The sequence below is a fragment of the Erwinia pyri genome (assembly GCF_030758455.1).
Lineage (GTDB): Bacteria > Pseudomonadota > Gammaproteobacteria > Enterobacterales > Enterobacteriaceae > Erwinia > Erwinia pyri.
Map to the genome: position 1 here is coordinate 2407083 of NZ_CP132353.1, position 221731 is coordinate 2628813.

234 protein-coding genes, 1 tRNA gene, 4 other RNA genes and 7 pseudogenes (2 of these 246 only partly in view) are annotated in these 221731 nt (G+C 52.8%); 100 read left to right on the plus strand and 146 right to left on the minus strand.

The genetic code is table 11. The annotated features are described in order from the left end of the window. From Q3V30_RS11090 to Q3V30_RS11115, 6 genes and pseudogenes are all read left to right on the plus strand, one after another. Positions 1–734 carry the 3' end of an anthranilate synthase component 1 gene (locus tag Q3V30_RS11090; RefSeq protein ID WP_306205602.1) on the plus strand. Its footprint begins 829 nt before the window's first position, so 734 of the gene's 1563 nt are visible here — the last part of the coding sequence; the start codon falls outside the window, past its left edge; its stop codon occupies positions 732–734. Then, a pseudogene (trpD, locus tag Q3V30_RS11095) lies at positions 734–2327 on the plus strand (bifunctional anthranilate synthase glutamate amidotransferase component TrpG/anthranilate phosphoribosyltransferase TrpD). Before Q3V30_RS11090 ends, trpD begins: the two are co-directional and overlap by 1 nt. Positions 2328–2329: 2 nt before the next feature. Next, positions 2330–3691 carry a bifunctional indole-3-glycerol-phosphate synthase TrpC/phosphoribosylanthranilate isomerase TrpF gene (gene trpCF / locus Q3V30_RS11100; protein ID WP_306205604.1) on the plus strand — a complete coding sequence of 454 codons (1362 nt, stop codon included), beginning with the start codon at positions 2330–2332 and terminating at the stop codon, positions 3689–3691. A 46-nt stretch (positions 3692–3737) separates the two neighbouring features. Continuing rightward, the gene (trpB, locus tag Q3V30_RS11105) at positions 3738–4928 is read left to right on the plus strand and encodes a tryptophan synthase subunit beta (RefSeq protein WP_306205605.1); all 1191 of its coding nucleotides are present in this window, start codon (positions 3738–3740) and stop codon (positions 4926–4928) included. Continuing rightward, the gene (gene trpA / locus Q3V30_RS11110) at positions 4928–5734 is read left to right on the plus strand and encodes a tryptophan synthase subunit alpha (protein WP_306205607.1); all 807 of its coding nucleotides are present in this window, start codon (positions 4928–4930) and stop codon (positions 5732–5734) included. The genes trpB and trpA overlap by 1 nt, the downstream gene beginning before the upstream one ends. A gap of 157 nt (positions 5735–5891) precedes the next feature. Next, positions 5892–6206, plus strand: coding sequence for a BON domain-containing protein (locus tag Q3V30_RS11115; protein WP_306205611.1), 315 nt, complete (start codon positions 5892–5894; stop codon positions 6204–6206). Positions 6207–6264: 58 nt separating this feature from the next. On the opposite strand, the gene ompW is transcribed toward Q3V30_RS11115, so the two are convergent. After that, positions 6265–6897 (minus strand): outer membrane protein OmpW, encoded by a 633-nt coding sequence (ompW, locus tag Q3V30_RS11120; RefSeq protein ID WP_306205613.1) that lies wholly within the window; start codon positions 6895–6897, stop codon positions 6265–6267. A 342-nt stretch (positions 6898–7239) separates the two neighbouring features. Between ompW and Q3V30_RS11125 the strand changes: the two genes are divergently transcribed. The 4 genes and pseudogenes from Q3V30_RS11125 to Q3V30_RS22760 form a co-directional block, all read left to right on the plus strand. Continuing rightward, positions 7240–7977 (plus strand): YciC family protein, encoded by a 738-nt coding sequence (locus Q3V30_RS11125; RefSeq protein ID WP_306205615.1) that lies wholly within the window; start codon positions 7240–7242, stop codon positions 7975–7977. A gap of 72 nt (positions 7978–8049) precedes the next feature. After that, complete coding sequence (locus Q3V30_RS11130; RefSeq protein ID WP_306205616.1) at positions 8050–8586, plus strand: septation protein A; 537 nt, start codon at positions 8050–8052, stop codon at positions 8584–8586. Between the two features lie 298 nt (positions 8587–8884). Then, positions 8885–9025: a hypothetical protein gene (locus tag Q3V30_RS11135; RefSeq protein ID WP_306213291.1), complete on the plus strand. Its 141-nt coding sequence runs from the start codon at positions 8885–8887 to the stop codon at positions 9023–9025. A gap of 4 nt (positions 9026–9029) precedes the next feature. Next, positions 9030–9149, plus strand: a pseudogene (locus Q3V30_RS22760) (DUF1828 domain-containing protein); the annotation flags it as partial. 343 nt (positions 9150–9492) lie between these two features. Here the strand turns inward: Q3V30_RS22760 and Q3V30_RS11140 are convergent. Next, positions 9493–9795: pseudogene (locus Q3V30_RS11140) on the minus strand (Arm DNA-binding domain-containing protein); the annotation flags it as partial. 238 nt (positions 9796–10033) lie between these two features. Here Q3V30_RS11140 and yciA point away from each other — a divergent pair. After that, positions 10034–10465 carry an acyl-CoA thioester hydrolase YciA gene (yciA, locus tag Q3V30_RS11145; RefSeq protein ID WP_306205618.1) on the plus strand — a complete coding sequence of 144 codons (432 nt, stop codon included), beginning with the start codon at positions 10034–10036 and terminating at the stop codon, positions 10463–10465. An 83-nt stretch (positions 10466–10548) separates the two neighbouring features. On the opposite strand, the gene tonB is transcribed toward yciA, so the two are convergent. Further along, on the minus strand, positions 10549–11295 hold the full coding sequence (gene tonB / locus Q3V30_RS11150; RefSeq protein WP_306205620.1) for a TonB system transport protein TonB: 747 nt from the start codon (positions 11293–11295) through the stop codon (positions 10549–10551). A gap of 204 nt (positions 11296–11499) precedes the next feature. Between tonB and Q3V30_RS11155 the strand changes: the two genes are divergently transcribed. Continuing rightward, entirely contained in the window at positions 11500–11796 is a 297-nt protein-coding gene (locus Q3V30_RS11155) for a YciI family protein (RefSeq protein WP_306205622.1), read from the plus strand. A 167-nt stretch (positions 11797–11963) separates the two neighbouring features. Here Q3V30_RS11155 and Q3V30_RS11160 read toward each other — a convergent pair whose 3' ends face one another. After that, positions 11964–12218: a YrhK family protein gene (locus Q3V30_RS11160; RefSeq protein WP_306205624.1), complete on the minus strand. Its 255-nt coding sequence runs from the start codon at positions 12216–12218 to the stop codon at positions 11964–11966. 262 nt (positions 12219–12480) lie between these two features. Between Q3V30_RS11160 and Q3V30_RS11165 the strand changes: the two genes are divergently transcribed. Then, positions 12481–12666, plus strand: coding sequence for a hypothetical protein (locus Q3V30_RS11165; RefSeq protein WP_306205626.1), 186 nt, complete (start codon positions 12481–12483; stop codon positions 12664–12666). Between the two features lie 47 nt (positions 12667–12713). On the opposite strand, the gene Q3V30_RS11170 is transcribed toward Q3V30_RS11165, so the two are convergent. After that, positions 12714–12887, minus strand: a complete 174-nt coding sequence (locus Q3V30_RS11170) for a YciY family protein (protein ID WP_306205628.1) — start codon at positions 12885–12887, stop codon at positions 12714–12716. A 149-nt stretch (positions 12888–13036) separates the two neighbouring features. Between Q3V30_RS11170 and cls the strand changes: the two genes are divergently transcribed. After that, on the plus strand, positions 13037–14497 hold the full coding sequence (gene cls / locus Q3V30_RS11175) for a cardiolipin synthase (RefSeq protein WP_306205630.1): 1461 nt from the start codon (positions 13037–13039) through the stop codon (positions 14495–14497). 41 nt (positions 14498–14538) lie between these two features. Continuing rightward, positions 14539–14868: an HI1450 family dsDNA-mimic protein gene (locus tag Q3V30_RS11180; RefSeq protein ID WP_306213194.1), complete on the plus strand. Its 330-nt coding sequence runs from the start codon at positions 14539–14541 to the stop codon at positions 14866–14868. Positions 14869–14909: 41 nt separating this feature from the next. On the opposite strand, the gene oppF is transcribed toward Q3V30_RS11180, so the two are convergent. From oppF to Q3V30_RS11215, 7 genes are all read right to left on the minus strand, one after another. After that, positions 14910–15911 (minus strand): murein tripeptide/oligopeptide ABC transporter ATP binding protein OppF, encoded by a 1002-nt coding sequence (gene oppF, locus Q3V30_RS11185; RefSeq protein ID WP_306205632.1) that lies wholly within the window; start codon positions 15909–15911, stop codon positions 14910–14912. Continuing rightward, positions 15908–16915: an ABC transporter ATP-binding protein gene (gene oppD / locus Q3V30_RS11190; protein WP_306205634.1), complete on the minus strand. Its 1008-nt coding sequence runs from the start codon at positions 16913–16915 to the stop codon at positions 15908–15910. Before oppD ends, oppF begins: the two co-directional genes overlap by 4 nt. A gap of 11 nt (positions 16916–16926) precedes the next feature. Further along, positions 16927–17835, minus strand: a complete 909-nt coding sequence (gene oppC / locus Q3V30_RS11195) for an oligopeptide ABC transporter permease OppC (protein ID WP_306205636.1) — start codon at positions 17833–17835, stop codon at positions 16927–16929. 13 nt (positions 17836–17848) lie between these two features. Further along, a complete protein-coding gene (gene oppB, locus Q3V30_RS11200; RefSeq protein ID WP_306205638.1) occupies positions 17849–18769 on the minus strand; it encodes an oligopeptide ABC transporter permease OppB in 921 nt (306 codons plus the stop codon). 84 nt (positions 18770–18853) lie between these two features. Continuing rightward, positions 18854–20485 carry an oligopeptide ABC transporter substrate-binding protein OppA gene (oppA, locus tag Q3V30_RS11205; protein WP_306205640.1) on the minus strand — a complete coding sequence of 544 codons (1632 nt, stop codon included), beginning with the start codon at positions 20483–20485 and terminating at the stop codon, positions 18854–18856. Between the two features lie 149 nt (positions 20486–20634). Then, a complete protein-coding gene (locus Q3V30_RS11210; RefSeq protein WP_306205642.1) occupies positions 20635–22269 on the minus strand; it encodes an ABC transporter substrate-binding protein in 1635 nt (544 codons plus the stop codon). A gap of 624 nt (positions 22270–22893) precedes the next feature. Further along, positions 22894–23541, minus strand: coding sequence for a YchE family NAAT transporter (locus Q3V30_RS11215; RefSeq protein WP_306205645.1), 648 nt, complete (start codon positions 23539–23541; stop codon positions 22894–22896). A gap of 492 nt (positions 23542–24033) precedes the next feature. On the opposite strand from Q3V30_RS11215, the gene adhE reads away from it, so the two are divergent. Then, a complete protein-coding gene (gene adhE / locus Q3V30_RS11220; RefSeq protein ID WP_306205648.1) occupies positions 24034–26718 on the plus strand; it encodes a bifunctional acetaldehyde-CoA/alcohol dehydrogenase in 2685 nt (894 codons plus the stop codon). A gap of 125 nt (positions 26719–26843) precedes the next feature. Here adhE and tdk read toward each other — a convergent pair whose 3' ends face one another. Continuing rightward, positions 26844–27461, minus strand: a complete 618-nt coding sequence (gene tdk, locus Q3V30_RS11225; RefSeq protein ID WP_306205650.1) for a thymidine kinase — start codon at positions 27459–27461, stop codon at positions 26844–26846. A gap of 535 nt (positions 27462–27996) precedes the next feature. Between tdk and hns the strand changes: the two genes are divergently transcribed. Continuing rightward, positions 27997–28404, plus strand: a complete 408-nt coding sequence (gene hns, locus Q3V30_RS11230; RefSeq protein WP_306205652.1) for a histone-like nucleoid-structuring protein H-NS — start codon at positions 27997–27999, stop codon at positions 28402–28404. A gap of 120 nt (positions 28405–28524) precedes the next feature. On the opposite strand, the gene Q3V30_RS11235 is transcribed toward hns, so the two are convergent. The 5 genes from Q3V30_RS11235 to rssA all read right to left on the minus strand — a co-directional run bounded on the left by Q3V30_RS11235 (position 28525) and on the right by rssA (position 34033). Then, a complete protein-coding gene (locus tag Q3V30_RS11235; protein ID WP_306205653.1) occupies positions 28525–29532 on the minus strand; it encodes an NAD-dependent epimerase in 1008 nt (335 codons plus the stop codon). Between the two features lie 14 nt (positions 29533–29546). After that, a complete protein-coding gene (locus tag Q3V30_RS11240; RefSeq protein WP_306205655.1) occupies positions 29547–30887 on the minus strand; it encodes a UDP-glucose dehydrogenase family protein in 1341 nt (446 codons plus the stop codon). Positions 30888–30912: 25 nt separating this feature from the next. Next, entirely contained in the window at positions 30913–31821 is a 909-nt protein-coding gene (gene galU, locus Q3V30_RS11245; protein WP_306205657.1) for a UTP--glucose-1-phosphate uridylyltransferase GalU, read from the minus strand. Positions 31822–32018: 197 nt separating this feature from the next. After that, the gene (gene rssB, locus Q3V30_RS11250; RefSeq protein WP_306205659.1) at positions 32019–33032 is read right to left on the minus strand and encodes a two-component system response regulator RssB; all 1014 of its coding nucleotides are present in this window, start codon (positions 33030–33032) and stop codon (positions 32019–32021) included. An 83-nt stretch (positions 33033–33115) separates the two neighbouring features. Then, on the minus strand, positions 33116–34033 hold the full coding sequence (gene rssA, locus Q3V30_RS11255) for a patatin-like phospholipase RssA (RefSeq protein ID WP_306205661.1): 918 nt from the start codon (positions 34031–34033) through the stop codon (positions 33116–33118). A 98-nt stretch (positions 34034–34131) separates the two neighbouring features. On the opposite strand from rssA, the gene Q3V30_RS11260 reads away from it, so the two are divergent. The 8 genes from Q3V30_RS11260 (at position 34132) to xthA (ending at position 37228) form a co-directional block, all read left to right on the plus strand. Continuing rightward, entirely contained in the window at positions 34132–34590 is a 459-nt protein-coding gene (locus Q3V30_RS11260) for a YchJ family protein (RefSeq protein ID WP_306205663.1), read from the plus strand. A 45-nt stretch (positions 34591–34635) separates the two neighbouring features. Further along, the gene (gene purU, locus Q3V30_RS11265; RefSeq protein ID WP_306205665.1) at positions 34636–35484 is read left to right on the plus strand and encodes a formyltetrahydrofolate deformylase; all 849 of its coding nucleotides are present in this window, start codon (positions 34636–34638) and stop codon (positions 35482–35484) included. Positions 35485–35658: 174 nt separating this feature from the next. After that, positions 35659–35743, plus strand: a tRNA-Tyr gene (locus tag Q3V30_RS11270). A 40-nt stretch (positions 35744–35783) separates the two neighbouring features. After that, positions 35784–35880, plus strand: a non-coding RNA gene (locus tag Q3V30_RS11275) — RtT sRNA. Between the two features lie 40 nt (positions 35881–35920). After that, a non-coding RNA gene (locus Q3V30_RS11280) (RtT sRNA) lies at positions 35921–36018 on the plus strand. A gap of 40 nt (positions 36019–36058) precedes the next feature. Next, positions 36059–36155, plus strand: a non-coding RNA gene (locus Q3V30_RS11285) — RtT sRNA. Between the two features lie 40 nt (positions 36156–36195). Then, a non-coding RNA gene (locus tag Q3V30_RS11290) (RtT sRNA) lies at positions 36196–36292 on the plus strand. 129 nt (positions 36293–36421) lie between these two features. Further along, a complete protein-coding gene (gene xthA, locus Q3V30_RS11295) occupies positions 36422–37228 on the plus strand; it encodes an exodeoxyribonuclease III (RefSeq protein WP_306205667.1) in 807 nt (268 codons plus the stop codon). A 54-nt stretch (positions 37229–37282) separates the two neighbouring features. Here the strand turns inward: xthA and Q3V30_RS11300 are convergent. The 3 genes and pseudogenes from Q3V30_RS11300 to Q3V30_RS11310 all read right to left on the minus strand — a co-directional run. Continuing rightward, positions 37283–37495: pseudogene (locus Q3V30_RS11300) on the minus strand (DUF1496 domain-containing protein); the annotation flags it as partial. Positions 37496–37959: 464 nt separating this feature from the next. Continuing rightward, entirely contained in the window at positions 37960–39873 is a 1914-nt protein-coding gene (locus Q3V30_RS11305) for a DNA topoisomerase III (protein ID WP_306205669.1), read from the minus strand. Between the two features lie 202 nt (positions 39874–40075). Continuing rightward, positions 40076–40627: an NAD(P)H nitroreductase gene (locus Q3V30_RS11310; protein ID WP_306205670.1), complete on the minus strand. Its 552-nt coding sequence runs from the start codon at positions 40625–40627 to the stop codon at positions 40076–40078. Positions 40628–40809: 182 nt separating this feature from the next. Between Q3V30_RS11310 and sppA the strand changes: the two genes are divergently transcribed. From sppA to pncA, 3 genes are all read left to right on the plus strand, one after another. Further along, the gene (gene sppA, locus Q3V30_RS11315; protein WP_306205672.1) at positions 40810–42666 is read left to right on the plus strand and encodes a signal peptide peptidase SppA; all 1857 of its coding nucleotides are present in this window, start codon (positions 40810–40812) and stop codon (positions 42664–42666) included. An 84-nt stretch (positions 42667–42750) separates the two neighbouring features. Beyond that, positions 42751–43770: an asparaginase gene (gene ansA, locus Q3V30_RS11320; RefSeq protein WP_306205675.1), complete on the plus strand. Its 1020-nt coding sequence runs from the start codon at positions 42751–42753 to the stop codon at positions 43768–43770. 7 nt (positions 43771–43777) lie between these two features. Next, positions 43778–44392: a bifunctional nicotinamidase/pyrazinamidase gene (pncA, locus tag Q3V30_RS11325; protein WP_306205677.1), complete on the plus strand. Its 615-nt coding sequence runs from the start codon at positions 43778–43780 to the stop codon at positions 44390–44392. A gap of 181 nt (positions 44393–44573) precedes the next feature. On the opposite strand, the gene Q3V30_RS11330 is transcribed toward pncA, so the two are convergent. Both Q3V30_RS11330 and msrB read right to left on the minus strand, forming a co-directional pair. Further along, positions 44574–44852 (minus strand): YeaC family protein, encoded by a 279-nt coding sequence (locus Q3V30_RS11330; protein WP_306205678.1) that lies wholly within the window; start codon positions 44850–44852, stop codon positions 44574–44576. Between the two features lie 5 nt (positions 44853–44857). Next, positions 44858–45268 carry a peptide-methionine (R)-S-oxide reductase MsrB gene (gene msrB / locus Q3V30_RS11335; protein ID WP_306205680.1) on the minus strand — a complete coding sequence of 137 codons (411 nt, stop codon included), beginning with the start codon at positions 45266–45268 and terminating at the stop codon, positions 44858–44860. Between the two features lie 341 nt (positions 45269–45609). On the opposite strand from msrB, the gene gapA reads away from it, so the two are divergent. Both gapA and Q3V30_RS11345 read left to right on the plus strand, forming a co-directional pair. Then, positions 45610–46605, plus strand: coding sequence for a glyceraldehyde-3-phosphate dehydrogenase (gene gapA / locus Q3V30_RS11340; protein ID WP_306205682.1), 996 nt, complete (start codon positions 45610–45612; stop codon positions 46603–46605). Positions 46606–46671: 66 nt separating this feature from the next. Then, positions 46672–47550: a D-hexose-6-phosphate mutarotase gene (locus Q3V30_RS11345; RefSeq protein WP_306205684.1), complete on the plus strand. Its 879-nt coding sequence runs from the start codon at positions 46672–46674 to the stop codon at positions 47548–47550. A 38-nt stretch (positions 47551–47588) separates the two neighbouring features. On the opposite strand, the gene Q3V30_RS11350 is transcribed toward Q3V30_RS11345, so the two are convergent. Together Q3V30_RS11350 and Q3V30_RS11355 are read right to left on the minus strand one after the other, a co-directional pair. Next, on the minus strand, positions 47589–48440 hold the full coding sequence (locus Q3V30_RS11350) for an aldo/keto reductase (protein WP_306205686.1): 852 nt from the start codon (positions 48438–48440) through the stop codon (positions 47589–47591). 81 nt (positions 48441–48521) lie between these two features. After that, the gene (locus Q3V30_RS11355) at positions 48522–49271 is read right to left on the minus strand and encodes a MipA/OmpV family protein (protein ID WP_306205687.1); all 750 of its coding nucleotides are present in this window, start codon (positions 49269–49271) and stop codon (positions 48522–48524) included. A gap of 429 nt (positions 49272–49700) precedes the next feature. Between Q3V30_RS11355 and yeaG the strand changes: the two genes are divergently transcribed. The 3 genes from yeaG (at position 49701) to Q3V30_RS11370 (ending at position 55007) form a co-directional block, all read left to right on the plus strand. Next, complete coding sequence (gene yeaG / locus Q3V30_RS11360; protein WP_306205689.1) at positions 49701–51635, plus strand: protein kinase YeaG; 1935 nt, start codon at positions 49701–49703, stop codon at positions 51633–51635. A gap of 72 nt (positions 51636–51707) precedes the next feature. Then, positions 51708–52988 (plus strand): YeaH/YhbH family protein, encoded by a 1281-nt coding sequence (locus Q3V30_RS11365; protein ID WP_306205691.1) that lies wholly within the window; start codon positions 51708–51710, stop codon positions 52986–52988. Between the two features lie 291 nt (positions 52989–53279). Continuing rightward, entirely contained in the window at positions 53280–55007 is a 1728-nt protein-coding gene (locus Q3V30_RS11370) for a potassium/proton antiporter (protein WP_306205693.1), read from the plus strand. Here the strand turns inward: Q3V30_RS11370 and Q3V30_RS22765 are convergent. Next, positions 54945–55112, minus strand: a pseudogene (locus Q3V30_RS22765) (hypothetical protein); the annotation flags it as partial. The gene Q3V30_RS11370 and the pseudogene Q3V30_RS22765 overlap by 63 nt on opposite strands. Between Q3V30_RS22765 and Q3V30_RS11375 the strand changes: the two are divergent. The 3 genes from Q3V30_RS11375 to Q3V30_RS11385 all read left to right on the plus strand — a co-directional run bounded on the left by Q3V30_RS11375 (position 55111) and on the right by Q3V30_RS11385 (position 58552). Further along, positions 55111–55344 (plus strand): DUF1480 family protein, encoded by a 234-nt coding sequence (locus Q3V30_RS11375; protein WP_306205695.1) that lies wholly within the window; start codon positions 55111–55113, stop codon positions 55342–55344. The pseudogene Q3V30_RS22765 and the gene Q3V30_RS11375 sit on opposite strands and share 2 nt — an antisense overlap. Before the next feature lie 404 nt (positions 55345–55748). Next, positions 55749–57215 (plus strand): undecaprenyl-phosphate galactose phosphotransferase WbaP, encoded by a 1467-nt coding sequence (gene wbaP / locus Q3V30_RS11380; protein ID WP_306205697.1) that lies wholly within the window; start codon positions 55749–55751, stop codon positions 57213–57215. A 137-nt stretch (positions 57216–57352) separates the two neighbouring features. Continuing rightward, a complete protein-coding gene (locus Q3V30_RS11385; protein ID WP_306205699.1) occupies positions 57353–58552 on the plus strand; it encodes a multidrug effflux MFS transporter in 1200 nt (399 codons plus the stop codon). On the opposite strand, the gene dadX is transcribed toward Q3V30_RS11385, so the two are convergent. The 3 genes from dadX to Q3V30_RS11400 are packed head-to-tail and all read right to left on the minus strand — an operon-like array spanning position 58545 to position 61186. After that, the gene (dadX, locus tag Q3V30_RS11390; protein ID WP_306205701.1) at positions 58545–59615 is read right to left on the minus strand and encodes a catabolic alanine racemase DadX; all 1071 of its coding nucleotides are present in this window, start codon (positions 59613–59615) and stop codon (positions 58545–58547) included. The genes Q3V30_RS11385 and dadX overlap by 8 nt on opposite strands. 31 nt (positions 59616–59646) lie before the next feature. Then, positions 59647–60939 carry a D-amino acid dehydrogenase gene (locus Q3V30_RS11395; protein WP_306205703.1) on the minus strand — a complete coding sequence of 431 codons (1293 nt, stop codon included), beginning with the start codon at positions 60937–60939 and terminating at the stop codon, positions 59647–59649. Then, the gene (locus Q3V30_RS11400; RefSeq protein WP_306205705.1) at positions 60917–61186 is read right to left on the minus strand and encodes a hypothetical protein; all 270 of its coding nucleotides are present in this window, start codon (positions 61184–61186) and stop codon (positions 60917–60919) included. The genes Q3V30_RS11395 and Q3V30_RS11400 overlap by 23 nt, the downstream gene beginning before the upstream one ends. Before the next feature lie 280 nt (positions 61187–61466). On the opposite strand from Q3V30_RS11400, the gene Q3V30_RS11405 reads away from it, so the two are divergent. Then, a complete protein-coding gene (locus Q3V30_RS11405) occupies positions 61467–63002 on the plus strand; it encodes a SpoVR family protein (protein ID WP_306205707.1) in 1536 nt (511 codons plus the stop codon). A 50-nt stretch (positions 63003–63052) separates the two neighbouring features. Here the strand turns inward: Q3V30_RS11405 and fadR are convergent, their stop codons facing one another. Further along, complete coding sequence (gene fadR, locus Q3V30_RS11410; protein WP_306205709.1) at positions 63053–63772, minus strand: fatty acid metabolism transcriptional regulator FadR; 720 nt, start codon at positions 63770–63772, stop codon at positions 63053–63055. Positions 63773–64081: 309 nt separating this feature from the next. On the opposite strand from fadR, the gene dsbB reads away from it, so the two are divergent. Both dsbB and Q3V30_RS11420 read left to right on the plus strand, forming a co-directional pair. Then, positions 64082–64612, plus strand: coding sequence for a disulfide bond formation protein DsbB (dsbB, locus tag Q3V30_RS11415; RefSeq protein ID WP_306205711.1), 531 nt, complete (start codon positions 64082–64084; stop codon positions 64610–64612). 86 nt (positions 64613–64698) lie between these two features. After that, complete coding sequence (locus Q3V30_RS11420) at positions 64699–64920, plus strand: hypothetical protein (protein ID WP_306205713.1); 222 nt, start codon at positions 64699–64701, stop codon at positions 64918–64920. A 66-nt stretch (positions 64921–64986) separates the two neighbouring features. Here the strand turns inward: Q3V30_RS11420 and ycgN are convergent, their stop codons facing one another. From ycgN to Q3V30_RS11440, 4 genes are all read right to left on the minus strand, one after another. Next, the gene (gene ycgN / locus Q3V30_RS11425; protein ID WP_306205715.1) at positions 64987–65427 is read right to left on the minus strand and encodes a cysteine cluster protein YcgN; all 441 of its coding nucleotides are present in this window, start codon (positions 65425–65427) and stop codon (positions 64987–64989) included. A 64-nt stretch (positions 65428–65491) separates the two neighbouring features. Beyond that, positions 65492–66151, minus strand: coding sequence for a fumarylacetoacetate hydrolase family protein (locus Q3V30_RS11430; RefSeq protein WP_306205717.1), 660 nt, complete (start codon positions 66149–66151; stop codon positions 65492–65494). 54 nt (positions 66152–66205) lie between these two features. Further along, positions 66206–67294 (minus strand): lytic murein transglycosylase, encoded by a 1089-nt coding sequence (locus tag Q3V30_RS11435; protein ID WP_306205719.1) that lies wholly within the window; start codon positions 67292–67294, stop codon positions 66206–66208. A gap of 99 nt (positions 67295–67393) precedes the next feature. Next, a complete protein-coding gene (locus Q3V30_RS11440) occupies positions 67394–67660 on the minus strand; it encodes a YcgL domain-containing protein (protein ID WP_306205722.1) in 267 nt (88 codons plus the stop codon). Between the two features lie 158 nt (positions 67661–67818). On the opposite strand from Q3V30_RS11440, the gene minC reads away from it, so the two are divergent. The 3 genes from minC to minE are packed head-to-tail and all read left to right on the plus strand — an operon-like array spanning position 67819 to position 69639. Then, positions 67819–68511, plus strand: a complete 693-nt coding sequence (gene minC, locus Q3V30_RS11445) for a septum site-determining protein MinC (protein WP_306205724.1) — start codon at positions 67819–67821, stop codon at positions 68509–68511. Positions 68512–68553: 42 nt separating this feature from the next. Next, positions 68554–69366 (plus strand): septum site-determining protein MinD, encoded by an 813-nt coding sequence (gene minD, locus Q3V30_RS11450; RefSeq protein ID WP_306205726.1) that lies wholly within the window; start codon positions 68554–68556, stop codon positions 69364–69366. A 3-nt stretch (positions 69367–69369) separates the two neighbouring features. Continuing rightward, positions 69370–69639, plus strand: coding sequence for a cell division topological specificity factor MinE (gene minE / locus Q3V30_RS11455; RefSeq protein ID WP_158784887.1), 270 nt, complete (start codon positions 69370–69372; stop codon positions 69637–69639). Between the two features lie 55 nt (positions 69640–69694). Here minE and rnd read toward each other — a convergent pair whose 3' ends face one another. The 7 genes from rnd to Q3V30_RS11490 form a co-directional block, all read right to left on the minus strand. Beyond that, positions 69695–70804, minus strand: coding sequence for a ribonuclease D (gene rnd / locus Q3V30_RS11460; RefSeq protein WP_306213195.1), 1110 nt, complete (start codon positions 70802–70804; stop codon positions 69695–69697). 105 nt (positions 70805–70909) lie between these two features. Then, positions 70910–72586, minus strand: a complete 1677-nt coding sequence (gene fadD / locus Q3V30_RS11465) for a long-chain-fatty-acid--CoA ligase FadD (RefSeq protein ID WP_306205729.1) — start codon at positions 72584–72586, stop codon at positions 70910–70912. A 206-nt stretch (positions 72587–72792) separates the two neighbouring features. Next, complete coding sequence (locus Q3V30_RS11470; RefSeq protein WP_306205731.1) at positions 72793–73389, minus strand: Slp family lipoprotein; 597 nt, start codon at positions 73387–73389, stop codon at positions 72793–72795. A gap of 56 nt (positions 73390–73445) precedes the next feature. Then, a complete protein-coding gene (gene tsaB / locus Q3V30_RS11475; RefSeq protein ID WP_306205733.1) occupies positions 73446–74147 on the minus strand; it encodes a tRNA (adenosine(37)-N6)-threonylcarbamoyltransferase complex dimerization subunit type 1 TsaB in 702 nt (233 codons plus the stop codon). Positions 74148–74202: 55 nt separating this feature from the next. After that, positions 74203–76113: a DNA repair helicase YoaA gene (yoaA, locus tag Q3V30_RS11480; RefSeq protein ID WP_306205735.1), complete on the minus strand. Its 1911-nt coding sequence runs from the start codon at positions 76111–76113 to the stop codon at positions 74203–74205. Between the two features lie 222 nt (positions 76114–76335). Beyond that, positions 76336–77052 carry a YoaK family protein gene (locus Q3V30_RS11485; protein ID WP_306213196.1) on the minus strand — a complete coding sequence of 239 codons (717 nt, stop codon included), beginning with the start codon at positions 77050–77052 and terminating at the stop codon, positions 76336–76338. A gap of 390 nt (positions 77053–77442) precedes the next feature. Further along, positions 77443–77574 carry a hypothetical protein gene (locus Q3V30_RS11490; RefSeq protein WP_306205737.1) on the minus strand — a complete coding sequence of 44 codons (132 nt, stop codon included), beginning with the start codon at positions 77572–77574 and terminating at the stop codon, positions 77443–77445. 237 nt (positions 77575–77811) lie between these two features. Between Q3V30_RS11490 and Q3V30_RS11495 the strand changes: the two genes are divergently transcribed. Then, positions 77812–78165 (plus strand): RidA family protein, encoded by a 354-nt coding sequence (locus Q3V30_RS11495; RefSeq protein ID WP_306205739.1) that lies wholly within the window; start codon positions 77812–77814, stop codon positions 78163–78165. Between the two features lie 20 nt (positions 78166–78185). Here Q3V30_RS11495 and Q3V30_RS11500 read toward each other — a convergent pair whose 3' ends face one another. Both Q3V30_RS11500 and Q3V30_RS11505 read right to left on the minus strand, forming a co-directional pair. Continuing rightward, complete coding sequence (locus tag Q3V30_RS11500; RefSeq protein ID WP_306205741.1) at positions 78186–79166, minus strand: hypothetical protein; 981 nt, start codon at positions 79164–79166, stop codon at positions 78186–78188. Positions 79167–79185: 19 nt separating this feature from the next. After that, entirely contained in the window at positions 79186–79428 is a 243-nt protein-coding gene (locus Q3V30_RS11505; RefSeq protein WP_306205743.1) for a YoaH family protein, read from the minus strand. A 111-nt stretch (positions 79429–79539) separates the two neighbouring features. On the opposite strand from Q3V30_RS11505, the gene pabB reads away from it, so the two are divergent. The 4 genes from pabB to Q3V30_RS11525 all read left to right on the plus strand — a co-directional run bounded on the left by pabB (position 79540) and on the right by Q3V30_RS11525 (position 85011). After that, positions 79540–80904 carry an aminodeoxychorismate synthase component 1 gene (pabB, locus tag Q3V30_RS11510; RefSeq protein WP_306205745.1) on the plus strand — a complete coding sequence of 455 codons (1365 nt, stop codon included), beginning with the start codon at positions 79540–79542 and terminating at the stop codon, positions 80902–80904. After that, entirely contained in the window at positions 80897–81484 is a 588-nt protein-coding gene (locus tag Q3V30_RS11515; RefSeq protein ID WP_306205747.1) for a CoA pyrophosphatase, read from the plus strand. The genes pabB and Q3V30_RS11515 overlap by 8 nt, the downstream gene beginning before the upstream one ends. 330 nt (positions 81485–81814) lie before the next feature. Then, on the plus strand, positions 81815–83179 hold the full coding sequence (gene sdaA, locus Q3V30_RS11520; protein ID WP_306205750.1) for an L-serine ammonia-lyase: 1365 nt from the start codon (positions 81815–81817) through the stop codon (positions 83177–83179). A gap of 257 nt (positions 83180–83436) precedes the next feature. Next, a complete protein-coding gene (locus Q3V30_RS11525; RefSeq protein WP_306205751.1) occupies positions 83437–85011 on the plus strand; it encodes an EAL domain-containing protein in 1575 nt (524 codons plus the stop codon). 28 nt (positions 85012–85039) lie between these two features. On the opposite strand, the gene Q3V30_RS11530 is transcribed toward Q3V30_RS11525, so the two are convergent. Further along, positions 85040–86599: a TerC family protein gene (locus Q3V30_RS11530; protein ID WP_306205753.1), complete on the minus strand. Its 1560-nt coding sequence runs from the start codon at positions 86597–86599 to the stop codon at positions 85040–85042. 522 nt (positions 86600–87121) lie between these two features. Between Q3V30_RS11530 and manX the strand changes: the two genes are divergently transcribed. From manX to Q3V30_RS11550, 4 genes are all read left to right on the plus strand, one after another. After that, the gene (gene manX / locus Q3V30_RS11535) at positions 87122–88096 is read left to right on the plus strand and encodes a PTS mannose transporter subunit IIAB (RefSeq protein ID WP_306205755.1); all 975 of its coding nucleotides are present in this window, start codon (positions 87122–87124) and stop codon (positions 88094–88096) included. 67 nt (positions 88097–88163) lie between these two features. Further along, positions 88164–88964: a PTS mannose/fructose/sorbose transporter subunit IIC gene (locus tag Q3V30_RS11540; RefSeq protein WP_306205757.1), complete on the plus strand. Its 801-nt coding sequence runs from the start codon at positions 88164–88166 to the stop codon at positions 88962–88964. Between the two features lie 16 nt (positions 88965–88980). Then, on the plus strand, positions 88981–89850 hold the full coding sequence (locus Q3V30_RS11545; protein WP_306205759.1) for a PTS mannose transporter subunit IID: 870 nt from the start codon (positions 88981–88983) through the stop codon (positions 89848–89850). 87 nt (positions 89851–89937) lie between these two features. Next, positions 89938–90396 (plus strand): DUF986 family protein, encoded by a 459-nt coding sequence (locus Q3V30_RS11550; RefSeq protein WP_306205761.1) that lies wholly within the window; start codon positions 89938–89940, stop codon positions 90394–90396. On the opposite strand, the gene rlmA is transcribed toward Q3V30_RS11550, so the two are convergent. The 3 genes and pseudogenes from rlmA to Q3V30_RS11565 form a co-directional block, all read right to left on the minus strand. Continuing rightward, the gene (rlmA, locus tag Q3V30_RS11555; RefSeq protein ID WP_306205763.1) at positions 90377–91222 is read right to left on the minus strand and encodes a 23S rRNA (guanine(745)-N(1))-methyltransferase; all 846 of its coding nucleotides are present in this window, start codon (positions 91220–91222) and stop codon (positions 90377–90379) included. The two genes, Q3V30_RS11550 and rlmA, sit on opposite strands and share 20 nt — an antisense overlap. 171 nt (positions 91223–91393) lie before the next feature. After that, the gene (gene cspE / locus Q3V30_RS11560; RefSeq protein ID WP_001062678.1) at positions 91394–91603 is read right to left on the minus strand and encodes a transcription antiterminator/RNA stability regulator CspE; all 210 of its coding nucleotides are present in this window, start codon (positions 91601–91603) and stop codon (positions 91394–91396) included. An 85-nt stretch (positions 91604–91688) separates the two neighbouring features. Continuing rightward, positions 91689–91760: pseudogene (locus tag Q3V30_RS11565) on the minus strand (DUF2627 domain-containing protein); the annotation flags it as partial. 84 nt (positions 91761–91844) lie between these two features. On the opposite strand from Q3V30_RS11565, the gene Q3V30_RS11570 reads away from it, so the two are divergent. Next, the gene (locus tag Q3V30_RS11570) at positions 91845–92273 is read left to right on the plus strand and encodes a hypothetical protein (RefSeq protein WP_306205765.1); all 429 of its coding nucleotides are present in this window, start codon (positions 91845–91847) and stop codon (positions 92271–92273) included. 10 nt (positions 92274–92283) lie between these two features. On the opposite strand, the gene Q3V30_RS11575 is transcribed toward Q3V30_RS11570, so the two are convergent. After that, positions 92284–93294 carry an MBL fold metallo-hydrolase gene (locus Q3V30_RS11575; protein WP_306205766.1) on the minus strand — a complete coding sequence of 337 codons (1011 nt, stop codon included), beginning with the start codon at positions 93292–93294 and terminating at the stop codon, positions 92284–92286. 24 nt (positions 93295–93318) lie between these two features. Beyond that, positions 93319–93591 (minus strand): YebO family protein, encoded by a 273-nt coding sequence (locus Q3V30_RS11580; RefSeq protein WP_306205768.1) that lies wholly within the window; start codon positions 93589–93591, stop codon positions 93319–93321. A 240-nt stretch (positions 93592–93831) separates the two neighbouring features. Here Q3V30_RS11580 and Q3V30_RS11585 point away from each other — a divergent pair, with 240 nt between their 5' ends. Next, on the plus strand, positions 93832–94068 hold the full coding sequence (locus Q3V30_RS11585; protein ID WP_306205770.1) for a YobH family protein: 237 nt from the start codon (positions 93832–93834) through the stop codon (positions 94066–94068). A 32-nt stretch (positions 94069–94100) separates the two neighbouring features. Here Q3V30_RS11585 and kdgR read toward each other — a convergent pair whose 3' ends face one another. Further along, a complete protein-coding gene (gene kdgR, locus Q3V30_RS11590) occupies positions 94101–94892 on the minus strand; it encodes a DNA-binding transcriptional regulator KdgR (RefSeq protein WP_306205772.1) in 792 nt (263 codons plus the stop codon). 195 nt (positions 94893–95087) lie between these two features. On the opposite strand from kdgR, the gene Q3V30_RS11595 reads away from it, so the two are divergent. Beyond that, complete coding sequence (locus tag Q3V30_RS11595; RefSeq protein WP_306205774.1) at positions 95088–96464, plus strand: MFS transporter; 1377 nt, start codon at positions 95088–95090, stop codon at positions 96462–96464. Positions 96465–96522: 58 nt separating this feature from the next. Here Q3V30_RS11595 and htpX read toward each other — a convergent pair whose 3' ends face one another. The 4 genes from htpX to Q3V30_RS11615 form a co-directional block, all read right to left on the minus strand. Next, positions 96523–97404 (minus strand): protease HtpX, encoded by an 882-nt coding sequence (gene htpX, locus Q3V30_RS11600; protein WP_306205776.1) that lies wholly within the window; start codon positions 97402–97404, stop codon positions 96523–96525. 235 nt (positions 97405–97639) lie between these two features. Next, a complete protein-coding gene (prc, locus tag Q3V30_RS11605) occupies positions 97640–99679 on the minus strand; it encodes a carboxy terminal-processing peptidase (RefSeq protein WP_306205779.1) in 2040 nt (679 codons plus the stop codon). A 19-nt stretch (positions 99680–99698) separates the two neighbouring features. After that, positions 99699–100379: an RNA chaperone ProQ gene (proQ, locus tag Q3V30_RS11610; RefSeq protein WP_306205781.1), complete on the minus strand. Its 681-nt coding sequence runs from the start codon at positions 100377–100379 to the stop codon at positions 99699–99701. A gap of 96 nt (positions 100380–100475) precedes the next feature. Further along, entirely contained in the window at positions 100476–100976 is a 501-nt protein-coding gene (locus Q3V30_RS11615; RefSeq protein ID WP_306205783.1) for a GAF domain-containing protein, read from the minus strand. Positions 100977–101197: 221 nt separating this feature from the next. Here Q3V30_RS11615 and yebS point away from each other — a divergent pair, with 221 nt between their 5' ends. The 3 genes from yebS (at position 101198) to rsmF (ending at position 106575) form a co-directional block, all read left to right on the plus strand. Then, a complete protein-coding gene (yebS, locus tag Q3V30_RS11620) occupies positions 101198–102442 on the plus strand; it encodes a membrane integrity lipid transport subunit YebS (RefSeq protein WP_306205785.1) in 1245 nt (414 codons plus the stop codon). Next, the gene (locus tag Q3V30_RS11625) at positions 102411–105047 is read left to right on the plus strand and encodes a PqiB family protein (RefSeq protein WP_306205787.1); all 2637 of its coding nucleotides are present in this window, start codon (positions 102411–102413) and stop codon (positions 105045–105047) included. The genes yebS and Q3V30_RS11625 overlap by 32 nt, the downstream gene beginning before the upstream one ends. Before the next feature lie 88 nt (positions 105048–105135). After that, a complete protein-coding gene (rsmF, locus tag Q3V30_RS11630; RefSeq protein ID WP_306205789.1) occupies positions 105136–106575 on the plus strand; it encodes a 16S rRNA (cytosine(1407)-C(5))-methyltransferase RsmF in 1440 nt (479 codons plus the stop codon). A gap of 6 nt (positions 106576–106581) precedes the next feature. Here rsmF and Q3V30_RS11635 read toward each other — a convergent pair whose 3' ends face one another. Beyond that, complete coding sequence (locus Q3V30_RS11635; RefSeq protein WP_306205791.1) at positions 106582–107229, minus strand: metallophosphoesterase; 648 nt, start codon at positions 107227–107229, stop codon at positions 106582–106584. Positions 107230–107484: 255 nt separating this feature from the next. Further along, positions 107485–107784, minus strand: a complete 300-nt coding sequence (gene yjbD / locus Q3V30_RS11640; protein WP_306205793.1) for a DUF3811 domain-containing protein — start codon at positions 107782–107784, stop codon at positions 107485–107487. Positions 107785–108510: 726 nt separating this feature from the next. On the opposite strand from yjbD, the gene Q3V30_RS22815 reads away from it, so the two are divergent. Then, a complete protein-coding gene (locus Q3V30_RS22815) occupies positions 108511–108828 on the plus strand; it encodes a hypothetical protein (RefSeq protein WP_487320589.1) in 318 nt (105 codons plus the stop codon). A 931-nt stretch (positions 108829–109759) separates the two neighbouring features. Beyond that, positions 109760–111784 carry a DUF262 domain-containing protein gene (locus tag Q3V30_RS11645; RefSeq protein WP_306205795.1) on the plus strand — a complete coding sequence of 675 codons (2025 nt, stop codon included), beginning with the start codon at positions 109760–109762 and terminating at the stop codon, positions 111782–111784. Positions 111785–111873: 89 nt separating this feature from the next. Here the strand turns inward: Q3V30_RS11645 and Q3V30_RS11650 are convergent, their stop codons facing one another. Next, positions 111874–112716: a helix-turn-helix domain-containing protein gene (locus Q3V30_RS11650; protein ID WP_306205797.1), complete on the minus strand. Its 843-nt coding sequence runs from the start codon at positions 112714–112716 to the stop codon at positions 111874–111876. Positions 112717–112830: 114 nt separating this feature from the next. On the opposite strand from Q3V30_RS11650, the gene Q3V30_RS11655 reads away from it, so the two are divergent. The 7 genes and pseudogenes from Q3V30_RS11655 (at position 112831) to Q3V30_RS11685 (ending at position 115594) form a co-directional block, all read left to right on the plus strand. Further along, positions 112831–113232, plus strand: coding sequence for a hypothetical protein (locus Q3V30_RS11655; protein ID WP_306205798.1), 402 nt, complete (start codon positions 112831–112833; stop codon positions 113230–113232). A 31-nt stretch (positions 113233–113263) separates the two neighbouring features. After that, positions 113264–113656, plus strand: coding sequence for a phage regulatory CII family protein (locus Q3V30_RS11660; RefSeq protein ID WP_306205800.1), 393 nt, complete (start codon positions 113264–113266; stop codon positions 113654–113656). Next, a pseudogene (locus tag Q3V30_RS11665) lies at positions 113653–114162 on the plus strand (lysozyme). Before Q3V30_RS11660 ends, Q3V30_RS11665 begins: the two are co-directional and overlap by 4 nt. After that, positions 114159–114398 (plus strand): hypothetical protein, encoded by a 240-nt coding sequence (locus tag Q3V30_RS11670; RefSeq protein WP_306205802.1) that lies wholly within the window; start codon positions 114159–114161, stop codon positions 114396–114398. Before Q3V30_RS11665 ends, Q3V30_RS11670 begins: the two are co-directional and overlap by 4 nt. Positions 114399–114427: 29 nt before the next feature. Then, the gene (gene lysC, locus Q3V30_RS11675) at positions 114428–114748 is read left to right on the plus strand and encodes an Rz1-like lysis system protein LysC (RefSeq protein WP_306205804.1); all 321 of its coding nucleotides are present in this window, start codon (positions 114428–114430) and stop codon (positions 114746–114748) included. Continuing rightward, positions 114681–115145: a phage tail protein gene (locus Q3V30_RS11680; protein ID WP_306205806.1), complete on the plus strand. Its 465-nt coding sequence runs from the start codon at positions 114681–114683 to the stop codon at positions 115143–115145. The genes lysC and Q3V30_RS11680 overlap by 68 nt, the downstream gene beginning before the upstream one ends. Next, on the plus strand, positions 115145–115594 hold the full coding sequence (locus Q3V30_RS11685; RefSeq protein WP_306205808.1) for a phage virion morphogenesis protein: 450 nt from the start codon (positions 115145–115147) through the stop codon (positions 115592–115594). Before Q3V30_RS11680 ends, Q3V30_RS11685 begins: the two co-directional genes overlap by 1 nt. A 9-nt stretch (positions 115595–115603) precedes the next feature. On the opposite strand, the gene Q3V30_RS11690 is transcribed toward Q3V30_RS11685, so the two are convergent. After that, positions 115604–116572, minus strand: a complete 969-nt coding sequence (locus Q3V30_RS11690; RefSeq protein WP_306205810.1) for a hypothetical protein — start codon at positions 116570–116572, stop codon at positions 115604–115606. 122 nt (positions 116573–116694) lie between these two features. Here Q3V30_RS11690 and Q3V30_RS11695 point away from each other — a divergent pair, with 122 nt between their 5' ends. Beyond that, positions 116695–117336, plus strand: coding sequence for a phage baseplate assembly protein V (locus tag Q3V30_RS11695; RefSeq protein ID WP_306205811.1), 642 nt, complete (start codon positions 116695–116697; stop codon positions 117334–117336). Further along, positions 117333–117713 (plus strand): GPW/gp25 family protein, encoded by a 381-nt coding sequence (locus Q3V30_RS11700; protein WP_306205814.1) that lies wholly within the window; start codon positions 117333–117335, stop codon positions 117711–117713. The genes Q3V30_RS11695 and Q3V30_RS11700 overlap by 4 nt, the downstream gene beginning before the upstream one ends. Here the strand turns inward: Q3V30_RS11700 and Q3V30_RS11705 are convergent. From Q3V30_RS11705 to yobA, 4 genes are all read right to left on the minus strand, one after another. Beyond that, positions 117664–117909: a hypothetical protein gene (locus tag Q3V30_RS11705; protein ID WP_306205815.1), complete on the minus strand. Its 246-nt coding sequence runs from the start codon at positions 117907–117909 to the stop codon at positions 117664–117666. The genes Q3V30_RS11700 and Q3V30_RS11705 overlap by 50 nt on opposite strands. Before the next feature lie 643 nt (positions 117910–118552). Beyond that, the gene (locus tag Q3V30_RS11710; RefSeq protein ID WP_306205817.1) at positions 118553–118891 is read right to left on the minus strand and encodes a YebY family protein; all 339 of its coding nucleotides are present in this window, start codon (positions 118889–118891) and stop codon (positions 118553–118555) included. A gap of 60 nt (positions 118892–118951) precedes the next feature. Further along, positions 118952–119830, minus strand: coding sequence for a copper homeostasis membrane protein CopD (copD, locus tag Q3V30_RS11715; protein WP_306205819.1), 879 nt, complete (start codon positions 119828–119830; stop codon positions 118952–118954). Position 119831: 1 nt separating this feature from the next. Then, positions 119832–120197, minus strand: a complete 366-nt coding sequence (gene yobA / locus Q3V30_RS11720) for a CopC domain-containing protein YobA (protein WP_306205821.1) — start codon at positions 120195–120197, stop codon at positions 119832–119834. Between the two features lie 164 nt (positions 120198–120361). Here yobA and Q3V30_RS11725 point away from each other — a divergent pair, with 164 nt between their 5' ends. From Q3V30_RS11725 to exoX, 3 genes are all read left to right on the plus strand, one after another. Beyond that, positions 120362–120592 (plus strand): DNA polymerase III subunit theta, encoded by a 231-nt coding sequence (locus Q3V30_RS11725; protein ID WP_306205823.1) that lies wholly within the window; start codon positions 120362–120364, stop codon positions 120590–120592. 75 nt (positions 120593–120667) lie between these two features. Next, positions 120668–121429, plus strand: coding sequence for a carbon-nitrogen hydrolase family protein (locus tag Q3V30_RS11730; RefSeq protein ID WP_306205825.1), 762 nt, complete (start codon positions 120668–120670; stop codon positions 121427–121429). A 12-nt stretch (positions 121430–121441) separates the two neighbouring features. Continuing rightward, entirely contained in the window at positions 121442–122104 is a 663-nt protein-coding gene (gene exoX / locus Q3V30_RS11735; protein WP_306205827.1) for an exodeoxyribonuclease X, read from the plus strand. 1 nt (position 122105) lies between these two features. On the opposite strand, the gene Q3V30_RS11740 is transcribed toward exoX, so the two are convergent. Next, positions 122106–124172 (minus strand): S9 family peptidase, encoded by a 2067-nt coding sequence (locus Q3V30_RS11740; RefSeq protein WP_306205829.1) that lies wholly within the window; start codon positions 124170–124172, stop codon positions 122106–122108. A 132-nt stretch (positions 124173–124304) separates the two neighbouring features. After that, entirely contained in the window at positions 124305–124952 is a 648-nt protein-coding gene (locus Q3V30_RS11745; protein ID WP_306205831.1) for a tellurite resistance TerB family protein, read from the minus strand. 227 nt (positions 124953–125179) lie between these two features. Between Q3V30_RS11745 and Q3V30_RS11750 the strand changes: the two genes are divergently transcribed. After that, positions 125180–126007: a sugar phosphate isomerase/epimerase family protein gene (locus tag Q3V30_RS11750; protein ID WP_306205833.1), complete on the plus strand. Its 828-nt coding sequence runs from the start codon at positions 125180–125182 to the stop codon at positions 126005–126007. 121 nt (positions 126008–126128) lie between these two features. Here Q3V30_RS11750 and Q3V30_RS11755 read toward each other — a convergent pair whose 3' ends face one another. After that, the gene (locus Q3V30_RS11755; protein ID WP_306205835.1) at positions 126129–126539 is read right to left on the minus strand and encodes a YebG family protein; all 411 of its coding nucleotides are present in this window, start codon (positions 126537–126539) and stop codon (positions 126129–126131) included. A gap of 138 nt (positions 126540–126677) precedes the next feature. On the opposite strand from Q3V30_RS11755, the gene purT reads away from it, so the two are divergent. Next, positions 126678–127856 carry a formate-dependent phosphoribosylglycinamide formyltransferase gene (gene purT, locus Q3V30_RS11760; protein ID WP_306205837.1) on the plus strand — a complete coding sequence of 393 codons (1179 nt, stop codon included), beginning with the start codon at positions 126678–126680 and terminating at the stop codon, positions 127854–127856. Between the two features lie 258 nt (positions 127857–128114). On the opposite strand, the gene Q3V30_RS11765 is transcribed toward purT, so the two are convergent. Together Q3V30_RS11765 and zwf are read right to left on the minus strand one after the other, a co-directional pair. Further along, complete coding sequence (locus Q3V30_RS11765; RefSeq protein WP_306205839.1) at positions 128115–128753, minus strand: bifunctional 4-hydroxy-2-oxoglutarate aldolase/2-dehydro-3-deoxy-phosphogluconate aldolase; 639 nt, start codon at positions 128751–128753, stop codon at positions 128115–128117. A 224-nt stretch (positions 128754–128977) separates the two neighbouring features. Beyond that, positions 128978–130453, minus strand: a complete 1476-nt coding sequence (zwf, locus tag Q3V30_RS11770) for a glucose-6-phosphate dehydrogenase (protein WP_306205841.1) — start codon at positions 130451–130453, stop codon at positions 128978–128980. Positions 130454–130827: 374 nt separating this feature from the next. Here zwf and Q3V30_RS11775 point away from each other — a divergent pair, with 374 nt between their 5' ends. From Q3V30_RS11775 to Q3V30_RS11800, 6 genes are all read left to right on the plus strand, one after another. Then, positions 130828–131709 carry a MurR/RpiR family transcriptional regulator gene (locus tag Q3V30_RS11775; RefSeq protein WP_306205843.1) on the plus strand — a complete coding sequence of 294 codons (882 nt, stop codon included), beginning with the start codon at positions 130828–130830 and terminating at the stop codon, positions 131707–131709. A 93-nt stretch (positions 131710–131802) separates the two neighbouring features. After that, a complete protein-coding gene (gene pyk, locus Q3V30_RS11780; RefSeq protein ID WP_306205846.1) occupies positions 131803–133245 on the plus strand; it encodes a pyruvate kinase in 1443 nt (480 codons plus the stop codon). A gap of 420 nt (positions 133246–133665) precedes the next feature. Continuing rightward, positions 133666–135210, plus strand: a complete 1545-nt coding sequence (locus Q3V30_RS11785) for a pyridoxal phosphate-dependent decarboxylase family protein (protein ID WP_306205848.1) — start codon at positions 133666–133668, stop codon at positions 135208–135210. Positions 135211–135216: 6 nt separating this feature from the next. Then, on the plus strand, positions 135217–136506 hold the full coding sequence (locus Q3V30_RS11790; RefSeq protein ID WP_306205850.1) for a lysine N(6)-hydroxylase/L-ornithine N(5)-oxygenase family protein: 1290 nt from the start codon (positions 135217–135219) through the stop codon (positions 136504–136506). A gap of 1 nt (position 136507) precedes the next feature. Beyond that, positions 136508–138859, plus strand: coding sequence for a GNAT family N-acetyltransferase (locus Q3V30_RS11795; RefSeq protein WP_306205852.1), 2352 nt, complete (start codon positions 136508–136510; stop codon positions 138857–138859). A 132-nt stretch (positions 138860–138991) separates the two neighbouring features. Next, on the plus strand, positions 138992–140227 hold the full coding sequence (locus Q3V30_RS11800) for an MFS transporter (protein ID WP_306205854.1): 1236 nt from the start codon (positions 138992–138994) through the stop codon (positions 140225–140227). A 65-nt stretch (positions 140228–140292) separates the two neighbouring features. Here Q3V30_RS11800 and lpxM read toward each other — a convergent pair whose 3' ends face one another. The 3 genes from lpxM to znuA form a co-directional block, all read right to left on the minus strand. Next, positions 140293–141270 carry a lauroyl-Kdo(2)-lipid IV(A) myristoyltransferase gene (gene lpxM, locus Q3V30_RS11805; RefSeq protein WP_306205856.1) on the minus strand — a complete coding sequence of 326 codons (978 nt, stop codon included), beginning with the start codon at positions 141268–141270 and terminating at the stop codon, positions 140293–140295. 132 nt (positions 141271–141402) lie between these two features. Next, on the minus strand, positions 141403–142731 hold the full coding sequence (gene mepM / locus Q3V30_RS11810) for a murein DD-endopeptidase MepM (protein WP_306205858.1): 1329 nt from the start codon (positions 142729–142731) through the stop codon (positions 141403–141405). A 12-nt stretch (positions 142732–142743) separates the two neighbouring features. Beyond that, entirely contained in the window at positions 142744–143691 is a 948-nt protein-coding gene (gene znuA / locus Q3V30_RS11815) for a zinc ABC transporter substrate-binding protein ZnuA (protein ID WP_306205860.1), read from the minus strand. A gap of 77 nt (positions 143692–143768) precedes the next feature. Here znuA and znuC point away from each other — a divergent pair, with 77 nt between their 5' ends. Then, a complete protein-coding gene (znuC, locus tag Q3V30_RS11820; RefSeq protein ID WP_306205862.1) occupies positions 143769–144524 on the plus strand; it encodes a zinc ABC transporter ATP-binding protein ZnuC in 756 nt (251 codons plus the stop codon). Continuing rightward, the gene (gene znuB, locus Q3V30_RS11825) at positions 144521–145306 is read left to right on the plus strand and encodes a zinc ABC transporter permease subunit ZnuB (protein WP_306205864.1); all 786 of its coding nucleotides are present in this window, start codon (positions 144521–144523) and stop codon (positions 145304–145306) included. Before znuC ends, znuB begins: the two co-directional genes overlap by 4 nt. 481 nt (positions 145307–145787) lie before the next feature. On the opposite strand, the gene ruvB is transcribed toward znuB, so the two are convergent. From ruvB to aspS, 6 genes are all read right to left on the minus strand, one after another. After that, a complete protein-coding gene (gene ruvB, locus Q3V30_RS11830) occupies positions 145788–146792 on the minus strand; it encodes a Holliday junction branch migration DNA helicase RuvB (protein ID WP_306205866.1) in 1005 nt (334 codons plus the stop codon). 7 nt (positions 146793–146799) lie between these two features. Continuing rightward, positions 146800–147417 carry a Holliday junction branch migration protein RuvA gene (gene ruvA / locus Q3V30_RS11835; RefSeq protein WP_306205868.1) on the minus strand — a complete coding sequence of 206 codons (618 nt, stop codon included), beginning with the start codon at positions 147415–147417 and terminating at the stop codon, positions 146800–146802. A 70-nt stretch (positions 147418–147487) separates the two neighbouring features. After that, positions 147488–148012 (minus strand): crossover junction endodeoxyribonuclease RuvC, encoded by a 525-nt coding sequence (ruvC, locus tag Q3V30_RS11840; protein ID WP_306205870.1) that lies wholly within the window; start codon positions 148010–148012, stop codon positions 147488–147490. A 40-nt stretch (positions 148013–148052) separates the two neighbouring features. Next, positions 148053–148796, minus strand: coding sequence for a YebC/PmpR family DNA-binding transcriptional regulator (locus Q3V30_RS11845; protein ID WP_306205872.1), 744 nt, complete (start codon positions 148794–148796; stop codon positions 148053–148055). 22 nt (positions 148797–148818) lie between these two features. Beyond that, positions 148819–149253, minus strand: coding sequence for a dihydroneopterin triphosphate diphosphatase (gene nudB / locus Q3V30_RS11850; protein ID WP_306205874.1), 435 nt, complete (start codon positions 149251–149253; stop codon positions 148819–148821). Then, complete coding sequence (aspS, locus tag Q3V30_RS11855) at positions 149253–151043, minus strand: aspartate--tRNA ligase (protein WP_306205875.1); 1791 nt, start codon at positions 151041–151043, stop codon at positions 149253–149255. The genes nudB and aspS overlap by 1 nt, the downstream gene beginning before the upstream one ends. Positions 151044–151300: 257 nt before the next feature. Between aspS and Q3V30_RS11860 the strand changes: the two genes are divergently transcribed. The 5 genes from Q3V30_RS11860 (at position 151301) to cmoB (ending at position 155096) form a co-directional block, all read left to right on the plus strand. Then, complete coding sequence (locus Q3V30_RS11860; protein ID WP_306205877.1) at positions 151301–151864, plus strand: hydrolase; 564 nt, start codon at positions 151301–151303, stop codon at positions 151862–151864. Positions 151865–151954: 90 nt separating this feature from the next. After that, the gene (locus Q3V30_RS11865; RefSeq protein WP_306205879.1) at positions 151955–152776 is read left to right on the plus strand and encodes a DUF72 domain-containing protein; all 822 of its coding nucleotides are present in this window, start codon (positions 151955–151957) and stop codon (positions 152774–152776) included. A 104-nt stretch (positions 152777–152880) separates the two neighbouring features. Next, positions 152881–153276 (plus strand): MAPEG family protein, encoded by a 396-nt coding sequence (locus tag Q3V30_RS11870; RefSeq protein ID WP_306205881.1) that lies wholly within the window; start codon positions 152881–152883, stop codon positions 153274–153276. Between the two features lie 114 nt (positions 153277–153390). Continuing rightward, positions 153391–154131 (plus strand): carboxy-S-adenosyl-L-methionine synthase CmoA, encoded by a 741-nt coding sequence (cmoA, locus tag Q3V30_RS11875; RefSeq protein WP_306205883.1) that lies wholly within the window; start codon positions 153391–153393, stop codon positions 154129–154131. After that, complete coding sequence (gene cmoB, locus Q3V30_RS11880) at positions 154131–155096, plus strand: tRNA 5-methoxyuridine(34)/uridine 5-oxyacetic acid(34) synthase CmoB (RefSeq protein WP_306205885.1); 966 nt, start codon at positions 154131–154133, stop codon at positions 155094–155096. Before cmoA ends, cmoB begins: the two co-directional genes overlap by 1 nt. A gap of 640 nt (positions 155097–155736) precedes the next feature. Here cmoB and Q3V30_RS11885 read toward each other — a convergent pair. Further along, positions 155737–156360 (minus strand): LysE family translocator, encoded by a 624-nt coding sequence (locus Q3V30_RS11885; RefSeq protein ID WP_306205887.1) that lies wholly within the window; start codon positions 156358–156360, stop codon positions 155737–155739. A 189-nt stretch (positions 156361–156549) separates the two neighbouring features. On the opposite strand from Q3V30_RS11885, the gene Q3V30_RS11890 reads away from it, so the two are divergent. After that, positions 156550–157647 (plus strand): glycerol dehydrogenase, encoded by a 1098-nt coding sequence (locus Q3V30_RS11890; protein WP_306205889.1) that lies wholly within the window; start codon positions 156550–156552, stop codon positions 157645–157647. Between the two features lie 162 nt (positions 157648–157809). On the opposite strand, the gene Q3V30_RS11895 is transcribed toward Q3V30_RS11890, so the two are convergent. Beyond that, on the minus strand, positions 157810–158643 hold the full coding sequence (locus Q3V30_RS11895) for a hypothetical protein (RefSeq protein ID WP_306205890.1): 834 nt from the start codon (positions 158641–158643) through the stop codon (positions 157810–157812). A 260-nt stretch (positions 158644–158903) separates the two neighbouring features. Between Q3V30_RS11895 and Q3V30_RS11900 the strand changes: the two genes are divergently transcribed. Both Q3V30_RS11900 and Q3V30_RS11905 read left to right on the plus strand, forming a co-directional pair. Then, positions 158904–159995, plus strand: a complete 1092-nt coding sequence (locus Q3V30_RS11900) for a tyrosine-type recombinase/integrase (RefSeq protein ID WP_306205892.1) — start codon at positions 158904–158906, stop codon at positions 159993–159995. A 166-nt stretch (positions 159996–160161) separates the two neighbouring features. Further along, complete coding sequence (locus tag Q3V30_RS11905) at positions 160162–160488, plus strand: hypothetical protein (RefSeq protein WP_306205894.1); 327 nt, start codon at positions 160162–160164, stop codon at positions 160486–160488. Between the two features lie 136 nt (positions 160489–160624). Here the strand turns inward: Q3V30_RS11905 and Q3V30_RS11910 are convergent, their stop codons facing one another. From Q3V30_RS11910 to umuD, 3 genes are read right to left on the minus strand one after another with little or no spacing between them, the layout of a single operon-like run. Then, the gene (locus Q3V30_RS11910) at positions 160625–160984 is read right to left on the minus strand and encodes a hypothetical protein (protein WP_306205896.1); all 360 of its coding nucleotides are present in this window, start codon (positions 160982–160984) and stop codon (positions 160625–160627) included. Beyond that, positions 160912–162174: a translesion error-prone DNA polymerase V subunit UmuC gene (umuC, locus tag Q3V30_RS11915; RefSeq protein ID WP_306205898.1), complete on the minus strand. Its 1263-nt coding sequence runs from the start codon at positions 162172–162174 to the stop codon at positions 160912–160914. The genes Q3V30_RS11910 and umuC overlap by 73 nt, the downstream gene beginning before the upstream one ends. Position 162175: 1 nt before the next feature. After that, positions 162176–162595, minus strand: a complete 420-nt coding sequence (gene umuD, locus Q3V30_RS11920; RefSeq protein ID WP_306205902.1) for a translesion error-prone DNA polymerase V autoproteolytic subunit — start codon at positions 162593–162595, stop codon at positions 162176–162178. Positions 162596–163031: 436 nt separating this feature from the next. Here umuD and Q3V30_RS11925 point away from each other — a divergent pair, with 436 nt between their 5' ends. Continuing rightward, on the plus strand, positions 163032–164123 hold the full coding sequence (locus tag Q3V30_RS11925; RefSeq protein ID WP_306205904.1) for an acyltransferase family protein: 1092 nt from the start codon (positions 163032–163034) through the stop codon (positions 164121–164123). Positions 164124–164159: 36 nt separating this feature from the next. Here the strand turns inward: Q3V30_RS11925 and Q3V30_RS11930 are convergent, their stop codons facing one another. The 49 genes from Q3V30_RS11930 to Q3V30_RS12170 form a co-directional block, all read right to left on the minus strand. Further along, the gene (locus Q3V30_RS11930) at positions 164160–164579 is read right to left on the minus strand and encodes a hypothetical protein (RefSeq protein ID WP_306205907.1); all 420 of its coding nucleotides are present in this window, start codon (positions 164577–164579) and stop codon (positions 164160–164162) included. Then, positions 164576–165472: a glycine-rich domain-containing protein gene (locus Q3V30_RS11935; protein ID WP_306205909.1), complete on the minus strand. Its 897-nt coding sequence runs from the start codon at positions 165470–165472 to the stop codon at positions 164576–164578. Before Q3V30_RS11935 ends, Q3V30_RS11930 begins: the two co-directional genes overlap by 4 nt. 2 nt (positions 165473–165474) lie before the next feature. Continuing rightward, the gene (locus Q3V30_RS11940; RefSeq protein ID WP_306205911.1) at positions 165475–166056 is read right to left on the minus strand and encodes a YmfQ family protein; all 582 of its coding nucleotides are present in this window, start codon (positions 166054–166056) and stop codon (positions 165475–165477) included. Next, positions 166047–167114 carry a baseplate J/gp47 family protein gene (locus Q3V30_RS11945; protein WP_306205913.1) on the minus strand — a complete coding sequence of 356 codons (1068 nt, stop codon included), beginning with the start codon at positions 167112–167114 and terminating at the stop codon, positions 166047–166049. Before Q3V30_RS11945 ends, Q3V30_RS11940 begins: the two co-directional genes overlap by 10 nt. Beyond that, complete coding sequence (locus tag Q3V30_RS11950) at positions 167107–167520, minus strand: phage GP46 family protein (protein ID WP_306205914.1); 414 nt, start codon at positions 167518–167520, stop codon at positions 167107–167109. The genes Q3V30_RS11945 and Q3V30_RS11950 overlap by 8 nt, the downstream gene beginning before the upstream one ends. Then, positions 167517–168074, minus strand: coding sequence for a phage baseplate assembly protein V (locus Q3V30_RS11955; RefSeq protein WP_306205917.1), 558 nt, complete (start codon positions 168072–168074; stop codon positions 167517–167519). The genes Q3V30_RS11950 and Q3V30_RS11955 overlap by 4 nt, the downstream gene beginning before the upstream one ends. Further along, entirely contained in the window at positions 168074–169144 is a 1071-nt protein-coding gene (locus Q3V30_RS11960) for a phage baseplate assembly protein (protein ID WP_306205919.1), read from the minus strand. The genes Q3V30_RS11955 and Q3V30_RS11960 overlap by 1 nt, the downstream gene beginning before the upstream one ends. Next, entirely contained in the window at positions 169141–170517 is a 1377-nt protein-coding gene (locus Q3V30_RS11965) for a DNA circularization protein (protein ID WP_306205921.1), read from the minus strand. The genes Q3V30_RS11960 and Q3V30_RS11965 overlap by 4 nt, the downstream gene beginning before the upstream one ends. A gap of 37 nt (positions 170518–170554) precedes the next feature. Next, complete coding sequence (locus Q3V30_RS11970; protein ID WP_428979203.1) at positions 170555–172576, minus strand: phage tail tape measure protein; 2022 nt, start codon at positions 172574–172576, stop codon at positions 170555–170557. 84 nt (positions 172577–172660) lie between these two features. Beyond that, positions 172661–172939: a phage tail assembly protein gene (locus tag Q3V30_RS11975; RefSeq protein WP_306213197.1), complete on the minus strand. Its 279-nt coding sequence runs from the start codon at positions 172937–172939 to the stop codon at positions 172661–172663. 41 nt (positions 172940–172980) lie between these two features. After that, complete coding sequence (locus Q3V30_RS11980) at positions 172981–173337, minus strand: phage tail tube protein (RefSeq protein WP_306205923.1); 357 nt, start codon at positions 173335–173337, stop codon at positions 172981–172983. Next, positions 173337–174833 (minus strand): phage tail sheath subtilisin-like domain-containing protein, encoded by a 1497-nt coding sequence (locus Q3V30_RS11985; protein ID WP_306205925.1) that lies wholly within the window; start codon positions 174831–174833, stop codon positions 173337–173339. Before Q3V30_RS11985 ends, Q3V30_RS11980 begins: the two co-directional genes overlap by 1 nt. After that, complete coding sequence (locus Q3V30_RS11990; RefSeq protein ID WP_306205927.1) at positions 174833–175021, minus strand: DUF2635 domain-containing protein; 189 nt, start codon at positions 175019–175021, stop codon at positions 174833–174835. Before Q3V30_RS11990 ends, Q3V30_RS11985 begins: the two co-directional genes overlap by 1 nt. A gap of 3 nt (positions 175022–175024) precedes the next feature. Next, on the minus strand, positions 175025–175585 hold the full coding sequence (locus tag Q3V30_RS11995) for a phage tail terminator protein (RefSeq protein WP_306205929.1): 561 nt from the start codon (positions 175583–175585) through the stop codon (positions 175025–175027). Further along, positions 175582–176088 (minus strand): hypothetical protein, encoded by a 507-nt coding sequence (locus Q3V30_RS12000; protein ID WP_306205931.1) that lies wholly within the window; start codon positions 176086–176088, stop codon positions 175582–175584. The genes Q3V30_RS11995 and Q3V30_RS12000 overlap by 4 nt, the downstream gene beginning before the upstream one ends. Further along, positions 176081–176470: a phage head closure protein gene (locus Q3V30_RS12005; protein WP_306205933.1), complete on the minus strand. Its 390-nt coding sequence runs from the start codon at positions 176468–176470 to the stop codon at positions 176081–176083. Before Q3V30_RS12005 ends, Q3V30_RS12000 begins: the two co-directional genes overlap by 8 nt. Before the next feature lie 2 nt (positions 176471–176472). Beyond that, positions 176473–176802 (minus strand): head-tail connector protein, encoded by a 330-nt coding sequence (locus tag Q3V30_RS12010; protein WP_306205935.1) that lies wholly within the window; start codon positions 176800–176802, stop codon positions 176473–176475. Between the two features lie 9 nt (positions 176803–176811). Then, a complete protein-coding gene (locus Q3V30_RS12015) occupies positions 176812–177096 on the minus strand; it encodes a DUF7210 family protein (RefSeq protein WP_306205937.1) in 285 nt (94 codons plus the stop codon). A gap of 43 nt (positions 177097–177139) precedes the next feature. Beyond that, positions 177140–178351 carry a phage major capsid protein gene (locus Q3V30_RS12020; RefSeq protein ID WP_306205939.1) on the minus strand — a complete coding sequence of 404 codons (1212 nt, stop codon included), beginning with the start codon at positions 178349–178351 and terminating at the stop codon, positions 177140–177142. Positions 178352–178360: 9 nt separating this feature from the next. Next, positions 178361–179209: a head maturation protease, ClpP-related gene (locus Q3V30_RS12025; RefSeq protein WP_306205941.1), complete on the minus strand. Its 849-nt coding sequence runs from the start codon at positions 179207–179209 to the stop codon at positions 178361–178363. Between the two features lie 5 nt (positions 179210–179214). Continuing rightward, positions 179215–180546, minus strand: a complete 1332-nt coding sequence (locus Q3V30_RS12030; RefSeq protein WP_306205942.1) for a phage portal protein — start codon at positions 180544–180546, stop codon at positions 179215–179217. Further along, positions 180546–182291 (minus strand): terminase large subunit, encoded by a 1746-nt coding sequence (locus Q3V30_RS12035; RefSeq protein ID WP_306205944.1) that lies wholly within the window; start codon positions 182289–182291, stop codon positions 180546–180548. The genes Q3V30_RS12030 and Q3V30_RS12035 overlap by 1 nt, the downstream gene beginning before the upstream one ends. Further along, positions 182245–182712: a phage terminase small subunit P27 family gene (locus Q3V30_RS12040; RefSeq protein WP_306205946.1), complete on the minus strand. Its 468-nt coding sequence runs from the start codon at positions 182710–182712 to the stop codon at positions 182245–182247. Before Q3V30_RS12040 ends, Q3V30_RS12035 begins: the two co-directional genes overlap by 47 nt. A gap of 120 nt (positions 182713–182832) precedes the next feature. Further along, positions 182833–183171 carry an HNH endonuclease signature motif containing protein gene (locus Q3V30_RS12045; RefSeq protein WP_306205948.1) on the minus strand — a complete coding sequence of 113 codons (339 nt, stop codon included), beginning with the start codon at positions 183169–183171 and terminating at the stop codon, positions 182833–182835. Between the two features lie 439 nt (positions 183172–183610). Next, a complete protein-coding gene (locus Q3V30_RS12050) occupies positions 183611–183805 on the minus strand; it encodes a hypothetical protein (protein ID WP_306205950.1) in 195 nt (64 codons plus the stop codon). Further along, a complete protein-coding gene (locus tag Q3V30_RS12055) occupies positions 183802–184002 on the minus strand; it encodes a hypothetical protein (RefSeq protein ID WP_306205953.1) in 201 nt (66 codons plus the stop codon). The genes Q3V30_RS12050 and Q3V30_RS12055 overlap by 4 nt, the downstream gene beginning before the upstream one ends. Positions 184003–184071: 69 nt before the next feature. Continuing rightward, on the minus strand, positions 184072–184290 hold the full coding sequence (locus Q3V30_RS12060; RefSeq protein WP_306205954.1) for a helix-turn-helix domain-containing protein: 219 nt from the start codon (positions 184288–184290) through the stop codon (positions 184072–184074). Between the two features lie 6 nt (positions 184291–184296). Continuing rightward, on the minus strand, positions 184297–184458 hold the full coding sequence (locus Q3V30_RS12065) for a YnfU family zinc-binding protein (protein WP_306205956.1): 162 nt from the start codon (positions 184456–184458) through the stop codon (positions 184297–184299). A gap of 306 nt (positions 184459–184764) precedes the next feature. Then, positions 184765–185001, minus strand: a complete 237-nt coding sequence (locus Q3V30_RS12070) for an Acb2/Tad1 domain-containing protein (protein WP_306205958.1) — start codon at positions 184999–185001, stop codon at positions 184765–184767. 14 nt (positions 185002–185015) lie between these two features. Next, positions 185016–185501, minus strand: coding sequence for a lysis protein (locus Q3V30_RS12075; RefSeq protein ID WP_306205960.1), 486 nt, complete (start codon positions 185499–185501; stop codon positions 185016–185018). After that, positions 185498–186124 carry a glycoside hydrolase family 19 protein gene (locus Q3V30_RS12080; protein ID WP_306205962.1) on the minus strand — a complete coding sequence of 209 codons (627 nt, stop codon included), beginning with the start codon at positions 186122–186124 and terminating at the stop codon, positions 185498–185500. Before Q3V30_RS12080 ends, Q3V30_RS12075 begins: the two co-directional genes overlap by 4 nt. Then, complete coding sequence (locus tag Q3V30_RS12085) at positions 186121–186405, minus strand: phage holin family protein (RefSeq protein WP_306205964.1); 285 nt, start codon at positions 186403–186405, stop codon at positions 186121–186123. The genes Q3V30_RS12080 and Q3V30_RS12085 overlap by 4 nt, the downstream gene beginning before the upstream one ends. Then, positions 186392–186772, minus strand: a complete 381-nt coding sequence (locus Q3V30_RS12090; RefSeq protein WP_306205966.1) for a phage holin family protein — start codon at positions 186770–186772, stop codon at positions 186392–186394. The genes Q3V30_RS12085 and Q3V30_RS12090 overlap by 14 nt, the downstream gene beginning before the upstream one ends. Positions 186773–186863: 91 nt before the next feature. Beyond that, a complete protein-coding gene (locus Q3V30_RS12095) occupies positions 186864–187439 on the minus strand; it encodes a hypothetical protein (RefSeq protein ID WP_306205968.1) in 576 nt (191 codons plus the stop codon). 11 nt (positions 187440–187450) lie between these two features. After that, positions 187451–188449 carry a hypothetical protein gene (locus tag Q3V30_RS12100; RefSeq protein WP_306205971.1) on the minus strand — a complete coding sequence of 333 codons (999 nt, stop codon included), beginning with the start codon at positions 188447–188449 and terminating at the stop codon, positions 187451–187453. Positions 188450–188552: 103 nt separating this feature from the next. Then, positions 188553–188936, minus strand: coding sequence for an antiterminator Q family protein (locus Q3V30_RS12105; RefSeq protein WP_306205973.1), 384 nt, complete (start codon positions 188934–188936; stop codon positions 188553–188555). After that, positions 188929–189954, minus strand: a complete 1026-nt coding sequence (locus Q3V30_RS12110; RefSeq protein ID WP_306205974.1) for a DUF968 domain-containing protein — start codon at positions 189952–189954, stop codon at positions 188929–188931. The genes Q3V30_RS12105 and Q3V30_RS12110 overlap by 8 nt, the downstream gene beginning before the upstream one ends. Positions 189955–189963: 9 nt before the next feature. Then, a complete protein-coding gene (locus Q3V30_RS12115) occupies positions 189964–190758 on the minus strand; it encodes a KilA-N domain-containing protein (RefSeq protein WP_306205976.1) in 795 nt (264 codons plus the stop codon). A 197-nt stretch (positions 190759–190955) separates the two neighbouring features. Beyond that, entirely contained in the window at positions 190956–191822 is an 867-nt protein-coding gene (locus Q3V30_RS12120; RefSeq protein WP_306205979.1) for a putative phage abortive infection protein, read from the minus strand. Further along, positions 191822–192187 (minus strand): RusA family crossover junction endodeoxyribonuclease, encoded by a 366-nt coding sequence (locus Q3V30_RS12125; protein ID WP_306205981.1) that lies wholly within the window; start codon positions 192185–192187, stop codon positions 191822–191824. The genes Q3V30_RS12120 and Q3V30_RS12125 overlap by 1 nt, the downstream gene beginning before the upstream one ends. After that, a complete protein-coding gene (locus Q3V30_RS12130) occupies positions 192184–192504 on the minus strand; it encodes an MT-A70 family methyltransferase (protein ID WP_306205983.1) in 321 nt (106 codons plus the stop codon). Before Q3V30_RS12130 ends, Q3V30_RS12125 begins: the two co-directional genes overlap by 4 nt. Then, positions 192501–193811 (minus strand): ParB/RepB/Spo0J family partition protein, encoded by a 1311-nt coding sequence (locus Q3V30_RS12135; RefSeq protein WP_306205985.1) that lies wholly within the window; start codon positions 193809–193811, stop codon positions 192501–192503. Before Q3V30_RS12135 ends, Q3V30_RS12130 begins: the two co-directional genes overlap by 4 nt. Then, entirely contained in the window at positions 193808–193930 is a 123-nt protein-coding gene (locus Q3V30_RS12140) for a hypothetical protein (RefSeq protein WP_306205987.1), read from the minus strand. Before Q3V30_RS12140 ends, Q3V30_RS12135 begins: the two co-directional genes overlap by 4 nt. Next, positions 193927–194373 (minus strand): ANR family transcriptional regulator, encoded by a 447-nt coding sequence (locus Q3V30_RS12145; RefSeq protein WP_306205990.1) that lies wholly within the window; start codon positions 194371–194373, stop codon positions 193927–193929. Before Q3V30_RS12145 ends, Q3V30_RS12140 begins: the two co-directional genes overlap by 4 nt. Next, positions 194370–195329: a conserved phage C-terminal domain-containing protein gene (locus Q3V30_RS12150; protein ID WP_428979204.1), complete on the minus strand. Its 960-nt coding sequence runs from the start codon at positions 195327–195329 to the stop codon at positions 194370–194372. The genes Q3V30_RS12145 and Q3V30_RS12150 overlap by 4 nt, the downstream gene beginning before the upstream one ends. Positions 195330–195400: 71 nt before the next feature. Continuing rightward, positions 195401–195577 (minus strand): DUF4222 domain-containing protein, encoded by a 177-nt coding sequence (locus Q3V30_RS12155; protein WP_306205994.1) that lies wholly within the window; start codon positions 195575–195577, stop codon positions 195401–195403. Next, positions 195574–195774 (minus strand): hypothetical protein, encoded by a 201-nt coding sequence (locus Q3V30_RS12160; protein ID WP_306205996.1) that lies wholly within the window; start codon positions 195772–195774, stop codon positions 195574–195576. The genes Q3V30_RS12155 and Q3V30_RS12160 overlap by 4 nt, the downstream gene beginning before the upstream one ends. Positions 195775–195796: 22 nt before the next feature. Continuing rightward, the gene (locus Q3V30_RS12165; protein WP_306205998.1) at positions 195797–196321 is read right to left on the minus strand and encodes a YmfL family putative regulatory protein; all 525 of its coding nucleotides are present in this window, start codon (positions 196319–196321) and stop codon (positions 195797–195799) included. Positions 196322–196343: 22 nt separating this feature from the next. Then, on the minus strand, positions 196344–196547 hold the full coding sequence (locus Q3V30_RS12170) for a Cro/CI family transcriptional regulator (RefSeq protein WP_306206000.1): 204 nt from the start codon (positions 196545–196547) through the stop codon (positions 196344–196346). Between the two features lie 92 nt (positions 196548–196639). Between Q3V30_RS12170 and Q3V30_RS12175 the strand changes: the two genes are divergently transcribed. From Q3V30_RS12175 to Q3V30_RS12210, 8 genes are all read left to right on the plus strand, one after another. Then, positions 196640–197299: a LexA family protein gene (locus Q3V30_RS12175; RefSeq protein WP_306213198.1), complete on the plus strand. Its 660-nt coding sequence runs from the start codon at positions 196640–196642 to the stop codon at positions 197297–197299. Between the two features lie 719 nt (positions 197300–198018). Further along, positions 198019–198468: a hypothetical protein gene (locus tag Q3V30_RS12180; RefSeq protein ID WP_306206002.1), complete on the plus strand. Its 450-nt coding sequence runs from the start codon at positions 198019–198021 to the stop codon at positions 198466–198468. Next, on the plus strand, positions 198429–198611 hold the full coding sequence (locus Q3V30_RS12185) for a DUF1317 family protein (protein ID WP_306206004.1): 183 nt from the start codon (positions 198429–198431) through the stop codon (positions 198609–198611). The genes Q3V30_RS12180 and Q3V30_RS12185 overlap by 40 nt, the downstream gene beginning before the upstream one ends. Before the next feature lie 164 nt (positions 198612–198775). Beyond that, positions 198776–199072 (plus strand): hypothetical protein, encoded by a 297-nt coding sequence (locus Q3V30_RS12190; RefSeq protein WP_306206005.1) that lies wholly within the window; start codon positions 198776–198778, stop codon positions 199070–199072. After that, positions 199069–199479, plus strand: a complete 411-nt coding sequence (locus tag Q3V30_RS12195) for a hypothetical protein (RefSeq protein ID WP_306206007.1) — start codon at positions 199069–199071, stop codon at positions 199477–199479. The genes Q3V30_RS12190 and Q3V30_RS12195 overlap by 4 nt, the downstream gene beginning before the upstream one ends. Continuing rightward, positions 199472–199702 carry a hypothetical protein gene (locus Q3V30_RS12200; RefSeq protein ID WP_306206009.1) on the plus strand — a complete coding sequence of 77 codons (231 nt, stop codon included), beginning with the start codon at positions 199472–199474 and terminating at the stop codon, positions 199700–199702. The genes Q3V30_RS12195 and Q3V30_RS12200 overlap by 8 nt, the downstream gene beginning before the upstream one ends. Positions 199703–199810: 108 nt before the next feature. Further along, positions 199811–200092 (plus strand): hypothetical protein, encoded by a 282-nt coding sequence (locus Q3V30_RS12205; RefSeq protein ID WP_306206011.1) that lies wholly within the window; start codon positions 199811–199813, stop codon positions 200090–200092. 290 nt (positions 200093–200382) lie between these two features. After that, positions 200383–200637, plus strand: coding sequence for a pyocin activator PrtN family protein (locus tag Q3V30_RS12210; protein ID WP_306206013.1), 255 nt, complete (start codon positions 200383–200385; stop codon positions 200635–200637). Between the two features lie 203 nt (positions 200638–200840). On the opposite strand, the gene cutC is transcribed toward Q3V30_RS12210, so the two are convergent. Continuing rightward, entirely contained in the window at positions 200841–201596 is a 756-nt protein-coding gene (gene cutC / locus Q3V30_RS12215; protein ID WP_306206015.1) for a copper homeostasis protein CutC, read from the minus strand. 100 nt (positions 201597–201696) lie between these two features. Here cutC and Q3V30_RS12220 point away from each other — a divergent pair, with 100 nt between their 5' ends. After that, on the plus strand, positions 201697–202857 hold the full coding sequence (locus Q3V30_RS12220; protein ID WP_306206017.1) for a MalY/PatB family protein: 1161 nt from the start codon (positions 201697–201699) through the stop codon (positions 202855–202857). Here Q3V30_RS12220 and Q3V30_RS12225 read toward each other — a convergent pair. Next, entirely contained in the window at positions 202852–203418 is a 567-nt protein-coding gene (locus tag Q3V30_RS12225; RefSeq protein WP_428979205.1) for a VOC family protein, read from the minus strand. The two genes, Q3V30_RS12220 and Q3V30_RS12225, sit on opposite strands and share 6 nt — an antisense overlap. 635 nt (positions 203419–204053) lie before the next feature. Between Q3V30_RS12225 and argS the strand changes: the two genes are divergently transcribed. Then, positions 204054–205784, plus strand: a complete 1731-nt coding sequence (gene argS, locus Q3V30_RS12230; RefSeq protein WP_306206019.1) for an arginine--tRNA ligase — start codon at positions 204054–204056, stop codon at positions 205782–205784. A gap of 78 nt (positions 205785–205862) precedes the next feature. On the opposite strand, the gene flhE is transcribed toward argS, so the two are convergent. The 14 genes from flhE to motA form a co-directional block, all read right to left on the minus strand. Then, positions 205863–206252, minus strand: coding sequence for a flagellar protein FlhE (gene flhE, locus Q3V30_RS12235; RefSeq protein ID WP_306206021.1), 390 nt, complete (start codon positions 206250–206252; stop codon positions 205863–205865). Continuing rightward, positions 206252–208330: a flagellar biosynthesis protein FlhA gene (flhA, locus tag Q3V30_RS12240; protein WP_306206023.1), complete on the minus strand. Its 2079-nt coding sequence runs from the start codon at positions 208328–208330 to the stop codon at positions 206252–206254. The genes flhE and flhA overlap by 1 nt, the downstream gene beginning before the upstream one ends. Further along, positions 208330–209472: a flagellar biosynthesis protein FlhB gene (flhB, locus tag Q3V30_RS12245; protein WP_306206025.1), complete on the minus strand. Its 1143-nt coding sequence runs from the start codon at positions 209470–209472 to the stop codon at positions 208330–208332. Before flhB ends, flhA begins: the two co-directional genes overlap by 1 nt. A gap of 150 nt (positions 209473–209622) precedes the next feature. Then, complete coding sequence (gene cheZ, locus Q3V30_RS12250) at positions 209623–210267, minus strand: protein phosphatase CheZ (RefSeq protein WP_306206027.1); 645 nt, start codon at positions 210265–210267, stop codon at positions 209623–209625. Between the two features lie 9 nt (positions 210268–210276). Beyond that, positions 210277–210666 carry a chemotaxis response regulator CheY gene (gene cheY / locus Q3V30_RS12255; RefSeq protein WP_306206030.1) on the minus strand — a complete coding sequence of 130 codons (390 nt, stop codon included), beginning with the start codon at positions 210664–210666 and terminating at the stop codon, positions 210277–210279. 42 nt (positions 210667–210708) lie between these two features. Further along, on the minus strand, positions 210709–211758 hold the full coding sequence (locus tag Q3V30_RS12260; protein WP_306206032.1) for a protein-glutamate methylesterase/protein-glutamine glutaminase: 1050 nt from the start codon (positions 211756–211758) through the stop codon (positions 210709–210711). Further along, positions 211758–212630 carry a protein-glutamate O-methyltransferase CheR gene (gene cheR, locus Q3V30_RS12265; RefSeq protein ID WP_306206034.1) on the minus strand — a complete coding sequence of 291 codons (873 nt, stop codon included), beginning with the start codon at positions 212628–212630 and terminating at the stop codon, positions 211758–211760. Before cheR ends, Q3V30_RS12260 begins: the two co-directional genes overlap by 1 nt. A 33-nt stretch (positions 212631–212663) precedes the next feature. Beyond that, positions 212664–214262 carry a methyl-accepting chemotaxis protein gene (locus Q3V30_RS12270; protein WP_306206036.1) on the minus strand — a complete coding sequence of 533 codons (1599 nt, stop codon included), beginning with the start codon at positions 214260–214262 and terminating at the stop codon, positions 212664–212666. Positions 214263–214309: 47 nt separating this feature from the next. Continuing rightward, positions 214310–215989, minus strand: coding sequence for a methyl-accepting chemotaxis protein (locus tag Q3V30_RS12275; protein ID WP_306206038.1), 1680 nt, complete (start codon positions 215987–215989; stop codon positions 214310–214312). Positions 215990–216101: 112 nt separating this feature from the next. Continuing rightward, positions 216102–217772 carry a methyl-accepting chemotaxis protein gene (locus Q3V30_RS12280; RefSeq protein WP_306206040.1) on the minus strand — a complete coding sequence of 557 codons (1671 nt, stop codon included), beginning with the start codon at positions 217770–217772 and terminating at the stop codon, positions 216102–216104. Positions 217773–218017: 245 nt separating this feature from the next. Further along, positions 218018–218515, minus strand: a complete 498-nt coding sequence (cheW, locus tag Q3V30_RS12285) for a chemotaxis protein CheW (protein ID WP_306206042.1) — start codon at positions 218513–218515, stop codon at positions 218018–218020. A 24-nt stretch (positions 218516–218539) separates the two neighbouring features. Continuing rightward, positions 218540–220522 carry a chemotaxis protein CheA gene (gene cheA, locus Q3V30_RS12290; RefSeq protein ID WP_306206044.1) on the minus strand — a complete coding sequence of 661 codons (1983 nt, stop codon included), beginning with the start codon at positions 220520–220522 and terminating at the stop codon, positions 218540–218542. 10 nt (positions 220523–220532) lie between these two features. Further along, complete coding sequence (gene motB, locus Q3V30_RS12295) at positions 220533–221570, minus strand: flagellar motor protein MotB (RefSeq protein ID WP_306206046.1); 1038 nt, start codon at positions 221568–221570, stop codon at positions 220533–220535. Next, a protein-coding gene (gene motA, locus Q3V30_RS12300; RefSeq protein WP_306206048.1) for a flagellar motor stator protein MotA crosses the window boundary here: on the minus strand, positions 221567–221731 show its 3' portion. It continues 723 nt past the right edge of the window; only the last 165 of its 888 coding nucleotides appear in the window; the start codon falls outside the window, past its right edge; its stop codon occupies positions 221567–221569. The genes motB and motA overlap by 4 nt, the downstream gene beginning before the upstream one ends.

Below are 221731 nucleotides of genomic sequence, written 5' to 3' on the forward strand. Positions count from 1 at the left end.
CGCTGGCCGCTTATGACACGCTGAAAAACAGCAACCCCAGTCCTTATATGTTCTTTATGCAGGATCACGACTTCAGCCTGTTTGGTGCCTCTCCGGAGAGTTCGCTGAAATATGATGCTACCAGCCGCAAAATTGAAATCTATCCGATTGCCGGTACGCGTCCGCGTGGCCGCCATGCAGACGGCTCGCTAGACCGCGATCTCGACAGCCGCATCGAGCTGGAGATGCGTACAGACCACAAGGAGCTGGCAGAGCACCTGATGCTGGTCGATCTCGCCCGTAACGACCTGGCGCGAATTTGTGAGCCAGGCAGCCGCTACGTGGCCGACCTGACTAAAGTGGACCGCTACTCCTTTGTGATGCATCTGGTCTCCCGCGTGGTGGGAACGCTGCGTAAAGATCTGGACGTGCTGCATGCCTATAGCGCCTGCATGAATATGGGCACCCTTAGCGGTGCGCCGAAAGTGCGTGCGATGCAGCTGATTGCAGGCGCTGAAGGCACCCGGCGCGGCAGCTATGGCGGCGCGGTAGGCTACTTCACCGCCAGCGGCGATCTGGATACCTGCATCGTGATCCGTTCCGCTTACGTGGAGGATGGCGTAGCCACAGTCCAGGCCGGAGCTGGCGTAGTGCTCGATTCTGTTCCACAGGCGGAAGCCGATGAGAGCCGCAATAAGGCCCGCGCCGTGCTGCGCGCCATTGCCACTGCTCATCACTGCAAGGAGATTTTCTGATGGCCGATATTCTGCTGCTCGACAATATTGACTCGTTTACCTACAACCTCGTCGACCAGTTACGCGCCTTTGGCCATAACGTGGTGATCTACCGCAACAACGTCCCTGCCGGGACCCTGATTGAACGCCTTCAGTCAATGGAAAACCCGGTACTGATGCTGTCGCCTGGCCCCGGCGCGCCGGCGGAAGCGGGCTGTATGCCAGAGTTGCTGAAGCAGCTGCGCGGACGCCTGCCGATCATCGGCATCTGCCTGGGCCACCAGGCCATTGTGGAAACTTACGGCGGGCACGTTGGTCAGGCGGGCGAAATCCTGCATGGCAAGGCCTCTGCCATCACGCATGACGAGAGCGGCATGTTTACCGGCCTGACGAATCCGCTGCCGGTAGCCCGCTATCACTCGCTGGTAGGCAGCAACGTGCCGGAAGAGCTGACGATAAATGCCACCTTCAACGGCATGGTCATGGCGGTTCGCCATGACAAAGATCGGGTCTGCGGATTCCAGTTCCACCCGGAATCGATCCTGACCACCCAGGGCGCACGCCTTCTGGAACAAACCCTCGCCTGGGCGCTGGCATAATAAAAAGGAGCATGCGATGAACGCTATTCTGGAAAAACTTTACCAGGCGAAAACCCTGACACAGGCGGAGAGCCACCAGCTTTTTTCTGCCATTATTACCGGTCAGCTTGAACCCACACAGCTGGCCGCCGCGCTGATCGCCATGAAGGTTCGCGGTGAGCGCCCTGAAGAGATCGCTGGCGCCGCCACCGCTCTGCTGGAAGATGCCAAACCCTTCCCGCGTCCCGATTACGCCTTTGCCGATATCGTGGGCACCGGCGGTGATGGCAGCAACAGCATCAATATTTCCACAGCCAGCGCCTTTGTGGCCGCTGCCTGCGGGCTGAAAGTGGCGAAGCATGGCAACCGCAGCGTTTCCAGCAAGTCCGGCTCCTCCGATCTGCTGGCGGCGTTTGGCATCAGCCTGGATCTGCCGGCTGAAATGGCGCGCCAGGCGCTGGATGAGCTGAACGTCTGCTTCCTGTTTGCCCCGCAGTATCACACCGGCTTCCGCCACGCCATGCCGGTACGTCAGCAGTTGAAAACCCGCACGCTGTTTAACGTGCTGGGTCCGCTGATCAACCCTGCCCGCCCGCCGCTGGCGGTGATTGGCGTCTACAGCCCTGAGCTGGTTCTGCCCATTGCGCAGACGCTGAAGGTGCTGGGCTATAAGCGCGCGGCAGTTGTTCATGGCGGCGGTATGGATGAGGTAGCTCTGCACAGCGCGACCCACGTTGCCGAACTGCGCGAAGGCGAAATCACCAGCTATCAGCTGACGCCGGAAGATTTTGGCCTCGACTTCCATCCACAGGAAGCGCTGGCAGGCGGCACGCCAGAAGAAAACCGTGACATTCTGACGCGATTACTCCAGGGTAAGGGCGAGCGCGCGCACGAAGAGGCCGTTGCCGCTAACGTCGCCCTGCTGTTGAAGATTTTTGGTCATGAAGATTTACGTGAGAACGCTCAGCACGCCCTGCGCACCATCCGCAGTGGCCAGGCCTATGAACGCGTTGTTGCGCTTGCAGCAAGAGGATAATCATGCAGGAAACCGTACTGAACAAAATTGTGCAGGATAAAGCGGTCTGGCTGGCAGCGCGCCAGCAGCAGCAGCCGCTCTCCTCGTTTCAGAATGAGGTGCAGCCCTCCACCCGCAGCTTCTACCATGCGTTACAGGGTGCGAGAACCGTCTTTATTCTGGAGTGCAAGAAAGCCTCTCCGTCAAAAGGGGTGATCCGCGAAGATTTCGATCCTGCTGCTATCGCCGGGATCTACAGACACTACGCTTCTGCGGTATCCGTGCTGACCGATGAGAAATATTTTCAGGGAAGCTTCGATTTTCTCCCTGTGGTCAGCGCCGCCATTACCCAACCGGTGCTGTGCAAAGATTTTATGATTGACCCGTATCAGGTTTACCTGGCGCGTTACTATCAGGCAGATGCGATTCTGCTGATGCTCTCGGTGTTGAATGATGAGCAGTATCGCCAGCTGGCGGCGGTCGCCCACAGCCTGAATATGGGCGTGCTGACGGAAGTGATTAGCGATGAAGAGCTCGAACGCGCTACCGCGTTGGGAGCCAAAGTCATTGGTATCAATAACCGCGACTTACGCGATCTGTCGATCGATCTTGACCGCACACGCCGCCTCGCACCCAAAGTCGCGCATGGTGTGACAGTTATCAGCGAATCGGGCATCAACAGCTATGCGCAGGTGCGTGAGCTAAGCCGCTTTGCTAACGGCTTCCTGATTGGCTCCGCGCTGATGTCTGAGGAGGATCTCTCTGCCGCCGTACGGCGCGTGATGCTGGGCGATAATAAAGTCTGTGGCCTGACACGGGCTGAAGATGCCCGTGCCGCCCATGAAGCTGGCGCTATTTATGGCGGTCTGATCTTCGCTAAAGGCTCTCCCCGCCAGCTTGATGAGGAGAAAGCCCGTCTGGTCATGAGCGGTGCGCCACTGAAGTACGCTGGCGTGTTCCGCAATAACGCTATCGGTGACATTGTCACTATCGTTGCGGCCCTGAATCTGCGGGCGGTGCAGCTGCACGGTGACGAAGATCAGGCGTTTGTTACCGCTCTGCGGGCAGAACTCCCTGAGCAGGTACAAATCTGGAAAGCGTTCAGCATTAAAGAGTCCCTTCCCGCCCGCGACTGGCAGCATGTCGATCGTTACGTTTTCGATAATGGCAACGGCGGCAGCGGCAAACGGTTTGACTGGTCACTGCTTCGTGGAGAGTCACTGGAGAACGTATTGCTGGCCGGTGGCCTCGGCGCAGATAACTGCGTGGAAGCGGCACAGCTTGGCTGTGCCGGACTGGATTTCAATTCCGGCGTGGAGAGCGCGCCCGGGATCAAAGATGCCTTAAAGATTGCCTCAGTGTTTCACACGCTGAAGGCGTACTGACCGTCGGGGCTGCTCCGGCAGCCCCTGTAGCGAAAAGAGAAGCGACATGACCTTATTGAATCCCTACTTTGGTGAATTTGGTGGCATGTATGTGCCACAGATCCTGATGCCCGCGCTGCGCCAGCTGGAAGAAGCCTTTGTCAGCGCCCAGCGCGATGCGGACTTTCAGGCAGAATTCACCGATCTGCTGAAAAACTACGCAGGGCGCCCTACTGCGCTGACGCTGTGTAAAAATCTTACCGCGGGCACCAAAACCCGCCTCTATCTGAAGCGTGAAGATTTGCTGCACGGCGGCGCGCATAAAACCAACCAGGTATTAGGCCAGGCATTGCTGGCTAAGCGCATGGGCAAAAACGAGATCATCGCTGAGACAGGAGCCGGTCAGCATGGTGTGGCTTCTGCGCTGGCCAGCGCCTTGCTGGGGCTGAAGTGCCGTATCTATATGGGTGCCAAAGATATCGAACGCCAGTCGCCAAACGTCTTCAGAATGCGTTTGATGGGCGCTGAAGTCATTCCGGTGCACAGCGGTTCAGCGACGCTGAAAGATGCCTGTAACGAGGCGCTGCGTGACTGGTCTGGCAGCTATGATACCGCCCACTACATGCTAGGGACTGCGGCTGGCCCGCACCCGTTCCCGACTATCGTGCGTGAATTCCAGCGGATGATTGGGGAAGAGACAAAAGCGCAGATTCTGGAAAGAGAAGGCCGTCTGCCTGATGCCGTCATCGCCTGCGTCGGCGGCGGTTCTAACGCCATCGGCATGTTTGCTGATTTCATTGACGATGCCGCCGTTGGCCTGATTGGCGTAGAGCCAGCCGGACATGGCATTGAAACGGGTGAACATGGCGCACCGCTCAAGCATGGTCGCGTTGGCATCTATTTCGGCATGAAATCGCCGATGATGCAGACGGAGGATGGTCAGATTGAAGAGTCCTACTCTATCTCTGCCGGCCTGGATTTCCCCTCCGTTGGCCCACAGCATGCCTACCTGAACAGCATTGGCCGCGCAGACTATGTATCGGTTACCGATGATGAAGCGATGGAGGCCTTTAAAGAGCTCTGCCGTAGCGAAGGGATTATCCCGGCGCTGGAATCCTCTCATGCCCTGGCCCATGCGCTGAAAATGATGCGTGAAGCGCCAGAGAAAGAGCAGCTTCTGGTGGTTAACCTTTCGGGACGTGGCGACAAAGATATTTTCACCGTACACGATATTCTGACTGCTAAGGGAGAGATCTGATGGAGCGTTATGACCAGCTTTTCAACCGTCTTGCTGCCAAAAAGGAGGGCGCGTTTGTGCCTTTCGTCACGCTGGGCGACCCTACGCCAGAACTTTCTCTGCAAATTATCGATGCGTTAGTGGAAGGCGGAGCCGATGCCCTGGAGCTGGGCATCCCCTTCTCCGATCCGCTGGCGGATGGCCCCACCATTCAGAATGCCGCGCTGCGCGCCTTCTCGGCAGGCGTGACGCCGTCGATCTGCTTTGAGCTGTTGCAGAGCATCCGGCAGAAATACCCGGAAATTCCCATTGGCTTACTGATGTATGCCAACCTCGTTTTCTCCAACGGCCTCGATAATTTCTATGCCCGTTGCCAGGAAGTGGGCGTGGACTCCGTGCTGGTCGCGGATGTGCCGGTTGAGGAATCTGCTCCTTTCCGTCAATCCGCCCTGCGTCATAACGTTGCGCCTATCTTTATCTGTCCGCCGAATGCCAGTGACGATCTGCTGCGTGAAATCGCCTCGCACGGTCGGGGCTACACCTATCTGCTTTCACGGGCGGGCGTAACCGGCACCGAGAGCCGCGGCGTCAGCCACTCCCTGCAACACCTGGTGGATAAGCTGCGTGAATATCATGCCGCACCGCCGGTGCAGGGCTTTGGTATTTCGGAACCTGACCAGGTCAGAGAGGCGCTGAATGCAGGCGCTGCCGGTGCCATTTCCGGTTCCGCTATCGTCAAAATCATTGAGCAACATCACGCTGATGCGCCAACCATGCTGTCGGAACTGAAAGCCTTTGTCAGCTCGCTGAAGGCCGCCACGCGCTGATTTCACTTAAGTGCCTTACCTTTTCAGGTAAGGCATTATTTTTACACTCTTTATTACATCCTCTGCTGGTAAATTCACGATTTCTGTCTAAGCTTTTGAGACAGAGTGATTCTGTAGACATGGCTAACGCCAACCATTGAATGACAGGGAGAAGAGAATGAAGTTGTTTAAAATGCTTTCGGGTATGGTTATTGCAGCAGTTGTGGCTCTGACGGTCAGCGCTTGCGCCCCTACGCCAACAAAAGAGGGAACCGGTGGCTATCTTGATGACACGGTAATTACCACCAAGGTTAAAACCGAACTGTTGAAAGATGATTCACTGAAATCGACTGAGATCAACGTGGAGACCTTTAAAGGCCGCGTTCAGCTCAGTGGCTTCGTTTCCAGCGCCGCTTCAGCCAGCCGCGCCGTGCAGATCACCCGCAGCGTCAAGGGTGTTACTTCTGTCACCAACAATATGCAGATTAAGTAACCTCTGCTGTAAAGAATTAAGGCGCTGCAAAGCGCCTTTTTTATTGCCATTATTCCACTCAGAAGCGATAGCCTGCCCCAAAGAAGAAGACAAAAGGATTGATGTTGGTATCGATACTCTGGTGACCCGCTGCCGAGTCGAAGCTGACTTTGGTCTTGATATCCATGTACCATAAAGAGGCGTTCAGCATCCAATCTGGCGTCAGCTGATAATCCAGCCCCACCTGTCCTGCAACGCCCCATGAATTTTTCACTTTAAGGTTACTGAGCCCGTTATCGCGACCGGTCTGGTTAAAGTCGTTGTCGTAGAACATAGTGTAATTCACACCAACGCCCGCATAGGGTTGCCATTTACTGTTATTCCCCATGAAGTACCACTGCGCCATCAGCGTTGGCGGTAGCTGGTGTACCGTAGCCAGCGTGCCCGTAGCGGCCAGGCCCACTTTGTGACGGAACGGCGTTGCACCCAGTAATTCAATACCGATGTTATCGGTGGCCATATAGGTAAAGGTCAGGCCCAGTTGGGTATTATTACTGACGTCGAACTCCCCGAGTCCCAGGACATTGTCAGAGCCTCCCGTGGGTCGAACGGTTGCTGACCCGGCACGCATAAAGAAATCTCCTGCCTGGTGAGCAGAAGCCACTACCGGCAACAGGGCCACTGCTGCAAGCGCCAGCGCTTTGATTTTCATAACCACTCCTTTGAAAGATAAAATCAGCCTCTGAGGCGTCGTTGTTTTTATTGGCAACAGTTTTACCCTAAATTTTGCAAAAAGCATCTGGATCACTTCTTTTAAAGCACTTATAAAACATAGAGTTGATTCAGATCAATTTATCCTAAGTGTTACTAGCGGTACCGCTTACGGGTTATTGCGCTGGCACAAAAAGGCCCGGTAAACCGATTCCTCTGTTAACGGGCATTATTGGCCGCTAATGCCTTCTTTAACCGAAAGTTATGTAAGTCAGGGTGCCAGGTTGGCCGCAGACCATGTACAATCGCGGGATCGCAACAACTGGTTTTTCAAGGAGAGTACATGTCTATCACGGCGGGTTCGTTATACCGTGACACGGGGAATTTTCTTCGCCATCAGCTGATCACTATTGTGCTGATGGCGCTGCTGACCTCTTTTATCACCGTACTGATCGGCCACGCGCTGACGCCTGGTGCCGATCAGCTCTCAATCCTGACCGACGGAGATAGCGGCTCCGGGATGAGCCTGCTGGAGATGGTGCAGAACATGTCACCCGATCAGCAGCGTGTGCTGCTGCGGGCTTCTGCGGCTGGGACATTTGCCTCACTGGTGGGGAATACCCTGCTGCTGGGCGGCATGCTGGCGCTGATCCCTATGGTTTCAGCGGGCCAGCGCGTCAGTGCTCTGCGCGCCATAGGCGCTTCTGCGCCTGCGCTGCCGCGCCTGCTGCTGCTGGTATTCATCATGACGCTGATTATTCAGATCGGCTTTATGGTGCTGGTTGTACCGGGAGTGATCCTTGCCGTGGTGCTGGCTTTGTCGCCGGTGATCCTCTCTACGGAGAAAGTAGGCCTTTTCGCCGCTATGCGCACCAGCATTCGTCTGGTCTGGAGCCAGATGAAAGTAGTGGCGCCTGCGGTCGCCGTCTGGCTGCTGGCAAAGATCGTGGTGCTGCTGCTGGCCTCTTCGCTCACCATCCTGCCCGCTAACGTGGCGTCGGTGGTTCTCAATGCGCTGAGCAACCTGATCTCAGCCATATTGATTATTTACCTCTATCGCCTCTATATGCTGTTACGCTGATTTCTGGCGGCGTGCCTGCTCTGCAGCACGCCGCTGGCAGGTCACTTTTCAGTCTGGATTCTGGAAACCTTTATGAAGCAGTTACTTGATTTCCTTCCGCTTGTGGTCTTTTTTATCTTCTACAAGATGTACGATATTTTTGTCGCTTCCGGCGCGTTAATCGCCGCCACGGCGCTGGCGCTGGTTGTCAGCTGGGTGCTCTACCGCAAGCTGGAAAAAATGACCATTATTACCTTTGTGCTGGTAACGGTCTTTGGCACCTTAACGCTGGTGTTCCACAATGACGAATTTATTAAGTGGAAGGTGACGGTGATCTATACCCTGTTTGCCGTGGCGTTACTCTTCAGCCAGTTCTGGATGAAGCAACCGCTTATTCAGTCGATGTTAGGTAAAGAACTGACGCTGCCCGCCGCCGCCTGGCGCAGGCTGAATGTGGCCTGGGCGATCTTCTTCTTCGCCTGCGGCCTGGCAAATATTTACGTTGCGTTTTGGTTATCTCAGGAATTTTGGGTTAATTTTAAAGTGTTTGGCCTGACGGGCCTCACCCTGCTGTTCACCGTGATCAGCGGTCTCTATATCTATCGTCTGATGCCGCAAGAAGAAAAGTAAATCACTTACTAAAAGCCATTAACTATCATATTGTTACGTGTTAATGGCTTTATACGCCTTCAATAAAACACACTTTTGTGTACACATTTACTTCTTCGGTTTTCTTCAGATCTCCCCTGCCATTACCTTCAGCCAGAAGTAGACAGGGTCTGTCCCGGGCAAGCCAGTGCCATCCCTCTGTATATTCATACAACCTGATTAAATACCCATAAAATGCAATTCATTAGGCCAGGTTATGATATAGCGTATGACCCAGTGGCTGGCAGAGACGTTCAGGTAATCCATACAGGGAGAGGTTATGAGCATTAACAGAGTGTTACTTGTTTTGGCATTTGCAGCATGCATTACCCTGCTACTAAAAGCAGGAACGCCCCATATTACTCATTACCTCGACGGCAAGATTGATAGCCAGATTACCAAATGGGCTGATGGTAAGTAGGCAGGAAGAGGTTGGCGCGTTTGTCAGGGAGGTTAATGGCCGGTTTTTAATTAGCGATCGATCCGATGCGTTAATGAACATGGAAGCGCGCGGAATATCCATTACGAAAAAACGTTTCGAAAAGAGATGCCTGGGTAAAGCGGCTATCTGCATAACAGCTAACCTGGCCACTGCGCCGGGTTTTTTGTGCCTCTAATCTGCAAGTTCACCATGTAGACACCCGTCTCATGTTCCGCGCAAACCACAATTAGCCAGAGATTAATGCTTTATTGATATCCTTACGCTTTCCTGACTAAGGTGGTCGAACCACCATGGTAAAATTCCTAAACTACACATGGGATGGTTACCGTATGTAGTACGAGATTAGAATAGTTTTTATTCAACCGGCTTTGATAGCCGGTTTTTTTTCTTTAGATGCTCAGCATTTCCAGCGTGAACTCCTCGGCTTGATTTGATTTATGAGCGGACGCTTCCTCTACTGTAAGCACATCAACTTTAACCTGACGCTCAAGCATAACCTGCTGCCGGGGGTCATATCCTTCACTAAGCCAGCTACGGAATTGTTGCCTACGCTCTGCCCGTGATAGGGATATGGTTGGATAATCTCTTATGCTCAACTGTACAGACTTTCCCTGCCAACGGTAACGATAGAAGAATGTCACGGCTCCAGCAGTAGAAAGCCTTACATTGAGGCCGTGAGCATCGGAAATGACTTCGACTTTCTCCCGGCGCTTGCCGAGAGAGTTTTTGAGCTTTGTGTCAGTAAGCAATGTGTATACTTTCTTTATACAAGGGGTTGCACAAAAATCCTAAATAGAAGCCATTCGGGATAATGAGAATTCACACAAATAAAACATGTTTTAAGTTAACAAATTGAATTTGCATAAAAATTTAAATACAATTAAATGCAGGAAAAAGACCTTAAAGCATGAAGTGATCCCGCTAGAAGAAAATACCCTTCATGCCCGCATCCGGGCCTGATGCACCTATTGACTGGGAAGCCTGACAATGAACGAAGCGACAAACAGAGTCCCGCAGGGCGAAATGGTGCTGCGCACGCTGGCGATGCCAGCGGATACCAACGCCAATGGCGATATCTTCGGCGGCTGGCTGATGGCGCAGATGGATATGGGCGGGGCCATTCTGGCGAAGGAGATCGCCGGAGGACGCGTGGTCACCGTGCGGGCTGATGGCATGACCTTCCTGAAGCCGGTTGCCGTTGGCGATGTGGTGAGCTGCCATGCCCGCTGTATCCGCACCGGCACCAGCTCAATCACCATCAATATCGAAGTCTGGATCAAAAAAGTCTCTTCTGAACCCATTGGCCAGCGCTACTGCACCACCGAGGCGGTCTTTATCTACGTCGCCGTAGATGATGAAGGAAAGTCCCGGCCCCTGCCGGAAGGCAAAAGTAACTTCAACGACAGTGAACAGGATTAAGTGATGAAAGGCGGAATAGCGCCTTTTACAGAAGGCTGCTCCCGCCATTTATAGCGGCTGATTAAAGGCGGACCTCCGCCTTTTTATTCGATACTGCTACCGTCGTTTATTTTAAACACTATGTTCATTGTCACATCCTTGCCGGGCTTGTTCGGCTCATAGCGCCATTTCTTCATCGCCTGTTTTACCTCGCGCTCAAACATATTACGCGGCTGGGCGGAAAGAATGCGGATATTCTCCACCTCTCCCGAACTGTCGACGTCAAACTGGACTCTCACCCGACCTTCCATACGCAATGCATACGCACGGGCAGGATAGTCAGGCTCGCCAACGCTAAGCGCTTTAGGGCCGGTTGCAACGGTGGCGGAAGGCGCAGGAGATGTTTTTGGGGCGGTTGACGGCTTCGGCGCTTCCGCGGTTTTTTCATTGTTAAAGGGTGACGCCGCCTTTGGTTCAACCCGGGGCTTAACCTCTCTCTTCGGTTTCACCACTTCCTTTTTCACCGGTTTTGGCTTCGGCTTCGGCTTTGGTACCGGCTCAGGGATCGGCACAGGCTCGGGCTTGGGTGGCTCCGGTACCGGGACCGGTTCGGGTTCAGGTTCCGGCGCAGGCTGAGGCTCTGGTGCCGGTTGCGGCGCAGGCTGAGGTTCTGGCTGCACTTCAGGCGCAACCATAGTGACGCTAATGGGCTGAGACGCTTTGGGCACTTCAACAACCTGGTGAAAAGAAGCATAGAGTATCCCCCCAATCACTGCGGCATGCAGCCCGATTGAAAACAGCATCGGCAGCGAAATACGTCGGGGTAAAGAGTTTTCTGCAAGCGTCGTCATAATCTTTCTGCTGTAAGGATGAAGCGGTAAGTTTAAATGCAAATAGCAATCAGTTTCAATAACCTCTCCTCCTGGTCAGCCGAATTTCCTTGTAAACTATCCCTCCCCTGACCGTTATCAAGGCCAGGCTATCTTTAGATTGCAGTTCATTGAACGATCACTTAACGTGATGAGCGATAATCTGATCTGACAGGAGTTGTAAACGTGCTCTACGTAATTTACGCGGAAGATAATGCTGATTCACTGGAGAAGCGTACCGCCGTGCGCCCTGCTCACCTTGCGCGTCTGCAACTGTTGCAGGATGAAGGTCGTCTGATAGTGGCTGGCCCTATGCCAGCCGTTGACAGCAACGAGCCGGGCAAAGCGGGCTTTAGCGGCTCGACTATCGTTGCGGAGTTCCCTTCACTGGAAGCTGCCCAGTCATGGGCGCAGGACGATCCCTATATTGCGGCAGGCGTCTACAAGCAGGTTGCGGTGAAGCCTTTTAAGCGCGTGTTCTGAGAAGGTCCACGCAGCTTGAGCGTTGTTCATAAGCCAGAAAAGCGCGGCGGTACGAAATAAAGTGCACATCGCTTCTCTGGCTTACTCTTACCGATCCCTTTTCATACTGCCCGTCGCGCAGAGATACAGCAAATCACTCCTGTCTGACGGAATGAGAGGCGAAAAATTTAAGGGTCAATATTTTTAATATGTATCAGCTCGGCAAGAGTCAACGCAGGCCTCAGCAGAAGCTGTAGACTCCCCGCGACAAACAGCCAGGTCCCTGCCGTCATCAGTGAATCAAAAAAGAAGAGTATACTTCCGCCCAGGAACCAAATGGCTATAAAAAGATCGTTCAACGCCCCCAGGGCTTTAAATTTGCGCTGAATAACAACTTCATCTGAACCAAAATCAAAAATTTTTTTACGACTACCTTTCAACATTTAGAAACCTTCCCGATCGTCTTTATTTTCACTGCTCTGATTTTTTTACCTTCATCACATCTTCCTGACGGCATCGTCCGAAAGTCACGGAGTTCTGACAGGTACTGTACTCAGTTAAGCGACTACAGATATGTACCCTTTGCTCAAAAATAGTTTAGCTCACAGGATCAGGCGAATAGTCTTCAGGGATTTTGCTTAACTTGAGTTGTACGCTGTTTCGAACTAAACATAAGGAATGCATTGACAATTTATGGAGAAAAGTATGCAAAAAAAGAAATGGTTTGTTTCGTACGTTATCAAACAAGAGCAGAAAGAGCACCAGACCTCGCACGGCTTTTTTGAAGGAGAAGAGGTAGAAGAGGCGCTGGAGCACTATATCTTTAGCATTAAAGAGCTGATGAACCTCAAGAGCAGCGAAATAACTGTGCTCTCAGTAAGTCTTGTTTAGCGCGTTTATGGACAAACGCCCCCGGGATTGCGGGGGCGTTAAGCGGCTTACGGGATCTGGGTAATAAACAGAATAGAACGCCGCTGCTGCTGACTCAGTTGATGGCGAATGGCGTGCATCCGCCCATATCGACGCGACTGCCCTTCCAGCCAGCGCGCCCGGCGGCGCTGAACCTGACGTGACATCCGCCAGCGTGCGACTTCATTTCTACTCCGTCTCATTTTACCCTCTACGCTTTAAAAACTCGCGCCGCATTATAGACCTTTCTCCCTTCAGGCCAAGTCCGATGACTATCACAGGAAAAGGTTTCGCCCTTTCTCTTCACCACGTAAACTCCCTCTATTCCCGCGTGAACAGGATTTTCACTGAGATGACGACTTTTTATACCGTATTCAGCTGGCTGCTGATTTTTGGCTACTGGCTGCTGATTGCCAGCGTGACGCTTCGCATTCTGATGAAGCGTCGCGCCGTGCCTTCTGCAATGGCCTGGCTGCTTATTATCTATATTTTGCCGTTGGTGGGGATTGTGGCTTACCTCTCGTTTGGGGAGCTGCATCTGGGGAAGCGCCGGGCCGAACGCGCCCGTACCATGTGGCCCTCCACCGCCAGATGGCTGAACGATCTTAAATCCTGTCACCAAATCTTTGCACATGAAAACAGCGATGTGGCGCGCTCTCTGTTTCAGCTTTGCGAAAATCGTCAGGGCATTGCGGGCGTCAAAGGTAATCAGCTGCAGCTTCTGACCTCCACGGACGATACGCTGCAGGCGCTGGTGCGCGATATCCAGCTGGCTCGTCATAATATTGAGATGGTGTTCTATATCTGGCAGCCAGGCGGGCTGGCCGATGAGGTGGCGGAGTCTTTAATGGCGGCGGCCCGCCGTGGCGTACATTGCCGCCTGATGCTCGACTCCGCCGGGAGCGTGCAGTTTTTCCGCAGCCCCTGGGCTGCGATGATGCGCAATGCCGGTGTTGATGTGGTCGAGTCGTTAAAAGTGAGCCTGTGGCGCGTATTCCTGCGGCGGATGGATCTGCGTCAGCACCGTAAAGTGGTGCTGATAGATAACTATATTGCCTATACCGGCAGCATGAACCTGGTCGATCCTCGCTACTTTAAACAGGATGCGGGCGTCGGCCAGTGGATAGATCTGATGGCACGCATGGAAGGCCCGGTTGCCACAACCATGGGGATTATCTACTCCTGCGACTGGGAGATTGAGACCGGCAAGCGCATTTTGCCGCCGCCGCCCGACGGCAACGTGATGCCGTTTGAGCAGGAGAGCGGACACACTATTCAGGTTATCGCCTCCGGCCCCGGCTTTCCGGAAGATTTGATCCATCAGGCTTTGCTGACTGCCGTCTATGCTGCCCGCGAACAGTTGATTATGACCACGCCCTATTTTGTGCCCAGCGATGACCTGCTGCACGCTATCTGCACCGCTGCGCTAAGAGGCGTCGAGGTAAGCATTATTGTGCCGCGCCATAACGACTCTCTGCTGGTGGGCTGGGCGAGCCGTGCGTTCTTTGCGGAGCTGCTGGCTGCTGGAGTGAGGATTTATCAGTTTGAAGATGGCCTGCTGCATACCAAAAGCGTGCTGGTTGACGGGCAGCTTAGCCTGGTCGGTACGGTTAACCTGGATATGCGCAGCCTGTGGCTGAATTTTGAGATCACGCTGGTGATCGACGATGATGGGTTTGGCGGCGATCTGGCGCGCGTTCAGGACGATTATATCGCCCGTTCCCGCCTGGTAGATACGCAACGCTGGTCAAGAAGAGCTTACTGGCAGCGGATTGTTGAACGACTGTTTTACTTCTTCAGTCCGTTGCTGTAAAACGAGCGAAATTGCACAGCGCCCGCACGGGCATTATGGGAATTGCTATGGATTTAAATAACCGCCTTACCGAAGATGAAACGCTGGAACAGGCCTACGATATTTTTCTGGAACTGGCCGTCGATAACCTCGATCCGGCCGATGTGATTCTGTTCAACCTGCAGTTTGAAGAGCGTGGCGGCGCTGAGCTGTTCGACCCTTCCGAAGACTGGGCAGAGCATGTGGATTACGATCTTAACCCCGACTTCTTCTCCGAAGTGGTGATCGGGCTGGGCGATGCCGATGGCGAGCCGATTAACGATGTCTTTGCCCGCGTGCTGTTGTGCCGTGAGAAAGATAACAAGCTCTGCCATATTTTATGGCGTGAGTAAGCGGGAATAAAGAGAGGCCGGGCATTGCCCGGCCTTTTGCGTTACAGCGGATCGACTTTCAGGCAGGAGACGGCGTGGCGGAAACTGCCCTCCAGCAAAGGACGCGTTTTGGCGCATTCCGGCCCGGCAATCGGGCAGCGCGTGCGGAACACACAGCCGGAAGGCGGATTGATTGGCGAAGGCAGTTCACCCTCCAGCAGCTGAATGGTCTTCTGCTTTTCCAGATCCGGGTCCGGGATCGGCACAGCAGACATCAGCGCTCGGGTGTAGGGATGCTGCGGGTTCTGATAGACCTCATCATAAGTGCCCAGCTCGACGGCATGCCCCAGATACATCACCAGCACGCGGTCAGAAATGTGCTTCACCACCGCCAGGTCATGGGCAATAAAGATCAGTGACAGCCCCATCTCCCGCTGCAGTTTCTGCAAGAGGTTCACCACCTGTGCCTGAATAGAAACATCAAGCGCAGAGACCGGTTCATCGCAAATGATCAGCTTCGGCTCAAGGATCAGCGCGCGGGCAATCCCGATACGCTGACACTGGCCGCCGGAGAACTCGTGTGGATAGCGGTTGATCAGGTTCGGCAGCAGGCCAACCTTCATCATCATGGTTTTGACCCGCTCTTTGACTTCCTGACGCGCCATTTTCGGGTGATAGGTTCTGAGCGGCTCGGCAATGATATCGCCGATGGTCATGCGTGGGTTAAGGGAGGCCAGCGGATCCTGGAAAATCATCTGGATATCGCTGCGCGCCCGGCGCCACTCCTCTTCACTCTGTCCCAGCAGATCGCGCCCCAGCCAGGCCACGCGACCTTCGGTGGCCTGCACCAGACCGATAATGGCGCGCGCCAGCGTGGATTTACCGCAGCCAGACTCGCCCACTACGCCCAGCGTTTCGCCTTCATAGAGACGCAGGCTGACGCCATCCACTGCTTTCAGGGTTTTCGACGGCTGCCAGAACCATTGTTTGCCATCTTTGATATCAAAATGGACTTTAAGATCGGCAATCTCTAACAGCACTTTCTTTTCTGCTACGGCGCTCATATCAGCTCCTCCACAGGTTTAAAGCAGGCACGCAGGCGCCCTTCGCCAAACGGCTCAAGCGGCGGCATGGTGGAGCAGATCTCCATCGCATGCTGGCAACGTGGCTGGAACGGGCAACCTTTCGGCAGACGCAGCAGGTTTGGCGGGTTACCGGCGATGGTCGTCAGCGACTCGCCTTCCGCATCCAGCCGCGGCACAGCATTCAGCAGGCCGATCGAATAGGGGTGGGTTGGCTGGTAGAAAACATCACGCGCCGTACCGTACTCCATGGTGCGCCCGGCATACATCACCAGAACGCGCTCGCAGATCCCCGCAACCACGCCCAGATCGTGCGTAATCATGATGATCGCGGTATTAAACTCCCGCTTAAGGTCGTTCAGCAAGGTCATGATTTGCGCCTGTACCGTCACGTCCAGAGCGGTGGTCGGCTCATCCGCAATCAGCAATTTAGGTCTGCAGAGCAGCGCCATCGCAATCATTACGCGCTGGCGCATCCCACCGGAAAACTCGTGGGGATACATCTTCATACGCTTGCGCGCTTCCGGCATTTTTACCGCATCCAGCATGCGTACCGACTCTTCAAACGCCTGCGCGCTGTTCATGCCTTTATGCAGCTGCAACACCTCCATCAGCTGCTCACCTACTTTCATGTAGGGGTTGAGCGAGGTCATGGGATCCTGGAAAATCATCGCAATCTGTTCAGCCCGCAAACTATTGAGCTGTTTCTCTGGCAGGTTAAGGATCTCCCTGCCGTTGAACAAAGCGGAGCCACCGATCCGGCCATTGCTTGCCAGCAGGCCCATCAGGGCAAAAGCCGTTTGCGATTTGCCCGATCCGGACTCGCCCACGATGCCCAACGTTTCACCCGCACGCAGGCTGAAATTGAGATCGTTAACGGCGGTCACATCGCCGTCAGGCGTACCAAAGGTGACGCGAAGGTCTTTCACGTCGAGCAGAAGGTCGGTTCCCGTTTTTTTTGCCACAGGCATGTCAATTACGCTCATCGGGAGACTCCTTAACGATCTTTCGGGTCGAGGGCATCACGCAGGCCATCGCCGATAAAGTTGAAACAGAACAGCGTCACCACCAGGAATCCGGCCGGGAACAGCAGCAGCCACGGAGAGACTTCCATCGAGTTGGCGCCGTCACTCAGCAGGGCGCCCCAGCTGCTCAGCGGCTCCTGCGTACCTAACCCCAGGAAGCTGAGGAAGGACTCAAACAGGATCATGCTTGGCACCAGCAGCGAGGCATAAACCACCACCACGCCCAGCACGTTTGGCACGATGTGGCGCAGCACGATGTTAAAGGTGGAAACGCCGCCAACGTGTGCCGCTTCGATAAACTCTTTGCGTTTAAGACTCAGCGTCTGCCCACGCACAATACGCGCCATATCCAGCCAGGAGACCAGGCCGATAGCGACAAAAATCAGCAGAATATTACGGCCAAAGAAGGTGACCAGCAGGATGACAAAGAACATAAACGGGAAGGAGTTCAGGATCTCCAGCAGGCGCATCATCACCGAGTCAGTTTTGCCACCCAGATAGCCCGCCAGCGAGCCATAGAGCGTGCCGACCAGCACCGCCACCAGCGCGGAGGCGATGCCCACCATCAGCGAGATACGTCCGCCAATCGCGACACGCACCAGCAGGTCACGGCCTGACGAGTCGGTGCCGAAGTAGTGCTTCGATACCATATCTGGCGCGGAAGACATCATGCCCCAGTCGGTATCGTCATAGGTGAATGAAGAGAGCATCGGGGCGAAGATAACAAACAGAGCAATCAGCAGCAGCACAATCAGGCTGGCAAGTGCGGCACGGTTATGGATAAAACGACGTCGGGCGTCCTGCCACAGGCTGCGACCTTCGACCTCCAGCTTTTCGCTGAAGGCATCGAGAGCTTCGCTATTTTTTTTACTCAATATCATGGCGAGCTCCGGATTAATAACGAATTTTCGGATCGATGACGGCGTAGAGCACATCAACAATCGCGTTAAACACAATGGTCAGCACGCCCACCAGAATGGTGAGGCTCAGTACCAGCGAGTAGTCGCGGTTCAGCGCGCCGTTCACAAAGAGCTGTCCTATGCCTGGCAGACCGTAGATGGTTTCAATCACCATCGAGCCGGTAATGATGCCGACAAAGGCCGGGCCCAGATAAGACATCACCGGCAGCATTGCCGGTTTCAGCGCATGACGCAGCACGATGCGGTGCATCGGCAGCCCTTTTGCGCGGGCCGTGCGGATAAAGTTGGAGTGCAGGATCTCAATCATTGAGCCGCGGGTAATACGCGCGATACTGGCGATATAAGCGAGCGACAGCGCCACCATCGGCAGGATCATATATTTTACCTCTCCGCCGTTCCAGCCTCCACCGGGTAACCACTTCAGCGCAATGGCGAAGATCAACACCAGCAGCGGCGCCACCACGAAGCTCGGGATAACCACCCCGGTCATCGCTACCCCCATCACCACGAAATCCCATTTGCTGTTCTGCTTCAGGGCGGCGATAACGCCTGCAGAGACCCCCAGGATCACCGCCAGCAAAAATGCCGCGAGGCCGAGTTTGGCAGAGACCGGGAAGGCATGGCCGACCAGATAGTTAACCGAGTAATCTTTGTATTTAAACGACGGACCGAAATCACCGTGAGCCAGCTGGATCAAATAGTCGCCATACTGCTTCCAGATCGGATCGTTGAGATGGTATTTGGCTTCAATATTGGCCATCACCTCAGGCGACAGCGTGCGTTCTCCGGTAAAAGGGCTACCGGGCGCCAGGCGCATCATAAAGAAAGAGATGGTAATCAGAATAAGTAACGTCGGAATCGCTTCCAGACACCGACGTAAAATAAATTTTAACATTGCCCGTACCTGCTGGCTTGTGCCTCAGCACTGCTCAAAATAGACACACAGGGGGAAGGTCGCCCTTCCCCCAAATTTTTGCCATTAATGTTTAATGATATAGAGATTTTTGTCGTACACGTTGTCCAGCGGATCTTTACCTGTGTAGCCGCCGACGTAGGTTTTCACCAGACGGGCGTTCACATAATAGTAGACCGGCACAATAGCAGAGTCTTTATCAAGGATCTGCTCAGCTTTGGCATAGAGATCGCTGCGGCCCTTATCGTCAGTGGCTTTAGCCGAATCTGCCATTACTTTATCAAACGCTGGCGACTTGTAATGAGCGGTGTTAGAGCTGCTGTTTGAAATCATGGTATTCAGGAAAGAACTCGGTTCATTGTAATCCGCACACCATGCCGCACGGGAAACGTCAAAGTTACCCTGATGACGGGTATCCAGGAAGGTTTTCCACTCCTGGTTATTCAGCTTGATGTTAACGCCCAGGTTTTTCTTCCAGATAGAAGAGGCGGCGATAGCGAGCTTCTTGTGCAGATCGGAAGTGTTATAGAGCAGCTCAAACGTCAGAGGCTTATCGGCAGTGTAGCCCGCTTCTGCCAGCAGTTTTTTCGCTTCGGCGTTACGCTTCTCCTGCGACCAGCTGAACCACTCTGGCTTGGTCAGGTCGGCGCCATCGGTCGCCGGAGGCGTGTAGCTGTAGGCTGGCAGCTGGCCCTGAGCCAGAACTTTGTTCACCATGATATCGCGGTCAATACCGAGCTTCAGCGCTTCACGTACGCGAGGATCGTTGAACGGCGGCTTCTGGTTGTTGATTTCGTAGTAATAGGTGCAGAGATAAGGGTCAACATGCAGCTCTTTCGGGTTATCGCGCTGCAGCTTTTTAAACAGCTCGATAGGCATGTTGTTGTAGGTCATGTCGCTGCCGTCATTACTGAAATAGCGGTTAACGTCGCTGACTTCAGAAGAGATAGGCAGGAAAGTCACCTTATCCAGTTTGGTGTTGGCATTGTCCCAGTAATCGGGGTTACGCACCACCACAATGCGCTCGTTAATCACGTGCGACTGCAATTTGAAAGCGCCGTTGCCGACCCAGTTTTCCGGCTGCGTCCACTTCTCGCCAGCCTTGTCGATAGCGGGTTTATAGACCGGAGACATCGACGGGTGGATCAGCAGCTTGAAGAAATAGGGCACTGATTCGCTAAGCGTCACTTCCAGCGTATTGGCATCAATCGCTTTCACACCCAGCGTATCCGGGCTTTTCTTACCGGCGATGATGTCATCGATGTTTACAAGATGACCATACTGCAGATAGCTGGCATAAGGCGAAGCTGTTTTCGGATCCGCCAGGCGCTGCCAGCTGTAGACGAAATCTTGTGCGGTGACGGGTTCACCGTTTGACCATTTGGCATTTTTACGCAGGTGGAAGGTCCAGACTTTGCCGTCTTTGTTTTCCCAGCTCTCCGCCACGCCCGGAATCGGATGTCCCTGAACATCGCTGATCACCAACCCTTCAAGCAGGTCACGGTTGACGTTAGACTCTGGCACACCTTCAATTTTGTGCGGATCCAGAGACTGCACTTCGTCTCCGTTTCCTTTTACCAACTCCTGTTTTGCTGCCAGTTCAGTGCCCGCCGGCACCGTAGCCGCCATTGCCAGATTCCCAGCCAGCGCAGTCATAACGCCAAGAGCAATCAGGCTTTTCTTCGTGATGTTGTTCATGAATTACCTACTCCAGTTTTTATTATTGCTAATGTGGTCTGAAACCATCATCTACCCCCGTTTCCGGATTTCTGCCCGACGCATCAGAACGATAACGCGCCGGGTCTTTTTATCCTGCTCTTCAACATGTGAAAGGAGATTAAACCTTCTCAATGCCTGATAATGTAGAAATATTTGAGATCGGTCAGATCCTGCGGATCCTTACCGGTAAAGCCCCCTACCCACGGCTTAACCAGACGCGCGCTAACCCGGTAGTAGACCGGCACAATAGCGGAGTCGCTATCCAGCTGCCGCTCCGCCTGCTGGTATACCGCGCTGCGCTCCCGATCGGAGACGGTCAGCGACTTTGCTATTAAGGCATCGAATTTTTCACTCTTATAAAACGCCGTATTGCTCGAGGAGTTGCTCAGCATGGCGTTCAGGAAGGTGGAGGGTTCGTTATAGTCAGCACACCAGGTTGCCCGCGCCACATCGAAATTGCCCTGATGGCGGGTATCAAGCATGGTTTTCCATTCCTGATTATCCAGCGCAACTTTCGCCCCCAGGTTTTTACTCCACATGGAGGCTGCGGCAATGGCCTGCTTTTTATTGACGTCGGAAGTGTTGTACAGCAGGCGGAAGGTCAGCGGTTTTTCGCTGCTGTAGCCTGCTTCTGCCAGCAATTTTTTGGCCTGGTCGTTACGCTGCTGCTGAGTGAGCTTCATCCAGTCAGGCTCGGTCAGCTCAGCGCCATCAATAAAGGGCGGCGTAAATCCGCCAGCGGGGATCTGCCCCTGTCCCATAATTTTGTCGGTAATAATGTTGCGATCGAGCGTCAGCTTCACCGCGGCACGGACACGCGGATCGTTAAACGGCGCACGCTTGTTGTTTAGCTCATAGTAAAAGGTGCAGAGCAAAGGGCTGATATGCACCTGTGCGCCCAGCGTTTTTTTCAGCGTTGGAAAGAGATCCGGTGGTAACGCACTGTTGGTCATGTCGATTTCACCGCTGCGATAGCGGTTTACGTCGCTGGCTTCTGACGCAATCGGCAGGAACGTTGCGGTATCAATCACTGTTTTCGTGTTGTTCCAGTAACCTGGATTGCGCTTGAGAAGAATTTTTTCGTTGATGACCCACTCGCTCAGCATGTAAGCGCCGTTACCCACATAATGTCCCGGCTGCGTCCACTGCTCGCCCCACTGTTCAATTGCTTTACGATTAACGGGCTTCAGCGAGGTATGGGCCGTCAGGGCAATAAAATAGGGAACCGGCTCACTGAGCGTAACCTGCAGATGATGCTCATCCAGCGCTTTGATACCCAGCGCATCGGGCTTTTTTTTGCCGCTCAGAATAGCGTCAATATTTTCAATATGGGCGTATTGCAGATAGCTTGCATAAGGAGAGGCGGTTTTCGGATCCACCAGCCGCTGCCAGCTGTAAACAAAATCCTCAGCGGTGACCGGCTCACCATTGCTCCATTTGGCCTCTTTACGCAGGGTAAACGTCCAGACTTTCCCCTGTTCGCTCTGCCAGCTCTCCGCGACACCAGGCAACACACGCCCCTGGTTGTCAGTGGTTGTCAGCCCTTCAAGCAGATTGAGAATAATGTTGCTTTCAGGAACGCCCTCAATTTTCTGCGGATCCAGCGAGGAGACTTCAAGGCCGTTATTGATAGTTATCGCCTGCTGCTCTGCCAGCTCAACGCCTGCTGGCACCGTTGCGGCTACTGCGCCTGCTGCAAACACCCCTGAGAAAACCAGCAGGGAAAAAGGCAGTGACTGACGTGGAGATGAAAGAGATTTCATTAAGCGTAACTACCTGTGTTCGTTAATCTGCGGACGGACCGGAAAAAGAGGAGTTATTTGCACATCCGATGCCAGTTTTGCCAGCGAGCCCCAAAAACTATCAGAACGATGATTTATGCGCCAAAGTAAAATAACAAAAATGTTAACTAATTCTCTTTTATCACATTTATTTAATATTCAGAAACGTTATTTAACGAGAAAAAATAATGCATAAGCTTATGAATTCTCTTTGTTAAATAGTTTGATCGTTGATAATCCAGGCACAATGCGGGTGCAAGGTGGCGCCAAAATGAACAGATTTGCTGACAGCAGCCTTATTTTGGTGTTTTAGATGGCGATGAGCTAAGCAGGCAGTGTATAGCACTGCCTTTAACGGTTTTAACCCCATTTAATCAATGTTAAATAAATCACAAACAGCGAGGAAAGCGTTCTTAATGAGAGCGTTACATGAATTTGCAGTAGTGCGATTAATAACATTTAAAGAATATTAAGCAAGCTGAATAACTGCACTAAATTGGGGCATAAAAATCTGCTTCAGCACTATTATGGTGCTCCACAGAGGGGCAAAGAAAAAAAAAGCGCAGAATATGCGCTTTTAATCACTTTTTTCAGGAGGGGATGCGACTAGTTAACCAGCCCCGGGAACAGCGCTTTAATGCCAGTGACCACAAACTCAATCCCCAGCGCCATTAACAGCAGCCCCATGATACGGGTGATAACGTTAATGCCGGTTTGACCCAGGACCCGCACCATCAACGGTGCAGCCCGGAATAAAATCCAACAGCAGAAGGCAAACAGCGCAATGGCTACGCTAAAGCCCAGCAAATTTTGCCAGCTGTGATAGCGCGTACTCCAGACGATAGTCGAACTGATGGCGCCTGGTCCCGCCATTAAGGGAAGCGCAAGCGGCACCACGCCAATACTTTCGCGGATGGCGGTCTCAGACTTCTCCTGCTTGTTCTGCTTATCTTCACCCAGCTTGCCGCTGATCATCGACATAGCAATCGTCACCACCAGGATCCCGCCGGCAATACGGAACGAGTCTATAGAGATGCCGAAAATATGCAGGATGGAGTCACCCAAAAACAGTGAGGTCCACAAAATGATCGCCACGGAGAGGTTAGCGGTCATGTTGGTTTTATTACGGGCAGCAGGAACCTGATAGCTGGTCATGCTGATGAACACCGGAATAATACCTACCGGATTCACCAGGGCAAAAAGGCCGACAAAAAATTTGATATAGCCAGAAAGGTCTAACAATGCCGGGTTCACGCTACGCTCCAGAAAGGGCCAAATTAATGGCGGCTAATGTAATGGAAAAGCGGGTCACATGCTATGGGGTCGCCCTCGAATTATCACCTGGATTTTTGCCTGAAAAATAGCATTAATCACTGCCCATCGGCGCGTGCCAGGGTTATCTCTCGTAGGGAGTAGCCCATTGATGGAAGATCCTTATTTCTGGCGCCTGATTTAGCGTCATTCAAGCAAGCTGAAAGGTGTCAGCTTGGGGTAAAGATGATCTGGATCAAAATATACCTACTCCGAAGTGAGTAAGCTTTGAGGCATCAAGAGAGGCTGATTAAGTATGCGCCCGCTCGCTAAGCCTGGAGTGACGCGAAGACTCTTTCAGTAAACCTGTAAAACCATATTTGAGTTAATTCCAGCTTGTTACTGTCGGATCACAACACATTAACAACGCCTGGCTATACTCCTGGGTTCTGACTTGTTTACTAATAGAGTTTAAACTTCCATCAGGAGAGCATAATGGCCGTTACTAATGTTGCTGAACTTAACGCTCTGGTTGCACGTGTTAAAGAAGCCCAGCGCGAATACGCCAATTTCACTCAAGAGCAGGTCGACAAAATTTTCCGTGCCGCGGCGCTGGCTGCTGCAGATGCCCGTATCCCACTGGCCAAAATGGCGGTGGCAGAGTCAGGTATGGGGATTGTTGAAGACAAAGTCATCAAAAATCACTTCGCCTCCGAATATATTTACAACGCCTATAAAGATGAAAAAACCTGCGGTATCCTCAGTACCGATGAGACGTTCGGCACCATCACCATCGCTGAACCCACTGGTCTGATTTGCGGTATCGTCCCTACCACCAACCCAACATCAACGGCGATTTTTAAAGCGCTGATCAGCCTTAAAACGCGTAACGGCATTATCTTCTCCCCTCATCCAAGAGCCAAAGACGCCACCAATAAAGCGGCGGATATCGTTCTGCAGGCTGCTATCGCAGCGGGCGCGCCTAAAGATATTATTGGCTGGATTGATGTGCCTTCCGTGGAGCTCTCCAACCAGTTAATGCATCACCCCGACATCAACCTGATTCTGGCTACTGGCGGACCGGGCATGGTGAAGGCGGCGTACAGCTCTGGTAAACCCGCCATCGGTGTGGGCGCGGGCAACACGCCGGTAGTGATTGATGAAACAGCTGATATCAAACGCGCTGTCGCCTCTATCCTGATGTCAAAAACCTTCGATAACGGCGTGATTTGTGCTTCAGAGCAGTCGGTGATTGTGGTGGATGCTGCTTATGAAGCCGTGCGTGCGCGTTTCGCCAGCCACGGTGGCTATATGCTGCAGGGTAAAGAGCTGAAGGCGGTGCAGGATATTATTCTGAAAAACGGTGGGCTGAATGCAGCTATCGTAGGCCAGCCGGCGGTAAAAATTGCTGAAATGGCCGGTATCTCTGTTCCTGCCGACACCAAAATCCTTATTGGTGAAGTTGTGCTGGTTGATGAGTCTGAACCCTTTGCCCATGAGAAGCTCTCTCCTACTCTCGCCATGTACCGGGCGAAAGATTTCCAGGATGCCGTCAGCAAGGCTGAGAAGCTGGTGGCGATGGGCGGTATCGGTCACACCTCATGCCTTTATACCGATCAGGATAACGAGCGTGAACGCGTCAACTACTTTGGCGATAAGATGAAAACCGCGCGTATTCTGATTAATACCCCGGCTTCTCAGGGCGGCATCGGCGACCTGTATAACTTTAAACTTGCGCCTTCACTGACGCTGGGCTGTGGTTCATGGGGAGGTAACTCCATTTCTGAAAACGTCGGACCTAAACATCTGATCAACAAGAAAACCGTGGCTAAGCGAGCAGAGAATATGTTGTGGCACAAACTTCCCAAGTCTATCTACTTCCGCCGCGGTTCACTGCCGATAGCCCTTGAAGAAGTGGCTACCGACGGCGCAAAACGCGCGTTTATCGTGACTGACCGCTACCTGTTCAATAATGGTTACGCGGACCAGGTAGTCTCAGTGCTGAAGTCACACGGTATGGAAATTGAGGTGTTCTTTGAAGTAGAAGCGGACCCTACCCTGAGCATTGTTCGCAAAGGCGCGGAGCAGATGCACTCCTTCAAACCTGACGTCATTATCGCACTGGGCGGCGGTTCGCCGATGGACGCAGCAAAAATCATGTGGGTAATGTACGAGCATCCTGAGACTCACTTTGAGGAGCTGGCGCTGCGCTTTATGGATATTCGTAAACGCATCTACAAATTCCCTAAAATGGGCGTGAAGGCAAAAATGATCGCCATCACCACCACTTCAGGTACAGGCTCAGAAGTGACGCCTTTCGCTGTGGTAACCGATGATGCTACAGGTCAGAAATATCCGCTGGCTGACTACGCGCTGACCCCGGATATGGCCATTGTGGATGCCAATCTGGTGATGAACATGCCGAAATCACTGTGCGCCTTTGGCGGCCTGGATGCGGTAACCCACTCCCTGGAGGCTTATGTCTCTGTGCTGGCAAATGAGTATTCAGACGGCCAGGCTCTGCAGGCGCTGAAACTGCTGCAGGAAAATCTGCCAGCCAGCTACAACGAAGGTGCGAAGAATCCTGTAGCCCGTGAGCGTGTGCATAATGCGGCTACCATCGCCGGTATTGCTTTTGCTAACGCCTTCCTGGGTGTTTGCCACTCGATGGCGCATAAACTGGGTTCTGAGTTCCATATCCCGCATGGCCTGGCAAACGCCCTGCTGATCAGTAACGTTATTCGCTATAACGCGAACGATAACCCAACCAAGCAGACTGCCTTCAGTCAGTATGACCGACCACAGGCTCGTCGCCGCTACGCAGAGGTGGCAGACCATCTTCGCCTCAGCGCTCCGGGCGACCGCACTGCGCAGAAGATTGAGAAACTGCTGGCCTGGCTGGAAGAGATGAAGGCGCAGCTCGGCATTCCGAAATCAATCCGTGAAGCTGGCGTGCAGGAAGCGGACTTCCTGGCGAAGGTGGACAAGCTGGCAGAAGATGCCTTTGACGATCAGTGTACCGGTGCGAACCCGCGCTATCCGCTGATTGCCGAACTTAAGCAAATCATGCTGGATACCTTCTACGGTCGCGAGTATCAGGAAGTTTTCGCCAATATGGCTGAAGCGCTGGAAGCTCAACCCGCTGTTGCTGGAAAAACAGACAAGAAAAGCAAAAAGTAAATAAGTTGTAAAAACAAGCCCGCCGTAAGGCGGGCTTTTTATTTCCACAATTGGTAAGGGAAATTAATCAAGAAGGAGTTTTTACTGCAGAATAACGTTACGTCACGTCTTTGCTGTTGCTGCGCTTATTTAACGCCCTGATTGCCATGCACCGCCTGCAAACATCCTGACTCAATCGCCGCTTTGTAATGCTTTCTGCAGACTGAAACATAACGTTCATTCCCTCCAATTACGACCTGTTCGCCCTCTTTATAAGGCGCGCCATTTTCATCCAGACGTAATACCATTCCCGCCTTTCTTCCACAGTGGCAAACGGTTTTTAATTCCACCAGCTTATCTGACCAGGCTAATAGATAGTGGCTGCCGGTAAATAATTCCCCGCGAAAATCTGTACGTAATCCATAACATAGTACAGGTATGTCCAGATTATCCACCACATCAGAGAGCGCTTTTACCTGCTCCCGGGTCAGGAACTGACTCTCATCAACCAGTACGCAGTGTACCGGTTCCACTTTATGTAATGCGGCAATTTCAGCAAAAAGTGCCGTCTCGTTATTATACAGTTTTGCTGGTGAAGAGAGTCCTATTCTGGAGCTTACCTGACCTGTGCCGAAACGGTTGTCTATCTCGGCCGTATAGACCACAGTACGCATTCCCCGCTCCTGATAGTTATAGGAGGATTGCAGCAAGGCGGTGGATTTACCGGCATTCATCGCCGAATAGTAAAAATAGAGCTGAGCCATCAGCCTTTACTCCGTACAAAGGGTTCAGTTGAATGGGCAGAATTGTAGCATATTGTCTGCATCTGTCGGCGTCTTTAGCAAATGCGTAACACGGATAGTTAACAATTGCCCTGCGATATAATCGCCGACAATGTTGTTGAAATATACCTGTTTTTTATCAGTAAAGACATTTCAGCCTTGCTGCTTTTTAAGGGAATTATCGCTTAAAAGCAGAAGTCTGCGCCTTTAATAGGCAATCAATTTCCTCAGAGTGAAGCGGTATACCATTAAAAGTAGAATGGGTTTACTGAAAAGAGAATTATATACGCTTCCTTAAGGCTGTCGGGGTTTACCACTCATCGAAATAGGCTATGTCAGCCGACTTTATTTTGTGCACGACTGAGATGCCTGCGGGCGTAATTACAAAAGATAAGATTACTCAACCGCCGTTATTCTGAATTCCTTACAAAATTAACTATTGCAGTTCTTATTTGCGCACTCTATTATTATCAGGCAGAACATGTCCCCCACCTAAATAATTTTTGAGATTCATATAATGAGCGAAGCACTTAAAATTTTGAACAACATTCGTACCCTGCGTGCTCAAGCCAGAGAATGTACCCTGGAAACGCTGGAAGAGATGCTGGAAAAGCTGGAAGTTGTTGTTAATGAACGCCGGGATGAAGAGAGCCATGCGCAGGCTGAAATCGAAGAGCGCACCAAAAAATTGCAGCAATATCGTGAAATGTTAATCGCTGACGGTATCGATCCTAATGAACTACTGTCAACACTGGCTGCGGTAAAAGCACCGGGTAAAACAAAACGTGCTGCCCGCCCTGCTAAATACAAATATACTGATGAAAATGGCGAAGCCAGAACCTGGACCGGCCAGGGCCGTACCCCAGCGGTAATCAAAAAAGCTATCGAAGAAGAAGGTAAGCAGCTGGACGATTTCCTGCTGTAATACCCCGGTAGTGCTTACAAAAAAGAACCCATCCTGGCGATGGGTTCTTTTTTGAGTGGTGACAGCCTGTCGATATAAGCCAAAAAGGAGCCTGGGCTCCTTTTTTGTTTTCGTTTTGGCTTAAACCTTATAAAAAGAGCGATACCAGCTGACGAAATTGGCGATCCCCTCTTCCACACCGGTCTGCGGCTTAAAGCCCGTCACTTCATACAATGGCTGCGTGTCCGCACTTGTCTCCAGCACATCGCCCGGCTGCATAGGCAGCATATTCTTTTTAGCGGTGATCCCCAGCGCCTTCTCCAGCGCCTCAATATAGGCAAGAAGCGTAACCGGGTTACTGTTCCCTATATTGTATACACGATAAGGTGCAGAACTGGTCGCGGGACTACCCTGCTCCACCGTCCAGTTTTCATCTGGCTGAGGAATAACATCCTGCAGGCGCACGATAGCCTCGGCGATATCGTCAATATAAGTGAAATCGCGGCGCATCTGGCCATTGTTATAGACATCAATTTGTTCACCGGCCACCATTGCCCGGGTGAATTTAAACAGAGCCATGTCCGGACGACCCCAGGGACCATATACGGTGAAAAACCGCAGTCCGGTAGTGGGTATTCCGTACAGGTGAGAATAGGTATGGGACATTAATTCGTTGGCTTTTTTCGTCGCTGCATATAACGACACAGGATGGTCAACGGAATCATCGGTAGAGAATGGCATTTTACGATTCAGTCCGTAAACGGAACTGGACGAGGCGTATAATAAATGCCCAATTTTATGATGGCGACACCCTTCGAGAATATTCAGATGGCCAATCAGGTTGGCATCCGCATAGGCTAAAGGATTGTCGATAGAGTAACGCACGCCAGCCTGCGCCCCAAGATGGATAACCCGCTCAAACGCCCCTTTACTGAAGAGCTCAGCCATTCCTTCACGGTCGGCCAGATCGAGCTGAATAAAGGTGAACAGAGAGTGGGGTTTAAGTAAATCGAGACGGGCGAGCTTCAGGTTGACATCATAATAATCATTCAGGTTGTCGATTCCGACAACCTGGTGACCGGCTGACAGCAGGCGTTCTGCAACGTGAAAACCAATAAATCCTGCTGCGCCGGTAACCAGATATTTCATACTGCCCTCGTTAATTATGCAATTTGGATAGAAGCGCCGCGGCCGATTGCATAATAAACAAAACCGCGCTTGCTGATTCTTTCTGGATCATACAGGTTACGACCATCAAAAATCACGGGTTCTTTCAGAGCATTTTTAATGACATCAAAATCCGGGGCACGGAAGTTTTGCCATTCGGTACAGATAACAAGGCCATCAGCACCCTGCAGAGCCGCCTCTTTGGTTCCCATCAGCTTCAGATCGCTGCGGTGGCCATAAATGCGCTGCGCTTCGTCCATCGCTTCCGGATCGAAGGCCTGAACGGTAGCACCAGCCTGCCACAGCGCTTCCATCAGCACGCGGGCAGAAGCTTCACGCATGTCATCGGTATTTGGCTTGAAAGAGAGCCCCCACAGCGCAAAGGTTTTGCCCTGCAGATTGTCACCGAAATGACGTTTAATGAAAGTTGGCAGCTTGTTTTTCTGCGAATCATTGACGTCTTCTACCGCCTGCAGAAGACGTGGCTTATAGCCAATCTGCTCTGCTGTACGGATCAGAGCCTGAACATCTTTCGGGAAGCAGGATCCACCGTAGCCGCAGCCAGGGTAGATAAACGAATAGCCGATACGGGAGTCAGAACCGATGCCCTGACGCACTTTTTCGACATCTGCACCCAGACGCTCTGCCAGGTTAGAGATCTCATTCATAAAGCTGATTTTGGTGGCCAGCATGCAGTTTGCCGCATACTTGGTCAGCTCAGCACTACGAATATCCATTAAGATCATGCGGTCGTGATTGCGGTTAAACGGCTCATAAAGCTCGCGCAGCAGTTCAACCACTTCATCATTGTCTGTGCCCACGACAATACGCTCAGGACGCATACAGTCGCTGACTGCTGCACCTTCCTTGAGGAATTCCGGGTTAGAGACCACATCAAAAGCGATATCCACACCACGTGTTTTCAGCGCTTCTTCCATGACGGCACGAACGCGGTCGGCTGTACCAACAGGAACAGTCGATTTGTCGATAACCACTTTGTGGTCATTCATATGCTGTGCAATGGTACGGGCTACGGCGGTAACATATTTCAGATCCGCTGAGCCATCTTCATCCGGAGGCGTACCCACGGCGATAAACTGCATTGTACCGTGGTTGACGCCTTCTTCAGCATTGGTGGAAAACTTGAGGCGACCGCTCTCGTAGTTTTGCATCACCAGGGGCGTCAGACCCGGTTCAAAAATAGGAATGATCCCTTTCTTCAGATTCTCGACTTTAGCTGCGTCGACATCGATACAAAGAACGTCATGTCCGACTTCGGCCAGAACCGCAGCCTGAACCAGACCAACATAGCCGATACCAAATACGGTGACTTTCATTGAATTGTCCCGGTTAAAATTAAACTTACTTACTCGTACCAACAGTGCTTTCGAGCCACTCTTTAAAGTCGCTGCCCAGCGATTCGTGACGTACACCGTACTCAACGAAAGCCTGCATATAACCCAGCTTGTTACCACAGTCATGGCTTACGCCTTTCAGGTGATAAGCTTCAACGGTTTCTTTGTCCATCAGCATAGCGATGGAGTCAGTCAGCTGGATTTCATCGCCAGCGCCCGGAGGGGTTTTTGCCAGCAGAGGCCAGATATCTGCAGAGAGAACGTAACGTCCTACTACTGCCAGGTTAGAAGGCGCTTTGTCGGCTTTAGGCTTCTCTACTACGCCTACCATTGGCGCGCTTTCGCCCGCGTTCAGCTGTGCGCCCTGGCAATCTACCACGCCATAAGCGGTCACGTCGGCTACTGGCTCAACCATAATCTGGCTGTGGCCGGTTTCATCGAAGCGACGCATCATATCGGCAAGGTTATCTTTCGCCAGGTTTGATTCATATTCATCGATGATAACGTCTGGCAGGATAACGGCGAAAGGCTCGTTACCAACAACCGGGTAAGCACACATTACGGCGTGGCCCAGGCCTTTTGCCAGACCCTGACGGACCTGCATGATGGTGACGTGTGGAGGACAGATGGACTGGATCTCTTCCAGCAGCTGACGCTTAACGCGTTTCTCCAGCATAGATTCCAGTTCAAAGCTGGTATCGAAGTGGTTTTCAATGGCGTTTTTAGAGGAGTGCGTTACCAGCACAATCTCGTTAATTCCTGCTGCGATACATTCGTTAACGACATACTGAATTAACGGCTTATCAACCAGCGGCAGCATCTCTTTTGGAATGGCTTTGGTTGCAGGCAACATACGCGTTCCCAAACCTGCTACCGGGATAACCGCTTTTTTTACTTTAGACTTATAGGCAGACATCTAAGTACCTCTCTTTATATAGGCCGTTCAAGTTATTACTTGATATGTCGAGTTAAAAACGAGATGAGTATAACAGTGGAACCCTGACGGATTTATCCTGGATGAACCCTTTCAGCGTAAATTAAGACTATTACCCAAGTGTAAGGCTTAACTTTGGCCCTGTCTGCCTGCCTCAGAGAGAAAATATGATCGGGTGCTTAATCTGTGGACAACATCAGGCGCAGCCTGCCTCCAGCGCCCCAAACCTGACACTGCCAGGCCTCGCAGCGCTGGCTGATTTGGTTTAAATGCGTGGTTCCTAACGTACCAAGCGGCACACCGTTACTGAGTTGGATTTGGTGAGTATTGACGTTAAGCGTGGCGTTTAATCCGGCAGAAACCAGGATCAGGTTTTTTAACCCCTGATGATAATAGCCCACCAGTAAGGGAAACTGGCCTTTGAGATTGGCCTGTCGTAAGAGAAGATTAACCTGTTTTAACAGCCCGTTTAATTCCGGCAAGCGCTGAGCCTGACCCGAAAGCTGATCCTGTAATAAGCCGTTAAAGAGTGCTCTTAACAGCAGCGCTGCGAGAACACCATTATCGCCGGCACGCGTCACGTCCAGACAATAAAACGCCAGATCTTTTTCAGAGAGCGCGGCAATATCCAGCACCAGGCCCGGCTGTTCGGCCATGGTCAGCTGGCGATAATTAATGCGGCAGTTGGCAATGGTTTGTTGAACGGGCGGCTGTAGCTGCTTTAACAGTTTGGAAGCGGCATGCGGATCGCGCACCAGGGCGTCCCAGTCCTGAAAGAGTTGCTCATCCTCTTCGACTTTAGAGGTGAACATAGCCGGATAGAGGCATTCGAAAACCGCCTCTCGCAGGCGGGCGAGATCTTTCAGCGGCTTCAGTAAGACATCCTGAACGCCAAGGCGCAGAACATGGGCAATATCGGCCATGTTCTCGGTAGCGGAGATCACCAGAATAGGCAAAACGTTGCCTTTACTGCGGAGATGCTCAACCAGCTTGATACCATTCATTCTTGGCATAGCCAGATCGCAAATAATGAGATCGTGAACCCCATGGTTCAGTTTTTCCAGCGCCTGAACACCATCGTCCGCCAGCGTAATCTCAGCGCCAAGCGAACCTAAATAGTTGTCCAGAAGAGAGCGGAAAACGACTTCGTCTTCAACAATCAGAATCTTTTTTCCGCTTAATGGCTTTTCCATTATCCCCCCCTGTACACCGGATTAGTCAATAGTGGCTCATAAACCACATTTTCGCCTGAAAGATTTGCCTGAAGTCTCATTTTTCACTCATCCGGCAACTCTGCGTGACGAACCAGCGGGAGTAATTCATCCATTTTCTTCTCTACTGCCACTCTGCCTGCTTCAATAGCTTCCTCCGCCCGGTGGAAATCCAGCGTGGAGATCTGGGGGCAAAAAGGTTGAATCAGTACGTCCGGCGGATCGCCAGCCATTCGATTCCTTTTCAGACGGTTTTCAAGAACCTGAATGGAGGTAGACATGATTTCCATTGCGCCCGGCGTCTGATTAATTTTGCGCTGAGCCATTTTAGACAGACTTTGACGCAGCCGCCCTCGCCAGCTGGCAGCCGCCGCACGCTCCTCTTCCGCTGATTGCGGCGTGACGGAGAGCAAATCCTGTTGCATCAGGTGCGCATCATGCTGAAGATCAACAGCAATTACAATATCTGCGCCCAATGCACGGGTCAGAGAAATCGGGACAGGATTCACTACCGCGCCATCCACCAGCCAGTAACCGTTATGGGCAACCGGGGCCAGTAAGCCAGGCATACTGCAGGAAGCGCGCACCGCCATATGCAAGTCACCCTCTGTGAGCCACAGCTCGCGTCCGGTGCTGAGATTGGTTGCAACGGCACCAAAGCGCATAGCGCACTGTTCGATATGCTCATGACTGATCAGCCGGCGTACGTGGTTAAAAACGCGCTCGCCCCGCAACAGCCCTCCACGGCGCCATGAGAAATCCATCAGGCGGATAACATCCCAGTAGCTGAATGAACGGACCCAGGTTTCAAGGACGGGCATTCTCTGGCTGGCATAGGCAGCGCCGACAAGCGCCCCTACAGAGCACCCCGCCACCACATCAACTTTGATCCCCGCGCGCTCAAGCGCGTTGATCACGCCTATATGCGCCCATCCTTTGGCAGCACCCGACCCCAGTGCCAGTCCAATTTTTACCTGTCTCATTCAACCTCTGATTTGCTTAACTTACAAATGGCATCAGGGTTGTTGCTCAGTTACCATAATGCCCAATTCTCTCAGCCTTCACACTTCCTGGAGTCATTTTGTCGGAACTTTGCCCCTGCGGTAGCGGAAAGCAGTATAGCGTATGTTGCCAACCCTTTCTAAACGGTCAGGCTGTCCCGGCCACGCCCGAGGCGCTGATGCGCTCTCGTTACAGCGCTTATGTGCGGCAGGACGCCGATTATCTTATCAAAACCTGGCATCCCTCCTGCCAGCCAGAGCGATTCCATGCCACTCTTGTACAAAGTTTTGCCGGAACAAGATGGTTAAGTTTACAGATTATCACGGCAGAAGAAACTGGCGATAAGTCCGAAGGCTATGTGACATTTTTTGCTCGTTTTTCTGAAAATCAGCGCGAAAGCTTTATTCATGAGCGTTCCCGCTTTATTCAGGAAGAAAAACGCTGGTACTATATCGACGGAACGTTCCCTGAAACAGGGCGTAATGACCGGTGCCCTTGCGGTTCTGGCAAAAAATTCAAGAAATGCTGCGGCCAGTAAGGTCGCTCACCTCATAAGAATTGCTTCGACAGGATTACTACTGCAATGCAAGCGCAAACACTGCAACGAAAAGTTTTACGAACCATCTGCCCCGATGCTAAAGGGCTGATCGCCAAAATCACCAATATTTGCTACAAGCATGAGCTGAATATTGTGCAGAACAATGAGTTTGTCGATCACCGCACCGGTCGCTTCTTTATGCGAACAGAACTGGAAGGGATCTTTAACGATACGACACTGCTGGCCGATCTCGACAGCGCCCTGCCGTCCGGTTCTATACGGGAATTAAATCCTGCCGGCCGCCGTCGTATTGTGATTCTGGTGACCAAAGAGGCACACTGCCTGGGCGATCTGCTGATGAAGAGCACCTACGGCGGGCTGGATGTAGAAATTGCCGCCGTTATTGGTAATCACGAAACCCTGCGTACGCTGGTTGAACGCTTCGATATTCCGTTCAGCCTGGTCAGCCATGAAGGGTTGACCCGCGAAGAGCACGACAACAACATGGCAGCGGAGATTGACCGCTATCAGCCTGACTATGTCGTGCTGGCAAAATATATGCGCGTGCTGACGCCGGGCTTTGTGCAGCGCTACCCTAACCAAATCATCAATATTCACCACTCGTTCCTGCCAGCCTTTATCGGCGCGCGCCCTTATCATCAGGCTTACGAGCGCGGCGTGAAGATCATTGGCGCCACGGCGCATTACGTTAATGACAATCTGGATGAAGGCCCAATCATTATGCAGGATGTGATTCACGTTGATCACAACTACACGGCAGAAGATATGATGCGTGCAGGACGTGACGTTGAGAAGAACGCCCTGAGCCGCGCCCTGTATCAGGTTCTGGCGCAGCGCGTGTTTGTTTACGGTAACCGTACGATTATTTTATAAGCGACGAGGCTGCTGATTTGCCTGACAAATCAGCAGCCTGAATAAAAAAGCGGCAAACAGTCATTAATTCTTCCTGCCGGGCTTTACACGCTCATCTCATTTGATATGATGCGCCCCGCTTCCAGCCGCAGCCATCAGCGCTGAATCTGGAGTAGTGAGAACAAGTAACCCCGTGGTGGGGTTCCCGAGTGGCCAAAGGGATCAGACTGTAAATCTGCCGTCATCGACTTCGAAGGTTCGAATCCTTCCCCCACCACCATCTCATGCAATTCCCAGTTTCCCATTCAGAGTAAAGTCTTTCAGATTCCCCATGGGGGAGGATGAGAAGCTTCGACCTCGAAGGTTTGACCCGAAGGGTGAGTCGCAAAGCGACGAAAAATCCTTCCCCCACCACCATCTCATGCAACCCCAAGTTCCCCGTTCAGAGTAAAGTCTTCCAGATTCCCCACGGGGGAGGATGAGAAGCTTCGACCTCGAAGGTTTGACCCGAAGGGTGAGTCGCAAAGCGACGAAAAATCTTACCCCCCACCACCATCTCATGCAATCCCCAGTTTCCCATTCAGAGTAAAGTCTTCCAGATTCCCCATGGGGGAGGATGAGAAGCTTCGACCTCGAAGGTTTGACCCGAAGGGTGAGTCGCAACGCGACGAAAAATCTTTCCCCCACCACCATCTCATGCAATCCCCAGTTTCCCATTCAGAGTAAAGTCTTCCAGATTCCCTATGGGGGAGGATGAGAAGCTTCGACCTCGAAGGTTTGACCCGAAGGGTGAGTCGCAACGCGACGAAAAATCCTTCCTGCACCCTGCGCTCATCCATACTCCCGTACCGCTTTGGTTTTTAACCTACTTAAGCCTTTACGCCTTTGAATCTCTTTTCCCCCTAACCCATAATTTGTTACCATCCTCCTCACTTTTTTCCCGTCCCAGGTCAGTACAATGAAATTTGTTTCTTTTAATATCAACGGGCTGCGTGCCCGACCGCATCAGCTTGAAGCGATAGTCGAGCAGCACCAGCCAGACGTGATTGGCCTGCAGGAAACGAAGGTACATGACGATATGTTCCCTCTCGAAGAGGTAGCGAAGCTGGGTTACAACGTGTTCTATCACGGTCAGAAGGGACACTACGGTGTGGCGCTGTTGACTAAAGCTGCGCCCATTATGGTTCGCCGCGGGTTTCCGGGTGATGATGAGGAGTCGCAGCGCCGCCTGATCATGGCCGATATTCCCAGCCCGATGGGAACGCTGACGGTTATCAACGGCTACTTCCCGCAGGGAGAGAGCCGCGAGCATCCGACGAAATTCCCCGCCAAAGAGAAATTCTACCGCGACCTGCAAAGCTATCTGGAGCAGGAGCAGAAACCGGCGAATCCGGTACTGATCATGGGCGATATGAATATCAGCTCGACCGATTTGGATATCGGTATCGGTGAAGAGAGCCGCAAGCGTTGGTTGCGGACCGGAAAATGTTCTTTCCTGCCGGAAGAGCGTGAATGGATGGATCGTCTGATGAACTGGGGATTAGTTGATACCTGGCGTGCGCAGAATGCGGAGGTAGACGACTGTTTCTCGTGGTTTGATTATCGCTCAAAAGGGTTTGATGATAACCGCGGCCTGCGCATTGATCTGGTGCTGGCAAGCCAGCCTCTGGCTGAGCGCTGCGTGGCTACCGGCATCGATTACGCCATTCGCGGCATGGAGAAACCTTCCGATCACGCTCCCATCTGGGCCCAGTTCAGCTTCTGATCGCCTTCAGTCACAGCACGCAGAGGCCACTCTGCGTGCTGTGACTGGTGCTGGCTACTTCACCCTTTGCCAGGTGAGATTGTTGGTGCCCCAGGATCTCTCATCACGCGCGCACTGCAACAGCACACCCTCCATTTTAACCACTGAGCCTTCCGTATAGCTGCGGTTTTCATGGGTACAGCAGCGCTGGCAGGGAGGCTGATTGTTGTTCTGCCCTTGTGTCCAGACTTCAGGCGGCAAATCCACTACCGCATCGGCATTAAATCCGCTATTACCATTACTATTGTCATTGCCGGAACCCTGACCGTTGCCGTTGCCATAACCGCCGCCATTGCCATGGCCATTACCATTGCCGTAACCGTCGCCATTGCCGTGGCCTGTACCATTGCCGTAACCCTGGCCGTTACCATGGCCAGTACCGTTGCCGTAGCCCTGACCGCTGCCATTACCGTAACCATCGCCATTGCCATGACCATTGCCGTAACCCTGACCGTTGCCATTACCGTAACCGCCGCCATTGCCATGGCCAGTACCGTTGCCGTATCCCTGCCCGTTGCCGTATCCCTGCCCGTTGCCACTGCCATTGGTGTTGCCGCCAGGGATCCCCTGACCCGGGGTGTAATCACCCGGCTGGCCATGCCCGGTGCTGACGTTCCAGCCCTCACCTGCGGCATAGAGCGGGCTGCCGATCAGTAAAGCTCCCGCCAGCACTATTGCACCTGATAATTTCATCATTCAGTTTCCTTCGCTTTTTTCGCCTTGCGGCGCGGCTTTTTGGTTTCAGCCGCCGGAAGTCCTCGGAAGGCATGTGCAGCAGGCTGCTGCCTTGCCTGATCGATCAGCGTATGTAGCGTCTCCACCAGCGGCAACATAAAGTCCTGGTAGCGGCACTGCTTTTCACTGATTTTAGTCAGCGTGGACTCCCAATGGGCGGTCATGTCGGGACGCGCCGCCATTTCTGGCAGCGAGTGGATCAGCGCCCGCCCGGCGGGAGTGGAATGAATATAGCGCCCTTTCTTCAACAAAAAGGCGCGTTTGAACAGCAGTTCAATAATCCCGGCGCGCGTGGCTTCTGTTCCTAAACCATCGGTCGCGCGCAGCACTTTCTTTAGATCTTTATCCTGAACAAATCGCGCAATGCCGGTCATAGCCGACAGCAGCGTCGCATCGGTAAAGGGTCTTGGAGGCTGCGTCTGCTTCTCTACCACCTCTCCGCGCTCGCAGAGCAGTTTAGCCCCCTTTGCCACCACCGGCAGTGGCGTGCCGTCATTTTCTTCATCCCTTTCTTTGCTACCTAACAAAGCGCGCCACCCTGCCTCGGCCAGGAACCGCGCTTTGGCGACAAATTTGCCGCCGGCGATATCCAGTTCGATAACGCATTTGCGATAAATGGCATCGGGGCAAAATTGCATCAGATACTGGGTGGCGATCAGCCGATAGATCTTGCTCTCATTCTCTGTGAGTCTGACCTGCGAACTGCGGGCGGTAGGCACGATGGCATGGTGCGCATCTACTTTTTTATCATCCCAGCAGCGATTACGGCGGTCGCTATCAAAATCTGCTGGCGGCGTCAGATCGGGCTGATGCGCATTAATGGCGTTCAGTACCGCATGGCGTCCGGCAAAATGCTCATCGGGCAGATAGCGACTGTCCGAGCGGGGATAGGTAATCAGTTTATGCGTTTCATAGAGTTTCTGACAGGTATCCAGCACCACCTGGGCGCTCAGTCCATACCGCTTACCCGCTTCAATCTGCAGGCTGGAGAGGGAGAAAGGCAGCGGAGCGGTATCATTCTCTCGTTTGTCGTTATAGCTGGTCACCAGAGCGGGCTGTCCGCCAATCCGCGCTACGACATGATCGGCCAGCGGGCGATGCAGCAGTCGCCCCTCTTCATCCTGATAAGGCTCGCAGGAGTCGCTGGGTTGCCACAGCGCCACAAATCGTTCATCGGCGGGCGTCACGATATGTGCTTTAACTTCGAAAAAATCCTTCGCGACAAAGTTTTCAATATCCTCATCGCGACGTACCACCAGCCCAAGAACCGGCGTTTGCACGCGGCCCACTGACAGCAGACCATCGTAGCCCGCATTACGGCCCAGCAGCGTATAAGCCCGGGTCATATTGATGCCATAGAGCCAGTCGGCCCGGGCTCTGGCGAGCGCGGAGACGCAGAGCGGGATAAACTCTTTGTTCTCACGCAGACGGCTTACCGCCCGCTCCACGGCAGAAGGATTAAGGTCATTGATCAGGCAGCGCTGAACGCCAGCCCGTTTTTCAGGTGGCAAGGCCAGATAATCCAGCACTTCATCCACCAGCAGCTGCCCTTCGCGGTCGGGATCACCCGCATGCACCACGACGCTTGCCTGCTCAAGCAGGCCTTTAATCACCCTGAGCTGTTTAGCCACCGAAGGACGTGGCTGCAGCTGCCATTTTTCTGGCACAATCGGCAGATCCGCCAGCGACCAGCGGGCAAAACGGCTGTTATAACTGTCAGGCTGAGCCTGCTCCAGCAGGTGCCCCACGCACCAGGTAACCATCTGATCCTGACCGCAGGCGATAAAGCCGTCACCCCGGCGATGAGGTTTGGGCAGAACATCCGCTATAGCGCGGGCTAAGCTGGGCTTTTCGGCAATAAACAAACGCATCCGGCAGTGACGTCCTTCAGGAAATTCATTAATTCACGCATTATCACACATCAGCCACTTCCCTTCGGAAATAGTGGCGTTATGGTAGCGCTTTCGTCAGGCAGGAGTAAAACCCGGCAGAGATTTCCGCGACTGTTTGCTCACTATCCCGACAAAAGGCAGGGCTGGTGACAACCCTGACTGCCTGAGGGGATTTTGTCACTCAGAAATAACTGACAAACGGGGTAGTGTCTGGCGGGATCAGCGTGGTGGAGGATTTAAGTTGCGGCGTGCCCAGGTAAAGAAAGCCGACAATGGCATCCTGTGGCCGGCAGTGGAAGGCTTCGCGCACCGCCTGATGTTCGGTCCAGGCGCCGCTGCGCCAGATGCCGTTAAACCCCTGCGCCACCGCAGCCATTTGCATCGCCATCACGGCGCAGCCAGCGGAAACCACCTGCTCCCACTGCGGGACTTTGTGATGTTCTTCGCAATGCGCAACCACGGTGATAATCATTGGCGCACGGAAAGGCGACTGCTTAGCTTTCTCAATAGCTTTCTGTTCCATGCCATCCTCGCGGGCAGCATTTTCCAGCAGCGCGCTAAAGCGCTCGCGCCCTTCCTTTTCCACAATGATAAAGCGCCACGGCTGCAACGTGCCGTGATCGGGGGCGCGCATACCGGCACGAATGATATTCTCAAGCGCTTCGCCTGTGGGGGCTGGTTCGCTCAGGCGTGAGGCTGAACGGCGGTTAACCACTAAGTCGAGTGCATCCATAAGGACTCCTGATAATGAGTTTTATTCAGCTGAAACTAGCACAGGATGATGATTTGTTACAGCATTCCGCTTTTTCCTGCTGACAAGTGGGTCCCTGCTATTTAGGATGTCACCATCCCCACCTGGTCTGGGGCGCTCTGCCCGCCCCCGTTCCGGGTCTTTATCGCAATTATGGAGTTGATATGCGCACTTTGTGGCGATTTATCGCTGGTTTTTTTAAATGGACCTGGCGACTGCTGAATTTCGTCCGGGAATTTATTCTTAATCTTTTTCTGGTGGTGTTAATCCTGATTTGCGTGGGAATTTATTTCCAGTTCAGCAGCTCTTCAACCCCTGCCGAGCCGCAGAAAGGTGCGCTGATCGTCGACTTAAGTGGTGTGGTGGTCGATAAGCCGTCGGTCAGCAACCGACTCAGCAAAATTGGCCGCCAGCTGCTGGGCGCAAGCAGCGACAGGTTGAAAGAGAACTCACTCTTTGACGTGGTGGATGCGATCCGTCAGGCGAAAGACGATGCCAACATTACCGGCATGGTGCTTGACCTGCGCGACTTTGCCGGCGCGGATCAGCCGTCACTGCAATATATAGGGAAAGCGCTGCGTGAGTTCCGTGACAGCGGCAAGCAGATCTACGCCACGGGCGACAGCTACAGCCAGGCGCAGTATTACCTCGCCAGCTTCGCCAACAAAATCTATCTCTCCCCACAGGGAACCGTAGATTTGCATGGCTTTGCCACCAACGGTCTCTACTACAAGACGCTGTTAGATAAGCTGAAAGTGAGCTCGCACATCTTCCGCGTCGGCACCTATAAATCCGCCGTGGAACCTTTCCTGCGTGATGATATGTCCCCTGCCGCCAGAGAGGCAGACAGCCGCTGGATAGGCGAGCTGTGGCAGAACTACCTCAATACCGTCTCTGCTAATCGTCAGATAACTCCTGAGCAGCTTTTCCCTGGCGCACAGGGCGTGCTTGATGGCCTGCAGAAAGTGGACGGTGATACGGCGCGCTATGCTCTGGACAATAAGATGGTCGATGAGCTGGCCTCGCGTTCGCTGGTTGACAATCAGATGACGAAAATTTTCGGCTGGGATAAGCAGGCGAAAGATTTTAAAGGCACCAGTATTTATGACTATCAGGTGAAGAGTAACGGCTCCGCTGATGGCAACATCGCCGTGGTGATGGCGAACGGTGCGATCATGGATGGCGAAGAAACGCCGGGCAGCGTCGGTGGCGATACTACCGCACTGGAAATCCGTCAGGCGCGTCTCGATCCGAAAATCAAAGCTATTGTCCTGCGCGTTAACAGCCCGGGCGGCAGCGTGACGGCTTCCGAAACGATACGTGAAGAGCTGGCTGCGGCGAAAGAAGCGGGCAAACCGGTAGTGGTTTCCATGGGCGGAATGGCTGCTTCCGGCGGCTACTGGATCTCAACGCCAGCTAACTACATCATCGCCAGCCCCAGCACCCTCACTGGCTCTATCGGCATCTTTGGCGTGATTAACACAGTAGAGAACTCGCTGGCCACAATTGGCGTGCATACCGATGGCGTGTCAACGTCACCTCTTGCCGATGTGGCGACCACCAAGGCTCTGCCGCCTGAAGTTCAGCAGATGATGCAGATGAGCATCGAGAACGGCTACAAAAACTTCCTGGGTCTGGTTGCGAAATCGCGCAATAAGAGCCCTGAGCAGATCGACCAGATTGCTCAGGGACACGTCTGGACCGGTAGCGATGCCAAAGCCAACGGTCTGGTGGATGCAATGGGTGATTTCGACGATGCGGTCGCGAAAGCGGCAGAGCTGGCGAAACTCAAGCAGTGGCAGCTTAGCTGGTATCAGGATGAGCCGGGCTTCATGGATATGCTCTTCAGCCAGATGAACGTATCCGCCCATGCGGCGCTGCCGGATGCGCTTAAAGCTTATCTGCCGGCACCGCTCTATGACGTCATGGCCTCTATGCGTAATCAACCGGGTCTGTTTGATAATCTGAACGATCCGCAAAATCGCTATGCCATGTGCCTGACCTGCGCTCAGGTGAAATAAACGCTCAGCCCGGCCATCTGGTCGGGCTGCTTTTCCCCCGCTTTCCCCTTATACTTCGCCTTTTCGGCAAGCCTGAGTGAATTCATGCAAAAAAGATCCATCTACGTCGCCTATACGGGCGGGACTATTGGCATGCAGCGATCCGAGCAGGGATTTATCCCCGTTTCCGGACATTTGCAGCGACAACTGGCGAACATGCCGGAATTTCATCGCGCCGAAATGCCCGATTTCACCATCCACGAGTACCAGCCGCTGATTGATTCTTCCGACATGACGCCGCGTGACTGGCAATCGATCGCAGATGATATTCGCTCGAATTACGATCTCTATGATGGCTTTGTGATCCTGCATGGCACCGATACCATGGCCTTCACCGCTTCCGCGCTGTCGTTCATGCTGGAAAACCTCGCTAAACCGGTAATTGTGACAGGGTCACAAATACCGCTGGAGCAGCTGCGTTCGGACGGTCAGCAAAACCTGCTGAATGCCCTGTTCGTTGCGGCTAACTATCCCATTAATGAAGTTGCGCTGTTTTTCAACAATACGCTGTTCCGTGGCAACCGCACGACCAAAGCCCATGCAGATGGTTTTAATGCCTTTGCCTCACCGAATCTTGCGCCGCTGCTGGAAGCAGGCATCCATATTCGTCGCCTGAATACGCCTGCCGCCCCGACCGGCAAAGGGGAGCTGGTTGTTCATCCCATTACCCCCCAGCCGATTGGGGTGGTCACCATTTATCCGGGCATCTCTTCTGATGTGGTGAGCAATTTTCTGCTACAACCGGTAAAAGCGCTGATCCTGCGCTCTTACGGTGTGGGCAACGCTCCGCAAAATCCTGCGTTTCTTAAAGAGTTGAGGGCCGCCTCCGATCGGGGGATTGTGGTAGTCAACCTGACGCAATGTATGTCTGGCAAAGTGAATATGGGCGGTTACGCTACCGGTAACGCGCTGGCGCTGGCTGGGGTGGTGAGCGGTTATGATTTAACGGTGGAAGCCACGCTGACCAAACTCCATTTCCTGCTGAGCCAGGATCTTTCCAGTGATGAAGTCAGGCAGTTGATGCAGGTCAACCTGCGCGGTGAACTGACACCCGATGAAAAGTGAGATGAAAATGGCTCCTCAACAGGCTCTGTTGCTGATTGATTTACAGAATGACTTCTGCCTCGGCGGAGCGCTGGCGGTGAAAGATGGCGATGAGGTTATTGCCGTAGCCAATCACTATGCTGGTGAGTTCAGCCAGCGAGGGCAGCCGGTTATCGCCACGCTCGACTGGCATCCCGCCACTCACGGCAGCTTCGCCTCGAATGCGGGTGAGCAGCCCTGGACGGTGGGAGAGCTGGCTGGGCTGCCGCAGGTCTGGTGGCCCGATCACTGCGTACAGCATACCCCTGGAGCTGAGTTACACCCTTTACTCAATGCGGGCTTGATTACCGATCGGGTTTTTAAAGGCGAAGATGCGCAGGTGGACAGCTACAGCGGCTTTTATGATAACGGGCACCGCAAAAAAACGCGGCTGGACGCTTTGCTGAAGGCTCAGGGGATTACGGCGCTGACAGTAATGGGGCTGGCAACGGACTACTGCGTGAAATATACGGTGCTGGATGCGCTAGCCACAGGCTACACGGTAACGGTGATTTCAGCCGGGTGCCGGGGCGTCGATCTTAATCCGGGAGACTCGGCGCGTGCGTTGGAAGAGATAAAAAACCTGGGCGCGATCGTTCTCTGATTCTCCTTATCAGGTGAGCAACAGAGAGATAAAGCCAGCGGTAATCATCAGCGTGATGACCGTGAACTCTCCCAGAGGCTACTTTTTACCGTTCGGTTTACTCTTCAGCGCTCACGGAACAGCACGCTGGAACCTGTTCTGTCTCCAGCGTGCTGTTCATTATTCCTTATGGAATAATTTATTATTGCAGCCTGATGCGGGTGACGTTGTCGTCGTTGATGCCAAATTCTTCCTTGAGCTGTTTCTTGCTCTTCATCACCATCTCGCCGCCCTTGCCCACGCTCATATGCTGCGGCTCATCATTATGGCGGGCCTGCCAGAGCATAACCAGCTGCAGGCTGTTCTCTTTCTGCTCCGGCGTTAACGCAACGCCATCTGCCCACTTGCCGGTTTCTACCGCGGTGGCAAGACGCTGATACACTTCCGGCGTCATGCTGGCGATCATCTCATCAAGCTCCATATCCGCTACCCTTTAATATTGTTGCCATCTTCATCAGAGAAGCTTAGCGAGGCGGAGTTTACGCAGTAGCGTTCGCCCGTAGGCTGTGGGCCATCCGGGAAAACGTGCCCCAGATGCGCGTCACAGTTGCCACAACGAATCTCAATGCGCTGCATACCGTGTGACTCATCCTCAATATACCGAATGGCATCATCATGGTGAGGCTGATAGAAACTGGGCCAACCGCAGCCTGAGTCATATTTAGTTTCAGACAAAAACAGGGGCGAGTTACAGACCAGACAGTGGTAGATCCCTTCGCCTTTGTTATGCAGCAGCTTGCCGGAGAACGGCGGTTCTGTGCCGCGCTGCTGAGTCACATAGCGCTGCATTTCGCTTAAATCGCTTTCTGGGGTGAATTCGTTCGGTTCTTTAGCCATTTTGCTCGTCTCAGGCAGTGTGATTCTGAAAATATCGGCTAGTATTCTAACAAATACTTAACAACGTCAGGGGATTTTTTTCTCTCAGGCGAAGTCTGAAAGTTATCTGAGGGCGAAAATGTGATTCAGATCACCCTTTGATTGCAGCACCCCTTTATATTCGGGCAAGGGGTCCCCATATCCCTGTTATGCAGGGGTGGCGAAAGGCGCTTTTTGACGAATAATTCCTGTCAGCAGGTTTGATTTGTCGCAACTATTGAAGCGATTCCGCTTGACGCCTGGTAAGGTTTTTGTAATTTTACAGCCAACCTTTTATTCACTAACAACAGCTGGTGGAATATATGACTATCAAAGTAGGTATCAACGGTTTTGGCCGTATCGGTCGCATCGTTTTCCGTGCTGCTCAGCAGCGTTCTGATGTAGAAATCGTTGCAATCAACGATCTGCTGGACGCAGAGTACATGGCTTACATGCTGAAATATGACTCTACTCACGGTCGTTTTGACGGCACCGTAGAAGTCAAAGACGGCCATCTGGTTGTTAACGGCAAAACCATCCGTGTTACCGCTGAAAGAGATCCAGCTAACCTGAAATGGGGCGAAATCGGTGTTGATGTGGTTGCAGAAGCGACCGGTATCTTCCTGACCGACGAAACCGCGCGTAAACACATTCAGGCTGGTGCCAAGAAAGTCGTTCTGACCGGTCCATCGAAAGATGACACCCCGATGTTCGTGATGGGCGTTAACCACAAAGCTTACGCTGGCCAGGATATCGTTTCTAACGCTTCCTGCACCACTAACTGCCTGGCACCGCTGGCAAAAGTTATCAACGACAACTTCGGTATCGTTGAAGCGCTGATGACCACCGTGCATGCCACCACCGCTACTCAGAAAACCGTTGATGGCCCGTCTCACAAAGACTGGCGCGGCGGCCGCGGCGCATCTCAGAACATCATCCCTTCCTCTACTGGCGCAGCTAAAGCTGTAGGTAAAGTGATCCCTGAGCTGAACGGCAAACTGACTGGTATGGCGTTCCGCGTCCCTACCCCTAACGTTTCCGTGGTTGACCTGACTGCACGTCTGGCTAAACCAGCTTCTTACGCTGAAATTTGCTCTGTTATCAAAGCAGCTGCAGAAGGCGAAATGAAAGGCGTTCTGGGCTACACCGAAGATGAAGTGGTTTCTACCGACTTCAACGGCGAAACGCTGACCTCTATCTTCGATGCCAAAGCTGGTATCGCACTGAGCGACACGTTTGTGAAACTGGTTTCCTGGTACGATAATGAAACGGGTTACTCCAATAAGGTCCTGGACCTGATTGCTCACATCGCAAAATAAGCGACGTGAAATGTGTTGAGGGCGACTACGGTCGCCCTTTTTATTTGCTGAAATACGGGTCCGCTTATGAACGAAAAACTCTTTTCTCTTCCGGTTATCGAACAGATCAGCCCCTATCTCTCACAGCGCAAAATGGGCGAGCTGCCGATCCTGGTGATTGCGCATCCCAAAGTGCGTGCGGCTGTGGCCCTGCAGGGCGCTCAGCTGATTGCCTGGCAGCCCAGCGGTGAAAAGCCGGTGATCTGGCTGAGCGAAAAAACCGCCTGGACCGCAGGTAAAGCCATTCGGGGCGGCGTTCCCATCTGCTGGCCATGGTTCGGCCCGGCGGGGGAACCTGCGCATGGTTTTGCCCGCACGCTTCCCTGGACGCTTTCCGCCCATGATGAGAACGATGAAAGCGTGATGCTGACGCTGGTCCTGGAGAGCAACGAGCAAACCAGAAAGCTCTGGCCTCATGACTTTACGCTCTTCGCCCGTTTCCGCTTTGCCGATCGCTGTGAGATAGAGCTGGAGGCCCACGGTGATTTTGAAGCCACAGCAGCTCTGCACAGCTATTTCTGCGTAGCAGATATTGCGGGTGTGGAAGTCAGCGGATTAGGTAAAAGCTTTATCGACAAGGTAAACAACGGTAGCGAGGGTCGTTCAGAGAGCGGTAAACAAACCTATCCTGACCGGACAGACCGTATCCATACGCAACCTGAAGATTGCAGCGTGATCACCGACGCAGCAGGCAAAAGAACTATCGAGGTTCATCACCATTACCAAAGTGACGTTGTCACCTGGAATCCGGGACCGGCGCTCTCCTGCAGCATGGGAGATATGGCCAATGAGGGATATAAAACCATGGTCTGCGTTGAAACAGCGCATATCTCAAGCCCGATGGTCAGTGCCGGAGAAGCCCCTTCCCGCCTGGCGACCACCATCCGCGTGCGGAAAAATAGCTGAGTAAACGCAGAGGGGGAAGCCTCTTCCCCCTCTGCGTTTCAGACCACATCCAGCGCCATTTTGCTGGCTGGCGGGGGAAACGCGTGATTAATTTTTGTTAACTCATCACTGGTCAGCGTGACCTGGAGCGCAGCAGCATTATCGGCGACATGCTGCAGGGTGCTCGCTTTCGGAATGGCCATCACCCCCTCTTTACGTATCACCCACGCCAGCAGCAGCTGAGCCACGCTGATGCCCTTTTGTTGTGCAATTGTGTTCAGCACATCATGCGTCATGAGATTCTGGCGCAGCCGTCCGGCCTGGGCAAGCGGACAGTAAGCCATAACCGGGATTTGCCGTTGCTGGCAATCGGGCAGCAGGTCATATTCAATCCCGCGCGAGGCCAGATGATACAATACCTGGTTGGCTGCACAATGTTCCCCGCCCTGCTCTGCAAGCAGCTCACTGAGATCGTCGGTGTCAAAGTTCGACACGCCCCAGCGTAAAATTTTGCCTGCGCGCTGGAGCGAATCCATCGCGCGGATGGTCTCCTCCAGCGGCAAGTTTCCCCGCCAGTGCAGCAGATAGAGATCGAGATAATCGGTCTGCAGACGGCGCAGACTGCGTTCACAGGCAGCTATGGCATCTTCCACGCCGGCGTTCCAGGGATAAAATTTAGAAACCAGCCAGGCGTTTTCTCGCCTGCCCTTCAGCGCTTCGCCCACAACTTCTTCCGCGCCCCCTTCTGCATACATTTCTGCGGTATCAATCACCTTTAAACCCATTTCAAGACCAGCCTGGAGTGCCGCCACCTCTTGTTTTCGCTGGCTGGCATTCTCCCCCATGTACCAGGTGCCCTGGCCAATCGCTGGTAAAGCTGTACCGTCGGAAAAGATCACGTTTTTAGCCATGCTGTGCTCCTGCACGTTTTTTGATCCCCACAATTGTGCAAAAGGGCGCAAAGCGCCCTTTTTTCGTGCAGCGGATGGAGATCAGAAGGTGTAACTGATTCCTGTCCAGAGGGTGACCTGAGAATTGTTGTCAACCATCGGACTGTCCTTCACTTCGCTACTCAGACGCGTATAGCGGCCTGCGAGCGTAGCGTTCCAGCTTGGGCTGATAGCATAAGCTGCCGTCAGCTCCAGATAGGGATTCCAGCTGCCGTCAGCATCATAGCTGTTTAACCCGCTGCGGCGCGACTCGCTTTTGGAAACACCATAATAGTAGTCATTCTGCTTGTCGCTGCTGTAGAGCGCACCAATGCCTGGTGTCAGGCTCAGGTCGCCAAGCTGGAAGCGATAGAGATAGGTCAGATCCCAGATAAAGCCATCGCTGTTGTCCAGCATATCGCCCGCCACGACCGTACGCACGATACCCCACTCCGCCGAGTGACGATAGGTCAGGCCGCCCATCATGGTCATATGACGTTTATCCAGTGCTTTCAGGCGCTTGTCTTTAGTGTCATCAGGGTCGAAGTTCTGCGGCGAGCCGAGTAGGGTCAGCGATAGCTGATTTTCCTGGTCTTTCCAGAGATAGTAGCCTGCGGTAAGACTGCGGACATAAAAGCTGTCGCCTTCATAATTTACAATCGGGAAAGGATAATAACGTCCTTCGCCACCTTTATAGGGGCTTTGACTGTAAATAACGGATGCGCCAAGGGTTAATGGATTAGCCTGGGCAACGGTTGCAGCGAAAGTGCAGGGTAAAAGCAGAGCAAGGGCGCTAACTTTGAAATGGTTCACAATTAATTCATTCCATAAATATAACAATCAGGTCTCCAGTCTATCAGCCGGAGGCTTATTCGTTAAAAAATTTACATCTCTTGTAGCACGTAGAATCAATTTATGCCGCTGGCAGCAAGCTGAGCAACAGAGTAATTTACAAAATTCGGCCAGCCCGCGCCAGACAAGGTAAGGCCTTAGAAAGATTCTGACTTTGTTATTGAAATATCATTGGAAATCGCTGGAGGTTCAGGAAATTTCTTAAATGCCAACTACGCTTTATTGAAAGAAGCCAAGTTTTGCCGAGCAGAGTCGCCCTAAATTTTATCTATCCCGATAAAAACGTCAGGTTGGCATAAGGGTTGCTGTACTCAGTTATAAGTTCCTTCAGGGGCTGTCCATGATTAGGCTCCTGGTACCTGTGCTAAAAATGAAAGGACGGGCATCGCTATGAATATATTCGATCACTATCGTCAGCGTTATGAAGCTGCCAAGGACGAAGAGTTCACACTGCAGGAATTTCTTACCGTTTGCCGGCAAGATCGCAGCGCATACGCTAACGCGGCAGAAAGACTTTTGATGGCTATTGGTGAGCCAGTCATGGTCGATACTGCACAAGAGCCACGCCTTTCCCGACTGTTCTCCAACCGTGTTATTGCGCGTTACCCTGCCTTTGAGGAGTTTTACGGCATGGAAGAGGCGATTGAACAGATCGTCTCTTACCTGAAGCATGCAGCTCAGGGCCTTGAGGAGAAAAAACAGATCCTCTATTTGCTGGGTCCGGTAGGTGGCGGTAAGTCTTCTCTGGCGGAGCGGCTGAAATCACTGATGCAGCGCGTGCCTATCTATGTCTTAAGCGCCGATGGCGAACGCAGCCCGGTAAACGATCATCCTCTCTGCCTGTTTAATCCGCAGGAGGATGCCAATATCCTTGAAAAAGAGTATGGCGTGCCTCGTCGCTATCTTGGCACCATTATGTCTCCATGGGCTGCCAAGCGCCTGCATGATTTTGGCGGCGATATCTCCCGCTTCAAAGTTGTGAAAGTCTGGCCTTCTATTCTTGAACAGCTGGCCATTGCCAAAACAGAACCTGGCGATGAAAACAATCAGGATATCTCGGCGCTGGTCGGTAAAGTGGATATCCGTAAGCTGGAAAATCACGCGCAGAACGATCCCGATGCCTATGGCTATTCTGGCGCGCTTTGCCGCGCAAACCAGGGGATCATGGAATTCGTGGAGATGTTTAAGGCGCCGATCAAGGTACTGCATCCTCTGCTGACGGCTACTCAGGAAGGTAACTATAACGGTACCGAAGGGATCTCCGCCCTGCCGTTCAACGGTATTATTCTGGCGCACTCCAATGAATCTGAGTGGGTGACCTTCCGTAACAACAAAAACAACGAGGCGTTTCTTGACCGCGTCTATATCGTTAAGGTGCCCTACTGCCTGCGCGTTTCGGAAGAGATCAAAATCTACAACAAGCTGCTGGATCACAGTGAGCTGACCCATGCCCCCTGCGCACCGGGTACGCTGGAAACGCTGGCCCGCTTCTCAATCCTGTCGCGTCTGAAAGAGCCGGAAAACTCCAGCACCTACTCTAAAATGCGGGTGTATGACGGTGAGAGCCTGAAGGATACCGATCCCAAGGCGAAGTCGTATCAGGAGTACCGTGACTACGCTGGCGTGGATGAAGGGATGAACGGCCTTTCCACCCGCTTCGCGTTTAAAATCCTCTCGCGCGTATTTAACTTTGACCATGCGGAAGTGGCGGCAAATCCGGTACATCTCTTCTACGTACTTGAGCAGCAGATTGAGCGCGAGCAGTTCCCGCAGGAGCAGGCAGAGAAGCATCTGGAACATCTGAAAGGCTACCTGATCCCGAAATATGCGGAGTTTATCGGTAAGGAGATCCAGACCGCTTATCTGGAATCCTATTCCGAATATGGGCAGAACATTTTTGACCGCTACGTCACCTATGCCGATTTCTGGATCCAGGATCAGGAGTATCGCGATCCCGATACAGGTCAGCTCTTTGACCGTGAGTCGCTCAATGCTGAACTTGAAAAGATTGAGAAACCGGCCGGGATCAGCAATCCCAAAGACTTCCGTAACGAAATCGTTAATTTCGTGCTGCGCGCCCGAGCCCACAACAGCGGCCGCAACCCGAACTGGACAAGTTATGAGAAGTTAAGGACGGTGATTGAGAAGAAAATGTTCTCTAATACCGAAGAGTTGCTGCCGGTTATTTCGTTTAACGCCAAAACGTCCACGGATGAACAGAAAAAGCATGATGATTTCGTTGACCGCATGATGGAGAAAGGTTACACCCGTAAACAGGTTCGCCTGCTGTGCGAATGGTACCTGCGAGTCAGAAAGTCATCCTGATAGTTGCCTCAGAAGTCCATTACAAGGGGCCGGGTTATTCCGGCCCAGCTTGCAACGTTGTTTGGGGGAGTTATGGCCTATTTTATCGATCGGCGTCTCAACGGCAAAAACAAGAGCGCGGTGAACCGCCAGCGTTTCTTGCGCCGCTACAAGTCGCAAATCAAACAGTCGATCTCCGAGGCCATCAATAAGCGTTCGGTAACCGACGTTGAAAGCGGCGAATCAGTTTCTATTCCCATTGATGATATCAACGAACCGATTTTTCATCAGGGCCGCGGCGGCCAGCGCCACCGTGTCCATCCCGGTAATGACCACTTTGTGCAGAACGATCGCGTTGAACGCCCGCAGGGTGGTGGTGGCGGTGGTGGCAGCGGTCAGGGTAATGCCAGCCAGGATGGCGAGGGTGCTGATGAGTTCGTGTTTAACATTTCTAAAGATGAGTATCTGGATCTGCTTTTTGAGGATCTGGCGCTACCCAATCTGAAAAAAAATCAGCATCGCCAGCTGAATGAATACAAAGTCCATCGTGCTGGTTACACCTCTAATGGTGTGCCTGCCAATATCAGCGTAGTTCGCTCTTTGCAGAATTCGCTGGCACGTCGTACAGCCATGACTGCCGGTAAGCGTCGTCTGCTGGGTGAGCTGGAAGCTTCTCTGGAAGCGATCGAAAAAACCGAGCCGGCGCAATTGCTGGAAGAGGAGCGCCTGCGAACAGAGATTGCGGAACTGCGCGCTCGAATAAAGCGCGTGCCGTTTATTGATACTTTCGATCTTCGCTATAAGAATTTCGAAAAGCGGCCTGAGCCTTCCAGCCAGGCAGTGATGTTTTGTCTGATGGACGTCTCCGGCTCAATGGATCAGGCCACCAAGGATATGGCAAAACGTTTTTATATTCTGCTCTATCTCTTCCTGAGCCGGACTTACAAGAACGTTGATGTGGTCTATATCCGTCACCATACGCAGGCTAAAGAGGTGGATGAGCAGGAGTTCTTCTACTCCCAGGAAACGGGCGGGACCATTGTTTCCAGCGCCCTGAAGCTGATGGATGAGGTGGTTAAAGAGCGCTATGACCCGGCTCAGTGGAATATCTACGCCGCTCAGGCCTCGGATGGGGATAACTGGGCGGATGATTCTCCTCTCTGCCACGAAATTTTGGCGAAGAGCATTCTGCCCGTAGTGCGTTACTACAGCTATATTGAGATCACCCGCCGCGCTCATCAGACACTGTGGCGAGAGTATGAACATCTGCAGGCGATGTTCGATAATTTTGCAATTCAGCATATTCGTGAACCTGAAGATATTTATCCTGTCTTCCGCGAGTTGTTCCACAAACAGGCGGAAGAAAGCTACTGATTACACTGAGTTGCTCCCGAAGCCAGTAAAACCTTTACTGGCTTAATTCCCTCTCCTTCCGGCGAAACTCTTCTTAAAACGTCCGTTTCGACACTGTTTTTACTCAATCCCCTAAATAAAGCCTCTTTCATGCGCACTCACAGGCATTTGCTATGGCGCTGAATGCGTTATGATTGTGCAGTGAAACAACTATCCACAGTGGTTAAATGAAACGCGCCGGGGCTTTGACAATACCGGTACGATTACAACACACTGTACAGAAAGCCCTTTAAGAGACAGGAGAGTGCCCCCTTGGAAGCCAGCGCCATCTACAGTTTGTTTATCATCGGTTCCGTGCTGGTTGCCGCGAGCATTTTACTGAGTTCCTTCTCTTCAAAACTGGGTATCCCGATATTAGTCATCTTTCTCGCCTTAGGCATGCTGGCAGGCGTGGATGGCATTGGGGGCATCGCTTTTGATAACTACCCCGCAGCCTATCTGATCAGTAACCTCGCCTTAGCGGTGATCCTGCTCGACGGCGGCATGCGCACCCAGGCCAGTTCCTTTAAAGTGGCTCTGGGTCCAGCTTTATCCCTGGCAACGGTGGGCGTACTGATCACCGCCGGATTAACCGGTATGGCCGCAGCCTGGCTGTTTAATCTCAATATGATTGAGGGTTTTCTGGTCGGTGCCATTATTGGCTCCACGGATGCTGCAGCCGTGTTTTCCCTGCTTGGCGGCAAGGGACTCAATGAGCGCGTCAGCGCCACGCTGGAAATCGAGTCAGGCAGTAATGACCCGATGGCGGTGTTCCTGACCATTACGTTGATAGAGATGATTGAACAGGGACAAACCGGCCTGAGCTGGATGTTCGTGGTGCACCTTATTCAGCAGTTTGGCCTGGGTATCGTGCTGGGTCTGGGCGGCGGCTGGGCATTACAACAGTTGATTAATCGGGTGTCGCTTGCCAGCGGGCTTTATCCTCTGCTGGCGGTCAGCGGCGGTATCCTCGTCTTTGCCCTGACGACGGTCCTTGAAGGCAGTGGCATCCTGGCCGTTTATCTGTGTGGCTTCCTGTTAGGCAACCGGCCTATTCGCAACCGTCATGGCATATTGCAAACCTTTGATGGGATGGCCTGGCTGAGCCAGATCGGCATGTTCCTGGTACTGGGCCTGCTAGTTAACCCCAGAGATCTGTGGAATATTGCGCTCCCTGCTATGATGCTTTCCGTCTGGCTGATTCTGATCGCCCGCCCGTTATCCGTTTTCGTCGGCCTGCTGCCCTTCCGGGGCTTCAGCACCCGTGAACGCTTCTTTATCAGCTGGGTGGGGCTGCGGGGCGCGGTTCCCATTATTCTTGCCGTCTTCCCGATGATGGCCGGTTTGCCTCACGCATCGCTGTTCTTCAACATCGCTTTCTTTGTGGTGCTGGTTTCGCTGATGGTTCAGGGCACGTCGCTGGGCTTTGCTGCCCGCAAAGCGCGCGTGGTCGTCCCGCCGATGGCCTCACCCATCTCCCGCATCGGGTTAGATATACATCCTGAGAATCCCTGGGAACACTTTGTCTACCAGTTAGGTGCCGATAAGTGGTGCGTGGGCGCCGCACTGCGTGACCTGAGGATGCCAAGAGAGACGAGGATTGCCGCGCTGTTCCGCGATAATCTGCTGCTGCACCCTACCGGCAACACACGCCTGAAGGAGGGTGATGTCTTGTGCATCATCGGTCGTGAGAAAGATCTGCCCGCGCTCGGCAAGCTCTTCAGCCAGTCGCCGCCGGTATCGCTGGATCAGCGCTTCTTTGGCGATTTCATTCTGCAGGCCGATGCGCGCCTGCATGACGTCTCTGAAATTTACGGCATCGATCTGGATGAAGAGACCAATGTCCAGCAGACGCTGGGACACCTGATAGCCGGAATGATTGGCGGCGCACCGGTAGTGGGCGATCAGGTAGAGTGGAAAAATATGATCTGGACGGTGGCAGAAAAAGAGGCCAATGAGATCGTGAAAATTGGCGTCCGGGTCGCTGAGGAGAAAGTTTAATGCCCTCAGAGCCAGGACCCGGAACATTCCTGGCCTCGCGGGCTCGATCTCCTGCAGATAACGTCTACGCTTAAAGTTCGTGTGGCAATAAAAGGAGTGAATCATGGGTCATGTTGTAAAGATTGGTCGCTATGAGATCATCGATGCAGAGCTGGATGCGGAAAATCTGGATACCGTGAGCATTCCCTGTACGACTAATCCCGCCCTGAGTTATCAGCTGGATGGCTGGGATGGCGAAACCAGCGTCCCGGCGTGGATTGACGGTGAGCCTGTGGAACTTGCCATTGGGCATTATGATAAACAACAGGATCGCTGGATATTGAAAAAGCCCGCCTGACTCTATTTCACCGTTACGGTAATCGTAGCGGTGAAATGATCTTTAAAGTGCCCCCATTTTGTTATTATTCCGTCATATAAATAAGACTATTCTCTTTTCACCCCCTCTGATTAATTTCTGTTTTTTCTCAATTTAATTTAGTTTATCCCGATCGTTTTTTAGGAATTTCCCGTATTAACTAACGCAAATAACTCCTGCATACTCTTTGTACTGCTTCATGATGAAACAGGTGATGTCTTCGCTGCTGTATGTTTCATTCTTGTCCGATTTATCCCTGTCGCATTAAGCGATAAAAGAAGAATTAATTATTAATGCTACAGGAATTGGCATTAATAACGTTACTCCTGAACGCGTGCTTTAATCCCGTCAGGGCACTGATTCTTATTGAAAAGAGAGCAGGCATTATGGCAAGTACTCTGGTACTGAACGATCGTCGCCGCGCCTTTAGCGGCACCCGAAAAAACATTATTGCCAAGGTTACATTAAGTCTTTCAGATTTAATCTCGATTAATCTCGCCCTGTTTTTATCGGCGGCTACCGTACAAGGTATTTGGGGTAATTTAGATGTTTTTATCCCGCCTCAGGAAGTTAAGGTTCGCTTTATTGCCCAGTTTGTCATGTCTGTGGTCTGTACGGCCTGGTTCTGGATGCGTTTACGGCATTATACTTACCGCAAACCATTCTGGTTTGAACTGAAAGAAGTGATTAAAACGCTGGTGATATTCTCTCTGCTTGATTTGGCGCTGATCGCCTTTTCAAAATGGGATTTCTCCAGGATGTTATGGAGTTTCACCTGGGCTTACGCCCTGATTCTGGTTCCCCTTCTGCGTTCAAGCGTTAAGCACGCCATTCTTAAAGCGGGTCAGTGGCAGAAGCAAACCATTATTATCGGCTCCGGTAAAAATGCCCGGGAAGCCTATGCCGCACTGCAAAGTGAAGAGCTGTTGGGCTATGAAGTGAAGGCGTTTGTGGCCGCCAATGGCCATACCGGCGCGGATAATCTCAACGGCGTACCGGTTATCACCTTAAAAGATATTGTCTGGGATACCGTTGACCTGGAAAATACTCAGTTCATCGTAGCGATGGAATATGAGCAGCAGGGCATGCGTGATATGTGGCTGAAGCTGCTGTCGAAGAAAAAGTGCCGTTCTGTTTCGGTGGTGCCCACGCTGCGTGGCGTCCCGCTGTACGGTACCGATATGTCCTTTATCTTCAGTCATGAAGTGATGATCCTGCGGGTCAGCAATAATCTGGCAAAACGCTCTTCCCGCTTCCTGAAGCGCACCTTCGACGTGGTGGTGGCCTCGATGCTGCTGCTGTTCCTCGCTCCGGCATTTGGACTGATTTGCTGGATGGTGGGACGTGATGGCGGCAATAAAATTTATGGTCACGAGCGTGTGGGCCAGGATGGCAAAAAATTCAAATGCCTGAAGTTCCGGTCGATGGTTACCAACTCCAAAGAGGTGCTGGAGGAGTTGCTGGCCACCAGCGAGGAAGCCCGCGTTGAATGGGATAAAGACTTTAAGCTCAAGAACGATCCTCGCGTCACTAAAATTGGTGCATTCCTGCGCAAAACCAGCCTGGATGAGCTGCCGCAGCTCTGGAACGTGATCCGCGGCGAGATGAGTCTGGTGGGGCCGCGTCCGGTTATTGAAGCGGAGCTGGAACGTTACGCGGGGGATGTGGATTACTATCTGATGGCTAAACCCGGCATGACCGGCCTGTGGCAGGTGAGCGGCCGCAATGATATTGACTATGATACCCGCGTCTACTTTGACTCCTGGTATGTGAAAAACTGGGCGCTCTGGACTGACATCGCTATCCTGTTCAAAACTGCTGGCGTGGTACTGCGTCGGGATGGCGCATACTGATCGATAAGTGAGAGTCATGCCCACAGCAGCGGGCATGGCTCTCGCCTCTCCTGAAAATAGTTCGCTCTGCTCTTTTCTTTTCACGCAGTTGACACTACCCTGTGCGGCTTGCTTTTTAACGGATGCCGTCACGCACGATGCAAAAATTCACCCTTCTTCTTCTCAGCCTGGTGCTGCTGGCACCGCTGGGTATTGACCTCTATCTGCCGACTCTGCCTGAGATTGCCACCGGCCTGAACACGCCGGTGACCACCATTCAGACCACTATCCCCCTCTTTTTGCTGGTTATGGGATTAGGTCAGATCGTCGCAGGCCCGCTGGTTGATAATCTCGGCAGAAAGCCCATCGCCCTGGCCGGGCTGCTGCTCTACGTACTGGGCAGTATTCTGGCCGCAACCGCAACCGGCTGGCCACAGTTCCTTACCGCGCGAATTGTTCAGGGTTGTGCCGTCTGCTGTACCGCCGTGGTGGCATTTAGCGGCGTGCGCGATCGCCTTGAGGGAGATGATGCGGCAAAAGCTTATGGCTTTCTCAATGGCGCGCTGAACATCGTTCCCGCACTCGCTCCTATGCTTGGTGGCTTTCTGGCGGATGCCTTTGGCTGGCGTGCGCCGTTCTGGTTCCTGACCGGCTATGCGCTGGCGATCGGCTTGCTGATCCTGCGTTTCCTGCCGGAAACGCGGCCAGCCGGTACGCTGGCGGTGAAAGGACTCCCGCTGCGCCAGTATGCAGAGATTCTGCGGCAGCCGCGCTTTCTGGCTTTCACCTTCGCCAACGCGGGAGCAATGGGGATGGTCCTGACCTACGTCTCTCTGGCGCCACAGGTGCTGATGACGGAAGGCAAGCTTTCTGCCCTGCAGTTCTCCGTGGCTTTTGGGGCTAACGGTTTCTGGATCATGCTGGTAAGTGTGCTGGTGAATAAAATGATCCGCAAGGTGGGCAGGCCGATTTGCCTGGCGCTCGGCAGCCTGGCGATGGCTGCCGGTGCAGTGACCATGTGGGCGGGGATGATAATATTCCCGACAGAGATGCAGACCAGCTGGGCGCTCTATATGTTCCCGGTGGCGATCTCTGTTGCCGGACTCGCTTTCACCGTGGGGCCTGCCACCAGCTATGCGTTAGAGCCTTATCAACAGCAGGCGGGCGTAGCGTCTGCGCTGGCGGGCTTTATTCAGATGGCTGGGGGATCATCAGCAGGGCTGCTCGCTATGGCGCTTCCGCTGAGCGAAAAGCTGGCGCTGAGCGCCATGATGACCCTGGGTGCGGGGCTGGCCGCGCTGGCGTGGGTATACAGTAAAAAAGTGCGCGGCACGCTGACCGCGCTGAAAACTAACTGACTCTGACCGGTACCCGTGGGGCTAAGGCGCACATCAGCTCATAGCCCACGGTGCCGGAAGCAGCGGCCACTTCATCAATTTTTATGTTGTTTCCCCACAGCTCCACCTGACTGCCGATGCCTGCCTGCGGGCACGGGGTTAGATCTACCGTAATCATATCCATCGAGATCGCCCCCACGGTGTGGGTCAGCACACCATCCACCCAGAGAGGGGTGCCGGTTGGGGCATGACGCGGATAACCATCCGCATAGCCACAGGCCACGACGCCAATGCGCTGCTCGCCCGTCGCCTGATAGCGTGCGCCATAGCCCACTCTCTCCCCTGCTTTCAGCGTCTGGACGCCAATAATTTCACTGCTCAGCGTCATCACAGGCGCCAGCCCGCTGCCTGCTATGTCCTGCCAGCGTCCGCTGGGCGATGCGCCATAAAGGATAATGCCAGGACGCACCCACTGATGATGCGCTTCAGGGTGCCAGAGCGTGGCGGCGGAGTTAGCCAGGGAGCGCGGGCACACCAGACCTTCTGCGGCCTGCTCAATACGTTTTAACGGCTCCACGATGCCTTCAGGGCTTTCCGCTTCGGCAAAATGGGCCATCAGCGTCATCTCGCCGACGTTCTCAAGACCGCGCAGTTTATGCCAGGCCTGCTGAACCTGCTCCGGCTGAAAACCGAGGCGGTTCATACCGCTGTTCATCTTGAGGTAAATATCCAGCGGCGCAGAGAGTCTGGCCTTTGCCAGCGCCTGGATCTGCCAGTTACTGTGTACGCTGGTGGTCAGGCGATAGCGATCGAGGATCGCCAGCTCATCGGCGTGGAAGAAGCCTTCCAGCAGCAGAATGGGCTTTTTCCAGCCCTGTTCACGCAGCAGGATCGCCTCTTCCAGGTTTAACAGCGCAAAACCATCCGTGTCGGCGAGGCTTTGCCAGACCCGATCAATACCGTGACCATACGCATTGGCTTTGACCACTGACCAGAGGCGTGAATGAGGGGCGGCCTGGCGAGCTATCGCCAGGTTCTGTCGCAATGCGCTGGTATCGATGCTGGCGACAATCGGACGAGACATGACTTCTCCTGATTCTCAATGCGGGACGAGATTAACGAGCCGCGTGTAGCGGGCCCAGACTCGGGTAAAATCCCGGCAAATAACGCATCACCGAGAGATCGTCTGCGGCAATGGCTGGCGTACGTCCCGAGATAATATCAGAAAGTAGCTGCCCGGAACCGCAGGCCATGGTCCAACCGAGCGTTCCGTGACCGGTATTCAGATAAAGATTTTTCAGCGGGGTGCGCCCGACAATTGGCGTACCGTCAGGCGTCATGGGGCGCAGCCCTGTCCAGAAGCTGGCCTGAGCGATCTCGCCGCCCTGCGGAAAGAGATCGCCCACCACCATCTCCAGCGTTTCCCGGCGCGCGGGCAGCAGTTTGGTGTTATAGCCTACAATTTCCGCCATGCCACCCACGCGGATGCGGTCATCAAAACGGGTAATCGCCACTTTATAGGTTTCATCCAGAACGGTAGAAACGGGCGAAGCCCCGGCATCTTTAATCGGGATGGTCAGTGAATACCCTTTCAGCGGATAGACAGGAATGCTGACAATATCCTTAAGCAGGCTGGTGGAGTAGGAGCCGAACGCCACCACGAAGGCATCAGCGGTGATCGTTTCTGCACCACATTTCACGCCTGCGATCTTGTTGCCCTCCTGCAGCAAGGCATCCACTGGCGTAGTGAAGCGGAAGGTGACGCCAGCGCCAGCCGCTTTCTCAGCAAGGCGCTGAGTAAAGAGCTGACAGTCGCCGGTTTCATCATTAGGCAACCGCAACCCACCGGTGAGCTTGTGTTGCGTGGCAGCCAGCGCAGGCTCAGCCTCCGCCAGCCGGGCCGCTTCCAGGAGTTCATAAGGCACACCCGCTTCTTTCAGAACGGCGATATCTTTGGTCGCGCTTTCAAACTGCTGGCTGGTGCGGAAGAGTTGCAGCGTACCGCCCTGGCGTCCTTCATAGGCAATGCCGGTCTCCTGACGCAGCAGTTTCAGGCAGTCGCGGCTGTATTCGGCAATCCTTACCATGCGGCTTTTATTTTCCTGATAGTGGCGCATGTCGCAGTTGCGCAGCATCTGCCACATCCACTCCAGCTGGAAGCGGCTGCCGTCGGGACGAATTGCCAGCGGTGCATGGCGCTGGAACATCCATTTTACTGCCTTAAGAGGAACGCCCGGGGCCGCCCAGGGCGCAGCATAACCTGGCGAAATCTGCCCGGCGTTTGCTGCGCTGGTTTCCAGCGCCACGCCAGGCTGGCGATCGATTACCGTCACCTCATGCCCGGCCTGCGCCAGATACCAGGCGCTTGCCACACCTACCACACCACTACCCAGAATCACAACTCGCATAACTGCCCCACCGCCGTTTTGAAAAGAGGAATAAACTGGTTGATTGCGACCGAGCCGGTTGAAAACACTGCACCATCATAGGCAACATCGCGCTGACATATTTCACATCTTTTTCACGCTTAAGGGTATTGAAAAAGGGATGTCGCGCAATATTCGAAATTAAATTCTGAAAACCTACGGTAAAAAGCAGCTTATATTTACATACCCGCCATTTCTTACCCTTCTCAGCAGAAAGTGATTTGCTCATAGCTTTCTCTTATATACAGAATATAATCCTGTTAAATAGCGTTCAGCTCACATTTCACGTGACGGAAAAATTATTTTTCCTTTGCGGCTCACTTTTTCTGTTGAAGATTTCCGTTGTATTCATCTGAGCGATCGGAGAGAGTGAACTATCATTGAGGTATTGGCTTTAATTCCAGGCCTGTTTCTTTGTCAGCAATGGCACCGACAGGTCGAGATAAAAACGGACGTTTTGTCGCTACGTGTTGTAACGTCGAAAACCGGTTTTTAAAAAGGGGTGCGCTATGACGACTATCTTTGACGATCCCATTAAGGACAGCAAACGACTCAGTGATGGACCTGACTGGACCTTCGATCTGCTTGATGATTATCTGAAAGAGATCGACCGCGTCGCCAAGCTCTACCGGCTTGAAACTTATCCTCATCAAATCGAAGTCATCACCTCTGAACAAATGATGGATGCCTATTCCAGCGTCGGGATGCCTATTAACTATGCCCACTGGTCCTTCGGTAAAAAATTTATCGAAACGGAGCAGCGTTATAAGCATGGTCAACAGGGTCTGGCGTATGAAATTGTGATCAACTCCAATCCCTGTATTGCTTATCTGATGGAGGAGAACACCATCACTATGCAGGCGCTGGTGATGGCGCACGCCTGTTACGGCCACAACTCCTTCTTCAGGAATAACTACCTGTTTCGCAGCTGGACCGACGCCAGCTCCATCGTCGATTACCTGATTTTTGCCCGTAATTACATTACCCGGTGCGAAGAGCGTTACGGTATGGAAGAGGTGGAAAAGCTGCTCGACTCCTGCCATGCACTGATGAATTACGGCGTCGATCGTTATAAACGTCCGCAAAAAATTTCGCTGCAGGAAGAGAAGGCCCGACAGCAGAGCCGCGAAGAGTATCTGCAAAGTCAGGTCAACATGCTGTGGCGCACCTTACCAAGGCGTGAAAAAGAGGCTACTCAGGCCCAGCAGGCGCATTACCCTTCTGAGCCGCAGGAAAACCTGCTCTATTTTATGGAGAAGAATGCGCCGCTGCTGGAGCCGTGGCAGCGTGAGATTTTGCGTATCGTCCGTAAGGTCAGCCAGTACTTTTACCCGCAGAAGCAGACGCAGGTGATGAATGAAGGCTGGGCTACCTTCTGGCATTACACCATTCTGAATCATCTGTATGACGAAGGGAAAGTCTCTGAGCGCTTTATGCTGGAGTTCCTGCACAGCCATACCAACGTGATTTATCAGCCGCCTTACAACAGCCAGTGGTATAACGGCATCAACCCTTATGCGCTGGGCTTTGCCATGTTCCAGGACATCAAGCGTATTTGTGAAGCGCCAACCGAGGAGGACCGCTACTGGTTCCCCGATATTGCGGGCAGCGACTGGCTGGAAACATTGCATTTCGCCATGCGGGAATTTAAGGATGAAAGCTTTATCAGCCAGTTCCTGTCACCCAAAGTGATGCGCGACTTCCGCCTGTTTACGGTGATGGATGATGATCGTAATAATTTCCTTGAGATTGCCGCCATTCACGATGAAGCGGGTTACAGAGCTATCCGTCAGCAGCTTTCAGCGCAGTATAACCTGAGTAATCTGGAACCCAACATTCAGGTTTATGATGTGGATCTGCGCGGCGATCGATCGCTGACGCTGCACTATGTGCCTCACAGCCGTGCGCCGCTGGATAAGAGCCGCCGGGAAGTGCTGAAGCATGTGCATCGCCTGTGGGGCTTTGAGGTCCATCTGGAGCAGCAGAATGAGGATGGCAGCACCGAACTGCTGGATCGTTGCCCACCCCGCACCTCCACGCTGTAAATTGTGATAAAAAAAGCCGGTTCACGCTGAACCGGCTTTTTTTTGCCTGCTTACCGACGCTGCGGCGGTAAATCCGTTGGCATACTGTTTTGCATGCCGTGCCAGATTTCCCCACTACGCCGCCCGTAATCCCGGACCGCATCAACAATCTTATCAAACTGCTGGTTCTGACAAATGGTCATCAGCTGCTGATAAAAGTCGCGTGCCAGCTGGCGTGCTTCAGGATTAGAGAAGTAGTGTCTTCCCACGCGGGTATAGAGCCCTTTCAGGCCGTTGAGGATCAGACCATAAATCGGATTCCCGGAGGCAAACGCCAGGCCGCGGAAAATGCTGTAGTCGAGGTCGGTGTACGCTTCCGCTTTATCTTCCACGTTCTTTGCCGTTTCCAGCACCTCTTTCGCCTTTTCCGGGTAAGTGCGGATGGCCCGACGAATAAAGATAGAGGAGATATTCGTGCGCACGGCAAGCAGGTTATCAATCAGCTGAGGAACGCTGTCATGATCTAACCGGGCTAGCGTTTCCAGAATGCTGAGACCAGAGGTTTCCCAGAAATTGTTCACGCGGGTTGGCTTACCGTGCTGAATGGTTAACCAGCCGTCGCGCGCAAGGCGCTGGAGGACTTCACGCAGGGTGGTACGGGTCACACCAATCAGTTCAGAAAGCTCGCGCTCCGCTGGCAGAATCGACCCCGGAGGGAAGCGACTGTTCCAGATGCTTTCAATAATATACTCTTCAGCGAAACCCGCAGGGCTCTGCGCCTTAATGACCATAGCGTTCTGTTTCCGTTGCGTTCAGGAGTGCAAATATGGAGCTCATCATACCAGATGCCCCGGCAATGACCTAGACCGCCAGCCTCTGAAAAAGGCACCCATCCCGCATAATTTTAAAAAAGGTCCAGCAATTCCGGATGCCTGTTTTTCGGCTCCTGTCGGGATCGCCCCTCAATCCACGATAAAATCAGTTTATTGCGCCACTGTTTAACATAAGTCATTTTCAGCCTTAAATTTTTCCTAGCGTGGCTGGCACGGAGGGGCTTTTAGTTTACACTGCCGGTTGTACGCCCATCACATGGAATGATTATGTTGCGATATCTGAATAGCAGTTCCCGCGGCCGCGGTGCCTGGCTGCTCCTGGCCTTTACGGCTTTTGCCCTGGAAATGGTCGCACTCTATTTTCAGCACGTCTTAATGCTAAAACCCTGCGTAATGTGTATTTATGAACGTTGTGCCCTGTTTGGCATTATGGGCGCGGGAGTGGTGGGAGCCATCGCGCCTAAAACGCCTCTGCGCTGGGTCGCTATCCTGATATGGATCTACAGTGCCTGGGAAGGCGTCCGCCTCTCCTGGGAACATACCATGATCCAACTGCATCCGAATCCTTTTGTCACCTGTGATTTTGCCGCCCGCTTCCCCGGCTGGCTTCCGCTGGATAAATGGCTGCCTTCCGTGTTTGTTGCTACCGGTGACTGCGCCGAAAAGCAGTGGTCATTATTAACGCTGAGTATGCCGCAATGGCTGATAGGAATTTTTGCCGCCTTTCTCATCGTGGCGCTACTGGTACTTGTTGCTCAGCCGTTTAAGCCAAAACGCCGCGATCTTTTCTCACGCTAGCGCAGGGTGACGCCTTAAGCCCGCACTGAGCGGGCTTTTTTATGCGCGCTTTTGGGGATTATTTGAAGGATTGGCAAGGCGCTACTATGCTGAAATTACTTAATAAAACAGAAGGGAAAGGCATGAAACAGTTTGTATTAGTGCTGGCGCTGGCCTGTAGTGCAGCCTTTGTTTCCGGATGCGCGCCACGAGACGATATTCATTCACCGCCACCCGCCCCGCCAGGTGGTCATCAGTTGCCTGGCGCCCCCGGCGGAAGCGATCCTGTGGGTCAGCCGCAGGCCAGACAGATGCAGACCGCCCCCTGATGTATCTGCAGGATAAGTGCAGTTGAAAATAAAAAAGCCGCCAGATCTGCAGGCGGCTTTTTTGTTTCAGCGATGAGGCCGGTTAATAATGTGATCTTCCCAGTCCCGCACTTCGCTCTCCCGCACGGCAATGTGCCGGACTGAGATACGTTCTGCGTGCATCGCCGCTTTCGAACCACTGCGCAGAGGATGCCAGACCGGCAGATTTTTACCTTCAGCCAGCACCCTATAGGCGCAGCTTGGCGGCAGCCAGGAGAAAGTGGGCAGATTCTCGCGCGTCAGCTTAATGCAGTCCTCTTCATATTCGAAGCGACGCTCATAGTTGCGGCACTGGCAGGTTTTGATATTGAGCTGGTTGCAGGCGACGTTAGTGAAGTAGATCTCATCCGTGTCGGCATCCTGCAACTTGTTGAGACAGCACTGGCCACATCCGTCACACAAGGATTCCCATTCCTCATCACTCATTTGTTCCAGCGTTTTCCGCTGCCAGAAAGGGGTCTCAGTCATGTTCGGTGTCCCGTTTAAGTAAAAGCCCGCACCTTATAAACAGTTCGGGCTCCAGATGCAAGTCTTACAGCACGCGGGTAGCGACACCCCGGTCACCCAGCGTGACTTCAAGCGTGTCGCCGGAAGCCATAGGGCCTACGCCTTCAGGCGTGCCGGTCAGGATAATATCGCCTGCGCGCAGGGTGAAAAATTTGCTCATATAAGCGATCAGCGGCACAATTTTATGGATCATCTCTTCGGTATTGCCCTGCTGGCGCACTTCGCCATTTACCACCAGCTTCAGTTCCACGTTCTGTGGATCGGCGGCAAACTCGCTGGCGGGAATGAAGCCAGAGATTGGACAGGAGTTGTCAAAGCCCTTAGCTTTTTCCCACGGCTGACCCGCTTTCTTGCAGGCCGCCTGCAGATCGCGCAGCGTAAGATCCAGCGCAATGCCGTAACCCGCAATGGCTTTGGTTACGTGCTCTTCTGAAGCATTTTTAAGGGTTGAGCCAATCAGCACCGCCAGCTCGACCTCGTGATGCACGGCGCCAAGATCTTTAGGAATCGACAGAGGCTGGCGGATATCGCACAGCGCCGTTTCAGGTTTGATAAACAGCACCGGCTCGGCAGGCGTTGCGCTGCCCATCTCTTTAATGTGTTTGGCATAGTTACTGCCCACGCAGACCACTTTGCTCACCGGATAATCCAACAACGCGCCCTGCCAGTTATGATGCTGATACATACTGTTCCCCTGCTTAGGTTGAGGTGTGATGGCCCTGTGGCGGCCACCCTTCCGTTATTGAGAAATCGCGTCCGCCATCATGCCGATGCTGATAGCGAAATAATAGGATCGATTCCAGCGCATAATGGTGCGGAAATTGTCATAAACCATGAACGCGCGGCCAGGAATATCATCTGGAGTTACGATCCAGGCGCGCTGTCGTGTGTCAGGAAGATTCTGGTCACTGCTGAGCCGGACACCCAGTTTTTCCCATTCCCCCACGGTTTTAGCCTGCCCCTCTTTCAGCCCGGCCATTTCCGGCACAAAGTCCACCGGCAGGATCGCTTCCCGGCCCCAACTTTCACCCCGTTTCCAGCCCTCTTTCGCCAGATAATTGGCGGTGGAAGCAAAAACGTCATCCACGCTGTTCCAGATGTCGATCTTACCGTCGCCATCGCCGTCTGCGCCGTAGCGCATAAAGGAGCTGGGCATAAACTGGTTTTGCCCCATTGCCCCAGCCCAGGAGCCTTTCATCTCCCCGGCGGCGATATGCTGCTGCTGAATGATTTGCAGCGCTGCAATAAGCTCTTTGGTGAAGAAGGCTTCGCGGCGCCCCTCAAAGGCGAGCGTGGCAAGCGCAGAGATCACATCTTCACGCCCCTGGATTTTACCAAAGCTACTCTCCATGGCCCAAAGCGCAACGATATATTGCGGCTGCACGCCGGAATGCTGAGCAATCGGCATCAGTTGCGCCTGATAACGCTGCAAGCTTTCGCGCCCCTGCTGGATCTTCTTCTCCGTCATAACGCGGGAAAGGTAGTCGCTCAGCGTCACTTTCTGTTCAAGTTGATTGCGATCGGAGTTAATGACGTGATCGACAAAATGAACGTTGGCAAAAGCGCTCTCGAGCGTACTCTCATCGATTCCCTGCTGGCGAGCCTGCGCTTTTAACTGCTCAACATAGCCGGGAAACTCAGCCGGATTACGACCTTCGGTTGCCAGCGTGGTTTTTGTCGGCGCCTGCAGGAAACCGCCTTTCGCCGGTGCAGGCGTTGCGCCCTGGGCGGGAACAGGCGCTGCAGGCGCGGGGGCGGCACTATTTTTACTGGCGCATCCGGCCAGAATCAGGGAAAAAATAACCGTACTGAGGGATGTAAGCTTCATGCGGGCATCCTTTTTTTGCCGGTGCCGCCACAATTAAAATCGGGAAGATTGCAGCCGTGACGGCGATATATTTTGCAGATGATTCCTAATTAAACTTCTTTACTCTTTTCCCAGGTGCATCTTAAGCAGACTTTCGATCGGCGGAGGGACCTGTAAATAAAACCCCTGCTCTTCAAGTGACGCCTTTACTTTAGCTAAATCAGCGTTCGCCAGCTTTTTGCTGCCGTCCAGCGGCAGCATCATAGCCAGCTGCGGTTTACCGAAGCCTTGCAGCAGTTCAGCCGGTACGCGCGAGAAATCGTCTTTTTTTTCGACATAAAGATAAGTCTGGTCACGCTTGCTGCTTCTGTAGATCACACAAAACATATTTTTTACTCGAATTAACCTGGATGGTGACTTGCCTGAATATAGCAGTAACTATACCATGCTTGCAGAACTTCGGAATATTGTCCCAACCTGATTAAATGTGCGTTTTACGACATAAATTTGCTGGGACACGAAATAACAGGACTGAGCCGCGACAGATGTCACAAACGCCAATCGAGTTAAAAGGCAGCAGTTTTACTCTGTCTGTTGTGCACCTTCATCACGCCGATCCAGAAGTGGTTCGTCAGGCATTGCAGGACAAAATCAATCAGGCTCCCGCCTTTCTGAAAAATGCCCCGGTTGTTTTGAACATGGCTTCACTCACCGGTGAAGTGAACTGGCGGCTCATGCAGCAGGCCATTATCTCCACCGGCCTGCATATTGTTGGCGTTAGTGGCTGCAAAGATGAGTCGCTGAAGCGCATCATCAGCCGCGCAGGTTTGCCGCTGCTGTCGGAAGGTAAAGAGCAGAAACAAACCGTTGAGGTTGTTGAACCTGCCCAGCCCGTTGAAACCCCCGCCATTAAAACAAGGGTCATCAATGCCCCGGTCCGCTCTGGTCAACAGATTTATGCCAAGAACTGTGATTTGATTGTGACCAGCAGCGTCAGCGCCGGCGCTGAACTTATCGCCGATGGCAACATCCATATTTATGGCATGATGCGCGGACGTGCGCTGGCAGGAGCCAGTGGCGATCGTGAGTGCCAGATCTTTTGTACCAGTTTGTCAGCTGAGTTGGTCTCTATTGCCGGTGAATACTGGATAATGGACCAAATCCCGGCTGAATTTTTTGGAAAAGCGTCACGCCTCTGCTTAAGCGATGGCGCCCTGACTATACAGACATTGAACTGAGCCAGGCTCACGAGCCCTTTCTTTGCTTAAGGAAATTATTATATGGCACGCATTATTGTAGTTACATCGGGTAAAGGAGGCGTGGGCAAGACCACGTCCAGCGCGGCCATCGCTACCGGTTTAGCCCAGAAGGGCAAAAAGACCGTGGTTATCGACTTTGATATCGGTTTGCGTAACCTCGATCTGATTATGGGTTGTGAACGTCGCGTAGTTTACGACTTTGTTAATGTGATTCAGGGCGATGCCACCCTGAACCAGGCGCTGATTAAAGATAAACGCACCGAAAAATTGTTCATTCTCCCTGCGTCACAGACTCGCGACAAAGATGCGCTGACGCGTGATGGCGTGGAGAAGGTCCTGAATGACCTGACCGCGATGGAGTTCGACTTCATCGTCTGCGATTCACCGGCGGGTATTGAAACCGGTGCGCTGATGGCGCTCTATTTTGCTGACGAAGCGATTATTACCACTAACCCTGAAGTCTCTTCGGTGCGTGACTCTGACCGCATCCTGGGCATCCTCTCTTCAAAATCGCGTCGTGCTGAAAACGGACAGGATCCGATTAAAGAGCATCTGCTGCTGACCCGCTACAATCCGGGCCGCGTTAACCGTGGTGATATGCTGAGCATGGAAGACGTGCTGGAAATTCTGCGTATCCCGCTGGCAGGCGTTATTCCTGAAGATCAGTCCGTGCTGCGCGCGTCAAACCAGGGTGAGCCGGTGATCCTGGATGCCGAGTCCGATGCGGGCAAAGCCTACGCCGATACCGTTGACCGAATTCTCGGTGAAGAACGCCCCTTCCGCTTCATTGAAGAAGAGAAGAAGGGTTTCCTGAAACGCCTGTTTGGGGGATAAACCATGGCCTTACTCGATTTCTTTTTATCCCGTAAAAAGAGCACAGCCAATATAGCCAAGGAACGGCTGCAGATTATTGTTGCAGAGCGCAGGAGGGGCGACAGTGAGCCCCACTATCTGCCGCAGCTGAAAAGGGATATTCTGGAAGTTATCTGCAAATATGTGAAGATCGATCCGGAAATGCTGAGCGTTAAGCTGGATCAAAAGGATGATGATATTTCGATTCTGGAGCTGAACGTTACGCTTCCGGAGGCAGAAGAAGCCCCGAAATGATCCTCTTCTGCGCCTGATTTTCCCCTGCTTTCGTGCAGGGGAAAGGAGGTTCAGGTCAGTACGCCTTCAGGATTGTTGCGATCCCGTCGTGAAGCAGTGCGCCCCGCCATCCATCCACCAGCTCCGGTTTTGACTCCTGCGGTTTCAGACGCCAGTGCCAGCTCAACAGCTGGTTGATTTGACGACGTGAAGCCAGCAGCTCCTGACCTATGCCCTCTTTCTCTGCCACTTCAGCCATCAACGCTTTCAGCTCTTTAAAGACTTTCTTGTAATCAGGATTATCAATCAGGTTCGCCACCGGTGCCGGTAGCTCGCTCTCATCCAGCTCGTTCGCTCTGGCCACCATCGCTACCAGCGCTTTACCGTGAAAACGAATTTCCTGCCCCGCCAGGCCTAAATGATCGAGTTCGCCCAGCGACCCAGGCATATAGCGGGCGACTTTCCATAAATTCTCTTCGCGCACCACAAAGTTCACCGCCATATCTTTCTCCCGGGCCAGCTCAAGCCGCCAGGCAGCCAGCAGACGCAGCGCAGCCAGCTGACGCGGGCGAAGCTGCCAGGCGTTGGTGATATCGCGATATGCCTCTTCTGGCGCCACAACCCTCTGACGGCGCTGGCACAGCAGGCTGCACTCGTTCAGAGCAGCATCCAGACTGCCCGCTTCCCGTGCTTCGTTCATCAGCTTCTGCGCAATCGGCAGCAGATAGTAAACGTCCGCAGCCGCATATTCACACTGCCTGGCCGTCAGCGGGCGGGCAAGCCAGTCGGTACGGGATTCACTCTTGTCCAGCGCAATGCCGGTATAGGATTCAACCAGCGTTGCAAAGCCGCAGGAGAGTGGCCGGCCGGTAAAGGCTGCCAGAATCTGCGTATCGATCATTGGGGTCGGTAAAACGCCATACTCATGCAGAAATACTTCAAGATCTTCACTGCCGGCGTGCAGGAACTTAATAACGTTCTCATCAAGCAGCAGGTCACGAAACGGGCCCCACTCGGTGACTGGCAGAGGATCAATCAGCGCAATCTGTTCGCCATCGTACAGCTGGATCAGCCCCAGACCAGGATAGTAGGTGCGGGTTCTGACAAATTCGGTATCCAGCGCCAGCGCCGGAACCTGACGAGCACGCTGGCAGAGTTCAGCCAGCGCCTCGTTAGTGGTTATCATGGTGTAATTCAAAATGATCCTCTCGCTGTGGCGTTTCTCGCCTCAGTGTCTTCACAATAAAAACGCCGGCAGGACCGGCGTTTTTGCATTCTCAGAAAGCGGTACTTAACTGCCCGCTTTTATCGCTTCATCACGCAGTTCACGGCGCAGGATTTTGCCTACGTTGGTTTTTGGCAACTCATCGCGAAACTCAACCAGCTTGGGAATTTTATAGCCGGTGAGATGTTTCTTACAGTGGGCAATCAGCTCTTCTTTGGTTAACGAAGGATCTTTTCTGACCACGCAAATCTTTACCGTCTCACCTGCGGCGTCATTGGGAACCCCAATCGCCGCCGCTTCACGAACTTTCGGATGGAGCATCAGCACATCTTCAATCTCGTTCGGATAAACGTTAAAACCAGAGACCAGTATCATATCTTTTTTGCGATCGACAATGCGGATAAAGCCTTCATGGTCAACGGTAACAATATCACCGCTGTGAAGCCATCCATTTTTTAGCACTTCCAGCGTGGCATCAGGCCTTTGCCAGTAACCCAGCATCACCTGCGGGCCTTTAATACAGAGTTCGCCAGGCTCTCCTTCGCCCACCATATTGCCCTCTTCGTCCACAACCCTGATATCCGTTGAGGGGACAGGCAGCCCGATGCTGCCGCTGTGATAGCGAATATCATAGGGATTAACCGAGACCAGCGGAGAACATTCGGTCAGCCCATAGCCTTCCAGAAGATAGTGCCCGGTGAGTTTTTCCCACCGTTCCGCCACCGCTTTCTGCACCGCCATCCCGCCGCCGGCTGACAGGGTGAGGCTGGAAAAGTCGAGCTTGTGGAAATCCTCATTGTTCAGCAGCGCGTTAAACAGCGTATTGACGCCCGTAATAGCGGTAAACCGCACTTTTGCGAGCTCTTTGACCAACCCCGGAATATCCCGCGGGTTCGTAATCAGCAGATTCGCCCCACCCAGTTCAATAAACAGCAGGCAATTCACCGTCAGGGCGAAAATATGATAGAGCGGGAGCGCCGTCACTACCGTCTCCCTGCCATCCTTGAGAAGTGAGCCATAGGTCGCTTTGGTCTGCTCAAGGTTGGCCTGCATATTACGGTGCGTCAGCATCGCCCCCTTCGCCACGCCGGTAGTGCCACCGGTATACTGAAGGAACGCCAGATCGTCATTAACCATCTCCGGCCGCAGATAGTGCATCTGTGAGCCCTGCTGCAGCGCGCTGCGGAATGAGAGCGCATCGGGAAGATGGTATTTGGGCACCAGCCGTTTGATATATTTCACCACAAAGTTCACCAGCGTCGCTTTAGCTGGTGCCAGCTGATCGCCTAACCGGGTGAGAATGACATGTTTTACCTGCGTACTGGCAACCACTTTCTCAAGGGTATGGGCGAAGTTTGAGACAATAACAATCGCGCTTGCGCCACTGTCGTTGAGCTGGTGCTCCAGCTCACGCGGGGTGTAGAGCGGGTTAACATTGACCACCACCATTCCCGCCCGCAGGATGCCAAACAGAGCAACAGGATATTGCAACAGATTTGGCATCATCAGGGCGACGCGGTCGCCCTTTTTCAGGCCAAGGCCCTGCTGCAGATAAGCCGCAAAAGCACGGCTGCGCTCCTCCAGCTTCCGGTAGCTCATCCCCTGCCCCATATTGATAAAGGCGGGCTGGTCCGCGTAACGCTTTACCGCTTGTTCAAAGAGGTCAATCAGCGAGGTATAACGATCGGCGCTGATCTCGGCCGGAACATCTGCCGGATAACGGTTTAACCAAACCTTATTCAAGGAAACACCTCGGAAAGTCGTATTTGTGGTCATCGAAACCTCAGTCGGTGCGCTTTTAACATTATTTTAACTCAGCGTACCAGTTTGCTCTTTTCTCAGTTTTGAGGTTGCGAAGCCCATCACTAAATTTATCTCGTCCTGAGAGCGACAATAAAAAACGACCCGTGGCGAGAAGCCATCGGGTCGTGAATGAATCTACGTGAGAGCTATTCGGTCAGGATAGTCTGGACCTGGGAAGGCCCGTTATTGTAATAGCCAAACGGAGGCGGGCCCCAGTAGCCGCCACGATGGTGTCCACGCGGCGGGCCATACCAGATCCAGGGATCGATCGGCTGAGGCGGCGAAACGATCTGCTGCGTCAGATGCCAGCGCTGATAGCCCGTGACATCCACCGTGACAAAGCTGTAAGCAGCCTGACCAATCATCCCTTTTTCGGTGCCCCTGATCGGACCCACTACGGTCACGATCTGATTATTGAAGTCAATCGGGTCAACAAAGCCTTTGATATCCGCATAGATACGGCCAATGGAGGGCGTACCTAACAGCGGTCTTGCGGTGTCATCAAGACGCTGAGCCGCAATCTCCAGCCGGGTCATGCCATTTTTGTTCTCAACCTTAACCACCTTACCGCCAAAGCGCGCCTCCTGGCCGACATAAAGCTGCGGCGCATTCAGCACCCGCACCAGATCCTGCTGAGGGGTTGGCGATGAGCCTTTCACCGAATCTGGCACGCTCACGCAGCCAGAGAGCAGCACAGAGGCCAGTAACAGACTACCTAACTGCAAAAAAACGGATTTACGCATAAAGTTCTCCAGGGTACTGACTACTATGACTGCATCCTTGTGAAATAGTTGCCCGTTTACTCGCGGCCCGGCAGTTTTTTCCAGGTGACTTCATTGCGCAGATAGGTCGGCTCTGCATGCTCAACAGCAACGCTCTTTCCGGCTGACAGCGCCTGCGCTGCCAGAGGAAGCATATCTTCGGCGCAGGGCAGCGTGACCTCAGTGGCCAGCAACACCGGGCCTGCGGTTTCAGCAAGCGCAGGCCAGGCTTTCCAGCCGGTCCCCACCATTGCCCACTCTCCCGACAGCGTCGCAATCCGCGCCTGAGCCGCTTCCGGTTTCAGTACCGCTTCACTCTCCGCCCCGTGCCAGACGCCCTGTTCATCACGCTGATATTCTGCCCAGTAAACTTCACCCATGCGTGCATCAATGGCTGCCAGCACCCGCGTTGCTCCCTGCAGACGCCAGGCGCTCTGCGCCATGGTCTTCAGCGTGGAGACGCCGACCATCGGCAGCCCGGCACCCAGCGCCAGACCCTGAGCGATGCCAATGCCGATGCGTACGCCGGTAAAGCTGCCTGGCCCCTGGCCAAATGCTAAAGCGTCCAGCCCGCTGAGCGTACTGCCGGTCTGCTGAAGGAGATCCTGCACCATCGGCAAAATACGCTGGGTGTGCTCCCGGGCACAGAGTTCAAACCGGGCGGTGACCGCATCATCACTCAGCAGCGCCACGGAGCAGGCTTCCGTGGCCGTATCGATGGCTAAAATACGCGTGGACATACATACCTCTACGGGAGAAATTTTCGGCGCGCAGCATAGCACACTGCGCGGAAGATTACTGTTGTGGCGACGGTTTAAGGAACTCAACTGCCTGATGAATATCGCGCGTTCGCGGCGTGGGCGGCAGGCTGTTGAGAAATACTGCGCCGTAAGGACGCATCACCAGTCGGTTATCGCAAATCACCAGCACGCCCCGGTCATCAACATCACGGATCAGGCGACCCACGCCCTGCTTGAGCGTGATCACCGCATCAGGAAGCTGGACCTCATCAAAGGGATCGCCGCCGCGCAGTTTACAATCCTCCATGCGCGCCTTTAACAAGGGATCGTCTGGCGAAGTAAACGGCAGCTTGTCGATAATGACCAGCGAAAGCACATCGCCCCGCACGTCCACTCCCTCCCAGAAGCTGCTGGTGGCGACCAGCAAAGCGTTACCGGCTGCGACAAACTGCTTGAGCAGCTGCCCTTTGCTGGTTTCTCCCTGCACCAGCACAGGTAAGGTCAGCATGGCGCGGAACTGTTCCGCCAGCTCCCGCATCATCTGGTGCGAAGTGCAGAGAAAGAAACAGCGGCCATTGTTGGCTTCAATCAGCGGCAGCAGCATTTTGGCCAGCTGCTTTGCCCCGCCGGGCTGGTTAGGCGAAGGCAGATTGCGCGGCACGCAAAGCAGCGCCTGGCTGGCAAAGTCGAACGGGCTCTCCAGGATCATGGTTTTGGCGTCAGTAACGCCGAGCCGCCCGACGAAGTGGGTCATCTGTTCGTTAACGGCCAGCGTGGCAGAGGTGAAAATCCAGCTTGCTGGCCGCTCGTCCATCACTTCACGGAAGCGATCCGACACCGAAAGCGGCGTCAGGGCCAGCACAAAGTGCCGCGAGTTACACTCATACCAGTAGCTGAAGCCAGGCTGCGACACATCCTTCAGCCGTTTAAGGCGGCCACGGTAGAGGGCGGCGCGTTCAAAAGCGGCATCCAGCAGTGCCGAGCGGCCCAGCGACAGTTTTGCCACGTCGTAACAGAGTTCCAGCGCATCATCCAGCAGCAGCAGCGCACGCTGAATGGCGGGATTGTTGAGAACGTCACGCAGGTTGCCGCGAAAACCGGGATCGCCCAGCACCAGCCGGAAGTCCTGCGCGCTCTGCGCCAGCCGGTCGGCAGATTTCTGCAGCTGCTGGACATCACGCACTTCGGTACGGTAGGCAATGGTAATGTCCCTGGCCAGATCGATAAGCTGTTTGCTTGAGAGCTGCTGGCCGAAATAGTGGCTGGCGATATCGGGCATCTGATGTGCTTCATCGAAGATCATCACATCCGCCTCCGGGATCAGTTCAGCAAACCCGCTCTCTTTCACCACCATGTCGGCAAGAAACAGGTGGTGATTGACTACCACCACGTCGGCGTCCATCGCTTTACGCCGCGCTTTTACCACAAAACAATCTTTATACTGAGGGCAGTCACTGCCCAGACAGTTATCATTGGTGCTGGTGACCAGCGGCCAGATGGTGCTGTCTTCCGCCACGCCGCCGCAGGTGCTGATATCGCCATCAACGGTTTCGCTGGACCAGCCGCGCAGATGAACCAGATCGCTCATCGCCTGCACCGCCAGGTCTCCTCCCACCATTGACTGCTGTTCCAGCCGCTCAAGGCAGAGGTAGTTTGAACGCCCTTTCAGCAGCGCCACCTGACCTTTATAGTTCAGTGCTCTTGCTACGGTCGGCAAATCGCGGCTGTAGAGCTGATCCTGCAGCGCCTTTGAGCCGGTAGAGACGATCACTTTTTTACCTGAGCGCAGCGCGGGGGCAAGGTAAGCGTAGGTTTTACCGGTTCCCGTACCTGCTTCCACCACCAGCTCACGCTTTTGCTCTATCGCCTCGCTAACCGCCAGGGCCATCTGGCGCTGCGGTTCACGCGGTTTGAAACCGGGAATGGCCAGCGCAAGCGCGCCATCTGCTGCAAAATCGTCTGCCACACTTCCTCACTACCCTTGATGAAAACACTGTAATTATGTCAGTATTAACTGAAAGGTGCAAAATTATTAAAATCAATAAGTTATATCATTTTTCTGGTTAATTATTGCGCAATATGAGGTCGGGTGATGCACCCTTTCGCTACAATATTATCAAGGAGTTAAGTGATGTTTTCGCCCGACATTTCAACGTAAAAATCAGTTTACCGGCAGGCAGGGAGTCCCTTATAAATTTTCCTGCTTTCTTACTATGTTATGTAAGGCCAGTAAAATCACGCCGGTGCCAATAAATAACAGAAATCCATATCCAGTGAGATGAAACAGCCATATCCCTGCCACACCGCCAACCAGAAATGAGAGCAGTGTAAAAGAGTGAAGCTTCAGCCTTTCAAGGTAGAAGGGAGCCTCTTTTGGCGACTCTTTTCGCCTCAGCACATCGAAAAGCATCGCCAGCTCAATACCAATATCGGTTGATGTTCCCGATACATGCGTTGTTCTTACTCTTGCATTAGAGAGTCGGGTAACGACTGCATTCTGTAACCCCATTAAAAAACTCAGGCTCAGGATAAGTAACATACCCGGAGAGAAGGGGGTCAGCCAGGTTTCAACAATGCCCAGAACCACAAGTCCCACGCCTTCAATGACAATATTAAAGGCGTATACCGAGCGAATATTCCTTCTGCGCCCTGCATTAATAATGATGGTGGCGAATGCGGACCCAGCGATGAAGATAGCTACCAGAGAGAGAAAAAAAAGGCCCGGTGCGAAGTTAACTTTTGCCAGATGATCTGAGAGCGACGATACGTTACCCGTCATATTGGCGGAAAAAAATCCTACGATTTCAAATGCTGCGGTGTTCAGAGCTCCAGCAACGGCAGCAAGGGTACAGGCAAGCTGTCTGTCTGCGGAGTTGCTACGTGAATTCTCAGGGCTTATCAGCATGGAACCTACCATGTTCAACTCAGATGCTTATATGATCCGCCCATTTCTGATCGCTAACAAGATCGCAAGTTTCAAAAAGTTAAATTCTTTTCTTACCTCGTATGAGTAAAAACGCATTTTAGCGCTGCGGGGATCGGGTCAGAATGATTATGGATTTCATTTATTAAGTAATGATAAGTGAAGAAGTTCCCAAAATTGCTGTTAATCAATCTTCTCTTGCTGGCTATCAGGCATCTTCGGTGGCGTAACGAAAGATGCCTTGCATCCCCACCGGAAAGATCGGATTTCCCTTTCCGGTGGGCGATTTTTGCTTCTCTAATCAGGCACGCTTTCTGGTAAACGTCTGAGGACAGGCAGTAAAAAGCCGCCCGCAGGCGGCTAATTTTTCTCTTATTCCCGGAAAGGGTCGCGGATTTTCTCCCCCTCCACCTCTTCATCGGGTACAACATCTTCCTGTTCAGGAAATTCTGTTACTACTTCATGCTGCGGAAGCGGATCGTCATAATCAGGATGTTCAGACATAATTACCTCTTAAAACAGATAGCGTATTAATAACTATAGAAGATTCTGATGATTTTGCTTTGACAGCCTGGCGGCCAGGTAAGCTTGAATAGATCTGGCTTTAACACTGTTACACTCACTTTTTGCCGGTCATTTAACACGGCGCGCGACGCTGATTGATGATATTTTTAGCCTGAGTGACCCAAATCTGTTCCACACTGATTTAAAAGTGGAGAAAATCTTGATTAAGGTATTGAAATGAAAAATGAAATAACCAGAGTTGAACCCGTTGAACACCGTATGTCCGAAGCGGTGATTCATAACGACACCATCTATTACACCAGCGTGCCGGAAAACCTGGATGAAGATGCAGAAGCGCAAACGGCGAACGCGCTGGCGGTGATTGACCGGCTCCTGACCAGCGTGGGTTCAGATAAAAGCAAAATTCTGGATGCCACCATTTTTCTGGTGAACAAAGAAGATTTCCAGGCGATGAACCGCGCATGGGATGCCTGGGTTTCACCAGGCAATGCGCCGGTGCGCTGTACCGTTCAGGCCGGATTAATGAACCCGAAATATCTGGTGGAAATCAAAGTGATCGCCGCCCGATAAGCGGCTGGCGGGTGTGCGTTTTACTGCGCAAAAAGCACCTGCCGCCCGGCAACTGAAGGAAAGACGCAGCGAACGTTGTGTTTACAACCCGCCACAATCGATAAACGATGCGGCGTGGCGGGTTGCAGAACCTGCCGATCATAGCGGGCATAATTGATGCCGCGATCCAGGCGGGAGCTGCCCTGCAGCATAGCCGCGCAGGACTTATCCAGAATTCGCCAGTAGCTTCCCGCTCCCTTTCCCCGGTCATCAGCGCCTTCAAGATAGGCTATGTTTGCCTTGCGATAGCTTTCACGCGCTGCAGCCCTGCTGGTAGCCAGCCAGACGGGCAGGCGATCCGTGCCATATTTCCACTCGTTTGCGCTAGCGCAGCCCGATTCTGGCCGGTTATCAAAATAGAGCCAGCTTCCGGGATCGGCAACCACGTAGCGCACGGCAATATCCGCAGGAGGATGGGCAAAAGGGATATAGTGCTGAACAAACTGCCCACCGGCAGAAAAGCCCGCCACCGTAACAGAACGGATCCCTGGCCAGCGCTGTTTCAGATCCTTCATTAACGCATCCAGTGCGGCAAAAGCACTCAGGCGCTTTCGTTCATCCAGCTCACCCGCCAGCCAGCTGCTACACCGCCAGAGCGCGTCATCTGGCTGTAGCCTGGGTAAACCGGGTGAATGACAGTGCCTGGCTTGCTCTGCAGAAACCTGAAAAAGTGGGGCAACGATAACGGTGTGGTTAGCTGCAGGGTTGCCCTGCGCCGCTGCCAGAGTAGCTGACAGCGTAGCGCCCACATCGCGCGGGTGGCCGTGAAGCACAATGGCCGCAGAAGTGACGCTGTCACTTTTAGCATTAACCGTAAAGTAGTGAAATTCACCAGCCCGGTTGGGGAGTGTGAAGTGCTGCTCTATGGCTTCGGGGGGCAACGGTAAAGCAGCCCCTGCCTGCTGAGGGAGAAGGATCCAGCAGGCGATAAACATCAAAGCGGCCAGCAGGCCTGATTGCACACCAGGCCAGCGCTTAGTTTCAGTAATCGTCTTCCTCTTCTTCCTCATCATCCTGCCGCCGCTCAGACTCCTCTTGGTCATACTCTTCATCTTCGTCGTCAAAGCGTGCAGTAATCATGCCGCCGGTATGCGTTTCGCGAATTTCAGCCGCCACCAGCTGAATGGCCTCTCCACTGCTCATGCCTTCTGACATCAGCTGCTGAATACGCTCGACGGCCTGCTGCTGCTGTTCATGAGAAAGTGCCGGTAAACCAATATTCATATCTGCTCCTGTTATCCCGCACGGATTATTCCACGCGCAACAAACAGATGCCAGCGGGGGAAAAATATGCCAGGCTTGCTGCCTGTTATTTGTCTGACCTGCTGAACCATCATGTCACCTGTTTATTATCCTCTTGAGTATACGCCGGAAGCCCTTGGGAATCTGTTTGGTTTTATTGCCGATCGGCCCTGGTCGATGCTGCTGCATTCCGGCTTTGCCGAACACAGCGATAATCGCTTTGATATCATGGTGGCCGAACCCCATACCACGCTGATCACCCGGGGTCAGTTCACCCATATCCAACAGGGTGAAACGCTTGAAATCAGTGAAGAGGATCCTCTCAAGCTCCTGGATCAGGCGCTGGCAAAGAGTGGTTTCCGGGCGCCAGCACGGGATGACCTGCCCTTTCAGGGCGGTGCGCTGGGACTGTTTGGTTACGATTTAGGCCGCCGTTTTGAGCATTTACCGAACCTGGCTGAACAAGACCTGACCACGCCCGATATGGCCGTTGGCCTCTACAGCTGGGCGCTGGTTGCCGATCATCGGTTGAAAAAACTGACGCTGGTTGCGCACCAGGAGGGCGAAGCCAGGCTGGCATGGCTGAAAGCGCTGAAACCCGGCAGGCAGGCTGACGCTTTTCAGCTCACAAGCGGCTGGCAATCGAACATGACGCGCGAGGAATATGGTGAGAAATTTCGCCGCGTACAGCAGTGGTTGCAGAGCGGCGACTGTTATCAGATCAATCTCGCTCAACGCTTCCAGGCCAGCTACAGCGGTGATGAATGGCAGGCCTTCCAACAGTTGAATCAACAGAACCGCGCGCCGTTCAGCGCTTTTTTGCGCTTGCCGGAGAGCGCTCTGCTCAGCCTTTCGCCGGAACGTTTTCTGAAAATGCGCGGCAATCGGATTGAGACCCGTCCGATCAAAGGCACCCTCCCCCGGCTGAAGGATCCGCAGCAGGATCGCCAGCAGGCTGAGAAGCTGGCGAACTCCCCGAAAGATCGCGCAGAGAACGTCATGATTGTGGATCTGATGCGTAACGACATCGGCCGGGCAGCCGAACCGGGCAGCGTGGCGGTGCCGGAGCTGTTTGTGGTGGAGCCTTTTCCCGCGGTCCATCATCTGGTGAGTACCGTGACCGCCAGACTGAAGCCCTCACTCAGCGCCTGCGACCTGCTACGCGCCTGTTTCCCCGGCGGCTCCATCACCGGGGCGCCCAAAGTGCGGGCAATGGAAATTATTGATGCGCTGGAGCCGCACCGCCGTAATGCCTGGTGCGGCAGCATTGGCTATCTCAGCGCCTGCGGCAATATGGATACCAGCATTACCATCCGCACCCTGACTGCCGAACAGGGCATGCTCTACTGCTCAGCCGGTGGCGGCATTGTGGCGGACAGTAATGAGCAGTCGGAATATCAGGAAACCTTCGATAAAGTGAACCGCATTCTTCCCTGCCTGGATAAACACAATGCCTGACACCGCTCTGACGCTCGCCCGATTTATGAGTCGCTTTGTGCTGCAACGGCCTGAGGTGCCCGACGATGCTTTGCCCACCCGTCAGGCTGCAGTGCTGGTCCCTGTTGTCGACCGTCCCCGCCCCTCTCTTTTATTAACGCGCCGCGCCGCTACGCTGCGTAAACACGCGGGCCAGGTCGCCTTTCCGGGCGGGATGCGGGATCCTGAAGACAGCTCGCTAATCGTTACCGCGCTGCGTGAAGCGCAGGAAGAGGTCGCCATTCCCCCCGACTCTGTGCGGGTGGTAGGCGTTTTGCCTGCCGTCACCAGCAGCACAGGTTTCCAGGTAACGCCCGTGGTCGGCATCGTGCCTGCCACGCTGAGCTGGCATCCTAACGAGGGTGAAGTAGAATCAGTTTTCGAAATGCCGCTGCAGGAAGCGCTTCGCCTGGGGCGTTACTTTCCGCTGGATATCCAGCGTCAGAATATTTCCCACCGCGTCTGGCTCTCCTGGTTTGATGACTATTTTATCTGGGGCATGACCGCCGGCATTATCCGGCAGCTCAGCCTGCAGGTGACAGATCTCTCCGATCCTGATTAACTTATCGACAAAAGCTCTGCGTAATAAATTACTGACAGTTTTTTTCACCATTTTTTCAGCAAATATGCTTATCAAATCACTTCATAATTGCGCCTCTTCGTATATATTGCACCCCCATGGCAACATGAACTCTCTGACGTTGCGTTTTAAGCCGTTTGCCGTGACTGGATTTGGTTCAGTCAGCGGATAAACCGTCAGGGATCGGCCTCACAGCCATAACATTCTTGTCTTACAGTGATGAGATAATTTCATGCGATCCTCTCTGAGAGAGGGTTACTATGACAGCGGTAAAGTCAGGCAAGCCCAAGTGGCTCAGTAAAGGAACAGAGTGTGATTAGCGTTTTTGACATGTTCAAAATTGGCATTGGCCCTTCCAGCTCGCATACGGTAGGTCCCATGAAAGCCGGCAAACAGTTTGTCGACGATCTGCTGGATAACGGCAAGCTGGAGAGCGTAACGCGCATCGCCGTTGACGTGTATGGCTCGCTCTCGTTAACCGGTAAGGGCCACCACACTGATATCGCTATTATTATGGGCCTCTCCGGCGCCTCGCCGGAAAGCGTGGATATTGATGGCATCCCGGCATTTATTCGTGATGTTGAGGAGCGTCAGCGTCTGTTGCTGGCCAATGGCCAACAGGAAGTCGATTTCCCACGTGAAGGCGGCATGGTTTTCCGCAGCGATAACCTTTCGCTGCATGAAAACGGTATGCGGATCCACGCCTTTGCCGGTGAAACGCTGATTTACAGCAAAACTTACTACTCCGTCGGCGGAGGCTTTATCGTTGATGAGGAGCACTTCGGGCAGACGGCGCTGAATGAAGTGACCGTACCCTACCCGTTTAATTCTGCCAAAGAGATGCTGGCTCATTGCCATGAAACCGGGCTCTCCTTGTCCGGCCTGATCATGAAGAATGAGCTGGCGTTGCATAGCCGTGCGGAGATTGAACGCTATTTTGGCGACGTCTGGCAAAGCATGCGGGACTGTATCGACCGCGGGCTGAATACCGAAGGCGTATTGCCTGGCCCATTACGCGTTCCTCGCCGTGCTTCTGCGCTACGCCGTCTGTTGGTCTCTTCCGACAAGCTCTCCAGCGACCCGATGAACGTCATCGACTGGGTCAATATGTTTGCCCTGGCGGTTAATGAAGAGAATGCGGCCGGTGGACGCGTGGTCACCGCCCCCACTAACGGTGCCTGCGGCATCGTGCCCGCTGTGCTGGCCTACTACGACCACTTTATCGAATCGGTCAGCCCCGATATCTTTATTCGTTACTTCCTGGCTTGCGGCGCCGTAGGGATCCTCTACAAGATGAACGCCTCGATTTCGGGCGCGGAAGTGGGATGTCAGGGAGAAGTGGGCGTGGCCTGTTCAATGGCTGCTGCCGGTCTGGCTGAGCTTCTGGGTGCCAGTCCCGAGCAGGTTTGCGTGGCGGCTGAGATAGGCATGGAACATAATCTCGGGCTGACCTGCGATCCGGTGGCGGGTCAGGTACAGGTTCCCTGTATTGAACGTAACGCCATTGCCTCCGTAAAAGCGATCAACTCTGCCCGAATGGCGATGCGTCGTACCAGTGAAGCCCGTGTTTCATTAGATAAGGTAATTGAAACCATGTATGAAACGGGCAAGGATATGAATGCAAAATATCGTGAAACCTCACGCGGCGGTCTTGCCATCAAAGTGCAGTGTGACTGATTCTTTCGGGCCGACGCGCCGCTGAGCGCTTGCGCCGCCCTTGTGGCGGCGTTTTTACCGGTTCCGCTAAAAAAATTGGTTGGCTGGCTATCCCCATTCTCTGGAAACAGCTAGAGTGCTGTAGCGGATAAAGCAGGATAAGTGACTGTTTTGATTAATTCCGCTTTTCTCTTCAGTAAGACTAAACTTAATCTCTCTTTTGCCGATAACTCCTGTTCGGTCTCTGTGTGTGCGTCTTGATCTAAGGGTGGTTACTGATGCAAATGTCCCCGGAAGTTTTAGGACAGTTTCGCCGCAAGCGATTGTTTATCGCTGCGGTGGTTGCCGCGTTGGTGCTCATCCTCACATTAGCCTTCCGCTATATGGAAGAAAAAAACCGGATTGAGCAGCAGTCGCATACGTTTGCTGAGAACGCTATTCAGCGTTTTGATCGCCTGTTCTCCCCACTTGATGTGGCTGCCAGCAACACGCTGGGGCTGGTAGGCTTGCCCTGCGACCAGGTGCGCTTTCCGCTGATTGAGAAGCTGGCAACCTTACAGACCGTTCGCTCCATCATTCTGGTCGATAATGACAATATGTACTGCTCCAGCATCTATGGGGCCAGTAATATGGTGTTCAGTGAATTCTTCCCGGAACTGGCAGTAAATAACCAGCGCATGATGTTGAGTACCGATGAGCATCTGCTGAAAGGATCGCCCATTCTGTTACTCTGGACGCCGCACGATAACCAAAACCACTCAGGGATCCTGCAGATTATTAATATCGAGATGATGAGTAATTATCTGCTGGAACCCACTTTGCCCTGGGTTGAACGCGCCATTTTCAACGTGGCCGGAAAGAGTCTTGAGTATGGCAATCCGATGATAGAGAAGGCTCTGCCTTCCGAGGATGAAGTGAGCTATGAAAAAGCCTCTTTGCGTTACCCGTTCACCATAACCCTGTTTGGGCCTGCCCCCGCCCGGCTGGCGCTCTCCACCTTGCCCTCACAGCTGCCGCTGGCGTTGCTGCTGAGCCTGTTGATAGGCTATACCGTCTGGCTGGCAACGGCGAACCGGATGAGCCTCTCCTGGCAGATCAGCTACGGCATTACCGCACGCGAATTTATGGTTTACTGCCAGCCGCTGATCAATGCTAAAACCGGCGACTGTGATGGTATTGAGCTGCTGCTGCGCTGGCATAATCCGCGTCAGGGCTGGATCCCGCCAGATGTGTTTATTCCGCTGGCAGAGAGGCAAAACCTGATCGCCCCCCTCACCCGCTTTGTACTGCGAGAGATGGTGCGGCATTTACCGCAAATGCCAGCCTGCCCGTCGTTTCACATTGCGATAAACGTGGCGGCCAGTCACTTTCACGATCGCGAAATTATTGATGACCTTCAGCAGCTCTGGTGGCCAGCCAATCCGGTGCCTCAGCTGATTGTAGAGCTGACCGAGCGGGATTCCCTGCCGGAAGTGGATCAGCGCGTGGTCTCTCATCTGCATGAGATTGGCGTTAAGCTGGCCATTGATGATTTTGGTACCGGGCACAGTTCGCTCTCCTATCTGAAAACGCTGAGCCCGGACGTGCTAAAAATCGATAAAGTTTTCACCGCCGCCATTGGCACCGATGCGATCAACGCGACGGTAACAGATATGGTGATTTCGCTGGCACAGCGGCTGAATATCAGTCTGGTAGCTGAGGGGGTGGAAACAGCGGAACAGGCGGCTTATCTGAGAGAGAGAGGCGTGGATGTTTTACAGGGTTATTACTATGCGCGCCCCATGCCGCTGGGGGATTTCGAAAGCTGGTTGAGCGATCATAAACTGTCGCTGACTGACCAGGTCCCTGCCTGAAGGGGGGAATCCTTTCCCCCGCTCACTGTTACTCTTCTTCGTCTTCCTCATGCCGTTCCCGCGCACGCGTCACGCGAACCAGATCAACACGATAGTCCGTGGCTTCTATTATCTGGAAGCTGACCGGCGGCAGCTCAATGATTTCACCCGGCAGCGGCAGTTGCCCTTTCTGCGCAATCAGCAGGCCAGCAAGCGAAGCGTGATCGTCTTCCGGGTTAACCAGAACCTGGGTATCAAGCAGCTGCTGCAGCGAGTGGAGATCCGTACCGCCTTTCACCAGCCAGCCCTCGCCATCGGCGATGATATCTGGCGTTTCATCTTCGTCAGGGAATTCCCCTGCAATCGCTTCCAGCACGTCCAGCGGCGTTATCAGCCCCTGCACCACACCGAACTCACTGGTCACCACCACGAAACTCCCTTTCGCCCGGCGCAGGACGCCAAGCAGATTAATCGGGTCAAGGGAGTCCGGCACGATGATTGGTGGCGTGGTGGCGGCAAACGTAGCAACGTCAATACCCTGATCCAGCGCCACTAACAGATCTTTCGCACGCACCACACCAATAATCTCATCCAGCTCTCCGCGGCAGACCGGGAAGAGGCTGTGCGGCGTATCGAGTAGCTGAGTCCGCACCTCATCCACAGGACGCAGGGCGTCCACCCAGGAGATGTCACCACGCGGCGTCATGATACTGCGCACCGATCGTGAAGCCAGCGTCAGCACGCCGTTAATCATGTAGCGCTCCTCATCCTTAAACGCCTCCTGCGGCATGATCGCAGCCACTTCGCTGCCTTCACTGCTGCTCATCTCCCGACGGCCGCCCATCAGCCGCAGAATAGCTTCAGCGGTGCGCTCACGCATCGGCTTTCTGGCCTGATGACGCATAAAGTTCACCCGTGCAATCTGGTTGAACAGTTCTATCAGTATTGAGAAACCAATCGCCGCGTAGAGATACCCTTTAGGAATGTGGAACCCAAAGCCTTCAGCAACCAGGCTCAGACCAATCATCAGCAGGAAGCTCAGACAGAGCACCACTACCGTTGGATGCGCATTGACAAAATTAGTCAGCGGTTTAGAGGCCAGCAGCATAACGCCCATGGCAATCACCACTGCGGTCATCATTATGGCCAGGTTATTTACCATGCCCACGGCAGTGATCACCGCATCCAGCGAGAAGACGGCATCAAGGATAACGATCTGCACAACTACGGCCCAGAAACTGGCGTACCCTTTATTGCCCTCGCCTTCATGCTCACGATTTTCGAGCCGTTCATGCAGCTCCATCGTGGCCTTGAACAGCAGGAACAATCCTCCGATAAGCAGGATTAAATCGCGCCCGGAGAAGCTGAACTCACCTACACTGAACAACGGGCGGGTTAACGTTACCATCCAGGAGATCAGCGACAGCAGGCCGAGTCGCATGATCATCGCCAGCGACAGGCCAATCAGTCTCGCTTTGTCTCGCTGTTTCGGCGGCAGTTTATCCGCAAGAATGGCGATAAAGACCAGGTTATCAATACCCAGAACAATTTCGAGCACGATCAGCGTCAGCAGTCCGGCCCAGATTGAGGGGTCTAAGAGAAATTCCATGACAGACTCCGAAAAAAGGACGAAAGCGCAGCAGGCGTGCGGAAAGACGCTGAGCGGCAGAGATCAGAGGGGGAAGCAGTATGTTCTTCAGAAGAAGAGAGAGAAAAAGCCGGATGACCCGGTGGCATGATTAAGCGACGTCGGTGACAGTCCATAGGGAGGGCTGAGGCCCGTTACTCCTGTGTTAAATAAGGATCCCTACTGTAAACAGCCACCGACATCTCGTCAAAATATTTAATTACATTTACACATAACAGCCTCTGTACATGCTGCTCTTTTGTACGATAGCGCCTGTGTGCGTGACGAGCGTCTAAATTACTGAGCACGGTCACATAATTTATTTTTTCGCGTACTAAAATAAATCTCGGCTTGGAACAGCAGTAACTTTTTTTAGTCGTTAAGCATCAAGACTTATCAGAATAACAGTACGTTCACTCCACGCCGGGGAAAAGAGCTGGTGGGGGTTCTCGCGCGGATCTGACTTTTGTCGGGCCGCAGAACATTGGATAAGGAGAGTAGCAAGTGACTATTGCTATTATGATCGGCACGCACGGCTGGGCTGCGGAGCAGCTTTTAAAGACAGCTGAAATGCTCCTTGGCGATCAGCAAAACGTTGGGTGGATAGAGTTTGTGCCCGGTGAGAATGCAGAAACGCTGATTGAGAAATATCAGGCGCGACTGGCCGATTTAGATACCAGCAAAGGGGTACTTTTCCTGGTGGATACCTGGGGAGGCAGCCCGTTTAATGCCGCCAGCCGTATCGTTGTCGATAAAGAAAACCATGAAGTTATCGCTGGCGTCAATATCCCGATGCTGGTCGAAACGCTGATGGCGCGTGATGACGACCCGAGCTTTGACGAGCTGGTTGCCATGGCCGTTGAAACCGGTCGTGAAGGCGTTAAGGCATTAAAGGCGAAGGAACCTGAACCCGCTCCACAGGCTGCTCCCGCTGTTGCAGCACCTAAAGCCGCCCCCGTTGCCGCTAAAGCGATGGGCCCAAATGACTATATGAAGATCGCGCTGGCAAGGATTGATGACCGCTTGATCCATGGACAGGTCGCCACGCGCTGGACCAAAGAGACCAACGTCACGCGCATTATCGTTGTCAGTGATGAAGTGGCTGCCGATCACGTTCGTAAAACGCTCCTTACCCAGGTTGCTCCTCCTGGCGTGACCGCTCATGTGGTGGATGTCGCCAAAATGATCCGCGTCTGGAATAACCCAAAATATGCCGGAGAGCGAGTAATGCTTCTTTTCACCAACCCAACCGATGTGGAAAGGTTAGTGGAAGCAGGCGTAAAAATTCCCAGCGTTAATATTGGCGGCATGGCGTTCCGTCAGGGTAAAACACAGGTCAACAATGCCGTTTCGGTGGATGAGAAGGATATTATCGCCTTCAAAAAACTGAACGAGCGCGGAATTGAACTGGAAGTGCGTAAAGTCTCCAGCGACCAGCGTCTGAAAATGATGGATCTGATCGCCAAAATAGCACAGTAAGTTTTGCTTGTTTATTGCCTGCCCCGTCAGGTTTAACTCCGTTCACGTATGTCAGAGGAGAAGTACAATGGAGATTACCACTCTTCAGATTGTGCTCATTTTTATCATTGCCTGTATTGCAGGTATGGGATCTATTCTTGATGAGTTTCAGTTCCACCGTCCGCTGGTGGCCTGTACCTTAATTGGCGCCGTTCTGGGCGACATGAAAACCGGTATTATTATCGGGGGTACGCTGGAGATGATTGCGCTTGGCTGGATGAACATTGGTGCCGCTGTTGCCCCTGATGCCGCCCTCGCCTCTATTATTTCCACCATTCTGGTTATTGCCGGTGGGCAAAGCGTGGGTGCCGGTATTGCGCTGGCAATTCCGCTGGCGGCCGCAGGTCAGGTTCTGACCATTATCGTTCGTACCATTACCGTTGCTTTCCAGCATGCGGCAGATAAGGCAGCTGAAAAAGGTAATCTCACAGCCATCTCCTGGATCCACGTCTCTGCTCTGGTGCTTCAGGCGATGCGTATTGCGATTCCAGCGGTCATCGTTGCCGTTTCCGTGGGGACCAGCGTTGTGCAGGGCCTGCTTGAATCTATCCCGGATGTGGTGACCAATGGTCTGAACATTGCTGGCGGCATGATCGTGGTAGTTGGTTACGCAATGGTTATCAACATGATGCGTGCAGGCTATCTGATGCCTTTCTTCTATCTCGGTTTCGTTACGGCGGCCTTTACCAATTTCAACCTGGTGGCGTTAGGCGTGATTGGTGTGGTGATGGCGGTGCTCTATATCCAGCTCGCACCAAAATATAACCGCGTAGCGGGCGCACAGGCTTCTGGCCCGGCGACCAACGACCTTGATAACGAATTAGATTAGGGAAAGGGTGATAAAAATGGTTGATACCACTACAGCTACCACCACAGCGACCACCGCCGTACAGAAAAAACTGACGCCGGGTGACGTGCGTGGCGTCTTTATGCGCTCAAATCTGTTCCAGGGTTCGTGGAACTTCGAACGTATGCAGGCGCTGGGCTTTTGCTACTCAATGGTGCCGGTAATCCGTCGCCTTTATCCTGAAAACAACGACGAGCGCAAACAGGCGATCAAGCGCCACCTCGAGTTCTTTAACACCCATCCTTATGTTGCCGCCCCGGTACTGGGCGTGACAATGGCGATGGAAGAGCAGCGTGCAAACGGCGCACCGATTGACGATGCGGCCATCAACGGCATCAAGGTGGGCCTGATGGGTCCGCTGGCTGGCGTGGGTGACCCTATTTTCTGGGGTACGGTTCGTCCCGTCTTCGCTGCACTGGGTGCCGGTATTGCCATGAGCGGCAGTCTGCTGGGGCCGCTGCTGTTCTTCGTGCTCTTCAACCTGGTACGTTTACTGGTGCGCTATTACGGTGTGGCTTATGGCTACCGTAAAGGGGTCGATATCGTCAGCGATATGGGCGGCGGGTTCCTGCAAAAACTGACCGAGGGGGCGTCCATTCTTGGCCTCTTTGTGATGGGGGCGCTGGTTAACAAGTGGACGCACGTCAATGTGCCGCTGGTGGTCTCGAGAATCACCGACCAGACCGGCAAAACTACCGTGACCACCGTTCAGTCTATCCTGGATCAGTTAATGCCCGGTTTAATCCCGCTGCTGCTCACCTTCGGCTGTATGTGGCTGCTGCGCCGCAAGGTTAACGCCCTGTGGATTATTATTGGGTTCTTCGTGATTGGGATCTTTGGCTACTGGATTGGCCTGTTAGGTCTGTAAGCATTATTAACCGGGGGCTACCCCGGTTTTTCAGAAACCAGCCGGCCTCGCTTAACGATGCCGGCTGTTTTTTCAGGAGAAGTAGAGATGTCCCTCACCGATTACCTCATCATTCTGTTTATTCTGCTGTTCCTGGCTTATGCCATTTATGATGAGCTGATTATGACGCGGCTGAAAGGCCCAACCCTGTTAAAGGTCTTCCTGCAGCGCAGCAATAAACTGGACAGCCTTATTTTTGTGGGTCTGGTGTCCATCCTGATCTATCAAAATATTGTTAATCAGGGGCCCAGAGTGACCACCACCCTGCTGATGGTGCTCGCTTTTCTCTCTGTTTATCTCTTCTGGATCCGTCTGCCCAAGCTGCTTTTTAAACCTCAGGGTTTCTGGTATGCCAACATCTTTATTGACTACAGCCGCATCAAAACGATGAATCTCTCTGAAGATGGCATTCTGGTGATTGAACTTGAATCACGTCGTCTCTTAATCCACGTGAGAAAACTGGACGATCTGGAAACTATCTACCAGTTTATGGTGCAGCAGCAGTAGCCTCCTGCTCCGGGCTGCGCTGCCAGAGGCGTAACGTAAAGTCCGTTTCACAATCGAACTGGCTGCTGGTAGCCAGCACACCCCACACTTCCGGACGGGCTCGCCAGGCAAACGGAGTCATCTGCAGCAGAGCAGCCGACTCTTCGCTATTGAGCTGCATGGGATAATTGAGCGAATGTTGCTCCACCAGCTCAAAGCCCGGCATAGTCTCTGGCGTCTCATCATGCAGTTTCACTTCCTGGTAGATAAGCGCCTTGAACTGAATCAGATGCCGCGGACCTGGCGTCACGGTAAGCACATAGCCCCGCTCTTTCACTACCCTCTGCAGCTCTTCTGCTTTGCACGGCGCATAGATCCGTAATACGGCATCAAACTGAGCCGCGGCAAAAGGCAGCCGGTGACTTGATGCCACGCAGAAGTGGACGTTGCGGTAGCGTTTGGCGCCAAAGCGTACCGCCACTTTCGACACGTCCAGCCCATGAACCTCCGATTCTCCCCTGCTCTGCAAAGTCTCAGCTACGGCATGCGTGTAATAGCCTTCTCCGCAACCTATATCCAGTACCGCTGTAGCCGTTGTGGGCAGCACGCGTTGCAGGATCTCACACACCTTTTGCTGCAGCGGCAAATAGTGCCCGGCGTCCAGAAACTCACGCCGTGCCAGCATCATATCTGCGCTGTCACCGGGCAGTTTTGAGCGCTTGTGCTGCACCGGAAGAAGATTCACATAGCCCTCTTTTGCCCGGTCAAACTGATGCCTGTTTTCGCAGCGCCAGACCGACGCTTCCTGTAACAGGGGCTGATGACAAAGGGGGCAAAGGTAAGACATAACAACTCTCCAAAAACGATCCGGGCGGCAGTTTACCGGAAAGCCAGGTTAAGCGGCAGACCTTATTACGCCCGGAACAGAAAAAGCCCTGCCATTTCTGGCAGGGCTTTAGCATTCAGATTCTTGCCTGGATTACACGCCACGCGGGCAATAGCAGGCTCAGATCGAAAATTAGATAGCGGTGACGTTCACAGCAGCAGGGCCTTTCTGGCCGTCCTGAATTTCGAACTCAACGTTCTGGCCTTCAGCCAGTGTTTTGAAGCCATTGCCCTGGATTGCAGAGAAGTGTACGAATACATCTTTGCTGCCGTCTGCAGGAGTAATGAAACCAAAACCTTTAGACTCGTTGAACCACTTAACCTGACCTTTAATCTTTGCCATTTTGCAAATTCCTTAGAGTGTTTATTCGCCCGTGGGCTTTACGTACAGAAAAACCAGAGACATTACTGCATGAGGCACGATATTAAGGCTCGGCAAGGAAGCGGTATTCAACGTCAACGTCTTTACTCAGAACTTCTTTACTGAAGATGCCATGCATAAACAGAACTGTACCTCGTTTTACCCAAATGCGTTATCACATATTCGTTTATTAATGGCAAGTCATTTTTAAACAGTGATAGAGATGTCGCACACATTTGAAACGTGTCAGGCACATATTGCACCTTATGCAGGGATTACTGAAACGTTAACCTTGAAAGCCGGTCAGCCCAGCCTCTTCTCTCCTCAAAACAAGGGGAACATGATAGCGCTGCAGCAGGCTTTAGTCTATTCCCCATCTTTTCATATTGCGAAGTATATGCCGCATATATTGCACAATTATGGCATTAGTAATCGAAAAAGATCATTAAAAAGTTTGGCTTACAGTAAAACTCAGCCAGGCACTTTTGGTGCTAAAGTTGTACGTGGTATCGAAAGTAATTTAAATTGCACCAAAATCAGGAAATTATTTTCTGCCTGCCCCAATAAATGGCATAAGCGTTATCTAATTATCTCCGGCCCTGAGAAAAGTGGCGCTTTTATTAGACCCAGCTCTCATTTCAAACGCTGCTAAATTAACCACTTTAGGAATTATCCTGGATGATATTAATTAACCGCTGTTTTGCGCCTATTTTCCAGGCGCGGAATCGACTTTCATCTAATCCTGCAGCCTGCATAGATTGCGACAGGATATCTGGCGGCGCATCCAGTGATTCATCCGCCAGCTCAAACACACCCCAATGGATGGGTATGCTGATCGGTTTATCCAGCGCCTGATGCAGAGAGACAGCCTGTTCAGGATCCATATGCTGCCCGCGCATGAACCATTTCGGTGCATAAGCGCCTACGGGTAAGGCAGCCAGATTAAAGGGACCCAGCCGGCGAGGGATCTCCAGTAAATTTTCCGTATAGCCGCTGTCGCCCGTAAACCAAAAGTTCAGCGCCTTCACTTTGACCACCCAGCCACACCAGAGCGAACGATTTCGATCGTAGGGGCTTCTCATGCTCCAGTGCCTGGCAGGAACCGCATGAATCGTCATGGCATCAAGGCTGGTGCTTTCCCACCAGTCAAGCTGGGTAACGTTTTTAGCCCCCGCCTTACGAAACCAGGATTCCAGCCCCAGCGGCACAACAAATTCAACCTCAGGAAAGCGCCTGAGGATAGCTTTGATGGTGGGCTTGTCCAGATGATCATAGTGGTTATGCGAAATCAACACCGAGCTCAGGGAGGGCAAATCCTCAATCTTTAAGGCGGAAGGTGTCTTGCGTAGCGGACCATAAAAACGCAACGGCGAGGCACGCTTCGACAGGGCAGGATCGATAAGCGTATAACGATCGTCAACACGCAATAATACGCATGCATGGCCCAGCCACCAGACCGCATCCTCCTGACCGCTGAGATCGGCCTTCTGCCACCATTGGGCAGTAAAGCTCTCGTAGCCATGGGCGGGAGGAAAAGGGAGCCCTTCCGCCTTACGCTCTTTTCGCCAGCGTTTGAGGTCGCCACTTTGCCGCAGATCGGGTTCAGGATTGCGGAAGCCTTCAGGCGTATGATGAGCCTTGTCGGGATCGTACCAGGGATTTTGCCACGCCATTGCCATGCGTCCTTAACAGATAAATTAACGTTCCGGGATCAGACGGGTGAAATCTTTGTTGTCAGGCTCGCTCTGAGCGGCGGCTTTCTCTTTACCCGCCACGGAATCGGTGAGACGACGCAGCAGCGCGTTCTGCCGCTTCTGCTCTTCCAGCAGCGCTTCCAGTAGCTGGATCTGCTGGCTGGCCCTGACGCTGGCGCGGTTAACAAAGAACCAGGCAATCAGCCCTGCTATGACCAACGCTGCCGTAAACCCCATTGATGCCAGACCCACCGCGCCATTTGTTAAATCGTTCATAAATGCCTCAACCTACTTACTTCCACTGCAGACCGTGCAGACCTGCGAAGATTCTACCCGCTCGGCCGCGAATTGATAGCCAGCTCACATAAATTTAGGAACCTTCGCGCAGGAGAAAGCACCCGCTTTGTGTATCCTCAAAGCAAATTGCGATCTCGCCCACACCTTACTGCTATGATGAAGCCTGGCAGCGAGGTGGAAACGCCAGGATTGCTGTCTGATAAATTATAAGGGGAACACATGAGATTTTTAGTTCGCATTGTTGCGCTGTTGGTGATTGTCTGGCTGGCCCTGCTGGTAACGGGTTATGGGGTGCTGGCGGGAAGTACAAAGAACGTGGCAGGTTTAGGGTTACAGTGCCAGTATCTGACGGCACGCGGCATGGTTACAGCCCAGTATCTGCACACGGATAGCGGTGTGGTAGGCGTGACGGATTGTCCGCTGCTGAAGAAAAGCACTGAGGTTGTCGATAATTAAAAATCAGGGCCAGAGTGAGTCTGGCCCCCTTTTCAGAAAGGATAGTGGTGATACCCCATCTGCCCGGAGAGCACTTTCGCCGCCTGATGCAGTAACGTGACGTAGCCACTCTTCTCCTCTTCAGAGAAGCGGATAGTAGGAAAAGAGATACTGAGTCCGGCAATCACCACGCCAAAACGGTCAAATACGGGAACGGCAATACAACGCAGCCCCTCTTCCTGCTCTTCATTATCCTCGCCAAAGCCTTGCGATCTGACTTTATCCAGCACCGGCAACAGCTCTTCCGTGCTGCCAACTGTTCTCGGCGTGCTGCGGGTGTAGTTTACCCCCGCCATAATATCCTGCACCTCAGCCCTGTCACGCCAGGCGAGCAAAACCTTGCCAATGGCCGTGCTGTAAAGAGGATTGCGGCGCCCGATGCGTGAGTACATGCGCAGGTTATAGAGGGAGTCGATTTTGTGAATATAGACAATGCTGTCATCTTCCAGCGCGCCAAGATGGATGGTTTCTTTGGTCTGGCGGGAAATTTCGCGCATCTGAATATCTGCGCTGCGGATCAGATCGACATTCTGTAGCGCTTTGGCCCCCAGCTCGAACAGCTTCAGAGTCAGCGTGTACTTCTCAGAGTCACCCTCCTGATCGACATAGCCTAACGTTTTCATGGTTTGCAGAAAGCGATACACCGTGCTTTTGGACATCATTACCCGCTGTGAAAGCTCGGTAATACCATGTTCGCGCTCTTCTCCCAGCGCCTGAAGAATACCAAAAACTTTCATCACGGAAGAGACTGCATCCGGTTGCTTATCTACTTCGCCAGTTGCCATTACCGGGACCTTATTTTTGTTTTATAAAAAATGGAACACTATTTCTAGTATACGTTTTGCAGGATGGGCGGTGCAATGCTGGCGGGAAATTAACTCTGGACATATCTGCTGATAGTTTTCGCCGTGAATCAACCTGGAATACTTTATGAAAAATCATTAGCATAATGATATTCACACTCCTGACTATTTAACCCTATGCCAACAACCTCCCCAGCAGATGGATTACCGGTTCCGCAGCGCTACGGCGCCATCATGGCTATCGCCATGGGCATAACCGTTGCCGTACTTGACGGCGCTATCGCCAACGTTGCCCTGCCAACCATCGCCAGAGAGCTGCAGGCGAGTCCGGCAGAATCGATCTGGATCGTCAATGCCTACCAGCTGGCGATAATCATCTCCCTGCTCTCGTTATCCTTCCTGGGAGATATCCTTGGGTACCGCCGCATTTACCAGGCAGGTCTGGTGGTCTTCACCTGTACCTCTCTGCTCTGTGCCCTTTCTGGCTCGCTGGAGATGTTAACCTTTGCCCGCGTGCTGCAAGGGTTTGGGGGCGCAGCCCTGATGAGCGTGAACACAGCGCTGATCAGGATTATTTATCCCCAGCGTTATCTGGGCCGGGGGATGGGCATTAACTCTCTGATCGTGGCGGTATCAACCGCAGCCGGTCCAACCGTGGCAGCCGCTGTCCTCTCCGTGGCCTCGTGGAAATGGCTGTTTCTGATCAACGTGCCGGTAGGCCTGGCAGCCCTTTATCTGGCGTTTCGTTTCCTGCCTGACAACATCCAGAAGGCGAAAGAGCAGCGTTTCGACGTGCCCAGCGCCATCATGAATGCGCTGACCTTTGGCCTGCTGATCTCCGCCTTAAGCGGCTTTGCTCAGGGTCAGAGCGGTAAGCTGGTGCTGTGGGAGCTGGTGGCGCTGGTGATTGTCGGCTTCCTGTTTATTCGCCGTCAGCTAAAGATGCCCTTCCCTTTGCTGCCTGTGGATCTGCTGCGTATCCCGATTTTTTCGCTGTCGATTGGCACCTCGGTCTGCTCTTTCTGCGCCCAGATGCTGGCAATGGTGTCGCTACCCTTCTTTCTGCAAACCGTTCTGCAACGCGGAGAAGTCGCCACCGGCCTGCTGCTCACGCCGTGGCCGCTGGCTACCATGGTGATGGCGCCCATAGCTGGCCGCCTGACGGATCGCTATCATGCCGGCCTGCTTGGCGCTATTGGGCTGGCGATGTTCGCCGCCGGGCTGTTTTCACTCGCCCTGCTGCCTGATTCCCCCTCCGATCTGAATATCATCTGGCGAATGGCGCTCTGCGGTGCCGGTTTCGGCCTCTTTCAGTCGCCTAACAACCACACCATCATCTCTTCTGCTCCGCGTCACCGTAGCGGAGGCGCCAGCGGCATGCTGGGTACCGCTCGTCTGCTGGGACAAACCAGCGGTGCGGCGCTGGTTGCACTGATGTTTAATCTGTTTGGCGCTCACGGCACTCACGCCTCTCTGCTGCTGGCCGGGAGTTTCTCCAGCTTAGCGGCGGTGGTCAGCGCCCTGCGGATTACCCAGCCACGGGCCAGCGCCTGAAAATTTGCTGAATGAAAAAAACCGGGCATAGCCCGGTTTTTTTCATTCAGCAAAACGATTACTTCAGATACTGACCGCTGCGCAACGCTTCAATACGCTTATCCAGAGGAGGATGCGACATAAACAGCTCGCTCAGCGATTTCGACTTGCCGTTGATGCAGAAAGCCATCATGGTGCTGGCTTCCTGCGGCTCATAGCTGGTTTTAAGACGCTGAAGCGCGGCGATCATTTTCTCACGTCCAACCAGCTTAGCGGAGCCGGCATCGGCGTGGAATTCACGATGACGTGAGAACCACATCGTAATGATGCTTGCCACGATGCCAAACACCAGCTCCAGCACCATCGACACGGCGAAGTAGACCATCGGGTTACCGTTGTTGCCTTCACCTTCGTCACGGTTGCCGGAGAGGAAGCCGGAGGCCAGCTGCGCCAGAATACGCGAGATAAATATCACAAAGGTGTTCACAATCCCCTGAATCAGGGTCATGGTCACCATATCACCATTTGCGATGTGGCTGATCTCGTGCGCCAGTACCGCTTCCGCCTCATCACGGCTCATGTTCTGCAGCAGCCCGGTGGAAACCGCCACCAGCGACGCATCACGACGAGCACCGGTAGCAAAGGCGTTGATATCAGGCGCGTGGTAGATCGCGACCTGAGGCATCGCAATGCCCGCCTGCTGAGCCTGCTGACCAATGGTCTGCATCAGCCAGCGTTCGGTCTCATTGCGGGGTTGTTCAATCACTTCACCGCCGACGGAACGCAACGCCATCCACTTCGACATCAGCAGTGAAACAAACGCACCGCCGAAGCCAAACAGACCTGCCATGATCATCAGGCCCTGTACACTGCTTGACTGGATCCCTGTCAGGCTGAGGATCAGCCCAAAGACCAACATTACGCCAAGGTTGGTCAGCAGGAAAAGCGCAATACGCATCATAAAATTTCTTCTTCCTCAGTTAACAAATTCGCTTATAGCGGATAACTATCCTATGGGCTGGCAAAAACATTTCAAGCACTCTTAATCTTTAAGTGCCTAAAAAGACATAACTTTACACAATTAAGCGGGAATATCCGGGGTAAGAGACATTCATCTCATTTCAGGGATCGGGAATGGAATGGTAAACCGGGGAGGAATAAAAAAAAGGGCACAGACTCTGCTGTGCCCTTCGGGTCTATTTTGCTGCCGCTGGCGGCGTCTGAGCTTTTGCAAGCTGCGCCAGGTCGTTAGCAATATTTACCGTTTCATCAAGATAGGGATCGGGCTCTTTATAATCTTTTGGCAGGTCATCCAGCTTAGCCAACGGCTTTTTGCCTTCCTGCTGAAGACGGGCATTGATCCGTTCAAGACGCAACGCATCATCTTCATGGTTCTCTTTCTCACGCTCGGCAAGGTTCAGAGAGATGATATTGCGTTTGTCCTTCATCGCGTTAAAGCGCGCGATATCTTTAATGATGTACTGGAACTCGCGATCTTTAGCGATGCGATCCTGATGCTCTTTGATCAACTGCGGCTCAAGAGAGGCCAGGTCGCCCGATTTGGTGTAACTGGCCGCATTGATGCTGTCCCACGGCAGCGCGTTATCTTCAAACTTCTCGCCGGTCTCTACCGCTTCCACGCCGGTTGGCATCAGCAGGTCGGGCGTCACACCCTTACGCTGAGTGCTGCCGCCGTTAATGCGGTAGAACTTCTGAATGGTGTACTGAACAGAGCCCAGCGCAGGCCATTCTGGACGCAGCATTTGATCGTAGATACGGTTCAGTGAACGATACTGCTGAACAGTGCCTTTACCAAAGGTCGGCTCACCGACAATCAGCGCACGGCCATAATCCTGCATCGCAGCGGCAAAGATCTCGGAAGCTGAGGCACTGAAGCGGTCAACCAGCACCACCAGCGGGCCTTTGTAATAGACAATGCCATCGTTGTCGCTGTCTTCGCGCACTTTGCCATTGTTATCACGAACCTGAACCACCGGGCCGCTTGGGATAAACAGGCCAGAGAGGGAAACCGCCTCGGTAAGTGCGCCGCCGCCGTTGGTTCTCAGGTCAATGACCACGCTGTCGACATTTTGCTTCTGCAATTTCTGCAGCTGTACCTTCACATCATCTGTCAGGCCAACATAGAAGCCGGGAATGTCCAGCACGCCAACTTTTTTGCTGCCAACGTTATGAACGGACATTTTCACCGCGCGATCTTCCAGGCGGATTTTCTCACGCGTCAGCGTGACAAAACGGGTTTTAGTCCCCTTTCCGGCTGGCAACACTTCCAGGCGCACCTTACTGCCCTTCGGTCCTTTGATCTGGGCCACAACGTCATCAAGACGCCAGCCGATCACATCCACTACTGGCTTACCTGGCTGACCGACGCCGACAATACGATCGCCCACGGTGATCGATTTGCTCTTGGCTGCCGGGCCGCCCGCCACCATTGAGTTAATGACCGTATAGTCATCATCCATCTGCAGCACCGCACCAATACCTTCCAGAGAGAGGCTCATTTCAGTATTGAACTGCTCGGTGTTGCGAGGAGAGAGGTAGTTGGTATGCGGGTCGATTTCGTGCGCGAACGCGGTCATCGCCAGCTGGAAGACATCTTCGCTGTTGCTCTGCGCCAGACGACGGATAGCAAACTGATAGCGCTTGGTCAGCACTTCGCGGATCTCTTTCTCTTCTTTGCCGGTCAGCTTCAGGCTCAGCTCGTCATATTTGACTTTGGCATCCCACAGCTGATTCAGCTCTGCCGTGGTTTTCGGCCACGGTGATTTGCTCCGGTCGATATCAATCGTATCGTTACCGGTGAAATTCATTGGCTTATCCAGCACCGATAACGCGTACTGATAGCGCTCAAACCGGCGTTTCTGCGCCAGATTGTATAAATCATAAAATACATCCAGCTTTCCTGACTTTAGCTCATCGCTTAACGTCGTTTTTTTGCTGGCGTACTGGTCGATATCTGAGGTCAGCAGCAGGTTATGGCTGTAGTCCAGCAGATTAAGATAGCGCGCAAAAATCTTGACCGAAAAATCTTTATCAAGATCGAACTGACGATAATGCGAGCGGGTAAAACGCGAAGTAACGCGTTCACTCACTGTCGCATGCTGTGGTTCCTGGTGAAGCTGAGGAATTTGATCGGCACGCGTAATATTATCGGCGGCGAAAACGTTCCCTGCCAGCAGCAGACCTGCAATAACGGTGGTTCTGAAAAAATTGTTCATGCCCTGATTGGCCTCCGTATCAGAACTGCAAGTGTTCTGCGCGTACTATCATTGCCAGGCCGGAAGCCAACTGTACCCGGACGCCATCTTTGGTAATTTCAAGAATGGTTGCGTCCATCGCACTTTTGCCCGCGGTGACTTTGATGTTCTGGCCGACTTGCAGCGCTGCGGTATCGGTAACGGGTTTGGTTTGTGCTGGCTGACGCTCTGCGGAAGGCGCGCGCTCGGTGCTACGCTGCGGTTTGCTGCGAACCTGACGTGGCTGCTCACCTTCGGCAGAAGGTTTACGGGCTGGTTTACGAGGACGACGTGGTGCGCTCTCTTCGCCAGCTTCGCGTTTTTTGGCCTGCTGCTTTTCGCGCTGAGCCTGAACGCGTGCTTTGGCTTCTTCGAGTTGCTTACGCGCATGTTCAACGTGCTGCTCTTCGAGAACGCCACAGTCGGCACCATCCAGATCGACGCGAATCGCACCGGCTTTAATGCCGTACAGATAGCGCCAGCTGGACGTGTACAAACGCAGCGCAGAGCGAAGCTGAGTTTTACTCAGGCTCATTTCGCCCTGCACGCGGTCGACTAAATCCTGAAAGATGCCGATCTTAAGGGGGCGTGCTTCGCCTTCGGCGCTAAAGCATTTTGGGAAACGCTCGGCCAGAAAGGCGATGACTTCTTTGCTGCTATTCAACTTGGGTTGATTTTCCATGAAATTTCCTGATTACAACGGGTTTGCCAATCAGCGCAGGCATGAACAGGCGTCATTATAATGACACCATCGGCAAATGCTACGTGATCCAGCGCTTTAGCTGCGTTTCATGTGAATAAATTTTTCCACATCAGACCCGGCAAGCACCTCACACAGCCCGTCAGTAAGGATTTTAAGCCCCGCTTCGTCTTCACTGTCGAAGCGGTTATATTCCACGCTATCGATATCCAGTACGCCAATTGTCTCGCCATTTACCACCAGCGGCAGCACAATTTCAGCATTACTGGTCGCGTCGCAGGCGATGTGTCCGGGGAAAGCGTGCACATCATCTACGCGTTGAATCTGGCTTTCAGCCACTGCTGTTCCGCAGACGCCACGGCCCACGGGAATACGCACACAGGCAATTTTCCCCTGAAACGGACCCAGTACCAGCGTGTCGGCTTCGGTCAGCAAATAAAAACCTGCCCAGTTAACACCTTCAAGACGCTCATAAAGCAGCGCACTACAGTTGCCCATTGCCGCCAGAAAACTGGTTTCGCCAGCGATAAGCGCGCGCAAATCACGGTTCAGGTCCGAATAAAACTCTGCTTTTGTCATTTTTTAACCATTGTGGAAACGTGTCATGAGGCCCATGATGGCCCCTTGTTTAAATAAGCATTAATTATCCAGACGGACAAGGTGAATCATTGCGTTAGTTAATATACCCTTAGTCTGTCTGAAGCCTTAAGCATGACCCTGACGTGTCATTACCCTTTTAGGGCGATAAAATTTAACCCCGCCCTGCACCTGCGCTGCCCGGGCCTGAGAATCTCAGGATTATGAAAATACACGCCATTAGCCATGCTCTGCCTCAGGCACGTTATCAGCGTTGCCCCCAATGCGATACCCTTTTTTCCTTACCAGATGTTAAATCCACTCAGTCCGCGCACTGCCCTCGCTGCAATGCCCGAATAATGAATGGTCGTGACTGGTCGATGACGCGGCTCTGTGCCATGGCCGTTACTATGCTGCTGCTGATGCCTTTTGCCTTCAGCGAATCGTTGATGAGCATTCGCCTGATCGGGACTACTATCCGTGCCAGTTTGCTGGAGGGAATAACCCAGATGGCGCAGCAGGGAGATGTGATTACCGCCTCTATGGTGGCCTTTTGCACTATCGGTGCCCCCGCTACGCTGGTGACCTCTATTGCCTATCTCTATTTCGGTCATCGTCTGGGCATGAATCTGCGCCCGGTGCTGCTGATGCTGGACCGGCTGAAAGAGTGGGTAATGCTGGATATCTACCTGGTGGGGATCGCCGTCGCCTCGATTAAAGTAAAGGATTATGCCGATATCACCCCGGGCGCCGGGCTTATCGCCTTTGTTTCACTGACGGTGCTGAGTGTGATCACCCTGATCCACCTGAATGTAGAGCAGCTGTGGCACCGCTTCTATCCGCAACCTCAGCCAAATGTGGCGCTGGAGAAGCTGCGGGTCTGCCTGAGCTGCCACCACACGGGCTTACCGGACCAGCGTGGCCGCTGTCCGCGCTGTCATACGCCGCTCTATTTTCGTCGGCACTTCAGCCTGCAAAAGTCCTGGGCGGCTTTGATCGCCGCCATTGTTTTGCTAATCCCGGCGAATTTACTGCCGATTTCTATTATTTATTTGACCGGCTCACGGCAGGAAGACACCATCCTTTCCGGTATTATGTCGCTGGCATCCGGCAACATTCCCGTCGCAATTGTGGTGTTTGTCGCCAGTATATTAGTGCCATTCACTAAGGTGATTGTTTTGCTGACGTTGCTAGTCAGTATCCATTTCAAATGTGAGCAGGGCCTGAAAACCCGCGTTCGCCTGCTCAGGGTTGTCACCTGGGTCGGACGCTGGTCTATGCTGGACCTGTTTGTTATTTCGTTAACCATGTCGCTGGTCAATCGCGATCAGCTTCTGGCTTTTACCATGGGACCGGCAGCCTTCTATTTCGGCTCGTCAGTCATACTCACTATCCTTGCCGTTGAGTGGCTGGATAGCCGTTTACTTTGGGATGCACATGCAACAGGAAACGCCGACTACACCGATTAACGCGCATATCAAAAGCCGGCGGAAAATTTCGCCCTTCTGGCTGCTACCGTTTATTGCGCTGCTGATCGCAGGCTGGCTCATCTGGACCAATTATCAGGAGCGCGGCACCACCATCACCATCGATTTCGCCACGGCGGACGGCATCGTGCCGGGCAGAACGCCGATACGCTATCAGGGTGTGGAAGTGGGTCTGGTGCAGGGCATCAGCATGACGGACGATCTGCGTACCATTAAAATAAAAGCCAGTATCAAGAGTGATATGAAAGAGGCGCTGCGCGAGGATACGCAGTTCTGGCTGGTGACGCCAAAAGCTTCACTGGCGGGCGTTTCGGGGCTGGATGCACTGGTGGGCGGAAACTACATCGGCATGATGCCGGGAAAAGGTAAGCCGCAGGAAAACTTTGTGGCGCTGGATACCCAACCCAAATATCGGCTCAATACCGGGGAGATGTTGATCCATCTGCATACGCCGGATCTCGGATCCCTGAATACCGGATCGCTGGTCTATTACCGGAAAATTCCGGTGGGCCGCGTCTACGATTACAGTATCAACCCTGGCAACAAAGGGGTAACCGTTGACGTATTGATTGAGCGTCGCTTTACCAATCTGGTGAAGAAAGAGAGCCGTTTCTGGAACGTCTCCGGCGTGAAGGCGGATGTCGGGCTTAGCGGCGCAAAAGTGCAGTTAGAGAGCCTGGCCGCGCTGGTGAATGGCGCTGTTGCCTTCGATTCGCCTGAAGCGTCCGGGCAGGCCCAGTCTGAAGATAACTTCGACCTCTACCCGGATCTAGCTCACAGCCACCGCGGCGTGATCATCTCGCTGGATCTGCCGGGCGGAAAAAACCTTAAAGCTGACAGCACTCCGCTGATGTATCAGGGGCTTGAGGTTGGCACGCTGACTGCTCTGACCCTGCAAGCTGGCGGCAAAGTCACCGGCGAGTTAACCATCGATCCTTCAGTAACCGGCCTGATGCGTACCGGTACCAGAATTGAGATGCGTAGCCCGAAAATCAGCCTGAGCGATACCAGTCTGAGCAGCCTGTTAACCGGCAATACGCTGGAGCTGGTGCCGGGCGAGGGAGAACCACAGGATCACTACACCGTGCTGGAGAGCAATGAGTCGCTGCTGCAACAGCCCAACGCCATTGAGCTGAAGCTGACCGCGCCAGAAAGCTATGGCATCGATGCCGGACAGCCGATTATTTTGCATGGTATGCAGATTGGTCAGGTTGTCAGCCGGACATTGGTTGAACAGGGGGTAACCTTCGCCATTGCCATCGCGCCGGACTATCGTCATCTGGTGCATGGCGACAGTAAATTCATCATCAACAGCCGGCTCGATGTGAAATTGGGTCTGGACGGAATGGAAGTGCTTGGCGCCAGCGCACGGGAATGGGTGGATGGCGGCATTCGGCTTGATCCCGGCAGTAAAGGCAAAGCGAAAGAGAGCTACCCGCTCTACTCGAACGCGGAAAAAGCAGCGGAAGGGATCACTACGGATCAGCTCCCGACGACGTTAACGCTTACCGCTAAAAGCCTGCCGGATGTCCAGGGCGGCTCGGTGGTGCTCTACCGTAAATTCCAGGTTGGTGAAATTGTTGATGTGACCCCACGCGCTAACGAGTTTGATGTGCGGGTGCATATCAAACAGGAGTACCGCAAGCTGCTGACGGAAAACAGCGTCTTCTGGGCTGAAGGTGGCGCACGCGTCCAGTTAAACGGCAGCGGCCTGACGGTTCAGGCCTCCCCGCTTAATCGGGCGCTCAGAGGCGCTATCAGCTTCGATAACCTGACCGGGGCTGGCGCAGGCCTGACCAGCAAAGATAAGCGCGTGCTGTATGATTCGGAAACCGCAGCGCGGGCCGTCGGAAGCCAGATTACGCTGCATACCTATGATGCCACCAAACTGGCTGCCGGGATGCCTATCCGTTACCTCGGCATCACCATTGGCCAGGTAGAGGATTTGGCGCTTAACAAAGATAAAAATCAGGTGATCGCTAAAGCGGTACTCTATCCGGAGTATGTGCAGGACTTTGCCCGACTGGGCAGCCGTTTCTCTGTGGTTTCACCGGAAATATCCGCAGCCGGGGTTAACCATCTGGATACGCTGCTGCAGCCCTATATCAACGTCGATCCGGGTAAAGGCCACGCTCAGCGCACCTTTGAGCTGCAGGAATCCACCATCACCGACGCCCGTTATCTTGATGGTCTTAACGTGATAATGGATGCGCCGGAAGGAGGATCGCTCTCGGTAGGCACGCCGGTACTGTTCCGGGGAATTGAAGTGGGCACTGTGACCGGAACGTCACTGGGCGCAATGGCGGACCGCGTACAGATTACGCTGCGGATCAGCAAGAAATACCAGCATCTGGTGCGTAACAACTCGGTATTCTGGCTCGCCTCCGGTTATAACCTGAAATTTGGTCTGATTGGTGGCGTGGTGAAAACCGGTACCTTCCAGCAGTTTATTCAGGGTGGCATCGCCTTTGCCACGCCGCCGACCATACCGCTGGCTCCACAGGCCACCTCCGGTAAGCACTATCTGCTGGAGGATGAAGAGCCAAAAGACTGGCGTAAATGGGGAACCGCACTCCCCGGAAACTAAGCAGAACGGGCAGCCTGGCGCTGCCCGTTTTTTTTCGTCCTGCCGAATGTGATAAACTCGCCGTACTTATTTTCAGTGGAATTTATCAGTGTCCCTTTCCTCACGCGTGACCTTTCCCGACCCTTTCTTAGAGCAGATGCGCGAGCTGTTGCCCGATGCAGCAGACTTTGACCGTTTTATCGCCATCAGTCAGCAACCCCTGCGCCGCAGCCTGCGGGTGAATACGCTGAAGATCAGCGTGGCGGATTTCCTGACGCTGGTTGCCCCTTATCAGTGGGCGCTGACGCCAATCCCGTGGTGTGAAGAAGGGTTCTGGATAACGCGTGATGATGCAGACAAGCTGCCGCTTGGCAGTACCGCGGAGCACCTCTCAGGGCTGTTCTATATTCAGGAAGCCAGCTCGATGCTGCCTGTGAGCGCCCTGTTTGCTGGCTGCCCACAACCGGAAACGGTGATGGATGTCGCGGCGGCGCCAGGTTCTAAAACCACGCAAATTGCGGCGCGGATGGCCAACAGTGGCGCTATCCTGGCCAATGAATATTCCGCCAGCCGGGTAAAAGTTCTGCATGCCAATCTGAGCCGCTGCGGCGTCAGTAATACGGCAATGACCCATTTCGACGGCAGAGTATTTGGCGCAGCGTTACCGGAAAGTTTCGACGCCATTCTGCTGGATGCGCCCTGCTCCGGTGAAGGGGTTATCCGCAAGGATGCTGATGCGCTGCGTAACTGGTCGCTTGCCAGTACCGGGGAGATTGCCGCGACGCAGCATGATCTGATTGAAAGTGCCTTTCATGCGCTCAAGCCCGGCGGCACGCTGGTCTATTCAACCTGCACCCTGAACCGCAGTGAAAACCAGCAGGTGATTGCCTGGCTGCAACAGGCTTACCCCGACTGCGTGGAGATCGAACCGCTGGGGGATCTGTTCCCCGGCGCTGAGCAGGCCGTCACGCCAGAGGGATTCCTGCACGTCTTCCCGCAGATTTTTGACAGCGAAGGCTTTTTTGTCGCCCGCCTGCGCAAACTGCAGAGTCTTGAGCGGTTACCCGTGCCTGGCTATAAAGTCGGGAAACTGCCCTTCTTCCCCGTTAAACGCGCGGTTCAGAAAGATATTGCCGAGGCAGCAGCAAAGTCGGGACTGGGCTGGAACCCGGAGACGCATACGTTGTGGGAGCGTGATAAGGAAATCTGGCTGTTCCCGGCGGCAATTGAGCCTTTACTGGGCAAGGTGCGCTTTTCGCGTATTGGACTGAAGCTGGCTGAAACGTTCACCAAAGGGTATCGCTGGCAGCATGAAGCGGTCATCGCCCTCGCCCGGCCCGAGGCTGAGAACCGTTTCGAACTCACCCCCGCTGAGGCGGAAGAGTGGTATCGCGGAAGAGATATCTATCCGGAACGTGACTTACCGGCGAATGAGCTGATTGTTACCTGTCAGCATCAGCCGATAGGCCTCGCAAAGCGGGTAGGCAACAGGATCAAGAATAACTATCCGCGGGAACTGGTGCGTGATGGCAAACTCTTCTCTTCTTAACAAGGTTTACTGCACCTGCACCAGGGTGAGCTGATTGCCAAAGACCGCACCGGTATCAATATAGTGCTGGTTGTAGGCTTCCAGCGGGCTTGATAGCGGCGTGTGTCCGAAATAAAACGCATCTGCGCCGCTGATATACTGCCCTTTTCCTTGCTGGAGCCGCTCTATACGGGAGCGGCTCCAGACAACCTTCTCTTCATCCACAGCCTTTCTCAAGACGTAATGCTCTGAAGGATAGTCAGCATGCGCCACCACAATGGTACGTTCCTGAAGCTGGAGATGCAGGATCAGCGGCAGATCGCGGCAGCGATTGATAGCATGTTTCGCCTCCATCATTGCCATGCCTTCAAGGTGATAAAACCACTCTCCCCCGTTTAAGATCCACTGCTGGTGATTACCTCTGTTGAGCGCATTAATGGCCATGACTTCATGATTTCCACGCACGCAGCGGAACCAGGGTTCCTTAAGCAGCGCCAGGCAAGCGGGACTGTCTGGACCGCGGTCAATCAGATCGCCAACGGAGATCAGCAGATCCACCTCGGGAGTAAAGTTCCGCGCCAGTAATTCTTCATCCAGCTTTTCCCTGCATCCATGCAGATCGCCCACGATAAAAATATGTCGCCAGTTTTCGCTATTAAGATGTTGATACAGCATGACTCACCCTGACCCGATTTAACGGAAAATATTGACGGTCGGTTTAAGCATTCCGGTCTAAAGTATAGTCTGTTCAGGGATCAGGAGATTGAGCGCAGATGAGCAGCCGCAAACAATTTTATCTTATGCTGGCTTTGATTACGGCAGGAAGTCTGTTGATTATTGAGGTGTTAGCCCGACTGGTGCATCTGATTATCGTGGGCTGAGGCTGACAGCGCCCAGGCTTGGGAACCTGCTGACGCTGTCGCTGTGGGGTTATCTGGCCTTCAGTGCCCGAGGATTCTTTCTCAGTGAAGCGGACCAGTTAAACTCTTTTACTTCACTCTCTTTTGCTGAAGAGGCTTTACGCGGTTTCTTCGCAATCACCGCTTTGGTGCTCTCTTTCACCACGCGATCCTTCATTACCAGCCTTTTGGCCTCTTTCAGGATATCCTTTTCCTCTTTTTTGCTCGCAACATGGCTTAATTTTAAGGTCAGGCTTTTTACCTTTGCGGCAACCAGCTCTTTTTCAGCTTCCGTAAACTGGTCGATTGAAATCTCTTTATCGCTTTTCATCTCTCTGCTCCTGCCTGAACGATCGGACGCGGATTTTGCGTGACGTTGTGGCCCCATGAGGGTAGAGGGTTGAGAAGAGATAAACAAGTATTCGCTAAAAACCTGTGGGTTTGGCTGCATTTTTTACCTAAAGCGGCCTGCAAATTTGTTAAAACCTCATCGAAACGCGATTGTGCGGATTGCAGGGCTACTGTTCAAACAGGCTTATGGCCAGCTTTCATCTTCGGCGCTCTACAAGCGTAAAAATTGTGATCATCTGGGACGCTTTACGCATGGGTCGGGCAGGTTAATTATCCAATTTGAGATGCGGATATAACCGGTGAGAAGTGCTGTCAGCCTTGTAGTTTCTTACTATATGAAATATGCTTTTTCGCATGCCATAAATTAGGTATAAGATTTAGTAGTTAACCTAATAATTATAATTAATCAGATTATACTACGCCTCAACTTTAAATGACCAAGATCGACTTTCTTATGATGGACTTACAAACACTCCAGTTAAATTATATATCACTGTGTCATAATCTAACTGGGCCACCCGAAAAAAAATCACCACGAGCGATGAAATAAACATATTTCCCACCGACAAAAATAAACCAACTTTCTAATTGATTTACAATGGATCTTCTGTATAAAATCCCCAATAGTTAAATTCTTCCTCTGACTTACCCCAACTAAAAATCTTGGTTGAGCATTGGTGCTCTACCTAAAACTATGGAGTATAAGATGAGTATTTGTAAAATATTATCCAACAATCTATCTTTTACCTCAGGAGCTGGAGCTAATTCAGCAAGAGAAAACTTCTCTGGACCCGGAACTATAGGCAAAGGAGGAGCGCCTAATACCTGCGCGAATAATATTGGGATGGGTTCAATCTTAGGTGCCATTACTGGTATAGCTGGCGGCCCTGCAGGAGTTATTGCAGGCGGCGTGTTTGGCGGCCTTACGGCTGGATTAGGTAGCTGCAATATCAGCCCTTACAACGATAGCAACGGTGGAGGCAGGAGTGGTGGTCCTGATTATGGGGGACAGTGCACTTGGTAAATGAGAGTATTACAGAGAAATCACAGCTATCCAGGCAACGATCTAAGAAAGTCAGATATAACATTATTACTGTTTTCTGGATAATGACTACGGGATTGATGCTGAGGAATGTTCCCCTTCCTACGGAAGATTTACTCCATAAGCCTATAGTTTTATTAACCTGGCTTTTCTTGATAATTGGTATCAGATCGTTCTTTAGCTTTTTATTTAAAATAGTGGATTGGTACAATGCGAATTAGTACCTAAAGGGTCCTGGTCGGGCCCTTTCTCTTTTTAATCACCAATGATTAATAAATTCCAGCGAGTTAAATGTACTAATCATTGTCATCATTTTGTTTTGTGAGATTTTATCTGGCTTATCATTTTCAAAAACTCAATTCCATACCCCGCTTTCATGAGATCCTGAGCCTACCTGAATAATCGCAGGACAAAGAAAGCAGGTGGATTTTTTCAATGATACTACCTCGGCACAAAATACTTAGAATGAGTAAAACTCAACCTGAGTTTCATGCGGTGAAAATTACGTGATGATATAAACCGGGAGCAGAATTTCGAAAATTCCGGCATATTAAAATTTAAATCATTGAATTTTAAATAAAAAAAAAGACCGAATACTCATATATCTCTTTAAAATTATAGATTTAAGTGGAAATATGGCGACAGATTGGCTCAAAATTATTGATGTTACATTATTTATTAAAGTAATTTGCAACAACTTCTTAACTGTAAAATTTTAGTTAACCTCAACCAGACTTGTTGAGTCGACATGTTTTCCAAACCACATAAATGGTACAGCTAAGGTCCCAAAGTGAAGAAATTAATATTTCCCCTTTAAAAACAATGAGTTGGATAGGAAAAGGAAGTATTGACTCATTTCTATCTTCTGATATCTTAACTTTTAAAATCAATCTAAGTAACTAAAGGTATCAGAATGGATTCAAATCTTATTTCTATTTCGAAAATTTTCACTGAAAAACTTTTAAGAATACCAGATTATCAGCGAGGTTATGCATGGACAAATAAAGAGGTTTCAGAATTTTGGAATGATCTAACTTACCTTGAAGCTGATAAAAATCATTATGTTGGAGTTTTAACTTTAGAGGATGTGCCAGCAAAGAACATTGAAATTTGGGTGGAAGATCATTGGATTATTCGCTCAAAAAGCTTCCATCCTTTTTATATCGTCGACGGTCAACAAAGGATAACCACAATAATAATACTCATACAATCAATCATTGAAGAAGTTTCCTCTCGTGGTGATGATATAGCTTTGAATTATACTGACATAGTTGACATTAGAAGAAAGTTTATATTCGAGGAAAAAAGTAAGACAAGTTCAAGATCTTACCTTTTCGGCTATGATAAGGATAACCCAAGTTATGAGTTTCTTAAACGGAAAATATTTCTAGAAGAATCGCCAAATTCTGGTTATATAGAAAATACCATTTATACTCAAAACCTTTCAAATGCTAAAGATTTTTTTGCACAAAAACTAACTCATTTAACAATATCAGACATTGAATTAATATATAAGAAAATCACCCAAAATTTCCTTTTCAACACATATTCCTTAGATGAAGAGATTGACACTTACGTCGCGTTCGAAACAATGAATAACAGAGGAAAACCTTTATCTCATTTAGAATTATTGAAAAACAGATTAATTTACTTAACCACTAAAATAAATGAAGATGAATACCATAAGAATTCATTAAGACATTCCATTAACGAGTGTTGGAAGTCTATGTACCATTTTTTGGGACGTGCCATGACTAATAGATTGGATGATGACACATTTCTTTACCACCATTCAACAATCTATTTTAAAGAGTTAGAAATCCCTAGAGATGTACAAACAGATGAAGATGCTAATATTGTTAAGCTATATGACATACCTGTATACAGGCATGAAATTGAAAAGATAAGACATAATGATTTTGCACGAATCCATCTTAACAACAGAAGTGTCCTTTTGGACGATATCTTCTCGGCAAAACCAATTGACGACGAGAGCCGTAACCATGAGATAACTATTGATGCGATCACGAGTTATGTAAGAAGTCTTAAAAAGTCAGTTGAAACATGGTACTACATCCATAACCCAAGCCAAAGTCAATGGGAGCCAGAAATAATAGAGTGGCTTTCCAAAATAATTAAAATTGAAAACTGGAAATTCATACGCGTATTGTTACTAGAAGTTTTGAATAATAATTACGAACCAAAGGATGTTATCGTTTGCCTGAAACAGCTCGAGCGCTCGTTATTCGTCCAGACAATGATGTATCATTACATATACTCTGACTCAACAGAGTATGTTCCCCTTGCATTATGTCTAAAGCGTGATAAAGACATTAAAAGTATAGCCGGAAAGATAAAACATAATACGGATCGATTGCTTAAGGTAGAAAATTTACCCGTCGGGTTCAGGACTTCATTCAAAAATGGCGATTTTTATAACTGGCCTGGAATACGCTATTTCTTATATCAATATGAATATAGTTTAAAATCAAAAGTCAAAGCTGATAGAATTAAGCTCCCTTGGGAAGAGTTTTCACGCCTTGAACACGATAAAGATTTTAAAACCATAGAACATGTATATCCACAAAAATCCACTGGAAAGTATTGGATGGATGTGATGAAAGGTATTAAACCAAAACAAAAGAAACAATTAAAAAATTCCCCAGGAAACCTGCTTCCTCTTTCGCATGCTAAAAACGCCTCTTTATCTAATAAATCCTTCCATGACAAGAAGAAAGATTACAGAAATGGTTGCTACAACGAAATCGCCCTAACTGAATTAGAGGATTGGGGTAAAGAGGAGATACAAAACCGTACAGTGGAATTAATGTATTTTCTAGATACTAACTGGGATTTAGGTTTGTGTCCTGCAAGTATCATTAAGGACATCAACAAAAGACGAGAATTTTATCTTAACTTCTTGAATTTAAATTTCTAAATATGTATTTTTTATGGGCCACGACCAATCATGTGGCCTTCATTAATTCACTTTTTTAAAGCGTTTGTAAGTTACAAAAACTGTAACTTCTAAACATGTTTTTCAAAAGTAAATAAGACCACTCCATAAGATTGAATATCAGCAGCTGAGCACTCATAACTTATAGAGATATTTGTAAGTCTCAATTTCCCCCCAGGTAATCGCGAGATGTCGAAGACATCATATACACCATCAACCGCTACAAGCCAACGTCCACTCCCTAACTCATCCTGAGATTTGTCAATAAGCCATGAATACTTAATACCTTCAATATATTCTGCATCACATAAAGTCGTACTGAACAGGCTGATATCACCAATCCAGTATCCAGCCTCCTTTAAGCGGCCAGATTCATAACGTAATTTTGGTATTTTTCTTACGACTTGGTTGAAAAATTCATTGCTGGTTGACTCACCTTTCCCTGTTGCCAACCATTGTAGAGAAACACCCGTATCAAGTGCGCAAGCCACAACAACGTCACCGGGAAAATAATCTCGCCGTACCCAGGTGCTTACAGTTCCTGATGAAATATCGAGAAGCTCACATAACTGTTTTTGCAACGTGAAGCCATAAGCATCCATGATTCTGCGAAGCACTGGCCTGCCACCATTGGACATGATTTTTTCATAAAGAGCCTTTCCTCTACCAAATGGTTGGGAACCATGAGAACTTGCTTTTGCAAGCTCACCTGAAACCAACCATTGCAAATCGGCTCCTGTATCAATGACGCACTTGATTATTGAGTTACCCGGAACATTGTCACGCTGATTCCAACCGCTAATGTTATTGGCGGGGATACCTAATGCCAGAGCCAACTCTTTTTGCGTCCTGACCCCGTAAGAAGACATCAATCTTTCAAGCACTTCGGTACTTTTACCCATCTCATCAATCATAAAAAACACCACTAGGTGATAAATAATCATTTACTTAATCGTTTTTACGATCCAAAGTGCACTCACACCACATGAAACACTGTAGAATGAAACGATACAAAGGGATACTGCGATATGCATACTCAAAATGCAAACAACCAGAACGCATTTGACTTAAACCAATCACCTGAAATGATCGCAAATATTACCTCAGCGCTTATGCCTGTGCTCAGTGCCGCCGTGAATGCCGCTGTTGAAAAGGCAATGGTACTAAGCACTTCAGCAACGATGTCCAAGGAAGATTTTGCTGCAGCAGACGGGATTAGTAAGTCAGTATTAGAAAAATGGATTGCCAATGGCATTGTGTTACTCGCTCCAACTCCTTCAACAACTTACACGCAAAACCGCAAGAATAAGAAAACCGGTGAGGTTAAGGAAACCACCATGTCCAAGCACGGCAACCCACTAATCAACGTAGCTGCGTGGCGCGAGAAGAATCGCCAACACACTCTTAACTGCCGTTACATCAAACCTTAACTTGATTATGCAAGCTCAAGGAATGAACTCCATGTTTGATTTTCAGGTTTCCCAACAATCGCACTATGAAAATGCCTGTCGGGCTTTTGCCTCCCGCCACAACATCCGTGAGCTGGCCGACAAGGTTGGTATGAATCAGCAGACTTTACGCAACAAACTGAACCCCGATCAGGTGCATCAGCTTACTGCGCCAGAAATCGCAATGCTGACCGACGTTACTGAAGATGCCACGCTGATCGATGGCCTGCTGGCGCAGATGAAATGCCTGCCAGCCGTACCAATGAATGAAGCCAAAGCAGAACGCATGACGCATTACGTTATGCAGGCAACTGCTGAGCTGGGGAAAGTTGCAGCTGCAGCCGTATCCGGCGAAAGAATGACAGCCTCACGCACAAGCGCTTTCATGGAAAACGTTAACCAATGAACTCCTTCGCTAAGCGCTGCGCCGTGGTTGCGGTGCTGGCCGTCGCAACGATGCTGCCAAAATTCCAGACGCTGAAAACCTCCAGTGACGGTCTGGCGCTGATCGCCAATACTGAAGGGTGCCGCACATCGCCTTACCAGTGCAGCGCGGGCGTGTAGACTAACGGAGTCGGCCACACCCTGGGCGTTACGCCTGCAAGCCAGGTCAGCGAACGGCAGGCGGCAGTCAATCTGATTGATGATGTGATCCGCGTTGATCGCGGCATTGCGCAGTGTATGCCAGTGACAATGCCTCAGCAGGTTTATGACGCAACCGTGTCGTTCGGTTTCAACGTCGGCGTGCGGGCCGTCTGTCAGTCCACCTTTGCCAGGCACATCAACGCCCTTCACTGGCGGGCGGCGTGCAACGAGCTGCGGCGCTGGGTTTACGTGGACGGCAGAGTTAACCGTGGCCTGCAGAACCGCCGGGCAAACGAGACGGCTTACTGCCTGAAGGGGCTGCAATGATCCGCTTCCTCATCGTCCTGTCTGCCCTGCTGCTTGCGGGGCTGGGGTCAGCCTGCTGGCAACTGAACACCACGAAAACGGAGCTGACCAGCGCCCAACGCATTATCGGCACGCTGTCTGCCGGGATTGAAAGCCGGGATAAAGCCATTGCCCGGATGAATGACGAGGCAAAAGAGGGGCAGATACGCGAGGCTAAACTGCGGCTGATGCAGGGCCAGGCCAGTCTCTGCCCTTAACCGTGAACTGCAAATACAGAGAGAAACCGATGCGAGCGAAGACCTTCGCGGCTGGTCTGCTGCTGTCCTGCCTGATGATGTTATCCGACTGCACAGTCGCCCCGCCTTCAGTAGCGCCCGAGATTATCTGGACTGGTTGTCCACGCGTGACAAGCTGCCCGTTCCCGGCAAACAGCCTGCAGACGCAGGGCGATCTGGCGGCTGATAACCGCCGGTTAGAGGCTGCGCTTGCATCGTGCGGGCTGCAGATCGAAATCATCAAAGACTGCCAGGAGGAACACGATGTTAAAACCAGCCCAACAGCGAAAGGTACTGACCGACTGCGTGCCGCATCTGCAGACCAATCCTGACAGCCTGAATATGTTCGTGGACAGCGGGCGCATTGTCTCAACGCTTGCCGCCTCGCTGTCCTTTGAGGATCAGTATCAGCTCAGTCTCGTTATCACCGATTATCCGGGTAACGTCGATTTGCTGATTGTGCCGATACTGGCCTGGCTGCGTGAGAATCAGCCCGACATTATGGCAACCGAAGAGAAGCGCAGGACGGACTTCACGCATGAGGTGGATATCATCAGCGACACCCTGATCGATATCAGCATTAAGCTGCAGCTGACTGAGCGCGTGATTGTGAAGCAGGTTGACGGTGGGCTACATGTTGACCGCGTGCCTGAGCCGCCACTGCCGGATGACGTTTCCCCGCCAACGCAACTTTATCTTTCCGGCCAGCTTATCAGTGAGTGGCTGTGATGAGTGAGCTACAGGCCTTTGATGACCGACTGTCGGCGCTGATAAATAACCTTTCCCCTCAGCCACGCAAGCAGATGGCCGCCGCTATTACCAAACGCCTGCGCGCCAGTCAGCAACAGAATATCAAGCGCCAGCAGGCACCGGACGGCACGCCATTCAAGCCCCGAAAGCGTCAACCACTGCGCAGCAAAAAAGGCCGTGTGAAACGAGAGATGTTTGCCAAACTCCGCACCGCGAAATACCTGAAAGCTAAAGGCAACAGTGATGATGCCGCCGCACAGTTTGCCGGCAATGTGCAGCGCATGGCCCGCGTGCATCATTGCGGCCTGCGTGACCGGGCAACCAAAGGCGGCAAAGAGGTGCAATACGATGCGCGCACCCTTTTAGGTTACAGAAATGAAGACTTAAATATGATTGAAGAAATCATATTCACTACTTTATCAAAATAACCATATTAGTTAAGAGGTCAAGCTTAATAAATCCCCACTATGGTTTACAGGGCCATTTGGGTTATCCCAAACAACATATTTCAGAGACAACTGCTCTATTTTATTGATGAAATCCTTAGAGGGAGAAGGATTGGCTATAACTACCAAACATTGCGGGGGTAAACATGAAAGCATTTCATCTATCTCCACTCTATCGGCGTGCATATAAGAAATACCTATAAAAATGCAATAATCAGAATGCGACAAATCATAATGAAACTTATTAATTAATGGTGAAAATGCATGAAAATTATAATATATATTATGCTCAGTTGGCACGATGCAAAACGGATTATCCCTAACTTGTATTAACTCACCTCCCCTCAATCTTTTTAAGGGCAAATTATTTTTATCCGCCCATAAATCTATTAACGGATATCCTCTTTTAGGGCCGACAAGCAAAGGAATTGCACTTTCATAGTCACACGAGCCGTGCGGCTTGACAATTAAGAGCTTTTCTGGTCGTTGTGTTGGCAACGAATAAAATGGAAATCTCATCTCTTTTATCATAGTTTCAATTAACAAGTCATAATTGAACGAGCTAATAGATGTTATTAAGTTGAGATGACTTTTTATCCATCTAAACCAAGGCCATGATTGTTTGATTTTTTTTCTTTGAGCTTTAGAATAATGAGAAAAAGCCAAGCTCAAAAAATGCCTAGCTTCAATCAATAGTTTATATTGGTCTAAATTTGCTTTTTTACATGCATCCAAGTCAAGAATTAAGTTAAACACCTCGAAATCTAACTTATCACAATGTAAGTATTGAAAACGTTTAAGCATTGGAAAGCTTTCAATCAACAGCCCCTTCGATGTAGGACATTTCACTTCCCAATAGATCGGAGAGCTAGTGTTAAAATTTTTATGCAAGTCGTGATAATAATTAAAGTTTATAGAAAATCCATTTCCAATAATTAACGATACTTTCGGGGTAATCATTATAGTCCCTATTAAAATGAAGAGTTTTTATCTTAGCCTTCGGGTTACAATTAGGTGTTGCGGGAATAACCATACAAGAGCAAGTCATCGTTTTATGAAAGAAAATTCAGCACAATAGTATTATGAATATTTCAGAAAATCACTCAGAAATCCAGCGCCTGCTGCGCAACTTGATTCGGATCGGAACCGTCACCGCCGTTGATTTAGACGGCGGGCTTTGTCGCGTGCAGACCGGCGCCAATGAAACTGACTGGCTCAACTGGCTGACATCAAGCGCCGGGGGCGTCAGATTCTGGCGCGCGCCTTCAGTTGGCGAGCAGGTGCTTATTATGTCACTCGGCGATGAGCTGGATTCCGCCTTTGTACTGACCAGCATTTTTTCCGATGACAACCCGGCGCCCTCAGTCTCGGCGGATGCTGTTCACTATAGCTTCCCTGACGGCGCGGTTATCGAATATGAACCCAAAACCGGCGCGCTCACTGCCACTGGCATGAAAACTGCTACGGTGCAGGCGTCTGAATCTATCAGCGTGACAACAAAGGTTGTGCTGGTTACAGCCAGTGAAAAAATCACCCTAGGTTCCCCGGTGGTTGAATGTACTAACCTGCTGAAAACCGCCACGCCCGAAGTTACCCAGGGCGGCAAAATGACCGGCAGTGTTGAGCACTCCGGCGGCAATTTCAGCTCTAACGGCATTGTAGTCCACAGTCATACGCATGGCGGTGTGCAGCGTGGCAGCAGTAAAACGGACGGCCCGCAATGAGTCGCGCTACCTATACCGGCATGCAGCGTGATACCGGCGAAAGCGTTGATGATCTGGCGCACATCAGTCAGTCGGTGCGTGACATTCTCACCACACCGGTTGGCTCAAGGGTAATGCGGCGCACCTATGGCTCGCTTTTATCCGCACTGACTGACCAGCCCAATAATCTCGCGCTGCGCCTGCAGATAATGTCTGCCTGCTATATGGCGCTGCTGCAGTGGGAGCCGCGTATTGAACTGACCGCAATCAGTTATGAATCCACCTTTGACGGCAAGATGACGGTTGATATCACCGGCAATTGCAAATGGCAGCTTTTTTCATGTAATTTTAACTTTTATAAGAGTCTACTGGCGGAAGTAAATCTTTGGCTTGTTTGATTAGTGCTTCAATAACTTTTAAGGGAGCATCTTCCACGAAACATGAGAAAGTAAACTCTCCAGAGAGATCAGAATAAAAAACTTCCGCAATTATTTGATGCTTTCCCCCTCCATTTTTCTCTACCTCTAAAAACATCCCGTCTCTGACGACATCACTGCCACGGGTAAAGAGGTATTCCTCATTTCCGATAATCATATGTTTCCTTAAATAGTTGTTGTAGCAATGAAGAATTTACTACTTCCCTACAGCCAACTGAGTGCTGGATTCATTTAGCCATTGTTTTTATCTTCTGTCATTGGATTCGTTATGCACACTTCGCCCCTGATCATCTTGAGGAGGCGATCGGCAATAATCCGCTGACTAAAATGGCGCGAATAGATGGCGGCAAATTGGCGGCAGAGGTTCCTACAGGGGATAAAACGGTATAACAGGATGGGTTATAACTGATTGATTTTACTGTAACTGACTGTTTTTAAAAACATAACAAAAAAAGACCGAAGACGATTCCTATCTTCGGTCCAGGGAAATGGCTCCTTATGAGAGCCGTGCGCTAAAAGTTGGCATTTATGCAGGCTATGTCGCCTTGCCCTTTAAAAGGTAGTACAGGCGAAGGGTTTTACCAGCCAGCGGGAAGAGGCGCAGGGGAAAGATGTTAGCTCTGTGATCGTGGCGGCAGAAATGGTTACACTGCCTTGCCAGACGGCAAAGCAGTGACTGGCATCGGCAGCTGAACAGCCCGATACCTGCAGCAAAACATAAATTACTCTGGAGAGGTGACTCTTTTCACATCAATAACGCCCTGGCGGGCCGCTAATGCTGCGCAGCACCTGACTGGCTGTCAGTCGCATAGCTTCTGCGTGCGTTCCACTATCGGCGTCAGGCTTTTCTTCTGCCCGGGATGCCCGGCATCATCGCTTTGGATCACGCTGATATCCTCACCTTTGGCCTGACCACTCTTCACCAGCTCAGCAGCAACATCATTAATCGGATATTGCATCAGCGTGGCTGGGTTGATCACAAACAGCGCGCCGCCTTTGGCACAGGTGAGCATCACCTCTTCACGATTAAATGGCCAGTTATCCTTACCCACTTCAAAGCGGCTGACGGTGACAATCTGCGCCGCCAGGGCACTTGTAGAAAAACTCATTGCTAACAGCAGACAAGCCAGTTTTTTCATGGTGTTACGATACCTCTTTAAATAATGCCTGCCGTTTGCAGGCAGCAGAAATAGTGGGTGTCAGGCTGGTTCCAGCGTGGCAAACAGGCTCACCAACAGCAGCACCAGTGCGGAAAGCAGCAGCTCTGCCAGCGTGGTGCGCAGAAAAAGACGTTGTGCGCGCTCCCCACAACGCTGGAAACGTGGCACCAGCCAGTAGCGGTTAACCAGCGCCACCGCACACATCAGCGCGACCAGCAGCGCTTTCACCAGCAGCAGCTGGCTGTAAAGCTGGAAACTTGCAGGAGGCCATCCCAGCAGTAGCAGAGCATTGATGACACCACTTGTCACCACCAGCGCGACGGCAAGATGGCCATAGCGCGAGAAGCGCATCAGCGTGCGAATGGCGTCACTGCGGGTCGTCTGCTGCCGGGCCTCTCTCATCAGCATCGCTACCGGCAACAGCCCGCCCACCCAGAAGGCAGCGGAAATAAGATGAACAGCCTGATTGGTGCGCTGTAAAACGCCTGCGCCGCCTTCCAGCATCGCAGCGTGCCCCACAAAAGCTAAACCTGTCAGCTGCCCAATGCTGCTGAGCAAGAGCAGCTGCTGGCGCCCTCTTCCCTTCAGCAACAGCGCAAGCACGCCCGCCAGAGCAAGCAGCAGTTGCCATTGCCAGACCTGACCAAAGCGGGTCTGCAACACCGCCTGCCAGACCTGCACATCAGTGATGTCCTGCCAGCCGTTCCCCATCAGCCCGGTTTGGGCTGCCAGTAAAAGAATTGCGGTGCACAGGGAGAGCACCGCGCTAACTCTCAGCAGCAGTTTAAAACGCTCAGAGAGGTAACCTCTGAAGCGAGCCGGGGCCATAAGTGCGGTATAGAGGCTGCCGCCCGCAAGAGAGATCAGCGCAGCGAAATGCAGCCAGCGGCAAAGGATATAGAAGATGCTAAGGGACATATCACTTCACGCTGAAGGAGTAAGTCCCTTTGGTTTTATGGCCGTCCACTGAAAGCACATGCCAGTTGACCTGATAGTGACCGCTAACCAAAGGCTGCTGCAGAGGCGCAATCAGCTGATTATGCTGCCGGGGAGCGCGCTCGGCTTCCGCCAGCGGCACTGCTTTCTGATTACCGTTGATAATTTCAACGCCGCTGAAAGCGGGTTCAATATCTTCAGAGAAGGTCAACGTCAGCGCCTGAGGAGAAGCATCTACGTTGGCATTCGCCGCGGGATACTGATTTTTCAGATGGGCATGAGCAGAGGCCTGCTGTGAGAAGGCAGCGGCAGAGAGTGCCAGGGCAAAAACCAGAGAAAACTTACGCATAACAGTCATCCTATCCTGTGCTTTGCAGCCCGAAAGCTGCGATAAGGCCGAAAGGATACTCCGCCTGAAATACGGTGTCGAGACGATAACGGCTCACAGCACGGCCCGGGCTTGCGAAAGTGCACTAACTGCTATATTTTTGCCGCCGACAGAGGAGAAACCTGATGAATCACAATCTGGCTGAACGATCCCAGGAAGAGAAAGATAAGGTCAACGTAGACCTGGCTGCGGCGGGCGTGGCGTTCAAAGAGCGTTATAACATGCCGGTAATTGCTGAAATGGTTGAGCGTGAACAGCCGGAAGCGCTGCGTGACTGGTTTCGCCAGCGTCTGACGCAGTATCGCCAGGCCTCATTAAGCCTCTCCCGCTTACCCTATGAACCGAAGCAAAAATAGCGCAACGGTTTCGCTTGTTTTTCCTCACCGCTTCGGTTGAGATAATAGCCTGATACAGGCCTTGCTGGAGTGCTTATGTCTGTCTGGAGTATTGCTGCTGCCCAATCGGGCTCCCGTCCGGGCGATCTCGCCTGGAATATTTCCCGCCACCTCGACTTTATTCGTCAGGCTGCTGTTCATGATGTCGATCTGCTGATCTTCCCTGAGCTTTCCCTCACGGGTTATGAACTCGACCGCGTGACCGAACTGGCAATGCCGCTGGATGATGCCCGCCTGGAAGTTTTTGCCGTGGCCGCGGCTGAACACACAATGTCGATTATTGTGGGGCTGCCGCTGTCAACAGCTGACGGCATCCTGCTTAGCGCCGTCGCTTTTCTGCCCGACGGCACAAGGATGGCTTACGGCAAGCGCAATCTCTTTGGTGAAGAGGAGAAACAGCTCTTTACCCCAGGTGAAAGCGTCCCGCTGTTTGGCTATCAACAGCACCATGTGGCGATGGCTATCTGTGCAGACATCAGCGTGGAAGAGTATGCAAGGGATGCCGCAAGACGCGGCGCGAACCTTTACGCCACCGGCGTACTGGTTTCTGAAAAAGGCTATCACCACGACTGCAAATATCTGGCTCGCTGGTCACGCGACTACAAGATGGCGGTATTAATGGCGAACCATGCCCTGCCAACCGGCGGCCATCAGAGTGCGGGCAAAAGCGTGCTGTGGGATGAGAGCGGCAGAGCGGTTGTCACTGGCGGTGAAGGCGAGCAACTGGTGATTGCCAGAAGAACCGGTAAAGATTGGCAAGGAGAGGTCCATTCGTTACGCTATCCGCCAGTTATTTAAAAGGGACGCATTATGTTACGCGTGATAGATACCGAGACCTGCGGTCTGCAGGGTGGCATTGTAGAGGTGGCGTCTGTTGATGTGATTGATGGCGCGATCGTCAATCCGATGAGCGATCTTATCTGCCCCGATCGCCCTATCAGCCACCAGGCGATGGCTATCCATCGTATTACGGAAGCGATGGTAGCGGATAAACCGCCAATAGAACATGTGATTAGCCGCTATCACGGCAGCCCCTACTATGTTGCCCATAACGCCAGCTTTGACCGCCGGATGCTGCCAGAGATGCATGGTGAATGGATCTGCACCATGACGCTGGCACGCGGTTTATGGCCGGGCATCAAATACAGTAATCAGGCCCTGCGCGAAACGCTGCAGCTGGAGGTCACGCCTCCGGCTGACCTGCATGCCCACCGCGCGCTGTACGACTGTTACGTCACGGCTGCGCTGTTGATCCGCATTATGAGCTATTCGGGTTGGGACGCGCCTGAAATGATACGCCGGATGCAGGTAAAAGGCTCAAGCACCACCTTTCCGTTCGGCAAATATCGTGGCAGCAAGATAGATGACGTGGCCAAAAGAGATCCGGGATACCTGAAATGGATGCTGAAGAATATCCCGGATTTAAAGCCCGACCTGCGTAGTGCGATGGAACGGGCTTTATCAGTAGAGTGATTTAATTGGCGTTAGCGGCGCTGAGCGTTTCCTGCGCCAGCGCTATCAGGAAGGCATACTCCAGCGCTACGCCTTCATAAGATTTGAAGCGTCCCGATTTACCGCCATGTCCTGCATCCATATCAGTACAAAGCAGCAGCAGATTATCATCCGTCTTCAGCTCTCTTAACTTTGCCGCCCATTTTGCCGGTTCCCAGTATTGCACCTGGGAATCATGCAGCCCGGTGGTGATCAGCAGATGGGGATAGGCCTGAGCCGTGACGCGATCGTAGGGGCTGTACTGGCTGATATAACGATAGAACGTCTCGTCAGCGGGGTTGCCCCACTCATCATATTCGCCGGTGGTTAAAGGAATAGATTCATCCTGCATGGTGGTTAAGACGTCCACAAACGGCACCTGAGCCACCACACCATTGAACAGCTCTGGCGCCATGTTAATCACCCCACCCATCAGCAGGCCGCCTGCGCTGCCCCCCATCGCATAGAGCTTGTCAGGCGCGCCATACCCTTTCTCAACCAGAGCCTGGGTAAGATCGATGAAATCGGTAAAGGTGTTCATTTTGTTCAACAGCCGGCCATCGTCGTACCACTGCTGCCCAAGCTCGCCGCCCCCGCGAATGTGGGTCAGGGCGAACACAAATCCGCGATCGAGCAGGCTCAGGCGGCTGGCGCTGAAATCAGCATCCATGCTGCTACCGTAAGAGCCATAGCCATAAACCAGCATCGGGTTCTTGCCCTGACGGAAATGGTCGCGGTGATAAACCAGTGAAACAGGCACCTTCACGCCGTCACGGGCGGTGATCCAGTGACGCTCGCTGCGGTAATGGCTCGGGTCGAAGCCTTTCACCTCTGCCTGCTTAAGCGTCTTCCGCTCTCCGGTATCCAAATCCAGTTCATAGAGCGTATCCGGCGTCGTCATGGAAGAGTAGCCATAACGTAATTTACTGGTCTCCGGCGAAGGATTGATCGACAGCCAGGTCACATAGGCGGGATCGTCATACACGATGGCAGCCTCGTTACCCGTTTGCCAGTTTATCTGCCGCAGCCCGGTTAAGCCCCCTTCCCGTTCTTCTACCACCAGCCAGTCCCGGAAAAGCGTGAACTCTTCCAGTACCACTTCGTCCCTGGCTGGGATCACAGTTTCCCAACTTGCTTCGGCAAAAGCGGTGGTGCGATAGAGGGCAAAATTTATCCCTTCGCGGTTTGAGCGGAGATAAAAATGCTGCTGATAGTGATCAAGATAATATTCATGATCTTTACGACGCGGGCAGAAGAGCTGCGGTTCCGCGTCTGAACGCGTGGCATCAAGCAGCAAAATTTCGCTGGTCGTGCTGCTGTGCAGGGTTATCTGAATAAACGCTTCCGAGGTGGTTTTCTGGACGCCGACGTAAAAGGTATCATCCTTCTCTTCATAAACCAGCTGATCCTGCTGCTGACTTGTCCCCAGCGTATGCCGCCAGACCTGCCAGGGCAGCAGAGTCTGCTTATCTTTCAGGACGTAGTAGAGGGTGCGGCCATCATTAGCCCAGGTAAAGCTGGAAGAGACGTTCTCCAGCACTTCCGGATACCACTCTCCGGTCTCAAGGTTGCAAAAACGGATGCCATACAGCCTTCTCGACAAAAAGTCTTCCGCTACGGCCATAACCTGATTATCCGCCGTAATGCTGACGCCGCCCAGGGTGTAAAATTCGCTTTTTGCCGCACGCTGGTTGCTGTCCAGCAAAACATCCCAGTGCTCGGGCGTGGTGGTGTTTTCCGGCTGGCGGGTATAGATCGCGTACTCGTTACCCTCTTCATAGCGGCTCTGGTAACGATAGCCTTTCCTGACGTAGGGCACCGAGTGGTCCCGCTGCGGGATACGATCGATGATCTCTTTCAGTAAGCCTTCCTGCAGCGCCTTTTGCGACTGCATAATCGCTTTACCGTAATCATTTTCTGCATGCAGATAATCCAGTACCGCCGGATCTTCGCGCTGGTCATCCCGTAGCCAGTAATAATTGTCGGTGCGAGTATCCCCGTGAAGGGTCATCTCAAAAGGAATTTTTTTGGCACTAGGTGGTTTTTGCATCGTTCAGCCCCGCTGGATCAAGTACATAGGCTAAGGGTGGCAGTTGTCAGGGCGATTGCCAAGCGTCAGAGCCGTGAAGGGCCAAAAAATTATTGATGCGGAGGGGTGACGGTCTCACCCCGTTTCAGTATTTCAGGCCGTCAGCTTTTGCTTTTCAGCCTGGATCTCCTGCGCCATGCTGTCGCGCACGTCCTGCGGGATTTTCAGTTCGTCGCCAAGAGCCTGGAGATAGCTGCGCTCCATAAAATGGTCGACATCAATCACCAGATTGCTGAGAAAATAGAGCTCCAGCGCCTCCTCCTCATTTTTGACATCCTGCGCCAGCTTCTGCGGGTCGAGCGGCATCTCAATGGCTTGCTGGATCAGCTTTTCGCCGCTGGCCCCCAAACCCGCCTGGTGGATATGTTCATCCAGCGCTTTGCGCTCCTGCGAATCTATATGGCCATCGCTTTTAGCAGCGAACACCAGCGCCTGCACCAGTCTTTCAGCCCGGCGATCCACCGGAGTTTGCTGTTGCCCATATTGCGGCTCATCCTGATGCGTCTGAACCACACGATCTTTATATTTCTTCCATAACACCGCGCCCGCAGCAGCGCTACCGCCGATAATAAGCGCGTTTTTCCCATATTTGAGCAGGAGGTTTCGTGACGATTTACTGGCAATCAGCATCCCTGCCAGACCGCCCAACGCGCCGGGTGCCAGCATCTTACTCAGCCCCTCACCGCCGCCTGATTTACTGCTTCCCAATACGGTCTGAATCTGTTGCAGCCAGTTACTCATAGCGGTTTCCACTCTGAAATGAAAAAACCAGCATAGAGGGGCGGACGTCAAGAAGCGTAAAGCGAGGAAAAGCCTGGAAAACCTTAACTTTCTGGCCGCGCCGATAATTTATCCCCTGCCGCTATACTTATTTTCTGCATGGATTTTTCACTCGTGCTGCATCGTGTAAGTGGGAGCGTAAAGCCTCTTGCTGCAGTAAGCACTTTGAACACCTTAAGGGGAATATTATGGCCAGATTTATTAACAACCCATTATTTATCAACACGGTTCTGCTTGGCGGCACGCCTCAGGAGAAAGTGATGGCTGCAGCGCAGGCGGGGTTTGATCAGGTTGAGCTTTGGCGTCAGGATCTGGAAGCGCACGCTGGCGATGCCAAAAATCTGGCCGGGCTACTCGACACTCAGCAAACCGGCCTGACGGATTATCAGGTGCTGCTGGACTTTACCGGCGCGCCAGACAAACGGCGTGACGCTAAGCGCCAGGAAGCGCTGCAGATGCTGGAAACGGCGGTACTGTTAGGAGCCACTACGCTGTTAACCCCTGCCTCGACCGATGCAGAATGTATTGCCGGACGGGAAGAGGAGGATTTACGCTGGCTGAGCAGGGAAGCGGGAAAAAGAGGCGTGAGAATAGCCTTCGAGGCGATGGCATGGAGTACACATATCAATACCCTTCCGGCCGCCTGGAAGTTGGTGCAGAAGATCGATGAACCCAATCTTGGACTGGTAGTGGATGCTTTCCATATTTTTGTGCGCAACCGTACCGTGGCAGACCTTGCCGGGATCCCGGCAGAGAAAATCTTTCTGGTGCAGCTTTCCGATCTGGCTACGCTGCCTTCTCAGGATCGCCTTGTGGATATTGCCCGTCATCAGCGCTTATTACCCGGCCAGGGTAACTTTCCCCTCTATACGCTGTTAAACGCATTGCACGCGCAGGGCTATCAGGGACCTTTAGGACTGGAAGTTTTTAACGATCGGTATCATCAGCAGCCGCCAACGGAGGTGGCAGCAGAGGCGTTCCACGCCCTTAAACGGCAGTGCGCCGCCACAAGCTGAACAGGCTCAGGCTCAGGCTCAGGCTCAGGCTCAGGCTCAGGCTCAGGCAGGGAAGCATTAAACAGAAACGCGCAGGCTTTCAGGCCTGCGCGCGAGAGGCAGTTACCGTTCAGACAGGAAATCAGGCAGCTTTCACGCCGCGTACGGCTGCACGACTTTTAGCCGGCTTAGCGGAAGCGGTTTCCGCACCCTCTTCACCTTGATCTTCATCTTCTGCCTGTTCATCCGTTGCGGCCTGTTCGTCCGACACCGCCTTCGCTTTGCCCGTATCTTGAGTGCTCACAGAGTCGTCCGCTTCCGGCATTTTGCTGGTACGAAGAATATGCTGCACGGCATCTTTATGTTCTGCCAGGAACATGCCCAGCGCTTCACGCTGATCTTCTTCCATGGTCAGCGGTGACGCACTCAGCCAGTCTGAAAATGCTTCAGCCATATCGAGCATTTTATCGTACGCGTCGGCTTCTTTTTTACTGGCGAATGTCATCTTTTCCTCACCTTTTCTGACGACAACATATTTGATTTCAACAGCCATAGTGCACACCTCGTTTAACTGTATTTTTATACAGTATATCAGCCTGGTCATTTTTGCTCAACCCTGGAAAGCAGATGTCTGCGCAATCGTTTTCGTTTATACTGCGCGCGTTTTTTCCATCCAATCAGGTAGAAGATTATGACCACTCTTGGTACTGCGCTGCGCCCTGCCGCAACGCGCGTAATGCTGTTAGGTTCCGGGGAACTGGGTAAAGAAGTGGCGCTGGAATGTCAGCGTCTGGGCGTTGAAGTGATTGCGGTTGACCGCTACGCCGATGCCCCGGCCATGCACGTTGCTCACCGCAGCCATGTTATTAATATGCTTGATGGTGAAGCCCTGAAAGCCCTGGTTGCGCTGGAACGCCCCGATTATATCGTGCCAGAGATTGAGGCGATCGCCACCGATATGCTGATTGAGCTGGAAAAAGAGGGGCAGAATGTCGTGCCGACAGCGCGTGCGGCACGCCTGACCATGAACCGTGAAGGCATCCGCCGTCTGGCAGCCGAAGAGCTGGCGCTCCCTACTTCCAGCTACCGCTTTGCCGACAGCCAGCAGGCCTTTACTCAGGCTGCGCAGGAGATCGGTTTTCCCTGCATCGTTAAGCCGGTGATGAGCTCCTCCGGCAAAGGGCAAAGCTTTATTCGTGAAGCCTCACAGCTTGATGCCGCCTGGGGATATGCGCAGCAAGGCGGTCGTGCCGGCGCTGGCCGGGTGATTGTTGAGGGCGTGGTGAAGTTTGATTTTGAAATCACCCTGCTGACCATCAGCGCCGCAGACGGCATACATTTTTGCGCCCCTGTCGGTCATCGTCAGGAAGATGGTGATTACCGTGAATCCTGGCAGCCGCAGCAGATGAGCGAGCTGGCTCTGCAACGCGCAGAGCAAATTGCAGAGCAGGTGGTGAAGGCGCTGGGCGGTTATGGCCTGTTCGGCGTTGAGCTGTTTGTCTGTGGTGATGAAGTGGTGTTTAGCGAAGTCTCCCCCCGCCCGCACGATACCGGTATGGTGACGCTGATTTCTCAGGATCTCTCTGAGTTCGCCCTGCACGTCCGCGCTTTCCTGGGATTGCCAATTGGCGGCATCCGCCAGTACGGCCCTGCCGCTTCTGCCGTTATTTTGCCGGAGCTGGAGAGCGACAACGTGCAGTTCAGCAATGTAGGCAGCGTGCTGGGAGCCGGTTTACAGGTTCGCCTGTTTGGCAAGCCAGAAATTCGCGGAAAGCGTCGTTTAGGCGTGGCGCTGGCAACAGGTGAAAACGTTGATGACGCCATTCAGCGCGCCATTGCTTGTGCTGCCGGCGTGAAAGTCAGCGGCTAACGGCTGCGACCACTATCTGCATTCAGCATATAATGCAAAAGAGAGCGTGTCGGATAAGCCCGTAACGGGCTTTACCTGTACGCTCTCTTTTTTGTCCAACTCTGCTGAACCTGATTCTGGACGCTACCGGGTCAAACGATCGCTTCATCTCCGCCAGGCGTTCGTTCTGTTTTAAAACGTTTGATTTCCCCTCTCCCCCGAAAGCGCCTTCTCTTCAAGCGCTGACAGGCCCCTGCTTCGGGGAGCATTTATCAGGGTTTAGCGCGCGCCCGCCACGGCTTCTTTCGCCAGTTGGGTGATACGCTCGTAGTCCCCTGCTTCCAGCGCATCCGCCGGTACCAGCCACGAGCCGCCGATACAGAGCACGCTTTTCAGCGCCAGATAGTCGCGATAATTAGCCGGAGAGATACCGCCGGTCGGGCAGAAGCGAACCTGCGGGAAAGGACCGCCGATTGCCTGCAGCGCTTTTACGCCACCGTTGGCTTCAGCGGGGAAGAATTTGAACTCCCGCAGCCCGTAATCCAGGCCGGTCATCAGTTCTGAAACGGTGCTGATGCCCGGGATCAGCGGCACTGGCCCCTCTACCGCGGCCTTGAGCAGAGACTCGGTAACGCCAGGGCTAATCACAAACTGCGCGCCTGCATCGGTTACTTCCTTCAGCTGCTGAACGTTAAGAACCGTACCCGCACCAACAATGGCCTCCGGTACCTCTTTGATCATCGCTTTAAGCGCGTCCATCGCGCAGGGCGTGCGGAGCGTCACTTCCAGCACTTTTACGCCTCCTGCCACCAGAGCTTTTGCCATGGGTACGGCATGCTCAAGCTTATTCACAACAATCACCGGCACAACCGGGCCTGTGGTAAGGATCTGCTCTGCGCTGGTCTTCCAGTTAGTCATCTTTCTGCTTCTCCAAAGCGACGCGCTCGGCGTCAGGAAAGGGATTCACTCTCTACCATACAGGATTGTTCTTCCCGGCGTCCAGGCGCTTGCTCTGTTTTTTAAAACCACGGTTCATTTTTGCGAAAGTCCTCGCAGGCTGCGCAAAAAAAAGCCCTGCCAGGGCGGCAGGGCTTTTAATGAAACAGTTTACGTTCAGGACTCAGAAACGCCCTGGCGACCTGTTACTCAAACTCGTTCCAGGAGCGGCCATCGCGGGTGATCATGGCGACGGAGGCCACCGGACCCCATGTGCCAGCCTGATAAGGCTTAGGCGCTTCATTATCAGCGGACCAGGCATCCATGATGGAGTCGACCCATTTCCAGGCTTCTTCCACTTCGTCACGGCGTACAAACAGCGCCTGAATGCCGCGCATGGTTTCCAGTAACAGACGCTCATAGGCGTCAGCCAGGTGCGACTGATTAAAGGTTTCAGAGAAGCTCAGATCCAGCTTGGTGGTTTGCAGGTTATGTTTGTGATCAAGACCTGGCACTTTGTTCAGGATCTGGATATCCACACCTTCATCCGGCTGCAGACGAATGGTGAGTTTGTTCTGCGGTAACTCCTGCCAGGACTCTTTAAACAGATTCAGTGCCGGGTTCTTGAAGTAGACCACCACTTCTGAACATTTAGTAGGCAAACGCTTACCGGTACGCAGGTAGAACGGCACGCCAGCCCAGCGCCAGTCATCAATATCCACGCGGATTGAAACGAAGGTTTCGGTGCTACTCTGTTTGTTAGCATCTTCTTCTTCCAGGTAGCCAGGCACTTTTTTGCCCTGCACAAAACCGGAAGTGTACTGGCCGCGCACGGTTTTCTCACGCACGTTGGTATGGTCAATACGGCGCAGCGAACGCAGCACTTTTACCTTTTCATCACGGATACGGTCTGCAGAGAGATCGGCGGGCGGAGACATGGCGATAAAGGTCAGAACCTGTAGCAAGTGGTTCTGGATCATGTCACGCATCTGGCCTGCTTTATCAAAGTAGCCCCAGCGTCCCTCAATCCCCACCTCTTCAGCCACGGTAATCTGCACGTGATCGATAGTGCGGTTATCCCAGTTAGAGGCAAACAGCGAGTTTGCAAAGCGCAACGCAAGCAGGTTCAGTACCGTTTCTTTACCCAAATAGTGGTCAATACGGAAAACCTGGTTCTCTTCAAAGAACTCAGCAACCTGATCGTTAATTTCGCGTGAGGTATCCAGCGAGGTCCCCAGCGGTTTTTCCATAACAACGCGGGCAGGCTGAGCATTCAGTTTTGCCGATCCCAGACCTTTACAGATGGCGCCGAACGTTCCCGGCGGCATTGCGAAATAGTTGATGGTAACGCGTTTTTTCTGGTCGAGCATTTTGCCCAACTTGCTGAAGTGCGCCACATCATTCACGTCGAGATTACAGAAATCGAGACGGCTGCTTAACTTGTCCCACAACGCTTCGTCGATTTTCTCCTTCATGAAGGTTTCAAGCGCTTCGCGTACTACCTTGGTGTAGGCTGCTTTATCCCAGTCGGCACGTCCCACCCCGATGATGCGGGACTCTTCGTGGATCTGGCCGGCTTTTTCTAACTGATAAAGGGAAGGCAACAGTTTCCGGCGCGCGAGATCGCCTTTGGCACCGAAAATCACCAGATCGCATGCCTGAGCCGTTTGTGTAACCGCCATTTTATTCTCCTCGTTGCAGGATAAGCCTGACCGGATTACTCCATAAGCAGTCAGGCTCTTTGTAATTTTCTTTCAATACAATGTACTGCTTTTGCCGGGTCCACGTAAACCTGGCAGCACTCCACCAGCACAGAGTATGCAATTGTCTGAACTTTGCCGCGCGTTTAACGGACAGTTCATGCGTAATTTTTCGACTTTTTTGTTACTGTATTTACATCTGTGAAAATCAGACACAGCTCAAAGTCTGGTAAAAAAGGCCGGGTATCCGCGCATTGCCTCTGCCCGTGGCTTATCAGCGCACTGTATATTCTCTACAAATTGACATCGATTTCTCCTGTGATTGAAATCGTCAGAATGTATGAGTGGAAGCCGTTATGAATATGCTGGAAAAAATCCAGGCTCACCTGGAACACCTTAGCAAATCCGAGCGAAAAGTGGCGGAGGTAATTCTTGCCTCGCCCGATACCGCTATTCATGCCAGCATTGCGCTGCTGGCGCGCGAGGCGGGAGTCAGCGAGCCGACAGTTAACCGTTTCTGCCACCGCCTGCAAACCAAAGGCTTCCCTGATTTCAAGCTGTTGCTGGCACAAAGTCTGGCAAACGGAACGCCCTATGTCAGCCGCAACATTGAAGAACACGACAGCGTGGAAGCTTATTCAGCCAAAATTTTCGAGTCCGCCATGGCCGGTCTGGATCGCGTTCGCCAGCGTCTGGATGCCACTGCGGTGAACCGCGCCGTAGACCTGCTTACCCAGTCGAAAAAGATCGCCTTTTTCGGGCTGGGCGCTTCCGCTGCCGTAGCGCATGATGCGATGAATAAATTTTTTCGCTTCAATGTGCCTGTGGTCTATTCCGATGATATTGTGATGCAACGAATGTGCTGCATCAACAGCACGGAAGGTGATGTTGTGGTGCTGATTTCCCACACTGGCCGCACTAAAAATTTAGTTGAGCTGGCACAGCTTGCCCGTGAGAATGATGCCGCCGTGCTGGCTATCACCTCCCCGGACTCCCCGCTGGCGCGCGAAGCCACGCTGGCTCTGACGCTCGACGTGCCTGAAGACACGGATATCTATATGCCGATGGTTTCCCGTCTGGCACAGCTTACGCTGATAGATGTGCTGGCTACTGGCTTTACCCTGCGGCGGGGTCCCAAATTTCGCGATAACCTCAAGCGGGTTAAAGCGGCGTTAAAAGAGTCGAGATTTGAAAAAGAGGACACGCTGGTGGCGCTCCCGTCCCTGGCCCGTTCTTAGAGGGCTGCACTACCCTGCCCCTCTCCTTACAATGAGTGAACCTTTTCAGGGGTTGCTCCGGCAACATCCCTTTCAAAGTCAATGGAGTCATACATGTCAAGACGTCTCAGAAGAACCAAGATTGTCACCACCCTGGGGCCCGCTACCGATCGCGATAATAACCTCGAAAAAATCATCGCTGCGGGTGCCAACGTTGTTCGTCTTAACTTCTCACATGGCACTGCGGAAGATCATCTGCTGCGGGCGAATAAAGTGCGCGAAATTGCGGCCAAACTGGGGCGCCATGTTGCAATCCTTGGCGATTTGCAGGGTCCAAAGATCCGCGTTTCGACCTTTAAAGAGGGCAAGGTATTCCTGAGCATCGGCGACCGTTTCCTGCTTGATGCCAGCCTGGGGAAAGGCGAAGGTGACAAGGATAAAGTCGGCATTGACTATAAAGGGCTGCCTGCTGATGTGGTGCCGGGCGACATTCTGCTGCTGGATGATGGTCGTGTTCAGCTAAAAGTGCTGGAAGTTCAGGGCATGAAAGTTTATACCGAAGTCACCGTCGGCGGCCCGTTGTCGAACAATAAGGGCATCAATAAGCTGGGCGGCGGACTCTCTGCAGAAGCGCTGACCGAAAAAGACAAAGCGGACATTCTTACCGCCGCCAAAATCAACTGTGACTACCTTGCTGTCTCCTTCCCGCGCTGTGGTGAAGACCTGAACTACGCACGCCGTCTGGCCCGCGATGCAGGCTGTGATGCGAAGATTGTCTCTAAAGTTGAGCGCGCTGAAGCGGTAGCCAGCCAGGAAGCGATGGATGATATTATTCTTGCCTCCGACGTGGTGATGGTCGCCAGGGGCGATTTGGGCGTGGAAATCGGCGACCCGGAACTGGTGGGCATTCAGAAGGCGCTGATCCGCCGTGCGCGTCAGCTTAACCGCTCGGTGATCACCGCGACCCAGATGATGGAGTCGATGATCACCAACCCAATGCCAACCCGTGCCGAAGTGATGGACGTGGCAAACGCCGTGCTGGACGGTACCGATGCCGTTATGCTCTCGGCAGAAACTGCCGCTGGCCAGTACCCTGCTGAGACCGTTACCGCCATGGCGAAAGTCTGCCTTGGCGCTGAAAAGATCCCCAGCATCAATGTCTCCAAACACCGCCTTGATGTGCAGTTTGATAACATTGAAGAGGCGATTGCGATGTCCGCCATGTATGCCGCCAACCATCTGCAGGGCGTGACCGCTATTATCACCATGACCGAATCGGGCCGTACCGCGTTGATGACCTCCCGCATCACTTCCGGCCTGCCGATTTTCGCTATGTCCCGTCATGAGCGTACCCTCAACCTCACCGCGCTCTATCGTGGCGTTACGCCGGTATTCTTCGACAGTAACAACGATGGCGTGGTCGCCGCACACGATGCCATTAACCTGCTGCGCGACAAGGGCTTCCTGATGTCTGGCGATCTGGTGATTGTGACCCAGGGCGACGTAATGAGCACCACCGGCACCACCAATACCAGTCGCGTTCTGCGCGTAGAGTAATTCTACCTCAAGTTATTGAGCTGCAAGGCTCAATAACTTCCCCCTTTTCTCCCGCCTGCCACACGTAGTCTTTAAGCTCCCCTTTTGCACGCCCTGAAGCGAATAACGTGACGTGCATCACACTTTTAACATTAACAACCCTTATAACACCCCTGTCACAATAATCCTATTGAATGATAATGATTACTATTTATAATCTCATCCTCAATTACAAACCGCGCACAAGCGCCACAAAACCACACAAACTGGAGTTATTTTAGTTAAGAACAGCTAAAACCACTGGATTGATGTGCCATCAGAGCCTCTCGCGCCCTGCTTAAACGTTAACAATGCTGAACTGACGCCGTGTCGTCAGGCAACCTTCCTCGCCTTTTTTTTTCAGGGCGGCAGGGCTTACTCCGTCTTTTTTAAGGAAATGCTATGGTCTTACGTTCACAAACTCAGCCGGTGCCTCGCGAGCCAGAAGCTGCAGGGCATCAGGAATATATTTTCAATGACCAGCAGCTGGACGCGTGGAATCAACAGACGCAGGAAGTGTTATCCCTGCTGACCACCACATTCAGCAACGTTGAGAAACCCTTCAGCGGCATTCTGCCGCATGAGCTTGCTCCTGAGTTCGCCACTGTTGACCTCGACTCTCCGTTAGGCAGTAACGAAGCCGCACTACAGGAACTCAGCCAGCTCTATCTGCGCGATGCAGTCTGGTTCCACCATCCCAAATATGTTGCTCATCTCAACTGCCCGGTGGTGCTCCCGTCGGTTCTGGCTGAGCAGATCATGGCGGCGGTGAACAGTTCAGTGGATACCTGGGATCAAAGCGCGGGCGGCACCCTGATTGAGCAAAAGGTGATTGACTGGACGCTGAGCCGCATTGGCCTGCCCCAGCCTTCAGATGGCATCTTTACCAGCGGCGGGACGCAATCCAACCTGATGGCGATGCTGCTGGCTCGCGACAGCTGGTGTGCCGCTCATCATCCCGGTCACCTGATCAAACAGCAGGGTTTACCACACGATGCCGGTAAGTGGCGCGTATTTACCTCCAGGCTCAGCCATTTCAGCATTCAGAAATCGATGGCTATTCTCGGGTTGGGCTACGATGCGGTGATCCCGGTGGACTATGATGACCACTATCGTATGGACGCCATGAAGCTGGAGCAGGAGATTCAGCGCTGCCAGCAGCAGGGCCTGATCCCGATTGCGGTGGTGGCCACCAGCGGCACCACCGATTTTGGCAGCATCGATCCGCTGCAGACAATTTCCCATCTCTGCCAGCATTACGGCCTGTGGATGCACGTTGATGCCGCCTATGGCTGCGGCCTGCTGGTGTCAGAAAAGCATCGTCAGCGTCTTAAAGGGATTGAGAAAGCTGACTCTGTTACCGTGGATTACCACAAATCCTTCTTCCAGAGCGTCAGCTGTGGGGCTTTTTTTGTTCGCGACAAAAAGCACCTCAGCCATGTCACCCATCATGCGGATTATTTGAATCCGTTAAGCGCGCAGCAGGAGGGTACGCCAAACCTGGTAAACAAAAGCATCCAGACCACGCGCCGCTTTGATGCGCTGAAAATGTGGATGACGCTGCGTATTATGGGGCCAGTTGCGCTGGGGCAGGCGTTCGATACGATTATCGCGCTGACCCAGACCGCCCATACCCTGCTGAGCGCACATCCGGCGATTGAGGTTCTGCATGCGCCTGAGCTGACCACCCAAATCTTCCGCTACGTGCCGCGTCCCGGCATGAGCGATGCCGCTCTGGATGAGATCAACGCCAACATTCGCAAAGCGCTGTTCCGCTCCGGTAACGCAGTGATTGCCGGCACCAAAGTGGGTGGCCGCCAGTATCTTAAATTCACCTTGCTCAACCCCACCACTACGGCGACAGACCTGGAAGATGTTATCGCCCTGATCGTCCATTACGGTCGGGAACAGGTTCGCCATTCGGCGCTGAATGCAGCTAATCAGTGAGGACTTATGACTACTGTTTATGATTTTGTCGCTATCGGTATTGGCCCTTTTAACCTCGGGCTGGCCTGCCTGAGTGAGCCGGTTGAGGGGCTGAATGGCGTATTCCTGGATCAGAACCCGGGGTTCGACTGGCATACCGGGATGATGCTGGAGAGCGCTCATCTGCAAACCCCTTTTATGGCTGATTTGGTGACGCTGGCCGATCCTACCAGCCGCTACAGCCTGCTTAATTACATGAAGCAAAAGGGTAAGCTCTACTCTTTTTATATCAGAGAAGATTTTTTCCTGATGCGTAAAGAGTACAACCAGTACTGCCAGTGGGCCTGTTCGCAGCTCAGCAATCTGCGCTGGAATACCCGGGTGGAGTACGTCAGCTATGACGATCAACAGCAGTGCTATCGCATTAAATCTGTTGATACGCAAACCGGTCAGGCGCAGGAGTGGCTGGCCCGTCACCTGGTGCTGGGCACCGGGCCTGTAGCCTGGATGCCGGAGTGCAGCCGTCCTTATCGCGACCGCTTCACCCACTCCAGCGAATATCTGGTCAACAAAGCGGAACTGCAGAAGAAAAGTTCCATCACCGTGCTGGGCAGCGGCCAGAGCGCAGCGGAAATTTATTACGATCTGCTGAGCGATATCGACAGCCACGGCTATCAGCTCAACTGGGTGACGCGCGCGCCGCGCTTCTACCCGCTGGAGTACACCAAGCTGACGCTGGAGATGACCTCACCTGAGTGGATCGACTATTTCCACGATCTGCCACCAGCCAAACGCGACGCGCTTAATGCCCGTCACAAGAATCTCTATAAAGGGATCAACAGCAGCCTGATTAACGACATCTACGATCTGATGTACGTCAAACAGCTGGATGGCGAGCTGAACGTCAACCTGTTCACCCACTCTGAACTCAAGGATATGCGCTGGCTCTCTTCAGGCGAATTTGAGCTTTCGCTGCATCAGCAGGAGCAGGAGCGCGACTTTACCCGTCGCACTCAGGGGCTGGTGATGGCAACCGGCTATCACTATCGCCCGCCGATGTTTATCGAAGGTATCTCTGCACGCCTGCGGTGGGATGAAAAAGGCCGCTACGACGTGCAGCGCAACTACAGCATCGACTATGAAAACAGAGTCTTTGTGCAGAATGCAGAGCTGCATACCCACGGGTTTGTTACTCCGGATCTGGGTATGGCGTGCTACCGGAACTCCGTTTTACTGCGCGAGCTGGCAGGCCGGGAAGTCTATCCCGTTGAACGCCAGATCGCTTTCCAGACCTTCCCGGCGCAATCGGAACGTTAATATGTCAAACATACTCTTTACCGCTTCCCGCCCTGCGGGACGTTTTACCCTCCGCCCGATGCGGGAAGAGGACGCCTCATTGATCCACAGCTGGGTCACACGAGATTACGCCCGCTTCTGGGGAATGCAGAGCGACACGCTTGCCCAGGTGGCGACCTTCTATCGTGGGCTGATTGCCCGCGATCCCCGCGCCGCGATGATTGGCTGCTGTGATGATAAGCCCGTTTTCCTGATGGAGTTTTATCAGGCCAGCGAGGATGAAGTGGGTAAATTCTACCCGGCCCAGCCGGGCGACTACGGCATGCACATACTGATTGCGCCCGCGAACCGCCCGGTGCGGCAGTTCAGCTGGCAGGTGTTCAGCGTGGTGATGGACTACATGTTCAGCCAGCCGGAAGTGCGGCGCGTGGTGGTGGAGCCGGATGTGCGTAACGAGAAAATCCACCCGCTGAACAAGCGCGCAGGGTTCCGCTATCAGCACACTATCGATATGGGCCACAAAACCGCCTGGCTGGCTTTCTGCCACCGCGACGATTATCAACAAGCCTTACAGCAGGAAACGCTAACCATGACCAACGTAAACCCCCTCCTTTCCGGCTCTCATTTGTCTGGCGATAACTGGGCGCAGGCAAACCGGATGCTGATCCGTAAAGCGATTGCTGAATTCGCCCATGAGAAAATTATCTCCCCTGCTGCCCTGGGTGACGGTCGCTTTTCGCTGGCGGTACCCGGCGGCGAAGCTGACTACCAGTTTAAAGCGCGCCGCCTGGCGCTGGATCACTGGGAGATCGAGCCCGCTTCGCTGATTAAGCAGGAGAACGGGCACGCGCTGACGCTGGACGCCCTACAGTTCATCGTCGAGTTCAACCAGCAGATCGGCATTCCTGCCAGCATGCTGGCGACCTACATGGAAGAGATCACCAGCACGCTTTGCAGCAGCGTTTATAAACTGCAGAAAGGCAACCCCGATAGCGCGGCGCTGGTCAGCGCAGATTTCCAGACGGTTGAAGCTGCCATGACGGAAGGTCATCCCTGCTTTGTGGCTAACAATGGCCGCATCGGTTTTGATGCCGGTGACTATCTGGCCTATGCGCCGGAAGCCGCCACGCCGGTGAAGCTGGTCTGGGTTGCCGTTCACCTGCGCAACGCGCACTTCGCCAGTCTGAGCACGCTCGATTATGACCAGCTGATGCGTGACGAGCTGGGCCAAGCAGTAGTGGATGGTTTTAACCAGCAGCTGCGGGAGAAAAACCTGGCACCGGAGGACTACCTGTTTATGCCGGTGCATCCATGGCAGTGGCAGAACAAACTGCTGACGGTGTTTGCTCCCGATATTGCCAATCACGATATTGTCTGGCTGGGCAGCGGCGACGATAGCTATCAGGCGCAGCAGTCCATTCGCACCTTCTTCAACCGCAGCCAGCCCACCAAGCGCTATGTCAAAACTGCGCTGTCGGTATTGAATATGGGCTTTATGCGCGGTCTCTCGCCTTATTATATGGCGACCACACCGGCAATAAACGAGTGGCTGGAAGGTCTGGTAGCGAAAGATGCGTGGCTGCAACGCTGCGATTTCCGCATCCTGCGTGAAGTGGCGGCCGTGGGCTACCACAATCGTTACTATGAAAAAGCCATCACCGGCGACTCCGCCTACAAGAAAATGTTTGCCGCGCTGTGGCGTGATAATCCGGTCGTCAGCCTGCAGGCGAATCAGCGTCTGATGACCATGGCGTCGTTCCTGCATGTCGACCAGCATCAGAAGGCGCTGCTCCCGGCGCTGATCGCCGATTCTGGCCTGCCAGCGGAAGAGTGGATATCGCGCTATCTCACCTGCTACCTCAGCCCGCTGCTGCACTGCTTCTATCAGCACGATCTGGTCTTTATGCCGCATGGCGAGAACCTGATCCTGCTGCTGGAGAATAATGTGCCGGTCAGCGCTTACATGAAAGATATTGGCGAAGAGATAGCAGTAATGAACCCCGATGCGGTGCTGCCGGAGAAAGTGCAGCGTCTGGCGGTAGAGGTGCCGGAAGATCTCAAGCTGCTGTCGGTGTTCACCGATGTCTTTGACTGTATCTTCCGCTTTATCAGCGCCATTCTGGAAGGATCCGGCACGCTTGCTGAAGAGAAGTTCTGGCAGGCCGTTGCCCGCTGCGTGAAGGAGTATCAGCAGGCGCATCCGCAGCTGGCCACTAAATTTGCCCGTTACGATATGTTCACGCCAGAGTTCACCCGCTCCTGCCTGAACCGCCTGCAGCTGGCGAATAATCAGCAGATGATTAACCTGGCCGATCCGGCGGAAAATCTGAAATTTGCCGGTACGCTGGTTAACCCGATTGCCGCTTACCGCTAAGCGGTGAGTGGTGTGACGCTGCAGAGCCGCATTGCGTCAGATAATTCATCAATTCAGCATAAAACTGGTGTATGTTGGCGCGGTCGCTCAGGCGGCCGCGTTTTTTATTTTTTCCTGCTGGAAGGAGCCAGAATGGCCTCATTTGTTCCGGTGTCGAGCCTGACCCGCCGCCACCTGATTTTCCCCCTCTCGCTGGTGCTGTTTGAGTTCGCGACCTATATCGCGCATGACATGATCCAGCCCGGCATGCTGCTGGTTACCAGTGAGTTCAACGTTGGCCCGGAATGGGTCTCAGCTTCGCTGACCGCCTATCTGATTGGCGGTATTGTGCTGCAATGGCTGCTGGGACCGCTTTCAGACAAGCTGGGAAGGCGGCCGGTGATGCTGGCTGGCGTCGCCTTCTTTATGCTGACTTGCTTCGCCACCCACTGGGTGCAGAGCATTGAACAGTTTATCCTGCTGCGTTTTTTACAGGGGATCAGCCTCTGCTTTATCGGTGCGGTCGGCTATGCCGCCATCCAGGAGGCGTTTGATGAGTCGCTGAGCGTCAAAATCATGGCGCTGATGGCTAACGTCGCGCTGCTGGCTCCGCTTGCCGGCCCGCTGGCAGGTGCCGCGTTTCTCTCTGTGGGCGAGTGGCGGACCATGTTCTGGCTGTTTGGCGGCGTAACGGCGGTGGCGCTGGTGGGACTGTGGCGCACTATGCCGGAAACGTCCGGCGACCGCTCTACTTCCCTTTCGCTGAAGTCGTTAGGCAAAGGCTATTACTCGCTGTTCCGGGATCGTCAGGTGATGAGCGGCTCGCTGGCTATCGGCCTGGTGACTATACCCTGCCTGGCCTGGGTGGCCCTCTCGCCAGTGATCCTGATCCATGATGAAGGATTAACCCGCATGGATTACGCCCTGCTTCAGCTGCCAGTATTTATTGCAATGATTGCCGGTAATCTGACCTTAGGGAAACTCTCTGGCCGTATGCCGATTGAGCAGCCGCTGAAGCTGGGTGCCTGGCCGATTCTGGCCGGGCTGGCGCTGGCCACCCTCTGCACCGCCATCAATCCGCACAGCTATCTGTGGCTGACTGCCGGGCTGAGCCTCTACGGCTTCGGCACCGGGCTGGTGAACGCCGGGCTTTACCGTCTGACGCTCTTCTCCAGCAAGGCGGGAAAAGGCAGCGTGGCCGCCATGTTGGGTATGGTGAGCATCGTGGTATTTGCGCTGGGCATTGAGCTGGCGAAGAGCGCCTATTTCAGCGGCGGCAGCTTCTGGTTCAGCGTCATTAATCTGGCGTGTGGGCTGGTGTGGTTCGGCCTGGTGCGAGCCTTCCTGCGGGAACGTAAGCGCAGGACGGCGATCACCGCCGTGCAGTAACTCTCTAAAATCGTGCAGTAACTTTCTATAATCTGGGGCGAAAATCTTCGCCCCATTCAACAGCCCTACTTTTTCCGGTAGATATCTTTGCGCTTGTAAGGCTCGATATCGCCCTCCTTGCGGGTTTTCAGCAGTTTCAGGATCCAGGTATATTGTTCCGGATTCGGCCTGACCAGGATCTCCACCTCTTCATTCATCCGCCGCGCCAGCGTATGGTCGTCAGCTTCCAGCAAATCATCCATCGGTTCACGCAGATAGACATCAAGCCGGTGAGTTTTGCTGTTATAAACAGGAAACAGCGGTACCACGCGCGCGCGGCAGACTTTCATCAAACGCCCCACGGCAGGCAGCGTCGCTTTATAGGTGGCAAAGAAATCGACAAACTCGCTGTGCTCTGCCCCGTGATCCTGATCCGGCAGATAGTAGCCCCAGTAGCCCTGGCGCACCGAGCTGATAAAGGGTTTGATGCCATCATTACGGGCGTGCATCCGTCCGCCGAAACGGCGACGAATAGCATTCCAGATATAGTCCATCAGCGGATTGCGCTGGTTATGAAACATCGCCGCCATTTTCTGGCCTTCTGAGGCCAGCACCATCGCCGGAATATCCACGGCCCAGCCATGGGGCACCAGGAAGATAACGTTCTGCCCCTGCTCCCGAATGGTGTCGATGATCCCCTTGTTATGCCAGGTGATGCGGGGACGGGTATGCTCAGGGCGCATCGCCAGCTCAGCCATCATCACCATCGACTGTGGCGCAGTGGCGAACATCTCATCGATGATTTTTTCGCGCTCTGCTTCCGGCAATTCCGGCATGCAGTAAAAGAGATTGATCTGCGCGCGCCTTCTGGCGCTTTTCGCATACTTTCCGGCAAAGCGCCCCAGCGCGCCCAGCAGCGGGTCGCGGATGCTGGCAGGCACCCAGGCCAGACCGGCGCAGGCACCGATAGCCAGCCAGTTCCCCCAATATTTTGGTAACAGGAAAGACTTCTGAAAGGTGGGGATAAACTCATTGTTGCTTTTGTTGCTTTTGTTGGTTTCCATGCACTTGCCTCAGACAATAACCGGCTAATGATAGTGTTGACGGGCAAGATTGCAATGCCGAATCATATCTGGTTAAAAACAGAAAAGCCGGCGGAAGATCCCGTCGGCTTTAAACTTGATGCTGTATCCCGGTTATTTGAAGCGCAACTGCGGCATCACTTCACGTACCTGGGCCAGATAAGCACTGCGTTCTTTACCGCTCAATCCTTCCATACGCGGCAGTTTTGCCGTCAGCGGATTGACAGCCTGGTTATTGATCCAGATTTCAAAGTGCAGATGCGGGCCTGTGGAGCGGCCGGTGCTGCCAGACAAGCCAATGCGCTCGCCTCGTTTCACCTTCTCGCCTGGTTTTACCAGCAGTTTTTTCATATGCATATAGCGGGTCATGTACTGGCGACCGTGGCGGATAGCCACGTAGTTGCCCGCGCCGCCGCTGCGTTTAGAGACAATCACTTCGCCGTCGCCTACCGCCAGCACTGGCGTACCGACCGGCAGCGCGAAGTCCACGCCTTTGTGCGGTGCAATGCGCCCGGTGACCGGATTCAGGCGACGAGGATTGAAGTTTGACGAAACGCGGTACTGTTTCACCGTCGGGAAGCGCATAAAGCCCTGCGCCAGACCTGCACCGGTACGGTCATAGAACTTCCCGTCTGCGGCACGGATAGCATAATAATCTTTGCCGCCCGACTGCAGGCGCACGCCCGAGAGCTGGCTCTGCTCGCTCTTACCTTCCAGCATCTCGCGCGACATCAGCACGGAAAATTTATCGCCATTGCGTAACTTGCGGAAGTCCATCTGCCACTGCAGAGCTTTGATAACGGCGCTGATTTCGCCACTGCTCAGTCCCGCCTGCTTCGCGCTGTTTACGAAGCTGCCGTTGACGGTGCCGGAGAGAACGGTATCTTTCCACTCCCCTTTTTGCACTTCAGAAGAGGGTTTGAACGTGTCGCCAGAACGGTCGTAGGTGCGGGTTTCACGGCGGGAGGCTTCCCAGGTAAGGCGCTGTAACTGACCATCGTCAGTGAGCGTCCAGCTCAGCTGCTGACCTACCTGCAGGTTACGCAGGTCTTTGTCCACCCTGGCCAGCTGATTGATATCTCCCATATCAATGCCATACTGATTGAGTACGCTGCTTAACGTATCACCTGATGAGACCACATAGTCGTGAGTACCGATCTCATTCGGCACATCCGTGTCTATCTCATCTTTAGGCAAATCGTCTTCCGGGGCTGGCGTGTCCTGATCGATGGGTTCGCTGGCTTCTGGCAGCAGGGTGCGTAGCTGACTTTTATCCAGCTCAATGCTTTTCACGATGGGATTGGTTTCACCACCGGGATGGTAAACGTAGGGCCGCCAGACGGAGACGGCCAGAGTGATGACGGTGAGCGAACCCAGCATGATGCGGTGGGTTCGTGGCAGTGTGTTGAATGCCATGCTGACAGCGCGGGAAATCTGCTGCACTTATTAAGTTCCTCAAGGCTTATTCAGGCAGCTCGCATACTGGCTCGACAGCTGTGAGAGGAATTTCACATAGCTGTCTTTTGCAACAGTGATATCTATCCCCAACGGATCCAACGTGCCTGAACGCACCTGGGTTCCTCTGGCAACAGCATCTATGACGGCCGGCCTGAACTGTGGCTCAGCAAAGACGCATACGGCCTTCTGCTCAACCAACTCTGTTCGAATTTGATGTAGTCGCTGGGCGCCGGGTTGGATCTCTGGGTTAACGGTAAAATGACCTGTAGGGGTCAAACCGAAGTGTTTCTCAAAGTAGCTGTAAGCATCGTGAAAAACGAAATACCCCTTCCCCTTCACTGGCGCAAGCTGAGACCCGATTTGCGTATCGGCTGACGCCAATTCTGCTTCAAAATGCTGCAGGTTCGCGTCTAGTTTGTCTCTGCTTTGCGGCATAAGTTCCAATAATTTTGCGTGGATTGCAACCGCCGATTGCCTTGCGATCTCTGGGGACATCCACAAGTGCATATTGTACTCACCGTGGTGGTGAGAATGTTGATGTTCATTAAGGGTTGCACTGGCCTCACCATCTTCATGTTCATCTTCCTCCACACCCCGGATCAGCAGGGGTTTTACCGTGGCTAATTCAGATAATTCCACTGATTTTTGAGCCGGAAGTTGCGCTACCGCTTTGGGCATAAACGCTTCCATTTCGGGGCCGACCCAGACCACCAAATCCGCGCCCTGCAAGCGTTTAATGTCAGAGGGGCGCAGGGAATAGTCATGTTCCGATGCGCCATCAGGCAGCAGAACTTCTACCGGCGTGACGCCATCCGCGATAGCGGCGGCAATGAATCCCAAAGGTTTAACAGAGGCGACAACAGCGGCGTGAGCAGGAGCAGCAAGCGAAGCGCTTAAACCCAGCGTGGCGAGGAGGGTAAACAGGGGCTTTTTATTATGTAACATAATGCGTCAATCCATCGTGAGAAGTCGATGGAGTGTGATATTATAACATTCTAAAACTTCTGCAAGCTGAAATGATTATGTCTTCGTTGATTAGTCTTGAAAAAATTTCCGTGAGCTTTGGACAACGTCGTGTGCTTTCCGACGTGTCGCTGGCGCTGCAGCCCGGTAAGATCCTCACGCTGCTTGGCCCTAACGGCGCAGGGAAATCGACGCTTGTGCGCGTAGTGCTGGGCCTGATCCAGCCCGATGCGGGCAAAATGGTTCGCCCTGCCCAGCTTAAGATTGGCTATGTTCCGCAGAAAATTCATCTTGATGCCACTCTGCCGCTGACCGTTGAGCGGTTTATGCTGCTGCGCGGCGGCGTAAAGCGTGAAGATGTGCTGCACGCGCTGAAGCGTGTGCAGGCCGCACAGCTGCTGAACTATCCTCTGCAAAAGTTATCGGGGGGTGAAATGCAGCGCGTGCTGCTGGCCCGCGCATTGCTGAATCAGCCTCAGCTGCTGGTGCTTGATGAGCCAACGCAGGGTGTGGATGTAAACGGTCAGGTCGCCCTGTACGATTTGATCGACCAGCTTCGTAACGAGCTTAATTGCGGGGTGCTGATGGTTTCACACGATCTGCATCTGGTGATGGCTAAAACCGACGAAGTGCTGTGCCTGAATCAACATATCTGCTGTTCCGGTACGCCGGAAGTGGTCTCAAGGCACCCCGAGTTCATCTCTATGTTTGGTCCTCGCGGTGCGGAACAGCTCGCTATCTATCGGCATCACCATAATCATCGTCACGATCTTCAGGGACGTATTGTTTTACGCAGAGGACAGGGTCCGTCATGATTGAACTGTTATTACCCGGCTGGTTTGCCGGTTTTTTACTGGCATTGGCGGCAGGTCCGCTTGGTTCCTTTGTGGTCTGGCGGCGGATGTCCTATTTCGGCGATACCCTTGCCCACGCTTCGCTGCTGGGCGTGGCGTTTGGGCTGCTGCTGAATATCAGTCCGTTTTATGCGGTGATTACCGTGACGCTGCTGCTCTCTCTGCTGCTGGTCTGGCTGGAACGCAGGCCGCATCTCGCTATCGATACGCTGTTGGGGATCCTGGCGCACAGTGCGTTGTCGCTCGGGCTGGTAGTGGTGAGTCTGATGTCCAACGTGCGGGTGGATTTGATGGCCTATCTGTTTGGCGATCTGCTCTCGGTAACGCCAGCGGATCTCTACACTATTGCTGCCGGTGTGGCTATTGTGCTGGTGGTGCTGGCGCTGAACTGGCGCTCGCTGTTGTCAATGACCATCAGCCCGGAGCTGGCGCAGGTTGATGGCGTTAATATTCAGCGTACCAAGCTGGTGCTGATGCTGGTGACGGCTCTGACCATTGGCGTGGCGATGAAGTTTGTCGGCGCGCTGATTATCACCTCGCTGTTGATTATTCCCGCCGCCACCGCCCGCCGTTTTGCCCGCTCCCCGGAGCAGATGGCGGGGATGGCGGTGCTGGTGGGTATTCTGGCGGTTACGGCTGGTCTGAGTTTCTCAGCCTGGTACGATACCCCGGCAGGGCCTTCGGTAGTGCTGGGTGCTTCCGTGATGTTTATGCTGAGTATGATGAAGCGCCCGGCGGTTTGAGTGTAGGGTTTGTGCGGGTAGAGCTTCAGAACGCTGCGGGTCAGGCGATTGGCGTCAAGGCCGCTGTGGGTTAAGCGATCGGCTCAGGGAGTGCGTTAAGACCGCTGCGGGTTAGGCGATCTGCCTCAGTAAATGCAGATAAATGTGGGTTACAGCCCGCTGCGGGTTAAGCGATCGGCTCAGGGAACGCGGGCTGTTCATAAAGACGCAAAAAGCATCATCCCTGATAGCTCGGCTCGCGCCGTCCATGGCGCGAGACGCTTTATTCACAGCCCGCGTTCCCTTCGCTTCACTATTGGCGTTGCCGGTGAGTATTTTTCAGACAGCTTCTTGCTCCCATCTGAATTTCACTATTGGCGTTGCCGTTGAGTCTGTTTCAGGGAAACTGAGCGTAACCCGTTCACTTCACTAGTGGCGCTGCCGGTAAGCGTATTGCTGAGCAATGCTGCGCAGCCTTTTCGTTGCAAACCGGCGAGCGGGATTACTCTTCGCGCGCAATGCCAAAGTGTTTATAGGCATGGTTGGTCGCCATGCGACCACGGGGCGTACGCTGAATGAAGCCCTGCTGGATAAGATAAGGCTCCAGCACGTCTTCAATGGTTTCGCGCTCTTCGCCAATAGCCGCTGCCAGGTTATCCAGCCCTACCGGTCCGCCGGTGAATTTGTCGATGATCGCCAGCAGCAGCTTACGGTCCATGTAGTCAAAGCCTTCGGTATCGACGCTGAGCATATCCAGCGCCCTGGATGCGACCTCACCACTCAGGCTTCCGGCAGCTTTAACTTCAGAGAAGTCACGCACGCGGCGTAGCAGGCGGTTAGCGATACGCGGCGTACCGCGAGCGCGACGGGCAATTTCCAGCGCGCCCTCTTCGCTTAACGGCAGACCCAGGCAGGCGGCGCTGCGCGATACGATATGCTGCAAATCCTCTACCCGATAAAATTCCAGGCGCTGCACGATGCCGAAGCGGTCGCGCAGGGGCGACGTTAACGATCCCGCGCGGGTGGTTGCGCCAATCAGCGTAAAGGGCGGCAGATCGAGTTTAATGGAGCGGGCGGCGGGGCCTTCACCAATCATGATATCCAGCTGATAATCTTCCATTGCCGGATAGAGCACCTCTTCCACTACCGGTGACAGGCGGTGGATCTCATCGATAAACAGTACATCGTGCGGCTCAAGGTTGGTCAGCATCGCCGCCAGGTCGCCCGCTTTCTCAAGAACCGGGCCAGAGGTGGTACGCAGATTAACGCCCATTTCGTTCGCCACGATATTGGCGAGCGTGGTTTTCCCCAGCCCTGGCGGGCCGAAAATCAGCAGGTGATCAAGAGCATCTCCGCGCATTTTAGCCGCCTCAATGAAGATCTCCATCTGCTCCCGCACCACCGGTTGACCGACATATTCTGTCAGAAGCTTGGGGCGGATGGCGCGGTCAATGACCTCTTCTTCCGTGATGGTGCCCGGTGAGACCAGGCGATCGGCTTCTATCATGCTTACCTCAAATGGCGGCGCGGAGCGCTTCGCGGATCAGCGTTTCACAGTCGGCATCCGGGCGACCCACTTTGCTGATCATCCGGCTGGCTTCCTGAGGTTTATACCCCAGCGAGACGAGGGCAGCAACGGCTTCGCTCTCCGCATCGTTCCCGGCATCCGCAGACTGAACTTCGCTGGTCAGCGCAAACGGCGTATCCACCGCAAACAGGTCGCCATGCATCCCTTTGAAACGGTCCTTCATTTCGACCACCAGACGTTCGGCCGTTTTCTTGCCCACGCCGGGCAGCTTCACCAGGGAGGCGATCTCTTCACGCTCCACGGCGGTGACAAACTGCTGGGCAGACATGCCGGAGAGAATAGCCAGCGCCAGCTTAGGACCCACGCCGTTGACTTTAATCAGCTCACGAAACAGCGCGCGTTCCTGTTTGCTGTTAAAACCAAACAGCAGCTGCGCATCTTCACGCACCACGAACTGGGTAAAGATAATGGCTTCATGATTCAGGTCAGGGAGCTCATAAAAACAGGTCATCGGCATATGCACTTCGTAGCCTACGCCGTTGGCTTCCAGTAATACCAGCGGCGGCTGTTTCTCAAGAATAATGCCTCTAAGACGACCAATCACATTCGCTTCCTTCACAAAAAGTAGAGGGGGGATTTATACCATAAAAAAAGCTGGATGAATATCCAGCTTATCAGGAGCGCAGACGACCACGCGCAAGGTTTAACTGCCCTTCCCCCATGCGGTTGGCATTCTGGCTGACGTGGCAATGGGTGATGGCAATAGCCAGCGCATCGGCCGCATCCGCCTGCGGATTAGCAGAGAGTTTCAGCAGGGTTCGCACCATGTGCTGCACCTGGCTTTTTTCTGCGCTGCCGATGCCCACCACGGTTTGTTTCACCTGACGCGCCGCGTATTCAAATACCGGCAGATCGTGGTTTACCGCGGCGACAATGGCTGCTCCCCTCGCCTGCCCCAGCTTTAACGCCGAATCGGCATTTTTCGCCATAAAGACCTGCTCAATGGCGAAAAACTCCGGCTGAAACTGGGTAATGATTTCACTGACGCCAGCGTAAATCAGCTTCAGCCGGGTGGGAAGATCGGTCACGTTTGTGCGGATACAGCCGCTGCCGAGATAGGTCAGCTGGCGGCCAACCTGACGGATAACGCCGTAGCCGGTGATGCGTGAACCGGGATCGATACCTAATATGATCGCCATCACGCCTCTCCGGCCAGCAGATGTTGAGAAGACAACGCCATTACAGGGTTGCCGCCACCTCGTCGGAGATCTCACCATTATGGTAGACTTCCTGCACGTCATCACAATCTTCCAGCATATCGATCAGACGCAGCAGCTTAGGCGCGGTCTCTTCATCCATATCGGCTTTGGTGGAAGGGATCATGGTGACTTCAGCCGATTCCGCCTTCAGGCCAGACGCTTCCAGCGCATCCTTCACCTGACCCAGAGATTCCCAGGCGGTGAATACGTCAATGGTGCCGTCATCGTAAGTCACCACATCATCAGCGCCAGCTTCCAGCGCCGCGTCCATCACCTCATCCTCGTTCAGGCCTGGTGCAAAAGTCACCACCCCTTTACGGGTAAAGAGATAGGCTACGGAGCCATCGGTACCCAGATTACCGCCGGTTTTGGTGAAGGCATGGCGCACTTCAGAGACGGTACGGTTACGGTTATCACTCAGGCACTCCACCATCACAGCGGTGCCGCCCGGGCCGTAGCCTTCATAGATGATGGTTTCCATGTTGCTGTCATCATCACCGCCCACGCCGCGTGCAATCGCACGGTTCATGGTGTCGCGCGTCATGTTGTTAGAGAGCGCTTTATCCATTGCCGCACGCAGACGCGGGTTAGAAGCCGCATCGCCGCCGCCCAGCTTGGCTGCTGTGACCAGCTCGCGAATAATTTTGGTGAAGATCTTACCGCGTTTGGCATCCTGTGCCGCTTTACGGTGTTTGGTGTTAGCCCATTTACTGTGGCCTGCCATAAATTCAATTCTCCAGAAAAGACTAAATAACAAATTCTTCAATTGCCTGGCGATTACTCCAGGACTTGGTGAGCCTGGCCGCGTCAACCGGCGGCAGCCACTGCAGAGCAAGATGCTCGCTCAGCGTCATCTCCCACTCCGAAGGGAGCGCCAGGCTGAACCAGTGCTCGCTGTTGTGCGTCACCTCTGGCGCATAACGATGGCGGAAGTGGGCAAAGATTTCGAATTGTATCTGACGCTGGCAGTCCACTACTGTGAGCTGCCTGGCGTTGACGTCAATTCCCAGCTCTTCGCGCACTTCCCGCGCCGCGGTCTCCGCCAGCGTTTCGCCTGGCTCCTGGCTGCCGGTTACCGACTGCCAGAAGCTGGGATCGTCGCGACGCTGGAGCATCAGCACCCGCCCGGTATCGCGGGCGAAAATCACCACCAGCACCGAAACGGGATGCTTGAAAGCCATTACTCGCTCTCAGACTGCGCGTCGGCCCGGTACTTCTGCATAACTTCAATGCCCAACTCGCTCAGTGAAGCGGGGTTAGCAAAGTTCGGCGCTTCGGTCATCAGGCAGGCAGCCGCGGTGGTTTTCGGGAACGCGATAACATCACGGATGTTATCGGTGCCGGTCAGCAGCATCACCAGACGATCCAGGCCGAAGGCCAGGCCCGCGTGCGGAGGCGTGCCAAACTTCAGCGCGTCCAGCAGGAAGCCAAACTTCTCGCGCTGCTCCTGTTCGGTGATGCCCAGAATGCCAAACACGGTCTGCTGCATCTGGCCATTGTGAATACGCACGGAACCGCCGCCCACTTCGTAACCGTTGATCACCATATCGTAAGCGTTGGCAATCGCCGTTTCCGGCGCTGATTTCAGCTCGTCCGGCGTCATATCTTTTGGTGCGGTGAACGGGTGGTGCATAGCGGTCAGGCCGCCTTCGCCATCCTCCTCAAACATCGGGAAGTCCACCACCCACAGCGGCGCCCAGGCGTTGCCGTTAGTGATCTCCAGATCCCGGCCCAGCTTCAGGCGCAGCGCACCCAGCGCATCAGCTACCACTTTGGCACTGTCCGCGCCGAAGAAGATGCTGTCGCCATCGGCGGCATTGGTGCGGGTCAGGATCGCTTCCACAATCTCTGCCGTCAGGAACTTGGCAACCGGGCTGGTCACGCCTTCCAGACCTTTTGCACGCTCGTTGACCTTCATCCACGCCAGCCCTTTGGCGCCGTAAATCTCAACGAATTTGCCGTACTCATCAATCTGTTTACGGCTGAGCTGAGCGCCGCCCGGCACGCGCAATGCGGCAACACGGCCCTTGGCGTCGTTAGCCGGGCCAGAGAAGACCTTGAACTCAACGTCCTTCAGCAGGTCCGCAACGTCCACCAGCTCCATCGGGTTACGCAGGTCTGGTTTGTCAGAGCCGTAACGGCGCATCGCTTCGGCAAAAGTCATGGTCGGGAAGTCGCCGAGATCGACGCCCTTCACCGCCTGCCACAGCTCACGCGCCAGCTTCTCCATGATTTCACGCACCTGAGGCGCGGTCATGAAGGAGGTCTCCACGTCGATCTGGGTAAATTCAGGCTGACGATCTGCACGCAGATCTTCGTCACGGAAGCACTTCACGATCTGGTAGTAGCGATCGAAGCCAGACATCATCAGCAGCTGTTTAAACAGCTGTGGAGACTGCGGCAGCGCATAGAATTTGCCTTTGTGCACGCGGCTTGGCACCAGGTAGTCACGCGCCCCTTCCGGCGTGGCTTTGGTCAGCATCGGCGTTTCGATGTCCAGGAAGCCATTATCATCCATAAAGCGGCGAACCAGGCTGGTGATCTTAGCGCGCGTTTTCAGGCGCTGCGCCATATCGGGACGACGCAGGTCAAGATAGCGGTATTTCAGACGCGCTTCTTCGCTGTTGACCTGGTTGGAGTCCAGCGGCAGCGGCTCAGAGCGGTTGATGATGGTCAGATCGGTGGCGAAAATTTCGACCTCACCGGTGGCCATCTCGCTGTTTTTGTTTTTGTCGTCACGCGCACGCACGGTGCCGGTGAGCTGAATGCAAAATTCGTTACGCAGTTCAGAGGCCAGCTTAAAGGCGTCCTGACGGTCCGGATCGAAAAAGACCTGCACGATGCCTTCACGGTCACGCATATCAATAAAGATCAGGCTGCCCAGGTCGCGGCGGCGGTTGACCCAACCGCACAGTGTTACTTGTTGGCCTACGTGAGACAGGTTGATCTGTCCGCAATACTCAGTACGCATAACGATATCCTTTAAACTTCGCCGTCACGCGCAGCACGATCTCTCTGTATGCTGCCGCGAAAAAAGGCGGTCATTATAATGGAAAAAGCCCGGCGCGATAAGTGTTGTAACCGCATCTGGCGCTTCGTTTAGCGGCAAATTTCCTCACAATTCGCCCACTTCTCACAAAAGCTAACAAATTTCACCCCGATCCTGCATTGTTGTCGCACTTCCTCCTCCGTAATATCACCTTTTTCCCCCTTTTCACCGGAGAGAGTATGTTGGAATTAAATGCTGCCAAAACTGCGTTGGTATTAATTGATCTGCAGGAGGGCATTCTGCCTTTCGCTGGCGGCCCGAATACAGCCTCTGATGTGGTGGAGCGCGCCGCGCTGCTGGCCGAAAAATTTCGCGCCGTAAAGGCACCAGTGGTTCTGGTGCGCGTTGGCTGGGCGAAAGATTTCGGCGATGCGCCTAAGCAGGAAGTGGATGCCAGCCACAGCGGCCCGTTACCAGAAAACTGGTGGGTCTACCCGCAAGCGCTGGGCAAGCAAGAGAGCGATATCGAAGTGACCAAACACCAGTGGGGCGCTTTCTATGGCACAGACCTGGAGTTACAGCTGCGTCGTCGCGGCATCGATACCATCGTTCTGGGCGGCATCTCCACCAATATTGGCGTGGAATCTACCGCGCGCAACGCCTGGGAATTAGGCTTTAACCTGGTGGTCGTTGAAGATATCTGCAGCGCAGGTAGCACTGAAGAGCACAACGGCAGCTTTAAAAATATTTTCCCGCGCCTGGGCCGTGTTCGCCAGTCGGCTGACGTTATCTCCGCCCTGTAATTTTTTTCAGCCCGGCGGATCCTCTGCCGGGTTGCACTCCCCCCGCAATTTGCTACCTTTCAGGCCAGTGAACTGAACAGGAAACGCTGGATGCCTTTTTATCTTGGCTTACCGCAGTGGCAACATCCTCAGTGGAAAAAGCTGGGCATGACCACGCTCGCTGACTATGCGCAGCACTTCAACTGCGTTGAAGGCAACACCACGCTTTATGCGCTTCCACGCCCGGAAATTGTGCAACGCTGGCGGGATATGACGCATGACGATTTTCGTTTCTGCTTCAAATTTCCCGCCACCATCAGCCATCACTCCGCGCTGCGCAACTGCGGCGATCTGACTGCTGAATTTTTTACTCTGCTGGCCCCGCTGGCAGACCGTCTGGGGCAGTACTGGCTTCAGCTTCCGCATACTTTCGGCCCGGCGGATTTACCTGCGCTGTGGGCGTTTCTGGATGGTTTACCCCGCGAGTTCAGCTATGGGGTGGAGGTTCGTCACCCCGCTTTCTTTAACAAAGGGGAAGCGGAGCAGGCGCTGAATCGTGGCCTGCATCAGCGCGGCGTTAATCGGGTGATCCTGGATGTCCGTGGCGTCCACTCTGCCACGCCCAGTAATGAAGCCATTATTGAAGCGCAGCGAAAAAAACCGCATCTGCCCGTGCATGCCGTGATGACGGCGGACCAGCCCATGATCCGGTTTATCGGCGGCGACGATCCCGATGCCAATCTGAAATGGTTTCAGGCCTGGCTGACTAAGCTGCCGCAGTGGTGTCAACAGGGCCAGCCCTGGCTGTTTATTCACACGCCGGATATCGCCTTTGCCCCTAATCTGGTACAGCATCTGTGGAGCCATCTGCAACAGGCCGTGCCGCAGGTGGGTGAAGCGCCAGACTGGCCGCAGCAGGAGACCCTTTTTTAAGGGTGGACCTGAGAATATTCTTTATCTGTGGGCCGAACGCGCTGACAGTCAGCAGTTTGCTCGTTATGATGGCGCCCTGGAATTACTGTGCTAATGGAGTTGGGATGGTCAGCGCCCTTTATGTTGTGCTTGGAGCCCTGTTTATCATCAAGTTTTCTCTCGATGTTGTTCGCCTGCGTCGCCTCTATCGCGTTTCTCACGGGGATGGCGGATTTTATGAGCTGCAAACGGCCATCCGCATTCACGGCAATGCGGTAGAATATATTCCGCTGGCAGCACTGCTGCTGGTGATGATGGAGATGAACGGTGCGGATATCTGGATGCTGCACCTGGTCGGGCTCTTTTTCTTCCTGGGGCGTGCCCTGCACTTCTACGGTATGCGAACCAGCACGCTGTTATGGCGTAAAAACGGCATGCTCATCACCCTGCTGTCGCTGTTGGGAATGATTATCTTTAATCTGATCTATCTGCCGTGGGATCTGGTTCTGACTCTGCACTGATTGCTGGTCGCGAAGCTTTTTCGCTCGCCGGACAGCATCTCTGGCAGAAAGGGTGCAGCCTGCGCTGCTTTCTGCCAAAATAGCGCCTTTCCGTTTTCTTCCGGACTTACCACTATGTCTAACCGCGATACGTTGTTCTCCGCGCCAATTGCCAAACTGGGTGACTGGACGTTTGACGAGCGCGTTGCTGAAGTTTTTCCCGATATGATCCAGCGCTCCGTGCCGGGTTATTCCAATATCATTTCGATGATTGGCATGCTGGCCGAGCGTTTTGTGCAGCCCAACACCCAGGTTTATGACCTCGGCTGTTCATTAGGCGCTGCCACGCTTTCCGTTCGTCGCAATATCAAAGCTGGCGGCTGTAAGATCATCTCCGTGGATAACTCCCCGGCAATGGTTGAGCGTTGCCGTCGCCACATTGATGCCTTCCGTGCTGATACGCCGGTTGAGGTTATTGAGGCTGATATTCGCAATATTACTATTGAGAATGCCTCAATGGTGGTGCTGAACTTTACGCTGCAGTTTCTCGCACCTGAAGAGCGTCAGCAGTTGCTGAATACGATCTGGCAGGGATTGTTGCCGGGCGGCGCGCTGGTGCTCTCCGAGAAGTTCAGTTTCGCCGATGCGGACGTGGGAGAGTTGCTGTTTAACATGCATCACGACTTCAAACGGGCAAACGGCTACAGCGAGTTAGAGATCAGCCAGAAGCGCAGCATGCTGGAGAATGTGATGTTGACTGACAGCGTGGAGACGCACAAGGCGCGTCTGCGCACGGCGGGTTTTGAGCACGCTGAGCTCTGGTTCCAGTGTTTTAATTTTGGGTCACTGATAGCCCTGAAAGCAGGTTCGGTCTGATGGATTTCGGTAATTTTTACCAGCTTATTGCAAAAAGCCCCCTCTCCCACTGGCTGGAGACGCTGCCCGCGCAGATAGCGACCTGGCAGCGCGAGCAGCTGCATGGTCACTTTAAAAACTGGGACCGGGCGGTTGAGTATCTTCCCGCATTAACCCCTGAATCGCTGGATTTATTGCACAGCGTTACCGCTGATGCCACTAATCTGACCGATCGTCAGCGTGGCGGCATTGAAAAGCTGCTGCGCAATCTGATGCCGTGGCGCAAAGGCCCCTATTCGCTTTATGGCGTTCACATCAATACCGAATGGCGTTCAGACTGGAAGTGGGAGCGGGTTTTGCCGCACATTTCTCCGCTGGCTGGCAGGACGGTGCTGGATGTCGGCTGCGGCAGCGGTTATCACATGTGGCGGATGATTGGCGCCGGAGCAAATCTGGTGGTCGGTATCGATCCGATGCAGCTTTTTCTGTGTCAGTTCGAGGCGGTGCGGAAACTGCTGGGTAACGATCAGCGTGCTCACCTCCTGCCTCTCGGAATCGAGCAGCTGCCGGAGCTGAAAGCGTTCGATACCGTTTTCTCGATGGGCGTGCTGTACCATCGTCGCTCCCCGCTCGACCACTTACTGCAGCTGAAAAATCAGCTGGTCAGCGGCGGTGAGCTGGTGCTGGAGACATTGGTGATTGAGGGTGGCGATCGGGAAGTGTTGGTGCCGGGCGAGCGCTATGCGCAGATGCGGAACGTCTACTTTATTCCCTCCACCGGTGCGCTAAAGAGCTGGCTGGAGAAGTGTGGGTTTGAGGATGTTCGCATTGCAGATTACTCCATTACCAGTACGGATGAGCAGCGCCGTACCGACTGGATGACCAGCGAGTCGCTGGCAGAGTTCCTGGATCCCAACGACCCGAGCAAAACCGTTGAAGGCTACCCTGCTCCCCTGCGGGCGGTGCTGGTAGCGCGTAAGCCGTAGTTCAGGGTCAAAACCTGGGCGGGTGGTAAGGCGTCACCACGGAGTACGAAGGTCAAAACCGGGTGCGGTGGCAAGGCGTCACCACAGAGCACGAAGGTCAAAACCCGGTGCGGTGGCAAGGCGTCACCACAGAGCACGAAGGTCAAAACCCGGTGCGGTGGCAAGGCGTCACCACAGAGCACGTTATCCGAGACGCCGTAAATACGTCCATGTAGGCTTGGATGCCGCATCCCTGCGGCATACACTCGGCTAACGTGCTCTGTGGTGCCACCCAAAATATTCGGTGTTGCCGGTGAGTGCAGTGCTCGCACAGGTAAAAATCAAACTCATTACTGGGTTTGGATTTGGGTTTGGGTTTATTACAGACCACACAGAAGCTTGTGGGAAGGGAGAATGGGCCGATAAGCAAAAGCGAAGCGGCATGGACGCCGCTTCGCAGCCATCAGGGATGATTTCACGGCGTTTTTGTGTTCAGCCCATTCTCCCTGACCGGAGTACTGCACTCTCAGGCAACTTGTCCTTTTCTTACATTAAGTACTAAAGCCCGCTCTCCTTGACCCGGCCACCAACTCCGCAGGCGACACACGCTCCCTGGCCAGGCCACGGGATCCCTGTCCCCCTCACGGCCTTTCAACTTATTTTAGCGGCGTGAAAACGCCAGCTTTGCTGCGAAACCGATAAATACGCAACCAGTCAAACGATCCATGACTTTCATCACCGCTGGACGGCGTAGCTGTTCGGCAAAATAGCGGGTGGAGAGGATCAATATGCCGCTCCACAGCGTTCCGACGATGACGTGAATAAGCGCCAGTCCCACGCTCCACAGAGCAACCGAACTGCCCGCGGGAATAAACTGCGGCAGGAAAGAAACGTAAAAGACGCCCACTTTTGGATTCAATAAATTACCCATGAATCCCCGCATAAACATGCTGGCATAGGTAGTTCTCTGCTGAGCGACATTAACTCTATCGTTAAAGTGACGACGAGGTTTAATCAACAGTCCAACACCCAGCCACAGCAGATAGGCTGCCCCTGCAAGTTTGATAATGTTATAGGCCACTTCAGAAGCCAGTAACAGAGCGCCCAAACCCAGCCCTACCGCGGCCCCCCATGCAAGGCAACCCGCATTAATGCCCATTTCAGTCATCAACGCTTTTTTCCACCCATGCGCGGCGGAAGTACGCAGAATTAACGCTGTATCGAATCCCGGAGTGAGCGTTAACACGATGATGGCACAGAGAAAAGCGATCAGTGAAGTGGTCATAGGTGACTCCGTAACATGAAATTAACATTCTAACGGCATTGTTAAGATATTCAATCCGTGCCTCGCTCTGTGAGCTGAATAGTAGATGCTTTTTTTCAAAATCCCGTATTTAAACAAACCTTTTCTGGTTTTAGGGTCCACTCTTAATGGGGTACGACATCTGTTTCATTTAACTGAAAGGAGTCCCATATGAGTAAGTTTGTCTTCTCGTCACCACGTAAATATGTCCAGGGTGCAGGTGTGATGGCACAGTTAGGCGAGTATGTGGCAGAACTGGGTAACAACGCCTTTGTTGTGGCTGATGAAATTGTCTGGGGGTTGATTGGCAAAGAAGTTGAAGCCTCGCTGAAGCAGAAAAATATTGAGTTCCATTACCAGCAGTTCAACGGCGAAGCTTCCAGCAACGAAATCACCCGCCTCGCAGGCTTAGCCAGGGAGGGCGGCGCCAGCCTGGTGATTGGCCTTGGCGGCGGTAAAACGCTTGATACCGTTAAAGCGGTCGCTGACGAGCTGAAACAACCGGTAGTGATTGTGCCTACCATCGCCTCAACCGATGCGCCTTGCAGCGCCCTTTCGGTGATCTATTCCGACACCGGCGTATTTGAAAGCTATCGTTTCTACAGCAAAAACCCCGATCTGGTACTGGTAGATACGCAGGTTTGCGCCCGTGCCCCGGTACGTCTGTTCGCTTCCGGCATTGCCGATGGCCTGGCGACCTTTGTGGAAGCGCAGGCGGTAAAACGCTCACACAGCAAATCAATGGTCAATGGCGATCCGACCATCGCCGGAATGGCCATTGCGGAAGCGTGCGAAAAAACGCTGCTTACTTACGGCTTCAGCGCCTATCAGGCCGTTGAGAAAAAATTGGTCACGCCAGCCGTTGAAGCGGTGGTGGAAGCGAATACGCTGTTATCCGGGCTGGGATTTGAAAATGCCGGGCTGGCCGGTGCGCACGCCATTCATAACGGCTTCACGGCGATTGATGGCGATATCCACCATCTGACGCACGGCGAGAAAGTCGCCTACGGCACGCTGACTCAGATGGTGCTGGAGCAGCGCCCGGATGAGGAGATCGCCCGCTATATTCGTTTCTACCGTTCCATCAACATGCCGACCACGTTGCAGGAGATGCATCTGGAGCATGAAAGCTGGGAAAACCTGGTCAAAGTGGGCGCGCTGGCGAACAGCGAAGGAGACACGCTGAAAAACCTGAACCCTAACCTAAGCGGGGAAGATATCGCCAGCGCCATTCTGGCGGTGGATGCCTTCAGTCAGACAGTGAAATGATTGAGCTGATGCTATAAAACAGGGGGCGGCCGGAAGTACAGGCTGCCCCTTTCGCTGTCACAGCGTCAGACCGGATCACCTTCGTGCTCAGTCCCTGCTGAAGCGTTCACTGACAATCTCCGGTGACCCACTTTCACTCTTGCAGAAAACGGTTAGCGTTTACTAACGCTCCCAGTACTCAAACTTGTAGGCAGCGCTGATATGGCGATTGATTTCACCTTTGGGGAAAACCTCTGTCTCCTTTGAGTAGCTTAGCGTGCAGTTTCCCTGCTCATCCCACAGCTGGCATTCATCAACCGAGGTTAAATCACTGTTGTCGGTATGGGTGATGGTCAGTAAGCGTTGCTCGCGATTTTGCTTATCGTATGTCCAGCTCATTTTGCTGTTAGCAGAGCTGGAGGTCACCAGCTGATCCTTGCTGTTCCACTGGTAGCGATATTCGCCGTTCGCCTGGACATCCGATCCGCGCGCCACGCTTTTCACCAGCCGCAGGCGGGAGTCAAAACTGTTGGTGGTTTCGGTAAAGCCTTTTTCGCCCTTCAGTAAAAAAGCGTCGGTTGAACTGGTGATGACGCCCTTTTTGCTGACGAGATAATCAATCGTTCCCTGCTTGCGGTTCACTTCAACAGGCTGCCCCTCTTTAATCACAAACACCGACATGTCATAGAGTGCCTGCCAGCCGGTGGTGACCCGGACAACGCTCTGCGCCATCCGCAGCATCATATTGCCTTCGTTTTTGTCATAGCTGATGTCTGCTCTGAGCAGCGCACCACAACGATCGAACTGCCCAAGAATACGCTTCTGCTGGTTCACATCCTTGCCAAACTCCCCCACTACCACCTGTTTGATTTTTCCCTTTGCTGTCCCGCCCAGCAGCACCAGGCTGTTGCTGTCATTAATCTGCTGCGCCTGTGCCGGGCATTCCGCCGCGCTGGCATCGCCCGTCTGGAGCGCCCAAAATGCAAAACTCCCTGCAGCCAGCATGATGATTTTCATGAACTATCTCGTCAAAGAGAAAAGGAATTAAGGTAAGTGTACGAGGAATTACTGCCTTGCGGCAGAATAAGACGAAAAAAAGCCCCACCAAAATGATGGTACCCCGACTAGGTACGCATTTTTATTTTACATATAGATCAATCATATACCTAAAACTACTGTTTATTTTTACAGGTCATTATTGTTATTTGTCGGGCATTCTTTTATATTTTTTCTTCACCAGCACCCCTCACAGCCCCCCTTGGAAGGAACCTCTATAAATGGCTTTTTACACCATAGAAAAAAGAACAACCTCCACGGGTGAGCAGCGGTACCGCTGTACGGTAGCAGTCAGAATGAATGGTACTTATGCCTATCGCCAGAATAAAACATTTAAAAAAATGGGACTCGCTAAAGCATGGGGGGTGCAACGCGTTGCCGATATTGACAGTAACGGGATACCATTACCACCTACCTCAGATAAAGTCGTTACCTTTGGCGCTCTCATCGACAAGTATGTTGAGCATCCTCACATTAAATTCGGGCGTTCAAAAAGAGATTCCCTGCGTTTGATTCGTCGGTGTGAAATTAGTGACCTGACTATCTCTCAGCTCACTCAAAAGTCGTTCATAGACCACTGCGAATATCGTGCGGCTTGCGGTGCTGGCCCTTCTACCCGCTGGCAGGACATCTCATTTATCGGGGCCGTTCTGAAGGCGGCAAAGCCTTTGTTCGATATAGACGTTGATATACAGGATTTCATGAATGCAAGATACATTATGGTTAAGTCAGGGATGATATCACCAGGAGGGATCAGAAGCCGGAGGCCAACCAGGGATGAATGTGCTCTTTTGATTGAAGCGCTGAAACAAAAGCAGGAAACATCATATCTGTCCATCCCTTACTCAGAAATTTTCATGTTTTCGATTCTCACTTGTATGCGCGTTGGAGAGGTGACGCGACTAAGATGGGAGGATTTGGATGAAAAGCAAAGGGCCATAATGGTTCGGGACAGAAAAGACCCTCGTAAAAAAATTGGCAACCACATGACTGTTGCTCTGCTTGGGGAGGCTTGGCATATTGTGCAGCGACAACCCCGACAGGGAGATCTAATTTTCCCTTATAAGAGCAAAACGATTTCACAGGCATATCGCCAGGAGCGTGACAGGCTGAATATTGTTGATCTCCGTTATCATGACTTACGCAGAGAGGGAGTTAGCAGGCTTTTTGAGGCGGGATTTTCAATAGAGGAGGTTGCCCAAGTGAGCGGACATAGGTCGCTAAAGTTATTGTGGAAAGTTTATACGGAGCTATTCCCTAGCTCACTTCACGACAAATTTGATTCTTTCAAAGTTAAAAATATTGAGCCATAGCGAGTATAAACTTTAACTACTTATATAACTAATTGAAAGAATCGTTATTTCTTTACATACCTTTCTACTGGTATAAAATTTTCATACCTTCCATAATTTATATGATTATAGTTTTAGAAGAAAAGCTCGAAAAAAATTTCACTCTAAAAAAATCAAGGAGAATTAAATGTCACTTTCATATGGTTGGGAAAAATTTCATAGCGCAGTTTTAACTTTGACTGGTGAAGGAACAGTCAAAGAACGCCTGGCCAATGCGTATATTTTTAGCCTACTGCACATTACACCCAACGAGGATTTACCTAATGTTCTTCAAGCTGATTTTGAAAAGTTAGTTCAGCAGGTTACTCATGTTGCGCCGGCGGCGCAAGAGGGCGCAGTTGAAGCAACCGTAAATCAACTCGGAGAAGTAGAGCTCTTACTAATTACCGAAAAAATCGTAGGTATGTATGACGACCTCTGTAGGCATTTAGCATTTGAGAACGGAGCCCCTTGACATGGGGTGTCAGGGGTCGGAGGTTCAAATCCTCTCGTGCCGACCAAAATCCTCAATAAAAGCAGCCTCTTACGGCTGCTTTTTGCTTTCTGAAAATCGCAGGGGGAATTACGGGGGAATCAGAGTGGAAAAACCCTCAGATTATGGGCCTGCTCTCGTCATGAACACAGGCGATCACAAACGTAACTTTCCCTAGATAAATCACATCATCCAGACTACTTCCTTCTATTGCTTCGCCATCTGGGGTAATGAGCGAACCACCCATGAGTTTGCCTAACCCTGTTTCACCGAATATCTCGTAACAGAGAATGTCTCCGCTTCTTGGAAAATTGTGTTCATCAAGCAGGCACAGCTCTCCATTCACATTTACCAGGCGACACTCTGAATTCCCAAAAATATCTTTCAGTCCACCAGTGATGAACGCTACTTCGCCACCGGTAGATCCGATATTCTGGTTGTGTATGCCGGAGACAGCATCTCCCGCTTCATGGCCCATGCCTTGTTTGTACCCTGACCCGCGAACCATAGTTTCCCCTTTCCACTCTGATTGATGCCGTCTACGACGCCCATCAGGGCTTCGCTGTTAGCGCTGGGGCTGTGCTCGTCGAAAAGGTTGAGCTGTGCCACCCCTTTACTGAAGAAATCCCCCAGCATCACGCCAGCTTTCATATACCGGTGACCGTCTATCCATATCGCATCCAGGCATTTCATCGCCACGCGGATAATGTCCCGTGTATCATTCGAGGGAACCTGAAGCTTTCCGGTTGCCTGATTGCCGTAGTAAACCTCACCCACAGTGTGGGGACTGGTTTTCAGGAATACGGATATCTGTTTGCAGAACTGTTTCTCGCCGCGCAGCTTTTCGGATGCACGTTCAGCATAAGCGCAGATTGCCTGGCGCATTTCTTCGTAGTCAGTGACACGGGTACCGAATGAGCGCGAACAGACGATCTGCTGTTTGGTGGGCGCGAACTCTTCAAGCTCCAGGCACTGCTCTCCCCGTAACTCTCTGACCGTACGCTCAAGCACCACGTTAAAGTGCTTGCGGATTAAATAGGTTGAGCACTCAGACAATTGCAGCGCAGTTTCAATACCCATCATGTTCAGCTTCTCACTGATACGCCGCCCTACTCCCCAGACGTCTTCCACGGCAATCAGGTTCATCAGCTTCCGCTGTCGGTCGATATTGGAAAGGTCGAGCACGCCCCCCGTTTTGCTCCACTTTTTCGCCGCGTGGTTGGCAAGTTTGGCGAGTGTTTTCGTCTGCGCAATGCCGACACCCACCGTAAGATGGGTTTCTCTGAGCACCCGTTCCCGCACATCCCGGCCAAACTGGTCCAGCGACATGCAGTTACTGACGCCGCTGATATTCATGAATGATTCGTCAATGGAATAAACCTCCACGGATGGCGCCATCTCTTCAAGCGTGGTCATCACCCTGAGGCTCATATCGGCATAGAGGGCATAGTTTGAGCTGAACACTTTTACGTTGTGCTGTCTGATGATGTCCCTGAGCTGAAAAAACGGCGCCCCCATTGGAACGCCGATTTTCTTTGCTTCAGCTGAACGGGCTATCACACATCCATCGTTATTGGACAGGACAACAACCGGCAGGCCACGCAGATCAGGCCTGAACACAGTTTCGCAGGAGGCGTAGAAACTGTTGACGTCGACCAGGGCGAACATCTCACCGGCACGCTTTGATGGTAAACGTCACAACGCCAAATATCTCCAGATCTTCTTCAGATTTGAAGGTGATTGGGGAATACCGGTTGTTGTGCGGCAGGAGGTGCAGGAAGGGATGCGTGCGTAATTCTTTGATGGTGAACTCGCCACAGACCGAAGCAACTACGAAATCTCCGTGGGTGGCGGTGAGTGAGCTGTCCACTACCAGCATGTCACCATCGGTTATCCCCGCGTCAATCATTGAATCCCCACTCACACGAACGAAGTACGTCGCGCTGGCTTTCTGTATCATCAAATTATTCAGATCGATACGCTGCTCAACGTAATCTTGAGCGGGGCTTGGAAAGCCGCATGGCACTCGGTCTATGTACAGTGGGAGGGGCACTACAGCCCTGATTTCTGCGGGTCTTAAGAATTCCATTATTGGTTACTCGGTGAATTACTGTATGTATAGACAGTAATTTGATCATTAACGATGATCAAGCGAGGCGTCGGAAATATTTTGTAAAGGTGCTGACAGGAAAGGGATTTTAGTTTGCGAGGGTCGCTGGCGGGATACTAAACTCAAATCTTACACAAGTACCTGAAGAGATGCAGTGGCCGAAGCTTGCCCCGTCGCCGGGGCTTTTTGTGTGGTGCTGTTGTCGACCAATTAGCATTGCTTTGATAACAATATTGTGTTTTTAGGCAATGGTGCTGATCGGTAGGGCTGGCAAGGGGAGTTAGAGAAGAGTGTGTTTTGCTGTTTATTGGTGAGTGTTTTAAGCACTAGCTGTACTGACAAAACGCTTACACCATCTTGCTATTTGCTTACACAGATGAGAATATAAATTAAACAGTTATATTAATGAGTTGAGATGAAATCTGATAACCATAGCTATCTTTCAAGGCTAGATCACCTGCGTTTCGTTGCTGCCATAATCGTTATTCTTCATCATTGCAAAGGGAAGCTCCCATATCCGCAGGAATTAAACGGAGTGGTTGATTTCATAAAAGTATGGCTGATAGGTGGTTCTACTGGAGTTTCACTTTTTCTTGTTCTCTCAGGATTCATTTTCTGCGTAATCAGTAATGGCGGAGAGAAAAAAATTGACTACAAAAAATTCATCAAGAACAGGCTTCTTAGAATAGCACCGCTTGTTATATTTTTATTTTTCATTTTAATAACAGTTGGTCGACAGAAATTCTCTCCAATTGATATCCTAAGAATTCTGACTCTGCAAATGAACACAGGAAATACTTATACCGGCTGGGGTGACAACATTTATCCAATTGGTGGAATGTGGACCATTGCGGTAGAATTTCAGTTTTACTTAATATTCCCTTTCTTAATTTCATTCTTCCATAAAAAGGGATGGGCATATTTTTCTAAGCTAGTTTTACTTATGATATTCATTAAGTTTACATTATTAGAATCATATGGGATCAGAACAATAAATGACATATATCATACAATTATCGGGCGGCTTGATCAGTTCTTAATAGGGATAATTGCTGGTTGGCTTTACCTCAAAAACAAACACAAAAAAAATAAACCAGCTGTGGGAATTGCATTTATTTTAATTTCTTTTTCCCTCTTAACCGCCCTTCTGTTCTATAGCCTCAAAGCCAATATCTATTTACTAAGTTTGAAATTTACTCTTGAGGCTATCTTTTGGTCATTTATTACTTATTGCTATGTTACTCTTAACCTGAGCATAAATAAGAGCATTGACAGCACTCTTTCCTATCTAGGAGGACTTAGCTTCTCAATGTATCTTTTGCACATCCCACTAAGCAAGTTTATATATAGTACCTTTATGACATACCCTACAAATAGCTTTACAACGCTAGTAAATGGTGTCATTTATTTAATACCATTAACTATATTAGTTTCAATTGCAACATATTCTTTAATTGAAAAACCTTTTCTAGAAATGAGAGTTAAATATATTGAAGGCCCAAACTGAGGTTAACAGCCCGCGTATGCGGGCTGTCTGTAATCATCAAACTTCTGGTGAGGACGGCAAGGACACACTTCCATCATTATTGGCGATGTATGCTCTTAATGATTTTCTGTAAGAAGTCCAAGTTACCTGCTTCTTCTTAACGATTTCTTCCGTAGTTCCTGAGTAATCTTCATCCGCAATTTGATCATTTAGGTCAGATATATTTTTTGAGGCCCGGTCATACTCAGATTGAGCAGTAGCGAGGTTTTGGCCTGCAAGCTCTTCCGGATCAACAACAACCACAGGAGCTTTAAATTTGTACTTACCTGCTGATCCGGTAACGCTATAACCCAGACCAACAATATCACCATCCTGGATTTCGTAAGTGTCAAAGCCTTCGAATAAGTTGCCTTCACCGTCCCAGACAACAACATTCTGAACCATACCGTCTTTTATCAACGCATAATCAGCCATCATGCATACTCCCAAATAATAACTATTCCATCTTTGCCAGCGCCACCGGCATAGGCCACATCAGAGGCCGAAGCCTGCCAGCTTTTTGCCCCACTTCCGCCTGAGCCATATGAGGATGCTGCAAATCCTGCACCATTAGTGGAACGACTGCCGCCGCCCGCGCCAAATTTTGAAGACCCGCCTAATCCATTGAAGGATGAAGCCTGAGAGGTAGATGATAATCTAATGGCGATGCTGGTGCTGCGACCTGTTATGCTGGATTCAATATTGGCACCTGAAACCGTCGGAGTAGATGGTTGTGTTGTTGCATCAGCTGCTACCATCAAGGCAACTGAACCTGCCGCAAGAATCCCACCCCCGTAGCCTCCATCCGCAGTAAGGATTGTTCCAAATGAAGATTGCCCTCCTGCGTTACCAGATGCGCCAGCAACGCCTGAGCCTCCTTTCCCAACAACAATTGTGTAGCTAGATTCCGTGGCCGTCAGCAATGCTTTTCCGTAACAACCTTCAGTTCCACCGCCTCCCACACTCGCGTTTCCTGTAGTAGTTGCAGAGCTGCCGCCGCCTGCACCACCTCCGCCCTGCACTTCCACAATGATTTTCTTGGTTCCAGCTGTTGGGGTGTACACTCCGCTTGAAGTGAAAATTTTAATATTCAAAAGCCTGCCCGGCCCTACAGATTTTTGAATAGCTGCCAGTAGCTGTTTATTCGAACTTTTATCAAGCGATAACCCGGCGGCCTCTATAACAGCCGCAATCTCTTCCTGAACAGAATCAAAAAAGTCCGCATCGAGAGCTGTTGCAAGTTCCCCTGTCTGAGGGTTACCACCTGTGAAACCATTTTTTCCTGCGCCAAACTTATCTACCTGAGCGGTAGGGGTATCAATGCGATGCATGATTACTCCAGATATCTGAATATTACATAGGTGTGAGAGGGAGCCAGCCTGGAAATAACGCACTCTGCGACCGTATCGCCCCAGGTTCGCAAACTGTCAGTGCTGTTACTTATCGCGGTCATGGGCTTGATTTGTGCCGATACAGGGATGTTTACCTGCCAGTAATATCGCCAGTCATCTGAATAAAGTGAGTCGGTACAATCAGACAGGCATGTGAACTGGCTTTTGTTGTAACGTGTTATGGTCACATCCGTGTAACCCAGCGCTTTAAGCTGTGCCAGATAAAATGACTCGTTTATGCCGCCAGCAAGGTTGAGCTTTGCATCAAGCCGCTGGCGACGTTGCTGTAACGTCTGAACGCCAGGGGGCGCACAACTGTCCGGCAGGCCGGTGATGTTTTCGTAACGGTCTATCAGTTCTGTCACCGAACGCGGATCAATTTCTTTCATCAGCGCATCGCCACGACCGTGAACGGAAGCCAGTGAAGGTGCAAGACCCGTTAACAGGAGGTCATCCACATCCCATGCCGGTCCTCGCGGCAGCAGTGCGCCAAGCATTTGCCGGTATTGTGCGGTTAAGTCCATGAGATAGTCCCCACCACGCCGACCTCACCCTTCGCAACCGGCGTGTCTGTTGCCGGACTGATCAGAGTGTGGCTGTATTCGCCAGTCGCGATACTGATTGCCTCACTGATACGGGATGGCTTGAGAACGCCTTCAGGCACACCGTCACGCAGCATCATTGAGCGCAGTTCCGCCTCAACGGCATAGCGCACCTCTTCCGTGTCCGGGTTGAGACGGATTTCAAAATCGACCACATGCGGCGTCGGAGCAAAGACGTAAATATCCGCCCCGGCTACGGGCGCCAGCGGCTCAATGTAAGCCTGGACGGCGGCTACCGTGGCAGCATCAGGAATGGGGTTAACCAGATCGCTGTTCGCCACCATGACGCCAACCGTTCCGCGCCCGCTCCAGTGCCGGTACGTCCATGCGCGGGTAATACCCGGCACCTCTTTCGCCCAGACTTCATAATCGCCGTCTGCGCCCCCCTGAGGCGTCCAGTACCAGCGTTCAATCACGCGCGCGCGCCACAGCTCCAGATCTTCCACATCGGCACCGCCCTGAATACTGTCGGCAGCACCGGTGGAAGTAAGCCCTGTAACCGGACTCACAAGACGCATGGCCATTCCGTCATCAGTATTACCCGCGCTGCCGGTTGCATCACAGATAACAGGCACCCGAAGCACGCCACCAGCGGATACCGCTGCGGCAGTCGTGGTGAATGAAACCAGGTCATCGCGCTGAATAGTTACGCCAGCAGGAACAGGAATTCCATTAGTGGACACATCCCAGCGAACATAACCGCTGGAATAGGTGGCCGCTTTACGCGGTGCGCGCTTCATGTTGGCATGCCGCGTCAGCCAGTCCTCATCTGCCAGATCCGGCAACAGATTGCGGGCCAGATAATCGATATACCCGTAAACGGTATGCACCGCAGCTGCCTGAACGCGCCCATAGACTTCAGCATCGGTGCGCCGCAACGCGGCCAGCGTGGTATCGGCAGCCAGGCGGGTAAGAATATCGTTTCGGATGGTGGTGATTAACTGGGGGAGTGTCGGGCGGGTAAAGCCACTGTCAGCCATTAAGTTCACTCCATAAATCGTCAAATGAGTAAGCCGTCCGGTTACCGTCTTTCTGACTGATAACCACGGACGCGCTCAGCGTGTTTATCCCGGTTCGCTCAGCCTTAACATCAACCCGCACGGCCACATCGTCTTCAACCAGCCATTGCAGCGCCTGGGTGATATATTCACGGGCTTTAAGCGGCGTTTTATTGGTGAGTTTCTGACGGCTCAGCAGGTACAGGCGGGAACCAATGCGGTCGTTTTGTACGGTCGGGAAGCTGTCGCCCCACCAGCCGTTATCCTGTTCCGGGTTATCGTCCGGTTCGGCCCGGCGCCAGGAGAAAAGCGAAATAATAACCGCGCGGGTCAGCGGATCGGGCGGCCACGTCACATCCTGCTGCACGCCATTAATGACGATTATCATAAAGCCCCCATTTTCTGAGCGGGCACATCAGTAGTTCCGCCACCGTCGCCGTTCTCTTTGTGCGTGTGGCCGTTGTAAGACACGCGCATACCTGACATGGTCTGGCCGGAAGAATCGCATTTATCTTTTATCTCACCCGTCGATTCGATATCCATTTCAAACCGGGCTTTGGGTGCATTGGTAAAGGTGATGGGATTGCCCGCCCCGTTCACCACTATTCCGGCACGGGTGAGCGTGACTGACTGGCCGAGATCGTCATACAGTGCCACTTCCCCCGAAACGAGCCCTTTAATCCGGTAGCGGCGGTCTGATACCACCATCACCACGCCATGCGACCGGTCCCCGTCAAAGTAAGCGGCAACGGCCTCAGCGCCCGGAATCGGTGCAGCGGTGAAACCATAGGGTTCCATATGCTCGATATCACTTTTCCCCTCACCGCCCGCCATTTCGATTTGCAGCATCTGGCATTTGGTCGCAGTGTTCAGACCGCGAACCACCGCACGGGCCAGCAGGTTTGATATTCCACGGCTCATGCTCTGGAATGGGTTAGCCATCAGAAATCCACCTCTTCTTTCTTTTTCTTCCGCTTGCCGGGCTTCTCAGGCTCAGGCAGATAGGCGTCAGGCGGACCAATGCGCAGCTCGGTGACGGTGCCGTTTTCATCCTGCTGATAGGTCACTTCTGCAATCACCATCTGAACGTTGTTGAATCCCAGAATTGGATCAAAGACGATAACCTGCAGATTAGGCCGCCACAGTGAGCCGTCGCCCTGCCGCCAGCCCTGAACGGTGTACGTCGCCTCATCAGTGCGTGCGGCGCGCTGGCGCATCTCAAATTCAGCACGCTCACCACACGTTGCGGTAGTGGCATTACCTGTTTGCCGGATGAGTATAGGCCTATAGCGTTTCAAACCGCCGTCAATGGTCTTGGCCCGGATAGCGGTGGTCGTCGCTTCGCCAAAATCGTCATCGTTTCCGGTACGTTGTCCCGACACCTGATAATCACTGAAACGATCGCGGATACTTTTCTCTGTATCACATGAGAGGACGTTTTCTCCTAACACCAGAGCTGTGTGCGCGCGTTGACTGCCTATGCCGCCAATCACCAGGTTCCCCAGTTCATTGTCATAGGCCAGCGCCTGCTGGAGTCCCAGCATTTTGTTCAGAACATCCATGACGGTTTCGCCCTGGTCGGCCTGAATGCCCTGTAACGCACCCGATGTCCCGCCGCCGTCCACCACGCTGATACTGAATGGCTTTGCCAGCTCTGCGGCCACCTGCGCCAGCGTACGGCCTGCATATTGTGACGGCGTGGCCGAACAGTCGATGAGGTCAGCCGTTTTACTGCGGCCAGATATGCCGACGCTGATACTTCGTGCGTCATACCGGACGGGAGTTGCCTCAACATAACCGGTCAGCACCCTGTCGGTACCAATCAGCACTTCGACCAGATCACCATTTTTAATGCGGTTGCTGCGGTTAGCCTGATCGGTGTCACCCGGCCAGCTGCGGGTAATCTCAACGGTGAAGTCACGGGCAATGCGCTCAATGCCAGCAGCTATCCGCACTGACGTCCAGCCGCCCCACTCCTGTCCGTTCACCCGGAGAATTACGGTATTATTCATCTGACCGGTACCCTCAGCGTTTTGACCGGCACAAAGCCGGGATGGCGTATGCCGTTACGGGCGGTGATTTCAGAAGCCCGCGCCGCCGAATCATACCAGTCGGCAGCCAGCACCAGAGCCGGAGTAACCTGCACTGGCGTGCGATCGGTCAGACGTTCGACCTGCTCAAGCCGGGCAGAAATATCCCGGTTTACGTCCGTACGCACGGTAACCAGCGCCTGGAAAAGCACGTCATCCGTCACGCGCTCCATTTCCTTATCAATGGCCTCATTCAGGTTGTCCCGGACTACTGCAAGGTCGCCCCATGACACCACCGTACTGTTATCGGTAGAGCTGGTAACGCCTGCTGAAATCGTGGTGCCTGTACTGGCATTGCCCGTACCGGTGGAAGTGCTGCCTGAATTAACCGGCCTGATATCAGTGACGGCAGGATGAGCCACAACGACCGGCTGCTGAGAGTCCTGCTGACGGGTTACAGCGCGCGTGACTGGCTGTGGCAGACCAGTAACTGCATAGGCGGCCTCACTGATGGCGGTTGTCCTGACCGCCTGGGCCACATAGTTTCTCTGTAAGGTCTGTGACTGCGTGGTTTTACTGTCAGTTTTCCATACACCACGGGGAGCCAGCCCGCTGTCAAGCGTGACGCCGGTCAGCCCTTTAATCATTGACATCAGATCTGAAGCGTCACCGGATAACCTTGTGCCTGCCCGCCACATTGTCTGCAGCCTGTTTACGAAGTTCATGCCGCTTGAAGGCGGACTCAGCAGTACAGACAGATCGCCCTGCATCAGACGGGATGCCGCGCTGATCCCTGAATCAATATACTGAAAGGCACCAGTAACGTTGCTGAACATCACTGCAGCTTCGTCCAACACCCCATCCTGCAGGAAGTCAGGCAGTCCATCCATGCCGAACGCTCCGAAGGCGGAAGAAATGGCATCATCAAGGAAGGATACAGAGGAGGAAAGTTTCTGGCCCGTTGCAAGCCCGGCGGTTGGAAATGACAGTTCACCAGATTCAATAAAACTGAAGCTGACGCGGCACATGCGCCCTTCACTCACCGAGTGACTGACGCGCACGGCATCATCAACGGTGACCGTCATCTCGCCGTAAAAGGGATGAACCAGCGTACAGGCGCCAGGCTTTTCTATTGCTTCGATCAGCCTGTTGCGCTGCTCAAAGAAATCATCGCCGACAAGGTAAGCCTGAACGCTGAACCGGCGCGTTGCCCGGCCTAAATCCTCAGCCCACGGTTTATCGCGGTTGGGATATTCGTGCACCTGCACCCGGCGGCCAAAAGTTGCCTCGTCTTCATCCACCTTAAACGGGACGCCCCGCAGCGAGGCACCCTGCAGATTATCTGTCCAGCTCATGTGTTACTCCAGGCAATAAAAAACCCGCCGGAGCGGGTTACTGATTTGAAAAACGGTTGTAGCCAACGTCATAATTTACCCAAGGCGTAGCATTGCCAACTGGAGCCACGCGCATACCCGGAGGGGCATTATCGAAAGAAACCTTTAACTCCCCCTGCTGTACTTTCGGAAGCTGATTCAGTGATTTAGATGCATCGGACTCAGGAGACATTCCCAGCAATTCTTTAAGCCGGGGGATGAATCCCTGCTGGACACCGGAAGAGTTATCAGAGGGGTTTTCTTTTTTTCTGACTAATGCGGAGCCAGCATCGGCGCTTAACCCTTCGGCTTCATTATGAAGGTCTTTCAGGGGTTTCATTCCTTCAAAAATTTCTTTCAAGCGTGGTAAAAAACCCTGGTAACCCCGTTCCTCCTCAGCCTGTTTTCGTTTGTTTACAAGAAGCGTTCCGGCATCGGTGTTTTGTTTCGCTGCTTCATCATGGAGACTGTTGACCCGTTTCATGAGATCGAACAACACCGAAATAGTTACCGTTATAACTCCCATGTTGGCAATGCCTTTCAGGTTTTTGGAAAGTTTCCCTGCCTCGGAATTTGCGCCACCAAAACCTTTCACCATGGAAACCAGCCATGCGCCGGTAGTGAATGCAGCTATACCCTTAAGTACAGTTTCCCATCCGCCCAGGGCCTGGGCTACCCCGTCAATATTTTCCCAGACCTTTTTCACCACCGGGCCAGCCTGATCCCAGTTACTGACTATCAGACCACCGGCCAGAACGACGAGGGCCAGAAGCTTACCCATAGTCGTCATTTTCATTACGGAATCGAATGTCTTGAAAGCTCTGGTGGCAACACCAAATGCCGAAGCCGTACCCAGTAACGTGACGCCGAATTTAAATACGCCTTTAACCGTGTCCGGGTTGGCTTTTACAAACTGCCTGAAGCGCTCAATGAGCGGCTGCACCTTAGCGCTGAGTTTTACGATAGAAGGTAAAAACATATCCCCGATTGTGATGCTGGCAGCAGTGAACTGGTTTTTCAGCAACTGAACGGAGTTGGATGTTGTGGCAGCACGCGCCTCATACTCTTTCTGCATTGATGCGCCATACTGCTGAGCATCAGTAACGCGGTTGAAGTTTTTCCTCAGCAAATCAAGGTTTGTCAGCAAAGGCGCAATGGCACCCAGTGATTCTTTGCCAAACAGGGCATTCATGACCGCAGCCTGTTTGGCTTTTGGTACTTTCGCGAGTGAGTCCAGCACCTTGAGCATTGCAGTTTTTGAATCTTTCTGCATGTCCGCAGCGAGTTGCGCCGGGTCTATTTTGATGAACTTCAGCGCTTTCTTTTGAGAGGCTGTGGCTGATTTACCTGATGTCAGCGAAAGCATGAAGTTTTTAATGCCGGTCGCTGCTATTTCGGATTCAACACCCATACCAGCGATCGTCGCGCCCATTGCGGCAATTTCACCTGAAGCAACACCGGCCACGCCACCAAGCGGGCCAATGCGTGTAACGATATCAGAAATTTTACCTGCACTGGCGGGCCCTGTGTTGCCCAGATAGTTGATCTTATCTGCCAGTCCAACAACGTCCTTCTGCGTCATTTTGAACGCCGTTCGCCACTGAGCCATCATCTGACCTGACTCTTCTGCCGTCTGGTCAAAGGCTACTCCCATCTTCACTGCGTCACTGGCAAACTGCTGTAAATCTTCTCTGGCAATGCCAGCCTGCCCACCTGCGGCAACAATCTGGGCGATACCATTTGCAGCCATGGGGAGGCGGATAGAAAGCTTCAGGACATCCTCGCCCATCTCTTTGAACTGAGCTGGGGTGTCGAAGTTAACAACTTTTCTTACATCGGCCATGGAGGACTCAAATTCCATAGCCTGATTAATTGGTACCACGAAGGCCGACGCGATTGCTGTTCCCATGGCGGCCGCGTTCACCATTATGTTTTTTGCGTCTTTCTGGAACCCCTTAAGGTTCTTGCTCATACCTTTTAGTGGACCCGATAACTGATCCACCGCTGTGATAATCGCTTTAAGCTGGAAACTATCCGCCACGGTTCATTTCCTCATTAATACGGATTGCCTCCGCTTCCATTTCAAGGAAGCGGGACAGGCCAATTTTTTTTAGTTCAAGGGGGTTTATTCGCCAGAAGTGGGCGGTGTTATAGAGCCGTTTTTTGAGGTTTCCTCCACTTCCGACCCCGTAAAAAAACCTACGATCGTCATAGAGGCCATGAAGATATCTTTCAGCGCCATTTTTCCCGCTGATGAACGGGGAATCCCGGCAAGAACCGGGATATATTTCAGGCAGGCGCGGGTATCAAGCTTCATCTCACCATTTTCGGTGTAGTTGAACGGAATGCCCATCTGCTCAACTTCATCATACGTTGGCTCGCGGAACTCCAGCACATGAAGCATCTCGCCATGTGCCTGCACAGGTTTTGTCAGCTGAAACTCACTCACTGGTAAAATCCTTCTGATCCGTGGAATTCAATATCAACCGTGCCTTCTTCAGGGTTATGGTTGGCTTCACCAAACATGTACGCTTCGGAAAGCACATAAACCTGACCGTTTGCAAACTCAGAGGTGATGGTCATCTGGTCTGAATCAGTCAGCTTGTCGACTGGGAAATCCTTTGGCACTTTAAAAGTGCCTTTGGTGTAGGGTGCACGGTGCGTTTCTTTGTAGTCGACTGAACCATCCAGCCCCATGACGTCATCGCGTAATTTGGTGTTCATCGGCACTTCAATGCCGCCAGTCAGCGATAACTGCTGTCCATCCACCTTCACGTAGCAGGTACCTGCAATCTTGCCCATTATTCGCTCTCCTCAGCGTACTGCAGACGGAACTGGTTAAGCAGCGCAAAAACGCGCAACTGGTTGACGTAGTCAGGCGGGAAGAGCACATCGACGCGATTCGGATCGGCAGCATTACGCTCCACAACCAGATACTTTTTAAACAGGTCAAAGTTTTCAACGATCCCTGCCCGCTCCATGGTGCGGTAACTGGCGCACATCTCCCCTTTCAGCACCGCTGGCGTGACGATGGCCTGGCCGGATCCGAAGCGGGTTCCGTCATTCGCCAGTTTGTGGCGCGGATATTTGCTGGTCACGATACTTTTCAGCTGGCGAATAACGTAGGCACTGGTATGCAGCGTTTCACTGTCCAGATAGCTGTTATCTGCCACACCGTAGGCATTTTGCTGATAGGTGGTGATATCGCGCTGAATGCGCAGTACACCGCTTTCAGTGTAAGCAGTGGCAATGCCGTGCATCAGCAGGGACTGCTGCTCGGTCAGCGTGAAGCGGTTACCGGGCAGAGCCGGGAGTGCGCCGGTAAGCTCACCGGTCTGCGTCGGGCGCGCCGGGTCGTTGCGGATAAACACTGCGTTGCGTGCCGTTCGCAGCGCAACCAGCTCATCTGCAGCGGTCTGAACGCCCGGCTCATAGCCCGCCACGGTGATGTGCTGGTTATTCAGCGTGTCGCCGAACGCCACGAGGTCAGACAGCGTACCGATCTTCGCCGTATAAACATGACCGTAAAGCTGCCGTGCATAGCTCCAGCGGCCGGACGAGTCATTCATTTCCAGCGCGATGGTCGCCAGTGACGCGGAGTCGCTGAACGGCGTACCGATGAAGTCAAAAGGTTCATCACCCATTGCCGCCACTGCCCCGGGCAGATCCGGCGCACCCGTACCGCCTGACATGGCAGTAATCGCCACATTCAGACCGTCAGGGGTATTTTCGCTGCCCACGGTGCCGTAATAATTCATCAGCAACGGGATATCGTTGCCGGTGAGTCCTTTGTGCCGTGCTGTCAGCGTGACCGCGCCTGCAGCTGCCGTAGCCGTGACCGGCAGATCAGCATTTGCATTGATGGCAGCGGCCAGGGTTGCGGCCACGGCGGCTGGCGCGTCACCGGTTACCACAGCCGCCTGCACGCGGGTTGCACTGATATACAGGCTGAGCGTGCCGGATGCCTGCGCACTGCCGGTAATGGTCAGCGTGCCCGTAGCGGCTTCGCCTTCAGGCTCTTCAACCGCAATCACCCACAGTTCGCCAAACGGATCGATAGCGCGGTATTTCGCAACCATGCGGGCAAGCTGGCTGCCCCGGCCCGCGACTTTACCTGCCAGCGCGGCTGACGGCATGATAGTGAGCTGGTTTTTGGGGATAGTGCTGCCGGTGGCGGCAAAGCCAGTCAGCAACGCCGGGCCACTGTCCTGTGTGGTATTCGCTTCGCTGTTGTCCATCTCCGCCCAGAAGAGCGGCACGCGAAGGTTTGATGGGATAGTCGGGAAACTGACTGACATTACTCACCGCCTTGTTTTTTGGTGTCTGCCACGGCTTTCTTCTCTTCCGTGCTGACCTTTTCAACATCCCCGGCCGCAAGGCGGCGGAGCCAGTAGCTGCTTTCTTCGACGTTCCGGCCTTCTGAAGGCAGCAGATCGCCCCGGACAGGGTCTGGAACAGACCGCCCGCGCTTGGGTTTGATTTGCATGTTTTACTCGCTGAGGTTGATTTTGGTGTGGTGTTCGATGATGCCGTCAGGGCCATTGCCCGGATCGATGTAATCCATGTCGATGTGGACTGTTTTCAGTTCATCCAGGGAGTTCAGGTCATCCTGCTGGCGCGTATCCTCTTCGGTGATTTCCCGCGTGAGCATGAATTCAAACTGGTAATAGAGCCTGCCCCGGTCCATATCCAGCAGCTGGCCGCCCGAGTATGCAACGGGGCCTGCATCCTCATCCGGCTCCCAGCCAAGAAGCGCCTTCCAGATTTCAGCGCGCACATCGTGCACGGCGTCATAACCCGCAGCCTGGCCACGTTCATCGCGCGTATTATCCAGCACAACGATAACGGCAAAACCTTCCGTGACGTTCTGCCAGTAGTCGGTCAGTGATTTCTGCTCTGCGGTGATATCCTCTGTAGGTACCACGTAAGCCGCAGGCAGGCGCATCTTTCCGGTTTCAGGGATGGCCTTGAACTCAGCCGCTCCGGCGACGTTGCCTGCAAACAGAGGGCAGCGCGCCCGCAGCGCGGCAATGACAAGCGAAAGCTTCATTTCTTCTTCCTTTCAGGACGGAGTGAGGTTCTCAGCGCGCGGCTCAGGACATAACGCGTCCAGGCTTTACGCGCCTCAAGCACCTCAGTCATGTAGTTTTTACGCGGGGCAACGCGCCAGCCATTGCCGCCGGACTTACCCTTGTGATGGCTCTTCTTACGCTTAGCGCCACGCTTCACGCCGTAGAACAGGAAGGCCGGATAGAAGTCGCCCTCAATAAGTCGGTTACCCTCGCCCCGCTTCTGGTTAGGCGCGATACGCACCATCAGTCCGGGACGGCTTTTCGATGCCCGGGGGACGTAATAACCGATGGAGCGCGCCAGCCTGCCCGAACGGAACCCGGGATTTTCTCCCGGTGCCGAACGCCCACGGCGCATCACCATCCGGCGGGCATCACGCATATGCACCTGGCCGATTTTGACGAAGGCTTTTCGCATCTTGCCGCGGTTAAAGACAAGGTCTTTCGGCTGCTCAAAATCAACGTGCAGAAGCGGCTTAGCCATACATCTCCCCGCTGCGTTCTTCTGCGCCTAGTTCTTCACACTCCATCAGCAGATACCGGCCAGCGGAGTTAAGGTCTCTCAGGCGTTTCACCCGAAACACTGAACCGCCATAAACCACCTCATAATCTGAAGTGATGCCCTTCCGGAAGCGGACAGTCATGTAATGGGTGATTTTGTCATCGGCCTGAACCGATTCGTGGTAAGTCGTGGCACCCACCTGGCGAACCTTTGCCCAGACATCCCTTTCATTCTGGAAGGTCGGTTCGAGGCCATAATCAGCAGCCGGCTGGTCGATGCGCTGGCGCAGATGGATGCGTTTATCCAGATCACCCGGATCGGGCAGCGTGAAGGTTGCGCTTGTGCGCGTTGAGCCAGTTTTCATACTCAGAACCCCGAAACAGGCAGGCGGCGCGGCTGCAGCAAAAAGTAAAAGGCCATCGGTGTTTCAGTCTTTTCAATTTCTGTTACGGAGCTGCGGTTTTCATACCAGTGGCTGACCAGCATCAGAAGCCCCAGCCGGATATCTTCCGTAATCACCATGCCGTCAGGATCGAGGTCAGGCCTGTCGGCAACGGTCTCGTAAAGGTTCCGGTTCAGGTAGGTTGTCGCCTTCGCTTCTGCTGCAAGCGCCAGCAACTCCAGGAGCCTGTCCTCTTCATTGAAGTCACTTTCGAGCCGGCACTGCATTTTGATTTCTTCCAGCGTCAGCAGCATGGCATCACCTTATTTGCTTTTAGCTTTGGCCTTTTCGTCAGCTTTCGCCTTCACTTCGGCGTCAGCCTTCTCTTTTTCCTCAGCATCGGCTTTCACTTTGGCCTCAGCGTCTGCTTTCTCCTGTGCCTCTGCTTTGGCCTTTTCGTCAGCTTCAGCTTTCGCATCATCTTCTACCGATTTTGCATAGCCCAGCTTAATCAGCTCACGGCCATGCTGTTCAGTGGTTTCAATGTCATTACCTTCAGAAATCACCTTGCCGCCGAAATAGTTCGGTTTAATCAGGGTCAGTTTCATACGCATCTCCTGTGCAGGCGGCCCGCAGGCCGCCAGTTAACGATCAGGCTGCTGCCGGAGCAGTAAAGGTGCCGTAAATGAATGCTTCAGGGCGTTTCACAGCCAGCGCCAGACGCTCTTCGCAGCGAATCGAGATCATGTTTTTCTCGAAGTCGTCGGCGTTCTCGGTGGAGATAACCACGTTGGCATCCTCACGGTCGAACAGCTGAGCGGCTGCGTTGAATGCGCCGGTCAGGAACTTACCCTGGAAGGCGGCGGTTTCGGTGGCCACAACAGGCAGGCCCCAGAGGGTCGGGCCGGTCAGCGCCGAAGGGTTAGCCAGGATGTAGCGGCCCAGCGTGTCTTTGGTCAGTTCGATCTTCGCCCAGTCGATGAAGTGAAGGACGTGACCGGACGCCGGGAAGCGAGCCAGCTGAGCCTGAAGCATTGCCAGACGCAGATCGTCGATGCCGTTCTGTTGCTCAACACTGAACGCCGCAGCGAAAGCTGATGCCTGAGGCACGATACCTTTCAGATGCGCACCGGTCCCGTCTCCGAACAGGATTTCCTGCTCTTCGACATATTTCAGGCCGTAGCGCATTTCGGCGTCAACGGTCGACTGCAACTGCGCGAAGTCATCCAGGATCTGCTTGGAGGCTTTAAACATGTGCGCGATGGTTGTGACTGGCGTGATCTGCGTTGCAAACTCAATATCGCTGTACGGTTTTGCTGTCCCTTCCGGTACGACTTTCGCCGCATTGGTAAAACCGGTCTGCTGTACCCAGAAGATTGCAGGCGCACTGGTGCGGCCCGGCGCGATCAGGTCACGAATGAACAGGCGCTGTTTTGGCAGTGCGTCAATTCCCGGCAGGCGCTGTGGCTCTACCACGCCATCCGCTACGCCCGTGGAAAGCAGGGCGGCGTTAACCGGCACACTGACACGCTTGCCGCCCTCAACGCTGGCAGCAAAAGCTTTCAGTGCCTCAGAGCTGATAACGGTGTGGCCAACAGACTCAATAACCTTTTTAGCGTTACTGAGAGGCATCTGTGCAACGTGCTGCTCCAGCTCACCTTGCGAGGCTTTCAGAGATTTAAAGGCTTCATTCAGCGCGTTGTGCTCGGTGGCGATCTTGTCTACAGCTTCTTTGGTCTGAGCGGACAGCTGGCCGGAGTTTTTTGCCTCTTTCAGCGCGTCTTCAGCCTTCTGACTGAAGGTGCCGGACACCTCTTCCAGCTTCGCGGATACTTTTTTCAGTAACTCATTTACATCTGACATGGTGATTCCTTATTTGCCGAACGCGGCCAGCGCGTTTTGAAGTTGTTCAATGTTTTCAGGGTTGATGTCGTCGGTAGCGCCCGGCATACCTTCAGGGTTGGCAGCAGCGCCTGGCTTGCTGCCGGTTAAGGCTTTGAGAAGTTTTCGACGTTCAGAGCGCGGCGCATCTGTTTTAGCCAGCATCGCATCGAGCTTGCGCAGCGCTGCGGCCGGACTGTCGTCGTCATCAGAGATTTCATCAGCAGAAAGAAGACGATCGGCAAAGCCTTTCTCTACGGCATCGCTGCCGCCGATATAGGTTTCTGCATTCATCATTTCTTCGATAGTTACGGCATTCAGCCCGGTTCGTGCTCCGTAGATATCATTCATGGCCTTGTCGAAAGGCTCCATGTCTGCGGCCACCTGCGCCAGGTCGTGCCGGTTACCCATGGCGTATACCCAACAGTTGTGGATCATCAGGAAGGCGCCGCGGCCGATTTGCACTTCATCGCCAGCCATCGCGATAATCGATGCGGCAGAAGCTGCCAGACCAAGCACCTTGACGGTCACCTTGCCCTCGTACTCGCGCAGCAGGTTATAAATAGCCAGACCTTCAAACATATCGCCGCCTGGCGAATTAATATTTACGGTTACATCAGCGCCACCAATAGAGCGCAGCGCGGCGGAGATGCGGCTTGCAGTCACGCCATCGCCGTACCAGTCAGCACCGATCACGTCGAATACAGAGATGCTGTTAGCATCACTCTTTGCGGCTTTGATGCCGCCGTTCCAGCGCTCCATTGCAGAGGAAGGCAAATCGCGTTTTTCGCGCGCAAAAGGCCGCCCCTCCGGCGCTTGCGGAAGGCTTTTTAATGTCATTTGATTTAATCCTGCGTTTCGGAGGGTGGTGGCTCTTGTGTGCCTGAATTATTCTGAGGTGATGCTGTGCGCTCCGGGAATAACCATCCCTCAAGTGCTGCTCTGACTTTTTCGCCTCCCGCATCGCCTTCTTTGCCGAGTTGATCAAGGGGCGTAAGATTCAGCTGCACTGTGTAAATATCACCACCGTCAATTGGAGGAAGGTTTTCCAGGCGCCGCACGTCATTACGGGACATCCAGCCGTTCTGAAGCGCGGTTGTGTAGTAAGCGGACCGTCCGGCACTGTCAGCCCGAAGAAGGCCTTCAACAGAGAATTCCGCGAAAAGATCATCATCACCATTAAGCAGGCATCGTGATATCTCCTGCTCAATATTGATAAGCAACGGGCGGAGCGTGTTGGTAAGAAACTGCATGTTCATACCTTCCACGCTTGATGACCAACTGCTCTGTTTGGTGGTATGTCCAACCATAAACGGTGGCACACGGAACCAGCGGCAAATCTCTTCAATGCTAAATGCGCGCGACTCAAGCATCTGCGCATCCTCGGGGTTTAAGGTGATATTCTGATAGGACATATCACCTTCAAGTACCATCGCTTTCCCAGCATTTTTTGAACCGACGAATTTATTCAGATTCTCTCGGTTTTTTTGTCGCTGTTCTTTGGTAAGAAGGTTTTTCGATAAGAAGAAGCCTGAAGTCTGGATGCCGTTTTCAAAAATTTTTGCAGCCGATTCCTCAACCGCCATTGCAGAGCCAAACACATCACGTCCGGTCCTCATCGGCATCATGCCGCAAACACCATCAAGACCGAACCCACGAATGTGCATCATATTTTTGACTGGAATTACTCGCTTATGCCCATTCTCGGTATAGGTATATTCCAGTTCACCATTGTCCAGTCGCTTTACTACCATGTTCTGAGGAAGTAATGGAACGAGGGAAACCAGCCTTGTCCCAATCATTTTCTTCTCGACGAAGGAATTACCCCTCAGACAAATGCTCGCCATGATCATTAACATGAAGCGAGAAGGCGTCATCTCCAGGTTCGGGCGACGACACAGAAGCTGGTAAGCCGGGTGATTCTGAGCCAGCTTTCTCGATCCGTCTTTTTCGCGCTGGTATACCTTAAGCGGAAGAGTTGATACAGACTCACTTAGCAACCGGACACAAGCCCAGACAGCAGAAAGTTGAATGGCCTTGTCTGCAGTAACCACTTTTCCGCTACTACTCGTTCCGAACCACTCCTGAAAGAAGTCACCATTTGTCAGGCTTATCGGGACGCCCAGCCAGTTAAGCAATGCGCTTTTCACCCGGCCAGGCTGTTTGTTTGTCTCCATCAGATACCTACCATGATCGGGTCGTCAAAAAAGTCATCAGGATCGCCTGTCTCTACCAGTACCGCGTCTTCAGCCGCGCCGATAGCCATTGCAGAAGCCACCACGCCATCAATGCGCCCGGTGCTCTTCTTCTTGGCGAAAATACGGTTGTCCTTCTGGTCAGCCTCCAGCACCGCAGACGCAGCGTTCCAGCGGAGACAGGGATTCGTCCGGATAACGAGGGCTTTGTTGTTCAAGTGTTCTTCAAAAAGCTCTATTGAACGCGGCATCCACAGACCAGACTCCTGAGCTTTATAGAAGCCCTGCCCGTGGGGGATAAGGTCAACGCTCACAGATTCGTTCTCAAGCTCAGGTTCCAGATACTTAATTCGGTACTGGTCAAACGCGATGCATTTAATGTTGTACTTCGCCGCCAGCTCACCGATGCGCACGGCCACAAAGCCGTAATTCACCGCTTTACCCGGCGGCGCATGAATAAAGCCGTTGCGCAGCCACGCATCGTAAGGAACGTGGTCAGTCTTGGCTCGCTCAAGCAGAGAATCTTTTGGCGTCCAGAACTCCACCAGAAGCTTTTTGGTTTTCGGGAAGTACAACGCCAGTGCGGTAAGGTCCCGTGAACCGGAAAGGTCGAGGCCGCCATAGCATTCCTCGCCGGACAGTTCGTCAGGGTCGAAATCCTTTTCGCAGTTCATCCAGGTATCGCTGTCTATCCACGGATCGGCAGACTCCACCCACTGACAGAAGTTGAGGCGCCGGACAATACTCTCTTTCGAGGGCATGCCACGTGCCTGCGTTACCTGCTCGCGCAGATATTTATCGGTAAACGTCTGTCCCAGCGATGGGTTAGCTTTAGCCCAACAGGACTCATCCTTAAACGGGTCGTCCCCCTCATCCAGTGAACAGATGAAGCTGAAAAAACTGTCATCTTCTAAATCACCGGCGGCAACCTTGCGTCCGTATTCGTGGTATTCAAAACAGACGCTGGTTTTATCGTGGCCACTGTTAGTGATCAGGAACATAAGTGCCTGGCGGCGGCCTTTAGTTCCGGCACGCATCATCTCAACAACGGCGTTTGTTTTGTGCTCATGCACTTCGTCAATCAGCGCACCGTGTGGACGTGGGCCTGACTGACCGTCATCAGAGCTGATCGGCTTGAAAAAAGAACCGGTCTGCAGGAATGCAAGGTTCCAGACGTTCAGGCCGGTCCCGGATTTAGTTATCCGCTGAGCCAGTGCAGGCGACTGATCGACCATCGTCACCGCATCACGAAACAGAATCATCGCCTGGTCTTTTTTAGTCGCGGCGGCATAAACCTCTGCACGCGGCTCTTTGTCAGCCATCAGCAGGTACAGGCCCACCCCCCCGGCCAGCGGCGATTTACCAGAGCCTTTACCGGATTCGATATAGCTCATCCGAAAGCGGCGCGTGCCGTCAGCGGCTTTCCAGCCAAATAGTGAGCCAACAATGAAGCACTGCCACGGCAAAAGGATAAACGGTTTACCTTCGTGTTCACCGCCATTCAGCTTCAGCACCTGAGCGAAGAAATTAATGACCCGCGTTACTGCTTCAACATCCCAGAACAGTCCCCGTTTTGGGCCCAGCTCCAGATCGCGAAGATGACGCGCGCAGGCGGCACGAATATCCGGCCCCGCCAGTACCTCCCCGCTCGTAACGTCCATTGCATACTGCGTCGCCGGGTCAACCGAAGAACGCGTTGAGCGGGTCTTCTTCTTTTTCTCCACCATCTGCATTCACCTTTGCCCGGGCAGCCGGTGTAAGGCCGAATTCCACCAGGTAACTTTTGAAACGACGATCGGCATCCGCCAGCATGGCGACAGCCGGATTCGCTTTAATTAAAAAATCACCCATCTGGGTTTTAGTCGTATATGTGCGCCCTTCGATATCGACTATCTGGCGCAACTGCAATATTTCTGCATATAAATCGCAGAGCCGTTCGAGCGCAAAAGTATCCGCAACCGTGAGCACGCCCATTCCGTCAAGAAGAACGGTAAGCCTACCCCAGGCTGTTTTACCCCAGTCGGTCAGATGTGATGGAGGACTTGGTATTTCACGGGCAGGCTTTGGCTCATTTTTATTAAGCGCACGCTTGCCCGGATTGCCGGTAACAACTTTCAGATGGGTAGGTTTTGGTCGTCTTCCGGCCATAAAAACCTCCCAGAAAAAAACTTTTCATTTCGCGGTTGTGCGTAAAAAGGGGGGCGGGCGGTCAGGAAGGCGGTTGCTCCTGAAGTCTTTACCCTCCCCTCCCCGTAGGTTCGTGGCTCATCACCTGCGCCAGTGCGACTGTGGGTCGAGTGGCAGGCCGTTCTCATCGCATCCGATGACGTGACCGCGCTTCTCTTCGCGCTGCTTGGTGGAGTCGTGATGCTGTTTGCAGAGGGGTTGCCAGTTCGCTTTATCCCAGAAGAGCTTCTGAGCCTTTGCTATCTCTTCCGTCTTCCCACCATTCAGCGCTTCTTTCAGCTTATGAGCTTTGATGTGATCCACAACGGTAGCCGTCTCTGCCCTGTTCTGCCGGAGACACATTACGCATAGCGGATGAGACTTCAGGAAAGTTAGCCTGGCTTTGTCCCAGCGGCTGTTATAAATGCGAGGCTCGGACATATTCACTCCAATAAAAAACCGCCCGGAGGCGGTTAGATTTCTTTCTGATACTTTCTGGGATTTTCAAAGCAAACAGGGCATGGATTAGCTCGAGGGTGCAATATTCGAGATACTTTAAATGCATCGCCTTCGTGATAAAACGTGCCCAGGAATTGGCGTTGGTGTCCTAGCGGAAGAGATGTGCACTCTTCAGAGTGAATCCTAACGGTGCCGTTATGCTGTGTGAATGGGGCAATATAATAAAATTTTGGCATAACTCTTCTCTTTTAATTTTTTCAAACAATGCAAAACAAATAGAAAAGATAAAACAAATTCTTACTAATCGTTTTGACGCCCATCAATTAACAAATGCTTTTCCCCTATAGATCTTACTGACATCGTTCCAGCCCGGTAAGCTGATTCGATAGCCTCCCAGTCAGGTGATGCCATTTTTTATTTCCTATTGGTTTTTGTTCTTTTTCGCTTCGAGATAATCGAATGTGATTTCCAGCAGCAGGCTGCGCAACACATAATCTTCATCAACCTTAGGGGAGAATTGCTTTAACCTTCTTTGCACTTCTTCCAGCACTTCATGAGATTTTGCTACGTGCTCTTTCATGTCGATCGTCACACTAAGGGGTCCGATTGTCTTCATGCCTTTTCAGCCTCTTCAGCTGTTTGCGGCACGTACTCCATCTTGAGCACGTCGTCCGGCGCCAGGTAAACCCATGAGCCATCTTCTTTGGCTACACCGATGAAGCCGTTAACCATCTCAGGCTGTGATCGGTTCATCAGGCCTTCGTGGGTTTCACCTGACTTAGTGGTTACTGTGATGCGGTAGGTATCAGGCATAGCTCCCTCCGGGCAATAAAAAAACCGCCCGTAGGCGGCTTAAAAGATAATTTGTTGCAGCTGAATTGGTCAGGTTTTACTGGTAAACATTTCTTTGAGCTCAACCCCTAAAGCGTTGGCAATCTTAACCATGGTGGTAAGAGTTGGATTTCTTCGACCTGACTCAATCCCGCAGATATAACTACGATCTAAATTGCTTGCAAGAGCTAATGCTTCCTGCGTCATTTTTTTATCTTTTCGCAGCAATGCAACGCGATTTCCAAAAAAGACCAGTAGTAGATGTTTCATCTGAAGCTACCAGTGAATCACAAAAAGTGATTTACAATGTGGGCAAATCATAGTCTTTTCATGAGACTGTTTGCTTAAAGATTGCTTTGATTTTTTTCCACATACCGGGCATGAGGTATCAGAGGTGATTCGAGCGATCCGGTCCATTACTCTGTTAAAGTAGGACATAGGGTTTGGCCTTTTTAGTGAGCGGGCCTGAGTATATCATGACTGGTTGATTCTTGCTCAAATCATATAACTTATGTAGCTTTCATAATCCGCGATGCTTCCCAGCGTGGCTAGCCTTTATAAATTATCGGAGTTTTCTGAATAAATCAGAAATCCACCGCTTACGCTTGTTACCATCTAAACGCGGCCTAAGATAAAAAGCGTAAAACCTATAATTAGAAATGGCTCCTATACCAACACTGGCTCAGGGATGGGCCGTTTTTTTCATCATCAGGCGCTCTGGTTAGAAAGCGCCTTGTGATGAACTCAGCAATCGTCGTCGGGCTGAGCTACAGATCGGCAAGCAAACATGCAGGCTTTCTGCATTTCTGTTTTTGCCATAGCAACCCAGCGAGGGTCTGCGCCTGTTTCTTTGGCTGTATCCAGCAGGCTGAGAAAGTGACGACTCACACCTTTAAGCCGGTTCATCACTTCAATATCACCTGCCGTCAAAGTCCGATAGCCCTTAACAGTACTGCCGTCCTGCGGTTTTGCTTCGCTCATAATGTCCTCTGGCTTTATTTAAGGCACTGCTCAGTGATGTATTGCTGCAATCCGGCTATTTGATTTCCGGCAACTTCGATTCGCTCTCTGAGGGTGAAATAATCCCGTTGAGCGGAGTCAGTAAGTCGGGCGCTGGGGCCATTAACCACGCCGGAGGCGGAGGTGGCGCTGTCCGGGCAGGTTGCGTTGAGCTGCAACCGACGCTTGCCAGTAGCCACATCATGCTGAAGCTGATCGATAGTGGCTTTAGCATCTGCTAACTCCTTCGTGTATTTCGCATCAAGTGCAGCAACGCTCTTTTGTCGCCGCTGCAGATCGTTGATGGTGTCCTGCCGCGTATCGGCCAGGTTCTGGGCTTCATCTGCCCGCCCCTTTTCTCTCAGAGCTGAAGCTTTGTTAACCTTTGCTGAATTCGCCAGGTTCACACACATAACCATCAGCCCGGTAATAAACACAACGCGCCAGTTTTCTAACAACCATTTAACGATCCCGGTAATCATACGAGTACCGATTTAGCCAGGTTGTAACGAGCAGTTCTGGCTTCAATGCCATTCAGTCCGCCATTGATGACCTGAGTGCATTTGTTGATTGAACCGGCCCACTGAAGGCAGCCTTTTGAAACGAAGAACCAGGCTGCTGAACGTGCAGCAATTTCATCCTGCTCAATCAGAGTTGGATCGCCCACGAGATCAACCTTGATGCCGTTCCCGGTATCGCGGTAGTTATCGAGAAAGGTTGTCTGCATCAGGCCGCCGCCACGATATTTCCAGCCATCTCCTGACTGTTTGTTTCCAAACCGTTTCTGATACACCAGATTGGCGATCGCTTTCTGACGCTCAATAGGTAACGCCATTTCACCTGGCTTACGTCCCAGCATTAGTGCCTGGTCTTTTGACAGGCGTTTAGGAACGAACGTCATGATCAGAGTCTGCACGCTGTAGTTGAAATTCTCGCGAGTGGCATTAAAGCCGCTGGACTCATGCCCCACCTGCGCAATAAACATCGCCTTTTCCAGCGGGCTTTTAATGCCAAACTCACTCATGGCTGCGTCGATATGTGGAAACCAGCGCGCGGCTAATCCGGCGCTTATGACAGCCGCCCGTTGAAATTGTGATTCGTTCATAGAGGTCTCAGCACGTGGAATATCTGAGCGACATTCCCCCTAGCACGGAAGACAGCAGCGCAGATAATCAGGTTAATAGTTACCGAACCCCAGTGAGGGTGTCCGTAGTAGTCGTAGAAATAACGAAAGGGTACTGACGCATACGCCAGAATAATCAGGTACGCCAGCCAGGAAGCCCACGGATTGTGTCTGGCTCCCTGCTTTCGAAAGAACATCAGACGCAGAACGATGGCGGTACACGTTGCAACGTTCGTGAGAACTAACGGATCACTTATTACCATTGGTTCCTCCCCTCCACCGCTGGAACCACATCGAAGGGTCCTGCTGACTAAAGAACGTGAGTATCTTTATGGTCAGCGCCGCCAGGATTACGGCCCCAAGCGCGTCCAGCGGTTTGTCGCTGTAATGCGTTACACTCGCCAGCTTTGAGCCAACCAGCCCCGCACCAAAGATGCCAGCGAAGTAAGAAACGACGAAATAGGCTGCTCGTTGAATCAAATTCAGGTCCGCAGCAGTGGCTACGTAGAAGACAGCCCCGGCGAATGCGCCAAACACCACACCATAATCGGTGCCCGTCAGCAGTCCGAAGATGCTGACTCCTGTTAACGCAGCGCCAGCCGCAACGGTACCTGATACCGGGTCAGACATTTCGCCCCCTTATTGCTGTAGCGTCCTCTCAATGATTGAGGGGCATAAAAAAAGCCACCCAAATGGGTGGCTTGATAATTTCTAGTGATTTTTACAAAGAGGACTGATGGAATCTTACAGACAAAAAATACAGTCCCAGAAGAGTTGTAGTTATGACGTTTATCAAAATTACTGCATACACTCCAACAAAAATGGTTTTGAAGACCCATAATAATTCAGGTGAAGTCATGGTAGATATGGTCAATGACACAGACTTTCCTGCCAATATTGATACTAACCCCAAGCAAAAAAGAATGAAGCTTGTCAGTGCTAAATATCCAAAGAGATAACAGACAAATCTACGTCTTGTAAGCTCTACTTTTAACTTAGTGCCTCGGTATTTTTCGACTATTGTAGGGGCATCTCCAGCCATAACTTCATCTATAGTGGCATTCGAAAAAGTCGATACGGCAGCTAAGGCTGCAATGTAGAATCCGATTAAAACTTGCAGCAAACCATTAACTTGAACCAAAAGCCCACTAGTCCCCACAAGCGGTATTTTATTAGGGTTGAAATAATATACAACCATAACTATCAAGCCAACAATTACTGGTATTTTGTAGTCATACCATCTCTTTTCTTCATGCTCTATACGGAGATAGTTCAACGGTGATAAAAGTTTCATCATGAAACCTCAACTTAGATCAACCCTTTCATTTTGCTTTCAAGCTCTTGGTGTATTCTGCTTTCGCATTGAAGAATCCCATTCCCCAAAAGCACTTTTTCACTTTTTGTAAAGAGTTTAGTTGCAGCGTCTTCGTTCCTATCTAAATCCAAGCTGGCCTGTCGACCATCTTTGGAGTAGCTGATGGAAACTTTGCTATAACCAGACTGTTGCCCTTTCTTCCTTAATATATTTAACAGTCTCTCCTTGGCTTGGGACCCCGGCTGTCTTATGATCTTGTATCTAACTGAACGTTCTGCCAGTTCAGTATATGCCGTTTGGTCCATGCCCCCTTGCTTCCGGGTGCTAACTAGCTTCACATTATGCAGCCTAGCTCCGTTTAAGGTATCAAGTAAGGTTTGAGAGCCGTGAGAAAATATAGCAAGCTTTGGTCGTAACAGGCACATCGCTTTCGTTGCAGGATTTCTGAATTCTTGCCCAGTAAACGCGTCACGAAGCAGTGAATTTAAGAAGGGCTCAATAATCGATTTACTGATGCCTGGCACTGATTCTACCAGCGTTTTGTGGTGATCTGCTGTGTTCTGAACTACTGCAGTGGAAATAATAATGTGACAAGAAACTGCGATCCCCTCCCCCGCAAGCTTTGGCTCTACTCTCAATGCTCCAGTGTTTAGCTCCCCGAAAACTGGATCTGATCCATTTTGATCACACAACTGAAGAAGAAGGGTTGCTTCACTATCTCCATCAGCATAAGCCATTTCCGAAATGCGAACAGCTCTAGTACGCACATTGTAAAGTTTTACAGCATTCCCTGCATCCACCAGCATTTTTAGTCGCTTAAGTGTGTCAGTAATTGGGATGTCAGGCGCTGCTGCATGGGTTGGTTTGAAAGCAAAATCGAAAAATGAAACCCATCTTTCATTAGCTGATAGCACAGATTGACCCTTTCTGTTTAAGAATTCCCTGTCATCAACATAAACTAAACAAAAGATGATTTGAATAATTTCAAACAAAAAACCCCTAAAAGGGGTTTAAGTTTAAGCGGCGAAACGTTGTAACCACTCTTAACACATTACCAAGTGAAATTCGTAACGAATACTGCAATGAGTGACTTTTTCAGCTTTTTTGCATCCAGCTATCCATTTCAAGTTCAGCACCCGTCATGAGAATGCAGGCATCAATGAATGTTTCCGCTATCATCAGGCGTTGCCGGATTTTCCCTTCAGAACATTTGTTCCAGCGCGCAATGGTTGATTTAGAAACATCATACATATAGTGAAGCATGACTAAATCAAGTTCGTCTTGCCGGTTGGCCTTCGCCAGCATCCCCACAGCAGTATCTATTATCATCCCGTCGTTATCAGAGCATGATGGACGCTGTTTTTTGGTTTCCTGAAGTAATCCTTTAAACATCGCTCCTACAGGCGACCAGCCTACCCGTGAACCTTCATTAGCAGCCCAACCCCCCCACAGTTCTAATGCCAGCTGTATATCACGCATCTTGTCTCCCATTGTTCTTTCTGCCAGTGGCGATCACACCTATCGCCAGGGCTCTGTCGAGCGCACGAAGTAACAGTTCCGGCTGAGTGCCATATTTGCTTTCGAACGTTCTGGTATCCGCATGAATTTCATCGTGATGCGCTCTGCAAAGCGGTATCACAAATAAGTCATGCGCTTTTGTTGCCATGCCGCCAAGGCCATAGCCGATAAGGTGGTGAGGATCGTCAGCCTGCTTGCCACAGCACAGGCATGGCTGAGATTTAACCCACCGTGTATAGCTCTCATTCTCCCAGCGTTTCCGCTTAGGTCTGAGCATGTAGGACTCAGGACTCTCAGGATCGATGGCAAGCTCAACAACCTGCTTTGCCGCCTCTTCAAGTACACTGGTGGCGCTCCTGTGAGGCATGATTTCCGATTCGCGCAGGGTACCTGTCTCTACCTTCGCCTGTGGCATTTTCAGAACGCGGCGGGCCGGGGATTCCGGCATCAGGTCGATAACGCCATTGAGTGCGGCCCACCAGCACAATTCTGGCAACGTCACTTCATGCCCCTCCGGCAACATGAAGGACAGTCTCACCCTTTCAATCACCCAGATGGCAGCATTCCGCCTGGCTACCTCTGCCACGGTCTCAATTGAGGACATTTCCCGGAGCTCATTATCGTGGTGGAAGCACAGACGCAGAGCGCCATCCTCTGTCTTTAGCGAAGTTTCATCATGGCTGTGGTAATCACCATGCCACTGACAACCACGCTGGCTCATAAGCCATGCTTCCAGGCCACTTTTTCCTCCCGCTGCTAACAGAACTTTTCCGTTGCTCAGGAAATTAAATAATGCCGGATCATCCAGGAGCGCCTGCTTCGCCTCTCCAAGCTGACCGCTCGGAAATTCCTGCATGAATTCCGGCACGGTACTCACCAGAACGCGGCGGTTATAAAACAGAGGTGCTACTTCTTTTCCGGGCTTCAAAAGAACCACGCCGAGTTCGTTAACCCGGAATGGTGTCAGTATCGCTCTCATCGCTTCCCCTTATGCGGTTGTTGATGTGAGCATCAGGCGGATCAGTTCTTCAGATTTTGATGTGAAGAAATGAGGCTGGGTCTCTCTGGGGCTGTTTGGGTTCGTCACGTTCTTGGCGTATTGAAGCCCCTTAGTGGTGACGCACCAGAAGCTCTTCTGTCCGTTATTGGCTCTGCGTGAGTTGCTTGGCCGCGACATACGCTCTACCAGACCTAGTTTTTCCAGGCGCTTGTAAGCTTCACTTGTACTGACATCCAGGCGCTTATCGCGAAGCAAAGTTGTCAGTGATGTGGTTGGCCTGCTTGAACCATCCTGTGAGCCTGCAGGCGCGTCAATCGCATACACCGGCATCATGTTGGGTAGCCCGGCGAAGTCCTGAAGTTTCTGGTAAGCGCCCAGCTTGGATGAGTTGGAGAAGTTCAGCATACGCGCTGCTGATTCAAGGAGTATCACACCAGCCTGAATCTGGTCGGTCTTCTGGCTGACAGGTTGGCCGGTCGCCACGGCATCAAACGTTCTGATGACCTTCAGGTTGAAGGATGGGCTGATCCACATGGCATAGGCATAAACCAGCTCCTTACAGACATATGTGCCCTGCTGGTTCCCTCCCCTGATTACTTCTACCGGGAGCGAGTTGCTTTTTTGCAACTCGGTTCTTAATTGCTCTGTCTGCTCATTGCGAAGCCAGAAGGCAGGTTTGTGCCTGGTTTCACCACCAGCTGCACGGTGTAAATCATTCAGGCAGTAACGCCCGTCTTTATCCTGACGTACAGAAATACCGTCAATTACGAGTAACTGATTCATGATGCTCTCCCATTGATTTCTGACTGCCACCGTCTGCAAACGAATGACAATTCACTGGTTAAATGTACATGCTCAGATCGACCACTACAACCGCTTCTCCTCTGTTTTCGATTAAATTCTTTAATCCTGTCAACTTAACATGTTTTATTAAAAAATAACTTTTAAGACTTATACTCTTTAATAATTATAAAACATATCTAGGAAGCTAAAATATTGTTTAACTGGTTAAATTCCCTCAATAAATCTTTAGGGTTATATGAGGTATTCTCTCCAAAGGCAATTGGGTCCAAAAGTAAAACATGATATTTACTCATCAACTTATTAATTGGCATGTTATCGAAAATACTATATTCATATATATACTTTTCGAATTTTATCCCATCCACATCAAAAATATTATAAAACAATAACAGAAGCTCGTAGTTAGATATTTGCGCCCTCACTATTTTTGCATATGCTAGTTTTTCGCAATCTTTGATATCAGACTCGTAAATGTATTTAAAAATATTATAAAGAAACCTAAAATAGTGACCTAAGTTGATAGCAATGTGCTTCCCCTGCTTAGAGTAACTTTCATTGATATGGATGTACATATCTGAAAGTGATTCATAATTTCTAGTCTCAACCTTTTTATTAATATCATTAACAGTGAGTTCATAAATAAGCTTAAAACTTGACCGCCCTTGTCTAACTGGATCTTCGCCCTCCTCAGGATTCACCTTTCTCACGTGTATAGCAGAAATGACATCCTGCAACAATGAAAGCATCTGAAAGAGATTGTTTTCAAAGCTTTGTTTGGTTGTAAAATAAACTTGCTTCTGTGTAAAGCTCTCTGAATGCTTAAAAGCTTCAGCTTGCATAATTAGGGAATATGAAACCCCCAGAAATGCTAATACTGAAAAAATCGATGTAAGCATCCCCCATGAGTCGCCAAAGGTACCCAAACTATCTTTATCAATACCATTGAAAGGCCAAATGCCATCTGTTAGAGCACAAAAATAATACACTACTATAAGTATAAATATTGAAAGCATAGCTAACAGTAATCTCAGTCTTTTACGCATTACATTCTTCCTTTTGAGTAGCTTTTGATTATCACTACTGCTTTGCCATTTGGCAATAAGTCTCCCCATTCGACAGTCATCCGCTTAATCTGGCTGTCATCAGCCCATACTCCTGCGTGCGTCATACTGTCGAACAGCACCTTCTGGAAGTTGTCCAGATCACGCTTAGCGCGGGTCGGAGGATAAAGGATGACGTGAATATCAATCTCATGAGTGATTGGCTGTGGACGGCGCTTAAGCTGTTCCATTACTGCGCCAATAGCATTCACCCGGTAGGTGCGCCCTCTTGCGCTTATTAGCATGCCCTTCCCTGTGGCACGCCAGTAACCGTTTACGCTGGGTGGGAATGGTAATGTCAGCTTCAAGCAACCCTCCCCGGCACCAACTGGATGCTGTTCTCACACTCATTGCCCCAGATATCCCATCCCTCTGACGGACGCCGGGAGAAAAGTTCTATGTGCGAGACATCGCCATAAAGCTCTTCAAGCCTGAATCTGGCCTCTTCAACGTGCGTTCCGGTGTACCACATCACCAGCACTGAGTTATCTTCAGCAAGCTCCCACACGGGGGGCCTCTTCAGGTCTGTCAGGTTCATTGTGCTGTAGTGGCCATCCGCAGCACCCCGGCTGATTGTGTTGCCGTACTGCCACGGCGGATCAGCGTATATCAGGCCATATTTCATTTGGACACCTTTGCTGAAAGCTCAGAGATAACTGACTTAACCGCTGAACGAAGCGTTCTGATATTGGTCCAGGTGGCGCTCAATGTGCAGTCCAGGAGACTCAGATAATCCGGTACCGAACCGATGTCTGCCCTGTTCTCCAGGTAAACTGTATTGAAGCGCTGGAACATCTCTTCCTGAACTTCTTCGGCGGCGTATTTACCGTTTACCCAAGTGCGCAGTTCGCTGGAAGAGAAATAGCTTTTTGCCAACTCTACTGCTTTGCGGATCGTCTCTGCCGGTACAACAACCAGCTCTGGCTGCTCCAGAGAATCAGAAGCCCATGAGTGTGCATACTTCGATTCGCTGAACGTGAAGGTTTCTTTGTCGCCGAACGCGGCCGCCGCACACGCCCACACCTGTATTCCGCTCTGCTGGATAATCTGCTCTTTCACAAGCGGAATCTCCGGGGCTGGCTCAGCCTGTTCTGTGTGCTCAACTACAGGAGATTCATCCCCCTTAACGCCTTTGCGGTAATCAGCCAGGATAGCGGCGATCTCATCCACCAGCTCTTCACGGACTACCAGCGATTTGCAGCCTCCTGACATCAGGCCAACTTCAGCATCTACCAGCAACTCACACAGGCGGCGGGCTTTAATGGCGCTGAATTGCGGCATGGCTGCTGCTTTGGTCAGTTTCTTCTTGCCGGCGGCTTTGGCCTTGGCCAGCTGTTCTTCAGCAACCGCGCCAGCTTTCGTGCCGAACTCGCGGGACATTGAAACCGCAGTCGTCGCGGCAACCTCACCCGAACGCACCATGCCGATCAGCTCGTCGCCACACTCCAGCAGCTGAAGGTGATGCTCAACGTCAGCAACCGAGCGTTTCACCTTTTTGGCAATCTCCGCTTCAGTCCAGCCCTGGTTCATCAGGCGCTGATAAGCAGCTGCACGTTCCAGTGGTAACAGCGCACGTCCCTGAGAACTGGTAACCATCAGCGCAATGCGATCGGCTTCAGTACCCTTAGCGTCTTTGCACTCCAGACGGGCAACTTCATGACCAGCCTCTGTTGCCATCACTGCGCCGTAATAGCGGTGGTGACCGTCGATAATCTTCAGGCCCTGCTCAGTGACCTGCACGATCAGTGCCGGGACTTCCTCTCCTGCAATTAACGCATCACGGAATTCTTCTACGTGCTGCTGATCGATGTCACGGACGTTGTAGCCGGGCTCAACGTAAAACTCTTTCAGACCTGCGTAATAGGTTTTGCGTGGCACGATGTCAGTTGCCGATTCTTCGCGGTTTTTGTGAATTACTGAAAGTGACGTCATTTGCTTACCATCTCCGTAGCCAGGGCCAGTACCAGCAGCGCAATCAGAACTACCGCAGTGCGGATGCCGTGATAAAAAATTTTGTTATGAGAGAAATGCTCTTTCAGACGGGTTTTCATGAATCCCTCCAGAGGTCTGCTACCGGAGAGCTGTAGACCCGGATGCCAGGCGTGTCATAAGCAATCCCGATCTGCCCACAACTGATGCAGTACTCACGGCGGGCAGTAGCTTTGTCGCGCGCCTCTTCGTTATTCGTGGAGTCCATTGCCAGTAACCATTCACGGGCAGCGCGGCGCCATAAACCACGTTTCTCCAGTTCAACCGCTTTCGCACGGTGCGCTTCGTACTTCATGCCCAGGGTAGCCCGATCAGACTCCAGTGGGAGGCGGTAGAAAAACGGATGGGCTTTCTGCGCATAACGGACAACGATTTCCTGCGTGTACAGCTCACTCATGAGGGGCTGAACCAGGCGACGTGGAATGCCTGCACCATCTGCAATCTGTGTTGACGTGCAACCAGGGTTTTTGCGAATAAACTCAATAGCCATTTCACGAATATTCATGCTGCGTTACTCCCGGAGGTGCGCTGAGCGCAGTCTTTCCAGATACTGTTCCAGCGACTGACGGCGAAGCTTGCGTTCATGGACCGGACGCCCGCCCTGCTGGCTTCAGCCTTGACCTTCTCTTCCAGTGGGCTTGGGTTCCTGAGCGGTTTACCACTCCCGATGAACCGGCGATAAGCAGCGTCCCGTTCGGTATGGTCAGCTCTTACGCCACCCATAGTCACTCCGTTCTCACGCACCCACTCGCCGTTAACGCACTTCGGACGGCCAGCCTCAATCCAGCGCTTTGCACCTGTCAGGTACCCTGGGAATTTGGTTGGCTGGAACATCGTCACTGGCCGGAGGAATTCAGCCATCTTCAGGTCCTGAGCCCATTTGGCATTCAGGTAATCGGTAGTCTCAATCAGCTCGTCAACGGTGAACCCTTCAGCCAGGCGGGCACGGATGTTCTCAAGCGAGGACTTGCTGACCTGATAGCGTGAACCCGTTACCTGGTTGAGATGGGTTAAAACCTGCTTAGCCATGTCAGTCAAAACCACTTCAGGGTCGGTCTGCGCAGCAGGCTGATAGGAAGTCTTTTTATCTGATGGTTCATGTTTTGAATTTACTAACGGATCGCCCCCAGATTTCAGAGGGTCAAAACCTGTTTCACGCATTGATTCCGACGGGTCAGAATTTGAGGCTTCATATTTTGATGCGTCAGATTCTGAGGCGTCAGATTCGAGCGCATGAACTTTTGACGCTGCAGCACGGAGCATGGCAACATTCAGCTGGTAAACATTGGACGCGTTACGGTTACCCTGGCGGCGCTGGCGGCGGCTTAACCATCCAGCCTTGACCAGTTTGCCGATCGCATTACGGACAGTGCTCTCACCCGCCCCAATCTGACGGGCAATAGTCGTTACGCTGGGCCAGCAAACGCCTTCGTCATTACACCAGTCAGCCAGTCGAGCCATGATCACTACCTCCGACAACTTCATACCAGACAAAGCGCAGCCGTCCCAAACGTATGCGGATAACTTAACGCTCATAGAACCCTCTTGAATCGCTTGATGAATCTGTCGACCGGGTAAGTAAGCTCGTGGGGATAACCTTCCCGCGTGTAGATAACTGCGTTGTTTTGCTTGTCCCAGCGAATGACGGTGACCAGAACGCCACGGTGATCGCGATAAACACGGTTGAGGTTCTGACTGTCTTCATTCACGCCTTCCCCCGTGCCAGGTCGTTAAACTTCTTCCAGAACGACTCCACATCTACCCGAGGCAAATCGTATTGGTAGTTGTTGAACGTCTCCTGACCAGCTATCTTGGCCACATAGACGAAACGGCACGGCATCTTGCCACCAGCCACACCAGACACACGCAATTGCGGAATGCCAGCTTTTACGAGTAAACTGTTCATGTGTTGATCTCCCAAAGATTCTTCACACACCACGAGAGCCAGAGGCTGCAACCTGCTGGCTCTCAACTTTTCTGTTAGTTACCAATTCCAGCGCATCCGCCTGAACGCCATGTAATGCCGCCCATGCCAGAAAACCCTTCAGCGTGTACTTCACAGAATTCATTACCTGCTGGCTGATATGCTTCAGTTCCTGCTTATCAACCACGCCATCTTCTTCAGCATCGATCTTCGCCTGAGCAACCTTTCCCCGAGCCGCATCAGCACGAAGCTGGATGCTGAACAGTTCTACGTTGTCGATCTCATCTGGCAGAGGGTTATTAACCACCAGCATTCCGAACTGACCGGCGAAGTAATCAGCCAGGAACGGCTGGTTAACTACGTGCTGCATTTTGGCCAGCTGCTCCAGCGTGAAGAAGAGAGTCCCGTTCTTCATGTGCAGGCGATTGTTAAACTCCGAGTAAGAAATACCCATCTGTTCAGCTATTTGCGCGTTAGTACCTGAGAACGCCTTGCACACCTGGATTACTAATTTCTGTAGATCCACCATTTTACTCACCCTTTGGTAGTTATCAGGCTTTAGCTGATCGGTTATTGTGCGTTGCATAGAGCTGTGGCTCATAACGCAGCGCTCCTTTAGTAATACGTTCGAGACGCATCGCCTGTTTTTCGGGAATTACCGCACCCCAGCGTGAAATTGCAGGGTGTTTAATACCTAAAGCATCGGCGGTTTTCACAACGCCACCGAAATGCTGAATGACAAGGTTTTTGTACATTTATGTCTCCTCTTTTGGAATCAGATGAAGGTAACAAAAGTTACCAAATTACGCAAACATCTTTTACATCGGAATCGCGTAACATTAGTTACATGAAAACCGAGATGAATGACCGTATCAGACAGAGACGCACCCAACTGGACTACACACAGCAACAGTTGGCTAAGCTCTTAGGGGTTAGCCGTGTATCTGTAACCAAATGGGAGAACGGGAGTGTTAAACCGGCAGGTGAAAATCTTCACCATCTGGCAAAAGCGCTTACCTGTTCGCCAGAATGGTTGCTCTATGGAACGGGAGATCACATCAAGGACGATACAAGGCTAAAACCAATCACCCCGCCGATGATATCGGTGCCGGTAATATCTTCAGTTCAGGCCGGTGCCTGGACAGATTCATATGCGGCAGCCCGGCTGAGTGATGTAATCAGGTGGTGTTCTACGACTGTGAAGGTTTCTGATGATGCATTCGCGTTGGACGTCCGAGGCGAATCTATGACAAATCCCAATGGGTACCCAAGTATTCCGGAAGGCTCCACTGTTATCGTGGAACCAAACTATGGATCGTTCACTGAACTCAACGGAAAGATTGTTGTTGCTGTGATTGATGGTAGTTCTGATGCAACGGTTAAGAAGATGGTCGTAGATGGGCCTTACCACTATCTGATGCCCCTAAACCCTAATTTTAAGCCTATTGAATGCGATAATTCCTGCAGGATTTTAGGAAAAGTAGTTCAAGTCCTTCAAGAGCTTTAACCTCCTCCTGCCCGCGAATGCGGGTTTATTTTTGCCCATTAAGGTAACTCCTGTTACCAAAACTATTGACACTCACTGTAACTTTAATTACCTTAAGTCTATACGATAGCTAACATCGGTTACTCAGATGTTGGTCTCGGTAAAATGCTGTGTGTAGTCTTGGCGGGTAGCCGGCTCTTCAACCTCACCGGGGCAATTGAAGATTCTGAAACCGGTATACCCGCACTTTTTGCACATCAGGTAAGGGTATTTGCAATGTGGGTGCTTTTAAGCGCTTTAGAGACGCAAAGTGAATGCCCTTACCTGTGGTGAATTGATGGGTTGCAGCGGCGCATCCCTTAACCGGTGACCTAATAATTAGGGCAATCCGCTTAACCGTGACGATGGGACTAAGCGCGAGAAATACGGGTGTAACAGTTGGGCCAATGACCGCTGGGAAAGATCAGCACACAACAGGTAAGAGCACTTTTCCGTGGCGAAGGAAACTCAAGAAGACCTCCCTGAACTGATTGGTGCTCTTTCCGATGTGGTCATATCCGGTGATAGTCAGGTCCATCCCACCTGACGCAGGTTCAACTCCTGCCACCACTTCAATCATTTGGGAGAATCCGGCTGTGGTGCGTTGCAGCGTCCACCAGCCAATCTAAAACACTATGGCTCTCTGAATTATTGCCAATCTGGCAAGGGATTCGTGCAGCCTGAAATCGACAGAGGCACACATGGCAGAAGTTGCAGCATTAACCACTTCAGAGCTCGTTTCAGAAGCTTTCGGTAAAGCAAAAGAGCTGGATAAGTTTTCCCCGGAGACCGCCAGCCTGCTTCGCGCATTGGCAATAAGGCTTGATGTCCGCCAGGCGATCGTCAAAGCGTCACCAGATGCTCTGGTACCGCGTTATGAGCCTGACTACATGATGCAAATGAACCATGAGATGGCTTTCATGCGTCGCTGTGAACATGGCCAATATGTGAAATATGAAGAGCTGGCCATCTTCATGGAGCAGAACGTCCACATGAAGATGGTGCAAACCACCCTCTCACTGGCTCTCGATCTTCCCGGCGTTAAATCTTTTGCAGCTGAAGTGATCGACCGGGTTCTGAACGGGGCAACTCCTGGAATGGAGGGTTACCCATGCGTTCGCCAACCGATGACATCACAGTTGGATTCGTAACCTTCATCTACAGCCGCCAGCAGCACGGATGGCTCTGTATGCAGTATGGGGTTGTCTCAAATCCCATCAAAGCTCAGAACCTCGCTGAAAAGCTGAATGGCCATCTTAACGGGAAGCATGGGAGCCAGATTTATGTCCACTAAAAAAGCAAAGTTGACCGAGCGTCATGCCCGGAAACTTCACATGGGATGCTATACCCCAGTTAAACATCACAACCGCGGGAACATGCACCTCATCAAATTCAATATGGGCATGTATTACGGCTCCCTTAGTCATTTGGCTCACGCAACCTTTATCAAAGTGAAGCATGATCATGAAATTAACTGAACATGAAATGCGCGGCGTGATTACCGGTAAGGCTCTGCCAGCTGATATTCGTTTCGGTGAAAGCGTACCCGCATATTTGGTTCGTAAGTTTGATGAGTTTCAGGAGCAGGTGAAGGCACTGCCGGCGGAGAATGAGGAGCTGAAATATGTGATAGCGCAGTTATTGCAGGATGCCCAGCGTATTCAGCAACTCGAACCAAACGCTGGAACTGAAGCAAGGATTAGCACAGCTAAAAATGCACTGCGCGCTGCGCCAGATGCGGAGGAAGGGGTATGACCCAATACCGTCACGCTCCAGAGATAACCGATGAAGTAATAACTGATGCTTTTGCGAACTACAACTTTGGACGAACTGATTATCGTGAGTTTCTGGGTTACAGCGTTTTGAAAAAGGTTTGCGGCTGGCATTGTGGCCACACCATTACGAGCATCATGGTTGACCTTAAACTGATCACGCCGAAGCATTTCAAACTGACAAAATTGGGACAGATGTTTCTTTCTGATAGCTACGATGATCCACTGAGAACTACACCTGCGTCAGCCGTCGTTCCAGAGGGGTGGAAGCTTGTACCGGTTGAGCCGACAGGGGCAATGTACGCAGCTGGTGACGAACAGCTAACCACCAAACAAGTTTGGGATGCCATGCTGGCAGCGGCCCTGGCGCCGGGAGGTGATGATGTCTGATAATTATCAGCGCCGCGGCAATCAGCTTACCTGCGGCCGTCGATGGACATCTGATGATGTTGCATCTCTGGAAAAACTCGCTTCCACCACTTCGCCAAAGTTGATAGCAAAGAAGCTTAAACGCTCTTACGAGTCAGTAAGACAAAAAGCCAAGCAGCGTAAGGTATCTTTCTTGGCTGAACGACGAAGGAATATGGAGGAGAAAACTAAGCCAAATTTATGACACAAATTACTGTGTTTATAACCAGTATTTTTCTTTAAGCAGTTCCCAAATAGGTGTAATGTGATATGTGAAGTAACCACGCAACCCATTAACCATAAAGGAAATATTATGTCATATACCGATCAGGATTTTGAAGACCTGCAAGACCTTAACACTCTTTATCGCGGTGCCATTCTGGATACTACTGAAGTTATCGGCTGGGGTATCGAAATTCTGACAAAGGTGGTTGCCGCAAGTGATGCTGGCACGCCGGGTTCACTCTCTCCATACGATCAGTATCAGGCTAAACAGACCCTGATGTACCTCAAGGGGCGTAAAAACGAGAATGACCAGTACCGCAAATCAACTGACGCTCCGCCACGCACTTTTGAGCAGTACGAACACCCGTAATTGATGTTTGACCCGACAGCCGCCCATGAGGCGGCTTTTTAATATGTACAGGAGCTCAGCACGCTTACAGGATTTATATTGCTAAGTACCTCAGCCAGCAACCCCGGCGTCGGGAGGTGGCGATGCCTAATCCTCCACTACCTGGCGATCCGAATGGTTGTTACTTTCTCTCTATAGAGGATTCGGATTGCTGGCAAACATTCGGTTGGCATGACCTGAAATAATAGGTGTGACATGTCACGGTAGTTTTATCCCCGTTGCAGCGGGTAATGAAGATGGGAGACTCGATTATGAACACAATGTTTTTACTGATGGCAGAATACAATACTGCGGTAATACCTCTTTCAGCAGTCAGCGAGAAATATTTTGGTATGAAGCCGGAGCATGCTGAGAGAAAAGCAGCAACCTGCAAACTGCCTATCGTGACCTTCCGTGCAGGGAGTACTCAGAAGGCACCCAGGATGGTTCACATTAAGGACCTGGCTGATTATATCGATCAGCAAAGAACCGAGGGAATTGCGCTTCATCAGATCCTGCAAAAGTGAACTTCTACGGGGCTAATGAGCCCCTTTTTATTGTCGTTTTTTTACTGTCATTTCTGCGCGAATTTCACTATCATTGCACCCCTAGAGCACCCCAATACAATTTAAGTGATTGATTAGATGAAAAAAAGCCCCACCAAAATGATGGGGCCTGGTACTTGCAAACATCACGTCTTTTACTGGCGTGCTGCGCGGCAAAATCGGCGTCAGGCGACTCTCACCGGCGAACTGAGCGACAGCGCCACCTTCATCGCTTCAACCATATCGGTATCCACGCAGGTGCGGCTGAACTCATCGGTTTCTGCTACAGAACTCATAGAGACACCGGCTTTGCGGTAACGCATGGGTGAGGCAACCCGCTGGCTGGCTGAGCTGTGAACCTCACTCAAACCAGCATCAATAAACTTTTGCAAATTGCTGAGGCGCACGCCGGCCCCAGCCATAATGATAGGACCCCGGGTCATCCTGTTTAGTTCCTTAAGCAGCGCTAATCCGCTTTCTGCGCTTTGCTGCTGACCAGAGGTCAGGATCCTCGCCACGCCCAGGTCGGTCAGCTGTTGCAGCGCCATTAAGGGACTGTGGCAGAGATCGAAAGCACGGTGAAAGGTTACCGCCATGCCTTCACACAGCGGCATGATCTGCTTCATCCTGGGCAGATCAATATGGCCATCCACATCCAGTACCCCCACCACCACGCCGGGAAAACCGAGTTCACGGATCAGAGCGATATCCGATTTTATCTCATTAAATTCACTGTTCGTGAAGCAAAAGTCGCCGCCACGTGGGCGAACGATAGGATGAACGGGCAGCGTAAGCGTCGCGCGGGCCTGTTTCAGGCTGCCTGCAGAGGGAGTTAACCCGCCCTCGGCAGGTGCAGCGCAGAGTTCTACCCGATCCGCTCCTGCCTTCTCGGCAGCCAGTGCACAATCGACTCCATAGCAGCATACTTCCAGTTTTAGCATCCCATCCTCCTGTTAATGACTGCTGGCTGGTTGTGTAAATCTTTCCGGATGTTTAGTCTGAATCCAGAACCTAAGATTAATATTAACGGGAATCACTAACATGGCATGCAATTTTAATGAACGGATCGATCGCCGTCACAGCGATAGCCTGAAATGGCAGAAATATGGTGATCAGGACGTCCTCCCACTCTGGGTGGCTGACACAGATTTTCGTTCACCGGATTGCGTTATCGATGCGCTTAAGCAGCGTGTGGAGCACGGAGTTTTTGGCTACGGCAACCCTCCAGCTGAGTTAACTGAGGTGATTATTGCCCGTCTTGCTGAACGGTATCAGTGGGCGGTTGAGCCTGAGTGGCTGGTATTTTTACCCGGCATCGTCAGCGGACTGAATCTCGCCGTACGCGCTTTTACTGAATCGCATCAGGGTACCCTTGCCCCTACGCCCATTTATCCTCCTTTCCGCTCCTCATCCGCACTCGCTAAACGCACGCAGCGGAATGCGCAGATGCGGTTAGAGGAAAATCGCTGGGTGATGGATCTCGCGGCGCTCGAGCCACAGATGAGTGGAAACGAAAAGCTGTTAATGCTGTGTAACCCGCATAATCCGGGCGGAACGGTCTATCGTCGCGATGAGCTTGAAGCACAGCTGCGCTTTGCTAAACGGCATGATTTGATCGTCTGTTCCGATGAGATCCACTGCGATCTGCTGCTGGAACCTGGCGTCAGACATATACCTTTTGCCACCCTGAGCGAGGACGCCGCGCAGCGCTCGGTCACTCTGATGTCCCCTTCGAAAACGTTCAATATTGCCGGTCTGGGCGCTTCCCTGGCGATTATCCCCAATCCTGAACTGCGCAAGCGCTTTACTCAGCAGCGCCAGGGGATCGTACCGAGTGTCGATATTCTGGCTTATGTTGCTGCAACGGCGGCCTGGCGCGACGGTCAGCCGTGGCTGGAGGAAAAACTGGCTTACCTGCGTGAAAACCGTGACCTTATTACCCGCCGCGTCAATGCGATGCCTGGCCTGTCGCTGGTTGCGCCAGAGGCGACCTATCTTGCGTGGATTGACGCCAGCCAGCTTAAGGTCCCCAGTCCGGCACAGTTCTTTGAACAGCATGGACTGGGGTTCTCGCCAGGGCGTGATTTTGGCGATGACGGTTTTGTCCGGTTCAATTTCGGTTGCCCGCGCGCGCTGGTGGAAGAAGCCTTAAAGCGGATGGAGAACGCCATTAGCGCGCTCCCCCGCCAGAACATCTTATAGCTCGCTGTCGACGATCTCTTTCAGGCTCCAGGGATGGAACTTGATCGTCACGCTGCCATCGGTAATGGCCAGGGTAGGATTAGGAAGGCGTTCCCCTGCGCCCTTTGGGGCGCTGCTTTTGATGGAGATCCCCTGCTGAGTCAGCCCGCTGTCAGAGCAAAGTGCCAGCGCGCGGCTTCCTAATTGCTCCACATCTCCTCTTAAAACCACTTCAATATGTTCCCAACCTTCGTGCCGATAAAGGCGGTTGCCTGGCCATGGCAGTTCAACAACGCTTATCTCCCAAGGCCCCACGCTTAACGGCGACTCCAGTTCAAAAAGGCTCACAGGACGGCCATTAATCTCTTTTTCAGAAAGCAGGACGCCATGCTGCAAAAAGCCTGTTTTCCAGCGCTCTGCCGTGGTGTTCTGATGGCAGCGCACCGCAATGTGATCGACCTCCAGCTGCGTCAGCGCTAATCCCAGCCGATCCGCCAAATCGTAAAGGGAGTGTAAAAAACGGGGTAAATCATTAGCCAGATCGTTTAATTCTTCTGCATTTTTGCCTGCAAACAGCGTCATTTGCTTACCTTACTGTAGTTTTTCTTACCATTTATTTTCTGACAGGCCCGATTACCGGGCCAGCGTAACTGATGATTACGCCACATTTCATAAAGAACCCGCTCTTTTAAGACGATATTTAAATCAAATTTCCAGTTTAAGCTGGTTCAGGGCCACGCTAATATTTAGAAAGTGGCCTTTAACTTTTTGTTTTAGTTTACTTAAATTTATACAATGCGACTATTCTTAAATCCTGTTGAGGTCGTTGTGGGTTATTCTGGATCCTTATAGATTTGTTCCGACCCTCATACAAGGAAAAGCAAAATGCTTATGTTAATTTTAGTTGCAGTGCTAATTGCAATGATGGGGTTTGCGCTGGTCCGCCACTGGAAGGTACGTAACGATAAAACTACCATTGCGAGTCCCCATCGTCCTCATCGTGCAGCCCGTCGCCGCTAAAGATTTTGGCGGGAAACAGAGCCCGTTTCCCGCCGCCCTCGCCAGAGTCTCAGGTTCCTGGATAACTCTGCCTGAAATGCAGTATACTTTTCCCCTTCTTTTTTAGCGGTGCCAGTGTACAACAAAACCTTGTTGGCTGGCCTCGCTCAGGGTGACGGCCTGCATAACGGCAGGCTTTTTAGCATATAAGGTAACTTGTGAATATTCAGGCGCTTCTCTCAGAAAAAGTCAGTCAGGCGATGATCGCCGCCGGCGCTCCGGCCGATTGCGAACCGCAGGTGCGGCAGTCCGCCAAGGTTCAGTTTGGTGATTACCAGGCGAACGGCATCATGGCCGTAGCCAAAAAGCTCGGTATGGCGCCCCGACAACTGGCAGAAGAGGTTCTGAAGCACCTGGCGTTAACCGGCATAGCCAGCAAAATCGAGATCGCCGGCCCTGGCTTCATTAATCTGTTTCTGGATAAAGCCTGGCTCTCTGCTCAGGTTGATCAGGTAGCAGCTGCGCCTCGTCTGGGTGTTGCGCCCGTCACGCCGCAGACCATCGTCATCGACTACTCTGCGCCAAATGTGGCGAAAGAGATGCATGTCGGTCACGTGCGCTCTACCATCATCGGTGATGCCGCCGTGCGCACGCTGGAGTTCCTCGGCCACAATATTATTCGCGCCAACCATGTGGGCGACTGGGGAACCCAGTTCGGGATGCTGATCGCCTTCCTGGAGAAGCAGCAGAATGAGCATCACGAAGATATCGCGCTCTCCGATCTGGAGAACTTCTACCGCGAAGCGAAGCGCACCTATGACGAAGACCCGGAGTTTGCCGAGCGCGCGCGTGGTTATGTGGTGAAACTGCAGGGCGGGGATGAATATTGCCTGGCCATGTGGAAGAAGCTGGTGGATATCACCATGAAGCAGAATCAGCTGATTTATGACCGCATGAACGTCACGCTGACCCGTAAAGATGTAATGGGCGAAAGTCTTTACAACTCCATGCTGCCGGGCATTGTTGATGACCTGAAGGCCAAAGGTCTGGCGGTAGAGAGTGAAGGCGCCACGGTAGTGTTTCTGGATGAGTATAAAAACAAAGATGGCGACCCGATGGGCGTTATCATTCGTAAGAAGGATGGAGGCTACCTCTATACCACTACGGATATTGCCTGTGCCAAATACCGTTACGAGACGCTGCATGCCGACCGCGTGCTCTATTACATCGATTCGCGCCAGCACCAGCATCTGATGCAGGCCTGGACCATCGTACGTAAAGCTGGCTATGTACCGGAGTCTGTCCCGCTGGAGCACCATGCGTTCGGCATGATGCTTGGAAAAGATGGCAAGCCGTTTAAAACCCGCGCGGGCGGCACCATCAAGCTCTCCGATCTGCTGGATGAAGCGGTAGAGCGCGCCACTAAGCTGGTGGCGGAGAAAAATCCCGATATGCCTGCCGATGAGCTGAAAGCGCTGGCCAACACCGTCGGCATCGGCGCGGTTAAATATGCTGACCTTTCCAAGAGCCGCACCACGGATTACATCTTCGACTGGGACAACATGCTCGCCTTTGAAGGTAACACCGCGCCATACATGCAGTATGCCTATACTCGTGTGCTGTCGGTATTCCGTAAAGCGGGGATTGATGAGTCAGGCGTGACCGGCAATGTGCAGATCACCGAAGATCGTGAAGCAGCGTTAGCGGTTCGTCTGCTGCAGTTTGAGGAGACGATCACTCAGGTCGCCCGTGACGGTACGCCCCATGTGATGTGCGCTTACCTCTATGAGCTGGCCGGTCTCTTTTCCGGCTTCTACGAGCACTGCCCCATCCTGACGGCCAGTGACGAAGCAACAAAGCAGAGCCGTCTGAAGCTGGCGCTGTTAACCGCCAGAACCCTGAAGCAGGGGCTGGACACGCTGGGCATCGAGACTGTAGAGAGAATGTAATTTTCCTGCAGATCAACAAAGGGGACGAAGCGATTCGTCCCCTTTTTGCGTTTCAGAGCGGTCCGCCCGGATCGGTACTTAGTGGTAATTCACCATGACCTGATTACTCAGCACCCGCAAATCCTTGTGCAGCCTGCCCTTTCCCTGAACGCCATAGACAAAATAGAGTTCCTGGTAAGCGGTCAGGTTACTTAACCCACGCGTTGTACCGCTGGCGCCGTCAAGTGGGACGCAGCGCTTTTCCGCACAGAGATGGACAACCAGACCGGATGGCGCCGGCCCGGTCAGCACATAGCGCCAGGAGACCTCCGTAATCGCCCCGTTAACGGGCTCTCTGGCCGTCAGCGCCGGCGAGGAGGCCTGCATGCCGCGGTTCTGCAACCCCGGCCCTGGTGAACTGGCCTGCCAGGCCCCGCTGGCGGAAGCGAGACCCGGCAGCAACACCAGCAGAGAGAGCAGCCGTTTCATCAGTGGCCTCCAATAGTAGAGGTCATGCGGATCTGACGATTATCGGTCAGCTCCAGATTGGAGATCACTATCATCTGCGGCATATTGCGGCGCAGGAAGCGAGCCAGCAAGGCACGCAGCGGATGGTTAACCAGCAACACTGGCGGTGCCCCCAGCGACTCCTGATGATCCAGCGCGCCCTGCGCCTGCGCCATCAGGCGGTCAGCCAGCCCTGGTTCCAGTCCACCGCCGCCCTGCAGAGCCTGAAGCAGCAGACGTTCCAGCGTGGTATCCAGTCCAATGACCTGCACCTCGCCGTTCCCCGGGAACCACTGTTGCGTAATAGCACGGCCCAGCGCGACGCGCACCACGGAGGTCAGCTCGTGCGGATCGCTCTGCACGGCAGCGTGTTCCGCCAGCGTCTCGATAATGGTGCGCATATCACGAATAGAGACACGTTCAGCCAGCAGATTCTGCAACACTTTATGCAGCGTGGTCAGGGTGATCACGCCGGGAATTAAATCTTCCGTAAGTTTCGGCATCTCCTGAGTGACGCGATCCAGCAGCTGCTGCGCTTCCTGGCGGCCAAACAGCTCGCTGGCATACTGACCAATGAGATGGTTCAGGTGCGTTGCCACCACGGTACTGGCTTCCACCACGGTAAAGCCCTGAATCTGCGCCTGCTCTTTCAGCGCGCTGTCAATCCAGGTTGCGGCAAGGCCAAAGGCGGGATCGACGGTAGGCTCACCCGGCAGGCTGCCTGCCGCCGTGCCTGGATTGATCGCCATCCAGCGGCCAGGATAGGCATCCCCGCTGCCGATCTCCACCCCTTTCATCAGAATGCGGTAGCGTGCAGGCGGCAGATCCATATTGTCGCGAATATGCACGACCGGCGGCAGGAAGCCCATCTCCTGAGCGAACTTTTTCCGGATGCTGCGGATACGTCCCAACAGTTCACCATCCTGCTGATGGTCAACCATCGGGATCAGGCGGTAGCCCACTTCCATCCCCAGCGAATCTTCAAGCTGAACGTCGGTCCAGGAGGCTTCGGTGTTAGAGGCGGTTTCCATCTGTTTCGGCTGGATTTTCGGTTCAGCTTTAGGCTTGCTCTCTTTGCCGCGAAGATACCAGGCGAGTCCAAGCAGCCCTGCGGTAAACAGCAGGAATACCAGGTTTGGCATGCCTGGCACCAGGCCCAGCAGGCCCAGTACGCCGGCACTCAGCATCATCACGCGAGGATTTTTGAACAGCTGGGTAACCATCTGTTCGCCCACGTCCTGATCGGTGCCCACGCGGGTTACGATCACACCAGCGGCAGTTGAGATAACCAGAGCAGGGATCTGAGCCACAAGCCCATCACCGATAGTCAGCAGCGTATAGCTTTCGGCCGCATGGCCCACATCCATCCCGTGCTGGATGACGCCGACCAGCAGGCCACCCACCACGTTGATCACCATGATCATGATGCCGGCGATGGCATCCCCACGAACGAACTTACTCGCACCGTCCATCGAACCGTAGAAGTCCGCTTCCTGGGTCACGTCAGAACGACGCTGCTTCGCTTCATCTTCCCCAATCAGACCGGCATTCAGGTCGGCATCGATAGCCATCTGCTTGCCGGGCATCCCGTCCAGCACAAAGCGCGCGCCCACTTCGGCGATACGGCCCGCACCCTTGGTGATAACCATAAAGTTGATGATAACGAGGATGATAAACACCACGATACCGATGGCGAAGTTACCGCCAACCAGGAAGTGGCCGAACGCTTCAACCACCTGCCCTGCGGCGGAGGCCCCGGTGTGGCCTTCCATCAGAATGATACGAGTGGAAGCGACGTTCAGCGCCAGACGCAACAGCGTTGAAAAGAGAAGAATGGTCGGGAAGGCAGCGAACTCCAGCGTCTTCTGGGTGAACATCGCCACCAGAAGCACCATGATCGACAGCGCGATATTAAAGGTAAACAGCAGATCCAGGATGAAAGGCGGCAGCGGCAGCACCATCATCGAGAGGATCATCAGAATCAATACCGGGCCGGCCATTACCTGCCATTGGGTATCTTTAATATTCGGTAACCGTAATAAAGCGGCCAGATTCGCCATCAGTCATCTTCTCTTGTGGCAAAGTCCAGCGCTTCCGGCACCGGTAAATTGTCAGGTTTTTTCGGGGCAAGACCACCCTCCAGCTTCCAGCGACGGAGTTGCCATACCCAGGCTAACACTTCTGCTACGGCCGCATATAACGTTCCCGGAATATGCTGGCCAATCTCACTGTGTCGGTACAACGCACGCGCCAGCGGCGGTGCTTCTAAAACAGGAATACGGTGCTCTTTACCCAGTTCACGAATGCGCAGGGCGATCTCCCCTGCCCCTTTCGCCACCACTTTCGGGGCGCTCATTTTGCGTTCGTCATACTGTAAGGCGACAGAGTAGTGCGTCGGGTTGGTGACGATAACATCCGCTTTCGGCACATCGGCCATCATGCGTCGGCGGGCTGCGGCACGCATTTGCTGACGGATGCGCCCTTTTACGTGCGGGTCACCTTCCTGCTGCTTGTACTCATCGCGGATATCCTGGCGAGTCATCCGCAGCCCTTTGAAGTAGCTGTAGAGCTGCCAGAAGACGTCGAAGCCCACCATCGGCGACAGCCCCAGAACGATCAGGATGCTGCACATCGCAATCATATTCAGCGCGTTTGCCAGTGCGCTGTAGGGGTTTTCGCTGATCAGCCGCAGCATATCTGGCCAGTGGCTGCTGATATAAAGCCAGGTCACGCAGCCCACCAGAATCGCTTTCAATACGGACTTCAGTAATTCCGCGGCGGACTGAGCGGAAAAGAGCCGCCCTAACCCTTTTATCGGGTTCATCTTCCCCAGATCGAACTTCAGCGCCTTGCTGAAAACGATGCCGCCCAGCAGCATCGGCGCGGCGATGGCGACCAGTACCAGACCGGCCATCATCGGGATCAGTGCAAACACTCCCTGAGTCACCAGATTGCCCAGCAGATGGAACATCTGGCTGGTATCGCTGACTACGGAGTGATTGAATTTGAGCCCGTCGGCCAGCAGCGCACCGATTTTTCGCGCCATAGAGGCCCCGGTCATCCACAAAATAGAGAGCCCCGCCACCAGCATCAGCACCGAAGTCAGCTCGCGCGAACGCGGTATCTGTCCCTCTTCTCGTGCTTTTTCTATTCGGTGGGGGGTTGCGGATTCGGTCTTTTCCTCTTCGCTGTCTCCGGCCACGGCAGCCTTTCCTCAATAGGGAATTTCAGGTGCCAGCATGCCAAATTGGCGCAGGGATAATGCCGCGAGTAAACGCGTAAAAAGGGGGTTATTTGCGGGATGGCAAAAATAGCAGGAGCTGGCGGGCGCCAGCTCCTGTCAAAGACAAGCTTAAAACCCGAGGCTGTCCAGCAGATCGTCTACCTGATCCTGATTCGCTACTACGCCAGGCGCAGCACCGTTGATCTGGGGACCATTCAGTAAACTGTCCACATCCTTCTTCGGACGGTCAGCCTGATCCGGGATATTATCCAGCAGCACCATTAACAGCTGGCGCTCAATTTCCTGAATGACATCCATCATGCGCTTGATAACCTGACCGGTCAGGTCCTGGAAATCCTGCGCCATCATGATTTCCATCAGCTGGGCGTTGGTGAAAGCGGTGTGTTCAGGCACGGAGTCCAGATAGCCACGGGTATCCGAAACCAGAGAGCGGGCATCTGCCAGTTCGACAGGGTTTTCAAACCACGCATCCCAACGACCTTTCAGCGCTTTCGCGCCATCTTCCATCAGCGTCTGACGTGGCTGTGAGGCCTCCACGCAGTTCAGTGCGCGTTCTGCCGCCTGAGCGGTCATTTGCACTACGTAATCCAGGCGGTCGCGGGCATCAGGAATTGCTTCCGCCGCGTCAGCAATAGCTTGATCCAGTCCCAATTCACGCAGGCTGTCGCGCAGCATCCGCGTCAGCGAGCCAATTCGGGAGATTATGTCGTTGGCGGAAGCCGCATCAACATTTGGTGTCGGAAGTGTGCTCATCTCGGCTCCTTACATACCCAGCTTTTCGAAGATCTTGCCTAACTTCTCTTCAAGGGTCGCTGCAGTAAAAGGTTTAACGACGTAGCCGCTGGCACCAGCCTGAGCAGCCGCAATAATATTCTCTTTCTTGGCTTCCGCCGTGACCATCAGCACCGGTAGCTTGCTCATCGCCGCATCCGCACGAATGGTCTTCAGCAGTTCCAGGCCGTCCATGTTGGGCATGTTCCAGTCGGAGACCACGAAATCAAAGCCGCCTGCGCGCAGTTTGTTCAGGGCATCCACACCATCTTCCGCTTCATCAACGTTGTTGAAGCCGAGCTCTTTCAGGAGGTTACGGACGATACGACGCATCGTATTGAAGTCGTCGACCACCAGAAACCGCATATTTTTATCAACCATACTCACTCCCGTTATTTTGTAGCCCGCTGGACGGGCGCTGCGTTAAATACGTAATGCCTGTCCGGCGCTAATTTTGGTCAGCATGTGCTGACTGATTTGGTGAAGATCCACCACTTCACTGGCTCCCCCGAGGGCAATTGCCTCTCGTGGCATGCCAAATACGACACAACTTGCTTCGTTCTGGGCGATAGTCCAGGCGCCCGCTTTGTTCATGGCCAGCAGACCTGCGGCACCGTCGTTACCCATCCCGGTCAGAATCACGCCAACGGCGTTTCGTCCTGCGTGCTGCGCTACTGATTTAAACAGCACGTCCACCGACGGTTTATGACGGTTGACCGGCGGTCCTTCATTCAGCTTGACCTGATAGTTGGCGCCGCTTCTTGCCAGTTCCAGATGCATTGCGCCTGGCGCAATGTAGGCGTGGCCGGGCAGAATACGCTCGCCATCTTCCGCCTCTTTCACCGTGATCTGGCAGAGCTTGTTCAGCCGCTCGGCAAAAGAGCGGGTAAAGCCTGGCGGCATGTGCTGCGTAATCAGCAGTGCCGGGCTGGTGGCGGGTAACGGTTGCAGCACATGCCTGATCGCTTCCGTACCGCCGGTCGAAGCGCCAATAGCTATCAGCTTTTCACTGCTCAGCAGCGGCCCCGCTTTCAGCATTACCGGCGTGGCCTGTGGCCCGCGCACGTGCAGCTTGGCTCTGGAGGCGGCGCGCACTTTGTCCGCTATCATCTGGCTGTAAGCCAGCATCCCTTCACGGATGCCCAGCGACGGTTTAGTGACAAAATCGACCGCACCCAGCTCCAGCGCGCGAAGCGTGACTTCCGAGCCTTTACCGGTCAGGGAAGAGACCATCACCACCGGCATAGGCCGCAAGCGCATCAGCTTTTCCAGGAAATCGAGTCCGTCCATACGCGGCATTTCCACATCCAGCGTCAGCACGTCCGGGTTAAACTCTTTGATCAAATCCCTTGCCACCAGCGGGTCTGGCGCCGAAGCCACCATCTCCATATCTGCATGGCTGTTTATGATTTCCGTCATCAACTGACGCATCAGCGCAGAATCATCTACGCATAACACTCTGATTTTTCCCATTATCTTTCCTTAGTCAGTCCGTAGACTGTCTGGCCGCGCAGATAAAACTCTTTACTGATCTGGCTAAAGTTCTCTGAATGTCCGGCAAACAGGATCCCGCCGGGTTTCAGCATGGGGACAAAGCGCCTTAAAATCTTTTCCTGCGTCTCTTTATCGAAATAGATCATGACATTGCGACAAAATATGGCGTCAAACGGTCCCGGCAGCGCCCACTCATTGCCCAGCAGATTGAGCTGCGCAAAGGTAATGCTGTTCGCCAGCTCCGGCCGGACTCTGACCATGCCTGAATGCGGGCCGGTGCCACGGAAAAAGAACTTTTGCAGCTGCTGAGGCGAGAGCGTACGTAGCTCTTCCTGGCGATAGACGCCGGACAACGCCTTCTCCAGCACCTGCGTGTCAATGTCACTGGCATGTACCTGAAACTTGCCCGGACCTGCTCCCAGCGTCTCGCTCAGCGTCATGGCGATGGAGTAAGGCTCCTCGCCAGTCGACGCTGCCGCACACCAGACGTTAAAGCTGCCGCTGCGCCGTTTGGCATGGTCTGCCAGAATCGGGAAGTGGTGCGCCTCGCGGAAAAACGCCGTCAGGTTAGTGGTCAGCGAGTTAATAAAAGCCTGCCACTCCGGGCTGTTGGAATCGCTCTCCAGCAGCGCAAGGTAACGACCAAAATCGTCTATGCCTAACATCCGCAAGCGGCGAACCAGGCGGTTGTAAACCATTTCTCGCTTATGATCGGCGAGAACGATGCCAGCGCGCTGGTAGATCAACTGACTGATACGCTTAAAGTGCGTATCGGATAACGGCAGGCGCTGAACCATCTGGGACAGCAGCGTGGCGTTCTCCTGCGGTGCTAACAACGTCGATTTTTTCATGTAGGGCTACCCTGCAAAGTACTGATTAAGGGGTTAAAACACAGCTATATTCCCTGTATGCCGATCCAGACCTGTTAGCGCATCCCCCGCGTCCAGTGAAAATCTCGTCACTGCGTTCGTCAGGTGTTCGGCTTGTGCTTCAAGGGCTTCTGTGGCTGCTGCCGCTTCCTCTACCAGCGCGGCGTTCTGTTGTGTCACCTGATCCATCTGGCTGACCGCCTGAGCGACCTGCTCAATGCCCCGGCGCTGCTCGTCCGATGCCGAAGCAATCTCACCCATGATGTCGTTCACGCGGGTGACGGACTGCACGATCTCTTCCATCGTTTCGCCAGCCGAGGCGACCAGTTCTGCGCCCTGATCGACGCGATTAACCGAGGCTTCAATCAGCGCTTTAATCTCTTTTGCTGCCTGCGCGCTGCGCTGCGCCAGGTTGCGAACTTCGCCAGCGACCACGGCAAACCCTCTGCCCTGCTCACCCGCGCGGGCCGCTTCCACCGCCGCATTCAGCGCCAGGATATTGGTCTGAAACGCAATGCCATCAATCACGCCGGTGATATCGCCAATTTTCTTCGAGCTGCTGGCAATCTCACTCATGGTGGTGACCACCTTGCTGGTCAGCGTGCCGCCTTTGTGTGCGGTGGTTGAAGCCTCTTTCGCCAGCTGAGAAGCCTGACGGGCATTCTCGGCATTGCCGGTTACTGTCGCCGTTAGCTGCTCCATGCTGGCCGCTGTTTCTGCCAGGGACGCCGCCTGCTGCTCGGTACGGGAGGACAAATCATTGTTGCCCGAAGCGATCTCACGAATGCCGGTTTGCATCGCATTCGTCCCATCCCGCACGCTGCTCACCGTTTCCGCCAGCGAGCGCTGCATCGCCTGTAAACTCATAAACAACTGGCTCAGCTCGTTGCGCCCATGCGCCTCGATTGTGCCGCCCAGGTTACCAGAAGCGATGCGTTCAAAATGACCGCGCATCCTGGAGAGAGGCGCAACCACCGCCTTGCGAACCCACCAGACCCCACCGAGCGTGACCAGCACCGAGAGCAGCACCGCCATGGCAAAGATCACTTTTGACTGATTATAAAAACCTTCACTCGCCTGATTAGTATGCTCACGCAGCACATCGATATGCTTCATCCAGCGGTTGTACTGCACCTGAAACTTGTTCTGAACGCCCTGCGTGGGCGAATCCAGGAAGTCCTGCAGCTGATAGTTCTGCAGGTAAGCGATCAGTTGCGAAAGTTCATGCGCGTAATCGTTATAAACACCGGTCATCGACTTCTTCAGTTCGACGCCTTCCGGGGTTACCACCGGGATAGCATCGAATTGCTTAAAAGCTTTATCGGCAGTATTCAGATCTTCCTGAGCCTTACTCATCAAACTTGTGACCTGATCGCGCGGTAAGCTCAGCGCGGCGCGGGTTCCCGCACGGCTCAGCGTCACGCGGGCGCTCAGTAAGGCGGCCCAGGTTTCTCCCAGCGCTTCACGCTGGTTACTGCTTACTTCCACTTCCTGTAAATTGCGGGCATCCAGACGGAACGAGTTAAACGACAGCCCGCTGCCCACAATTTGCATCAGACAAAACAGCCCCAGCAAAAAGAAGATTGCGGTAGAGATACGAATACGACTAACCATCAAAACCTCCGGGTGTTGCCGCCCAATCTGAGCGGCAAATAAGTGCGTCAGAACGTTTCCCAATTATCATTTGAAGCAGGCGCGGCAAGCGCTTTCGGTAAGGCTGCTGCCGGCTTCAAAAGTGGGTTTTTATTTGCCTTACTGCTATTAACGGCCTGGATGACATTTTCTTTACGAATTCTGAACACCGCGACCGCCTGAGTGAGTCGGCTGGCCTGCTGTTCCAGCGCAGCAGCGGCTGTAGCGGACTCTTCCACCAGCGAGGCGTTCTGCTGCGTTACCCGGTCCATCTCCGTCACGGCGGTACCAACCTGGTCTATCCCTTTGCTCTGCTCATCTGACGCAGAGGCGATTTCACCCATGATGTCCGTCACGCGCGTGACCGCACTGACGATATCCGCCATGGTTTCACCGGCGCTCTCTACCAGCACGGAACCGGTATCAACGCGGGCTACGGAATCCTCAATCAGTCCTTTAATTTCTTTCGCTGCCTGGGCACTGCGCTGCGCAAGGTTACGCACTTCGCCAGCCACTACCGCAAAGCCACGCCCCTGCTCACCCGCACGGGCAGCTTCAACGGCGGCGTTCAGCGCCAGGATATTGGTCTGGAAGGCGATCCCGTCGATCACGCTGGTAATATCGGCGATCTTTTTCGAGCTGCCGGCGATCTCATTCATGGTTTTCACCACGCCATCCACTACCTTGCCCCCTTTTTGCGCTGTCTCAGAGGCGCTCAGCGCCAGCTGTGAAGCCTGACGGGCGTTTTCGGCGTTCTGCTTCACGGTCGCGGTGAGCTGCTCCATGCTGGCCGCCGTTTGCTCCAGCGAGGCAGCCTGCTGTTCGGTCCGGGAAGAGAGGTCGTTATTGCCTGCGGAGATTTCACTGGCACCGGTATAGATAGCGTCAGAGCCGTCGCGCACATCGGTTACCGTACGCACCAGCGCCTGCTGCATATCACGCAGGCTGTCGGCAAGCTGCGTCATCTCGTTGCGGCCATGCGATTCAATAGACTGCGTCAGATCGCCGCTGGCGATATGACGGATATGATCGATATTGGTTTTTAACGGACGCAGCAGAATTTTGTAGATACCGCTCCAGGCCAGTGTAATCACCGTCAGCGTGATAATCAGCACGGCCAGCAGCAGCCACAACGTCTGCTGATACGCTTTCTGGTTGGCTTCGACGCCGTTGGCAGTGAGCTGGTTATTGGTCTCCAGCCACTCGTTATAGGTTTTCTCGAACTGGTCCTGATAACTCTGGGTCGGCTGGGCGACAAATTCAGCAAAGCGCCCGGCCTGCATCGCCACTATCAGCTCACCTAACGCATCGTGCAGCTGTTGATAATCGGCCTGCAGTCTCTTGACGTTTTCAGCCGATTTGCCCTTTTCTGACAAATTAGCGTTAAACACCGCCAGCGATTTATCCGCATTGCCGAGATCTTCCTGCGCCTGGGTCATCAGTTCTGCCACCGTGGCACCCGCGCCCGTCTGGCTGGCATCCTGCAGATAACGTATCCCGGCACGGTTCAGCGTATTGCGCGCCTGCACCAGTGAAACCCAGGATGTCCCCATCGCCTGCTGCAACGTCCGCAACTGCTGATTGAAGGCAAAATTGTCTTTGTCATTTTTGACCGTACTGAAAAACAACCCGCCCGTACCCAGCTGCAGCAGTGCAAACAGCACCAGCACGCTGACGAGGCCGGTAACAACCCTTATACGCTTGAACATGATTACCTCTGAATGAACAACAATTGGCACTGTTATCGGCACGGCGGGGGGGAACTTTATGCAGCTGTCCACCGATTGCCCGGCGGACAGCTCTGTTGCAGGTTTTCAGAAATTAAAAGGTTTCCCAGTTGCCTTCTGAGGCGACAGGCGCAGCGGCCTTACGCGCCGTGGCCTGAGCCGGACGGATGAGAGCGGGCGTTCGCAGCGCTGGCTTGATGCCCTGCTCTTTACGCACGCGGAATACGGCAACAGCCTGGGTCAGACGGCTCGCCTGATCTTCCAGCGCGGCGGCGGCGGTAGCTGACTCTTCCACCAGCGAGGCGTTCTGCTGCGTCACGCGATCCATCTCAGTTACGGCGGTGCCAACCTGGTCAATGCCTTTGCTCTGCTCATCTGACGCAGAGGCGATTTCGCCCATGATGTCAGTCACGCGAGTAACAGCGCTGACGATATCCGCCATCGTTTCACCCGCTGTCCCTACCAGGGCGGTGCCGCTGTTTACGCGAGTAACCGAGTCTTCGATCAGGCTTTTGATCTCTTTCGCTGCCTGTGCGCTGCGCTGAGCCAGATTGCGCACTTCACCTGCTACCACGGCAAACCCACGGCCCTGCTCACCGGCACGTGCGGCTTCTACCGCGGCGTTCAGTGCCAGGATGTTGGTCTGGAAAGCAATGCCGTCGATCACGCTGGTAATATCAGCAATTTTTTTGGAACTTCCGGCGATATCGCTCATGGTTTTCACCACGCCATCCACCACTTTTCCGCCTTTCATTGCCGTTTCAGAGGCGCTGAGCGCCAGCTGGGACGCCTGACGGGCGTTTTCCGCATTCTGCTTCACGGTGGCAGTCAGCTGCTCCATGCTGGCAGCGGTCTCTTCCAGCGAAGCGGCCTGCTGTTCGGTACGGGCAGAAAGATCGTTATTCCCTGCGGCAATTTCGCTGGCGCCGGTATAGATAGCGTCAGAGCCGTCGCGCACATCGCTGACGGTACGCACCAGCGCCTGCTGCATCGCCTGCAGGCTGGCTGCCAGCTGCGCCATTTCATTACGGCCTTCCACTTCAATCGTGTGCGTCAGGTCGCCGCCTGCGATATGAGTGATATGGCTAATGCTGGTTTGCAGCGGCGTGATCAGCACTTTACGCAGACCAACCCAGCAGAGCGCAATCAATGTCACCACCAGTACCATCACCGCACCGATCACCCACAGCATAGTGTTATAGGCCGCTTCGTTATCCGCCACGCCCTGCACGGTGATCACGCTCTGCGCATTACGCCAGGCGGTATAGGCCGTCTGCATGTCGTTTTGCTTCTGCTCAATGTTCAGCTTGAACATCTCGGTAAGCTGTTTATTGCCCAGCAGATCCAGCATCTGCGACAGCGCTTTTGAGTAAGCATCGTAGTTGCTTTCCAGGTTGGAAATCACTACCGGAGCCAGTCCTTTGGTGTTGGGAAGGTTTTTATATTTTGTATAATATTTATCCGCATCCGCCAGTAAACTTTTACCCTGTTCGCTGATATCGGTCAGAGAGGCGCTGTTGATGCTGTCAGCCGTTTCGCTCTGCAGGCGCAGCATGCCGCGGTTTAGCGTGATACGGGTCTGGTTCAGCGCAATCCATGCGTCGGTAAATGCCGCCACGTTGTCACTGGAGGTTTGTGCAATGGAGAAATTGTCTTTATCGCTGGTCAGTGCGCGAATAAACAGACCGCCGGAGATCAGCTGCATGGAACCGAAGACCAGCAGCACTAACAGCAGACTGGTGACCACTTTGATGCGTGTAAACATAGGGAGCCCTTGGTGTATTAAATGGAACAACATAAGATCTATCGGCGCGGAATTTTGAAACTTTATGTGGCAAAGGTGGGTTTTATAAGAGATATATTTTGTTATTTAAATCAAAGAGCAAACATTACTTTAGGATTTTGTAGTTAATTAAAGCGGCAGCTGGCGGGGTAATCGCCCTAGTTTCACCTTAAAAAAAGGGCCGTACGAGTTACGTACAGCCCTCTTTTAACGGTATGGCGCAGCCATCAGGCGCTGCGCAGCACGTCCACCAGCGCCATCTCTTCGCTGTTCAGCAGTTTCTCAATATCCACCAGGATCAGCATACGGTCGCCCAGTGCGCCGAGACCGGTCAGGTATTCGGTAGACATGGTGACCGCGAACTCCGGAGAAGGACGGATCTGATCGGTAGTCAGCGAAAGCACGTCAGAGACGCCATCCACTACGATGCCCACCACGCGCTGCACCAGATTCAGCACGATCACCACGGTGTTTTCGTTATAATCCACATCCGGCTGCGCAAACTTAATGCGCAGGTCGATGATTGGCACGATAACGCCGCGCAGGTTAGTCACACCTTTGATAAATGAAGGAGTGTTGGCAATACGGGTCACCTGGTCGTAACCACGGATCTCCTGCACCTTCAAAATATCAATGCCATACTCTTCGTCACCCAGCGTAAACACCAGGAACTCCTGGCCTACGGTTTCGCCAGCAAGTTTAGTGACAGTTGCCATTCCAGTCATAGTTCTACCCTTAATCGGTTAAAGTCAGGCCGCGGCTCCCGCCACACGCTTTTCACGGTTGAGAGACTGCAGTGCCGAAACATCGACAATCAGCGCCACGCTACCATCGCCCAGGATGGTGGCCGCAGAGATACCGGGCACTTTGCGATAGTTGCTTTCCAGATTTTTTACCACTACCTGGTGCTGTCCAATCAGCTGATCTACCAGCATTGCATAACGCTTTCCGGCGCTTTGCAGGATCACCACGATGCCCTGAGTCGCTTCGGTTTTTGCACCCTGCACGTCGAACACGTTCCACAGCTCCACCAGCGGCAGGTATTCGCCACGCACTTCCAGCACGCGCTCGCCTCCGGCCAGCGGATGCAGATCATCAGCCAGCGGTTGCAGCGACTCCATCACAGCATTCAGCGGCAGAATAAAGACTTCGTTCGCCACACGTACCGACATACCGTCAAGGATGGCGAGCGTCAGTGGCAGCAGGATACGGATGGTGGTGCCTTTGCCCTGCTTAGAGGAGATCTCGACATGGCCGCCCATCTCCTGGATATTTCGCTTCACCACGTCCATGCCCACACCGCGGCCGGAGACGTCGGTCACCTGCTCCGCCGTTGAGAAGCCAGGGGCGAAGATCAGCATGCCAACCTCTTCATCGCTCATCGACTCGCTGACCGGCAGGCCGGACGAGAGCGCTTTGGCGAGAATACGTTCACGGTTCAGGCCCGCACCGTCATCCACCACTTCAATGCAGATGTTGCCACCCTGATGCTCGGCGGAGAGCGTCAGGTTGCCTACCGCGTCTTTGCCCGCGGCCAGGCGTTTTTCAGGTGACTCGATACCGTGGTCCAGGCTGTTACGCACCAGGTGGGTTAACGGGTCAATAATGCGTTCGATCAGGCTCTTATCCAGTTCGGTAGAACTACCCTGCAGGGTCAGCTCTACCTCTTTGCCGAGCTTGCTCGCCAGGTCGCGAACCAGGCGCGGGAAGCGGCTGAAGACATACTCCATCGGCATCATACGGATGGACATTACTGATTCCTGCAGGTCACGGGCGTTACGTTCTAACTGCCCCATGCTGTTCAGCAGGTCGCCATGCGCCACCGGGTCCAGCTCGCCTGAACGCTGCGCCAGCATAGACTGGGTGATCACCAGCTCGCCCACCAGGTTAATCAGCTGATCCACTTTTTCCACCGCAACGCGGATGCTGGTAGATTCACTGGCTTTCGGCGCGGCCGCTTTTTTCGGCGCTTCACGTTTCACGGCAGGCGTGATGTCGCTGACGGTTGCCAGCGGCGCAGAAGGTTCTTCAACCGGCTCTTCGACCACCACTTCCGCTACCGGCGCAGGGGCACCGGCGGCGGGGAATTTGATTTGCGACTCTTCAATCACAAAGCAAAGCACGGCCACGATATCATCCTGACCTGCGGAGGAGTCCAGGGTGAGTTCAACGGAGGTTTCACCCTTCACCACGTCAGAAACGGTGCCCAGATTGCCTAGCTCTTCCAGCATCAGCGGGATTTCGTTCGGCCTCAGATCAACCAGCGCCAGCCTCAGACCGGCGGCCGGTGCGGCTGCCGGGGCAGCTGCAGTCGCCAGCATTTTTGGCGGCTCAATCACCTCACCCTTGGCTTCCAGGGCCAGCTGACGCAGCATCTGACAGATGTATTCAAACGTCTCGGCATTCGGTTCCGTGGCGGTCTTATAGGCATCCAACTGTTCCTGCATAATATCTTTAGTTTCCAAAAACAGGTTGATGATATCGGTGCTCAGCTGCATTTCGCCGCGACGAGCACCATCGAGAATGTTTTCCAGAATATGCGTGGTTTCCTGTAATACAGTAAAACCAAAGGTCCCCGCTCCGCCTTTAATTGAGTGGGCCGCACGGAAGATAGCGTTAAGCTGTTCCGAATCGGGTTCCTGCGGGTCTAATCCCAGCAGGTGTTGTTCCATGTCGGCCAACAGTTCGTCGGCTTCATCGAAAAACGTTTGATAAAAATCGCTGATATCCATGCTCACGGGATCACCTCTGCTGTGAGTCGCGATCGGTCTGAACCGCTGGTGTTAGCTTAACCGGGGCTACTGCTCCCGGCGTCGTTTTATCACCCGCTGGCCCAGCCTCTGAAGGTTGAGGGTCAGGGTTTTTTGCTGCTCCGGACGGTATAGCCGGGGCAACGATTTCTTTAAGCGTGCCCGGATCGTTGCCGATCTGCGTCGCGTCGCTTTCCGCATTTTCTTTCTCAATCTGCACTTCGGTGTCATGGTTCAACACCAGCAGACTGATTCGACGGTTCACAGCATCATCCGCGCCGCGGTTTTTTAATCTCATGGTATCGGCCATGCCGACCACGCGCAGCATCTTGCCGCTATCCAGCCCACCAATCACCAGCTCACGCCGCGAGGCGTTAGCACGATCGGCTGACAATTCCCAGTTACTGTACCCACGGTCACCATTGGCATACTGAAAGTCATCGGTGTGGCCGGCCAGGCTGATTTTGTTCGGAATATCATTAAGGATCGGCGCGATTCCCCGTAAAATATCGCGCATGTACGTCTCCACTTCGGCGCTGCCGGTTTTAAACATCGGCCGGTTCTGGCTGTCGATAATCTGGATCCGCAGGCCCTGCTCCACCATATTGATGATCAAATGGGGACGCAGCACTTTTAGTCTTGGATCCGCTTCTATCAGCTGGTCGAGCTTTTCACGCAGACGGTTCAGACGAATGTCATCCAGCTTGCGTTTCTGCGCATCCATATCCATGACCTTCTGCACTTCTCCCTTTTTCTGCGTCACATCTTCTCCGCCGCCCGGGATTACGCTGACGCTTTCACTGCTGCGCGTGCCGCCGGTGATGGCTACTTTCAGCGGCGTTTTAAAGTATTCCGCTATGCTCTCACGCTCTGTGGGTGTGGAGATGGAGATCAGCCACATCACCATAAAGAACGCCATCAGTGCGGTCATGAAGTCGGCATAAGCAATCTTCCATGACCCGTGCCCACCCTCATGGCCTTTGTGCTTCTTTTTCTTAACCACAATAATGGGGTGATTGTTATGCTTCATGCGTCTTGGTCCGAAGTCTGTTTCGCGGGTGATTTCGCGTTACGGACGTGCTCCTCCAGCTCGGTAAACGACGGCCTGTCGGTTGAGTAGAGCGTTTTACGGCCAAACTCAACGGCAATTTGCGGCGCATACCCATTCAGGCTTGAGAGCAACGTCACTTT

Excerpts from the sequence above, each read along its gene's own strand:
- Q3V30_RS12035 (WP_306205944.1), bottom strand. The coding sequence starts at position 182,291 with ATGGTGGAGAAAAAGAAGAAGACCCGCTCAACGCGTTCTTCGGTTGAC.
- Q3V30_RS11615 (WP_306205783.1), bottom strand. The coding sequence starts at position 100,976 with ATGACAAAAGCAGAGTTTTATTCGGACCTGAACCGTGATTTGCGCGCG.
- oppD (WP_306205634.1), bottom strand. The coding sequence starts at position 16,915 with ATGAGCGTAATTGACATGCCTGTGGCAAAAAAAACGGGAACCGACCTT.
- cspE (WP_001062678.1), bottom strand. The coding sequence starts at position 91,603 with ATGGCAAAGATTAAAGGTCAGGTTAAGTGGTTCAACGAGTCTAAAGGT.
- cutC (WP_306206015.1), bottom strand. The coding sequence starts at position 201,596 with ATGCTAAAACTGGAAGTATGCTGCTATGGAGTCGATTGTGCACTGGCT.
- znuC (WP_306205862.1), top strand. The coding sequence starts at position 143,769 with ATGTCTTCGTTGATTAGTCTTGAAAAAATTTCCGTGAGCTTTGGACAA.
- Q3V30_RS12050 (WP_306205950.1), bottom strand. The coding sequence starts at position 183,805 with ATGAAGACAATCGGACCCCTTAGTGTGACGATCGACATGAAAGAGCAC.
- cheR (WP_306206034.1), bottom strand. The coding sequence starts at position 212,630 with ATGAAAAAATCGACGTTGTTAGCACCGCAGGAGAACGCCACGCTGCTG.
- minD (WP_306205726.1), top strand. The coding sequence starts at position 68,554 with ATGGCACGCATTATTGTAGTTACATCGGGTAAAGGAGGCGTGGGCAAG.
- Q3V30_RS11685 (WP_306205808.1), top strand. The coding sequence starts at position 115,145 with ATGAGTGAGCTACAGGCCTTTGATGACCGACTGTCGGCGCTGATAAAT.
- yebS (WP_306205785.1), top strand. The coding sequence starts at position 101,198 with ATGAAAATACACGCCATTAGCCATGCTCTGCCTCAGGCACGTTATCAG.
- zwf (WP_306205841.1), bottom strand. The coding sequence starts at position 130,453 with ATGGCGGTTACACAAACGGCTCAGGCATGCGATCTGGTGATTTTCGGT.
- Q3V30_RS11895 (WP_306205890.1), bottom strand. The coding sequence starts at position 158,643 with ATGAAAATCATCATGCTGGCTGCAGGGAGTTTTGCATTTTGGGCGCTC.
- Q3V30_RS11625 (WP_306205787.1), top strand. The coding sequence starts at position 102,411 with ATGCAACAGGAAACGCCGACTACACCGATTAACGCGCATATCAAAAGC.
- Q3V30_RS11125 (WP_306205615.1), top strand. The coding sequence starts at position 7,240 with ATGTCTATCACGGCGGGTTCGTTATACCGTGACACGGGGAATTTTCTT.
- Q3V30_RS11330 (WP_306205678.1), bottom strand. The coding sequence starts at position 44,852 with ATGGAGCTTGATGAGATGATCGCCAGCATGACGCCGGAAGTGTATCAG.
- Q3V30_RS12095 (WP_306205968.1), bottom strand. The coding sequence starts at position 187,439 with ATGATGAAACTTTTATCACCGTTGAACTATCTCCGTATAGAGCATGAA.
- Q3V30_RS12045 (WP_306205948.1), bottom strand. The coding sequence starts at position 183,171 with ATGTCCGAGCCTCGCATTTATAACAGCCGCTGGGACAAAGCCAGGCTA.
- Q3V30_RS11645 (WP_306205795.1), top strand. The coding sequence starts at position 109,760 with ATGGATTCAAATCTTATTTCTATTTCGAAAATTTTCACTGAAAAACTT.
- trpB (WP_306205605.1), top strand. The coding sequence starts at position 3,738 with ATGACCTTATTGAATCCCTACTTTGGTGAATTTGGTGGCATGTATGTG.
- Q3V30_RS11170 (WP_306205628.1), bottom strand. The coding sequence starts at position 12,887 with ATGAGACGGAGTAGAAATGAAGTCGCACGCTGGCGGATGTCACGTCAG.
- nudB (WP_306205874.1), bottom strand. The coding sequence starts at position 149,253 with ATGGCTTTCAAGCATCCCGTTTCGGTGCTGGTGGTGATTTTCGCCCGC.
- Q3V30_RS12120 (WP_306205979.1), bottom strand. The coding sequence starts at position 191,822 with ATGCGTAAAAGACTGAGATTACTGTTAGCTATGCTTTCAATATTTATA.
- htpX (WP_306205776.1), bottom strand. The coding sequence starts at position 97,404 with ATGATGCGTATTGCGCTTTTCCTGCTGACCAACCTTGGCGTAATGTTG.
- exoX (WP_306205827.1), top strand. The coding sequence starts at position 121,442 with ATGTTACGCGTGATAGATACCGAGACCTGCGGTCTGCAGGGTGGCATT.
- Q3V30_RS11775 (WP_306205843.1), top strand. The coding sequence starts at position 130,828 with ATGAATATGCTGGAAAAAATCCAGGCTCACCTGGAACACCTTAGCAAA.
- adhE (WP_306205648.1), top strand. The coding sequence starts at position 24,034 with ATGGCCGTTACTAATGTTGCTGAACTTAACGCTCTGGTTGCACGTGTT.
- Q3V30_RS11730 (WP_306205825.1), top strand. The coding sequence starts at position 120,668 with ATGTCTGTCTGGAGTATTGCTGCTGCCCAATCGGGCTCCCGTCCGGGC.
- Q3V30_RS11900 (WP_306205892.1), top strand. The coding sequence starts at position 158,904 with ATGGCTTTTTACACCATAGAAAAAAGAACAACCTCCACGGGTGAGCAG.
- yciA (WP_306205618.1), top strand. The coding sequence starts at position 10,034 with ATGAACGAAGCGACAAACAGAGTCCCGCAGGGCGAAATGGTGCTGCGC.
- Q3V30_RS11870 (WP_306205881.1), top strand. The coding sequence starts at position 152,881 with ATGGTCAGCGCCCTTTATGTTGTGCTTGGAGCCCTGTTTATCATCAAG.
- purU (WP_306205665.1), top strand. The coding sequence starts at position 34,636 with ATGCAAGCGCAAACACTGCAACGAAAAGTTTTACGAACCATCTGCCCC.
- Q3V30_RS11700 (WP_306205814.1), top strand. The coding sequence starts at position 117,333 with ATGAGTCGCGCTACCTATACCGGCATGCAGCGTGATACCGGCGAAAGC.
- Q3V30_RS11705 (WP_306205815.1), bottom strand. The coding sequence starts at position 117,909 with ATGATTATCGGAAATGAGGAATACCTCTTTACCCGTGGCAGTGATGTC.
- Q3V30_RS11430 (WP_306205717.1), bottom strand. The coding sequence starts at position 66,151 with ATGTATCAGCATCATAACTGGCAGGGCGCGTTGTTGGATTATCCGGTG.
- Q3V30_RS11965 (WP_306205921.1), bottom strand. The coding sequence starts at position 170,517 with ATGAGCTGGACAGATAATCTGCAGGGTGCCTCGCTGCGGGGCGTCCCG.
- Q3V30_RS11375 (WP_306205695.1), top strand. The coding sequence starts at position 55,111 with ATGGGTCATGTTGTAAAGATTGGTCGCTATGAGATCATCGATGCAGAG.
- Q3V30_RS12010 (WP_306205935.1), bottom strand. The coding sequence starts at position 176,802 with ATGCTGCTGACGCTGGAAGAAATCAAAATGCAGTGCCGGCTCGAAAGT.
- Q3V30_RS11405 (WP_306205707.1), top strand. The coding sequence starts at position 61,467 with ATGACGACTATCTTTGACGATCCCATTAAGGACAGCAAACGACTCAGT.
- Q3V30_RS11845 (WP_306205872.1), bottom strand. The coding sequence starts at position 148,796 with ATGGCAGGCCACAGTAAATGGGCTAACACCAAACACCGTAAAGCGGCA.
- pncA (WP_306205677.1), top strand. The coding sequence starts at position 43,778 with ATGGCTCCTCAACAGGCTCTGTTGCTGATTGATTTACAGAATGACTTC.
- Q3V30_RS12030 (WP_306205942.1), bottom strand. The coding sequence starts at position 180,546 with ATGGAGACAAACAAACAGCCTGGCCGGGTGAAAAGCGCATTGCTTAAC.
- Q3V30_RS11310 (WP_306205670.1), bottom strand. The coding sequence starts at position 40,627 with ATGGATGCACTCGACTTAGTGGTTAACCGCCGTTCAGCCTCACGCCTG.
- Q3V30_RS12220 (WP_306206017.1), top strand. The coding sequence starts at position 201,697 with ATGGCATGCAATTTTAATGAACGGATCGATCGCCGTCACAGCGATAGC.
- Q3V30_RS11305 (WP_306205669.1), bottom strand. The coding sequence starts at position 39,873 with ATGCGTTTGTTTATTGCCGAAAAGCCCAGCTTAGCCCGCGCTATAGCG.
- Q3V30_RS12130 (WP_306205983.1), bottom strand. The coding sequence starts at position 192,504 with ATGAAATATGGCCTGATATACGCTGATCCGCCGTGGCAGTACGGCAAC.
- minE (WP_158784887.1), top strand. The coding sequence starts at position 69,370 with ATGGCCTTACTCGATTTCTTTTTATCCCGTAAAAAGAGCACAGCCAAT.
- Q3V30_RS11395 (WP_306205703.1), bottom strand. The coding sequence starts at position 60,939 with ATGCGAGTTGTGATTCTGGGTAGTGGTGTGGTAGGTGTGGCAAGCGCC.
- Q3V30_RS11545 (WP_306205759.1), top strand. The coding sequence starts at position 88,981 with ATGGTTGATACCACTACAGCTACCACCACAGCGACCACCGCCGTACAG.
- Q3V30_RS12170 (WP_306206000.1), bottom strand. The coding sequence starts at position 196,547 with ATGTACAAAAACCTTGTCATTCAGCATTTCGGTGGCGTTGTGAAAACC.
- ruvC (WP_306205870.1), bottom strand. The coding sequence starts at position 148,012 with ATGGCGATCATATTAGGTATCGATCCCGGTTCACGCATCACCGGCTAC.
- Q3V30_RS11790 (WP_306205850.1), top strand. The coding sequence starts at position 135,217 with ATGACTACTGTTTATGATTTTGTCGCTATCGGTATTGGCCCTTTTAAC.
- Q3V30_RS11210 (WP_306205642.1), bottom strand. The coding sequence starts at position 22,269 with ATGAAATCTCTTTCATCTCCACGTCAGTCACTGCCTTTTTCCCTGCTG.
- pabB (WP_306205745.1), top strand. The coding sequence starts at position 79,540 with ATGTCACCTGTTTATTATCCTCTTGAGTATACGCCGGAAGCCCTTGGG.
- Q3V30_RS11695 (WP_306205811.1), top strand. The coding sequence starts at position 116,695 with ATGAATATTTCAGAAAATCACTCAGAAATCCAGCGCCTGCTGCGCAAC.
- Q3V30_RS11385 (WP_306205699.1), top strand. The coding sequence starts at position 57,353 with ATGCAAAAATTCACCCTTCTTCTTCTCAGCCTGGTGCTGCTGGCACCG.
- Q3V30_RS11910 (WP_306205896.1), bottom strand. The coding sequence starts at position 160,984 with ATGGGCCATGAAGCGGGAGATGCTGTCTCCGGCATACACAACCAGAAT.
- Q3V30_RS12270 (WP_306206036.1), bottom strand. The coding sequence starts at position 214,262 with ATGGTTAGTCGTATTCGTATCTCTACCGCAATCTTCTTTTTGCTGGGG.
- Q3V30_RS12015 (WP_306205937.1), bottom strand. The coding sequence starts at position 177,096 with ATGAAACTGACCCTGATTAAACCGAACTATTTCGGCGGCAAGGTGATT.
- Q3V30_RS11985 (WP_306205925.1), bottom strand. The coding sequence starts at position 174,833 with ATGTCAGTCAGTTTCCCGACTATCCCATCAAACCTTCGCGTGCCGCTC.
- flhA (WP_306206023.1), bottom strand. The coding sequence starts at position 208,330 with ATGGCGAATCTGGCCGCTTTATTACGGTTACCGAATATTAAAGATACC.
- Q3V30_RS11745 (WP_306205831.1), bottom strand. The coding sequence starts at position 124,952 with ATGAGTAACTGGCTGCAACAGATTCAGACCGTATTGGGAAGCAGTAAA.
- proQ (WP_306205781.1), bottom strand. The coding sequence starts at position 100,379 with ATGGAAAATCAACCCAAGTTGAATAGCAGCAAAGAAGTCATCGCCTTT.
- galU (WP_306205657.1), bottom strand. The coding sequence starts at position 31,821 with ATGTCTGCCTATAAGTCTAAAGTAAAAAAAGCGGTTATCCCGGTAGCA.
- Q3V30_RS11365 (WP_306205691.1), top strand. The coding sequence starts at position 51,708 with ATGGCCTATTTTATCGATCGGCGTCTCAACGGCAAAAACAAGAGCGCG.
- Q3V30_RS11885 (WP_306205887.1), bottom strand. The coding sequence starts at position 156,360 with ATGACCACTTCACTGATCGCTTTTCTCTGTGCCATCATCGTGTTAACG.
- copD (WP_306205819.1), bottom strand. The coding sequence starts at position 119,830 with ATGTCCCTTAGCATCTTCTATATCCTTTGCCGCTGGCTGCATTTCGCT.
- Q3V30_RS11235 (WP_306205653.1), bottom strand. The coding sequence starts at position 29,532 with ATGAAATATCTGGTTACCGGCGCAGCAGGATTTATTGGTTTTCACGTT.
- Q3V30_RS12040 (WP_306205946.1), bottom strand. The coding sequence starts at position 182,712 with ATGGCCGGAAGACGACCAAAACCTACCCATCTGAAAGTTGTTACCGGC.
- Q3V30_RS12075 (WP_306205960.1), bottom strand. The coding sequence starts at position 185,501 with ATGATTACCGGGATCGTTAAATGGTTGTTAGAAAACTGGCGCGTTGTG.
- Q3V30_RS11635 (WP_306205791.1), bottom strand. The coding sequence starts at position 107,229 with ATGCTGTATCAACATCTTAATAGCGAAAACTGGCGACATATTTTTATC.
- Q3V30_RS11530 (WP_306205753.1), bottom strand. The coding sequence starts at position 86,599 with ATGGAATTTCTCTTAGACCCCTCAATCTGGGCCGGACTGCTGACGCTG.
- Q3V30_RS11470 (WP_306205731.1), bottom strand. The coding sequence starts at position 73,389 with ATGCGTAAATCCGTTTTTTTGCAGTTAGGTAGTCTGTTACTGGCCTCT.
- Q3V30_RS12190 (WP_306206005.1), top strand. The coding sequence starts at position 198,776 with ATGATCATGAAATTAACTGAACATGAAATGCGCGGCGTGATTACCGGT.
- Q3V30_RS11650 (WP_306205797.1), bottom strand. The coding sequence starts at position 112,716 with ATGATTGATGAGATGGGTAAAAGTACCGAAGTGCTTGAAAGATTGATG.
- Q3V30_RS22815 (WP_487320589.1), top strand. The coding sequence starts at position 108,511 with ATGAGTATTTGTAAAATATTATCCAACAATCTATCTTTTACCTCAGGA.
- Q3V30_RS12195 (WP_306206007.1), top strand. The coding sequence starts at position 199,069 with ATGACCCAATACCGTCACGCTCCAGAGATAACCGATGAAGTAATAACT.
- Q3V30_RS11680 (WP_306205806.1), top strand. The coding sequence starts at position 114,681 with ATGTTAAAACCAGCCCAACAGCGAAAGGTACTGACCGACTGCGTGCCG.
- Q3V30_RS11115 (WP_306205611.1), top strand. The coding sequence starts at position 5,892 with ATGAAGTTGTTTAAAATGCTTTCGGGTATGGTTATTGCAGCAGTTGTG.
- cheY (WP_306206030.1), bottom strand. The coding sequence starts at position 210,666 with ATGGTTGATAAAAATATGCGGTTTCTGGTGGTCGACGACTTCAATACG.
- Q3V30_RS11130 (WP_306205616.1), top strand. The coding sequence starts at position 8,050 with ATGAAGCAGTTACTTGATTTCCTTCCGCTTGTGGTCTTTTTTATCTTC.
- oppC (WP_306205636.1), bottom strand. The coding sequence starts at position 17,835 with ATGATATTGAGTAAAAAAAATAGCGAAGCTCTCGATGCCTTCAGCGAA.
- oppA (WP_306205640.1), bottom strand. The coding sequence starts at position 20,485 with ATGAACAACATCACGAAGAAAAGCCTGATTGCTCTTGGCGTTATGACT.
- Q3V30_RS12160 (WP_306205996.1), bottom strand. The coding sequence starts at position 195,774 with ATGAACAGTTTACTCGTAAAAGCTGGCATTCCGCAATTGCGTGTGTCT.
- Q3V30_RS11660 (WP_306205800.1), top strand. The coding sequence starts at position 113,264 with ATGTTTGATTTTCAGGTTTCCCAACAATCGCACTATGAAAATGCCTGT.
- hns (WP_306205652.1), top strand. The coding sequence starts at position 27,997 with ATGAGCGAAGCACTTAAAATTTTGAACAACATTCGTACCCTGCGTGCT.
- Q3V30_RS11420 (WP_306205713.1), top strand. The coding sequence starts at position 64,699 with ATGCTGAAATTACTTAATAAAACAGAAGGGAAAGGCATGAAACAGTTT.
- Q3V30_RS11575 (WP_306205766.1), bottom strand. The coding sequence starts at position 93,294 with ATGGCGTGGCAAAATCCCTGGTACGATCCCGACAAGGCTCATCATACG.
- Q3V30_RS12140 (WP_306205987.1), bottom strand. The coding sequence starts at position 193,930 with ATGAAAACCCGTCTGAAAGAGCATTTCTCTCATAACAAAATTTTTTAT.
- gapA (WP_306205682.1), top strand. The coding sequence starts at position 45,610 with ATGACTATCAAAGTAGGTATCAACGGTTTTGGCCGTATCGGTCGCATC.
- aspS (WP_306205875.1), bottom strand. The coding sequence starts at position 151,043 with ATGCGTACTGAGTATTGCGGACAGATCAACCTGTCTCACGTAGGCCAA.
- Q3V30_RS11595 (WP_306205774.1), top strand. The coding sequence starts at position 95,088 with ATGCCAACAACCTCCCCAGCAGATGGATTACCGGTTCCGCAGCGCTAC.
- Q3V30_RS12025 (WP_306205941.1), bottom strand. The coding sequence starts at position 179,209 with ATGACATTAAAAAGCCTTCCGCAAGCGCCGGAGGGGCGGCCTTTTGCG.
- Q3V30_RS11690 (WP_306205810.1), bottom strand. The coding sequence starts at position 116,572 with ATGATTACCCCGAAAGTATCGTTAATTATTGGAAATGGATTTTCTATA.
- Q3V30_RS11755 (WP_306205835.1), bottom strand. The coding sequence starts at position 126,539 with ATGGCTGTTGAAATCAAATATGTTGTCGTCAGAAAAGGTGAGGAAAAG.
- Q3V30_RS12275 (WP_306206038.1), bottom strand. The coding sequence starts at position 215,989 with ATGTTCAAGCGTATAAGGGTTGTTACCGGCCTCGTCAGCGTGCTGGTG.
- Q3V30_RS12105 (WP_306205973.1), bottom strand. The coding sequence starts at position 188,936 with ATGCGTGATATACAGCTGGCATTAGAACTGTGGGGGGGTTGGGCTGCT.
- Q3V30_RS11160 (WP_306205624.1), bottom strand. The coding sequence starts at position 12,218 with ATGTTGAAAGGTAGTCGTAAAAAAATTTTTGATTTTGGTTCAGATGAA.
- Q3V30_RS11890 (WP_306205889.1), top strand. The coding sequence starts at position 156,550 with ATGAGTAAGTTTGTCTTCTCGTCACCACGTAAATATGTCCAGGGTGCA.
- Q3V30_RS12175 (WP_306213198.1), top strand. The coding sequence starts at position 196,640 with ATGAAAACCGAGATGAATGACCGTATCAGACAGAGACGCACCCAACTG.
- Q3V30_RS12145 (WP_306205990.1), bottom strand. The coding sequence starts at position 194,373 with ATGAATATTCGTGAAATGGCTATTGAGTTTATTCGCAAAAACCCTGGT.
- trpA (WP_306205607.1), top strand. The coding sequence starts at position 4,928 with ATGGAGCGTTATGACCAGCTTTTCAACCGTCTTGCTGCCAAAAAGGAG.
- Q3V30_RS11990 (WP_306205927.1), bottom strand. The coding sequence starts at position 175,021 with ATGCAAATCAAACCCAAGCGCGGGCGGTCTGTTCCAGACCCTGTCCGG.
- Q3V30_RS11505 (WP_306205743.1), bottom strand. The coding sequence starts at position 79,428 with ATGAATATTGGTTTACCGGCACTTTCTCATGAACAGCAGCAGCAGGCC.
- kdgR (WP_306205772.1), bottom strand. The coding sequence starts at position 94,892 with ATGGCAACTGGCGAAGTAGATAAGCAACCGGATGCAGTCTCTTCCGTG.
- Q3V30_RS11750 (WP_306205833.1), top strand. The coding sequence starts at position 125,180 with ATGGCCAGATTTATTAACAACCCATTATTTATCAACACGGTTCTGCTT.
- oppB (WP_306205638.1), bottom strand. The coding sequence starts at position 18,769 with ATGTTAAAATTTATTTTACGTCGGTGTCTGGAAGCGATTCCGACGTTA.
- cheW (WP_306206042.1), bottom strand. The coding sequence starts at position 218,515 with ATGACTGGAATGGCAACTGTCACTAAACTTGCTGGCGAAACCGTAGGC.
- ansA (WP_306205675.1), top strand. The coding sequence starts at position 42,751 with ATGCAAAAAAGATCCATCTACGTCGCCTATACGGGCGGGACTATTGGC.
- Q3V30_RS11440 (WP_306205722.1), bottom strand. The coding sequence starts at position 67,660 with ATGTTTTGTGTGATCTACAGAAGCAGCAAGCGTGACCAGACTTATCTT.
- yjbD (WP_306205793.1), bottom strand. The coding sequence starts at position 107,784 with ATGAAAAGCGATAAAGAGATTTCAATCGACCAGTTTACGGAAGCTGAA.
- trpCF (WP_306205604.1), top strand. The coding sequence starts at position 2,330 with ATGCAGGAAACCGTACTGAACAAAATTGTGCAGGATAAAGCGGTCTGG.
- rssB (WP_306205659.1), bottom strand. The coding sequence starts at position 33,032 with ATGGAAAAGCCATTAAGCGGAAAAAAGATTCTGATTGTTGAAGACGAA.
- Q3V30_RS11925 (WP_306205904.1), top strand. The coding sequence starts at position 163,032 with ATGAAATCTGATAACCATAGCTATCTTTCAAGGCTAGATCACCTGCGT.
- ruvB (WP_306205866.1), bottom strand. The coding sequence starts at position 146,792 with ATGATAGAAGCCGATCGCCTGGTCTCACCGGGCACCATCACGGAAGAA.
- Q3V30_RS11975 (WP_306213197.1), bottom strand. The coding sequence starts at position 172,939 with ATGCTTCATGTGCTGGAGTTCCGCGAGCCAACGTATGATGAAGTTGAG.
- Q3V30_RS12150 (WP_428979204.1), bottom strand. The coding sequence starts at position 195,329 with ATGGCTCGACTGGCTGACTGGTGTAATGACGAAGGCGTTTGCTGGCCC.
- tdk (WP_306205650.1), bottom strand. The coding sequence starts at position 27,461 with ATGGCTCAGCTCTATTTTTACTATTCGGCGATGAATGCCGGTAAATCC.
- Q3V30_RS11710 (WP_306205817.1), bottom strand. The coding sequence starts at position 118,891 with ATGAAAAAACTGGCTTGTCTGCTGTTAGCAATGAGTTTTTCTACAAGT.
- cheZ (WP_306206027.1), bottom strand. The coding sequence starts at position 210,267 with ATGAGCACACTTCCGACACCAAATGTTGATGCGGCTTCCGCCAACGAC.
- Q3V30_RS11945 (WP_306205913.1), bottom strand. The coding sequence starts at position 167,114 with ATGGCTGACAGTGGCTTTACCCGCCCGACACTCCCCCAGTTAATCACC.
- motB (WP_306206046.1), bottom strand. The coding sequence starts at position 221,570 with ATGAAGCATAACAATCACCCCATTATTGTGGTTAAGAAAAAGAAGCAC.
- Q3V30_RS11930 (WP_306205907.1), bottom strand. The coding sequence starts at position 164,579 with ATGATGGCTGATTATGCGTTGATAAAAGACGGTATGGTTCAGAATGTT.
- Q3V30_RS11350 (WP_306205686.1), bottom strand. The coding sequence starts at position 48,440 with ATGGCTAAAAACGTGATCTTTTCCGACGGTACAGCTTTACCAGCGATT.
- umuC (WP_306205898.1), bottom strand. The coding sequence starts at position 162,174 with ATGTTCGCCCTGGTCGACGTCAACAGTTTCTACGCCTCCTGCGAAACT.
- Q3V30_RS11765 (WP_306205839.1), bottom strand. The coding sequence starts at position 128,753 with ATGACTAACTGGAAGACCAGCGCAGAGCAGATCCTTACCACAGGCCCG.
- Q3V30_RS12090 (WP_306205966.1), bottom strand. The coding sequence starts at position 186,772 with ATGTCTGACCCGGTATCAGGTACCGTTGCGGCTGGCGCTGCGTTAACA.
- lysC (WP_306205804.1), top strand. The coding sequence starts at position 114,428 with ATGCGAGCGAAGACCTTCGCGGCTGGTCTGCTGCTGTCCTGCCTGATG.
- Q3V30_RS11435 (WP_306205719.1), bottom strand. The coding sequence starts at position 67,294 with ATGAAGCTTACATCCCTCAGTACGGTTATTTTTTCCCTGATTCTGGCC.
- ompW (WP_306205613.1), bottom strand. The coding sequence starts at position 6,897 with ATGAAAATCAAAGCGCTGGCGCTTGCAGCAGTGGCCCTGTTGCCGGTA.
- Q3V30_RS11585 (WP_306205770.1), top strand. The coding sequence starts at position 93,832 with ATGAGATTTTTAGTTCGCATTGTTGCGCTGTTGGTGATTGTCTGGCTG.
- Q3V30_RS12060 (WP_306205954.1), bottom strand. The coding sequence starts at position 184,290 with ATGAAACATCTACTACTGGTCTTTTTTGGAAATCGCGTTGCATTGCTG.
- Q3V30_RS12280 (WP_306206040.1), bottom strand. The coding sequence starts at position 217,772 with ATGTTTACACGCATCAAAGTGGTCACCAGTCTGCTGTTAGTGCTGCTG.
- Q3V30_RS12005 (WP_306205933.1), bottom strand. The coding sequence starts at position 176,470 with ATGAAAACTGGCTCAACGCGCACAAGCGCAACCTTCACGCTGCCCGAT.
- Q3V30_RS11400 (WP_306205705.1), bottom strand. The coding sequence starts at position 61,186 with ATGAGCAAATCACTTTCTGCTGAGAAGGGTAAGAAATGGCGGGTATGT.
- Q3V30_RS11960 (WP_306205919.1), bottom strand. The coding sequence starts at position 169,144 with ATGAATAATACCGTAATTCTCCGGGTGAACGGACAGGAGTGGGGCGGC.
- Q3V30_RS11670 (WP_306205802.1), top strand. The coding sequence starts at position 114,159 with ATGATCCGCTTCCTCATCGTCCTGTCTGCCCTGCTGCTTGCGGGGCTG.
- Q3V30_RS12210 (WP_306206013.1), top strand. The coding sequence starts at position 200,383 with ATGAACACAATGTTTTTACTGATGGCAGAATACAATACTGCGGTAATA.
- Q3V30_RS12260 (WP_306206032.1), bottom strand. The coding sequence starts at position 211,758 with ATGGGAAAAATCAGAGTGTTATGCGTAGATGATTCTGCGCTGATGCGT.
- purT (WP_306205837.1), top strand. The coding sequence starts at position 126,678 with ATGACCACTCTTGGTACTGCGCTGCGCCCTGCCGCAACGCGCGTAATG.
- Q3V30_RS11525 (WP_306205751.1), top strand. The coding sequence starts at position 83,437 with ATGCAAATGTCCCCGGAAGTTTTAGGACAGTTTCGCCGCAAGCGATTG.
- rssA (WP_306205661.1), bottom strand. The coding sequence starts at position 34,033 with ATGAGACAGGTAAAAATTGGACTGGCACTGGGGTCGGGTGCTGCCAAA.
- cheA (WP_306206044.1), bottom strand. The coding sequence starts at position 220,522 with ATGGATATCAGCGATTTTTATCAAACGTTTTTCGATGAAGCCGACGAA.
- pyk (WP_306205846.1), top strand. The coding sequence starts at position 131,803 with ATGTCAAGACGTCTCAGAAGAACCAAGATTGTCACCACCCTGGGGCCC.
- Q3V30_RS12020 (WP_306205939.1), bottom strand. The coding sequence starts at position 178,351 with ATGTCAGATGTAAATGAGTTACTGAAAAAAGTATCCGCGAAGCTGGAA.
- Q3V30_RS12065 (WP_306205956.1), bottom strand. The coding sequence starts at position 184,458 with ATGTCCTACTTTAACAGAGTAATGGACCGGATCGCTCGAATCACCTCT.
- tonB (WP_306205620.1), bottom strand. The coding sequence starts at position 11,295 with ATGACGACGCTTGCAGAAAACTCTTTACCCCGACGTATTTCGCTGCCG.
- Q3V30_RS11860 (WP_306205877.1), top strand. The coding sequence starts at position 151,301 with ATGTTGGAATTAAATGCTGCCAAAACTGCGTTGGTATTAATTGATCTG.
- Q3V30_RS11345 (WP_306205684.1), top strand. The coding sequence starts at position 46,672 with ATGAACGAAAAACTCTTTTCTCTTCCGGTTATCGAACAGATCAGCCCC.
- Q3V30_RS12115 (WP_306205976.1), bottom strand. The coding sequence starts at position 190,758 with ATGAATCAGTTACTCGTAATTGACGGTATTTCTGTACGTCAGGATAAA.
- ycgN (WP_306205715.1), bottom strand. The coding sequence starts at position 65,427 with ATGACTGAGACCCCTTTCTGGCAGCGGAAAACGCTGGAACAAATGAGT.
- Q3V30_RS11795 (WP_306205852.1), top strand. The coding sequence starts at position 136,508 with ATGTCAAACATACTCTTTACCGCTTCCCGCCCTGCGGGACGTTTTACC.
- Q3V30_RS11725 (WP_306205823.1), top strand. The coding sequence starts at position 120,362 with ATGAATCACAATCTGGCTGAACGATCCCAGGAAGAGAAAGATAAGGTC.
- Q3V30_RS11655 (WP_306205798.1), top strand. The coding sequence starts at position 112,831 with ATGCATACTCAAAATGCAAACAACCAGAACGCATTTGACTTAAACCAA.
- cmoA (WP_306205883.1), top strand. The coding sequence starts at position 153,391 with ATGTCTAACCGCGATACGTTGTTCTCCGCGCCAATTGCCAAACTGGGT.
- Q3V30_RS12225 (WP_428979205.1), bottom strand. The coding sequence starts at position 203,418 with ATGACGCTGTTTGCAGGCAAAAATGCAGAAGAATTAAACGATCTGGCT.
- cls (WP_306205630.1), top strand. The coding sequence starts at position 13,037 with ATGACGACTTTTTATACCGTATTCAGCTGGCTGCTGATTTTTGGCTAC.
- Q3V30_RS11865 (WP_306205879.1), top strand. The coding sequence starts at position 151,955 with ATGCCTTTTTATCTTGGCTTACCGCAGTGGCAACATCCTCAGTGGAAA.
- Q3V30_RS11570 (WP_306205765.1), top strand. The coding sequence starts at position 91,845 with ATGTCGCACACATTTGAAACGTGTCAGGCACATATTGCACCTTATGCA.
- Q3V30_RS11950 (WP_306205914.1), bottom strand. The coding sequence starts at position 167,520 with ATGATAATCGTCATTAATGGCGTGCAGCAGGATGTGACGTGGCCGCCC.
- Q3V30_RS11165 (WP_306205626.1), top strand. The coding sequence starts at position 12,481 with ATGCAAAAAAAGAAATGGTTTGTTTCGTACGTTATCAAACAAGAGCAG.
- Q3V30_RS11490 (WP_306205737.1), bottom strand. The coding sequence starts at position 77,574 with ATGTCTGAACATCCTGATTATGACGATCCGCTTCCGCAGCATGAAGTA.
- Q3V30_RS12165 (WP_306205998.1), bottom strand. The coding sequence starts at position 196,321 with ATGGTGGATCTACAGAAATTAGTAATCCAGGTGTGCAAGGCGTTCTCA.
- Q3V30_RS11980 (WP_306205923.1), bottom strand. The coding sequence starts at position 173,337 with ATGGGCAAGATTGCAGGTACCTGCTACGTGAAGGTGGATGGACAGCAG.
- Q3V30_RS12070 (WP_306205958.1), bottom strand. The coding sequence starts at position 185,001 with ATGAGCGAAGCAAAACCGCAGGACGGCAGTACTGTTAAGGGCTATCGG.
- prc (WP_306205779.1), bottom strand. The coding sequence starts at position 99,679 with ATGAACAATTTTTTCAGAACCACCGTTATTGCAGGTCTGCTGCTGGCA.
- rlmA (WP_306205763.1), bottom strand. The coding sequence starts at position 91,222 with ATGTCTTACCTTTGCCCCCTTTGTCATCAGCCCCTGTTACAGGAAGCG.
- xthA (WP_306205667.1), top strand. The coding sequence starts at position 36,422 with ATGAAATTTGTTTCTTTTAATATCAACGGGCTGCGTGCCCGACCGCAT.
- msrB (WP_306205680.1), bottom strand. The coding sequence starts at position 45,268 with ATGGCTAAAGAACCGAACGAATTCACCCCAGAAAGCGATTTAAGCGAA.
- Q3V30_RS11740 (WP_306205829.1), bottom strand. The coding sequence starts at position 124,172 with ATGCAAAAACCACCTAGTGCCAAAAAAATTCCTTTTGAGATGACCCTT.
- flhE (WP_306206021.1), bottom strand. The coding sequence starts at position 206,252 with ATGAAACGGCTGCTCTCTCTGCTGGTGTTGCTGCCGGGTCTCGCTTCC.
- Q3V30_RS11515 (WP_306205747.1), top strand. The coding sequence starts at position 80,897 with ATGCCTGACACCGCTCTGACGCTCGCCCGATTTATGAGTCGCTTTGTG.
- dsbB (WP_306205711.1), top strand. The coding sequence starts at position 64,082 with ATGTTGCGATATCTGAATAGCAGTTCCCGCGGCCGCGGTGCCTGGCTG.
- Q3V30_RS11485 (WP_306213196.1), bottom strand. The coding sequence starts at position 77,052 with ATGCTGATAAGCCCTGAGAATTCACGTAGCAACTCCGCAGACAGACAG.
- fadR (WP_306205709.1), bottom strand. The coding sequence starts at position 63,772 with ATGGTCATTAAGGCGCAGAGCCCTGCGGGTTTCGCTGAAGAGTATATT.
- znuA (WP_306205860.1), bottom strand. The coding sequence starts at position 143,691 with ATGTTACATAATAAAAAGCCCCTGTTTACCCTCCTCGCCACGCTGGGT.
- Q3V30_RS12055 (WP_306205953.1), bottom strand. The coding sequence starts at position 184,002 with ATGCCTGATACCTACCGCATCACAGTAACCACTAAGTCAGGTGAAACC.
- Q3V30_RS11935 (WP_306205909.1), bottom strand. The coding sequence starts at position 165,472 with ATGCATCGCATTGATACCCCTACCGCTCAGGTAGATAAGTTTGGCGCA.
- Q3V30_RS12180 (WP_306206002.1), top strand. The coding sequence starts at position 198,019 with ATGGCAGAAGTTGCAGCATTAACCACTTCAGAGCTCGTTTCAGAAGCT.
- cmoB (WP_306205885.1), top strand. The coding sequence starts at position 154,131 with ATGGATTTCGGTAATTTTTACCAGCTTATTGCAAAAAGCCCCCTCTCC.
- Q3V30_RS12000 (WP_306205931.1), bottom strand. The coding sequence starts at position 176,088 with ATGGCTAAGCCGCTTCTGCACGTTGATTTTGAGCAGCCGAAAGACCTT.
- yeaG (WP_306205689.1), top strand. The coding sequence starts at position 49,701 with ATGAATATATTCGATCACTATCGTCAGCGTTATGAAGCTGCCAAGGAC.
- minC (WP_306205724.1), top strand. The coding sequence starts at position 67,819 with ATGTCACAAACGCCAATCGAGTTAAAAGGCAGCAGTTTTACTCTGTCT.
- umuD (WP_306205902.1), bottom strand. The coding sequence starts at position 162,595 with ATGGAATTCTTAAGACCCGCAGAAATCAGGGCTGTAGTGCCCCTCCCA.
- Q3V30_RS12080 (WP_306205962.1), bottom strand. The coding sequence starts at position 186,124 with ATGAACGAATCACAATTTCAACGGGCGGCTGTCATAAGCGCCGGATTA.
- Q3V30_RS12135 (WP_306205985.1), bottom strand. The coding sequence starts at position 193,811 with ATGACGTCACTTTCAGTAATTCACAAAAACCGCGAAGAATCGGCAACT.
- Q3V30_RS12110 (WP_306205974.1), bottom strand. The coding sequence starts at position 189,954 with ATGAGAGCGATACTGACACCATTCCGGGTTAACGAACTCGGCGTGGTT.
- rnd (WP_306213195.1), bottom strand. The coding sequence starts at position 70,804 with ATGATAACCACTAACGAGGCGCTGGCTGAACTCTGCCAGCGTGCTCGT.
- Q3V30_RS12085 (WP_306205964.1), bottom strand. The coding sequence starts at position 186,405 with ATGGTAATAAGTGATCCGTTAGTTCTCACGAACGTTGCAACGTGTACC.
- Q3V30_RS11540 (WP_306205757.1), top strand. The coding sequence starts at position 88,164 with ATGGAGATTACCACTCTTCAGATTGTGCTCATTTTTATCATTGCCTGT.
- Q3V30_RS11800 (WP_306205854.1), top strand. The coding sequence starts at position 138,992 with ATGGCCTCATTTGTTCCGGTGTCGAGCCTGACCCGCCGCCACCTGATT.
- wbaP (WP_306205697.1), top strand. The coding sequence starts at position 55,749 with ATGGCAAGTACTCTGGTACTGAACGATCGTCGCCGCGCCTTTAGCGGC.
- znuB (WP_306205864.1), top strand. The coding sequence starts at position 144,521 with ATGATTGAACTGTTATTACCCGGCTGGTTTGCCGGTTTTTTACTGGCA.
- sppA (WP_306205672.1), top strand. The coding sequence starts at position 40,810 with ATGCGCACTTTGTGGCGATTTATCGCTGGTTTTTTTAAATGGACCTGG.
- dadX (WP_306205701.1), bottom strand. The coding sequence starts at position 59,615 with ATGTCTCGTCCGATTGTCGCCAGCATCGATACCAGCGCATTGCGACAG.
- oppF (WP_306205632.1), bottom strand. The coding sequence starts at position 15,911 with ATGAGCGCCGTAGCAGAAAAGAAAGTGCTGTTAGAGATTGCCGATCTT.
- Q3V30_RS11940 (WP_306205911.1), bottom strand. The coding sequence starts at position 166,056 with ATGGACTTAACCGCACAATACCGGCAAATGCTTGGCGCACTGCTGCCG.
- Q3V30_RS11785 (WP_306205848.1), top strand. The coding sequence starts at position 133,666 with ATGGTCTTACGTTCACAAACTCAGCCGGTGCCTCGCGAGCCAGAAGCT.
- Q3V30_RS11995 (WP_306205929.1), bottom strand. The coding sequence starts at position 175,585 with ATGAAGCTTTCGCTTGTCATTGCCGCGCTGCGGGCGCGCTGCCCTCTG.
- Q3V30_RS11135 (WP_306213291.1), top strand. The coding sequence starts at position 8,885 with ATGAGCATTAACAGAGTGTTACTTGTTTTGGCATTTGCAGCATGCATT.
- Q3V30_RS11905 (WP_306205894.1), top strand. The coding sequence starts at position 160,162 with ATGTCACTTTCATATGGTTGGGAAAAATTTCATAGCGCAGTTTTAACT.
- Q3V30_RS12200 (WP_306206009.1), top strand. The coding sequence starts at position 199,472 with ATGTCTGATAATTATCAGCGCCGCGGCAATCAGCTTACCTGCGGCCGT.
- Q3V30_RS11240 (WP_306205655.1), bottom strand. The coding sequence starts at position 30,887 with ATGAAAGTCACCGTATTTGGTATCGGCTATGTTGGTCTGGTTCAGGCT.
- yobA (WP_306205821.1), bottom strand. The coding sequence starts at position 120,197 with ATGCGTAAGTTTTCTCTGGTTTTTGCCCTGGCACTCTCTGCCGCTGCC.
- Q3V30_RS11580 (WP_306205768.1), bottom strand. The coding sequence starts at position 93,591 with ATGAACGATTTAACAAATGGCGCGGTGGGTCTGGCATCAATGGGGTTT.
- Q3V30_RS12205 (WP_306206011.1), top strand. The coding sequence starts at position 199,811 with ATGTCATATACCGATCAGGATTTTGAAGACCTGCAAGACCTTAACACT.
- Q3V30_RS11955 (WP_306205917.1), bottom strand. The coding sequence starts at position 168,074 with ATGGCTAACCCATTCCAGAGCATGAGCCGTGGAATATCAAACCTGCTG.
- Q3V30_RS11495 (WP_306205739.1), top strand. The coding sequence starts at position 77,812 with ATGAAAAATGAAATAACCAGAGTTGAACCCGTTGAACACCGTATGTCC.
- tsaB (WP_306205733.1), bottom strand. The coding sequence starts at position 74,147 with ATGTCCACGCGTATTTTAGCCATCGATACGGCCACGGAAGCCTGCTCC.
- Q3V30_RS11550 (WP_306205761.1), top strand. The coding sequence starts at position 89,938 with ATGTCCCTCACCGATTACCTCATCATTCTGTTTATTCTGCTGTTCCTG.
- lpxM (WP_306205856.1), bottom strand. The coding sequence starts at position 141,270 with ATGGAAACCAACAAAAGCAACAAAAGCAACAATGAGTTTATCCCCACC.
- Q3V30_RS12185 (WP_306206004.1), top strand. The coding sequence starts at position 198,429 with ATGCGTTCGCCAACCGATGACATCACAGTTGGATTCGTAACCTTCATC.